Annotated in this window: 199 protein-coding genes, 1 tRNA gene and 3 pseudogenes (1 of these 203 running past the window's edge); 123 read left to right on the forward strand and 80 right to left on the reverse strand. The window is 73.1% G+C overall.

Annotation, left to right across the window (positions count from 1 at the left end):
* Both AB0C04_RS10635 and AB0C04_RS10640 read left to right on the forward strand, forming a co-directional pair.
* A protein-coding gene (locus AB0C04_RS10635; RefSeq protein ID WP_357051410.1) for a DUF5931 domain-containing protein crosses the window boundary here: on the forward strand, positions 1–399 show its 3' end. Its footprint begins 726 nt before the window's first position; only the last 399 of its 1,125 coding nucleotides appear in the window; its start codon lies off the left edge, out of view; the stop codon is at positions 397–399.
* Positions 400–479: 80 nt separating this feature from the next.
* Positions 480–1,133, forward strand: coding sequence for a response regulator transcription factor (locus AB0C04_RS10640; RefSeq protein WP_357052225.1), 654 nt, complete (start codon positions 480–482; stop codon positions 1,131–1,133).
* 6 nt (positions 1,134–1,139) lie between these two features.
* Here AB0C04_RS10640 and AB0C04_RS10645 read toward each other — a convergent pair whose 3' ends face one another.
* The 3 genes from AB0C04_RS10645 to AB0C04_RS10655 form a co-directional block, all read right to left on the reverse strand.
* Positions 1,140–1,712, reverse strand: coding sequence for a DUF5709 domain-containing protein (locus tag AB0C04_RS10645; RefSeq protein ID WP_357051413.1), 573 nt, complete (start codon positions 1,710–1,712; stop codon positions 1,140–1,142).
* A 107-nt stretch (positions 1,713–1,819) separates the two neighbouring features.
* Positions 1,820–2,611, reverse strand: a complete 792-nt coding sequence (locus tag AB0C04_RS10650) for an ATP-binding protein (RefSeq protein ID WP_357051416.1) — start codon at positions 2,609–2,611, stop codon at positions 1,820–1,822.
* A complete protein-coding gene (locus AB0C04_RS10655) occupies positions 2,611–3,609 on the reverse strand; it encodes an SDR family oxidoreductase (protein ID WP_357051419.1) in 999 nt (332 codons plus the stop codon). The genes AB0C04_RS10650 and AB0C04_RS10655 overlap by 1 nt, the downstream gene beginning before the upstream one ends.
* A 232-nt stretch (positions 3,610–3,841) precedes the next feature.
* Here AB0C04_RS10655 and AB0C04_RS10660 point away from each other — a divergent pair, with 232 nt between their 5' ends.
* Positions 3,842–5,041 carry a glycosyltransferase gene (locus AB0C04_RS10660; RefSeq protein WP_357051422.1) on the forward strand — a complete coding sequence of 400 codons (1,200 nt, stop codon included), beginning with the start codon at positions 3,842–3,844 and terminating at the stop codon, positions 5,039–5,041.
* Here AB0C04_RS10660 and AB0C04_RS10665 read toward each other — a convergent pair.
* The 4 genes and pseudogenes from AB0C04_RS10665 to aroA all read right to left on the reverse strand — a co-directional run bounded on the left by AB0C04_RS10665 (position 4,999) and on the right by aroA (position 9,213).
* Positions 4,999–5,899 (reverse strand): annotated as a pseudogene (locus tag AB0C04_RS10665) (hypothetical protein). The gene AB0C04_RS10660 and the pseudogene AB0C04_RS10665 overlap by 43 nt on opposite strands.
* Before the next feature lie 59 nt (positions 5,900–5,958).
* Positions 5,959–6,777: a histidinol-phosphatase gene (gene hisN / locus AB0C04_RS10670; protein WP_357051424.1), complete on the reverse strand. Its 819-nt coding sequence runs from the start codon at positions 6,775–6,777 to the stop codon at positions 5,959–5,961.
* A gap of 28 nt (positions 6,778–6,805) precedes the next feature.
* The gene (rsgA, locus tag AB0C04_RS10675) at positions 6,806–7,942 is read right to left on the reverse strand and encodes a ribosome small subunit-dependent GTPase A (RefSeq protein ID WP_357051427.1); all 1,137 of its coding nucleotides are present in this window, start codon (positions 7,940–7,942) and stop codon (positions 6,806–6,808) included.
* Positions 7,912–9,213, reverse strand: coding sequence for a 3-phosphoshikimate 1-carboxyvinyltransferase (aroA, locus tag AB0C04_RS10680; protein ID WP_357051430.1), 1,302 nt, complete (start codon positions 9,211–9,213; stop codon positions 7,912–7,914). Before aroA ends, rsgA begins: the two co-directional genes overlap by 31 nt.
* Before the next feature lie 102 nt (positions 9,214–9,315).
* Between aroA and AB0C04_RS10685 the strand changes: the two genes are divergently transcribed.
* The 5 genes from AB0C04_RS10685 to rsrA all read left to right on the forward strand — a co-directional run bounded on the left by AB0C04_RS10685 (position 9,316) and on the right by rsrA (position 12,817).
* Positions 9,316–10,023 carry an SOS response-associated peptidase gene (locus tag AB0C04_RS10685; RefSeq protein ID WP_357051432.1) on the forward strand — a complete coding sequence of 236 codons (708 nt, stop codon included), beginning with the start codon at positions 9,316–9,318 and terminating at the stop codon, positions 10,021–10,023.
* A gap of 198 nt (positions 10,024–10,221) precedes the next feature.
* A complete protein-coding gene (locus tag AB0C04_RS10690) occupies positions 10,222–10,614 on the forward strand; it encodes a WhiB family transcriptional regulator (protein ID WP_357051435.1) in 393 nt (130 codons plus the stop codon).
* A 130-nt stretch (positions 10,615–10,744) separates the two neighbouring features.
* Positions 10,745–11,362 carry an alpha/beta family hydrolase gene (locus AB0C04_RS10695; protein WP_357051438.1) on the forward strand — a complete coding sequence of 206 codons (618 nt, stop codon included), beginning with the start codon at positions 10,745–10,747 and terminating at the stop codon, positions 11,360–11,362.
* 347 nt (positions 11,363–11,709) lie between these two features.
* Positions 11,710–12,528 (forward strand): sigma-70 family RNA polymerase sigma factor, encoded by an 819-nt coding sequence (locus AB0C04_RS10700; protein ID WP_357051441.1) that lies wholly within the window; start codon positions 11,710–11,712, stop codon positions 12,526–12,528.
* A 1-nt stretch (position 12,529) separates the two neighbouring features.
* Positions 12,530–12,817 carry a mycothiol system anti-sigma-R factor gene (rsrA, locus tag AB0C04_RS10705; RefSeq protein ID WP_350871639.1) on the forward strand — a complete coding sequence of 96 codons (288 nt, stop codon included), beginning with the start codon at positions 12,530–12,532 and terminating at the stop codon, positions 12,815–12,817.
* 120 nt (positions 12,818–12,937) lie between these two features.
* Here the strand turns inward: rsrA and AB0C04_RS10710 are convergent, their stop codons facing one another.
* Positions 12,938–13,069, reverse strand: a complete 132-nt coding sequence (locus AB0C04_RS10710) for a hypothetical protein (protein WP_357051444.1) — start codon at positions 13,067–13,069, stop codon at positions 12,938–12,940.
* 163 nt (positions 13,070–13,232) lie between these two features.
* On the opposite strand from AB0C04_RS10710, the gene AB0C04_RS10715 reads away from it, so the two are divergent.
* Both AB0C04_RS10715 and AB0C04_RS10720 read left to right on the forward strand, forming a co-directional pair.
* On the forward strand, positions 13,233–13,454 hold the full coding sequence (locus AB0C04_RS10715) for a biotin/lipoyl-binding carrier protein (RefSeq protein ID WP_357051447.1): 222 nt from the start codon (positions 13,233–13,235) through the stop codon (positions 13,452–13,454).
* Complete coding sequence (locus tag AB0C04_RS10720) at positions 13,451–13,957, forward strand: GNAT family N-acetyltransferase (protein WP_357051450.1); 507 nt, start codon at positions 13,451–13,453, stop codon at positions 13,955–13,957. The genes AB0C04_RS10715 and AB0C04_RS10720 overlap by 4 nt, the downstream gene beginning before the upstream one ends.
* A gap of 70 nt (positions 13,958–14,027) precedes the next feature.
* On the opposite strand, the gene AB0C04_RS10725 is transcribed toward AB0C04_RS10720, so the two are convergent.
* Complete coding sequence (locus AB0C04_RS10725) at positions 14,028–14,612, reverse strand: helix-turn-helix domain-containing protein (RefSeq protein WP_357051453.1); 585 nt, start codon at positions 14,610–14,612, stop codon at positions 14,028–14,030.
* Between the two features lie 112 nt (positions 14,613–14,724).
* On the opposite strand from AB0C04_RS10725, the gene AB0C04_RS10730 reads away from it, so the two are divergent.
* The gene (locus AB0C04_RS10730) at positions 14,725–16,308 is read left to right on the forward strand and encodes an MDR family MFS transporter (RefSeq protein ID WP_357051456.1); all 1,584 of its coding nucleotides are present in this window, start codon (positions 14,725–14,727) and stop codon (positions 16,306–16,308) included.
* A gap of 96 nt (positions 16,309–16,404) precedes the next feature.
* Here the strand turns inward: AB0C04_RS10730 and AB0C04_RS10735 are convergent, their stop codons facing one another.
* Positions 16,405–18,255, reverse strand: coding sequence for a tetratricopeptide repeat protein (locus AB0C04_RS10735; protein WP_357051459.1), 1,851 nt, complete (start codon positions 18,253–18,255; stop codon positions 16,405–16,407).
* Between the two features lie 192 nt (positions 18,256–18,447).
* Between AB0C04_RS10735 and AB0C04_RS10740 the strand changes: the two genes are divergently transcribed.
* Both AB0C04_RS10740 and AB0C04_RS10745 read left to right on the forward strand, forming a co-directional pair.
* Complete coding sequence (locus AB0C04_RS10740) at positions 18,448–19,479, forward strand: SIS domain-containing protein (RefSeq protein WP_357052228.1); 1,032 nt, start codon at positions 18,448–18,450, stop codon at positions 19,477–19,479.
* A 25-nt stretch (positions 19,480–19,504) separates the two neighbouring features.
* Positions 19,505–21,100, forward strand: coding sequence for a histidine kinase N-terminal domain-containing protein (locus AB0C04_RS10745; RefSeq protein ID WP_357051462.1), 1,596 nt, complete (start codon positions 19,505–19,507; stop codon positions 21,098–21,100).
* 156 nt (positions 21,101–21,256) lie between these two features.
* Here AB0C04_RS10745 and AB0C04_RS10750 read toward each other — a convergent pair whose 3' ends face one another.
* Positions 21,257–22,711, reverse strand: coding sequence for a glycosyltransferase family 39 protein (locus AB0C04_RS10750; RefSeq protein WP_357052231.1), 1,455 nt, complete (start codon positions 22,709–22,711; stop codon positions 21,257–21,259).
* Positions 22,712–23,127: 416 nt separating this feature from the next.
* Here AB0C04_RS10750 and AB0C04_RS10755 point away from each other — a divergent pair, with 416 nt between their 5' ends.
* The 4 genes from AB0C04_RS10755 to AB0C04_RS10770 are packed head-to-tail and all read left to right on the forward strand — an operon-like array spanning position 23,128 to position 26,604.
* Positions 23,128–24,840 carry a nitrite/sulfite reductase gene (locus AB0C04_RS10755; RefSeq protein WP_357051465.1) on the forward strand — a complete coding sequence of 571 codons (1,713 nt, stop codon included), beginning with the start codon at positions 23,128–23,130 and terminating at the stop codon, positions 24,838–24,840.
* Positions 24,837–24,998 (forward strand): hypothetical protein, encoded by a 162-nt coding sequence (locus tag AB0C04_RS10760; RefSeq protein WP_357051468.1) that lies wholly within the window; start codon positions 24,837–24,839, stop codon positions 24,996–24,998. Before AB0C04_RS10755 ends, AB0C04_RS10760 begins: the two co-directional genes overlap by 4 nt.
* Entirely contained in the window at positions 24,995–25,756 is a 762-nt protein-coding gene (locus AB0C04_RS10765) for a phosphoadenylyl-sulfate reductase (protein ID WP_357051471.1), read from the forward strand. The genes AB0C04_RS10760 and AB0C04_RS10765 overlap by 4 nt, the downstream gene beginning before the upstream one ends.
* A gap of 32 nt (positions 25,757–25,788) precedes the next feature.
* Positions 25,789–26,604, forward strand: a complete 816-nt coding sequence (locus tag AB0C04_RS10770; protein WP_357052234.1) for a CbiX/SirB N-terminal domain-containing protein — start codon at positions 25,789–25,791, stop codon at positions 26,602–26,604.
* Positions 26,605–26,700: 96 nt separating this feature from the next.
* Here the strand turns inward: AB0C04_RS10770 and AB0C04_RS10775 are convergent, their stop codons facing one another.
* Positions 26,701–26,958: a WhiB family transcriptional regulator gene (locus tag AB0C04_RS10775; RefSeq protein WP_007072794.1), complete on the reverse strand. Its 258-nt coding sequence runs from the start codon at positions 26,956–26,958 to the stop codon at positions 26,701–26,703.
* A 445-nt stretch (positions 26,959–27,403) separates the two neighbouring features.
* On the reverse strand, positions 27,404–28,354 hold the full coding sequence (locus AB0C04_RS10780) for a diacylglycerol kinase family protein (protein ID WP_357051475.1): 951 nt from the start codon (positions 28,352–28,354) through the stop codon (positions 27,404–27,406).
* A gap of 43 nt (positions 28,355–28,397) precedes the next feature.
* Here AB0C04_RS10780 and AB0C04_RS10785 point away from each other — a divergent pair, with 43 nt between their 5' ends.
* Complete coding sequence (locus tag AB0C04_RS10785; protein WP_350871659.1) at positions 28,398–28,817, forward strand: hypothetical protein; 420 nt, start codon at positions 28,398–28,400, stop codon at positions 28,815–28,817.
* 15 nt (positions 28,818–28,832) lie between these two features.
* Here the strand turns inward: AB0C04_RS10785 and AB0C04_RS10790 are convergent, their stop codons facing one another.
* The 3 genes from AB0C04_RS10790 to sodN all read right to left on the reverse strand — a co-directional run bounded on the left by AB0C04_RS10790 (position 28,833) and on the right by sodN (position 30,195).
* Positions 28,833–29,237, reverse strand: coding sequence for an ATP-binding protein (locus AB0C04_RS10790; protein ID WP_357051479.1), 405 nt, complete (start codon positions 29,235–29,237; stop codon positions 28,833–28,835).
* Between the two features lie 32 nt (positions 29,238–29,269).
* Positions 29,270–29,725 carry a GNAT family N-acetyltransferase gene (locus AB0C04_RS10795; RefSeq protein WP_357052237.1) on the reverse strand — a complete coding sequence of 152 codons (456 nt, stop codon included), beginning with the start codon at positions 29,723–29,725 and terminating at the stop codon, positions 29,270–29,272.
* A gap of 65 nt (positions 29,726–29,790) precedes the next feature.
* Positions 29,791–30,195, reverse strand: a complete 405-nt coding sequence (gene sodN, locus AB0C04_RS10800; RefSeq protein WP_357051482.1) for a superoxide dismutase, Ni — start codon at positions 30,193–30,195, stop codon at positions 29,791–29,793.
* An 82-nt stretch (positions 30,196–30,277) separates the two neighbouring features.
* On the opposite strand from sodN, the gene AB0C04_RS10805 reads away from it, so the two are divergent.
* The 3 genes from AB0C04_RS10805 (at position 30,278) to AB0C04_RS10815 (ending at position 33,021) form a co-directional block, all read left to right on the forward strand.
* Positions 30,278–30,628, forward strand: a complete 351-nt coding sequence (locus AB0C04_RS10805) for a S24 family peptidase (RefSeq protein WP_357051485.1) — start codon at positions 30,278–30,280, stop codon at positions 30,626–30,628.
* 140 nt (positions 30,629–30,768) lie between these two features.
* On the forward strand, positions 30,769–31,947 hold the full coding sequence (locus AB0C04_RS10810; protein WP_357051488.1) for an NADP-dependent malic enzyme: 1,179 nt from the start codon (positions 30,769–30,771) through the stop codon (positions 31,945–31,947).
* Between the two features lie 111 nt (positions 31,948–32,058).
* The gene (locus AB0C04_RS10815) at positions 32,059–33,021 is read left to right on the forward strand and encodes a zinc-binding dehydrogenase (RefSeq protein ID WP_357051490.1); all 963 of its coding nucleotides are present in this window, start codon (positions 32,059–32,061) and stop codon (positions 33,019–33,021) included.
* A gap of 149 nt (positions 33,022–33,170) precedes the next feature.
* Here the strand turns inward: AB0C04_RS10815 and AB0C04_RS10820 are convergent, their stop codons facing one another.
* Both AB0C04_RS10820 and AB0C04_RS10825 read right to left on the reverse strand, forming a co-directional pair.
* The gene (locus tag AB0C04_RS10820) at positions 33,171–34,133 is read right to left on the reverse strand and encodes a chlorophyllase (RefSeq protein WP_357051493.1); all 963 of its coding nucleotides are present in this window, start codon (positions 34,131–34,133) and stop codon (positions 33,171–33,173) included.
* Positions 34,134–34,332: 199 nt separating this feature from the next.
* Positions 34,333–35,220, reverse strand: a complete 888-nt coding sequence (locus tag AB0C04_RS10825) for an alpha/beta hydrolase (protein ID WP_357051496.1) — start codon at positions 35,218–35,220, stop codon at positions 34,333–34,335.
* 157 nt (positions 35,221–35,377) lie between these two features.
* Between AB0C04_RS10825 and AB0C04_RS10830 the strand changes: the two genes are divergently transcribed.
* Positions 35,378–35,551 (forward strand): hypothetical protein, encoded by a 174-nt coding sequence (locus AB0C04_RS10830; protein ID WP_357051498.1) that lies wholly within the window; start codon positions 35,378–35,380, stop codon positions 35,549–35,551.
* Positions 35,552–35,601: 50 nt separating this feature from the next.
* On the opposite strand, the gene AB0C04_RS10835 is transcribed toward AB0C04_RS10830, so the two are convergent.
* The 7 genes from AB0C04_RS10835 to AB0C04_RS10865 all read right to left on the reverse strand — a co-directional run bounded on the left by AB0C04_RS10835 (position 35,602) and on the right by AB0C04_RS10865 (position 45,856).
* Positions 35,602–36,720, reverse strand: coding sequence for an acetate kinase (locus AB0C04_RS10835; RefSeq protein ID WP_357051501.1), 1,119 nt, complete (start codon positions 36,718–36,720; stop codon positions 35,602–35,604).
* The gene (pta, locus tag AB0C04_RS10840) at positions 36,717–38,792 is read right to left on the reverse strand and encodes a phosphate acetyltransferase (protein WP_357051504.1); all 2,076 of its coding nucleotides are present in this window, start codon (positions 38,790–38,792) and stop codon (positions 36,717–36,719) included. The genes AB0C04_RS10835 and pta overlap by 4 nt, the downstream gene beginning before the upstream one ends.
* A 160-nt stretch (positions 38,793–38,952) precedes the next feature.
* A complete protein-coding gene (locus AB0C04_RS10845; RefSeq protein ID WP_350871677.1) occupies positions 38,953–39,132 on the reverse strand; it encodes a DUF6104 family protein in 180 nt (59 codons plus the stop codon).
* A gap of 106 nt (positions 39,133–39,238) precedes the next feature.
* Entirely contained in the window at positions 39,239–43,018 is a 3,780-nt protein-coding gene (locus AB0C04_RS10850; RefSeq protein WP_357051507.1) for a multifunctional oxoglutarate decarboxylase/oxoglutarate dehydrogenase thiamine pyrophosphate-binding subunit/dihydrolipoyllysine-residue succinyltransferase subunit, read from the reverse strand.
* Between the two features lie 269 nt (positions 43,019–43,287).
* Entirely contained in the window at positions 43,288–44,112 is an 825-nt protein-coding gene (locus AB0C04_RS10855) for an ABC transporter permease (protein ID WP_357051510.1), read from the reverse strand.
* Positions 44,109–45,044, reverse strand: coding sequence for an ABC transporter ATP-binding protein (locus AB0C04_RS10860; protein ID WP_357051513.1), 936 nt, complete (start codon positions 45,042–45,044; stop codon positions 44,109–44,111). Before AB0C04_RS10860 ends, AB0C04_RS10855 begins: the two co-directional genes overlap by 4 nt.
* Positions 45,045–45,193: 149 nt before the next feature.
* Positions 45,194–45,856 carry a hypothetical protein gene (locus AB0C04_RS10865; RefSeq protein WP_357051516.1) on the reverse strand — a complete coding sequence of 221 codons (663 nt, stop codon included), beginning with the start codon at positions 45,854–45,856 and terminating at the stop codon, positions 45,194–45,196.
* A 162-nt stretch (positions 45,857–46,018) separates the two neighbouring features.
* Between AB0C04_RS10865 and AB0C04_RS10870 the strand changes: the two genes are divergently transcribed.
* The 9 genes from AB0C04_RS10870 (at position 46,019) to AB0C04_RS10910 (ending at position 55,592) form a co-directional block, all read left to right on the forward strand.
* Complete coding sequence (locus AB0C04_RS10870) at positions 46,019–46,798, forward strand: GNAT family N-acyltransferase (protein WP_357051518.1); 780 nt, start codon at positions 46,019–46,021, stop codon at positions 46,796–46,798.
* Positions 46,795–47,727, forward strand: a complete 933-nt coding sequence (locus AB0C04_RS10875; protein WP_357051521.1) for a lysophospholipid acyltransferase family protein — start codon at positions 46,795–46,797, stop codon at positions 47,725–47,727. Before AB0C04_RS10870 ends, AB0C04_RS10875 begins: the two co-directional genes overlap by 4 nt.
* A gap of 92 nt (positions 47,728–47,819) precedes the next feature.
* Positions 47,820–48,653, forward strand: a complete 834-nt coding sequence (locus AB0C04_RS10880; protein ID WP_357051524.1) for a DUF4097 family beta strand repeat-containing protein — start codon at positions 47,820–47,822, stop codon at positions 48,651–48,653.
* Positions 48,650–49,324 (forward strand): PadR family transcriptional regulator, encoded by a 675-nt coding sequence (locus tag AB0C04_RS10885; protein ID WP_357051527.1) that lies wholly within the window; start codon positions 48,650–48,652, stop codon positions 49,322–49,324. Before AB0C04_RS10880 ends, AB0C04_RS10885 begins: the two co-directional genes overlap by 4 nt.
* A gap of 222 nt (positions 49,325–49,546) precedes the next feature.
* Positions 49,547–50,248, forward strand: coding sequence for a response regulator transcription factor (locus tag AB0C04_RS10890; protein WP_350871692.1), 702 nt, complete (start codon positions 49,547–49,549; stop codon positions 50,246–50,248).
* Positions 50,245–51,801 (forward strand): HAMP domain-containing sensor histidine kinase, encoded by a 1,557-nt coding sequence (locus AB0C04_RS10895; protein ID WP_357051530.1) that lies wholly within the window; start codon positions 50,245–50,247, stop codon positions 51,799–51,801. The genes AB0C04_RS10890 and AB0C04_RS10895 overlap by 4 nt, the downstream gene beginning before the upstream one ends.
* A 62-nt stretch (positions 51,802–51,863) precedes the next feature.
* The gene (locus AB0C04_RS10900; protein ID WP_357051533.1) at positions 51,864–53,540 is read left to right on the forward strand and encodes a trypsin-like peptidase domain-containing protein; all 1,677 of its coding nucleotides are present in this window, start codon (positions 51,864–51,866) and stop codon (positions 53,538–53,540) included.
* Between the two features lie 168 nt (positions 53,541–53,708).
* On the forward strand, positions 53,709–54,380 hold the full coding sequence (locus AB0C04_RS10905; RefSeq protein WP_357051536.1) for a BON domain-containing protein: 672 nt from the start codon (positions 53,709–53,711) through the stop codon (positions 54,378–54,380).
* A gap of 150 nt (positions 54,381–54,530) precedes the next feature.
* Positions 54,531–55,592 (forward strand): glycosyltransferase family 4 protein, encoded by a 1,062-nt coding sequence (locus tag AB0C04_RS10910; protein ID WP_357052240.1) that lies wholly within the window; start codon positions 54,531–54,533, stop codon positions 55,590–55,592.
* 8 nt (positions 55,593–55,600) lie between these two features.
* On the opposite strand, the gene AB0C04_RS10915 is transcribed toward AB0C04_RS10910, so the two are convergent.
* Positions 55,601–56,986 carry a serine/threonine-protein kinase gene (locus tag AB0C04_RS10915; RefSeq protein ID WP_357051539.1) on the reverse strand — a complete coding sequence of 462 codons (1,386 nt, stop codon included), beginning with the start codon at positions 56,984–56,986 and terminating at the stop codon, positions 55,601–55,603.
* A gap of 221 nt (positions 56,987–57,207) precedes the next feature.
* On the opposite strand from AB0C04_RS10915, the gene AB0C04_RS10920 reads away from it, so the two are divergent.
* The 5 genes from AB0C04_RS10920 (at position 57,208) to AB0C04_RS10940 (ending at position 64,070) form a co-directional block, all read left to right on the forward strand.
* Positions 57,208–58,038, forward strand: coding sequence for a patatin-like phospholipase family protein (locus tag AB0C04_RS10920; protein ID WP_357051542.1), 831 nt, complete (start codon positions 57,208–57,210; stop codon positions 58,036–58,038).
* Positions 58,038–59,060, forward strand: coding sequence for a 1-acyl-sn-glycerol-3-phosphate acyltransferase (locus tag AB0C04_RS10925; RefSeq protein WP_357051545.1), 1,023 nt, complete (start codon positions 58,038–58,040; stop codon positions 59,058–59,060). The genes AB0C04_RS10920 and AB0C04_RS10925 overlap by 1 nt, the downstream gene beginning before the upstream one ends.
* A 9-nt stretch (positions 59,061–59,069) precedes the next feature.
* Positions 59,070–59,390, forward strand: a complete 321-nt coding sequence (cutA, locus tag AB0C04_RS10930) for a divalent-cation tolerance protein CutA (protein ID WP_357051548.1) — start codon at positions 59,070–59,072, stop codon at positions 59,388–59,390.
* A gap of 47 nt (positions 59,391–59,437) precedes the next feature.
* The gene (locus AB0C04_RS10935; protein WP_357051551.1) at positions 59,438–62,887 is read left to right on the forward strand and encodes a hypothetical protein; all 3,450 of its coding nucleotides are present in this window, start codon (positions 59,438–59,440) and stop codon (positions 62,885–62,887) included.
* Between the two features lie 133 nt (positions 62,888–63,020).
* Positions 63,021–64,070 carry an acyl-CoA desaturase gene (locus AB0C04_RS10940; RefSeq protein WP_357051553.1) on the forward strand — a complete coding sequence of 350 codons (1,050 nt, stop codon included), beginning with the start codon at positions 63,021–63,023 and terminating at the stop codon, positions 64,068–64,070.
* Positions 64,071–64,128: 58 nt separating this feature from the next.
* Here the strand turns inward: AB0C04_RS10940 and AB0C04_RS10945 are convergent, their stop codons facing one another.
* Positions 64,129–64,899: a hypothetical protein gene (locus tag AB0C04_RS10945; protein WP_350871710.1), complete on the reverse strand. Its 771-nt coding sequence runs from the start codon at positions 64,897–64,899 to the stop codon at positions 64,129–64,131.
* 225 nt (positions 64,900–65,124) lie between these two features.
* Here AB0C04_RS10945 and AB0C04_RS10950 point away from each other — a divergent pair, with 225 nt between their 5' ends.
* Both AB0C04_RS10950 and AB0C04_RS10955 read left to right on the forward strand, forming a co-directional pair.
* Positions 65,125–65,418 carry a 4a-hydroxytetrahydrobiopterin dehydratase gene (locus AB0C04_RS10950; RefSeq protein WP_350871712.1) on the forward strand — a complete coding sequence of 98 codons (294 nt, stop codon included), beginning with the start codon at positions 65,125–65,127 and terminating at the stop codon, positions 65,416–65,418.
* Entirely contained in the window at positions 65,415–66,566 is a 1,152-nt protein-coding gene (locus AB0C04_RS10955; protein ID WP_357051557.1) for an FHA domain-containing protein, read from the forward strand. Before AB0C04_RS10950 ends, AB0C04_RS10955 begins: the two co-directional genes overlap by 4 nt.
* Positions 66,567–66,675: 109 nt before the next feature.
* On the opposite strand, the gene rocD is transcribed toward AB0C04_RS10955, so the two are convergent.
* From rocD to AB0C04_RS10975, 4 genes are all read right to left on the reverse strand, one after another.
* Positions 66,676–67,890 carry an ornithine--oxo-acid transaminase gene (gene rocD / locus AB0C04_RS10960; RefSeq protein ID WP_357052243.1) on the reverse strand — a complete coding sequence of 405 codons (1,215 nt, stop codon included), beginning with the start codon at positions 67,888–67,890 and terminating at the stop codon, positions 66,676–66,678.
* A complete protein-coding gene (ddaH, locus tag AB0C04_RS10965; protein WP_350872144.1) occupies positions 67,890–68,705 on the reverse strand; it encodes a dimethylargininase in 816 nt (271 codons plus the stop codon). The genes rocD and ddaH overlap by 1 nt, the downstream gene beginning before the upstream one ends.
* A 380-nt stretch (positions 68,706–69,085) precedes the next feature.
* Positions 69,086–69,874, reverse strand: coding sequence for a DUF308 domain-containing protein (locus AB0C04_RS10970; protein WP_357051560.1), 789 nt, complete (start codon positions 69,872–69,874; stop codon positions 69,086–69,088).
* A gap of 155 nt (positions 69,875–70,029) precedes the next feature.
* The gene (locus tag AB0C04_RS10975) at positions 70,030–71,949 is read right to left on the reverse strand and encodes a ricin-type beta-trefoil lectin domain protein (RefSeq protein ID WP_357051563.1); all 1,920 of its coding nucleotides are present in this window, start codon (positions 71,947–71,949) and stop codon (positions 70,030–70,032) included.
* 258 nt (positions 71,950–72,207) lie between these two features.
* Between AB0C04_RS10975 and AB0C04_RS10980 the strand changes: the two genes are divergently transcribed.
* Entirely contained in the window at positions 72,208–73,017 is an 810-nt protein-coding gene (locus AB0C04_RS10980; RefSeq protein ID WP_357051566.1) for a DNA-formamidopyrimidine glycosylase family protein, read from the forward strand.
* Positions 73,018–73,075: 58 nt separating this feature from the next.
* Here AB0C04_RS10980 and AB0C04_RS10985 read toward each other — a convergent pair whose 3' ends face one another.
* Positions 73,076–73,954: an aminoglycoside phosphotransferase family protein gene (locus tag AB0C04_RS10985; protein WP_357051569.1), complete on the reverse strand. Its 879-nt coding sequence runs from the start codon at positions 73,952–73,954 to the stop codon at positions 73,076–73,078.
* Between the two features lie 88 nt (positions 73,955–74,042).
* On the opposite strand from AB0C04_RS10985, the gene AB0C04_RS10990 reads away from it, so the two are divergent.
* On the forward strand, positions 74,043–74,561 hold the full coding sequence (locus AB0C04_RS10990; RefSeq protein ID WP_357051572.1) for a SigE family RNA polymerase sigma factor: 519 nt from the start codon (positions 74,043–74,045) through the stop codon (positions 74,559–74,561).
* Positions 74,558–75,811, forward strand: coding sequence for a hypothetical protein (locus AB0C04_RS10995; RefSeq protein ID WP_357051575.1), 1,254 nt, complete (start codon positions 74,558–74,560; stop codon positions 75,809–75,811). The genes AB0C04_RS10990 and AB0C04_RS10995 overlap by 4 nt, the downstream gene beginning before the upstream one ends.
* Positions 75,812–75,880: 69 nt before the next feature.
* On the opposite strand, the gene AB0C04_RS11000 is transcribed toward AB0C04_RS10995, so the two are convergent.
* The 3 genes from AB0C04_RS11000 to AB0C04_RS11010 form a co-directional block, all read right to left on the reverse strand.
* Complete coding sequence (locus tag AB0C04_RS11000) at positions 75,881–77,302, reverse strand: WGR domain-containing protein (protein WP_357051578.1); 1,422 nt, start codon at positions 77,300–77,302, stop codon at positions 75,881–75,883.
* Positions 77,303–77,448: 146 nt separating this feature from the next.
* Entirely contained in the window at positions 77,449–78,828 is a 1,380-nt protein-coding gene (locus AB0C04_RS11005) for an FAD-dependent oxidoreductase (RefSeq protein ID WP_357051581.1), read from the reverse strand.
* 23 nt (positions 78,829–78,851) lie between these two features.
* A complete protein-coding gene (locus tag AB0C04_RS11010) occupies positions 78,852–79,988 on the reverse strand; it encodes a glutamate--cysteine ligase (RefSeq protein ID WP_357051584.1) in 1,137 nt (378 codons plus the stop codon).
* A 154-nt stretch (positions 79,989–80,142) separates the two neighbouring features.
* Here AB0C04_RS11010 and AB0C04_RS11015 point away from each other — a divergent pair, with 154 nt between their 5' ends.
* The 4 genes from AB0C04_RS11015 to AB0C04_RS11030 all read left to right on the forward strand — a co-directional run bounded on the left by AB0C04_RS11015 (position 80,143) and on the right by AB0C04_RS11030 (position 84,340).
* Positions 80,143–80,439 (forward strand): DUF6412 domain-containing protein, encoded by a 297-nt coding sequence (locus AB0C04_RS11015; protein ID WP_357051587.1) that lies wholly within the window; start codon positions 80,143–80,145, stop codon positions 80,437–80,439.
* Positions 80,440–80,535: 96 nt separating this feature from the next.
* Positions 80,536–81,342, forward strand: a complete 807-nt coding sequence (locus tag AB0C04_RS11020) for a membrane protein insertase YidC (protein ID WP_357051590.1) — start codon at positions 80,536–80,538, stop codon at positions 81,340–81,342.
* Positions 81,343–81,413: 71 nt separating this feature from the next.
* Positions 81,414–82,823, forward strand: coding sequence for a carbohydrate-binding protein (locus AB0C04_RS11025; protein ID WP_357051593.1), 1,410 nt, complete (start codon positions 81,414–81,416; stop codon positions 82,821–82,823).
* 143 nt (positions 82,824–82,966) lie between these two features.
* Positions 82,967–84,340, forward strand: coding sequence for a cellulose binding domain-containing protein (locus AB0C04_RS11030; RefSeq protein ID WP_357051596.1), 1,374 nt, complete (start codon positions 82,967–82,969; stop codon positions 84,338–84,340).
* 23 nt (positions 84,341–84,363) lie between these two features.
* On the opposite strand, the gene AB0C04_RS11035 is transcribed toward AB0C04_RS11030, so the two are convergent.
* Positions 84,364–85,035, reverse strand: coding sequence for a DedA family protein (locus AB0C04_RS11035; RefSeq protein ID WP_357051599.1), 672 nt, complete (start codon positions 85,033–85,035; stop codon positions 84,364–84,366).
* Between the two features lie 69 nt (positions 85,036–85,104).
* On the reverse strand, positions 85,105–85,713 hold the full coding sequence (locus AB0C04_RS11040) for a DUF1349 domain-containing protein (RefSeq protein WP_357051602.1): 609 nt from the start codon (positions 85,711–85,713) through the stop codon (positions 85,105–85,107).
* Positions 85,714–85,782: 69 nt separating this feature from the next.
* Here AB0C04_RS11040 and AB0C04_RS11045 point away from each other — a divergent pair, with 69 nt between their 5' ends.
* Entirely contained in the window at positions 85,783–87,435 is a 1,653-nt protein-coding gene (locus tag AB0C04_RS11045; RefSeq protein WP_357051605.1) for an alpha-amylase family protein, read from the forward strand.
* Between the two features lie 99 nt (positions 87,436–87,534).
* Positions 87,535–88,293 carry a 3-oxoacyl-ACP reductase FabG gene (fabG, locus tag AB0C04_RS11050; RefSeq protein ID WP_357051608.1) on the forward strand — a complete coding sequence of 253 codons (759 nt, stop codon included), beginning with the start codon at positions 87,535–87,537 and terminating at the stop codon, positions 88,291–88,293.
* 63 nt (positions 88,294–88,356) lie between these two features.
* Here fabG and AB0C04_RS11055 read toward each other — a convergent pair whose 3' ends face one another.
* Positions 88,357–88,773, reverse strand: coding sequence for a hypothetical protein (locus AB0C04_RS11055; RefSeq protein WP_357051611.1), 417 nt, complete (start codon positions 88,771–88,773; stop codon positions 88,357–88,359).
* Entirely contained in the window at positions 88,766–89,158 is a 393-nt protein-coding gene (locus tag AB0C04_RS11060; RefSeq protein ID WP_357051613.1) for a hypothetical protein, read from the reverse strand. Before AB0C04_RS11060 ends, AB0C04_RS11055 begins: the two co-directional genes overlap by 8 nt.
* Positions 89,159–89,363: 205 nt before the next feature.
* Here AB0C04_RS11060 and AB0C04_RS11065 point away from each other — a divergent pair, with 205 nt between their 5' ends.
* Both AB0C04_RS11065 and erm read left to right on the forward strand, forming a co-directional pair.
* On the forward strand, positions 89,364–90,275 hold the full coding sequence (locus tag AB0C04_RS11065; protein ID WP_357051616.1) for a Gfo/Idh/MocA family oxidoreductase: 912 nt from the start codon (positions 89,364–89,366) through the stop codon (positions 90,273–90,275).
* 408 nt (positions 90,276–90,683) lie between these two features.
* The gene (erm, locus tag AB0C04_RS11070) at positions 90,684–91,481 is read left to right on the forward strand and encodes an ErmE/ErmH/ErmO/ErmR family 23S rRNA (adenine(2058)-N(6))-methyltransferase (RefSeq protein WP_357051619.1); all 798 of its coding nucleotides are present in this window, start codon (positions 90,684–90,686) and stop codon (positions 91,479–91,481) included.
* Positions 91,482–91,525: 44 nt separating this feature from the next.
* On the opposite strand, the gene AB0C04_RS11075 is transcribed toward erm, so the two are convergent.
* Positions 91,526–91,717 (reverse strand): DUF2795 domain-containing protein, encoded by a 192-nt coding sequence (locus AB0C04_RS11075; RefSeq protein WP_357051622.1) that lies wholly within the window; start codon positions 91,715–91,717, stop codon positions 91,526–91,528.
* Positions 91,718–91,827: 110 nt separating this feature from the next.
* On the opposite strand from AB0C04_RS11075, the gene AB0C04_RS11080 reads away from it, so the two are divergent.
* Positions 91,828–93,084 carry an erythromycin esterase family protein gene (locus AB0C04_RS11080; RefSeq protein WP_357051625.1) on the forward strand — a complete coding sequence of 419 codons (1,257 nt, stop codon included), beginning with the start codon at positions 91,828–91,830 and terminating at the stop codon, positions 93,082–93,084.
* Positions 93,085–93,179: 95 nt separating this feature from the next.
* On the opposite strand, the gene AB0C04_RS11085 is transcribed toward AB0C04_RS11080, so the two are convergent.
* From AB0C04_RS11085 to AB0C04_RS11095, 3 genes are all read right to left on the reverse strand, one after another.
* The gene (locus tag AB0C04_RS11085) at positions 93,180–95,384 is read right to left on the reverse strand and encodes an MMPL family transporter (protein WP_357051628.1); all 2,205 of its coding nucleotides are present in this window, start codon (positions 95,382–95,384) and stop codon (positions 93,180–93,182) included.
* Positions 95,384–95,965 (reverse strand): TetR/AcrR family transcriptional regulator, encoded by a 582-nt coding sequence (locus AB0C04_RS11090; protein WP_357051631.1) that lies wholly within the window; start codon positions 95,963–95,965, stop codon positions 95,384–95,386. The genes AB0C04_RS11085 and AB0C04_RS11090 overlap by 1 nt, the downstream gene beginning before the upstream one ends.
* Before the next feature lie 114 nt (positions 95,966–96,079).
* Complete coding sequence (locus AB0C04_RS11095) at positions 96,080–96,520, reverse strand: helix-turn-helix domain-containing protein (RefSeq protein ID WP_357051634.1); 441 nt, start codon at positions 96,518–96,520, stop codon at positions 96,080–96,082.
* A 76-nt stretch (positions 96,521–96,596) separates the two neighbouring features.
* On the opposite strand from AB0C04_RS11095, the gene AB0C04_RS11100 reads away from it, so the two are divergent.
* Positions 96,597–98,051 (forward strand): MFS transporter, encoded by a 1,455-nt coding sequence (locus tag AB0C04_RS11100; RefSeq protein ID WP_357051637.1) that lies wholly within the window; start codon positions 96,597–96,599, stop codon positions 98,049–98,051.
* 31 nt (positions 98,052–98,082) lie between these two features.
* Positions 98,083–99,042: a non-homologous end-joining DNA ligase gene (gene ligD, locus AB0C04_RS11105; protein ID WP_357051640.1), complete on the forward strand. Its 960-nt coding sequence runs from the start codon at positions 98,083–98,085 to the stop codon at positions 99,040–99,042.
* Positions 99,043–99,118: 76 nt separating this feature from the next.
* Here ligD and AB0C04_RS11110 read toward each other — a convergent pair whose 3' ends face one another.
* Entirely contained in the window at positions 99,119–99,703 is a 585-nt protein-coding gene (locus AB0C04_RS11110; RefSeq protein WP_357051643.1) for a TetR/AcrR family transcriptional regulator, read from the reverse strand.
* Between the two features lie 117 nt (positions 99,704–99,820).
* Between AB0C04_RS11110 and AB0C04_RS11115 the strand changes: the two genes are divergently transcribed.
* Positions 99,821–100,309, forward strand: a complete 489-nt coding sequence (locus AB0C04_RS11115) for a cupin domain-containing protein (RefSeq protein ID WP_357051646.1) — start codon at positions 99,821–99,823, stop codon at positions 100,307–100,309.
* Positions 100,306–100,722: a VOC family protein gene (locus tag AB0C04_RS11120; RefSeq protein WP_357051649.1), complete on the forward strand. Its 417-nt coding sequence runs from the start codon at positions 100,306–100,308 to the stop codon at positions 100,720–100,722. The genes AB0C04_RS11115 and AB0C04_RS11120 overlap by 4 nt, the downstream gene beginning before the upstream one ends.
* Before the next feature lie 85 nt (positions 100,723–100,807).
* Here AB0C04_RS11120 and AB0C04_RS11125 read toward each other — a convergent pair.
* The 4 genes from AB0C04_RS11125 to AB0C04_RS11140 form a co-directional block, all read right to left on the reverse strand.
* Positions 100,808–100,879: transfer RNA gene (locus tag AB0C04_RS11125), tRNA-Arg, on the reverse strand.
* A gap of 168 nt (positions 100,880–101,047) precedes the next feature.
* Positions 101,048–101,740 (reverse strand): winged helix-turn-helix domain-containing protein, encoded by a 693-nt coding sequence (locus AB0C04_RS11130; protein WP_350872146.1) that lies wholly within the window; start codon positions 101,738–101,740, stop codon positions 101,048–101,050.
* Between the two features lie 219 nt (positions 101,741–101,959).
* Positions 101,960–102,622: a DUF305 domain-containing protein gene (locus tag AB0C04_RS11135; RefSeq protein ID WP_357051652.1), complete on the reverse strand. Its 663-nt coding sequence runs from the start codon at positions 102,620–102,622 to the stop codon at positions 101,960–101,962.
* A gap of 8 nt (positions 102,623–102,630) precedes the next feature.
* Positions 102,631–103,428, reverse strand: a complete 798-nt coding sequence (locus tag AB0C04_RS11140) for a DUF3105 domain-containing protein (protein WP_357051655.1) — start codon at positions 103,426–103,428, stop codon at positions 102,631–102,633.
* Positions 103,429–103,526: 98 nt separating this feature from the next.
* Between AB0C04_RS11140 and argS the strand changes: the two genes are divergently transcribed.
* The 9 genes from argS (at position 103,527) to AB0C04_RS11185 (ending at position 121,479) form a co-directional block, all read left to right on the forward strand.
* Positions 103,527–105,191, forward strand: a complete 1,665-nt coding sequence (gene argS, locus AB0C04_RS11145; RefSeq protein ID WP_357051658.1) for an arginine--tRNA ligase — start codon at positions 103,527–103,529, stop codon at positions 105,189–105,191.
* A 4-nt stretch (positions 105,192–105,195) separates the two neighbouring features.
* Positions 105,196–106,581, forward strand: a complete 1,386-nt coding sequence (gene lysA, locus AB0C04_RS11150) for a diaminopimelate decarboxylase (protein ID WP_357051661.1) — start codon at positions 105,196–105,198, stop codon at positions 106,579–106,581.
* An 8-nt stretch (positions 106,582–106,589) separates the two neighbouring features.
* Complete coding sequence (locus AB0C04_RS11155) at positions 106,590–107,906, forward strand: homoserine dehydrogenase (protein WP_357052247.1); 1,317 nt, start codon at positions 106,590–106,592, stop codon at positions 107,904–107,906.
* A gap of 158 nt (positions 107,907–108,064) precedes the next feature.
* Positions 108,065–109,114 carry a threonine synthase gene (thrC, locus tag AB0C04_RS11160; protein WP_350871774.1) on the forward strand — a complete coding sequence of 350 codons (1,050 nt, stop codon included), beginning with the start codon at positions 108,065–108,067 and terminating at the stop codon, positions 109,112–109,114.
* Between the two features lie 216 nt (positions 109,115–109,330).
* Positions 109,331–112,633, forward strand: a complete 3,303-nt coding sequence (locus AB0C04_RS11165) for an efflux RND transporter permease subunit (protein WP_357051664.1) — start codon at positions 109,331–109,333, stop codon at positions 112,631–112,633.
* A 123-nt stretch (positions 112,634–112,756) separates the two neighbouring features.
* Positions 112,757–113,986, forward strand: a complete 1,230-nt coding sequence (locus AB0C04_RS11170) for an MFS transporter (protein WP_357051667.1) — start codon at positions 112,757–112,759, stop codon at positions 113,984–113,986.
* Between the two features lie 58 nt (positions 113,987–114,044).
* Complete coding sequence (gene thrB, locus AB0C04_RS11175; RefSeq protein WP_357051670.1) at positions 114,045–114,989, forward strand: homoserine kinase; 945 nt, start codon at positions 114,045–114,047, stop codon at positions 114,987–114,989.
* A 294-nt stretch (positions 114,990–115,283) separates the two neighbouring features.
* Positions 115,284–117,341 (forward strand): transcription termination factor Rho, encoded by a 2,058-nt coding sequence (rho, locus tag AB0C04_RS11180; protein ID WP_357051673.1) that lies wholly within the window; start codon positions 115,284–115,286, stop codon positions 117,339–117,341.
* A gap of 709 nt (positions 117,342–118,050) precedes the next feature.
* Positions 118,051–121,479: a phosphodiester glycosidase family protein gene (locus AB0C04_RS11185; RefSeq protein ID WP_357051676.1), complete on the forward strand. Its 3,429-nt coding sequence runs from the start codon at positions 118,051–118,053 to the stop codon at positions 121,477–121,479.
* A 73-nt stretch (positions 121,480–121,552) separates the two neighbouring features.
* Here AB0C04_RS11185 and AB0C04_RS11190 read toward each other — a convergent pair whose 3' ends face one another.
* Positions 121,553–122,449 (reverse strand): AAA family ATPase, encoded by an 897-nt coding sequence (locus AB0C04_RS11190; RefSeq protein WP_357051679.1) that lies wholly within the window; start codon positions 122,447–122,449, stop codon positions 121,553–121,555.
* Between the two features lie 294 nt (positions 122,450–122,743).
* On the opposite strand from AB0C04_RS11190, the gene rpmE reads away from it, so the two are divergent.
* Both rpmE and prfA read left to right on the forward strand, forming a co-directional pair.
* On the forward strand, positions 122,744–122,968 hold the full coding sequence (gene rpmE / locus AB0C04_RS11195) for a 50S ribosomal protein L31 (RefSeq protein ID WP_046563792.1): 225 nt from the start codon (positions 122,744–122,746) through the stop codon (positions 122,966–122,968).
* A gap of 109 nt (positions 122,969–123,077) precedes the next feature.
* Entirely contained in the window at positions 123,078–124,166 is a 1,089-nt protein-coding gene (gene prfA, locus AB0C04_RS11200; protein WP_357051682.1) for a peptide chain release factor 1, read from the forward strand.
* Positions 124,167–124,184: 18 nt separating this feature from the next.
* Here prfA and AB0C04_RS11205 read toward each other — a convergent pair whose 3' ends face one another.
* Entirely contained in the window at positions 124,185–125,735 is a 1,551-nt protein-coding gene (locus AB0C04_RS11205; protein WP_357051685.1) for a GGDEF domain-containing protein, read from the reverse strand.
* Positions 125,736–125,808: 73 nt separating this feature from the next.
* Here AB0C04_RS11205 and prmC point away from each other — a divergent pair, with 73 nt between their 5' ends.
* From prmC to AB0C04_RS11225, 4 genes are all read left to right on the forward strand, one after another.
* Positions 125,809–126,768: a peptide chain release factor N(5)-glutamine methyltransferase gene (gene prmC / locus AB0C04_RS11210; RefSeq protein ID WP_357051688.1), complete on the forward strand. Its 960-nt coding sequence runs from the start codon at positions 125,809–125,811 to the stop codon at positions 126,766–126,768.
* The gene (locus AB0C04_RS11215) at positions 126,768–127,409 is read left to right on the forward strand and encodes an L-threonylcarbamoyladenylate synthase (protein ID WP_357052250.1); all 642 of its coding nucleotides are present in this window, start codon (positions 126,768–126,770) and stop codon (positions 127,407–127,409) included. Before prmC ends, AB0C04_RS11215 begins: the two co-directional genes overlap by 1 nt.
* Positions 127,410–128,021, forward strand: coding sequence for a phosphotyrosine protein phosphatase (locus AB0C04_RS11220; protein WP_357051691.1), 612 nt, complete (start codon positions 127,410–127,412; stop codon positions 128,019–128,021). It begins immediately after the preceding gene.
* A 110-nt stretch (positions 128,022–128,131) separates the two neighbouring features.
* Positions 128,132–130,243: a transglycosylase domain-containing protein gene (locus AB0C04_RS11225; RefSeq protein WP_357051694.1), complete on the forward strand. Its 2,112-nt coding sequence runs from the start codon at positions 128,132–128,134 to the stop codon at positions 130,241–130,243.
* Here AB0C04_RS11225 and AB0C04_RS11230 read toward each other — a convergent pair.
* A complete protein-coding gene (locus AB0C04_RS11230; protein WP_357051697.1) occupies positions 130,218–131,708 on the reverse strand; it encodes an SDR family oxidoreductase in 1,491 nt (496 codons plus the stop codon). The genes AB0C04_RS11225 and AB0C04_RS11230 overlap by 26 nt on opposite strands.
* A 35-nt stretch (positions 131,709–131,743) precedes the next feature.
* On the opposite strand from AB0C04_RS11230, the gene glyA reads away from it, so the two are divergent.
* The 16 genes from glyA to AB0C04_RS11310 all read left to right on the forward strand — a co-directional run bounded on the left by glyA (position 131,744) and on the right by AB0C04_RS11310 (position 145,642).
* Positions 131,744–133,033, forward strand: coding sequence for a serine hydroxymethyltransferase (glyA, locus tag AB0C04_RS11235; protein ID WP_357051700.1), 1,290 nt, complete (start codon positions 131,744–131,746; stop codon positions 133,031–133,033).
* Positions 133,026–133,457, forward strand: a complete 432-nt coding sequence (locus tag AB0C04_RS11240) for a hypothetical protein (protein ID WP_357051703.1) — start codon at positions 133,026–133,028, stop codon at positions 133,455–133,457. Before glyA ends, AB0C04_RS11240 begins: the two co-directional genes overlap by 8 nt.
* A 194-nt stretch (positions 133,458–133,651) precedes the next feature.
* The gene (locus AB0C04_RS11245) at positions 133,652–133,888 is read left to right on the forward strand and encodes an AtpZ/AtpI family protein (RefSeq protein WP_357051705.1); all 237 of its coding nucleotides are present in this window, start codon (positions 133,652–133,654) and stop codon (positions 133,886–133,888) included.
* An 11-nt stretch (positions 133,889–133,899) separates the two neighbouring features.
* A complete protein-coding gene (atpB, locus tag AB0C04_RS11250) occupies positions 133,900–134,697 on the forward strand; it encodes a F0F1 ATP synthase subunit A (protein ID WP_350871804.1) in 798 nt (265 codons plus the stop codon).
* A gap of 68 nt (positions 134,698–134,765) precedes the next feature.
* On the forward strand, positions 134,766–135,002 hold the full coding sequence (locus tag AB0C04_RS11255) for an ATP synthase F0 subunit C (protein WP_091595532.1): 237 nt from the start codon (positions 134,766–134,768) through the stop codon (positions 135,000–135,002).
* 28 nt (positions 135,003–135,030) lie between these two features.
* Entirely contained in the window at positions 135,031–135,570 is a 540-nt protein-coding gene (locus AB0C04_RS11260) for a F0F1 ATP synthase subunit B (protein WP_357051710.1), read from the forward strand.
* The gene (locus tag AB0C04_RS11265; RefSeq protein WP_357051713.1) at positions 135,570–136,391 is read left to right on the forward strand and encodes a F0F1 ATP synthase subunit delta; all 822 of its coding nucleotides are present in this window, start codon (positions 135,570–135,572) and stop codon (positions 136,389–136,391) included. The genes AB0C04_RS11260 and AB0C04_RS11265 overlap by 1 nt, the downstream gene beginning before the upstream one ends.
* Before the next feature lie 94 nt (positions 136,392–136,485).
* Entirely contained in the window at positions 136,486–138,138 is a 1,653-nt protein-coding gene (atpA, locus tag AB0C04_RS11270) for a F0F1 ATP synthase subunit alpha (RefSeq protein ID WP_357051716.1), read from the forward strand.
* A 4-nt stretch (positions 138,139–138,142) separates the two neighbouring features.
* Positions 138,143–139,072, forward strand: coding sequence for a F0F1 ATP synthase subunit gamma (locus AB0C04_RS11275; protein ID WP_357051719.1), 930 nt, complete (start codon positions 138,143–138,145; stop codon positions 139,070–139,072).
* Positions 139,072–140,508 (forward strand): F0F1 ATP synthase subunit beta, encoded by a 1,437-nt coding sequence (atpD, locus tag AB0C04_RS11280; protein WP_350871814.1) that lies wholly within the window; start codon positions 139,072–139,074, stop codon positions 140,506–140,508. Before AB0C04_RS11275 ends, atpD begins: the two co-directional genes overlap by 1 nt.
* Before the next feature lie 206 nt (positions 140,509–140,714).
* Complete coding sequence (locus AB0C04_RS11285) at positions 140,715–141,857, forward strand: LCP family protein (RefSeq protein WP_357051722.1); 1,143 nt, start codon at positions 140,715–140,717, stop codon at positions 141,855–141,857.
* A gap of 90 nt (positions 141,858–141,947) precedes the next feature.
* Positions 141,948–142,232 (forward strand): F0F1 ATP synthase subunit epsilon, encoded by a 285-nt coding sequence (locus tag AB0C04_RS11290; protein WP_350871818.1) that lies wholly within the window; start codon positions 141,948–141,950, stop codon positions 142,230–142,232.
* Between the two features lie 12 nt (positions 142,233–142,244).
* Complete coding sequence (locus tag AB0C04_RS11295) at positions 142,245–142,700, forward strand: DUF2550 domain-containing protein (protein WP_350871820.1); 456 nt, start codon at positions 142,245–142,247, stop codon at positions 142,698–142,700.
* Between the two features lie 250 nt (positions 142,701–142,950).
* Positions 142,951–144,126 (forward strand): histidine kinase, encoded by a 1,176-nt coding sequence (locus AB0C04_RS11300; protein ID WP_357051726.1) that lies wholly within the window; start codon positions 142,951–142,953, stop codon positions 144,124–144,126.
* The gene (locus AB0C04_RS11305; RefSeq protein ID WP_357051730.1) at positions 144,123–144,812 is read left to right on the forward strand and encodes a response regulator transcription factor; all 690 of its coding nucleotides are present in this window, start codon (positions 144,123–144,125) and stop codon (positions 144,810–144,812) included. The genes AB0C04_RS11300 and AB0C04_RS11305 overlap by 4 nt, the downstream gene beginning before the upstream one ends.
* 95 nt (positions 144,813–144,907) lie before the next feature.
* Entirely contained in the window at positions 144,908–145,642 is a 735-nt protein-coding gene (locus tag AB0C04_RS11310) for a DedA family protein (protein ID WP_357051733.1), read from the forward strand.
* A 19-nt stretch (positions 145,643–145,661) separates the two neighbouring features.
* Here AB0C04_RS11310 and AB0C04_RS11315 read toward each other — a convergent pair whose 3' ends face one another.
* Together AB0C04_RS11315 and AB0C04_RS11320 are read right to left on the reverse strand one after the other, a co-directional pair.
* A complete protein-coding gene (locus AB0C04_RS11315) occupies positions 145,662–146,075 on the reverse strand; it encodes a VOC family protein (protein ID WP_357051736.1) in 414 nt (137 codons plus the stop codon).
* Positions 146,051–146,623, reverse strand: a complete 573-nt coding sequence (locus AB0C04_RS11320; RefSeq protein WP_350871824.1) for a cob(I)yrinic acid a,c-diamide adenosyltransferase — start codon at positions 146,621–146,623, stop codon at positions 146,051–146,053. Before AB0C04_RS11320 ends, AB0C04_RS11315 begins: the two co-directional genes overlap by 25 nt.
* Here AB0C04_RS11320 and murA point away from each other — a divergent pair.
* Positions 146,622–148,064, forward strand: a complete 1,443-nt coding sequence (gene murA, locus AB0C04_RS11325) for a UDP-N-acetylglucosamine 1-carboxyvinyltransferase (protein WP_357051740.1) — start codon at positions 146,622–146,624, stop codon at positions 148,062–148,064. The two genes, AB0C04_RS11320 and murA, sit on opposite strands and share 2 nt — an antisense overlap.
* 79 nt (positions 148,065–148,143) lie before the next feature.
* The gene (locus AB0C04_RS11330; RefSeq protein ID WP_357051743.1) at positions 148,144–148,992 is read left to right on the forward strand and encodes a 3-hydroxyacyl-CoA dehydrogenase family protein; all 849 of its coding nucleotides are present in this window, start codon (positions 148,144–148,146) and stop codon (positions 148,990–148,992) included.
* Between the two features lie 74 nt (positions 148,993–149,066).
* On the opposite strand, the gene AB0C04_RS11335 is transcribed toward AB0C04_RS11330, so the two are convergent.
* A complete protein-coding gene (locus AB0C04_RS11335) occupies positions 149,067–150,263 on the reverse strand; it encodes an MFS transporter (RefSeq protein WP_357051746.1) in 1,197 nt (398 codons plus the stop codon).
* Between the two features lie 57 nt (positions 150,264–150,320).
* Here AB0C04_RS11335 and AB0C04_RS11340 point away from each other — a divergent pair, with 57 nt between their 5' ends.
* Entirely contained in the window at positions 150,321–151,274 is a 954-nt protein-coding gene (locus AB0C04_RS11340) for a helix-turn-helix domain-containing protein (RefSeq protein ID WP_357051749.1), read from the forward strand.
* Positions 151,275–151,316: 42 nt separating this feature from the next.
* On the opposite strand, the gene AB0C04_RS11345 is transcribed toward AB0C04_RS11340, so the two are convergent.
* A complete protein-coding gene (locus tag AB0C04_RS11345; protein ID WP_357051752.1) occupies positions 151,317–152,162 on the reverse strand; it encodes an ABC transporter permease in 846 nt (281 codons plus the stop codon).
* Positions 152,159–153,007 (reverse strand): ABC transporter ATP-binding protein, encoded by an 849-nt coding sequence (locus AB0C04_RS11350; RefSeq protein WP_357051755.1) that lies wholly within the window; start codon positions 153,005–153,007, stop codon positions 152,159–152,161. Before AB0C04_RS11350 ends, AB0C04_RS11345 begins: the two co-directional genes overlap by 4 nt.
* A 150-nt stretch (positions 153,008–153,157) precedes the next feature.
* On the opposite strand from AB0C04_RS11350, the gene AB0C04_RS11355 reads away from it, so the two are divergent.
* A complete protein-coding gene (locus AB0C04_RS11355; RefSeq protein WP_357051758.1) occupies positions 153,158–155,164 on the forward strand; it encodes a protein meaA in 2,007 nt (668 codons plus the stop codon).
* Between the two features lie 29 nt (positions 155,165–155,193).
* On the opposite strand, the gene AB0C04_RS11360 is transcribed toward AB0C04_RS11355, so the two are convergent.
* Together AB0C04_RS11360 and AB0C04_RS11365 are read right to left on the reverse strand one after the other, a co-directional pair.
* Complete coding sequence (locus tag AB0C04_RS11360) at positions 155,194–155,490, reverse strand: DUF1540 domain-containing protein (RefSeq protein ID WP_357051761.1); 297 nt, start codon at positions 155,488–155,490, stop codon at positions 155,194–155,196.
* A gap of 101 nt (positions 155,491–155,591) precedes the next feature.
* The gene (locus AB0C04_RS11365) at positions 155,592–156,578 is read right to left on the reverse strand and encodes a polysaccharide deacetylase family protein (RefSeq protein WP_357051764.1); all 987 of its coding nucleotides are present in this window, start codon (positions 156,576–156,578) and stop codon (positions 155,592–155,594) included.
* Between the two features lie 596 nt (positions 156,579–157,174).
* On the opposite strand from AB0C04_RS11365, the gene AB0C04_RS11370 reads away from it, so the two are divergent.
* Positions 157,175–157,765, forward strand: coding sequence for a hypothetical protein (locus AB0C04_RS11370; RefSeq protein WP_357051767.1), 591 nt, complete (start codon positions 157,175–157,177; stop codon positions 157,763–157,765).
* A gap of 113 nt (positions 157,766–157,878) precedes the next feature.
* Here AB0C04_RS11370 and AB0C04_RS11375 read toward each other — a convergent pair whose 3' ends face one another.
* Entirely contained in the window at positions 157,879–158,496 is a 618-nt protein-coding gene (locus AB0C04_RS11375; RefSeq protein ID WP_350871844.1) for a DUF4126 domain-containing protein, read from the reverse strand.
* A 71-nt stretch (positions 158,497–158,567) separates the two neighbouring features.
* On the opposite strand from AB0C04_RS11375, the gene nucS reads away from it, so the two are divergent.
* Positions 158,568–159,227 carry an endonuclease NucS gene (gene nucS, locus AB0C04_RS11380; RefSeq protein ID WP_350871845.1) on the forward strand — a complete coding sequence of 220 codons (660 nt, stop codon included), beginning with the start codon at positions 158,568–158,570 and terminating at the stop codon, positions 159,225–159,227.
* A 67-nt stretch (positions 159,228–159,294) separates the two neighbouring features.
* Here the strand turns inward: nucS and AB0C04_RS11385 are convergent, their stop codons facing one another.
* Positions 159,295–160,791, reverse strand: coding sequence for an aldehyde dehydrogenase family protein (locus AB0C04_RS11385; protein WP_357051771.1), 1,497 nt, complete (start codon positions 160,789–160,791; stop codon positions 159,295–159,297).
* A 256-nt stretch (positions 160,792–161,047) separates the two neighbouring features.
* On the opposite strand from AB0C04_RS11385, the gene AB0C04_RS11390 reads away from it, so the two are divergent.
* The 7 genes from AB0C04_RS11390 to AB0C04_RS11420 all read left to right on the forward strand — a co-directional run bounded on the left by AB0C04_RS11390 (position 161,048) and on the right by AB0C04_RS11420 (position 167,518).
* A complete protein-coding gene (locus AB0C04_RS11390; protein WP_357051774.1) occupies positions 161,048–161,464 on the forward strand; it encodes an FHA domain-containing protein in 417 nt (138 codons plus the stop codon).
* 98 nt (positions 161,465–161,562) lie between these two features.
* Positions 161,563–162,624, forward strand: coding sequence for an alpha/beta hydrolase (locus tag AB0C04_RS11395; RefSeq protein WP_357051777.1), 1,062 nt, complete (start codon positions 161,563–161,565; stop codon positions 162,622–162,624).
* A gap of 206 nt (positions 162,625–162,830) precedes the next feature.
* Positions 162,831–164,621, forward strand: coding sequence for a 3-hydroxybutyryl-CoA dehydrogenase (locus AB0C04_RS11400; RefSeq protein ID WP_357051779.1), 1,791 nt, complete (start codon positions 162,831–162,833; stop codon positions 164,619–164,621).
* A gap of 41 nt (positions 164,622–164,662) precedes the next feature.
* A complete protein-coding gene (locus AB0C04_RS11405) occupies positions 164,663–165,157 on the forward strand; it encodes a SigE family RNA polymerase sigma factor (protein WP_357051782.1) in 495 nt (164 codons plus the stop codon).
* Positions 165,154–166,299, forward strand: coding sequence for a hypothetical protein (locus tag AB0C04_RS11410; RefSeq protein ID WP_357051785.1), 1,146 nt, complete (start codon positions 165,154–165,156; stop codon positions 166,297–166,299). The genes AB0C04_RS11405 and AB0C04_RS11410 overlap by 4 nt, the downstream gene beginning before the upstream one ends.
* A 16-nt stretch (positions 166,300–166,315) precedes the next feature.
* Positions 166,316–166,642, forward strand: coding sequence for a hypothetical protein (locus tag AB0C04_RS11415; protein ID WP_357051788.1), 327 nt, complete (start codon positions 166,316–166,318; stop codon positions 166,640–166,642).
* Between the two features lie 66 nt (positions 166,643–166,708).
* The gene (locus tag AB0C04_RS11420; RefSeq protein ID WP_357051791.1) at positions 166,709–167,518 is read left to right on the forward strand and encodes an alpha/beta hydrolase; all 810 of its coding nucleotides are present in this window, start codon (positions 166,709–166,711) and stop codon (positions 167,516–167,518) included.
* A 6-nt stretch (positions 167,519–167,524) separates the two neighbouring features.
* Here the strand turns inward: AB0C04_RS11420 and AB0C04_RS11425 are convergent, their stop codons facing one another.
* From AB0C04_RS11425 to mce, 5 genes are all read right to left on the reverse strand, one after another.
* A complete protein-coding gene (locus AB0C04_RS11425) occupies positions 167,525–168,637 on the reverse strand; it encodes an AI-2E family transporter (RefSeq protein WP_357052253.1) in 1,113 nt (370 codons plus the stop codon).
* 392 nt (positions 168,638–169,029) lie between these two features.
* Positions 169,030–171,264 carry a hypothetical protein gene (locus AB0C04_RS11430; RefSeq protein WP_357051794.1) on the reverse strand — a complete coding sequence of 745 codons (2,235 nt, stop codon included), beginning with the start codon at positions 171,262–171,264 and terminating at the stop codon, positions 169,030–169,032.
* A 176-nt stretch (positions 171,265–171,440) separates the two neighbouring features.
* Positions 171,441–172,706, reverse strand: a complete 1,266-nt coding sequence (locus AB0C04_RS11435; protein ID WP_357051797.1) for a cell division protein DivIVA — start codon at positions 172,704–172,706, stop codon at positions 171,441–171,443.
* 388 nt (positions 172,707–173,094) lie between these two features.
* The gene (gene ccrA, locus AB0C04_RS11440) at positions 173,095–174,450 is read right to left on the reverse strand and encodes a crotonyl-CoA carboxylase/reductase (RefSeq protein ID WP_357052256.1); all 1,356 of its coding nucleotides are present in this window, start codon (positions 174,448–174,450) and stop codon (positions 173,095–173,097) included.
* Between the two features lie 242 nt (positions 174,451–174,692).
* A complete protein-coding gene (gene mce, locus AB0C04_RS11445; RefSeq protein ID WP_357051800.1) occupies positions 174,693–175,166 on the reverse strand; it encodes a methylmalonyl-CoA epimerase in 474 nt (157 codons plus the stop codon).
* A gap of 62 nt (positions 175,167–175,228) precedes the next feature.
* Here mce and AB0C04_RS11450 point away from each other — a divergent pair, with 62 nt between their 5' ends.
* The 6 genes and pseudogenes from AB0C04_RS11450 to AB0C04_RS11475 all read left to right on the forward strand — a co-directional run.
* Positions 175,229–176,419 (forward strand): acetyl-CoA C-acetyltransferase, encoded by a 1,191-nt coding sequence (locus tag AB0C04_RS11450; RefSeq protein WP_350871866.1) that lies wholly within the window; start codon positions 175,229–175,231, stop codon positions 176,417–176,419.
* Between the two features lie 65 nt (positions 176,420–176,484).
* Positions 176,485–177,420: a methylmalonyl Co-A mutase-associated GTPase MeaB gene (meaB, locus tag AB0C04_RS11455; RefSeq protein ID WP_357052259.1), complete on the forward strand. Its 936-nt coding sequence runs from the start codon at positions 176,485–176,487 to the stop codon at positions 177,418–177,420.
* Positions 177,421–177,503: 83 nt separating this feature from the next.
* Complete coding sequence (locus AB0C04_RS11460) at positions 177,504–177,917, forward strand: Asp23/Gls24 family envelope stress response protein (protein ID WP_350871868.1); 414 nt, start codon at positions 177,504–177,506, stop codon at positions 177,915–177,917.
* A gap of 94 nt (positions 177,918–178,011) precedes the next feature.
* Positions 178,012–179,700 carry a methylmalonyl-CoA mutase family protein gene (locus AB0C04_RS11465; RefSeq protein WP_357051805.1) on the forward strand — a complete coding sequence of 563 codons (1,689 nt, stop codon included), beginning with the start codon at positions 178,012–178,014 and terminating at the stop codon, positions 179,698–179,700.
* A gap of 102 nt (positions 179,701–179,802) precedes the next feature.
* Positions 179,803–180,711, forward strand: a complete 909-nt coding sequence (locus AB0C04_RS11470; RefSeq protein WP_357051808.1) for a tetratricopeptide repeat protein — start codon at positions 179,803–179,805, stop codon at positions 180,709–180,711.
* Positions 180,712–180,795: 84 nt separating this feature from the next.
* Positions 180,796–181,731 (forward strand): annotated as a pseudogene (locus tag AB0C04_RS11475) (arginase family protein); the annotation flags it as partial.
* 605 nt (positions 181,732–182,336) lie between these two features.
* Here the strand turns inward: AB0C04_RS11475 and AB0C04_RS11480 are convergent.
* A complete protein-coding gene (locus AB0C04_RS11480; RefSeq protein WP_357051811.1) occupies positions 182,337–184,301 on the reverse strand; it encodes a penicillin-binding transpeptidase domain-containing protein in 1,965 nt (654 codons plus the stop codon).
* A 289-nt stretch (positions 184,302–184,590) separates the two neighbouring features.
* Here AB0C04_RS11480 and AB0C04_RS11485 point away from each other — a divergent pair, with 289 nt between their 5' ends.
* Positions 184,591–189,651: an NAD-glutamate dehydrogenase gene (locus AB0C04_RS11485; RefSeq protein WP_357051814.1), complete on the forward strand. Its 5,061-nt coding sequence runs from the start codon at positions 184,591–184,593 to the stop codon at positions 189,649–189,651.
* Between the two features lie 66 nt (positions 189,652–189,717).
* Here AB0C04_RS11485 and AB0C04_RS11490 read toward each other — a convergent pair whose 3' ends face one another.
* Both AB0C04_RS11490 and AB0C04_RS11495 read right to left on the reverse strand, forming a co-directional pair.
* Complete coding sequence (locus tag AB0C04_RS11490) at positions 189,718–190,416, reverse strand: class F sortase (RefSeq protein WP_357051817.1); 699 nt, start codon at positions 190,414–190,416, stop codon at positions 189,718–189,720.
* Positions 190,400–191,671 carry a hypothetical protein gene (locus AB0C04_RS11495; protein ID WP_357051820.1) on the reverse strand — a complete coding sequence of 424 codons (1,272 nt, stop codon included), beginning with the start codon at positions 191,669–191,671 and terminating at the stop codon, positions 190,400–190,402. The genes AB0C04_RS11490 and AB0C04_RS11495 overlap by 17 nt, the downstream gene beginning before the upstream one ends.
* Before the next feature lie 606 nt (positions 191,672–192,277).
* On the opposite strand from AB0C04_RS11495, the gene AB0C04_RS11500 reads away from it, so the two are divergent.
* Entirely contained in the window at positions 192,278–194,020 is a 1,743-nt protein-coding gene (locus tag AB0C04_RS11500; protein WP_357051823.1) for a glycoside hydrolase family 6 protein, read from the forward strand.
* Positions 194,021–194,130: 110 nt separating this feature from the next.
* Here AB0C04_RS11500 and AB0C04_RS11505 read toward each other — a convergent pair whose 3' ends face one another.
* The 5 genes and pseudogenes from AB0C04_RS11505 to AB0C04_RS11525 form a co-directional block, all read right to left on the reverse strand.
* Entirely contained in the window at positions 194,131–194,514 is a 384-nt protein-coding gene (locus tag AB0C04_RS11505) for a hypothetical protein (RefSeq protein ID WP_350871883.1), read from the reverse strand.
* 113 nt (positions 194,515–194,627) lie between these two features.
* The gene (locus AB0C04_RS11510) at positions 194,628–194,972 is read right to left on the reverse strand and encodes a hypothetical protein (RefSeq protein WP_357051827.1); all 345 of its coding nucleotides are present in this window, start codon (positions 194,970–194,972) and stop codon (positions 194,628–194,630) included.
* Positions 194,973–194,988: 16 nt separating this feature from the next.
* Entirely contained in the window at positions 194,989–196,647 is a 1,659-nt protein-coding gene (locus AB0C04_RS11515) for a sodium:solute symporter family protein (RefSeq protein WP_357051830.1), read from the reverse strand.
* A gap of 792 nt (positions 196,648–197,439) precedes the next feature.
* Positions 197,440–197,658 (reverse strand): annotated as a pseudogene (locus AB0C04_RS11520) (hypothetical protein); the annotation flags it as partial.
* Between the two features lie 246 nt (positions 197,659–197,904).
* Positions 197,905–198,504: a hypothetical protein gene (locus AB0C04_RS11525; protein WP_357051833.1), complete on the reverse strand. Its 600-nt coding sequence runs from the start codon at positions 198,502–198,504 to the stop codon at positions 197,905–197,907.
* A gap of 253 nt (positions 198,505–198,757) precedes the next feature.
* Between AB0C04_RS11525 and AB0C04_RS11530 the strand changes: the two genes are divergently transcribed.
* The 8 genes from AB0C04_RS11530 (at position 198,758) to AB0C04_RS11565 (ending at position 209,082) form a co-directional block, all read left to right on the forward strand.
* Entirely contained in the window at positions 198,758–200,248 is a 1,491-nt protein-coding gene (locus tag AB0C04_RS11530) for a catalase (protein ID WP_357051836.1), read from the forward strand.
* A 238-nt stretch (positions 200,249–200,486) separates the two neighbouring features.
* Complete coding sequence (locus tag AB0C04_RS11535) at positions 200,487–202,898, forward strand: nitrate- and nitrite sensing domain-containing protein (RefSeq protein ID WP_357051839.1); 2,412 nt, start codon at positions 200,487–200,489, stop codon at positions 202,896–202,898.
* Positions 202,898–203,320 carry a roadblock/LC7 domain-containing protein gene (locus AB0C04_RS11540; RefSeq protein ID WP_350871895.1) on the forward strand — a complete coding sequence of 141 codons (423 nt, stop codon included), beginning with the start codon at positions 202,898–202,900 and terminating at the stop codon, positions 203,318–203,320. Before AB0C04_RS11535 ends, AB0C04_RS11540 begins: the two co-directional genes overlap by 1 nt.
* Positions 203,310–203,696, forward strand: a complete 387-nt coding sequence (locus AB0C04_RS11545) for a DUF742 domain-containing protein (RefSeq protein ID WP_357051843.1) — start codon at positions 203,310–203,312, stop codon at positions 203,694–203,696. The genes AB0C04_RS11540 and AB0C04_RS11545 overlap by 11 nt, the downstream gene beginning before the upstream one ends.
* Positions 203,677–204,279 (forward strand): ATP/GTP-binding protein, encoded by a 603-nt coding sequence (locus AB0C04_RS11550; RefSeq protein WP_357051845.1) that lies wholly within the window; start codon positions 203,677–203,679, stop codon positions 204,277–204,279. The genes AB0C04_RS11545 and AB0C04_RS11550 overlap by 20 nt, the downstream gene beginning before the upstream one ends.
* A gap of 152 nt (positions 204,280–204,431) precedes the next feature.
* Entirely contained in the window at positions 204,432–205,490 is a 1,059-nt protein-coding gene (locus AB0C04_RS11555; RefSeq protein WP_357051849.1) for a lactonase family protein, read from the forward strand.
* 133 nt (positions 205,491–205,623) lie between these two features.
* Entirely contained in the window at positions 205,624–207,381 is a 1,758-nt protein-coding gene (locus AB0C04_RS11560; protein WP_357051852.1) for a substrate-binding domain-containing protein, read from the forward strand.
* A 216-nt stretch (positions 207,382–207,597) separates the two neighbouring features.
* Positions 207,598–209,082: a sugar transferase gene (locus tag AB0C04_RS11565; RefSeq protein ID WP_357051856.1), complete on the forward strand. Its 1,485-nt coding sequence runs from the start codon at positions 207,598–207,600 to the stop codon at positions 209,080–209,082.
* Positions 209,083–209,094: 12 nt separating this feature from the next.
* Here AB0C04_RS11565 and AB0C04_RS11570 read toward each other — a convergent pair whose 3' ends face one another.
* Positions 209,095–210,225: a PP2C family protein-serine/threonine phosphatase gene (locus AB0C04_RS11570; RefSeq protein ID WP_357051858.1), complete on the reverse strand. Its 1,131-nt coding sequence runs from the start codon at positions 210,223–210,225 to the stop codon at positions 209,095–209,097.
* A 90-nt stretch (positions 210,226–210,315) separates the two neighbouring features.
* Between AB0C04_RS11570 and AB0C04_RS11575 the strand changes: the two genes are divergently transcribed.
* Positions 210,316–210,858 carry a MarR family transcriptional regulator gene (locus tag AB0C04_RS11575; RefSeq protein WP_357051861.1) on the forward strand — a complete coding sequence of 181 codons (543 nt, stop codon included), beginning with the start codon at positions 210,316–210,318 and terminating at the stop codon, positions 210,856–210,858.
* On the opposite strand, the gene AB0C04_RS11580 is transcribed toward AB0C04_RS11575, so the two are convergent.
* Together AB0C04_RS11580 and AB0C04_RS11585 are read right to left on the reverse strand one after the other, a co-directional pair.
* Positions 210,859–212,535: a PP2C family protein-serine/threonine phosphatase gene (locus AB0C04_RS11580; RefSeq protein ID WP_357051864.1), complete on the reverse strand. Its 1,677-nt coding sequence runs from the start codon at positions 212,533–212,535 to the stop codon at positions 210,859–210,861.
* A gap of 150 nt (positions 212,536–212,685) precedes the next feature.
* On the reverse strand, positions 212,686–213,939 hold the full coding sequence (locus tag AB0C04_RS11585) for an ROK family protein (RefSeq protein ID WP_357051867.1): 1,254 nt from the start codon (positions 213,937–213,939) through the stop codon (positions 212,686–212,688).
* A gap of 74 nt (positions 213,940–214,013) precedes the next feature.
* Here AB0C04_RS11585 and xylA point away from each other — a divergent pair, with 74 nt between their 5' ends.
* From xylA to AB0C04_RS11625, 8 genes are all read left to right on the forward strand, one after another.
* A complete protein-coding gene (xylA, locus tag AB0C04_RS11590) occupies positions 214,014–215,201 on the forward strand; it encodes a xylose isomerase (RefSeq protein WP_357051869.1) in 1,188 nt (395 codons plus the stop codon).
* 11 nt (positions 215,202–215,212) lie between these two features.
* Positions 215,213–216,664 (forward strand): xylulokinase, encoded by a 1,452-nt coding sequence (xylB, locus tag AB0C04_RS11595; protein WP_357051872.1) that lies wholly within the window; start codon positions 215,213–215,215, stop codon positions 216,662–216,664.
* A 244-nt stretch (positions 216,665–216,908) separates the two neighbouring features.
* On the forward strand, positions 216,909–217,337 hold the full coding sequence (locus AB0C04_RS11600) for a hypothetical protein (RefSeq protein ID WP_357051875.1): 429 nt from the start codon (positions 216,909–216,911) through the stop codon (positions 217,335–217,337).
* A 66-nt stretch (positions 217,338–217,403) separates the two neighbouring features.
* A complete protein-coding gene (locus AB0C04_RS11605; protein WP_357051878.1) occupies positions 217,404–218,282 on the forward strand; it encodes a hypothetical protein in 879 nt (292 codons plus the stop codon).
* On the forward strand, positions 218,279–219,844 hold the full coding sequence (locus AB0C04_RS11610; protein ID WP_357051881.1) for a peptidoglycan-binding domain-containing protein: 1,566 nt from the start codon (positions 218,279–218,281) through the stop codon (positions 219,842–219,844). Before AB0C04_RS11605 ends, AB0C04_RS11610 begins: the two co-directional genes overlap by 4 nt.
* Positions 219,841–220,524: an ABC transporter ATP-binding protein gene (locus AB0C04_RS11615; protein ID WP_350871920.1), complete on the forward strand. Its 684-nt coding sequence runs from the start codon at positions 219,841–219,843 to the stop codon at positions 220,522–220,524. Before AB0C04_RS11610 ends, AB0C04_RS11615 begins: the two co-directional genes overlap by 4 nt.
* The gene (locus tag AB0C04_RS11620) at positions 220,517–221,710 is read left to right on the forward strand and encodes an ABC transporter permease (RefSeq protein WP_357051884.1); all 1,194 of its coding nucleotides are present in this window, start codon (positions 220,517–220,519) and stop codon (positions 221,708–221,710) included. Before AB0C04_RS11615 ends, AB0C04_RS11620 begins: the two co-directional genes overlap by 8 nt.
* A 92-nt stretch (positions 221,711–221,802) precedes the next feature.
* On the forward strand, positions 221,803–223,233 hold the full coding sequence (locus AB0C04_RS11625; RefSeq protein ID WP_357051887.1) for an MFS transporter: 1,431 nt from the start codon (positions 221,803–221,805) through the stop codon (positions 223,231–223,233).
* A 40-nt stretch (positions 223,234–223,273) separates the two neighbouring features.
* On the opposite strand, the gene AB0C04_RS11630 is transcribed toward AB0C04_RS11625, so the two are convergent.
* From AB0C04_RS11630 to AB0C04_RS11645, 4 genes are all read right to left on the reverse strand, one after another.
* Positions 223,274–224,947, reverse strand: coding sequence for a glycoside hydrolase family 13 protein (locus AB0C04_RS11630; protein ID WP_357052262.1), 1,674 nt, complete (start codon positions 224,945–224,947; stop codon positions 223,274–223,276).
* A gap of 65 nt (positions 224,948–225,012) precedes the next feature.
* On the reverse strand, positions 225,013–226,083 hold the full coding sequence (locus AB0C04_RS11635; RefSeq protein ID WP_357051890.1) for a LacI family DNA-binding transcriptional regulator: 1,071 nt from the start codon (positions 226,081–226,083) through the stop codon (positions 225,013–225,015).
* 60 nt (positions 226,084–226,143) lie between these two features.
* Positions 226,144–227,109, reverse strand: coding sequence for a carbohydrate ABC transporter permease (locus tag AB0C04_RS11640; protein ID WP_357051893.1), 966 nt, complete (start codon positions 227,107–227,109; stop codon positions 226,144–226,146).
* 1 nt (position 227,110) lies between these two features.
* Complete coding sequence (locus tag AB0C04_RS11645; protein WP_357051896.1) at positions 227,111–228,157, reverse strand: sugar ABC transporter permease; 1,047 nt, start codon at positions 228,155–228,157, stop codon at positions 227,111–227,113.
* Positions 228,158–228,189: the final 32 nt, after the last annotated feature.

The raw sequence follows: 228,189 nt of genomic DNA on the forward strand, positions 1-228,189 counted from the left end.
ACCGACGACGGTCCGGTCGACCTGCGTGCCCTGCTCGGTCGGTACGCCGCCGCGACGGTGTCGGTCTCCGCGCCGGCAACCCCGGTGCCGCTGCCCGGGCCGGTGGCGCGCGAGCTGGCGGCCGCGACCGCGGCGGCCCTGGAGAACGTGCGACGGCACGCCGGCGGGCGGGCCTGGGTACTGATCGAGGACGAGGGGACGACGGTGACCGTGTCGGTGCGCGACGAAGGGCCGGGTATCCCGGACGGTCGGCTGGCCGAGGCCGTGACGCAGGGCCGGCTCGGGGTGGCGCAGTCCATCCGGGGCCGGATCGCCGAGCTGGGCGGTACGGCGCGCATCGTGTCGACGCCCGGCGCGGGCACCGAGGTGGAGTTGACGGTGCCGAGGGCCGACCGGTGACCGGGCCGGACGCGGCCGGAGCTGCCGACGGAGCGCCCGGGCCCGCGGGGCACGCCCAAGCGGGTGGACCGGTGCGGGTGATGGTGGTCGACGATCACCCGATGTGGCGGGAGGGGGTGGCCCGCGACCTGACCGAGGCCGGTCACCTGGTGGTGGCCACCAGCGGCGAGGGCCGGCAGGCGATCCGGGTGGCGGCCGCCGCCCGGCCCGACGTGGTGGTGCTGGACCTGCAACTGCCGGACATCTCCGGAGTGGAGGTGATCCACGGGCTGCGGGCCGCGCTGCCGCAGGTGCGGGTGCTGATGCTCTCGGCGAGCGGCGAGCAGCAGGGTGTGCTGGACGCGGTCAAGGCGGGGGCGACCGGCTACCTGGTCAAGTCCGCGGCGCCGGCGGAGTTCCTGGAGGCGGTGCGCCGCACGGCGGCCGGCGAGCCGGTCTTCACCCCCGGCCTGGCCGGCCTGGTCCTCGGCGAGTACCGGCGGTTGGCGGCCACCCCGGCGTCGGGTGGTCGCGACGCCGGGCCGCCGGGCGACCTGGCGCCGCGGTTGACCGACCGGGAGACCGAGGTGCTCCGGCTGGTCGCCAAGGGGATGTCCTACAAGCAGATCGCGCAGCGGCTCGGGCTCGCACACCGCACGGTGCAGAACCATGTCCAGAACACGCTGGGCAAGCTGCAGCTGCACAACCGGGTCGAGCTGACCCGCTACGCGATCGAGCGGGGCCTGGACAGCTGACCCCGGTCAGACCGAGTGCGGCGGTCGGGTCTCGTGGATGGCCAGCTCCTCGGCGCTCGCCCCGCCACCGGCCGCCCCGGCGTCGTGCGCCACGTTGTCGGTCTCCTGGTCCGTGTGCGCGCCCTCGTCCGGTTCCACGAGCCGGCCCACCGTCGCGTCGGCGACCGTGCCGAGCTGGCCGTGGTCGTAGATCGAGACCGGGGAGTTCGGGTCCGAGGTGGGGCCCGGGTCGATCACGTCGGCGTCGAGCTGGGCCTGCGCCGCGGCCTCGTCGCTGGTCGCCTCGGCCGCGATGTCCGGGTCGACCGTTCCGGCCAGCGGGTCGTCGACGGGGCGCTCGTAGCTCTCCCGCTGGAGCTTGTAGTCCAGCGACTCGCCGTCGAGCTGCTCGTCGGCGGTGGTCCCGAACCGGTCCACCGCGACCGGGGTGCGGTCGCCAGGGAGCTGGGCCGGGTCCGGACCGTCCGCCTCACGACCGGTCAGCACGTCGTCGTTGGCGGTCGAGTCGTCATCGGCGGTGCCCGGCAGGCCGTTGGCCTCCGGGTCGGACACGGGGGTCGGGTACTCGTCGTCGCGCATGACGGATCTCTACCCGCTCGACCCGCCGCTCATGCCGTGCTGTTGCCCCGCGAAAGCCACGAAGGGTAAGAAACCGCCCGCGGTGGGGTGGGCGGGCGCGGCGCTGATCAGAGCGGAGGCTGGTCGGCGGGGTGCAGGACGCACCAGACGACCTTGCCGTCCGGGACCGGGCTGCTGCCCCAGCGGCGCGCCACCGTGTCGATCAGCAGTAGGCCGCGACCGCCGGTCGAGGTCAACGGGGCCAGCCCGGCGAAGGTGGGCTGCCGCGACGAGTGATCGCGGACGGCCAGATGCAGCAGGCCGCCGTCGGGGGCGAGCCGCACGGTCATCGGGGTGCGCGCGTGCGCGACCACGTTGTTGACCATCTCGGTGACGGCGATGCTGCCCGGCTCGGCGAGGGCCGGCATGCCCCAGCGCCGACAGCCGTCGGTGACCAGCTCCCGGGCCTGCCGGGCAGCGCCGAGCACCGGGGCGAGGTCGGTGTTGAGCACCGCGGCCTTCGGAGACTCGGCCAGCGCCGCCATCGCCCCGTCGAGGGTCGGCCAGACCGGCACCCCGGCCAGCGCCGGATGGCCGGCCGCCGCGGGGTCGCAGACCAGCAGACCCGCCGCGGGCCAGTCGACGACCTCCCGGTGCACGTCGGCGAAGACGGCCCGGGCGGCCGGGTCGGTGAACCGCAGATCGGTCAGGTCGGCCACCACCGGGCCCGGACGCTCACAGAGCCGGGTGAGCAGCGCGTCGCGGACACGCCCGGTGCCGGACGGGTCGAGCACCCCGGTCAGCCGGAGCACCGCGCTCGACTCGTCCGTCTCGACCAGGAACTGCACGTCCGTCGGCATGATCGACCCATTGTGCACGTCGGCCACCGCCCGCGCATTCGACCGCTCGGCCCGGCTCATCAGCGGTCCGTCCGGGCGCGGCGGGTCCGTGCGGCCATCGTGCCGACCGCCGTGCCGGCGGCGGCGAGTCCGAAGGCGGCGGTCATCCGGACCAGTTGCCGTCGCCGGCCGTACCAGCCCCCCTCCCGTCGACCCTCCGCGTCGGCCCGGAACACGTTGCCGGTGCTGTCCGCGCGGGAGCCCGGCCCGAACTGGGTCCGGTGCGCGTACCAGCCGAGGGTGCGTTCGGCGAGCGCCGGTGCGAGCCGCCACTGGAGGCCGATCAGTCGTGCCGCGCCGCCGGCGTACGCCTCCCGGCGCGGCCGGCGCAGCAGCCGGACGATGGTCGCGGCCACCGTCTCGGGCGGGTAGATCGGCGGCGGCGGCACCAGCTCCCGGCCGGTGTGGTTCGCGGTGTGCCGGAAGAACGGGGTGTCGATGGTGGCCGGCAGCACCGTGCAGATCGAGATGTTGCCCCGGCCGGTGACCCGCAGCTCCTGGCGGACGGTGTCGGCCAGGCCGCGGATGGCGTGCTTCGTGGCGTTGTACGCCGACTGGTACGGCATCGCCACCTCTGCCAGCACCGAGGCGTTGTTGACCACCACCCCGCCCCCGGCGGCGCCGAGGTACGGCAACGCGGCCCGCAGGCCGTGCACGGTGCCGAGCAGGTTCACCTCCAGCACCCGACGGAACTCGGCGACCGGGATCTCGTCGAAGAGCCCGACCACGCCCACCGCGGCGTTGTTGATCCAACCGTCGATCCGGCCGAACTCGGCCGCCGCGCGGTCGGCCAGCCGCTCCACCGAGGCCGCGTCGGTGACGTCGGTCGGCACGACCAGCGCCCTGCCACCCAGTTCCCGGCAGCGTTGGGCGACCCGGGTCAGGGCCGACTCGCTGCGGGCGGCCAGGACGACGGCCGCGCCCCGGCGGGCCAGGGCGTACGCGGTGGCGGTACCGATCCCGCTGGAGGCGCCGGTGACCACCACGGTGGCCTCGTCGAGGCTGCGGCTGAGAGGCATTCTTCGCCGGTACCCCCGCCCGGGGTGGGTCATGCCGCCGACGTAGGTCGGATCAGCACAAACCATGATCATCGGACGGCGATCCGGGAGGCTGAAGTGCTTGTCGTGGCGCAAGCGTCCGGGGCACCTGCCGGGCTATTCCCGATCTGCCAGGTTTCGGCTTACCGGCCCCTGGTTAATGGGACCCTCTGACCGGGAGGACCACTGCTAGAAGATCGCATGGAGGTGACCCATGCGCGTCGGTCTCGTCTGCGCGCACGCCGACCCGTCCAGGACGACCGAGGGCCCTGCCGTCGGTACGCACCAGCACATCGCACGGGTCGCTGCCGAACTGGCCGGACGAGGCCACGAGGTGCGGCTCTACGAACGCCGGGATGATCCGGGGTTGCCGGAGACCCTGGAGGTCGACGGCTACCGCGTGGAGCGGGTGCCGGTCGGCCCCGCCGCGCCGCTGTCCACCGCCGAGCTGATTCCGTACGTGACCGGCTTCGGCGGTTGGCTGACCGACCGCTGGGCCGGTGACTGGCGTCCGGACGTGGTGCACGGACACTACTGGGTGGGTGGGCTGGCCGCGGCGCACGCCGTCCGGGAGACCGACATCCCGGTCGTGCAGACCTTCCACTCGCTCGGCGTCGAGCAGCTGCGCCACCTCGGCCGGCAGTACGGCGGCCCGGGGGAGCGGATCCCGCTGGAGCGGGCCCTGACCCGGGCGGTGGACATCGCGGTGGCCCAGTGCAACGACGAGGTCGACGAGCTCACCCGGATGGGCCTGCAACGCACCGCGGTGGCGATGGTGCCCACCGGGGTGGACACCGAGCTGTTCCACCCCGACGGTGAGGCGGCCCCGCGCGACCGGCGGGCCCGGATCCTCTCCGTGGGCGGCCTCTCGGCGGGGCACGGCCAGGAGGACCTGATCCAGGCGATGCGGCTGGTCGGCGACGCGGAGCTGGTGATCGCCGGCGGCCCGCCCGCCGAGCAGTTGGCCGGCCACGCCGAGGCCCGCCGGCTTCGTGAGCTGGCCGATCAGGCCGGCGTGGCCGACCAGGTCAAGCTGGTCGGCGCGGTGCCGCACGACCAGATGGCCACCTGGTACCGGTCGGCGGACGTGGTCGCCTGCACCCCGCACTACTCCTCCGCCGGGCGGGTGTCGCTGGAGGCGATGGCCTGTGGCGTGCCGGTGGTGGGCTACGCGATGGGCGGGATCGCCGACGCGGTGGTGGACGAGGTGACCGGGCGACTGGTCCCGCCGGGCGACGTACGCGCCCTCGGCGTCACGCTGCGCCGGCTGCTCTCCGACAACGCCGGGCGGTTCGCGTACGGGCACGCCGCGGTGGACCGGGTGCGGTGCAGCTACAGCTGGGAACGGACCGCCGGGGCGCTCGAGCGCCTCTACGAACGGGTGGTGGGCCGGCGCAAGCCGGTCGAGGCCTGAGCGTCAGCCGGGGCGACCGGCGCCGACCATGGCCTGGTCGCGCCGGCGGGCCACCGCGTGGTGGTGCTGCGGTTCGGCGTACCGGGTCAGGCCGATCACCGCGGCCAGGGTGACCAGGAAACCGACGCCCGCCAGCCACTCCCGGCCGGGCCAGATCTTGTCGTTGAGCAGCAGCAGGCCGACGATCGCCGCGGGCACCGCGCCGGCCGCGTCCATCGCCGCCACCGCCGCGGTGGTGGAGCCGCGCTGCATCGCCAGGCCGAGCAGCAGCTGCCCGACGATCGAGTGAGCGATCAGCAGATAGAGCAGCGGGTTGCGGGCGAACGCCTCGGCCGACGGCACCGAGGCCAGCGGGCGGGCGGCCACCGCGGCGGCGGAGAACGCCAACCCGGCCAGCGAACCGAGCGCCACCGAGCCGGGTGCCCCGTGCAGCCGGACCGCGAAGAAGCCGAGCACCGCGATCACGCCGAGCACCGCCAGCAGGGCGATCAGACCGGCCGGGCCGAGCTGCTTCGACGGCGCCGGCCGGGCGGCCAGCACCAGCGCGCTGATCCCGGCGAAGAGCAGCGCCAACAGCACCACCTCGGCGGCCGGTAGCCGCCACTTCAGCACCAGCACGCCGAGGATGGCGGTGACCCCGAGGCCGGCCGCCACGCTCGCCTGCACCAGGAAGAGCGGCAGGTCGCGGCGGGCGAGGAAGGCCAGCACGAAGCCGCCGACCTGACAGCCCAGCCCGACCAGGTACGTCCGGTGCCCGGCCAGGCGCAGCAGCAGGCCGGGATCGAACGTGTGGTGCACCGTGGTGCGGGCGGCGGCAACCGACTGGAGCAGGTTGGCGACGCCGTAAGCGACGATCATCGCCGCAAGGAAGCACCAGCCGGAGGAGACCACCTGGCGAGGATAGAGGTTGCTGAGGGTCAGTGCTCGGCTGGCCGAGCCAGTCGAGCCAGGATGTCGGCGTGCAGCGCACCGTTGCTCGCCAGCGCGCTGTGCTCGGTGTCCGGGCCCGCGACCGGGGCGGACGCGCCGGTCAGGTCGGTGACGACGCCGCCCGCCTCGGTCACGATCGGCACCAGCGCGGCGATGTCCCAGAGCGACAGCTCCGGCTCCACCATCACGTCGAGTGCCCCCTCGGCCAGCAGCATGTAACCGTAGAAGTCGCCGTACGCCCGGCTGCGCCAGCACTCCCGCATCAGGCCGAGCATCGCGTCCAGCCGCCCGGCCGCCTCCCACCCGGTCAGCGACGAGTAGCAGAAGCTGGCGTCGGCGAGGCGCCGCACCGCGGAGACCCGGATCGGCTCGCCGCCGGCCTGGTCCGGCCCGGCCCACGCCCCCGACCCGCTCGCGGCCCACCAGCGGCGGCCCAGCGCCGGCGCGGAGACCAGCCCGAGCACCGGGCGGTCCCCCTCCAGCAGCGCGATCAGGGTGGCCCAGACCGGCACCCCCCGGACGAAGTTCTTGGTGCCGTCGATCGGGTCGACCACCCAGCGCCGGCCGTCCGGCCCGGTCGCCGGCTGCGCGCCGTACTCCTCGCCGAGCAGCCCGTCGGCCGGGCGGTGCTCGGCCAGCAGCGCGCGGATCTCCCGCTCCACCGCGGTGTCCGCGTCGGAGACCGGGGTGAGGTCGGGCTTCGACTCCACCCGTAGGTCCAGGGCGCGAAAGCGGGCCGTCGAGACGGCGTCGGCGGCGTCGGCGAGCCGGTGGGCGAGGTCGAGGTCCGCGGCGTACCCGGTCATGCTGGCAACCTAGCCGACGCCCGCCGGATCACTCGTCCGGCCCGCGCCGGTCGCCCTCGCCGGGTCCGCGCTGGTCGGCGTCGCCGCGCGGGTCGTCGCCGGCCCGGGAGGACAGCAGCCGGCGGTACGAGGCCAGCCGGCGCGGGTCGGCCTTGCCAGCCGCCACCCAGGCGTCCAGCCCGCAGTCCGGCGCGTCGGTGGTGTGCGGACAGTTGGCCGGGCAGTCCACCGTCCCCTCGACCAGGTCGGGGAAGCCGTGCAGGAGGCTGTCCGCGGAGACGTGCGCCAGCCCGAAGCTGCGGACCCCCGGGGTGTCGATGATCCAGGCCGGGTCGTCGTCCCCGCCGGACGCGGGCGGCAGCCAGAGCGCGACCGCGCTGGTCGAGGTGTGCCGTCCCCGGCCGATCGCGCTGACCGTGCCGACCGCCCGGGCCGCGTCCGGGACGAGTCGGTTGACCAGCGTCGACTTGCCCACCCCGGAGTGCCCGACCAGCACCGAGATCCGCCCCGCGAGCAGCGCCCGCAGGGCGGCCAGGTCCGAATCCGGGCGGATCAGCACGTACGGCAGCTCCAGCTCGGTGTAGTAGTCGAGCACCGCCTCCGGCCCGGCCAGGTCAGCCTTGGTGAGGCAGAGCAGCGGCTCGACGTCCGCGTCGTACGCGGCCACCAGGCAGCGGTCGATGAAGCCGGTGCGCGGCGGCGGGTCGGCCAGCGCGCTGACGATCACCAACTGGTCGGCGTTGGCCACCACCACCCGCTCCAGCCGGCCCTCGGGGGTCGTCGCGTCGTCCTCGGCGGTGCGGCGCAGGACGGAGCGTCGCTCGGCGATCCGGACGATCCGGGCCAGCGCCCCGGCCGCACCGGAGGTGTCCCCGACCAGCCCCACCCGGTCGCCGACCACCACCGACTTGCGGCCCAGCTCGCGGGCGCGCATCGCGGTCACCGTCGGGGTGGGCGCGTCGCCGAGCACGCAGGTGTAGCGCCCGCGGTCGACGGCGATGACGAAGCCGTCCACCGCGTCGGCGTGCAACGGGCGGGTCCGGGTACGCGGGCGCGACGACTTGCCGGGCCGGACCCGCACGTCGTCCTCGTCGTACTCCCGCCGTTTGGTCGCCAGGACCACCCTCCGTCGCGTCAGCTCTTGCCGGTCACCATCGCTGACCATAGTGCCGGGAACTCGGGCATCGTCTTCGAGGTACACGCCACGTCGTCCAGCTCGACGCCGGGCACGGCCAGCCCGGCCACCGCGGCGGCGTGCGCCATCCGGTGGTCGGCGTAGGTGCGGAACGTCCCGCCGCGCAGCGGGCGCGGCCGGATCTCCAGCCCGTCACGGGACTCGGTGAGGTCGGCGCCGAGCGCGGCGAACTCCCGCGCCAGCGCGGCGATGCGGTCGGTCTCGTGGCCGCGGATGTGCGCCACCCCGGAGAACCGGGACGGCGAGTCGGCCAGCATCGCCAGCGCGGTCAGCGCCGGGGTCAGCTCGCTGACGTCGGAGAGGTCGGCCTCGATGCCGTGCACCGCGCCGGTGCCCCGTACGGTCAGCCCGGTGGTGGTGAGGGTCACCTCGCCGCCCATCTGCTGCAGCAGCGTGCGGAGCCGCTCGAGGGGCTGGGCGCTGCTGTGCGGCCAACCCTGGAGCGTCACCTCGCCACCGGTCACCAGGGCGGCGGCGAAGAACGGCACCGCGCCGGAGAGGTCCGGCTCGATCTCCCAGCCGCGCCCGGTGAGCGGACCGGGCTCGACGGCCCAGACGTCGGGCGTGGTGTCGTCGACCGCCGCGCCGGCGGCCCGCAGCATCTGCACGGTCATCCGCAGGTGCGGTGCGGACGGGACCGGCGGGCCGACGTGCCGGACCACCACCCCGCGGTCGAAGCGCGGCGCGGCCAGCAGCAGGCCGGAGACGAGCTGGCTGGAGGCGGAGGCGTCGATCACCACCTCGCCGCCGACGACCCGACCGGCGCCGAGCACGGTCAGCGGCAGGCTGTCGGCGCCGGCGACGTCGATGCGGACCCCGAGCGAGCGCAGCGCGCCGATCAGCGGGCCGAGCGGCCTGGTCCGGGCGTGCGGGTCGCCGTCGAAGGTGATCTGCCCGTCGGCCAGGCCGGCCACCGGCGGGACGAAGCGCATCACCGTGCCGGCCAGGCCGACGTCGACGTGCGCCGGGCCGACCAGCCGGTGCGGCCGGACCAGCCAACGGTCGTCGTCGCTGATCGACATGTGCGCGCCCATCGCGCGCAGGCCGGCGGCCATCAGCTCGGTGTCCCGCGCGCGCAGCGGCCCGGCGAGCGTCGACGGACCGCTGGCCAACGCGCTGAGCACCAGCGCGCGGGCGGTCATCGACTTGGAGCCGGGCAGGCGCAGCGTGACCGCGACCGGGTCGGAGGCGGTCGGTGCGGTCCACGGCTGAAGCGGCCGCGTCGCGGTCAGATTCCCCACGGTTACATTCTGCCGTGTCGGGCCGGGGGTGGCGGCGGCCGGTGACCCGACTCCCGGTTGGCGGGACACCCGACACCCCGTCCGGCGGGTTAGCGTGTGGGCATGTGCGGCAGGTACGCGACGACCCGGAGCGCGGGTGAGCTGAGCGCGCTCTTCGAGGCGTACGACGAGACCGAGGGCCGGCTCGGGCCGGACCACAACGTCGCACCCACCGACCCCGTTCCGCTGGTCCGGGTGTCGAGCGAGGGGCACCGCGTCCTCTCCGTGGGCCGCTGGGGCTTTCTGCCGCACTGGGCGCGCAGCGCCGCCGGCGCCGCCCGCATGATCAACGCGCGTGCCGAGACGGTGGCCACCAGCCGGGCTTACGCGGGCGCCTTCGCCCGTCGCCGCTGCCTGGTGCCGGCCGACGGCTGGTACGAGTGGGTCCGCTCGCCGGGCGGCCGGCAGGCCTACTACATGACGCCGCTGGACTCCTCGGTGCTCGCCTTCGCCGGCATCTGGTCGCTGTGGGGCACCGGCGACCAGGCGTTGCTCACCGTCAGCGTGCTGACCACCGCCGCGGTCGGCGAGCTGGCCGAGGTGCACGACCGGATGCCGGTGCTGCTCCCGCACGACCGCTGGGCCCCGTGGCTGGCGGCGACCGACGATGCGGAGTCGCTGCTCGCACCGCCGGCCCCCGACTGGCTCGCCGGGCTGGAGGTCCGTCCGGTCGGCCCGGCGGTCGGCGACGTCCGCAACGACGGCCCGCAGTTGGTCGAGCGGGTGCCGGTGGCTCCGGCCGCCGTCGCGAAGGATCTGACGCTCTTCTGATTACCTTCCGCGCATATACGCGTGCCGATTTGCCAGGGTTCCGGGTGAAACGTCGCCTGACCGTTCAGCCATCTTCGCGGTAGCCCCTTGTGACCGTGCGCATAAGTGCGATAGAACACAGCGCCGGTGGTGAGTGTCGATTCGCAGGGGGCGGACGACGCCCATCGATCTTGCCGGTCCCACGGGGGAGGTGGGTGGATGACACGGGCGCGTATGCCCCGCCCGCATGAGGTGGCCGCCGCACGACGAGATCCGCGACTGCTCCGCGCACTGCGCGAGCGGCGCGAGGACGACGCGTGGCGGACCAGAGGAACCTGTCAGTCGGTCGATCCGGAGACGTTCTTTCCGGCGCCGAACGAGCCCGCCGACGCCGCGGTCGCACTCTGCCGCAGCTGCGAGGTGCAGGGCTCCTGTCTGGCCTGGGCGCTGGAGGTCGGTGACTGCCACGGCGTCTGGGGCGGCACCACGCCGCGCGAACGTCGGGCCATGCTGGTCGCCTGGCGCGGCGAGGTCCAGCCGGATCCGGACGCCGTGGACGAGCCCGGTCCGCCGGTGCGAGATCAACTGCTCACTCTGGTGCCGCTGAGCTGACCGAGGCCGCACGAGGCGCCCGGCCGGGTGCGTCGCGGCCGACGAGTCAGGGTGGTCGGTGATTCGGCGACGATGCGCAATCGGCGGCGGTTCCGGCCGTGCGTCGGCGGGCGGGGCGCAGAATGGGCCGGTGCACAGCAGCGACGAGATCGGCACCCCGCGCGGGCCGGCCCGCACCGAGACCGATCTGCCGGCCGGGCCGGCGACCGCGCTGCTGGTGCTCGGGCACGGCGCGGGCGGCGGGGTGGACGCGCCGGACCTGCTCGCGGTCCGGGACGCGGCGGTGGCCGTCGGCGTCGCGGTGGTGCGGGTGACCCAGCCGTACCGGGTCGCCGGTCGGCGCGCGCCCGCGCCCGCCGGGCACCTGGACGAGGCGTGGACGGCGGTGCTGGCCGCGCTGCGGGACCGGCACGCCGACGTACCCACGTTGCTCGTCGGCGGGCGCTCCAGTGGGGCCCGGGTGGCCTGCCGCACGGCCGCTGCGACCGGCGCGGCGGGGATCGTCGCGCTGGCCTTCCCGCTGCACCCGCCGGGCCGCCCGGAGCGCTCCCGGGCGGCGGAGCTGTCGACCGGTCTGCCGACCCTGGTGGTCAACGGTGACCGGGATCCGTTCGGGGTGCCCGACCCGGGTCCGGGGGTGACCGTGGTCACCCGCCCCGGTGAGGGGCACGACCTGCGCAAGGACCCGACCGGCACGGCGGCGGTGGTGCGGGACTGGCTGCGCGGGCAGGGCTGGGCGGCGGCCTGACCGCTCGGCCGGGGCCATGGCGTGCCGGGGCCCGACCCACGCCAGCACGGGCCGGCCTACCGCTCGGCCGGCGCTGGCGTGGCGACTTCGCTGGAGCGGACCAGCGGGCCCGCCGCGCCGGGCGGCCCGTTTCCGGCGGCCGCGCCGGGTCGTTGCATCGGATGGTGCCGGCGCCCGGTTCGGGCGGCGGAACCATCCTCCCAGGCCCTTCCTGGTCCCAGCGCCGGCACCGCCGACGCCGGGGCCAGGAAAGGGGTGGCCGGCGGAAAAGGACGGCGGTCCGGAATGCTCCGCCCGGCGTCGGGCGTTACTACCCCCGGACGACTTTTCTGGCGGAGGGGGGACCGGTGCAGACCGAGACACGGAGCCGGGAACGGGACGATCGGGACGCGCGGCAACTGCGCCAGTTGCTGACCGCCCCGGAGTGGCCCGCCACGGCGGAGCGGGGTGCTACGGGTGCGGTGAGCACCAGCACACCGGCCGGAACTGAATCTGTGGGCAGGTCCGTACGCGTATCCTCGGCGGGAAAGCATCCGACGCGAGGGGATGTGCGGTTGACCACCGAAAAGACCGACGAGCGCAGGGCCCGCTTCGAGCGGGACGCGATGCCATTCGTCGATCAGCTCTACGCTGCCGGGCTGCGGATGACACGCAACCCGGCGGATGCCGAGGATCTGGTCCAGGAGACCTACCTGAAGGCGTACGCCGCCTTCCACCAGTTCGAGCAGGGCACCAACCTGAAGGCCTGGCTCTACCGGATCCTGACCAACACCTACATCAACTCCTACCGGCGTCGGCAGCGGCAGCCGGTGCAGGCGCCGACCGACGAGATCACCGACTGGCAGCTCGCCGAGGCTGAGTCGCACACCTCCAGCGGGCTGCGTTCGGCCGAGACCGAGGCGCTGGACCGGCTGCCGGACAGCGACGTCAAGGAGGCCCTCCAGCAGCTGCCGGAGGAGTTCCGGATGGCCGTCTACCTGACCGACGTCGAGGGCTTCTCCTACAAGGAGGTCGCCGACATCATGGGCACGCCGATCGGCACGGTGATGTCGCGGCTGCACCGCGGACGGCGTAATCTGCGCAAGCTGTTGGAGCAGTACGCCAGGGAGCGCGGTTTCTCCGCCTCCACCAAGGGCTCGACCGCTCCCGCCGGCCGGGAGGTGTGACGTGAGCTGTGGAGAGCCGCACGAGACCGACTGCCGCGAGGTGCTCGCGGAGGTCTACCTCTACCTCGACCTGGAGTGCGCCGACGAGCGGCGCACGCTGATCCGCCACCACCTCGACGAGTGCGGGCACTGCCTGCGCGAGTACGGCCTCGAGCAGGAGGTCAAGGCGCTGGTGGCGCGGTGCTGCGGCAACGAGACCGCGCCCGACGAGCTGCGCGAGCGGCTCCGCGTGCGACTGACCGAGCTGGTGGTCTTCGAGAGCAGCGAGTCGCGCGAACTGGCCGACTGAGGCCGGTCGCCGAACGACCGACACACGCCGGTGGCCCGGGTCGATCCGACCCGGGCCACCGGCGTACCCGGCCACGGCCGGATGGGCTGACTGTCGTCGACGGGCGTGGCCCGCGCGAGGTCAGGAGTTGGGGCGCTTGCCGTGGTTCGCGCCGCTCTTCTTGCGGGCCTTCTTCTTCCGGGCCTTCTTCGCCATGGTGACCTCCTCGTGAAATGTCGGATCCGGCTGCGCACGACCTCGGCGCCGGCGCACGCACCGGCCCGCCCGGCACCGGGGTCCGACCCGTTGATGCTAGTTGGGCCGCCGCCGGCCGTACCGCGCCGGGGCGTCGTCGGCATGCGGCCGGTCGCTCCGCGCCCGCGGGCCGTCGCCGCATGATTGGATACGTCGGCAGGTAACCGCGAGAGGGAGGGCCGTGCAGATGGCCGAGGAGATCCGCGCCGAGATGGTGGCGAACGTCTGGAAGGTCGTCGCGTCGGCCGGGGACACCGTGTCCGAGGGGGACACCCTGGTGATCCTGGAGTCGATGAAGATGGAGATCCCTGTCGTCGCCGAGTCCGACGGTGTCGTGCAGCAGCTCGCGGTCAACGAGGGCGACGTGGTGCAGGACGGCGACCTGATCGCGGTGATCGGTTGAGCGGCCTGCTGGTCCGCCCGGCGGTCCCGGCCGACTTCCCGGCGATCGCCCGACTGACCGTGGCCGCGTACGAGGCGGACGGGCAGCTCAAGGGCGAGCACGGCTACGGCACGGTGCTCGCCGACGTGGCGACCCGGGCGGAGCACGGTGAGGTGCTGGTCGCCGTGGACGAGGCCGGCGCGGTGCTCGGCTCGGTCACCTTCGTGCTGCCGGGCAGCCGGTTCGCCGAGCTGTCCCGCCCCGGTGAGGCGGAGTTCCGCATGCTCGCCGTCGACCCGGCCGCCCAGGGGCGGGGTGTCGGCGCGGCGCTGGCCCGGGCCTGCGTCGCCCGGGCGACCGAGCTGGGCTGCTCGGCCGTGGTGATCTGCGTACGCAGCGGGATGGCCCAGACGGCCCACCAGCTCTACGCCCGGCTCGGCTTCGTGCGCGCCCCGGAGAAGGACTGGGCGCCGGTGCCCGGGGTGGAGCTGCTCGGCCTGCGACTGGAGCTGACCGCGGCCTGATCCTGACGCTGGCCGGGCCTGAACCGGGCCCCGGTCGGGTCGGCCTGGTCCTGGTCGCCGGCCGGCTGGCTCAGCCCTGCTCGGCGTCGGCCGGTGTGCCGATCGAGGCGAGCAACTCGTCGGCCACCTCCAGGGCGATCTTCCGCCGCTCCGCGTCGGTGATGTGCGGCGTCCGGACGGCGAACCAGCTGCTGTGCACGGCGAAGAGCGAGAGCGCGGCGCGCAGCTGGGCGCTCGGGGAGTCGTCGCCCCGGCAGAGCTGGTTGGCCAGCTTCATCATCCGGCCGCGCATCTGCTGCCCGGCGGTGAGGCTCTTGAGCACGGTCTGGTTCTGCTCGAAGAAGCGCATCACGGAGGGCTGGTCATCGGCGAACATCTCGTCGGCGTAGCGGGCGATCAGGGTCCGGCGGGTCTCCCGGGTGGCCGGCTGGGACTCGGCCCAGGCGACGAGCCCGTCGATCCGCTCCAGCCGGTCGTCGACGAAGCTGGTGACGATCTCGTCCTTGCTCTTGAAGTGGTAGTAGAGCGCGGCCTTCGTCACGTTCAGCCGCTCGGCGATCTCCCGTAGCGAGGTCTTCTCGTACCCCTGCTCGGTGAAGAGCTCAAGCGCGACGGCCTTGATGCGCTCACGCGTGCCGCCTGTGCTCTCCCTCACCCGTACCACCCAATTCGCTTGACCATGGTTGCCTCACCAACTTACCGTGCGGCTAGTAAGGAAACTAGCCGGGCGGCAAGTAAGCAAGCCGCTCCTCGGGGGGAGCTTACCCATGACTCAGGCAACCCAGGCTGTCGCGCGACCCAACGTCCGGGTGGTGCTCTTCGGCCTGATGATCGCGATGATGCTCGCGATGCTCGACAACATGATCGTCAGCACCGCGCTGCCACGGATCGTCAACGAATTCGGCGGCCTGAGCCACTTCACGTGGGTGGTCACCGCGTACGTGCTCGGCACCACGGTCTCCACCCCGATCTGGGGCAAGCTCGGCGACCTCTACGGTCGCAAGTCGGTCTTCCTCACCTCGGTCGGCCTCTTCCTGCTCGGCTCCGCGCTCTGCGGCATGGCCGGCTCCGGGTTCCTCGGCGGTCCGTCCGACGGCATGGTCCAGCTGATCGCCTTCCGGGCGGTGCAGGGCCTCGGCGCCGGCGGTCTGATGGTCGGCGTGATGGCGATCATCGGGGACCTGGTCCCGCCCCGTGAGCGGGGCCGCTACCAGGGCATGATCGCCGGCATCATGGCCATCGCCATGGTGGCCGGGCCGCTGGTCGGTGGGTTCATCACCGATCACCTCTCCTGGCGCTGGGCGTTCTACGTGAACCTGCCCCTCGGCGGTGTCGCGCTGGTGCTGCTGATCACGACGATGCACCTGCCGAAGTACCGCACCGAGCACCGGATCGACTGGCTGGGCGCCGCGCTGCTCTCGGTCGGCATCACCGCGATCGTGCTGATCACCACCTGGGGCGGCAACGAGTACGACTGGGTCTCCGGTCAGATCATCGGCCTGGCCGCGCTCGCCCTGGTCACCCTGATCGCCTTCGGCCTCGTCGAGCGACGGGCACCCGAGCCGATCCTGCCGCTGGGCCTCTTCGCCAACCGGAACTTCGCGTTGATCTCGGTGATCGGCTTCCTGCTCGGCTTCGCGATGTTCGGCGCGATGAACTTCCTGCCGCTGTACCAGCAGACGGTGCAGGGCGCCTCCGCCACCAACAGCGGCCTGCTGCTGCTTCCGTTGATGTTCGGCATGCTGGTGGTCTCGCTGGTGATCGGCCGGGCGATCACCAGAACGGGTCGCTACCGGGCGTACCCGATCATCGGCGGCGTGGTGATGGCCGCCGGCATGGGGCTGCTGACCATGCTCGACGTGAACACCAGCAAGGTCGAGTCGTCGATCTTCATGTTCGTCCTCGGCGTCGGCATGGGCTTCCTCATGCAGACCACGATGCTGATCGCGCAGAACAGCGTGGAGCAGAAGGACCTGGGCGCGGCGAGCGGCGCGGCCACCTTCTTCCGCTCGATCGGCGGCTCGTTCGGTATCTCGCTCTTCGGCGCGATCTTCGCCAACCGGCTGGCCGACTCGGCCGCGGGCGGCGCGTTCAGCGGCGGCGGCGAGGGCGGCGCGATGGATCTGGCGCAGCTCAAGCGGCTGCCCGCCCAGGCCCGTGAGCTGGTGCTCGGCGGCCTCGCCGACGCGATCTCGCACGTCTTCCTCTGGGCGGTGCTCTTCACCGTCGCGCTGCCGGTGCTCGCCTGGTTCATCAAGGAGATCCCGCTGCGCACCGCCAACGGGCCAGCCCCCCAGGCCACCCCGGAAGAGCAGGCCGAAACCGCCCTGGCCAAGGCCCCCGTCGCCTAACCCAACCCCCACCCACCCCCAACCGCCCCCCGCTCGACCTCGGTGATCAAGAGGTTCGCGTCAGGAGTCCGGCCTCCGGTGACGCGAACCTCTTGATCACTGGGGCGTGGGGGGTGTGCGGTGGCGGCGGAGGGGAGTGGTGAGGCGGCGCCAGAGGCGGGCCAGAGGGGTGCGGGGGCGGGGGAGGGTCGGTCGCGCGCCGAGCAGTTCGGTGGCGAGGGCGGCGGTCGCGCCGTCCAACGTCGGAGTGGCCAGGGCCAGGTGGGCCAGCGAGGTGGCGAGCGGCATCGGACGGGTCCGGGCCACCGCCGCCGCGTCGGCCAGCCGGTCGGCCACCACTGCGGCCACGTCGGGGCGTACCGCCGGGTCGACCCAGGCGGCGGTGACCAGGGCGAAGAGCGCGGCCTCGGTGATCCAGTCCTCGACACCCCAGACCAGGTCCAGCAGCACCCGGCGCCGGGTGGAGTCGTCCCACGGCTCGTCGGTGCGATGGTGCAGCAGGCCGAGGCAGGCCCACACCTGTACACCGCGGACCCAGAGCGTCGGGTCCTGCCCGCCGAGCACCCGGCCGACCGCGGTGGCCGGCGGCTCGGGCGGGTGCACGAGCAGCCCGAGCAGATCCGTCAGGTCGAGGGTGGCCAGGCCGACCGCGGCGTCGTAGGCGGCCGGTGGATGCGGCCAGGCCGGGTGCACGAGCTGCCGGATCCGGTCGGCGGCCGCCGCCGAGGGGGCGGGGATCGCGGGAGCGGCGACCGTGCCCTGGTAGTGCCAGAGCTGCCGGGTGCCGGCCCGCCGCGGCTCGCGGGCGTCCGGCTCGACGACTCCGGCCACCTCGATCCGCATCCCCGGCACGGCCGTCTCGGCCGTGCGCATCGCGCTCGGCGGGGCCAGGGTCGGCAGGTGTACGGCCGCGCCGACGCCCCCGTGGTCGTCGGCGACGGCCAGCCGCAGCGCCTCGACCACCGGCCCGGCGGCAGGGGTGACCTGCCCGAGCCAGGGCCGGCTCCGGCAGGACTCGGCCAGATCGCCGTGCTCGTGCGTGTCGTCCGGGTGGTCCCGGACGAAGTCGGCGAGCGCGATCAGATGCGCCACGTCGCCGTCGCGCCGGTAGCGCAGCCGGTGCGCGGTGTGCACGGCGCAGTCGAAGGACGGGTCGCGGGCCAGCGCCCGCTCGATCCAGTCCAGCGCCTCGTCGAGTTGGCCGATGTCGGCCAGGGTGCCGGCGATGTCGGCGTAGACCGCGAGGTCGTCGGGGTCGTGCCCGACCGCCCGGCCGAGCGCCGCCAGCGCCTCCCGGGTCCGCCCGGCGCTGCGGTACGCGTACCCGAGCCAGACCTCGCCGATCTTGGACGGCTGCGCCCGTACGCCCCGACTGGCCCAGCGGATCGCCAGCGCGACCTCGCCGAGCCGCCGGGCCAGCGCGGACGCCGCGCCCAGCAGCAGGCCGTGCTCGGGATGGACGGTGACCGCGTTGCGGGCCAACGTGAGGTACGCGACCACCGCCGGCCGGCCGGCGCGCGGCACCGGGTCGGGCACCGCGGCGCAGACCTGCATGAGCAACTGCGCGGCGTGCTCCGGCGCGAGCCGTTCGGCCAGCTCGGGCGCGGTCACCCAGGGCACCCCGGCCCAGTCGGTCTGCGGCGCGTAGCCGGTCGCCGCGACGAGCAGCTCGAGCCCCTCGGCCGGGTGCCCCGCGGCGGCGAGCAGGTGGGCGCGGGCGACCACGGCGCCGACGAAGGTGTGGTGGGACAGCGGGAAGAGGTCGACGCCCCCGCCGGCGGCCGTGGCGAGCCGGGCCAGCGTCTCGTGCACCTCAGGCAGGGTCGGCGCCTGCGCCAGCGCGCCGGCCACGTGCCCGGCGGCGTGGTCCAGCTCGCCCTCGTCGATCGCCAGCCGGGCCATGGCGAGCTCCTCCGCCGCGGAGAGCGCGCGGTCTTCCTCGGGCACGGCGTCCTCTCGTCGGGTGCGGTGGGCGGGGTCGAGTCGAGCCAGCCTAGGTGATGGCGGGCCGATTGGGTGATCAAATGCGCACTACTGTTCGTTCGATTGCTGAGATCGAGCCAAAGGTGCAAGACTGAGCAGCAAACGCGCGGCAACCGCGCACAGGGAGGAGCTTCCGTGACGCGTGCAGGGGCCGGAATGGCCGCCGACATCGACGAGCAGCCGGCCGGATACGAGCGGCTCCTCTCCACCGAGCACGCCGCCGAGATCGCCCGGGTGGCGGCGGTCATCGCCGAGCGTCGGCCGCGGCACGTGGTCTTCACCGCCCGAGGCACCTCCGACCACGCGGCGCTCTACGCCGCCTACCTCACCGAGATCCGGCTCGGCCTGCCCGCCGGGCTCGCCTCGCCGAGCGCGGTCACCGTCTACGGCGCCCGGCCCGACCTCTCCGACGCGCTGGTCGTCGGGGTCAGCCAGAGCGGCGGCTCACCGGACCTGACCGAGGTGCTGCGGGTGGCCCGGGCCTCCGGCGCGCTCACCCTCGCCATCACCAACGCGCCGGAGTCGCCGCTGACGGCCGCCGCCGAGCTGAGCGTGGACATCGCCGCCGGTCACGAGCGGGCGGTGGCGGCCACCAAGACGTACACGGCCGAACTGCTCGCCCTGCTCATGCTCGTCGAGGGGATCCGGGCCGGCGACGGGGCGTTGCCGGTCGAGGAGCGCGAGGCGCTCGCCGCGCTGCCCGAGCTGGCCGCCCGCACCCTGGCCGACCCCACCCCGGCGCAGCTGGCGCCCCGCTACCGGTTCGCCGCCCAGCTGGTCACCACCGGCCGCGGCTACGCCTACCCGACCGCGCGGGAGGCGGCACTCAAGCTGATGGAGACCTCCTACCTGCCGGCGCTCGCCTTCTCCGGCGCCGACCTGCTGCACGGCCCGCTCGCCATGACGGACCCGGACGTGCCGGTGCTCGCGGTGGTCGGCTCCGGGCCCGGTGGCCGATCGATGGGGGAGGTGCTGCCCCGGCTCGGTGAGCGCCGCGCCGACGTGGTGGTGGTCGGCTCGGCCGACGTCGAGGGGGCCACCCGGATCGCCGTCCCCGAGGTCGACGAGCGGTACGCCCCGCTGCTGGACATCCTGCCGCTGCAGCGGCTGGCGATGGCGTTGGCGCTGACCCGGGGCGAGGATCCGGACGCGCCGCGCGGGCTCAAGAAGGTCACCGCGACGATGTGAGGCGCGGCGTGGCACGCTGGTCAGCGTGTCCACGCTGCGCGACCTCGCCGAGGAGCACACCCACCTCCGTCCGGCGGACATCGACCACCTGCACCGGATAGCCGGCGACTGGCAGCTCCTCTCCGACCTGTCCTTCGCCGACCTGTTGCTCTGGGTGCCGGTGGACGCCGACGGCACGTTCCTCTGCGTCGCCCAGGTCCGCCCGACGACCGCGCCGACCGCGTACCAGGACGACCAGGTGGGCCGGATCGTCGGCGGGCCGGAGGTCGCGCACCTGGAGGTGGCGTACCGGCAGGGCCGGATCTGGCGAGAGGGCGACCCGGTCTGGTACGGCGACGTGCCGGCCCGGCACGAGGCGATCCCGGTCCGGCTGCGCGCCGCCGACGGGGAGGCCAGCGAGGTGATCGCGGTGGTCGGCCGGGACACCAACCTCTCCACCGCGCGTACCCCCAGCCAGCTGGAGCTGAACTACCTGACCACGGCCGACGACCTGGCCCAGATGATCGCCGACGGGACCTTCCCGCCGCCGCGGCACCCGGGGGAGACCACCTCCGCCCCCCGGGTCGGCGACGGCCTGGTCCGGCTGGACGCGAACGGCAAGGTCACCTACGCCAGCCCGAACGCCCAGTCGGCGTACCGGCGGCTGGGCTACGCCGCGCACCTGGTGGGCGAGGATCTGGCCGCGCTGCACCGCCGACTCGCCGGGGATCCGCTCGAGGGGACCGACGCGGCGAACGCGATCCTGGCCGCGCTGCGCGGTGACGCCCCGCCCCGCCGGGAGATCGACGCCCGCGGCGCCACCATGCTCACCCGGGCCCTGCCGCTGATGCCGGCCGGCGTGCCGATCGGCGCGCTGGTGCTGGTCCGGGACATCACCGAGGTACGCCGTCGCGACCGCGCCCTGATCACCAAGGACGCCACCATCCGGGAGATCCATCACCGGGTGAAGAACAACCTCCAGACGGTCGCCGCGCTGCTGCGCCTGCAGGCCCGCCGGGTCTCCATGCCGGAGGCCCGGGTCGCGCTGGAGGAGTCGGTACGCCGGGTCGCCTCGATCGCGCTGGTGCACGAGACGCTCTCCATGTCGAGCGACGAGGCGGTCGAGTTCGACGGCATCGTCGATCGGGTGGCCAGCGCGGCGACCGAGGTGGCGGCCACCGAGGTCTCCGTCGGCATGCGCCGCAAGGGGAGCTTCGGGGTGCTGCCCGCGGAGATCGCCACCTCGCTGGTGATGGTCCTCAACGAGCTGCTGCTCAACGCCGTCGAGCACGGCTTCCCGCCCTCGGACGCGGACGACGCGGCCGGCGGGCCGCTGGCCACCGAGCCGGCGCTCGGCGGGCCGGCCTCCGATGGGCCGCCTGCGGCGCGGCCGGAGGTGGTGGTCGCGGCGCACCGCTTCCGCAAGCAGCTGCACGTCTCGGTGACCGACAACGGCCGTGGCCTGCCCACCGGCTTCGACGCCGAACGGGGCGGAAACCTCGGGCTGCAGATCGTCCGGGCGCTGGTCACCGGGGAGCTGCGCGGCACCATCGAGCTGCGCGACGGCAGCACCGGCGGCACCGAGGCGATGATCGTCGTACCGCTGGCCCGGACCGCCCCGGACGGCCGCTCCGGCAGCTGACCTCCACGCTCCGGGTCTCCCGATCAGCGTGATACCTCTGCGGCATGAATATGCCGCAGAGGTATCACCCTGAACGAGCCGGGCACTCGGGAGCGCGACACGCCGCAACGCCGCATGTGCTCCGAGGCGTCGAAGGCGCCGAGCGGCCGGCGGCGGTCAGCGGGTGAGCAGGGCGACGGTCAGACCGGGGCGCTGCCAGACCTGCTCGACGGCGAAGCCGTTCCGCAGCGCGGCCCCCTTCGCGCCGGGCACCGCGGCGACCGGGTCGGGGCGCCGGCCGGCGACCACCAACCAGACCCGGGGCACGCCGCCCAGGCACTCGGCGGGCCGGTCGCACTCGGTCGCCCAGAGGCTGCCCCGACGGGCCTGCCCCTCGACCAGCAGCGCGTCCCGGGGACGCCGGTCGGGCAGCTGGTAGTCCAGCCCGAGGTCGAGGAAGAGCCAGCTGTCCCGGGGCGAGTAGACCACCGCGTCGCCGGGGCGCTGTCCGGCGGCGACGATCCGGGCCACCCCCCGGTAGTCGACCGGGGCGCTGCGCGGCCACTCGTGGGTGTGCCGCAGCGCGGTCTGGTCCGGCAGGCCGAGCAGCCCGGCCAGGGCCAGCACGGCGAGCCCGCCGGGCAGCGGCACCGCCGCCAGCGCCGCTGCGGCCAGCACGCAGCCGAACGGTACGACGAACACCAGGTAGCGGGGCACCCAGATCGGTACGCCCAGGCCGGCGGCGAAGAGTAGCAGGACCGGTAACAGCACCGCGCACCCGGGTAGCAGGGCGCGCCAGCCCAGCCGCGCGGCGCCGAGCGCGGCGAGCCCGACCAGCAGCCCACCCACCACGCTGCTCTGCGCGACCCCGCCCGGCAGCGCGATCAGATCGGCCGGCCGGACGAGGTCCACCCAGTTCAGCTGCCTGCCCCGTTGGCTCCGGGCGGCCAACGCGAGCGGGGCGGTCAGCAGCAGCGCCGGCAGTACGGCCGGCAGCCACCACCACCGCCCGTCCCGCCCGCGGCCCGGCCCGCCCTGCCCGCCGGCCGGGTCGGCGGGGGCGAGGCCGGCGCGGCGGGCGGCGAGTACCGCGACCGCGTGCGCGGCGAGCAGGGTGAGGGCGATCAGGTGGGTCAGCCCGAGCGCGGCGAGGGCGGCGGCGTATCCGGCCCAGCGGGCCCAGCCCGGGCGCCGCAGCGCGTCGACCAGCAGCAGGGTGGCGAGTACGGCGAAGAAGGTGGCCAGCGCGTACGGCCGGGCCTCCTGGGCGTACCGGGAGGTGCCGGGCAGCACCGCGAAGAGCAGGCCGGCGAGCAGGCCGACGCGGGCCCCGGCGAGCCGTTGGCCGAGCAGCGCGGTCAGCGCCGCGGCTCCCGTCATGGCCAGCACCGACGGCGCCCGCAGCGCGACCACCGAGTCCCCGGCCAGCGCCACCCAGCCGTGCATGAGCAGGTAGTACGGCCCGGTCGCCGCGTCGATGGTGCCGGCCAGCCGGACCAGGTCGCCGACCGACCGGGTGGCCGCGCTCCAGGTGGCCAGCTCGTCCCGCCAGAGCTGGGCGCGGCCCAGCTCGACCCCGGTGACCAGCAGGGTCAGCAGCGCCGGCGCCAACCAGACCGTCGCGCCCCGCAGCCCCGAGGACCGGCTCGCTCCGCCTCCGGCCGGGGTTGCCCGATGCGACCTATCGGACAATCCACCCACAGGGCCGAGCCTCGCACACGCTCCGGCGCGCCGGGGCGGGAGCAGGCGTACCGAGGTCGGCCCGTGATGTGGGATCCGGCACCCACTCATTGGCCGGCACCCATGGGGTGTGGCAGCATGGCGAGCATGACCGCCGCCGTCGTACGTCGCTTCGTGGCCCGTCGCCACGTCGACTACGGCCGCGTGCGCAGCGCCATCTGTCCGGCCAACTGACGACGCCCGACAAATCTGTCTCGGGCGCGCTCCGCGCCGGCCCTCTCGACACCGTTGTCCCGAGCCCGCTCTGACGGGCCGGCCGCCGCGCCCGCGTACCCACCGAGGCTCAGCAGACAACGGAGGACGCCGCGATGGCGGTCAGCAGCATTCCAGCCCGGTCCGACGACCCGACGACGCGTTCCGCCCGGGCACCGCGTCGTGCCCGGGGCGAGGGGCAGTGGGCGCTCGGCCACCGCGAGCCGCTCAACCCCAACGAGCGGATCAAGAAGGACGACAACCCGCTCAACGTCCGGGCCCGGATCGAGAACATCTACGCCCACCGGGGCTTCGCCTCCATCGATCCGCAGGACCTGCGCGGCCGGTTCCGCTGGTGGGGTCTCTACACCCAGCGCAAGGCGGGCATCGACGGCGGGCGCACCGCCGTGCTCGAGCCGCACGAGCTGGAGGACGAGTACTTCATGCTCCGGGTCCGGGTGGACGGTGGCCAACTGTCCCTCGCCCAGCTGCGGACCATCGCCGACATCTCGCGGGAGTTCGCCCGGGACACCGCCGACATCACCGACCGGCAGAACATCCAGCTGCACTGGATCCGGGTCGAGGACGTGCCCGAGATCTGGCGCCGGCTGGAGGCGGTCGGCCTGGAGACCACCGAGGCCTGCGGTGACTGCCCCCGGATCGTGCTGGGCAGCCCGGTCGCCGGGGTGGCCGAGACGGAGCTGATCGACCCGACGCCGGCGATCGACGAGATCGTCCGTCGCTACGTGGGCGACCCGGAGTACTCGAACCTGCCGCGCAAGTTCAAGTCGACCATCTCCTGGCAGGCGGACACCCCGTACCAGGCGAACGACATCGCGTTCCTCGGCGTGGACCACCCCGAGCACGGCCCCGGCTTCGACCTCTGGGTCGGCGGCGGCCTCGCCACCAACCCGATGCTCGCCCAGCGGCTGGGTGTCTGGGTGCCGCTGGCCGAGGTGCCGGACGTCTGGGTGGGTGTGGTCGGCATCTTCCGCGACTACGGCTACCGCCGGCTGCGCAACCGGGCCCGGTTGAAGTTCCTGGTCGCGGACTGGGGCGTGGAGAAGTTCCGGGAGGTGCTGGAGAAGGAGTACCTGGGCCGGGCGCTGCTCGACGGTCCGGCCCCGGAGCTGCCCGAGCGGCCGATCGACCACATCGGTGTGCACCGGCAGCGGGACGGCCGCAACTACGTCGGGGCCGCCCCGGTGGTCGGCCGGGTCTCCGGCGGGCAGCTCGCGAAGCTGGCCGACGCGGTGCAGGCGCACGGCAGCGACCGGATCCGGCTCACTCCGTACCAGAAGCTGCTGGTGCTGGACGTCGCGCCGGAGCGGACCGAGTCGCTGGTCGGTGCGCTGCGCGAGATCGGCCTGGAGGCCCGGCCGTCGGCCTGGCGGCGCGGCACCATGGCCTGCACCGGCATCGAGTTCTGCAAGCTCGCGATCGTCGAGACCAAGGCGCGGGGCGAGGAGTTGGTGGCCCGCCTGGAGCAGCGGCTGCGCGACTTCGACGCGGACATCTCCATCCACCTAAACGGCTGCCCGAACGCCTGCGCCCGCACCCAGGTGGCCGACATCGGCCTCAAGGGTCAGCTGGTGCTCGGCCCGGACGGTCGCCAGGTGGAGGGCTTCCAGGTGCACCTCGGCGGCGGCCTCGGCATGGCCGCCGGGCAGACCTCGGGCTTCGGCCGCAAGCTGCGCGGCCTGAAGACCACCGCCGAGGAGCTTCCGGAGTACGTGGAACGGCTGGCCCGCCGCTATCTGGCCGGCCGGCACGCGGGCGAGCCGTTCGCCCAGTGGGTGATCAGAGTCGACGAGGAGGAACTGCGATGAGCAGCGAGAACCGTGCGGCACCCCTGTACTGCCCGTACTGCGGCGAGGAGGATCTGCGGCCGAGCGAGGCGGGCCACGGCGCCTGGGAGTGCCACGCCTGCGCGCGGGTCTTCACGGTGAAGTTCACCGGTCTGCTCAGCCGGGCGGTGAACCGATGAGCCTCGTGTCGGCGGCGAACCTCGGTCTGGTGGGGACGGTGGGTACGGAGCCCGCCGGCCCGGCCCGGCGGGCTCCGGAGGAGTTGCGCGCGCTGGCCGAGCGGGCCGGCCGGGAACTGGAGGGCGCGCCGGCCCTGGAGATCGCCCGCTGGGCCGCGGAGACCTTCGGCGACCGGTTCTGTGTGACCAGCTCGATGGCGGACGCGGTGCTGGCCCACCTGGTCTCCCGGGTGGCGCCCGGGGTGGACGTCGTCTTCCTCGACACCGGCCTGCATTTCCCCGAGACGCTTCGGGTACGCGACGAGGTGGCTCGGACGCTGCCGGTGAACGTCCGGTCGATCCGGCCCCGGCTGACCGTGGGCCAGCAGGACGGCCAGTACGGGCCGCGGCTGTTCAACAAGTCCCCGGACGACTGCTGCCAGCTGCGCAAGGTGGAGCCGCTGGAGCGGGCGCTGACCGGTTACGACGCGTGGGCCGCCGGGCTGCGCCGGGACGAGTCGCCGACCCGGGCCAACACGCCGGTGGTGACGTTCGACGCGCGACGCGGAAGGGTCAAGGTGAACCCGATCGCGGCCTGGTCACAGGCCGACGTGGACGGCTACATCGCCCGGTGGAACGTGCCGGTCAACGAGCTGTTCAAGCAGGGCTACGGTTCGATCGGCTGCTGGCCGTGCACCCGTCGGACCAAGGCGGGGGAGGACCCGCGGGCCGGCCGGTGGGCGATGTTCGAGAAGACCGAGTGCGGACTGCACGTCTGACCCGGCCGATCCGGCGGGTACCGACCGGGGCGGTGGCGGCGCGCCCGTGCGCCGACCCCGTCGTCCTGGTCGCGCACGGCAGCCGTGATCCGCGGGCTGCCGCGGCGACCAGGGCACTGGCCCGGGCGGTGTCGGCGGCCCGCCCGGGCACCCCGGTCTCGGCGAGTTGGCTCGATCACACCGGCCCCGGCCCGGCCGAGGCGCTCCGGGCGCTGGCCGCCGCCGGGCACCCGAGGGTGGTGCTGGTCCCGTTGCTGCTGACCGCCGCCTACCACCGTCGGGTGGACATTCCGGCGGCGGTCGCCGAGGCCCGGGTGGCGGCGCCGGACCTGGCGGTGCGGGTGACCGATGTGCTGGGACCGGCCGACGGGGTGGTGGACCCGGGCCTGCTGTCCGGCCTGCGGCGCCGGTTGGCGCAGGCGGAGCCGGGTCGGTTCGACGCGCTGGTGCTGGCCGCGGCGGGCACCCGGGATCCGCGGGCGCGGGGCTCGGTGGGGCGGGTCGCCGCCGCCCTCGGCCTCGCCTACGGCGTGCCGACCCGGGTGTCGTACGCCTCGGCGGCGCCGCCGGCGGTCGGCGCGGCGGTCACCCGGCTGCGGGCGGACGGCGCCCGTCGGGTGGCCGTGTCGGCGTACTTCCTGGCCCCCGGCCTCTTCCACGACGCGGTGACGATGTCGGCGGGCGCGGCCGGCGCGGTCGCCGTCGCCGCCCCGCTCACCGACGCCCCGGAGCTCGCGGACCTGGTGCTGCGCCGGGTCGACGCCGCACTGGGCCAACCGGGCGGGCTGGTCCGGCCGGGCGTGCTGGCCCAGCCGGCTGCGCTGGCCTGGCCGGGTACGCCGGCTTGACGGAGTGCGCTGGGTTGACGGAGTGGGCCGGCGGGGCCGGGACAGCAGAACGCCCCGCCGGGTCGGGCCCGGCGGGGCGTGCAGCTGTGTCGGTGGTCAGGCGGAGTGAGCGCGCAGCACCCGGAGGCCGCCGCGACGCTTCACAGCGCGCCGCTCCTCCTCGCTCATCCCGCCCCAGACGCCGGCGTCCTGACCCGACTCGAGCGCCCACTGCAGGCACTGGTCGGTCACGGAGCAGCGCCGGCAGACGGCCTTGGCCTGCTCGACCTGCAGCAGAGCCGGACCGGACGTCCCGATCGGGAAGAACAGCTCCGGGTCCTCGTCGCGGCAGACAGCATGGTGACGCCAGTCCATGGCGGCAACACTCCTCATTCTGGATGGGTGGCAAATCGTGCTTCGGTGCTTTTCCTATATGCATCAGCAATGCCGGTCGTTACGGTTCGCGTCCGACTATTCGGCATTGCGTGAGCAGGCTGTTGGCCCCGGGGACCTGCTGGAACTGCTCAACCTGCCGAGCATATCCAGGCAATGTCCCGGTAACTCAAGTTCGCTTGTGAATACTTTCACGAACTCACACGATGTCAAGGGTGACGCTCAGAAAAACCTCCGTGCGGTGAGCAAGCCCACAACCCTTTTGTCCCGGTTCCAGAGCGCTCTGGTTACCCGGCGTACCACAGTCGAGGATCAATATAGTACAGTCCGCATGACATTGCTGACATTTCCGGCACCTGCCCCTCGGTGTGGCGGCCGTCGCGTCGGCGGGATCACGGCCGCGTCAACCAAGGGCAGTACCCGAGACCTAGCAGATTACTCTCAGTGCGGCGGGAATGGATGCGAATCTAACTTTCTCCCGCTCACCCAGGTAGTCGCCATCCAGCTGGAACGCCTGCGGACGGCTGGAGACCAGCGTGAACTCCGCGACGTCGTGCAGTCGCAGCACCTGCTTGCCGCGCGGGTCGGGGCGCGTGGACAGGAATTGGGTCACCGTCCGTGTCGTACTCGGCACCCGAAGCTGGCGTAACGCCAGCACGTCCAGGCCGAGGTCGAAGGACGCCTCCGGGTTCGGGTTGATCTCCCGGTCGCCCAGGTACGTCCACGGTGCCGTGTTCTGGATGATGACCGTCGCGAGCTCGTCCTCCGCCGGCTCACCCGGCCGCTCCAGGCTGACCGCCGGATGCCGACGGTCCGAGGCGAAGAAGTACTGGCTGAGGATGGCGCGCAGGTAGAGGCTCGGGCTGGACACCCGTCCCCGGCGGCGGGCCTGCTCGACCCGGTGGATCACCGCGGCGTCGACCCCGAACCCGGCGCAGAAGGTGAAGTAGCGGTCGTCGGCGCGACCCAACCCGATCGTGCGGTAGCGGCCCAGCCGCAGCGCCTCCAGGATCATGCTGGTGCCCTCCGGCCACTCCCGGGGCAGGCCCAGCGCCCGTGCGAAGACGTTGGTCGAACCGCCCGGCACGGTCGCGAGAGCCGGCAGCCGCTCGGCCGGTGAGAGAGCGCCGGGCACGGTCGGCGGCTCCGCGGCCATCAGCCCGTTGACCACCTCGTTCACCGTGCCGTCGCCACCGAGGGTGACGACGACGTCCACCCCCTCCTCGGCGGCCTCCCGGGCCAGCGCGGTGGCGTGCCCGCGTCGGCGGGTGTACCGCACGGAGAGGTCGACTTCGCTGCGCAGCGCCCGGACCAGCACGTCCCGGCTGCGTTCGCTGGTGGTGGTGGCCTTCGGATTGACCACCAGGACGGCCCGCATGGGCGGCACTGTACCCCCCGGTAGCCCGGGTATCGTGGCGCGCGTGACCATCGACTCGGACCCGATTCCCGTCACGCTCCGCTGGGCGGTGCGGCTGCTGCGCGCCGAGGCGGTGGCCGTCGGGCTGATCGCCGTCTGGCTGCTCTGGGCCGACCTGACCGCCGACACCACCGCCGGCCTCACCTCGGCGTTGCTGGTGACCGTCTTCACCGTCGGCGCGGCGGCGGCGCTCTGGGCGCTCGGCGGGGCGCTGGCCCGGTGCCGTGCCGGGGCGCGCGCCCCGGCGATCGTGCTCCAGCTGATGCTGCTGCCGATCGGCTGGTACATGATCCAGGGTGGTCTGGGCTGGCTGGGCGTACCGCTGATGGCGCTCGGCCTCGGGGTCAGCGCGCTGCTGTTGAGCCCGCCCACCAACCGCGCGCTGGGCTTCGCCGCGCCCGGGGAGCCGAGCGCCGGCCGGTAACCGGCCGGGCGGCGGTCAGTAGCCGGAGCGGCGGGTGAGCAGCGAGATGGTCGCCCGCCCGTCGGCGGCGGTGGCGGACGCCGCAGTGGTCAGCGCGGTGAGCACCTTCCAGGCGAACGACGACTCGGCGGGGAGCGTGGCGCCGCGGACGGTCGGCACGGTCACCTCGACGGTCAGCGCGTCCTCGGTCACCGAGAAGCGGCACTCCAACTCGGCGTCCCGGGTGGCGATGGCGAGCAGCATCGCGCACGCCTCGTCGACGGCGATGCGCAGATCCTCGATCTCGTCGAGGGCGAACTGCAGCCGGGCCGCGAGACCGGCGGTGGCGGTGCGGAGCACCCCCAGGTAGCCGCCGTCGGCGGGCACGGTGAGGTGCACGATGTCGTCGTCGGTGGCCGACTGGCCGGTCAGTTGAGTCACCACTCATCCCCCCGGTCGGGGACTCTACCCGGTCAGGCGGACGGGTGGGTGGGGGCCGCCGCCGCCTGGCGGGCCAGCCCGTGCAGCGCGTCCCCGCTGAGCCGGTAGGGGACCCACTCGTCCATCTTGTCGGCGCCGATCGCGGCGTAGAAACCCGCCGCCGGATTCCAGTCGATCATCCACCACTCGAGCCGGCGGTAACCGCGCTCGACGCAGATCGCGGCGAGGGTGGCCAGCAGCAGTCGGCCCGCACCGGTGCCCCGGGCCGTCGGGCGGACGTAGAGGTCCTCCAGGTAGATGCCGTGCACACCGGCCCAGGTGGAGAAGTTGAGGAACCAGAGCGCGAACCCGACCGGCTGGTCGTCGGCGTCGACGGCCACATGCCCGAAGAGCGCCGGCGCCGGGCCGAACAGGGCTGCGTCCAACTGCTCGGCGGTCAGGTGGCACTGCTCGGGCGCCCGCTCGTACGCCGCCAACTCGTGCACCATCGCGACGACGGCCGGCACGTCCGTGGGACGTGCCGGCCGGATCGTCGGTGCCTCGGTACCGAGGGTCACGCCTTCTTGGTCTCCCAGAAGATCTTGGAAATCTCGTCGATCTTCTGCAGCAGCTGGTCGGCGGTGGCCGGGTCGAGGCTGCCCTTGACGCCGCCGGAACCGGCGAGCTTCGTGGCCTCGTTGAAGAGCTGGTGCAGCTGCGGGTACTTCTCGAAGTGCGTGGCCTTGAAGTAGTCGGTCCAGAGCACCCAGAGGTGGTGCTTGACCAACTCGGCCCGCTGCTCCTTGATGATGACCGCGCGGGTGCGGAACTCCGGGTCGGTGTTCGCCTGGTACTTCTCGCAGATCATTTTGACCGACTCGGCCTCGATCCGGGCCTGGGCCGGGTCGTAGACGCCGCAGGGCAGATCGCAGTGAGCGCTCGCGGTTACGCGGGGCGTAAGGATGCGTGGAAGTCGCATCGGGATCCTCCATGGGAAGTTTGCGATGATCCAAGCCGACATTACTCCTGGAGGGGCTCCCCGACCGGGTGGAGGTGAAACCATGCAGGAAGATCACACCGCCCGGGTGCCCCGGCTGCGTCGGCCACTGAGCGCCGTGCTGGTGACCGGCCCGTCCATGGCGCCCACGCTGCGCCACGGAGACGCCGTGCTGGTGCGGCCGGGCGGCCGTCGGGTCCGCCCCGGCGACGTCGTGGTGGCGGTCTTCCGCAGCCGCCCCGAGTTGCTGGTCGTCAAGCGCGCCGTGCGGCAGCAGGACGGTGGCTGGTGGCTGCGCGGCGACAACGACCTGGTCACCGACGACTCCCGGGCGTACGGCGTGGCCGACGTCCACGGCCGGGTGGTGGCCCGCTACTGGCCGCGCCCCGGACGGGTACGGCCCCGGCCGTTATGACCCTGCTCACATCCGAGGGGCAGTGCCGACACTATGCTCGGAAGTGCCCGGGTGACCCCCCGCACCGCGTGCCACCGCTCGCCGCCCACCTCGCGCCCGAGTCGGCCGCCCCATCTGCTCGACAGATCTTGGAGTCACCAATGTCTTCGTCCATCGTGGACCCCGCCGATCCCGTCTTCCGGCTGCACCGGGGCGGCAAGATGGCCGTCACCTCGACGGTGCCGCTCACCAGCCGGGAGGACCTCTCCCTCGCGTACACCCCCGGGGTGGCCCGGGTGTGCGAGGCGATCGCCGCCGATCCGGCCCTGGCCGCCGACTACACCTGGGCCGCGCACGCCGTCGCGGTGGTCACCGACGGCTCGGCGGTACTCGGGTTGGGCAACATCGGGCCGCGCGCCGCGCTGCCCGTGATGGAGGGCAAGGCGGTGCTGTTCAAGCAGTTCGCCGGCGTCGACGCGGTGCCGGTCTGCCTGGACACCCAGGACGTGGACGAGATCGTGGCGACGGTGCGGGCGCTGGCGCCCTCGTTCGGCGGGATCAACCTGGAGGACATCAGCGCGCCGCGCTGCTTCGAGGTGGAGCGCCGGCTCGACGAGGCGTTGGACATCCCGGTCTTCCACGACGACCAGCACGGCACCGCGATCGTGGTGCTCGCCGCGCTGCGCAACGCCGCGGCGCTGCTCAACCGCAAACTCGGCGACCTGCGGGTGGCGGTCAGCGGGGCGGGCGCGGCCGGTGTCGCGGTGACCAGGATGCTGGTCGCCGGCGGGGTGAACCCCGACCAGGTGGTGGTCTGCGACTCGAAGGGGATCCTGAGCCGGCAGCGCACCGGCCTGACCGGGACGAAGGCCGAGCTGGCCGCGACGACCAACGCCGACGACCGCGCGGGCGACATCACCGAGGCGCTGCGCGGCGCGGACGTGCTCATCGGCGTCTCGGGCGGGCAGATCCCGGAGGCGGCGGTGGCCGGGATGGCCCCGGGTGGCATCGTCTTCGCGCTGGCCAACCCCACGCCCGAGGTGCACCCCGAGGTGGCCGCCCGGCACGTGGCGGTGGTGGCCACCGGGCGCAGCGACTACCCGAACCAGATCAACAACGTGCTGGCCTTCCCGGGTGTCTTCCGGGGCGCGCTGGACGCCCGGGCGACCCGGATCACCGACGCGATGAAGGTGGCCGCCGCGGACGCCATCGCCGGCGTGGTCGCCGAGGCGCTGACCGCCGAGGCGATCGTCCCGTCGCCGTTGGACCCGCGGGTCGCCCCGGCGGTTGCCGAGGCGGTGGCCGAGGCGGCCCGCCGCGACGGTGTCGCCCGCGCCTGACCCGGCGGTGCGGGCGCCTGCTCCGGCCCGCCTCTGATCCGACCGATCGGCCCCGGCCGCCGCGCCGCGCGGTGACCGGGGCCCTTCTGTGCGGCCGATCGGCTTGTTACCGTGCCGATCATGCGTGCTGCCTTCGTCTCCCGCTTCGACGACGCCAACCCGCTCGCCGCGCTCGCCGTGGGCGAGCGGCCCGAGCCGGACCATCCGGGCGAGGACTGGGTGACCGTGCAGGTGCGGGCCAGCTCGCTCAACCACCACGACCTCTGGTCGCTGCGCGGGGTCGGTCTCGCCGAGGCGCAGCTGCCGATGATCCTCGGCTGCGACGCCGTCGGGGTGGACCCGGAGGGCAACGAGGTGGTCGTCTACCCGGTGGTGCCGACCCCGGGTGACCCGCGCGGGGTCTCCATCCTCTCCGAGCACTTCCCCGGCACCTTCGCCGAGCGGGTGGCCGTGCCGCGGCCCAACCTGGTGCCGCTGCCCGACGGGTTGTCGCCGACCGACGCCGCCTGCCTGCCCACCGCCTGGCTGACCGCCTGGCGGATGCTCACCACGAAGGGGCGGGTCGAGGACGCCGACGCCGTTCTGGTGCAGGGCGCCGGCGGGGGCGTCGCCACGGCGGCCGTCGCGCTCGCCGTGGCGATGGGCAAGCGGGTCTACGCGACCAGTCGGGACGCGGGCAAGAGGGACCGGATCGCCGCCCTGGGCGCGACGGCGGTCGAGCCGGGGGCCCGGCTGCCGGAGCGGGTGGATGTGGTGATCGAGACCGTCGGGGCGGCCACCTTCGACCACTCGCTGAAGTCCGCCGCGCCGATGGCCCGGATCGTGGTCTCCGGGGCGACCGCCGGCCACGAGCCGAAGGTCAACCTGCGCCGGGTCTTCGCCATGCAGTTGGAGATCCTCGGCACCTCGATGGGCACCCCCGGCGAGCTGTACGACCTGCTCGCGTTCTGCGCGGACCGGCAGGTGCGTCCCGTGGTGGACAGCGTGATCCCGTTCAGCGGGGTCGAGGAGGCGTTCGCCCGCCTGCACGGCGGCGAGGCCTTCGGCAAGGTCGTCCTGGACCACACCGCCTGACCCGCGCCGGCCGCGGCCGGCCTCGCAAGTCCGCGCGCCGCGACCGGCCTCGCAAGATCCGCGCAACTTCAGAGAAAGAGTGGCCTCCCGACGCCGGAAGGCCACTCCTTCCGGGAAAGTGCGCGGATCTTGAGCCGGGGCGGCGGTTGTCAGAGGTGGTCGTCGAAGGTGGCCAGGTCGTCGCGGGCCGCGTCGGAGGAGATCCGACCCTTGGCCGCCGCGTCGCCGTAGAGCGACCAGCGCAGGAACTCGACCGTGGTGTCCGAGACCAGGCGCAGCGACGCGCCGTCGGCCAGCAGCGCCCGGCCGTGGTCGCCCTTGGTCAGGCTGAGCATCGCCTTCGGCCACGGCACCGCGTCGTACACCGCCTTGCCCGCCGCGTACTCGACTACCTCGTCCCGCTCGCCGTGCACGAAGAGCTGCGGGGCGGCGGCCCCGGCGAACGCGGTGCCCACGCCCAGGGACGTACCGGCGAACACCACGCCGGCGTCCAATCGCTCGTCCCGTCCGCCGGTGAAGAGACCGACGGTGGTCACCCCGCCGGCCGAGTGCCCGGCTGCCGCCACCCGGTCGCCGGCGAGCCGACCGCGCAGCGGGTCACCCGCCTTGCCGTCCAGCGCCAGCACCTGGGTCAGGACGTACGACACGTCGGCCGGCTGGTTCAGCACGTCGAGCACGTTGCCGTCGGCACCCCGGGCGGTGTGCGGAAAGGTCGGCGCGGCCACCACGAACCCGGCCGCCGCCCAGCGGGTGAGCAGCGTGGCGTAGTCGGCCGGCCGGCCGCCCAGGCCGTGGCTGAACATCACCACCGGGAACTTCCCGTCGGCCGCGGTCGCGGAGCGCTCCGGCGTACCACCGGCCCGCCCGGTCGCCGGATACCAGACGGTCACCGGCAGCGGCCGGCCGTCGCGGTCCAGCTTCAGCTGCCGTACGCCGACCGCGAAGCTCTTCGCCGGCGCGGTGCCGGCGGGCACCCGGGGAGCCGGCGTGGCGCTGCGCGGCGGGTCGACCGGGACGCGGTTCTCGGTGGCCGGGGCGTCCCCGGAGCAACCCACCAGGCCGGCCGTGAACAGGGTGGCGGCGAGCAGGGCGGGAGCGCGGCGGCGAGACATGAAATCGATTGTGCCCGCATCGCCCGACCGCCGGGACGGTAACCCACCCGCCCCGCCCGCCCCGTGCCGCCGCCCACTCCCGTCGATCATGCAGTTGTGGTGCCGGAAAAGGTATGGCAAGCCCGGTTTGCGAGGCACCACAACTGCATGATCCACGCTGCGGGGTGGGCGGGGGTTGGGGGCGGGGGTTGGGGGTGGGTCAGGGGGCGGGGCGGGAGGTGTAGGTGGTGAGGGTGGGGGAGTGGGCGTCGGCGGGGAGGCGTCGGGCGGCGGCCGGGTCGTCGTAGAGGGTCCAGCGGAGGAAGTCGGTGGTGGTGGCGAGGACCTGGGCGAAGCCCGGCCGGCCGGGGGTGAGGTACTCACCGTGGCCCTGCCCGAGCAGGCTGAGGAACGCGGCCGGCCCGGAGGTGCGGTCGTACGCGGCCCGGCCCACCGCCACCGGCACCACCGGGTCGGCGGTGCCGTGCACGAAGAGCAGCGGGGCGGCCGGTCCGGCGAAGCTGCCGGCGAGACCGCCGCCGGCGATGACCACCCCGGCGCGCAGCCGGGTGGAGTGCCCGGCGGCGAACATCCCGGCGGTGGTGAAGCCGCCGGCCGAGTGGCCGGCCGCGGCGAAGCGGGTCACGTCGAGGTGCCCGGCGAGCGGGTCGCCCGGGCCCTCGGCGAGCCGGACCAGGTGCCGGATCACCCGCCAGCCGTCGGCCGGCTGGTGGCGGACGTCGGCCCGGGTGAAGTGAGCCGCACCCCGCCGGGTGTGCGGGTAGGCCGGCGCGGCCACCACGAAGCCCGCGGCGGCCCACCGGCTGGTCAACCCGGCGTGCAGCTCCGGCAGGCTGTCCAGCCCGTGGCTGTAGACCACCACCGGGAACTGTCCGGCGGCCACCTCGCCGCCCGCCACGGGATACCAGACCGTGACCGGCAGGGGGCGCGCCGAGCGCGGGTCGAGGGTGAACGTGCGCACGCCGACGGCGTACGTGCCCTCGGGTGCCCGGCGCGCCGGGGCCGTGCCGCCGGTCGCGGCGGTGGCCGGTGCGCAGCCGGTGAGCAGCGCCGTCACCAGCACGGCCGCCAGCCGCCTCGCCCCCATGCGTCCACGGTAGGTGGCCGGCCGCCTGTCGCGTCCCCACCGTCCGGCTCCGGTACGCCCACCTTCTCGGCCGGAACCGCTCCACCGCCCGGTCCGACCCGTGGGCCACGGCCACGCGGGACGGCCGGGCTCGACCGGCTTCGCTAGGGTCACCTGCATGTCTGAGAACTACAGCGACCCGAGCGGCAACACCGAGGCGTTCCGGGCGTTCGTCAATCCCGCGGAGGCCGACGCGCCCGCCGCCACCGCCAACCGGATGCCGATGGTGCTCGGCGCCGCCGTGGTCGCGGCGCTGCTGCTCGCCCTGGCCATCTGGCTCGCGGTCGCCTGATCCCCGGCGGCTCGCAAGCCGCGGCGGTCGGGCGGCCCAGCCGAACCTCGTCAGCTCGCCCGGGCGGTCACCTCGCGGGCCGCGCGGGCGATCTCGCCCTCCTCGTCGGTGCCGATCACGCAGACCGCGACCTCGGCGCCCTCCGGTGAGATGAGCCGGTCGCCCTCGCCGGCGTTGCGCGCCGGGTCCACCGCGATGCCGAGCCGGTCCAGGCCGGCCAGGGCGGCGGCGCGCACCGGGGCGGCGTGCTCGCCGACCCCGGCGGTGAAGGTGACCGCGTCGACCCGGCCGAGCAGCGCGTAGTACGCCCCCACGTAGCTGGTGATCCGCCGGCAGTAGACGTCGAAGGCGAGCGCCGCCGCCGGGTCGCCGGCCGACCGGCGCTTCAGCACCTCGCGCATGTCGTTCGCACCGGCCAGCCCGAGCAGCCCGCTGCGGTGGTTGAGCAGGTCGTCGATGTCGTCCACCGAGAACCCGCCCTCGCGGCGCAGGTGGAAGACGACGGTCGGGTCCAGGTCGCCGCTGCGGGTGCCCATCACCAGGCCCTCCAGCGGGGACATGCCCATCGAGGTGGCCACGCTGCGACCGCCGGATACCGCGCAGGCGCTGGCCCCGTTGCCCAGGTGCAGGGTGATGGTGTTCAACTCCCCGTACGGTCGGCCGAGCAGCTCGGCGGTGCGGCGGGAGACGAACGCGTGCGAGGTGCCGTGGAAGCCGTACCGGCGGATGCCGTACCGCTTGGCGACGTCGCGCTCGATCGCGTAGGTGGCGGCGGCCTCCGGCAGGGTGCGGTGGAACGCGGTGTCGAAGACCGCGACCTGCCCCACGCCGGGCAGCGCCTGCCGGGCCACCTCGATGCCGGCCAGGTTGGGCGGGTTGTGCAGCGGGGCCAGCGGAACCAGGTCGTGGATCGCGGCCAGCACCTCGTCGTCGATCAGCACCGGCTCGCCGAACCGCTTGCCGCCGTGCACCACCCGGTGTCCCACCGCGGCCAGGCCGGTGAGGTCGAGCCCGGCGAGGATCTGCCGGACGGCGGTCTCGTGGTCGGCCGGCCCGCCCCCGGGCTCACCGATCCGTTCCACCGTGCCCCGGTCCCGTACCTCGTCGCCGTCGTAGAGCCGGTACTTCACCGATGACGACCCGCAGTTGAGCACCAAAATCCGGCTCATCCGGTCTCCCCGTCCGTCGCGGCGGCCTGGATCGCGGTGATCGCCACCGTGTTGACGATGTCCGGCACGGTGGCGCCCCGGGACAGGTCGTTGACCGGTCGGCGCAGGCCCTGCATCACCGGCCCGACGGCGACCGCCCCGGCGGAGCGCTGCACCGCCTTGTACGTGTTGTTGCCGGTGTTCAGGTCGGGGAAGATGAACACCGTCGCGCGGCCGGCGACCGGGCTGCCCGGCAGCTTGGTGGCGGCGACCGCGGGGTCGATCGCGGCGTCGTACTGGATCGGCCCCTCCACCAGCAGCTCGGGGCGGCGCTCCCGGACCAGCGCGGTGGCCGCCGCGACCTTCTCCACGTCGGCGCCCGCACCCGAGCTGCCGGTCGAGTAGGAGAGCATCGCCACCCGCGGCTCGATGCCGAACCGGGCCGCGGTGTCCGCCGACGAGATGGCGATGTCGGCGAGCTGGGCGGCGTCCGGGTCGCGGTTGACCGCGCAGTCGCCGTAGACCAGCACCCGGTCGGCGAGCAGCATGAAGAAGACGCTGGAGGCGACCGAGACGTCGGGAAGCGTACGGATGATCTCGAACGCCGGGCGGATGGTGGCGGCCGTGGTGTGCGTCGCCCCGGAGACCATGCCGTCGGCGTATCCGGCGCGCACCATCATGGTGCCGAAGTAGTTGGGCTGGGCCACGATGTCGTGCGCCAGCTCAGCGGTGACTCCCCGGTGCGCACGCAACCCGGCGTACTCGGCGGCGAACCCGTCCCGCCACTCGCTGGTGACCGGGTCCACCACCTGCGCGTCGCCGACGTCGACGCCGAGCTCCCGGGCCCGCCGGGCGATGTCGTCGGGCCGGCCGAGCAGGGTCAGCTCGGCGACGCCCCGGCGCAGCAGGATCTCCGCCGCGCGCAGGATGCGCTCCTCGGCCCCCTCGGGCAGCACCAGGCGCCGGGGACGGGCGCGGGCCCGGTCGATCAGCTCGTTCTCGAACATCAGCGGGGTGACCCGGTTCGAGCGGCTGACGCTCAGCCGCCGGGCGAGGTCGTCGGTGTCCACGCAGCGTTCGAAGGCGCCGAGCGCGGCCTCGACCTTGCGCGGGTTGGCCGCGCTGGGCCGACCCTCGATCCGGCTGGACGCGGCCACCGTGTCGTAGCTGTCGGTGCGCACGGAGAGCACCGCGAGGCCGGTGTTCAGCTCCTCCACCAGCCGCATCACCCGCGGGTCCGGTTGCTCGCCGAGGGTGAGCACCAGACCGGCCAGGGAGACCTGCCCGGCCACGTGCGCGGCGCTCGCCGCCACCAGCAGGTCGGCCCGATCTCCCGGGGTGATCATCAGCGCGCCCGGGGTCAGGTGGTCGAGCAGGATCGGCACGTGGGCCGCGCCGACCACGTAGGCGAGCACGTCCCGGCCGAGCGCGCTCTCGTCGCCGGCCAGCAGCGTCGCGTCCAGCGCCGTCGCCACCTCGGCCACCGTGGGCGCCGACACGCTCGGCACCTCCGGGATGGCGTACGCCGGGACGGGCAGTTCCGGCAGCGTCATCGGGCCGGAGACCCGGTTGGCCATCACGGCGAGCACGGTCGCGCCCAGGTCGGCCAGGTCGTGGTACGCGCCGCGGGCCGCCGCCGCGACGGCCGCGGGTTCCTGGCCGAAGCCGTCCACCACGGGCACCACGACGCTGCCGAACTCGGTGGCCAGCCGGGCGTTGAACGCCAGCTCACGGGGGCGGGCCGGGTCGCCGGTGTCGTCGAAGTCGCTGCCCACCACGACCACCGCCGGGCAGCGCCGTTCCACCGCCCGGTAGCGCTCGACGATGCGGGAGATCAGCTCCTCGCGGCGGCCGTCGGCAACCAGCGTGGTGGCCTCGGCGTAGGTCGCCCCGGCCAGGTCGGCCGGCGGCAGGTCGATCCGGTAGCGCTCGCTGAGCAGGGCGAGGATCGAGTCCGGGCCGGCGCCGGAGATCAGCGGCCGGAACACCCCGATCCGTCCGACCTGGCGGGAGAGCAGCTCGGCCAGGCCGAGGGCGATGGTCGACTTCCCCCCGCCCGACCCCACGCTGGTCAGATACACGCTGCGCGCCACGCACCCACCCTAGAAGATCGCACCGCCCACCAACCGGGTCCTTCGCCCCACCCCTTCCCCGTTGATCCCGTTCAAGAGATCCGCGTCAGGTCCGAGATCAAGGATGACGCAGATCTTTGATCAACGGGACGGGAGAGGGGGCCGGGGCGGGGGCCGGGGGTTAGTCGTCGTCGGGGTCGTCGAGGCGGGCCAGGTAGGTGGCCAGGCGTTCGATGGGGGTCTCGAACTCGGGGTTGAGGTCGACGAAGTCGCGCAGGCGCTCGGCGAGCCACTCGACGGTGACCTGCTCGTCGCCCCGGCGCTCGACCAGCTCCTCGATGCCACGGTCGGTGAAGTACATCGGTACGTCCTCGTGCTCGGCCCGGCTCCGCCGGGCGGGTGGACCGACGGAGCCGGGGCAGGACCGTGGTGGCGGCCCTGCCCCGGCTCTCGGCGGTGCGGTCAGGTCACGGGCGGGGGAGGGCCGCCTCGATCAGCGCGTTCTGCTCGACCTCGTGCATCTTGGCCGAGCCGACCGCCGGGGCGGCCGCCGCCGGGCGGGAGATGCGGCGCAGCCGCACGTCCGCCAGGTGCTCCAGCAGGTTGAGCGCGACGAACGACCAGGCGCCCTGGTTGGCCGGCTCCTCCTGCACCCAGGCGAAGTCCTCGGCGTTCGGGTACTGCGCCAGCGCGGCCCGGATCTCCTCCACCGGCATCGGGTAGAGCTGCTCGATCCGCAGGATCGCGGTGTCGGTGACCCCCCGCTCCTGTCGGGCCTGGAACAGGTCGTAGTAGACCTTGCCCGAGCAGAGCAGCACCCGCTTCACCTGCTCCGGCGCCGGGGCCGCGGTGTCGGCCAGCACCGGCTGGAAGGTGCCGGTGGTGAAGTCCTCGACCGAGGAGACGCAGAGCTTGTGCCGCAGCAGCGACTTCGGCGTGAACACCACCAGCGGCTTGCGCTTCGGCGACAGGGCCTGGCGGCGCAGCAGGTGGAAGTAGTTCGCCGGGGTGGTCGGGATGGAGACCCGCATGTTGTCCTCGGCGCAGAGCTGGAGGAAGCGTTCCGGGCGGCCGGAGGTGTGGTCCGGGCCCTGGCCCTCGTGCCCGTGCGGCAGCAGCAGGGTCACCGCGGAGCGCTGGCCCCACTTGACCTCGCCGGAGGAGATGAACTCGTCGATCACCGACTGGGAGCCGTTGACGAAGTCACCGAACTGGGCCTCCCAGGCGACCAGCGCGTTGATGTTCTCCACCGAGTAGCCGTACTCGAAGCCCATCGCCGCGTACTCGCTGAGCAGCGAGTCGTGGACGAAGAACCGGGACCGCTCGCCGTCGGCGGTGAGCGACTTCAGCGGGAGGTAGTCGTCGCCGGTGCGGGCGTCGACGATCGAGGCGTGCCGCTGCACGAAGGTGCCGCGCCGGGAGTCCTGACCGGCGAGGCGGACGGTGACCCCGTCGTGCAGCAGCGAGCCGAACGCGATGATCTCGCCGTAGCCCCAGTCGATGTTGCCCTCGACGGACATCTTGGCCCGCCGGTCCAGCAGTTGCTGGATCCGCTTGTGCGGGGTGAAGCCCTCCGGCAGGTTGACGTGCGCCTCGCCGATGGCCCGGACGACGGAGGGGTCGGTGGCGGTGTCGACCTGCGGCTCCGGTTCCTCCTCGCGGCGGGGCCGGCTGAGCTGCCGGGGCGTCGAGGCGGCGTCGCGGGTGGCCTTGAAGACCCGCTCCAGCTGTGCCTGGTAGTCGCGCAGCAGCTCCTCCGCGTCCTCCACGGTGATGTCGCCGCGACCGATCAGCTCCTCGGTGTAGAGCTTGCGCACCGAGCGCTTCGAGTCGATGATCTTGTACATCTGCGGGTTGGACATCGACGGGTCGTCGCCCTCGTTGTGCCCGCGCCGGCGGTAGCAGACCAGATCGATCACGACGTCCTTGTTGAACGCCTGCCGGTACTCGAAGGCCAGCCGGGCCACCCGGACCACGGCCTCCGGGTCGTCGCCGTTGACGTGGAAGATCGGCGCCTGGATCATCCGGGCCACGTCGGTGCTGTAGAGGCTGGAACGCGAGTATTCCGGGGCGGTGGTGAAGCCGACCTGGTTGTTGACGACCACGTGCACGGTGCCGCCGGTGCGGTAGCCACGCAGCTGCGACAGGTTGAGCGTCTCGGCGACCACGCCCTGCCCGGCGAAGGCGGCGTCACCGTGCACCGCCAGCGGCAGCACGGTGTAGCCCTCCAGCTTGAGGTCGATCCGGTCCTGCTTGGCCCGGACGATGCCCTCCAGCACCGGGTCGACCGCCTCCAGGTGCGACGGGTTGGCCACCACGGAGACCTTGACCGAGTGCCCGCCGTCCGGGGTGGTGAACTTGCCGTTCTGGCCCAGGTGGTACTTCACGTCGCCGGAGCCCTGCGTCGAGCGCGGGTCCAGGTGCCCCTCGAACTCCGAGAAGATCTTCTCGTACGGCTTGCCGACGATGTTCGCGAGCACGTTGAGCCGGCCCCGGTGCGCCATCCCGATGACGACCTCGTCGAGCCCGCCCTCGGCGGAGCACTCCAGCACCTCGCCGAGCAGCGGGATCAGCGACTCGCCGCCCTCCAGCGAGAAGCGCTTCTGGCCGACGTACTTGGTCTGCAGGAAGGTCTCGAACGCTTCGGCGGCGTTGAGCCGGTTGAGCACGTGCTTCTGCTCGTCCGGGGCGGGCTTGGTGTACTTGCGCTCGATCCGCTCCTGGATCCAGCGCCGCTCCTCCGGGTCCTGGATGTGCATGTACTCGATGCCCACCCGCCGGCAGTACGAGTCGCGCAGCACGCCGAGGATCTCGCGCAGCTTCATCCGCCGCTTGCCGGCGAAGCCGTTGACCGGGAACTCGCGGTCGAGGTCCCACAGGGTCAGCCCGTGCTGGAGCACGTCCAGGTCGGGGTGCTTGCGGATGGTGAACTCGAGCGGGTCGGTGTCGGCCATCAGGTGACCGCGCACCCGGTAGGCGTGGATCAGCTCGTGCACCCGGGCGGTCTTGTTGATCTGACCCTCGGAGTTGACCGCGACGTCGCGCACCCAGCGCACCGGCTCGTACGGGATCCGCAGCGACGTGAAGATCTCGTCGTAGAAGCCGTGCTCGCCCAGGATCAGCTCGTGCATGACCTTGAGGAACTCGCCGGACTGCGCGCCCTGGATGATCCGGTGGTCGTAGGTGCTGGTCAGCGTGATGACCTTGCTGACCGCCAGCTCGGCCAGGGTGGCCTCGGACATGCCCTGGTACGGCGCCGGATATTCCATCGCGCCGACGCCGATGATCGCGCTCTGCCCCTGCATGAGCCGCGGCATCGAGTGCACGGTGCCGATACCGCCGGGGTTGGTCAGCGAGATGGTGGTGCCGCCGTAGTCCTCCATGGTCAGCTCGTTGCGCCGGGCCCGGCGGACCACGTCCTCGTACGCCTGCCAGAACTGCCGGAAGTCCATCTGCTCGCAGGCCTTGATGGAGGGGACCACCAGGTTGCGGGTGCCGTCCGGCTTGACCAGGTCGATGGCGATGCCGAGGTTGACGTGTTCCGGGCGGACCACCGCCGGCTTGCCGTCGACCTGGGCGTAGGAGTTGTTCATCTCCGGGTGCTGGACCAGCGCCCGGACCATCGCGTAACCGATGAGGTGGGTGAAGCTGACCTTGCCACCGCGCCCGCGGGCGAGGTGGTTGTTGATCACGATGCGGTTGTCGACCAGCAGCTTGGCCGGGACCGCGCGCACGCTGGTCGCGGTCGGCACGCTCAGCGAGGCGTCCATGTTCTGGACGATCTTCGCGGCGACGCCGCGCAGCGGGGTGGTCTGCGGGCCGGTGGCGGTCGGTGCGGTGGCCGGCTTGGCCGCCGCCTTGGCGGGTGCCGCTGCCTTGGCCGGTGCCGCCGGCTTGGCGGGAGCGGCCTTGGCCGGCGCGGCGGGCGCGGCGGCCTTGGCGGGCGGCGCGGCCTTGGCGGCCTTGGCGGGCTCGGGCCGGGCCGGTGCCGGCGCCTCGGGCTGGGTGACCGTGGCCACCGCCTCCTGCTGCTCCGCGGGCTCCGGCGCGGCGGCGGTGTCCGGCTGGCCGTCCGGTCGCGGAGTGCCGGCGCCGGGCGCCGGGCGGTAGTCGGCGAAGAAGTCGTGCCAGGCCGAGTCGACGCTCTTGGGGTCGGCGAGGTAGCGCTGGTACATGTCCTCGACGATCCACTCGTTCGGGCCGAAACCCGCCAGTGGGTTCTCCTGCGATGTCTGCTGGGTCGACACGGCCGCTAATCGCCTCTTTCACGCGGGTTCTGGGTGTCACGCGGATCCCCGGCGGCCCCGGTTCCCGGGCCCGCACGAGACGGCTCCAAGGCTACGCCGTACAGATCCCGCAGGCATTTCCGCCTCCGTCGGGTGGTCCGTTTCACAGAAGATGCCAGAAGTTCGGTAAGCGCTGCGCGTCCCATTGACTCCTGCTATGGGCGACGGCCCCAGGGCGGTGGCGTGCCACCACCACCCCGGGGCCGTCGTGACCAGCGGGAACGCGCCGGTCAGGAGATGTCGCGCCGGCGCAGGGTCAGGCTGCCGACCACCCCGGCGACCACCGCGTACCCGATCAGCACGACGGCGCCCGCCCAGCGCGGCGGGTTGCCCGGGATCTCGGCGCCGGTGACCATCAGCGACGACGCCAGCGACGGCACCAGCAGCTGAAGATCGTTGATCCAGTCGCCGAACCGGGTGGCCAGGATGCTGATGGCGATCGCCGCGCCGATCGTGCCGCCCAGGTAGAGCAGGATGCCGGTGACCGTGGCGCCGATCTGGCTGCGGATCAGCACGCCGAGGCCGACGCCCAGGATCCCCCAGAGCAGGTACGCCAGGCCGTTGAGCCCGATCGCCTCCCAGGCCGCGGCGTTGTCGAGCTGCGTGCCGACGCCGACGGCGTTGAGCACGGCCGCCCCGGCGATCAGGTTGAGCCCGGTGGTGACCACCCAGAAGAGCAGCGCCAGCAGGGCCGCGGCGGCCAGCTTGGCGGCCATCACCGCGCTGCGGTGCGGCGACGTGAGGAACGTGGTGGTCACCGTCTGGTGGAAGAACTCGCTGGTCACCACGATGATGCCGAGCAGCATCACGATGAGCAGGCCGAAGAACTGCCCGGTGGTGAAGAGGTTCGCCGACAACGCGTCCGGGTGAGCCGCCGCCGCCAGGGTGTCGACCTGGTCGGGCGGCACCTCGCCGAGATCCCCGTTGGTCAGCGTGTCGGCCTGGAGCCAGTTGATCAGCAGGGTGAGCGCCCAGAGCGGCAGCGAGATCAGCGCGAAGATCCACCAGGTGCTGGTGGTACGGATCTTGGTCAGTTCGGCTCGGACCAGGTTCATCGGATGCCCGCCTTTCCGGCCGTCAGCTCCAGGAAGACGCCTTCCAGGTCGGGGCGTTCCGTGGTGAGTTCGTGCAGCTCGACCCCGGCGGCCAGGGCCGCCCGGCCGATCGCCGGAGCGTCCACCCCGGAGACCAGCAGGTTGCCCTGCTCGTCGGTGTCGACGGTGGCCGACTGGCCCTTGAGCGCGGTGGTGAGCGCCTCGGCCTGCGGGGTGCGGACCCGGACCCGGCCACCCTGCGCCATCGAACCGATCACCTGGTCGACGGGGCCCTGCCGGACCAACTGCCCGGCCGCGATGATCACCACGTCGTCGGCGAGCAGCTGCATCTCGGACAGCAGGTGGCTGGAGACCAGCACCGTCCGCCCCTCGTGGGCCAGGTTCTTCAGGAACCCGCGCATCCACCGGATTCCCTCCGGGTCCAGGCCGTTGGCCGGCTCGTCGAGGATCAGCACCCGGGGGTCGCCGAGCATCGCGGCGGCGATGCCGAGCCGCTGCTTCATGCCCAGCGAGTAGCCCTTGAACTTGCGCTTCGCGGCCGGGGTCAGCCCGACCAGGGCGAGCGCCTCGTCGGCCCGCTGCTTCGGCAGCCCGGCCGCCGCGCAGATCACCCGCAGGTGGTTGATGCCGGTGCGGCCCTTGTGCGCGCTGGACGCCTCCAGCACCGCGCCGACGTGCCGCAACGGCTCGACCAGGTCGGCGTACCGGGCGCCGCTGATGGTGGCCGTGCCGCTGGTCGGCGTGACCAGGTTCAGCAGCATGCGCAGGGTGGTCGTCTTGCCGGCGCCGTTCGGGCCGAGGAAGCCGGTCACCCGACCCGGCTCGACAGTGAAGGACAGGTTGTTGACCGCCCTGACGTTCTTGTACTGCTTCGTCAGGCCGGACACCACGATCTGACCGTCGCTGGTGGGGCTTCGCTGCCCGTCAGACATCGTTCTCCTCCCGTGCGGGTGGCGTCGAGGTACGCCGTTGCACAGCGTGGCGGGCGAGCGCAACAAGGTCAATCAGGCGCGGTCGGTACTTTCGCCTCCGCCTCAGGCAGGACCCCACTCATCCTCAGGGACGACGGGCGCGCCGCCGGTCAGGCCGCGCCGGGCGGCAACGCCACCCAGGTCGCCCGGGCGCTGGCCAGCAGCGAGCCGTCCGGTCCGTACAGGCTGGTGTGCACCCGGGCCTTGCGGCCCTCGACGTCGACGGCGACGCCGGTCACCACGCACTCGGCGCCCGGCGCGGGCAGCGCGTCGACCAGCGCGGCGATCCGGCCCAGCACGTACGGCCGGCCGGGGGCGATCACGGCCCAGCCGCCCGGGCAGTCCAGCGCCGCCCAGACCGTGGCCGGGCTGACCTGCTCGGGTGCCCGGAACGGCGCGGCGGTCCGGCCGTCCGGCAGCCGGCCGGGGAAGATCCGCAGCCCGTCCGGCCGGCGGGGGCCGCAGACGAAGCAGCCGGGGAAGGGGTGGTCGACCAGCCCGGGGTAGGCCGCCGACGCGTCGGTCGCGGTGCGGGGGTGCACCGGCGGCACCACCGCGTCGAACCGGTCCGTCGGGCGCACCTCGGCGACCACCAGCCCGGCCGGGTCGCGGACCTCGCCGTCGGCCAGGACCAGCGGGGTGTCCAGCGGCGGCGGCCGGCGCAGCGTCACCTCGACCGGCCCCGCGCCGCCCGCGGCCGCCGCGAAGACGCCGGCGCTCCAGCCGCCGTTGCCGGAGCCGGGCGGCCCGTTGTAGCGGGATTCGATGCGCATCGGCGACCTCCGGGTGGGCGGGGGTCCGGCGTCGTCGCCGGGGCCCGCCCGGCAGCCTCGCACGACTCGATCTGGCCTGCGTACACGGGCCGCCGACCGGCGTTCACCGGATCGACACTCCTCGCCGTGTGGTTGGCAACCCGGGGGCCCTACACAGATCCCATGGCCGTTCTGCACGCCGCTGGGGCACCCCTGACGACCAGCGGCTACACCCTGCTGATCGCCGACGACCCGACCACGGTCGCGGCCGCGCAACGCCTGCGCCACGAGGTGTTCGCCACCGAGCTCGGCGCCACCCTGCACCCGGGCGTCGACGGGCTGGACGTGGACCCCTTCGACCCGTACTGCGACCACGTGATCGTCCGGCAGGAGAGCACCGGCGACGTCGTCGGCACGTACCGGCTGCTGCCGCCCGGCCGCACCGATCGCCGGTACGCCGCGGCCGAGTTCGACCTCGCGGCGCTCGACCCGCTCCGCGACGACCTGGTCGAGGCGGGCCGTTCCTGCGTCCACCCGGACCACCGCACCGGCGCGGTGATCAACCTGATGTGGGCCGGCATCACCCGCTACCTGCACCTGCGCGGCTCGCGCTGGCTCGGCGGCTGCGCCTCGGTGCCGGTGACCGACGGCGGCCGGGCGGTGGCCGAGGTGTGGGCCCAGGCGCAGGCCCGCCACCTGGCGCCGCCGCCGCTGCGGGTCCGTCCGCTGCGGCCCTGGTTCGCCGAGCCGGCCGCCGCCGTCGACCTGGCGGCCGGTGACGCCGAGCCGGCCGGCCGGGCCACGGTTCCGCCGTTGCTGCGCGGCTACCTCCGGCTCGGCGCGTGGATCTGCGGCGAGCCGGCGTACGACCCGGACTTCGACTGCGCGGACTTCTACGTGCTCTTCTCGCTGGACCGGATGAACCCGCGATACCTGCGGCACTTCCTCGGGGAGCAGGCATGAGCGCCGTCCCGTACGACCTCTGGCGGCCCTCGTCCGGCTGTGACGAGCAGTGCCTGCCGGCGGCCGGCGACGTGCCGGCGGTCCCGCTTGCCCTGCGGCTGGGCCGGCTGCTCGCCGGGGCCGGGATGCTGCTGCTCGGGGCCCTGCTGGCCGCGCTGTTGCCGGTGCTGCCCACCGCGGACGGCCAGGCCGCGGTGCGGGCCTGGGCCCGGGGGACGGCCCGAGCGTTCGGGGTACGCCTGGTCGTCCGCGGCCGGCTGCCCCGGCGGCGGGCGCTGCTGGTCGCCAACCACGTCTCCTGGCTGGACATCCTCGCGGTGCTGGCGGTCGCGCCGGCCCGGATGGTCGCGAAGCGGGAGGTCCGCGCCTGGCCGCTGGTCGGGCAGGTGGCCGCCGCGGCGGGCACGGTCTTCGTGGACAAGTCCCGGCCACGGCAGCTGCCGGTCACCGTGCGCCGGGTCGCCGACGCGCTGCGCGCCGGGCGGGCGGTCGCGGTCTTTCCGGAGGGCACGACCTGGTGCGCGGGGGACGGCGTGCGGGACTGCCGCCCCGGCGGTGGCTTCCGGCCGGCGATGTTCCAGGCGGCGGTCGACGCCGGCGCGCCGGTCGTGCCGCTGCGCATCGGCTACCGGAGCGCGGCGACCGGGGCCGGCACCACAGCTGCCGCGTTCCTCGGCGAGGAGACCCTGCTGCGCTCGGTGCGCCGGGTGGTCGCGGCCCGGGAGCTGGAGGTCATCGTGACCGTCGCCGCCGCGTTGCACCCGGCCAGGGGCGCGGACCGCCGGGGGCTCGCCCGGGCCGCCGAGTCGGCCGTGCACCTGGTGCCCGCCGTCCCGACGGTCCCGCCGCCCTCGACCGGCGAGCCGGTCCCGCTGCCGAGCCTGCTCGTGCCGGAAGGCCCGGCTCAGGAACTCGACCTGGCGGCTTGACGACATCGCGACAGTCTTGTGCTGTCGCGATGTATCGCGTTACTGTTCGTCCCGTCGGACGCGCCGTCGGCGTGTCCCGAGGGGAGGACGCCATGACCGGTTGGACGGTCGACAGCCCGCAGCGGCTCACACTCGACGGCCCGGTCAGCCGGCTGGACGTCCGGCTGTTCAGCGGGCGGCTGAACGTGGTCGCCACCGATGGGCCGGCCCGGGTCGACATCACCCGGGTGGGGCGCCGGCCGGTCCTGGTCGAGCAGCAGGGCGGGTGGCTCTCCGTCCGGCAGGAGCGGACCCGGCGCTGGTCGGACCTGCTCTGGTGGATCGGGCCGTTCGGCCGGTGGCCCCGGGTGGACGTCTCGATCGCGGTACCCGCCGACGTGGCCGCCGACCTGCGCCTGATGGACGGCTCGCTGGTCGTCTCGGGTCTGCGCCGGCGGACCCGCGTCGATGTCACCTCCGGGCAGATCACCCTGATGGCGCTGCGCGGCGAGACCTCGGCGAAGATCGTCTCCGGGCCGGTGGAGGCGCTCGGGGTGGCCGGCGACCTCAGCATGCAGACGGTCTCCGGCGAGGTGATCCTGGCCGACAGCGCGGCCGGGCAGGTCCGCGCGCAGACCGTCTCCGGCTCGATCACCTGCGACCTGGACAACCCCCGGCGCAGCGAGATCCGGCTGCACACCATCTCCGGCAGCATCACCGTCCGGGTCCGCGAGGACAGCGACCTCGCCGTCCGGCTGCACACCACCGCCGGCCGGATCACCAGCGGCTTCCCCCAGGTGCGTACGGAGTCGGCGATCGGCTCGGTGACCAGCAGCGAGGGGGTCATCGGGGCCGGCGAAGGTAAGCTCTGGGCATCCGCCACGTCCGGCAGCATCGCGTTGCTCGCCCGTCCGGTGGGCGACGACGAGGAGGATGAGCTGCGATGACGGCCGTCTTCAGTCACGGGCGGCTCCGGCTCTACCTGCTCAAGCTCCTCGACGACGGGCCGAAGCACGGCTACGAGCTGATCCGGCTGTTGGAGGATCGCTTCCTCGGTCTCTACGCGCCCAGCGCCGGCACGATCTATCCCCGGCTGCAGCGAATGGAGGCGGAGGGGCTGGTCAGTCACACCGCCGCCGGTGGCCGCAAGACCTACGAGATCACCGACGCGGGCCGGGACGAGCTGCGCCAGCGGGCCGACGAGTTGGCCACCCTGGAGTCCGACATCGCCGCTTCGGTGCAGGACCTCTCCACCCTCGCGGGGGAGATCCAGACCGAGGTACGCGGTTCGGTCCGCGACCTCAAGCGAGAGCTGCGGGAGGCCGCCCGGCAGACGCGGCAGGCTCGGCGGAACCGGTGGGACACCTCGCCCTTCCCCGCCGGGCCGCCGTTCGGCCCGGCGGAACCCGGATCGGGCGAGTTCGGGCCTGGGTCGCAACCCCGGCCGGGGACGAGCACCGAGGCGGGCCTGCTCGCCGAGTTCGACCAGCGGTTGGCCGCCTTCACCACCGAGGTGGGTCGGCTGGTCCGGGCCCGCCGGTTCAGCGACTCGCAGCTGCGTACCGCGATCCGGTTGATCGACGGCGCGCTGGAGGGGCTCCGCCGGCTGCTGCGCTGACCGGCCCGGCCGTTGCCCCGGCCGACGCGATCCGGCAGGATCTCGACGAGCGTGACACCGACCGGTCCTCGACGGCCGCGTGGTGTCCCGCCCGATCGGGCCGACCGTCCGGCACCCGCGCCGCCGCACCTGGAGCGGGCCGGCCCGGCACCCCGGCGGCTCACAGCCTTTTTCCAGGGAGCGTCCAGCGCGGGCGCAGCCGGAGCGCGGAAGATGGGGGCCATGCCGGCTACCCAGACCGAGGCGCGACTGCTCGTCGTCGAGGACGACCCCAACATCCTCGAACTGCTCTCCGCGAGCTTGCGGTTCGCGGGCTTCGACGTGGCCACCGCGACCAGCGGCAGCGCGGCGCTCAACGCCGCCAAGGACCATCGGCCCGACCTGGTGGTGCTCGACGTGATGCTGCCCGACCTGGACGGGTTCGAGGTCATCCGGATGCTCCGCGAGGGTGGCACCCGCACCCCGGTCGTCTTCCTGACCGCCCGGGACGCCACCGACGACAAGATCCGCGGCCTGACCCTGGGTGGCGACGACTACGTCACCAAGCCGTTCAGCCTGGAGGAGCTGACCGCCCGGATCCGGGCGGTGCTGCGCCGCACCAGCAGCGGTGAGCCGGCGCCCTCCCGGCTCACCTTCGCCGACCTGGAGCTGGACGAGGAGACCCACGAGGTCTACCGGGCCGGCCAGCGGGTGCAGCTGTCGCCGACCGAGTTCAAGCTGTTGCGCTACCTGATGCTCAACGCCAACCGGGTGCTCTCCAAGGCGCAGATCCTCGACCACGTCTGGAACTACGACTTCCGCGGCGACGACAACATCGTCGAGTCGTACATCTCCTACCTGCGGCGCAAGGTGGACACCACCCAGCCCCGGCTGATCCACACCCTGCGCGGAGTCGGGTACGTACTGCGCAAGCCGGCGGCGTGAACGCGGTCGCACAGGCGAAGGGGCGACTGCGGAGCGTACCGCTGCGGGTGAAGCTGGTCACCGCGGTGCTGGCCCTGGTCGCCGCCGCCCTCCTGGTGATCAGCTCGCTGACCACCTTCTTTCTCCGCAGCTACCTGGTCGGTCAGGTGGACGGGCAGCTGCAGAGCGCCAGCCAGACCCTGGCCCCGCTCATCCCGGCGCTGCGTGCCCGCCAGGTCAACGCGATGCTGCCCAGCGACTACGTCGTGGTGATCGCCGGCCCGAACTCGGTGTCGCAGCCCAGCTACGACGACATCTCGCTGGATCCGCAGCAACTGCCCCGGTTCCCCACCGACGTGGCGGGGTTCGCCGCCCGGGAGGGGGAGCCGTTCAACGCCACCTCGCAGGACGGCCGCACCCGGTGGCGGGTGTACTACACGGCGCTCCCGCAGGACGAGGTGCTGGCGGTCGGGCAGCCGCTCACCGACGTCGACCGGGCGGTGCAGCGACTGGTCTGGATCGACCTGCTGGTCGGCGGGTCGGTGCTGATCCTGCTCGCCTCGATCGGCGCCGCGATCGTGCGGACCAGCCTGAAGCCGCTGGTGGAGATCGAACGGACCGCCGCCGCCATCGCCGGCGGCGACCTGAGCCGGCGGGTGCCCGACCCGGAGGAGGGGCAGGAGTGCCCCACCTCGGAGCTGGGTCGGCTGTCCCGCGCGCTGAACGCGATGCTGACCCAGATCGAGGCGGCCTTCACCGCCCGGGCAGCCTCGGAGACCGCCGCCCGCTCGGCCGAGGTCGCCGCCCGGGACGCGGCCGTCTCCGCGCAGGCCTCCGAGGCGCGCGCCCGGCGGTCGGAGGAGCGGATGCGGCAGTTCGTCGCGGACGCCTCGCACGAGCTGCGTACGCCGCTGACCACCATCCGCGGCTTCGCCGAGCTGTACCGGCAGGGAGCGGCCCGCGCGCCGGAGCAGACCGCCGGGCTGCTGCGCCGGATCGAGGACGAGGCGGCGCGGATGGGACTCCTGGTGGAGGACCTGCTGCTGCTCGCCCGGCTGGACCGGGAGCGGCCCATCACGCTGGCCCCGGTCGAGCTGCCGGTGCTCGCCAGTGAAGCCGTGCAGGCCGCCCGCGTGGTCGCGCCGGAGCGGCGCATCGAGCTGGAGATCGCCCGCGGCTCCGGCCCGCTGGTGGTCTACGGGGACGACGCCCGGCTGCGGCAGGTGATCGGCAACCTGATGACCAACGCCCTCACCCACACCCCGCCGGACGCCTCGGTCACCCTGCGGCTGCGGGCCGAACCCGGCAACCTCGCCGTGCTGGAGGTGGCCGACACCGGCCCCGGGCTCTCCCCGGAGCAGGCCGAGCGGGTCTTCGAGCGGTTCTACCGGGCCGACGCGGCCCGTACCCGCCGGGCCGACGGCAACACCGGCACCGGCCTCGGCCTGGCCATCGTGGCCGCCCTGGTGGGCGCGCACCACGGCATGGTCGAGGTGGTGGAGACCCCGGGCGGCGGGGCCACCTTCCGGGTCCGGCTGCCGCTGCTGCCGGACGCCGACGAGAGCGGCGAGTGACTTTCAGCCAACTTCCAGCCCCGTTCCAGGCTGGTCGCAGTGCCAGGGGAGAAGGTGGATCCATGACCGAGTACGAGTCTGACCCGCAGCAGCACCGGCCGGCCCCCACCGACGCCGAGCCGGCGCACCCCACCGCCGAGCTGCCACGCGTCGAGCGCGCGCAGTCCGACTCCGCGAGCAGCGACCCGACCACCGAGCTGGCCTCCGCCGGCCCGGTCGCCGGGAACGCCGACCAGACCCCCGCGACCGACGCCGGTGCCTCCGCCACCCCGGAGCCCACCCGCGCGGACGCCCCCGCCACGCCCGACACCGACCGGGGCGCCGACCCGACCGTGCCGGTCGCCACGACCCCCGCCGGCCACCCGGCCGCCCCCACCGGCGGCTGGCAGCCGCCGGTGACCACCCCAACCCACCCCGGCCACCCGGTCTCCGGCCAGCCGGTCTCCGGGCCGCACGGCCAGCCGGTCTCCGGGCCGCACGGCCAGCCGGTCTCCGGGCCGCACGGCCAGCCGGTCTCCGGCCCGCACGGGTACCCGCAGCCCGCGGGCGGCCACTGGTACCCGACTCAGCAGTCCGGCTGGGCCAGCGGGGGGCAGCCGGGTGCGTACGGGCAGCCGCACGCGCCGCACCCCGGTCAGCCCGTGCCGCCCTGGGCGCCGGCCGCCCACCCCAACCCCGCCGGGCCCCGGCCGAGCCGGGTGGCGAAGTTCGCCGGCGCCGGCGTCGCGGTGTTCGCCCTGATGCTCGGCTCCGGTGTCGCCGGCGGAGCGCTCGCGCTCGCCATCGACGGCGACGGTGGCGGCGTCACCCGCACCTACTCCGCCGCCCCGGTGATCAACGGCGCCGACCTGCCGCGGATCGCCGCCTCCGTGCAGGACAGCGTCGTCTCCATCGCCACCGACAACGGCGAGGGCTCCGGCGTGATCCTCAGCGCCGATGGCTACGTGCTCACCAACAACCACGTGGTCGCCTCGGCCAGCGGTGACACCGTCCGGGTGGTCTTCGCCGACGGCAAGACCGCCGAGGCGCAGATCAAGGGCACCGACCCGAAGACCGACCTCGCGGTGGTGAAGGCCAACGGGGTGAGCGGCCTGAAGCCGGCCACCTTCGGTGACAGCGACGCGATGCAGGTCGGCGACCAGGTACTCGCACTGGGCAGCCCGCTGGGTCTGCAGGGCTCGGTCACCGCAGGCATCCTCAGCGCCCGGGAGCGCACCATCCAGGCCGGCGAGGGCGGCCAGCAGCAGGACCCGCGGCAGGCCGCGTCCTCCATCGCCGGGCTGCTGCAGACCGACGCCCCGATCAACCCGGGCAACTCCGGCGGCGCGCTGGTCAACACCCGGGGCGAGGTGATCGGCATCAACACCGCGATCGCCACCTCCGGGCAGAGCACCGGCAACATCGGCGTCGGTTTCGCCATCCCGAGCAACAAGGCCAAGGACGTCGCGGGGAAGCTCCAGCGGGGCGAGAAGGTCAGCCACCCGTCGCTCGGGGTCAGCGTGAACATGGCCGAGGGTGGCGGCGCGCTGGTCGCCGCGGTCACCCAGGGCAGCCCGGCCGAGAAGGCCGGCCTGCAGCGGGGTGACGTCATCACCCGGTTCGGCGACAAGGTGATCAACGACTCGGACGACCTGGTCGGCGCCGTGCAGGCCGGCAAGGTGGGCGACCGGGTCGAGGTGCAGTACAAGCGGAACGGCGCCGAGTCGACGGCAACCGTGACGCTCGCCGAGACGTCGTAACCGACACGAACCTGCCTCTTCCCTCCGGCGGCGGGTGACGGGCCCAAGGGGGTTGGGCCCGTCACCCGCCGCTCCCTCTCACCACGACGGCGGTTCACCCGATCCGGGTGAACCGCCGTCACCCGTACCGGGGGCAGCCTCGGCAGGACCGGTGAGGGGAGGGGTGGGATGAGCACGGCAGCCGCCGCCCGCGAGGACCAGCGGATCCAGCAGGACGTCCTGGCCGAGCTGGCCTGGGACGCCGAGGTGCAGCCCAACGAGATCGGCGTGAGCGTCGAGCGGGGGGTGGTCACCCTGACCGGCTGGGTGGACAGCTCCGCCCGCCGCTGGGCCGCGACCCGCTGCGCCCAACGGGTACGCGGGGTACGTGCGGTCGCGGACGACATCGAGGTACGCCTGGCGGGCAGTCCCGGGGTCACCGACGGCGAGGTCGCCATCGCGGTCGGCCGGGCACTCGAGTGGGACAGCTTCATCCCCGCCGAGCGGCTGGACGTCACCGTGGCCAACGGCTGGGTGATGCTCCGCGGCGAGGTGGAGTTCGGCTGGCAGCGCCGCGCCGCCGAGCGGGAGGTGCGCCGGCTGCGGGGGGTCCGCGGGATCACCAACCTCATCGAGGTACGCCCACCCGCCCCGACGGACACCGACCGGATCCTGCGCGACGTCCGGCGGGCGCTCGGGCGGGCCGCCGGCACCCGGGGGGTCTCGGTGGCGGTGGACGGCGACACCCTGGTGCTCAGCGGTGTGGTGCGGTCCTGGTGGGAGCGGGACCAGGCGGAACGGGTGGCCTGGTCGGCACCAGGCGTACGGGCGGTGGAGACCCAGCTACTCGTCGGCGAATGACGTCGCGCGTTGTCCGGTTTACCGCCGTCGGCACCGGGAAATCCCCGCCGACCACCTGGACCGGCACCAGCGGACCGCGCACGCCAGGGACCAACGGGAGGACTCGTGGCCGTGAACCACCCGCCGGCCGGCCGGCCGTTGCGGATCGCGATGCTGGTCCCGCCGTGGCTGTCCGTGCCGCCGCCGGGCTACGGCGGGCTGGAACAGGTGGTCGCCGGCCTGGTGGACGGGCTCTCCCGGTACGGGCACGCGGTCACCCTGTTCGGCGCCGGCAACAGGCACGGGACCGCGGCGCGGAACTTCGTCTCCACCAACCCGGACGTGCAGTACGAGCGGCTCGGCGAGGCGCTGCCGGAGCTGGCCCACCTGGCCCGGGTGAACCACCTGATCGACGCGGCGGACTTCGACATCGTGCACGACCACACCACCATCGGCCCGCTGGTCGCCGGGCGGCGGGCGGTGCCCACGGTGGCCACGGTGCACGGCAATCCCGTGGGTGAGTACGGCGACGTGCTCAGCGACACCGACGAGGGGGTCGGCCTGGTCGCCATCTCGCACGCCCAACGCCGGTTGAACCCCGGCCTGCCCTGGGTCGGCACGGTGCACAACGCGCTGGATCTCACGGGCATCCCGCGCAAGACCGTGCCCGGTCGGGGGGCGGTGCTCTGGCTGGCCCGGTTCAGCCCGGACAAGGGACCGGACGTCGCGATCAGGGCCTGCCGCGAGGCGGGCCTGCCGCTGCTACTGGCGGGCAAGTGCAACGAGCCGGCCGAGCGCCGCTACTACGACGACGTGGTCGCGCCGCTGCTCGGCGACGACGTCGAGGTGGTGTTGAACGCCGACCGGGCGGCGGCGCTGCGGATGCTGGTCGACGCCCGGTGCCTGATCATGCCGATCCAGTGGGAGGAGCCGTTCGGCATGGTGATGGTGGAGGCGATGGCCACCGGCACGCCGGTGGTCGCACTCGGTCGGGGGGCCGCGCCGGAGCTGGTCCGGTCCGGCGTGACGGGGCTGGTCTGCGACCGGGCCGAGGAGTTGCCCGCGGCGCTGCGGGCGGCGGAGCGGATCGACCCGGCGGACTGCGTCGCGCACGTGGCGGAGAACTTCTCCATCTCCCGGATGGCGCTCGGCTACGAGGCGGTCTACCGGCAGGTCGTGGGCGAGGGCGTGGGGCAGGCCCTGCTCGAGCCGGCCCGGGTCACCGTCCGCTGACCCCCGGCTCAGGCCCGCGCGGTGGCCAGCTCGGCGATGGCCGCGTCCAGTCGCAGGGCGTACGCGTGGCTGATCGCGCCCTCGCGGACCCGGACGGCGACCTTCTCCCGGAGCCGTGCGACCGGCGGCGCGAGGTCGCTGCGCCCGCCGCTCACCGACGCGCGGAGGTTGCGTAGCTCGTTACGGAGATCCAGACCCACGTCGGAACGGATCTCACCGGCGCTCAGCCCGGTGCCGATCAGGCCCTCCACCCGGTAGGCCGCCTCGACCAGCGTCGCCGGCAGACCGCTCGCTGGCGGCACCGGCGTGGCCGCCGCCGGTGGCTGCCGGGTGGCGTCGGACGACGACGGGTCCGTCGCCGACGGGGCGGTCGGCAGCGCGTGGAGCGGTGGTTGCCGCTCCGGCACCAGCAGCGGGACGGCAACCGCCACCGCCACCGCCAGCCCGGCCGGGACCAGCAGCATCGCCGGGCGCGGCCGACGCCGAGGCCGGTCGGTGGGCGGCGTGGTCGCCGGCAGGGTCGGCACGGCGGGCCGCCGGGGGGCCGAGCGGGGATTGGCGGCCTGCAACTCTTCGCCCAGGACGGTGGCGACCTGGCGGGCGGTGGGTCGGGCCGCCGGATCTCGGGCCAGGCAGCGCAGCGCGATCCCGGACACCTCCGCCGGCAGCCCCCGCACCCCGGCCAACGAGGGCCCCCGCTCGCTGGCCAGCGCCGTGCTGAGCTGTTCCCAGGTCTCCGCCGGGTACGGCACCCGCCCGGTGAGCGCCTCGTGCAGCAGCACCCCGAGGGAGTAGACGTCGGTGGCCGGCTGGGCGGGCGCCCCGTCGAGCCGCTCCGGTGCGACGTACGCCGGGGTGCCGAAGGTGCCGCCGTCCTCGTCCTCGTCCGGGGCGCCGATCCGGGTGGCGATGCCGAAGTCGAGCACCTTCGCGCCGACCGGGGTCATCATCACGTTGGCCGGGGTGATGTCGCGGTGCACGATGCCCAGCCGGTGCGCGCAGGCGAGCGCGTCGGCCACCTGCGCGCCGATCTCGACCGCCTCGCACCAGGCCAGCGGCCCCTCGGTCAGTCGCCGCTCCAACTCCTCGCCGGTGAGCAACTCCATCACCACGAACGAGGTGATCCGGCCGTCCGGGGCGACCGTCTCGCCGTAGTCGTGCACCGACGTCACATGCGGGTGCACCAGTTGGGCGGCGGCCCGCGCCTCGTCCCGCACCATGTCCCGGAACCGGGCGTCGGCGGCCATCGACGGCGCGAGGACCTTGAGGGCCACGACCCGGTCGAGCACCTCGTCGTGGGCCCGCCAGATCACCGACATGCCGCCGGCGCCGATCTGGTCGAGAAGTCGGTACCTGCGGGCCAGCAACCGGCCCGGGTGCAGTGCTGCCGTCACGGATCGCACCTGCCTCGTGGTGGGAGCGGTATCAGGTTGCGCGAATGTTTCCTGCCTGTCAACGGCCGCCGACCACCCTTGGGCCGTCGACGATGATCGATAGCGGTCGCGGCGGAGCGGCCGGCCGGGCTGGGCACACCGCATCGGGCGCGCCTGGCGTGCGGCCGGTCCGGCGCCCCGGGTCGGTGGCCCACCAGCGCGGCCGTGCCAGGATGAACGGCATGGCGGGGGGACCTGTGGCGTTCGTGCTCGGCGGCGGCGGCGTGCTCGGAGCGGTCGAGGTCGGCATGCTGCGTGCGCTGTTCCGGGCCGGCATCCAACCGGATCTGGTGCTCGGCACGTCGATCGGCGCGGTCAACGGCGCCCTGGTCGCCGCGGACCCGACCGAGGCGGTCACCGACCGGCTGGTCCGGCTCTGGGCCTCGCCGGAGGCGAGCGAGGTCTACGGCGACTCGGTGGCCCGGCAGCTGCGCCGGTTCGCCGCCCGGACCCACCTGCACTCACCCCGCCCGCTGCGCCGGCTGCTCGAATCCGAGCTGGGGGCGGAGACCACCTTCGCCGACCTGCGGGTGCCGTTCCGCTGCTGCGCGGCGCACATCGAGCGGGCCGCCGAGCACTGGTTCGACACCGGTCCGGTGGTGCCGGCCGTGCTGGCGTCCGCCTCGGTGCCCGGGTTGCTGCCGCCCACCGAGATCGACGGCGCGCACTACGTGGACGGCGGGATCGTCAACTCCATCCCGATCGGCGAGGCGGTCGCCGTCGGCGCCACCCGGATCTTCGTCCTCCAGGTGGGGCGGATCGAACGGGAGCTGACCCCGCCCCGCCGGCCGTGGGAGATCGCCCAGGTCGCCTTCGAGATCGCCCGACGGCATCGCTTCTTCCGGGAGATGGCGGCGCTGCCCGACGGGGTCGAGGTGCACGTGCTGCCGACCGGTGGGCTGAACCCGCGCGACGACACGCCATGGGCGTACCGGGACATGGCGGCGGTGGGCCGGCGGATCAGCCGGGCGTACACCGCGTCCCGGCGCTACCTGGCCAACCTGGAGCGCTGATGCCGCTGCCCCCGCGCTGGGTACGCCGGGTGCTGCTGGCGCCCGCCGTGGTCCTGCTCGCCTTCGTGGTGGTCACCACGCTGCCGGTCTGGGCACTGCTCGCGGCGGCCCTGTCGCCGCTGGTGCCCGGCCGGCTACGCCCGCTGCGGCTGCTCTGGATCGGCTGCGTCTACCTGGTCTGGGACGCGGCCGCGCTGCTCGCGCTCTTCGTGCTCTGGGTCGCCGCCGGGTTCGGCCGGCAGTCCCGGTCACCGGCGTTCCAGCGCGCCCACTACCAACTCGCCGGCTGGTTCCTGCGGGTGCTCTTCTGGCAGGCCCGCTGGACGCTGCGGCTGCGTATCGACGTGGTCGGCACCGACCCGGACACCGCGCTGCCCGGCCGGCCGGAGCTGGTGCTCTGCCGGCACGCCGGGCCCGGCGACTCGTTCATCCTGATCCACGCCTTGGTGAACTGGTTCCAGCGTGAGCCGCGGATCGTGCTGAAGGAGAGCCTCCAGTGGGACCCGGCGATCGATGTGCTGCTCAACCGGTTGCCGAACCGGTTCGTCGCGCCAGCCCGGAACGGTGACCGGGGCGCGGCGCTGCTCCGGCAGATCGGGCACCTGGCCACCGGCCTGGACGACGACGACGCCTTCGTGATCTTCCCGGAGGGCGGCAACTTCACCCCCGGCCGCCGGCTGCGCGCCATCGCCCGACTCCGCTCGCGCGGGTTGGAGCGGATGGCACTACGCGCCGAACGGATGCGGCACGTGCTCGCCCCGCAGCCCGGCGGGCTGCTGGCCGCGCTGGACGCCGCTCCGGACGCCGGGGTGATCTTCGCGGCGCACACCGGCCTGGACCGGATGATCACCGTCACCGACGTGTGGCGCGAGCTGCCGATGGACAAGCGGATCGTGCTGCGGTTCTGGTCGGTGCCGCCGGAGGAGGTCCCCACCGACCGGCAGGAGCGCATCGACTGGCTCTACGACTGGTGGGCCCGGATCGACGAGTGGATCGCGGCCAACCGTGACGACCCCGCGTAGGGTGCGGGCGTGGACCAGATCAGCGTGGTGACGACCGTGGTGGACGCCCGCGCGGTCGCCGACGTGCTGGCGGCCGCCGCCGTCGCCGGCCGGCTCGCCGCCTGCGCCCAGGTCGGTGGGCAGGTGGACAGCACCTACTGGTGGCGCTCCGGGGTGGAGACCAGCACCGAGTGGTCGGTCCAGTTCAAGACCGCCCCGGACCGGGTGACCGCCCTGGTCGACCAGATCCGGGCCAGCCACCCGTACGAGGTGCCGGAGATCCTGGTGTCCCGGGTGGAGAGTGGCGATCCGGCGTACGCCAGCTGGGTGCACGAGCACACCCGTCCCTGAGTACGCACACTCTGGCCCCGGTGGCCCGGGGTGTCCACGATGGCCTGGTGGAGAACACCGGCTACCCCTGCCCCGCCTGCGGTGCCCCGGCGGATCTGACCGCCGGCTGCGCCGGGTGCCGGCGAGCGCCCGACCCGGAGGCCGCCGAGGTGATCCGGCTCGACCGGGAGCTCGTCGTGCTCGGCACCGAGGTGGAGCGGGCGCGGCTCGCGTACGCCGAGCTGGTCGACCGGTTCAACCTCACCCAGCAGCGTCGGGCGCAGCTGGCCAGGCAGGTCCGCGCCCGGGTCGCGGTGCCGGCCGAGTTAGCCGCGGGTAGGGCGCCGGCATCGGTGGCGCCGTCGGCGGCGGCCCCGGCGCCGGTGCCGCCGGCCCGGTCGGAGCCGGGGCGGCCGGAGACCTCGACCCGTACCGTGCAGGGTCTGCTCTTCGTCCTGGGTGGGCTGCTGCTCGGCACCGCGGCGGTGGTATTCACGGCGGTGGCCTGGGCGTCCGTCGGGGTCGCCGGGCGGGCGCTGATCCTGGCCGCCGTCACCGCGCTCGCCCTGGCCGCGCCGCTGGTGGCGGTGCGGCGGGGGTTGCGCGGCACGGCGGAGACCTTCGCCGCGGTGGGGCTGCTCCTGGTGCTGCTCGACGGGTACGCCGCGTGGTCGGTGGACCTGGCCGGGGTGGCCGGCTGGCCGGGCACCCGCTACGCCGCGCTGGTCGGGGGGGCCAGCGCGGCGGTGGCGGCGGGTTACGCCCGGCTCAGCCGGCTGACCGGGCCGTGGTTCGCGGCGCTGGTGGCCGCCCAGCCGGTGCTGCCGCTGCTTGCCGCCGAGGCCAGGCCGGGGGCCGACGGCTGGGCGGTCACCCTGGTCGCCGTGGCGCTGCTCGACCTGGCGGTGCTCGTCGTGCTGGCCCGCCCGGCCGGTGCCGGTTCGGCGGTTGTGGCCGGGCGGGTGCTGGCCTGGACGGGGTTCGGCGCCGCGCTGACCGGCGCCGCCGGGTGCGCGCTGGTGCCGCTCGGCGAGGGCCGGGCGGTCGGTTCCCCGTTGCTGGCCGGGCTGCCGCTGCTGCTGGTGGCCGCCACGCTGGCCGGCGCGGCCCTGCTCACCGGCGGGCGGACCTTCCGATGGCTCGCCACCGGCGGGTTGCTGCCGGTGCTCGCCGCCGCGCTGTTGCGCCCGGTGGCCGAGCTGCGGCCGTCGCTGCTGCTGCTGGCCACGGCGTTGGTCGTGGCGGGGCTGGCCGGTGGCGTGGCACTGCTGCCGGCCGCCTGGCGTACCGGCCCGCGCGTCGCGGCGCTGCTGGTGGGGTTCGGGGTGACGATCCTCGCCGCGCTGTTCGCCGGGGCCCTGGCGCTCGGTGCCGTCGGCCGTTCAGTTCCGCCGTGGCGGGGCGCCGCACCCGGGCCCGACCTCGACTGGGGTTGGCAGCTGCCGGTCGCCGTGGCGTTGGCGGTGGGCGCGGTGGCGCTGCTGGCGCCGCGCGCCGTCCGCCCGCTCGCCGGGCCGGTCGGCCTGGCGCTGAGCGTGCTGGCGGTGCCCGCGGCCTGGCCGTCCGCCTGGCCGGCGGTGGTCGCCGTCGACCTGCTCGGCGCGGCGGCGTTGCTGCTGATCGCGGTGCTCGGCCGGGCGGGCCGGGTCGGCCCGGTGCCGCCGGCAGTGGCCGGAGCGGTCCTGCTGGGGCACGGGCTGCTGGTGTCGCTGGCCGCGCCGATCGGCGCGCTGACCGCGCTCGGGTCGACCGTGCTGCTCGGGGTGGCGGCATCCGCGCTCGGCCGCCGGGAACCCGCCGTGCCCCGCGCGGTCACCGGGCCGGCTCTGGTCGCGGCGCTGCTGGCCGTACCGGCCGGCGTCGCCGTCGGGTTGGCCGCCGCCGAGGCGCCCGTCTGGTGGCGGGCGCGGGCCGCCCTGGTCGCCGCCGGGCTGCTGCTCGTGGCGCTGCGCCTGGTCCGTCGCCACTGGGCGGAGCTGAGCGGGTACGCCGCGACCGGGATGGCCGTCGCGCTGACGGCGGCCGGGATGACGCCGCCGCTGCTGCCGGCCGACGAGCCGCTGGCGATCTACGCCGCGCTGGCGGTGCTGGCGCTCGCCGCGGCCATGCGGGAACCCGATGACACCGCGGTGCGGGTGGCCGGGCTCGCGCTGGCCGTGGTGACCGTCGTCGTCGCCGCCCCGGCGCTGCTGGCGGCGCTGATCAGCCCGTACGGCCGGACGGTAGAGGTCTGGTCCGGCGCGCCGACGGCGGAGCCGGTCCCGGCGGCGCTGCCGGGCGGGCTGGCCCTGGCCGCGCTGGCGCTCGCCGTGGCGGTGGCCGGCCGGACGCTGCGCGCGCCCCGGTGGACGGCGTCGGTCGCCGCGCTGCCGTTCGCCGCGTCCGTGCCGCCGGTGCTGCTGGTCGCGGTGGGGGCGCCCTGGCCGGTCGGGCCGGCCGTGACCCTGCTGACCGGGTTGGTGGCGCTGCTCGCGGCCGCCCTGCTCAACTCGCGCCCGCTGCTCGCCCCGATCGCGGTGCCGGTCGGGCTGCCGCTCGCCGCTGCCGGGCTGGCTGGGCTCACCGCGACCCGGGCGGGCACCCTCGCGGGCCTGGGTGTGCTGCTGGTCGCCGCCGCGCTGGCCGGCGTCGCCGGTCGGCGGGTCGAGGCCCGGGTTGCCGGGGCTCTCACGGCGGTGGCCGCCGGCACCGGTCTCGCGATCACCGCGTCGCTCGCCGGCGGGCTGCCACTGCGCGGCGCGGCGTTCGCCGTACTCGCCGTGGCGGCGCTGACCCTGGCTGTCGCCGCCGTCCTGCCCGCCCGCCCCGGACCCGCCGCCGCGGCCGAATCGGCGGTGCCGCCGGGCAAGGTGTCGCCGGTCGGCCGGCTGCTCGACGTCGCCGCCCAGGCGGTGGCGCTGGTCGCATTCCTGCTCGCCCTCGGCGCGCTGCGGCACGCTGCGGCGGTCTGCGTTCTCTGGGGCGCCGCGGTCGGTTTGCGGCTGCTGCGTGGAGGCGAGCCGGTCGGGCGGCGGTGGGTCTTCGCCGGTCTCGCCGGCGGCAGCGAGCTGCTCGGTGGCTGGCTGCTGCTGGCCGCCGGTCGGGTGGTGCTGCTGGAGGCGTACACGCTGCCGGCGGCGGCCCTCGCGCTCGGTGCGGGTCTGGTGGCGCTGCGGACCCGGCCCGGGCTGACCAGTTGGCTGGCGCTCGGCCCCGGGCTGGGCGCCGCGCTGCTGCCGAGCCTGGTGTCGGTGCTGGTGGCGCCGGATCCGCAGCCGTGGCGGCGGCTGCTGCTCGGCGTCGCGGCGCTCGCGGCGGTGCTGGCCGGAGCCGCGCGCCGCTGGCAGGCCCCGGTGCTGCTCGGCGGGACGACTCTGGCGCTGCTCGCGCTGCACGAGCTGGTCCGCGGCTGGGACCTGCTGCCCCGGTGGATCTTCCTGGCGGTCGGCGGTCTCGCGCTGATCGGGCTGGCCGCCAGCTACGAGCGCCGCCGACGGGACCTGCACCGGCTCCGCGCCGCGCTCGGCCGGATGGGCTGACGGCGGCCGGGGGTAGGGCTCGCCCTACCCCCGATTCGGGGGTGTCCAGGGTTACTCAGCGCAACCATTCAGCGGAGACTCGGAGGTGGCGTCGAGCCGTACGGCCGGCGGTAGGCGAGGAACGGGAGCGGCGATGGTGCTCGAAGCAGTGGCGGATCCGCCGGTACGGCGGGGCAGTGACTATGCGCAACTGTCTCGGCGGATCGCCAAGGCGGGTCTGCTGGAACGACGTCCGGGCTGGTACGCGACCCGGATCACGCTCACCCTCGGCGCGTTCGTGGCCGGCTGGGTGGCGGTGGTCCTGGTCGGTGACTCCTGGTGGCAGGCGCTGCTCGCCGCGGTGATGGCGGTTGCCACCACCCAGGTGGCGTTCCTCGGCCACGACGCCGGGCACCGGCAGATGTTCCGCCGGCGCGGCCCGAGCGAGGTGGTCGGCCTGCTCGCCGGCAACCTGGCGGTCGGGCTGAGCTACGGCTGGTGGGTCGACAAGCACAACCGGCACCACGCCAACCCCAACCACGAGGACGAGGACCCGGACGTCGGCGCCGGCGCGCTGGTCTGGACGTACGAGCAGGCCCTCGAGACCCGGGGATTCGGCCGTTGGCTGGCCCAACGGCAAGCATTCCTGTTCTTCCCGCTGCTGCTGCTCGAGGGGCTGAGCCTGCACGTGGCCAGCATCCGGGCGATCGTCGAGCGGGAGCCGGGCGGGAAGTTCCGTACCCCGATGCGGCACCGGGCGGTCGAGGCCCTGCTGCTCGCCGTGCACACCGCCGGCTACCTGGCCCTGCTGCTGCTGGTCATGTCGCCCGGTAAGGCGCTGGTCTTCGCGGCCGTGCACCAGGGGCTGTGGGGGCTCTACATGGGCTGCGCGTTCGCCCCGAACCACAAGGGCATGCCGATGCCGACCGCCGAGGACGACCTCGACTTCCTGCGCAAGCAGGTGATCACCTCCCGCAACGTGCGAGGTGGCCGGGTCACCGATGTGGCGCTGGGCGCGCTGAACTACCAGATCGAGCACCACCTCTTCCCGAACATGCCGCGGGCGAACCTGCGCCGCGCCCAGCCGATCGTCCGGGCCTACTGCGCGGAGCAGGGCATCCCGTACGCCGAGACCGGGCTGATCGAGTCGTACCGGCAGGCGCTGGGCCACCTGCACGAGGTGGGCCGGCCGCTGCGGGGCTGAAACGACCACGAAGAGGGGCGGCGCCGACCGGCGCCGCCCCTTTCGGCTGCCGATCGGATCAGCCGCCGAACGCCTTGATCAGCTCGGCCGGGGCCTCCTGGGTGTCGGCCGCCGGCGGCTTGCTGACGTTCACCGCGGTGCCGAAGTCCGAGAAGGTGGTGGTCATCGTGCCGAGCGACTCGTGCAGCGCGCTGATGTCGACGGCGGTCTGGGTGAGCCTGCCCTCGGCGTCCATCGTGGCGGTGAACGGCACGGCCTTGGCCTTGTCGCCGAGCGCGGCGATGTCCTTGTCGTTCGGCACCGACCGGGTGTAGTCCATGGTGCCGGCGAAGCTGCCCGGCGCGGTCTCCTTGACCTCCACCACGCTCTTGATCAGCTTGTTGGCACCACCCGGGTCACCCTCCGGCATGAGGTTGAGCTGGCCGCTCTCGCCGAGCTTCGTGGCATCCATGTGCAGCCACTTCTTCGGCAGGGAGGTCGCGCCGGTCACCTTCAGGTACGCGTCGTTGCCGACGATGAGCATCCGGATCTTGCCCTGCGTACCGAGGTCCATCGTCATGTCCGCGGTCTTGTTGGTCGGGTCCATCACGCCGCCGCCGTTGAGCACCGACGACTCCGTCTTCATCCGGAGGCTCTGCTCGTTGATCTTCTGCGCGGCGGCGGTGAGCTTGCCGAGCGCGTCCGCCGGAACGCTGCTGGCCGGGGCCCCGCTGGCGTTGCCGTTGGCGGCTGGATCGTCGGCCCCCGTCTGCTTGCCGCATCCGGTCAGACCGAGTCCGAGCGCTGCGACGAGCGCGACCCCCGTGGTCGCCAGCCGTCGAGTTTTCATGATGGATTACTCCTCGTGAAGGGTTGGCCAGGTGACGACGACAGTCGATCCCGGCCGGGCCGCTGGCCAGCCTAACCAACCTGGGCCACTGCCGCGCGTCGATGCCTGGGCGCCCCGCGCGTCGACCGGGACCGGCGACGTCGGGCATCGGTCGCGGCCGGCGTGCCGGTCGGCGCGGCCACCGCCTGTCGATGCCCGGCTCACCTGCACCGGTAGGGTCTTGGCATGGCAGACGTGCTCACCGCGGAGGCGGTGGAAGACGAGCTGGGCGGGCTGGCGGACTGGTCGGGAGACCGCGCCGGGATCACCCGCACCGTGGAGCTGGCCAGTTTCCCGGACGCCATCGCCGTGGTGGACCGGGTCGCCGTGACGGCCGAGGAGCTCGACCATCACCCCGACATCGACATCCGGTGGCGGACCCTGACCTTTCGTTGTGTCACCCACTCGGCCGGCGGGGTCACCCACCGCGACTTCGCGTTGGCCCGACGGATCGACGAGATCATCCGGAGTGCCCGATGAGATTCGAGATCAGCAAGGTGCTCGACGCCATCGAGGGTCGGGTCTGCACCGACCCGTCGCTGGCCCGGGCCGTGGTCGACCTGGCCGAGGTGATCCGCTACCAGGACCTGGACGGCGGGCGGCCGGCGAGCCTGCTCCGGCTCGGCATGGTGATCGACGCCCTCTCCCGTGAGCTGGAGGAGGACAGCGTCCAGGTCTACGCCGTGGTGCACCGGGCCCTGCTCTCCGACGCCGACCTGACCTCCAACGAGCGGATGGTGGTCCGCCGGTGGGCCGACGACGGGCTCGTCGAGGTGCTCGACAACCCGGGTGACCGGATGCTCGAGGTGGCCGACCTGCTCGGGCTGCCGGTGCTCAGCCGGGTCCGCTTCGACGGCCTGCGCGGCCGGTTTCCCTGGTTGGTCGAGCAGCCCGGGCGGGTGGTCGCCCCGGTGCCCGGCTCCGGTGGGCCGGTCTTCATCGCCCACGTCGGCGGCGGCGACAAGCCGGTGGCCGGCAAGCGCTCGCCGGCCGGGGTCAAGCTGCTGGCCCGCCAGTGGCGGTGCCCCGAGTCGGGTTGCGCGCTCTTCGGCGGCGGCGGTGGCGGGGGAGCCTTCGCCGACCTCGCCCGGGTACAGCACAGTCCCGCGGGGCAGCCGCCGCCGGCGCTGCGTAATGGCGTACCGACGTGCCCGCGGCACGGCGCCCGGCTCGGTGACGGCGGGCCCCGGCCGCGTACCGAGGTGCTCGCGGTCCGGATCGGCGGGCTGGTCCGGCGCCGGTTCGTGCTCACCGAGGAGCAGCCGATCCTGGTCGGCCGGGCGCCCGAGCGGGACGGCGGGATCATGCTCGGGCAGTGGCTCAACGACGAGGCCCGCCGCTGGATCAGCCGCAGTCACGTCCAGTTGGAGCTGCGGGTCGGCGAGGTGATCGTGACCGACGTCAGCACCAACGGCTCCGGCATCCGCCCCGGCGGCTCGATGACCGAGTCGGAGCGGCTCCCGCTCGCCCCGCAGCAGTCCCGGGTGCTCGCCGAGAACGACATGGTCGAGCTCTACCCCGGGGTGCAGGTCGGCCGGGCCGAGGAACTGCCCACCGGCGCGCCGTTCACCCCCACCTCCGTGATGGCCGAGGCCCCCACCATGGCGATCCGCCTCCCCCGCCCCTGACCAAGCGCCCCGCCCCCCGCCTCGCCGCCCGCCCCCGGTCGGGGGTGAAACGGGGGCGGGCGCCGGGGACCGTGGTCCCCGGCGCCCGCCGGTGTGCTGCAGGGGTGGGTCAGCTGGCCAGGACGGCGGCCAGCTGGGCGACCGCGTGGTCGATCTCCTCCTCGGTGACCACCAGCGGCGGGGCGAGGCGGATGGTGGAGCCGTGGGTGTCCTTGGCCAGCACGCCGCGCTCGGCGAGTCGCTCGCACGCCTCCCGGCCGGTCATCAGTGCCGGGTCGATGTCCAGGCCGGCCCAGAGGCCGCGCCCGCGGACCGCGACCAGACCCTTGCCGATCAGGTCGGTCAGGCCGGCGTGCAGCCGGGCGCCGAGCTCCGCCGAGCGGCGCTGGAACTCGCCGGTGGCCAGCAGCCGGACCACCCCGGTGCCCACCGCGCAGGCCAGCGGGTTGCCGCCGAAGGTCGAGCCGTGCTGGCCGGGCTTGAGCACGGCGAGCACGTCGGCGTTGGCGGCCACCGCCGAGACCGGCACGATGCCCCCGCCGAGCGCCTTGCCCAGCAGGTACATGTCGGGGGTGACGCCCTCGTGGTCGCAGGCGAAGGTCGCACCGGTGCGGCCCAGCCCGGACTGGATCTCGTCGGCGATGAAGAGCACGTTGCGGTCGGTGCAGACCTGCCGTACGCCCGGCAGGTAGCCCTCCGGCGGCACGACGACGCCCTGCTCGCCCTGGATCGGCTCGAGCAGCACGGCGACGGTGTTCTCGTCGATCGCGGCGGTGAGCGCGGCCAGGTCGCCGTACGGGACCACGGTGAACCCGGGGGTGTACGGCCCGAAGTCGGCTCGGGCGTCCTCGTCGGTGGAGAAGCTCACGATGGTGGTCGTCCGGCCGTGGAAGTTGCCCTCGGCGACGACGATGTTGGCCTGCCCGGCCGGCACGCCCTTGACCTGGTAGCCCCACTTGCGGGCCACCTTGATCCCGGTCTCCACCGCCTCGGCGCCGGTGTTCATCGGCAGCACCATGTCCTTGCCGCACAGCTCGGCCAGCTCCCGGCAGAAGTCGGCGAACTGGTCGTGGATGAACGCCCGGCTGGTGAGGGTCAGCCGGTCGAGCTGGGCGTGGGCCGCCGCGATCAGCTGCGGGTGCAGGTGGCCGAAGTTGAGCGCCGAGTAGCCGGCCAGGAAGTCGAGGTAGCGCCGGCCGTCCACGTCGGTCAACCAGGCGCCCTCGGCCGAGGAGATCACCACCGGCAGCGGGTGGTAGTTGTGCGCGGTCCAGCGCTCCGCGTTCCGCACCGCGGCCGGAGTCTGCAGCATGTCGTCGACGATCACTTGCTCGCCTTTCCCTGTCGGAGCCGCAAGGTGCAGCACTTCGGTCCGCCGCCGGCCTTACGCAGCTCCGACAGGTCGACACCGATGGTCTCGTAGCCCCGGCCGCGCAGCGCGGCGGCCAGGTCGGTGGCCTGCGCCGGCAGCACCACGTGCCGTCCGTCGCTGACCGCGTTCAGCCCCAGCACCTCGGCGTCGGCCATCGTGGCGTGCACCGCGTCGGGGAAGAGTCGGCGCAGCACCGCCTGGCTGCCGGGCGAGAAGGCCTCGGGCAGGTACGCCACCGTCCGCTCGTCGAGGACGGTCAGCGCGGTGTCCAGGTGGTAGAAGCGCGGGTCGACCAGCTGCATGGTGATCACCGGGTAGCCGAAGACCTCCTGCAACTGGGCGTGCGAGGCGTGCGCGGTGCGGAAACCGGTGCCGGCCAGCAGGTAGTCACCGGCGAGCAGGACGTCGCCCTCGCCCTCGTTGACGTGCTTCGGGTCGTGCAGCTCGAAGCCGGCGGAGTCGAACCAGGCCCGGTAGGCCGGGGCCTCGTCGGCGCGCTGCGGGTCGCGGAACTGCACCGCCATCGCCTTGCCGTCGATCACCGTGCCGCCGTTGGCGGCGAAGACCATGTCGGGCAGGCCGGGCACCGGAGTGATCTCCTCGACGGTGTGGCCCAGATCGCGGTAGACCTGCCGCAGCTGCTCCCACTGGCGGATCGCCAGCTCGGTGTCGAACGGCGCGGTCGGGTCCATCCACGGGTTGATCGCGTAGTCCACGGCGAAGTACGTCGGCCGGCACATCAGGTAGCGCTGGCGGATGGCGTCCATCGTCATTGTCCTGCTCCCAGGGTCGGGCGCGCCCGGCCACCGTGGCCCACGGGCTGGCGCCGTTGTTCAACGTTATGCGGCGCTGGCGGCAGGATCCACCACCGAGAGTTGCACAGGGCGACTGTTCGTTGCGTCTGGCCGACCGGCACCGTCGAATCGTTGCGTTCGAGCCCGATGGGTGCGGTGGGAGTGGTCCGCAGCCCGGGGCGGGACTGGTTCGGCGGCCCGCCGGACCGGTCCCGGAAAACACTTCAGGGGCGGCGAACCGCCGCCCCTGAAAGGGTGCTGCCCGGCTGGTGAACCACCAGGCTGGTCGGGCTGCGCCGGTGCATCACCGGCGCTGGTCGCCGGCGCACCGCCGGCGAGCGGGACAGTGCCCGCTAGAACCGGTCGACAAACTGTGAGTCAAGCCACTCGCGGAACCGCTGGACCCAGTCGCCGTCGGTGGTCGGCCAGTCGAACTGGCCGGTCATCGCCAGCACGCCGATCACCACCGCACCGAGGCCGAAGACGATGCCGAAGAGCGCGTCGGTCTTGCCGGCGATGTGCCGCCGGCGGGTGGCGGAGAGGCCGAGCACCGAGAGCACCGCGCCGACCGCGCCCAGGCCGATGCCGTAGCCGGCGAGGGTGCCGGTCAGCACGAAGAGGGCGCCGGCGACGCCGATCACCAGGCCGAGGGTGGCGAGCAGGCTGGCCCGCGGCTTCGGGCCGCGTACCACCGGCGGCTCCGGCTCGGCGGGCTCGGCGGCGGGGCTGACCGGCCGGTCCCGGTCGGCGTCGGGCCGTACGGTCCGGTCCGGGTCGACGAGGGACGGGCGGTTGGTCGTCCGCTCCCGGGTGTCGGTCGGGTCGGGCCGGGCCCCGGTGTCGGTCGGCCGGGCGGTGGCCGCGCGGGCGACCGCGGCACGCTCCGCCGCACGCCGCTCCGCGTCGCCGACCGGCTCGCCGGTGGGCGTGGCGCTGCTGCGGTACGTCGTCTGCTCGCCGTCCCGGTCGGCCACGGACGGCTGGGCCGAACCGGTCGTCTCGGGCCGGGCGGCGTCGACGCGCGTCGAGTCGTCCGCGCCGGCGGCAACCGGGGCGTCACCCCCCTCGACGCGTCTGTCCGGGTTCTCGTCCCGCGTCGGCGCCGGCTCCGATCTGCGCGACAGCGAAGGAATTCTGACCACAACACACCTCCTGATGGAATGCGGGGTGGCCGTGGAACGGGCGGCACCCACGCGGTACGTCTTCAGGAAGTACCCAGGTGGGCGATTTTCGACACCGCAGGGCGCGCGACGGTGGGGCCGCCGGCGAACCGACGGCCCCACCGCGAGTTGGTCGGTCAGGCGGGCACGGTCCACTTCTGGTTCGCGGCTCCGGTGCAGCTCCAGATCTGCGTCGCCGTGCCGTTGGTCGAGCTGTTGCCCAGCACGTCCAGGCAGCTGCCGGCGCTGGCGCTGACCAGGTCACGGGCGGCGGTCGCGGTCCAGCGTTGGTTCGCCGCGCCGGTGCAGGTCCAGATCTGCACCCGGGTGCCGTTGGCGGTGGCGTTGTCCCGGACGTCGAGGCACTTGCCGAGGGCCCGGACGGTGCCGTCAGCGCCGAAGGTCCACTGCTGCGCAGCGGTGCCGTTGCAGTCGTACAGCTGGACCGGTGTGCCGTCGGCGCTGCTGGCCGCGGCGACGTCGAGGCACTTGCCGGCCAGCCCGACGACCGGGCCGGTGCGGCCCCCGCCGCCCGACTGGCTCCCTGACCAGGTGAAGGTGGCCGTGGTCCGGGCGGGCAGCGAGTAGGTGAAGGACTGCCCGCCCCAGACCACCTTGACCGACTGGGCGCCGGTGCCGCCGTTGTGCGCGATCAGCGCCTTGGAGCCGTCCGGGTTCACGTACGCCACGTTCGACACCGTGCCGTTGGCGGTCGAGTCGATCCGGTACGCCCCCGGCCGGACGAACTTGGTCAGGTGCCCGGTGGTGTAGTACTCGATCGTGTAGTCGACCTGGCCGGCCCGCGGGCCGCCCTCCTGCACGGTGACCAGGCCGGTGCAGACGTCGCAGCCGCCGTTGTGCGGGCCCATGCTCTGGTTGAGCGCGAGGCTCCACTTGACCAGGCTGCCGCTGTAGTTCCGGGCGTAGTTGACGATGTCGGCTAGGTCCTCGTTGTGCTGGTTGCCGATCCAGGTGCCGCCCGAGTGCTCGGTGCTGAACTGCCGCACCGAGGGGTACTGGTTGCGCACCTGGGTGCCCACGCCGGGGTCGCCGAAGTAGCCGTGCCAGGCGATGCCGCCGAAGAGCGGGTCGTTGCGGATGCCGGCGTCGGCCAGCAGCACCGCCCCGAAGTTCGGGTGGTCGCCGTAGTTCCAGTCGTGCACCAGCACCTTGGTGCTCAGCCCGGCCGCGCGCAGCGCGGGGTAGAGGTGGTTCTTGGTGAACTCGACGAGGCCGGGGCCGTTCCAGCTCATCCCGGGGTAGTTCATCGCCGTCGGGTTGGCGGCCTGGCAGCAGTTCGGCTCGTTCTGCACCGAGAGGTAGTTCACCGCGATGCCGGCCGCCTGGTACGTCTGCACGTACTTGACCAGGTACTGGGCGTACAGCGGGTAGTACTCCCACTTGAGCCAGCCCATCTGGTCCATCCGGCCGTTGTCCTTCATCCAACCCGGCGCGCTCCACGGCACCCCCATCACCCGCAGCGCCGGGTTGAGCGACCGGGCCTGCGCGGTGAGCAGCCGGACGTTGGTGTCGTAGCCGTTGACGTAGAAGTCGCTGAGGTCGCAGCAGGTGTCGTCGAGGGAGACGTGCCCCGGGCGGGAGAGGTCCGAGGCGCCGATCGGGTTGCGGACGAAGGAGAGCCCGATGCCGTCGGTCGAGGAGAAGAGTTTGCGCATCACGTCGTCGCGGGTCGCGGCGCTGATCGGGCCGCCGCGGAACAGGTAGGCGGTGGTGTCGGTGATCGACGCGCCGCCGCCCTCGAACTGCTGGTAGCGGGTGTTCTCGTTGACCGTGATGGTGTGTGTCGCGCCGCCGCTGGTGGCGGCGAACGCGGTCGGCGCCTGCTGCTGGAGGCCCCGGCTGACCTGCCGGCCGCCGGAGTCCGAGGTGGTGGTCAGCCAGACGTTCACCGGCTCGTTCGCCGCGACGGCCGGGGGTGGCAGGGCGAACGCGGCGGCGGCCGTGGCGGTGCCGAGCGCGAGCAGGCCGGCGCCGATCGACCGGCGGCGGGTCCGTCGGCGATGGCCCGGTGATGGGGGTACGGCGGTGGTGGGCATGCGTCTTCCTCTCGCGGGGGTGGCGGGCGGTGGGGACGGAGGGGCCCGAGCGAAGCGCGCGCTGATGTTCCGGATTGCCCCGACCTGTCGGCATCCGTGAATACAGTTAATATTCCTTAGTAATAGAAGTCAATGATTACCTTAGTGATCGTTGCGGCCCGCTCCGCGACCGACCTCGGGGCGATCCGCCGACCCGGCCAGGGCGCACCCGCCGGAGGGATGTGGCGGCCCGTCCGAACCCGGTTACGCTTGCTGGTCGTGCCAGAGGGACACACCATTCATCGCCTGGCGGCCCGGCACGCCGAGCTGTTCGCCGGCGACAAGGTGCACGCCAGCAGCCCGCAGGGCCGGTTCGCCGAGGGCGCCGCCCGGCTGAGCGGCACCGTGCTCGAGAGCACCGAGGCGTACGGCAAGCACCTGCTGCACCACCACGCGAACGAGCTGACCCTGCACGTGCACCTCGGGCTCTACGGGAAGGTCACCGACGGCGCCGGCGAGCCGCCCGAGCCGGTCGGCCAGGTGCGGCTGCGGTTGACCAGCGACCGGCACTGGCTCGACCTGCGTGGCCCGACCGCCTGCGAACTGCTCACCCCGCCCGAGGTGGCGGCGCTGCGGGCCCGGCTCGGCCCCGATCCGCTGCGCGCCGACGCCGACCCCGAGCGGGCGTACGCCCGGATCTCGCGCAGCTCGACGCCACTGGCCGCGCTGCTGCTGGACCAGTCGGTGGTGGCCGGCACCGGGCTGATCTTCGTGACCGAGGCGCTGTTCCGGGCCGGCCTGTCGCCGAGGCTGCCCGGCCGAGGGCTCGACCGGGCCGGCTGGGATCGGCTCTGGGCCGACCTGGTGACCCTGATGACCCAGGCGGTGCGGCGCGGACGGATCGACACCGTGCGCGACGAGCACCTGCCGGAGGCGATGGGCCGGGCGCCGCGGGTCGACCGGCACGGCGGCGAGGTGTACGTCTACCGCCGTCCCGGCGCGCCCTGCCACCTCTGCGGCGCCGAGGTACGCCGGGGCGAGCTGGCCGGGCGCAACCTCTACTGGTGCGCCACCTGCCAGCCCGGCTGACCGTCGCCAGGGCCGTGCACGCGAGTTGGCGTCGGCGCGCGCACCGGGCCTCGCCCGCTCACTCCTCGCCGAGCAGCCAGCGGACCACCTCCAGGTGACCCGGGAAGACCTGCCCGCCGGCGGTGCCCCAGGCCAGCGTCTGGCCGACGGTCCAGCCCCGCACCCGCTCCCGGTCCAGGCCCAGCTCCGCGCTGAGCCGGTCCAGCCGGTAGCGCACGGCGGCGGGGGAGTGGCCCAGCTCGGCCCCCCGGACGATCGGGGCCAGCCCGAACTCGCGCTCGCCGGCCAGCGGCTTCGGGTCGATCACCAGCCACGACTCCCGGGTGGCCCGCAGCACGTTGCCGGCGTGCAGGTCCTGGTTGACCAGCACCTGCTCGCCCTGGTCGTCGACCAGCTCGGCGAGCCGGCCGAGCGCCGCGTCGAGCAGCCGGCGCTCGTACGGGCGGCCGGCCCGCTCCCACTTCCCCGGCAGCCGCTCCGCCCAGCCGGCCGCCTCCTGCGCCAGCGACCGGAACTCCGCGCCCGCCGGCACCCAGAGCCGGGGCAGCAGCCCGGCGAAGACGGTGACCGCCTCGGCCGCCGGCACGTCGGACAGCGGTGAGCCCGGCACGCACCGCTCGACCAGCAGCGCCCGCCGCCCGGGGTCGTGCCCGAGCAACCGGGCCGCGCCCACCCCCGCCCAGCGGGCCAGCGCGGCGGGTTCGTGCTCGCTCTCCGCGTCCGGATACTGGAGCTTCAGCACCGCCGGCGTGCCGTCGGGCAGCTCCGCCGGCACCGCCAGCGAGGCGAAGGCGTACGGGAACGGCGACCCGATCCGCAGCGACCAGCGCTCGACACATTCCGCGAGCCGGGCGGGCAGCTCGGCCAACCACTCCCGCCCCGCTGCCGTGCTCCGCACCCAGCCCAGCCCGTCCGGGATCCGCAACTCACCGGTCATCCGGACATCCTCGACCCGGACCGGCGCGGGCGTACAACCCTTTCCCGCCGATCGTCGTCTGTAGGGGGGAACCGACGGAGGTAACCGGATGCCGGACGCATCGGAACAGGAGTTCGTCGAGTACTTCAGCGCGCGGCTACCGATGCTGCAGCGGCTGGCGTACTCGCTCTGCGGCGACGGCGACGAGGCCGACGACCTGGTGCAGGAGGCGGCCACCCGGCTCTTCCAGCGCTGGTCCCGGGCGTCGCGAGCCGACCACATCGACGCGTACGTGCGGGCGGTCGTGGTGCGGCTCTTCCTCGACAGCCGGCGCAAGGGATGGTGGCGGATCCGGCTCTTCGCCGCCCCGCCCGACGCGCGACACGCCTACGACGGCGGCGTCGAGGACCGCACGGTGCTGCGGGCGGCGCTGGCGCAGGTGCCGCCGCGGCAGCGGGCGGTGCTCGTGCTGCGGTTCCTGCACGACCTGCCGGTGGACGAGGTGGCCCGGACCATGGGCTGCTCCGCCGGGACGGTGAAGAGCCAGACCGCGCACGGTCTGGCCGCGATGCGCCGCCTGCTCGACGGCGCGGACCTGGTGGAGACGACGAAGGGGGCAGCGCGATGACGGCGGACGAGGACCGGATCGTCGATCTGCTGCGGCGGCTCGATCCGGAACCGGTCCGGCCGGTCCGGGTCGATCTGACCGCCGCCGTGCACGAGGCGCGCCGGCGACGGCGCAGCCGTCGGACGATGAGCGTGTCGGCCGCGGGGCTGGCCGTGCTGGCGGCGGTCTCCGTGCCGCTGGTGGTCGGCGGCGGGCCGTCGACCGGGCCGGCGTCGCAGCCCGCGTCGCCGTCCACCTCGGAGAGCGCGCCGGCCACCACCGCGCCGCCCGCCACTGCCGCGCCGGGCGGGCCGACCGCCTGCACGGCGCAGCCGCTGCCGGTACCCGGCGGGCACGCCAAGAGCCTGGTGACCGGCGGTGACCCGACCGGTCGGTTCCTGGCCGGCCGGTCGTATCCGGGGGACGGCCGGGGCAACCCGGTGATCCTCTGGGACGGCGACCGGGCGCGTGAGTACCGGCTGCCCGGCTCGGACCAGCGGATGGTGGACGTGAACGCCGCCGGTGTCGCGGTCGGGTCGGTCTACCTCGACGACCGGCCGCAGCCGTACGTCATCCGGAACGGCCGCCCCGCCCGGCTGCCCGGCCTGGCCGCCGGCGAGGCGACCGCCGTCAGCGCCGACGGCCGGATCGTCGGCGCGCGGCAGATCGGCCACCGGCAGCGCCCGGTGCTCTGGTCCGACCCCGACACCGCGGCCGTGGACCTCCCGCTGCCGGGCCCGAGGTGGGAGGGGACGGCCATCGGCGTCGACTCCGCCGGCACGGTGGTCGGGAGGATCCACGACGGTCCGAGCGGGGTGACCCGTACCGCCGTCTGGCGCGCCGGCGGCGCGGGTCCGGAACTGCTGCCGACGCCGTCCGTCGAGGGCGGCCCCGCCAGCGAGTTCGTGGCGCACTCGCTGCGGGGCGGCTGGATCACCGGGGTCGCCTTCCGGGACGAGGGGAAGGTGCGGCGGATCCACCCGGCCCGCTACCACCTTGCCACCGGCCGCTACGAGCCGCTGCCGAGCGGCGTCAGCCCCAGCGCCGGCAACGGGCGGGGCTGGGTGGTCGGCCCGGTGGACCGGATGGACGCGGGGCTGCTCACCGACGCCGGCGCGCTGCGCCTGCCCGACCTGGACGGACGCACCGGCCGGTACGCCGCGCTCGCGGTGAGCGTCAGCGACGACGCAGGGGTGATCGGCGGCCAGCTCGACGTCGAGCCGGGCCAGAAGGGCCTGGTGATGCGGGCGATCCGCTGGAGCTGCCGCTGACCGCCCCCGCCGCGCCGGTCCGGACGACCCGGATCGGCGCGGCGGGCGCGCGGGGCGGGACGGCCGGCGTCAGCGCAGCCGGCGGATGTCGCCGTACGCCCGGTAGAAGCCGCCCCGGCCGGACTCCCGGACCTCGCTGACCAGGTAGCGCACCCCGGGCTCACGGATGCCCTTCGGGAACTGCACCGACCAGTCGCGCCGGTAGCCGCCGGAGACGACCTGCACGCGCAGCCGGCCCCGGTCCTGCACACACTGCACCACCACGCCGCCGTCGACGTCGCTGGTCACCTCGACGGTGGACCAGGCCGCCGGCTCCGGCAGCCGGGCCGGGGCCTTGACGTCGACCACGTCCGGCACGGTGCCCGCCTCGGCGGCCCGGATCGCCGGCTCGCTGGCGTCGATGCAGGCGAGGTAGCCGCCGGTGGTGACCACGTAGAGGCGCTCCTCGTGGTACTGCATCGAGTAGGCCGAGCCGCAGCCGGTGCCGAGCTTCCACAGCCGGGTGCCCGCCGCGTCGAAGCAGTAGATCGAGGACCGGCTGTCGCCCGCGAAGACGTACCGGCCGCCCGCGGCGGTGGCGCAGGAGAAGACCGGCGCGTCGCACCGGTAGCTCCGCTCGGCGCGGCCGTCCTTCGCCAACCGGACCACCTCCCGGGAGCCGGTGCCGGCGAACACCGCGTCGCGCTCCTGCCAGCCGAAGAGCACCGAACCGGTGCGGGTGTGCCACAGCTCCCTGCCGGTGCGCCAGTCGTAGCCGGTGACGCCCTGCGAGTGGCCGTGGTAGAGCGCGTCGTCGTCGCAGCGCACCATCCAGGCGGACCGGCCACGGCCCGGCCGGCGCCAGAGGAACTCGTCCTCGTGGTCGATCGCGGCGATCCCGCCGTCGGCGTCGGACACGCCGAGCACGCCGTCGTGGATGTCCAGCCAGTAGATGTCGATCTCGGGGGCGATCGCGTACGCCACCCGGGGCACCTTGCCGGAGAGGTCGTAGACGTTGCCGTCGTCGCAGCCGGCGTAGATCCAGTCGTCGTCGGCGACGATGCACTTCACCCCGTCGGGGAGGCGGACCTGCCCGAGCACCCGCGCGTCGTGCCCGAGCGTGGTGATGACGCCGTGCTCGTTGCCGACCATGCAGTACTGACCGTCGACGAAGATGCCGAACGCGGGGGCGCCCGAGTCGTAGCGCCAGAGCACCGGCGCGGTCCGCGCGGTCGAGCGGGTGCTGACGATCTGCCGCCGGGAGACCGACCGCTTCTGCCGGACGCCGGGCACCGCCGGGGCGTACCCCTTGCGGATCTTCTCGCCGATCTTCTTCGCCGCCGCCGCGCGGGCGCGGGCGTTGTCCGCGTAGCTGGCGGTCTTGACCTGGCCCTGGTCGCCGATCCGGCCGTAGCGGACGGTCAGGGCGGTGTCCTCGACCACCACCTCGTAGAACTTGTGCGCGCCACCGTCCACTTCGGACAGTTCGAGGTAGGTCGTCTCCTGGGACATGGGGGTGCCTCCGGGCGGGGTGGGCGACCGAGGGATCGCCGGCGTGACAACGCGAGCACGCTAACCACCGCCCCCGACAGAATCCGGGTGCCGAAGTCGTCCTCCTGACGACGAACCACCGCGCCCGAGGGCGACGGCGCGAGGACTCAGCGGCCGCTGGCGTGCAGCGCGTCGACGGCCTTGCGGGCGGCGATCAGCACCGGATCCCAGACCGGGGCGTACGGCGGGGCGTAGCCGAGGTCGAGCGCGGTCATCTCGTCCACCGTCATGCCGTTCCAGAGCGCCACCGCCAGGGTGTCGATCCGCTTGGCCGCCTCGGACCAGCCGACGATCTGCGCGCCGAGCAGCCGCCCGCTCGGCTTCTCGGCGATCAGCTTGACCGTCATCGGCCGGGCGCCCGGGTAGTAGCCGGCCCGGTTGGTCGACTTGGCGACCACCGAGACGAACTCGAAGCCGGCCGCGCTTGCGTCCCGCTCCCGCAGGCCGGTCCGACCGACCTCCAGGTCGCAGACCTTGGTCACCGCCGTGCCGATCACCCCGGCGAAGGTGGCGTAGCCGCCGCCGATGTTGATCCCGGCGACCCGGCCCTGCTTGTTGGCGTGCGTGCCGAGCGGTATGTGCACCTGCATCCCGCTGACCCGGTGCAGGGTCTCCACGCAGTCGCCGGCGGCCCAGACCCCGGGCAGCCCCGGCACCCGCATCCGCCGGTCCACCCGGATCGCGCCGGTCGGCCCGAGCGGCATGCCGGCAGCCTCGGCGAGCTGCGTGTTCGGGCGTACGCCCAGGCCGAGCACCACCACGTCGGCCGGGATCGGCCCCTCGGCGGTGACCACCGCGCTGACCCGGCCGTCGCGCTCCTCGATCTCCAGCACCGGGAGCCCGGTGCGGATGTGGATGCCCAGCCCGGTCATCGCGTCCGCGACCAGCTCGGCCATGTCGCCATCCACGGTGGACATCGGCTGATCGGCCTGCTCGACCAGGGTCACCGAGAGGCCCCGCAGGATCAACGCCTCGGCCAGTTCCACGCCGATGTAGCCGCCCCCGACCACGACCGCCCGCCGCGGTCTCGGGTCGCTCTCCAGCCAGTCGCGCAGGGCCGAGCCGTCGTCCAGGGTCTGCATCCCGAAGACGCCCCCGGCGCTGGTCTTCGCCCATGGCGGCTTGACCGGCAGCGCGCCGGCGGCGTAGACGACCTCGTCGAAGCGCTCCCGGACCTCGCCGCCGCTCTCCAGGTCGCGGGCCAGCACCTCGCGGCGTTCCAGGTCGATCGCGGTCACCTCGTGCCGCATCCGCACGTCGATGGCGAACTCGGCGCGGAAGGTCTGCGGATCGCGGGCGATCAGGGCCTCCGGCTCGGGCACCAGCCCGCTGATCCAGTACGGGATGCCGCAGGCCGAGTAGGAGGTGAAGTGCCCCCGCTCGAACGCGATGATCTCCAGGTCGGAGCGGTCGCGGCGGCGACGTGCCTGGGACGCCGCCGCCATGCCGGCGGCGTCCCCGCCGATGACGATCAACCGTTGCGCCACGAGTTCATCCTGTCACGCTGCGATCAGCCGCGGGTCTGGCGCGCCACGTCCAGCACCACGTCGGTGAGCCGCCCGCTGCGGGCGAACACCGCGCGCTGGCGTGCCGCGCCGCTGCCGTGCCGGCGCAGCGCACCGAGCAGGTCGGTCACCTCGGCCCAGTCGCCGTGCTGCTCGATCGCCGGCCGGACCCGCTCGACGAGGCGGTCCAGCAGCTCCCAGGCCGGCCGGACCTCGCCGGTGGTCAGATCGACCCCGTCGCCCTCCAGCCCGTCGTGGGCCGCCCGCCAGTGCGCGGCGACCAGCAGGTGATGGTCGGTGCGGAGCGCCGGACGGCCGCTGGCGATGTCGTCGATCGCGGTCGCCACCAGGGCCCGGACCAGCGCGGCGACCAGCACCGCGTCGTCCACCGACGGGCAGACGTCGCCGATCCGCAGCTCGACCGTGGGGTACTTCGCGGAGAGCCGGGCGTACCAGTAGAGCATCCCCTCGTCGAGCATCACCCCGCTGGAGATCAGCTGCCTGATCAGCCGCTCGTAGTGCTCGTGCGACTCCAGGTACGGCGTCGGCGCCACCGACGGCCAACGCTCCCACTCCACCGAGCGCCAGCTCGCGTAGCCGGTGTCCTCGCCCCGGGCGAACGGGGAGTTCGTGGTCACCGCGTGCAGGGTGGGCAGCCACGGCCGGACGTGGTTGAGCACCTGCACGCCGGTCTCCGGGTCGGGGATGCCGACGTGCACGTGCATGCCGTTGTTGCCCGGACCGGGCACCAGCAGCCGGAACCGCTCGATCATCCGGTCGAAGCGGGGCTTGTCGACCACCGGCGGCACCGGACCGTCCACCGGGCCGGTGCCGATGGCGAGCAGCCGTACGCCGGCCCGCTCGGCCGCGTCGGCGAGCGCGCCCCGCAGTACGCCGAGTGAGTGCCGGATCGAGGAGAGCTCCAGCCCGGGCGGGCTGCCGATCTCGATCTGGCTGGTCTGGAACTCGCGCTCCACCTGCCCGCGCAGCTCCGCCGGCACCTGCTCCATGACGAGGTCGACGGCGGGCACCGCGGCGCCGGTGTGCGGGTCGACGAGCAGGAACTCCTCCTCGACGCCCACCGTGAGCAGGTCGGTCCCGTCGGCCGTCCCGCTCGGCGCCTCCGCCAGCTGGCCGGTCATCGCCATCACCGTCCGTTCCTGCCGGCCGCGGTCCGTCCGCGCCGGTCGTTCGGATGGTTACCCACCGTGGCGATCGTCGGAAACGCGCTGCCGGCGCGTCGGCCGCGTGTCGCGCTCACGGGCGGGCGTGACAGCGGGTCCTAGGCTGGGCGCCGTGTCAGGACCGTGGGGGATCGCGCTGGGGCTCTGGGCGTACGCCCTCACCCAGCTGACCCTCCTCGCGGACCGGCCGGCGGCCCTGCTCGCCGGTGCCGCGCTGGGCGCGGCGGTGCTAATCGCGACCCTGCTCGCGGCGCGCGCCCTCGTCCTCGGCGCCGCGCCGCGCACCATCCGCCGGGCCGCCGCGCTGCGGGCCCGTGCCCGGCACCGTCGGGTGCCCCGTCAGGTCGACCCGGACGCCCCCGGTCGAGCACGTCCCCGGGCTCCCGGCGCGCGCCCCTCGGCCGCGTAGCACCGTCACGCCGCGCGGCCGATTCCGCCGTCATCCGTCCCACCTGGGCCTGCGCGCCCGGTCGGGACCACCCGGAATCGCAACCGAGGGACACCCATGCTCGCCTTCGCACCACTGCACGCCGCGGTCGGCGCCGCCGGTGCCGCGCTCTCCGCCGTCACCACCCTGCTCGAACCGGTCGCCGGTGGCGCGGCCACGGCCGCCGCGATCGTGCTCTTCACCGTCGCCGTCCGCCTGCTGATCTCCCCCCTCACCGTCGTGCAGGTTCGCGGGGAACGACGCCGCGCGGCGCTCGCCCCGCAGGTACGCGACCTGCGGCGGCGGTACGCGGACGACCCGGCCCGGTTGCAGAGCGAACTCTTCACGCTCTACCGCTCGGCCGGCGCCAACCCGGTCGCCGGTTGCCTGCCGGTGCTGCTACAGGCGCCCTTCCTGCTGGTGATGTACCGGCTGTTCAGCACCACCGAGGGCGGCACCGGGCTGCTCGACGAGCGGCTGGCCGGGGTGCCGCTCGGCCACCATCTCGGCGACGGGTTGGCCGGGGCCGCCGGGCCCCTCTTCGCCGTGCTGCTGGCGGCTCTGCTGGCGCTGGCCTGGTGGACGTCCCGGCGGATGCGCCGGGCCTCGGCCGCCATCGACGCGGCGCCGCCGATCGGAACGGCCGCCACCGGCCCGGTGGCCCGGACCGGCGGGGCCGAGCGCGGCGCGCCGGCCGAGGGCGTGGGCGCGGCGCTGGCCCGCTTGCTGCCGCTGCTGCCCTACGCCACGGTGCTGGTGGCGCTGGTCCTGCCGCTGGCCGCGGTGCTCTACCTGGTCACCACGACGGCCTGGTCGGCGCTGGAGCAGGCGGTGCTGCGCCGGCCGCGGGCCGTGCCGGCCGGCACGGACATCGATCGACGTTGACAACTGTCCCGAGGGGACGTACAACTCGTGAGAGAGCGCTCTCTCGCCCGTCCCCGCAGAGAGGCACAGCCATGAAGACTGCCCCGGCGGCGCCCGCCGCCCCGTCCGCACGACGCCGGCTGCGGCTGGCGTTCGCCCTGCTCGCCACCGCCACCACCGCCCTGGCCGGGATCACCATGACCGCGCACGCCGCGGTGCCCCCGCCGCCCTCCGGCTGGAGCCTGGTCTGGAGCGACGACTTCACCGGCGCGGCCGGCACGTTGCCGTCCTCGGCCAACTGGATCATCGACACCGGCACCAGCTACCCCGGTGGCCCGCCGAACTGGGGTACCGGGGAGATCCAGACCTACACCAACAGCACCGCCAACGTCAGCCACGACGGTGGCGGCAACCTGCGCATCACGCCGTTGCGCGACTCCTCCGGCCGCTGGACGTCGTCCCGGATCGAGACGGTCCGCAGCAACTTCAAGCCGCCGTCCGGCGGAGTGCTGGCCATCGAGGGTCGGATCCAGATGCCGAACGTGACCGGCGCGCAGGCGGCCGGCTACTGGCCGGCGTTCTGGGCGCTCGGCGCGCCCTACCGGGGCAACTACCAGAACTGGCCGGGCATCGGCGAGTTCGACGTGATGGAGAACGTCAACGGGATCAACTCGGTCTGGGGAGTGCTGCACTGCGGTGTCGCGCCCGGCGGGCCGTGCAACGAGTTCAACGGGCTCGGCGCCTCCCGCGCCTGCCCGGGCAGCACCTGCCAGTCGGCGTTCCACACCTACCGCTTCGAGTGGGACGCCGCCGCCAGCCCACAGCAGCTGCGCTGGTACGTCGACGGGCAGCTCTACCACACCGTCACCCAGTCGCAGGTCGGCGCGACGTACTGGACCCAGATGACCTCGCACGCCGGCTACTTCCTCCTGCTCAACGTGGCGATGGGCGGGGGCTTCCCGAACGGGGTGGCCGGCTCCACCACGCCGACCGCCTCGACCGTCCCGGGCCGCCCGATGCTGGTCGACTACGTCGCGGTCTACAGCCGCGGTGGCGGCAGCACGCCGCCGCCGACCACCCCGCCGCCGTCCGGCGTGCGTGACGCCTACTCGACCATCCAGGCCGAGTCGTTCAACGGCCAGAACGGCGTGATCGTCGAGGCGTGCAGCGAGGGCGGGCAGAACATCGGCGCGCTGCGCAACGGTGACTGGGTCCGCTTCGACAACGTCGAGTTCGGCTCCACCCCGCCCCGCGACTTCGTGGCAAGGGTCGCGTCCGGCGCGGGTGGGGGTGCGAGCGGCCTGGTCGAGGTGCGGTTGGGCAGCCCGACCGGCGCGACGATCGGCAGCTTCGCGATCGGCAACACCGGCGGCTGGCAGAGCTGGCGCTCGGTGCCCGGCAACGTCGCCGCGGCCACCGGTCGGCAGACCGTCTACCTGACCTTCACCAGCGGCCAGCCGAACGACTTCGTCAACGTCAACTGGTTCACCTTCCGCCGCTGACCCCGGTCGGGCCCCCGTGACCGCCGTGCGGGGGCCCGGCCGGCCCCGGTGGGCAGCCGCCTCTGGACAGAAACAGTTAACAGTCTTAATAATAGGCGCCAACGTTGATGTCCGTGGATGTCCGCCCGGATGCGGAGGGTCGTATGAAGCGTTCCAGATCCCTTGTCCTGTCCCTGGTCACCATGCTGGCGGCGACGGTCGGCGCGGCCTGGGTGGCGCTGCCCGCGTTCGCCGCCGGGGCCACCGCGACCTTCGTCAAGACCTCCGACTGGGGCTCCGGTTGGGAGGGGAAGTACACCATCACCAACGGTGGCGGGTCGACCGTCAACGGTTGGAACGTCACCTTCGACCTGCCGGCCGGCACCACCGTCGGCAGCTACTGGGACGCGCTGCTCACCACCGCCGGCCAGCGGCACACCTTCACCAACCGGTCCTGGAACGGCAGCATCGCGCCGGGTGCCTCGGTCTCCTTCGGCTTCCTGGGCAGCGGCCCCGGCAGCCCGGCCAACTGCCAGCTCAACGGCGCCCCGTGCGGCAGCGGCACCCCGCCGACCACTCCGCCCCCGACCACCCCGCCGCCGACCACGCCGCCGCCGACCACGCCGCCGCCCACCGGCAGCCTGCCGAAGCACCTGCTCACCGGGTACTGGCACAACTTCGACAACCCGGCCGTCGAGCTGCGGCTGCGCGACGTGCCGGCCGAGTACGACCTGGTCGCGGTCGCCTTCGCCGAGGCCACCTCGACCCCCGGCGCGGTCACCTTCGCCGTCGACCCCGGGCTCTCCGCCGCGCTGGGCGGCTACACCGACGCCGACTTCGCCGCGGACGTCCGGACCCTGCAGAGCCGCGGCAAGAAGGTGATCATCTCGGTGGGCGGCGAGACCGGCCGGGTGGCGGTCAACGACCCCGCCTCCGCCGCCGCGTTCAGCGACACCGTCCACGCGCTGATCCAGCGGTACGGCTTCGACGGGGTCGACATCGACCTGGAGAACGGGCTCAACCCGACCTACATGGCGCAGGCGCTGCGCTCGTTGCGGGCGAAGGTCGGCACCGGACTGATCATCGCGATGGCGCCACAGACCATCGACATGCAGTCACCGGCCGGCGGCTACTTCAAGCTCGCGCTCGACATCAAGGACATCCTCACCGTGGTCAACACCCAGTTCTACAACTCGGGTGCGATGCTCGGCTGCGACAACAACGCCGCGTACGCCCAGGGCACGGTGAACTTCATCGTCGCGCTGGCCTGCATCCAGTTGGAGGCCGGGCTGCGCCCCGACCAGGTGGGGCTCGGCCTGCCCGCCGGGCCCGGCGCGGCCGGCGGCGGCATCGTCGCGCCCAGCGTGGTCAACGCCGCCCTGGACTGTCTGGCCCGGGGCACCAACTGCGGCAGCTTCCGCCCGCCGCGCACCTACCCCGGCATCCGGGGCGCGATGACCTGGTCGGTGAACTGGGACGTCAGCAACGGCAACGGCTTCGCCCGCACCGTCGCCCCGCACCTCGACACCCTGCCCTGAGCGCTCGCCACGGCCGTACGCGGTCAGCGACCGGCGGTCACCGACTGCCGGTCGCGCCGCCGGCCGCGGCGGCGGATCTTCTTCACCACCCACCACCCGATCAGGATCGCGAAGAGGGCGATGATGCCGTAGTCGAACCAGCTGCTGTACTGCTCCAACTGCTGCCACCGGGAGCCGAGGGCATAGCCGCCGCCGACGAAGATCGCGTTCCAGATCCCGCTGCCCAGCGTGGTCAGCACGACGAACTCGGGCAGCGGCATGCGGTTCGTCCCGGCGGGGACGGAGACCAGGCTGCGTACCACCGGCATCATCCGGCCGAAGAAGACCGCCCACCGGCCGTACCGCTCGAACCAGCGGTCGGCGCGCTCCAGGTCGTCCAGGTCGACCAGGGGAAGCCGGTCCAGCCAGCGCTTGAGCCGGTCCTCACCGAGCACCGCGCCCACCCAGTAGAGGACCAGTGCGCCGATCAGTGAGCCGGCGGTCGCCGCGAGCGCCACCACGAAGACGTTGAACCGCCCCTCGCCGGCCAGGTAACCGGCCATCGCCAGGACGATCTCGCTCGGGATCGGCGGGACGATGCTCTCCAGGGCGACCAGCAGGGCGACGCCCAGGGCCCCGGCGGAGTCGATCACCCCGGCCACCCAGCCGGTCAACCCACCGAGTCGGCTCGGGTCGACGTTCTCGGCGAGCGGCATGGCGATCCTTTCCACGGGGGAGGGGATCCGATATCTGTACCCCGCCGCGCGCCGGGCACACCTGCCGGCTCAGTCCGACGGGTGCAGGGCCGCGTCGGCCGGCCCTACCCGCCAACCGGTGAAGTGGACCGCCAGCCCGCCCCGGGTGGGCGAGCAGCAGAACGGGCCGGCGAACACCTCGGCGTCGGGCGCCAGCGGGGCGAGCCGGACCAGTCGCCACGGCTCACCGGCCACCCGGGCCCGGACGGTCAGCGCGTCGCCCGAACGGCTGGCCCGGACGGTGACCTCCCGCCCGGCCCACTCCGGCACCGGGGCGACCGACCAGTCCGAGACCTCCCGGGTGACCACCGCGCCGAGCTGCGGCTGGCCGTCGCTGACCTCCACGCCGGCCTTGATCCAGTTCCGCTCGTCGGTGCGGACCAGCACGCCGGCCTGGTCGAACTGTTCGGTGAAGGCCAGCCGGAAGCTCACCTCGACGGCCGTGCCGGCGGTGAACGCGGCGAGCAGGGCCGGCCCGTCGTCGTGCACGAAGCCGTAGCTGGTCTGTCGCCAGAAGTCGCTGCCGGCTGCCGGCTCGACCACCAGGTGCCCCTCCGGCGTGCCCTCCGCCCGGACCGGCCGGTGCAGCCAGCTCCCGGTGGACCAGTCGATCGGCTCGGTGTCGGTCGTGTCGCGCATGACCGGCACCGTACCGGCGTCGCGCCGTACGCGTTTGCCGGGCCGGCGGATCGGAGAAGGTAACCGGGCATGGGTGACAGGTGGTACTCCGAGGCCGTCGTCTACTGCCTCGACATCGACACGTACGCGGACTCCGACGGCGACGGGGTCGGTGACATCCGGGGCCTGATCGGTCGGCTGGACTACCTGGCCCGGCTCGGGGTGACCTGCCTCTGGCTCAACCCGATCCACCCGTCGCCCAACAAGGACGACGGCTACGACGCGACCGACTTCTACAACGTCGACCCGCGCTTCGGGACGCTCGGTGACTTCGCCGAGCTGCTGCACCAGGCGCAGAACCGGGGCATTCGGGTGATCATCGACCTGGTGGTCAACCACACCTCCGACCAGCACCCGTGGTTCCAGTCGGCCCGCTCCTCGCCGGACTCGCCGTACCGTGACTGGTACGTCTGGGCCGACCGGGAGCCGGACGACCGTCACCAGGGCATGGTCTTCCCGGGCGAGCAGCACGAGACGTGGAGCTACGACCGGACCGCCAAGGCGTGGTACTACCACCGGTTCTACAAGTTCCAGCCGGACCTCAACATCGAGAACCCGAAGGTGCGCGAGGAGATCAAGAAGATCACGTCGTTCTGGCTCCAGCTCGGCGTATCCGGCTTCCGCATGGACGCGGTGCCGTTCATCATCGAGCAGACCGAGCCGGGCAACCCGAACTCCCCGAAGGACTTCGACTTCCTCACCGACCTGCGCCAACACGTGCAGTGGCGGCGCGGCGACGCGGTCCTGCTGGCCGAGGCGAACGTCGAGCCGGATCAGCTGCCGGTCTACTTCGGTGACGGAAACGGGTCGGGCAACCGGATCCACATGCTCTTCGACTTCATGCTCAACGGTCGGCTGATGCTCGCCCTCGCCCGGGAGGACCCGGAGGCGATCATCGACGCGCTGCGAGACACCCCGACGCTGCCCGTCGGCGGCCAGTGGGCGACCTTCCTGCGCAACCACGACGAGATCGACCTGTCCCGGCTCACCGCCGACCAGCGCAACGACGTGTTGGCGACGTTCGGCCCGGACGAGGAGATGCAGCTCTACGGCCGGGGCATCCGGCGCCGGCTCGCCCCGATGCTGGGCAACGACCGGCGGCACATCGAGCTGGCGTACGCCCTGCAGTTCTCGCTGCGCGGCACGCCGGTGCTGCGCTACGGCGAGGAGATCGGCATGGGGGAGGACCTGTCGCTACCGGGGCGCGACGCGATCCGTACCCCGATGCAGTGGTCGTACCAGCCCAACGGCGGGTTCTCCAGCGCCGAGCCGGAGAAGCTGGTCCGCCCGGTGATCGACAAGGGTGACTACGCGTACGACAAGGTGAACGTGACCGCCCAGCGCAAGGATCCGCGCTCCCTGCTCAGCTGGTTCGAGCGGATGATCCGGACGCTGCGCGAGGCCCCGGAGATCGGGTCCGGCTCGACCACCCACATCGACGTGCCGACGCCGCCGGGCGTGCTCGCGCACCGCGCCGACGGCCCGAGCGGGACCATGGTCTTCCTGCACAACCTCGGCACCGAGGACGTGGAGGTCGACCTGAGCACGCTGGAGCCGGAGGCGGACCTGCCGATCGACGTGCTCACCGACCGGGGCTACGACGAGGTCGGCAAGCTGGACCGCCTCAAGCTCGCCGGCCACGGCTACCGGTGGATCCGGCTCTGCCGCAGCCGGTCCTTCTGAGGACGCGCGGCGGCCGTCGGGCCGCCCGGCGGGCACCGATCCGGCGCGTACCGCTGGGTTAAGCTCCTTCGATCGACCCCAAGTTACCGGGAGGTAATCATGTCGGAGGAGCCCCGCGTCGCCATCGTCACCGGAGCCGCGCGTGGAATCGGCGCGGCCACCGCTCGCCGGCTCGCCGGTGACGGCCTGGCGGTCGCCGTGGTCGACATCGAGGAGTCGGCGACGAAGGAGACCGTCGACGCGATCGCCGCCGCCGGTGGTCGGGCGCTCGGCGTCGGCGCCGACGTCGCCCAGCGGGACCAGGTGGAGGCGGCGGTCGAGCGGATCGCCGCCGAGCTGGGTGCGCCGACCGTGCTGGTCAACAACGCCGGCGTGCTCCGCGACAACCTGCTCTTCAAGATGACCGACGCCGACTGGGACACCGTGCTGGGCGTGCACCTGCGCGGCGCCTTCCTGTTCAGCCAGGCCACTCAGAAGCACATGGTCGAGCGGAAGTGGGGCCGGATCGTCAACCTCTCCAGCACCTCGGCGCTGGGCAACCGCGGCCAGGCCAACTACTCGACCGCGAAGGCCGGCCTGCAGGGGCTCACCAAGACGCTCGCCATCGAGCTGGGCCCGTTCGGGGTCACCGTGAACGCGGTCGCGCCCGGCTTCATCGTCACCGACATGACCGCGGCGACCGCCGCCCGGATGAAGGTCGAGTTCGAGGCGCTCCAGCAGCACGCCGCCGCGGAGATCCCGGTGCGCCGCACCGGCCGGCCGGAGGACGTCGCGCACACCATCTCGTTCCTGGTCAGCGAGGGCGCGTCCTTCGTCTCCGGCCAGGTCATCTACGTCGCCGGCGGTCCCAAGGACTGACCGGCCGCGCCGGCCCGATGGCCGCTCCGCACGGGGCGGCCATCGCGGTCTCCCGGACGGGTGTCAGGCGGGGGAGCGGCGGGTGCGCCAGAGCCAGTAGAGGCCCAGGATCGGCAGGACCAGCGGGATGTAGCCGTACCCGCTGCCGAACTCCGACCAGACCGTCTCGTCGGGGAAGAGCTCGGCGTCCACCAGGCTGAGCACGCCCACCGCGAGCACGCCGACCAGCTCCACCGAGCAGCAGGCCAGCGCGATCCGCCGGCCGGTGTGCCCGGCGCGGGCCAGCCCCACCGCGGCGACGATGTAGATCACCGCGGCCAGCGCGGAGAGCAGGTAGGCCACCGGTGCCTCGTCGAACTTCGTGGCGAGTTGCAACCCGGCCCGCGAGGTCGCGGCGATGGCGAAGAGGATGTAGACGGCGATCAGCAGCCGGCCCGGTCCCTTGTTGGTCGCGCGCCGGGGCGTCGAGGCCTCAACCACCGAGCACCTCCCAGGTCTGCTGGAGCCGGACCACGACCACCGGGGTCACGAGGCAGACCGCGCAGACGATCCCCGAACCCCAGCGGGTCGGCTCCATCCGGGCCAGCACCGCCGCCAGCGGCGGTAGGCAGACCAGCGTCACCAGGTAGCCGAAGAAGGCGCCCGGCTCGCCCGGCCGCTCGCCGCCGCCGAGGGCGACCAGCGCCACCACGGCCAGCGCGAGCAGCGCCAGCTCCAGCAGGGCCAGCCCGATCAGCTGGGCCCGGTCCGGCGGCCGGTTGCGCGCCGCGCACACCAGGGCCCACAGCGCGAGTACGAGCGACAGCACGATCGACACGGTGGCGAGGACGCCGTCCACCGGCGATCCCGCCGCGGCGGCGGTCATCGGGGCCACCCGGTCCTTGGCTCGGTCACCGGCACAGCCTACTAACCGTCGTAGTAACCGCCCCTCGGCCCCGCCCCGCCACGCGGGCCCGGTCAGGGGCGACGGTGACGTCCGGCCCCGCCGCCTGCACCGTCGAGGCCGGGAGGCTAGCGTGGATCACGGGCTGCGGCGTCGCCGCGGTGGACGACAACGGCGGGGGATGGTCGTGCTGCGGTTCGGTTTGTTCGGCACCGGTCACTGGGCGACGGAGACGCACGGGGCGGCGCTCGACGCGCACCCCCGTGCCGAGCTGGTCGGGGTGTGGGGGCGGAATCCGGAGCGGGCCGGCGCCCTGGCCGACCGGTACAACGTGCCGGCCTTCGACGACGCCGACGCGCTGATCGACGCCTGCGACGCGGTCGCTGTCGCTCTGCCCCCCGACATCCAGGCGGACATCGCCGTCCGGGCCGCGACCGCCGGCCGGCACCTGCTGCTGGACAAGCCGCTCGCGCTCGACGTCGCGGACGCCGACCGGGTGGTCGCCGCCGCGCAGGGCTCCGGGGTCGCGTCGGTGGTCTTCTTCACCCAGCGCTACCAGCCGAACGTCACCGCGTTCCTCGCCGCCACCGCTGCCGCGGGCGGGTGGCAGCACGCCCGGGCGACGATGTTCGCCTCGATCTACCAGCCGGGGAACCCGTACGGCGAGTCGCAGTGGCGACGGGAGCACGGCGCGCTCTGGGACATCGGCCCGCACGCGCTCTCGCTGCTGCTGCCGGTGATGGGCCGGGTCACCCGGGTGGCGGCGATGAACGGCCCGAGCGGCATCGTGCACCTGCTGCTCACCCACGACGGGGGCGCCACCAGCAGCGCCTCGCTGACCCTGGACGCCCCGACCGAGGCGATGGCCCGGGAGATCGTCTATTTCGGCGAGAACGGCATCGAGACCGCGCCGGAGCCGCAGACCAGCCCGGCGACCGCCTTCACGGTGGCGATCGACCAGCTGCTGGAGGAGATCGAGGCGGGCACCCGGGACCACCGCTGCGACGTGCGCTTCGGCCGCGAGGTGGTCGCCGTGCTGGCCGCCGCCGAGACCGCCCGCACCGAGTCCCGCACCGTCACCGTCCCAATCCCGGCCTGACCCCCGGCCCGCGCTTCCCCTTCCCGCCTCGTCGAGCATGAAGTTGTCGTCCTGCGCGCCGGCGTGTCGTGGCAACAAACTTCGTGATCAACAGGGGTTGCCTGCGGGGGTTGGCCGGGAGTGGGAAATGGGTCGTGGGGTGGAGCCGCGGGGGTTAGCGTGGCGGGCATGTTCACGCATGCCCTGATCGAGGTGGCTGGCACGCCGGCCGCCCGGGGCCCCCTGCTGGTGTCCCGTCCGCGAGTCCGGCGTCCGGCCCTGGCCGGCCGGGACGCGACCCGCGACTGACCGCAGGCGCACTCCCGCGCCATCTCCAGGGCCGTCCGAGTCCCGATCCACTCGGACAGGCCCCGCTTCGGGCTGCCTGTCCGCCCCGTCGCCGAGCGGCGACAGACAGGACGACGACACGTGGCGCCCCGCCGTACCCGAGCAACCGAACGCGACCGGTCCCGTCGCGTACTCTCCCAGAACTTCCTCACCGACCCGGCCGCCATCGACCGGGTCGTCCGGTCGGCCCGGTCGGATCCGGCCGGCCTCCTGCTGGAGGTCGGTGCCGGTCGCGGCCAGCTGACCCGGCCGCTCGCCGCCCACTGCGGCCGGCTGGTGGCCTACGAGGTCGATCCGGCCGCCGCCGCCGAACTGGCAGTGGTCTGCGCGGCGCTGCCGCACGTCCGGCACCGCCAGGCCGACTTCCTCACCGCCGAGCCGCCGGCGGAACCGTTCGCGGTGGTCGGCAACATCCCCTGGTCGCTGACCTCGGCGGTGGTCCGGTGGTGCCTGGCCGCTCCCGGGCTGCGCGCGGCGACCCTGCTCACCCAGCTGGAGTACGCCCGCCGCCGCAGCGGCGACTACGGCCGGTGGACGCGGCTGACCGTGTCGACCTGGCCGGAGTTCTCCTGGCAGCTGGCCGGGCGGGTGCCCCGCACCGCGTTCCGCCCGGTGCCCCGGGTGGACGCGGGCATCCTGCGCATCGACCGTCGGGAAGAACCGCTGCTCTCCCCGGCCGCGCTGCCCGCGTACCGCCGGATGGTGGAGCTGGGCTTCGGCGGCGTCGGCGGGTCGCTCGCGGCCTCGCTGCGGCGGCGGTATCCGCCGGCCCGGGTGGCGGCGGCGCTGCGGGCCACCCGGCTGGACCCGGCCACCCCGGTCGGGCACGTCTGGCCGGAGCAGTGGCTGGTGCTGTTCCGGTTGCTGCACGCCCGCTGAGCACACCGGCACGGGCGGGTCGAGCGGCCCGCCCGTGCCGGCCGTCAGGCGAGCGTGCCGAGCGCCTCGTGCAGCTCGGCGGGGGCATCGAACTGTTCCGCCGGCAACGCGCGCAACATCTGCAACATCTCGGTGCTCGCCCCGTTCTCCTGGGCCCACCGGACCAGGTCCTCGCGGGAGACCGGGTAGTCGAGCCCGGCCAGGTACTCCTGCCACTGCACCCCGGTAACGGTCATGTCCGGCGGCTACCCGCTCAGCCTGGCGGCACACCGGTGGAGCGGGCAGCCGGCGTGTCGCGGCCGACGCGCCGGCTGTTTGCCCGCCGACCGGCCGGGTAGCCGCTGGCATGCTGGTTCAGCGGCTCGGCGCGCCGAGCGACTTCGATCCCCTGCTGGAGCGCGTCCGGGACGCCCGGGTGGTGATGATCGGTGAGTCCACCCACGGCAGCTACGACTACTACCGGCTGCGTGAACAGCTCACCCGCCGGCTCATCGCCGAGTGCGGGTTCTCGTTCGTCGCGGTCGAGGGGGACTGGCCCGACTGCGACCGGGTGCACCGCTCGGTGACCGGGGCGCCGGGCGGCGCGACCGAGCCGCAGCTGGCGTTGCAGCGCTTCGAGCGCTGGCCGACCTGGATGTGGGCGAACGCCGAGGTGGCCCGGTTCTGCAGCTGGCTGCGGGCCTGGAACGTGGAGCGGCCGGAGGGCGAGCGGGCCGGGTTCCACGGCCTGGACGTGTACAGCCTCTGGGAGTCGATGCAGGCCATCTTCGACTACCTGGGGGAGGAGGACCCGACGTCGCTGGAGGCCGCGCAGGACGCGTACCGCTGCTTCGAGCCGTACGGCAAGCGGGTCGAGGAGTACGGCGCGGCCAGCCGGTTCGTCTCCGCGCGCTGCGAGGAGGAGGTGGTCCGGCTGCTGGCCCGGACCCGGGAACAGGCCCTGACCGACGGGCCGGACCGCTTCTCGGCCTGGCAGAACGCGGAGGTGGTGGCCGGCGCGGAGCGGTACTACCGGGCGATGGTGGCCGGCGGCCCGGACTCCTGGAACATCCGGGACATCCACATGCAGGACACCCTGGACCGGCTGCTCGACCGGTACGGCCCGCAGGCGCGCGGCGTGGTGTGGGCGCACAACACCCACGTCGGCGATGCGCGGGCCACCGACATGGCCGCGGACGGAATGATCAACATTGGTCAGCTGGCCCGGGAACGGCACGGCGCCGACGCGGTCACCCTGGTCGGCTTCGGCTGTTACCGGGGGAACGTGGTCGCCGCGCCGCGCTGGGGGTCGCCGGCCGAGGTGATGACGGTGCCGCCGGCCCGGCCGGGCTCGATCGAGCGGCGGCTGCACGAACTGATGCCGGAGCGGGCGGTGCTGGTCTTCGGCGGGGAGGACCAGCCGGGTTGGGTCACCGACACCGCCGACCACCGGGCCGTCGGGGTGGTCTACGACCCGTCCTTCGAGTCCTGGGGCAACTACGTGCCGACCCGCCTGGCCGAGCGGTACGACGCCTTCATCTGGTGTGACGAGACGACCGCTCTGCACCCGCTGCCCGCCACGACCACGCCCGGCGAGATGGAGACCTACCCTGCCGGCGTCTGACCGCCCCCTGTTCCGGGCGATCATGCAGTTGTGGTGCCCGGCTCGCCCGGTTCTGCCGGGTTCGCAAGGCACCACAACTGCATGATCGGCCCCGGTCAGACCGGGGTGGGCGTCTTGTCGGTGAGGTGGGCGCGCAGGCCCTCACCCTCGATGTCGACATTGGGCAGGGCCCGGTTGAGCCAGCCGGGAAGCCACCAGGCGCGGGCGCCGAGCAGGGACATCACCGCCGGCACGATGGTCATCCGGACCACGAAGGCGTCGATGGCCACGCCGACGGCGAGGGCGAAGCCCATCGACTTGATCACCGGGTCGTCCAGGAAGACGAAGCCGCCGAAGACCGAGATCATGATCAGCGCGGCCGCGGTGACCACCCGCGCCCCGTGCCCCGTGCCGTTGATGGTCGCCTGCTGGGCCGTGTCGCCGTGCACGAAGTCCTCCCGCATCCGGGAGACCAGGAAGACCTCGTAGTCCATGGCCAGGCCGAACAGGATGCCGATCAGCAGGATCGGTAGGAAGCTGACCAGCGGGCTGGGAGTGTCCAGGCCGACCAGGTCGGCCAGATGACCCTGCTGGAAGACCGCGACCGTGATGCCGAACGTCGCCGCGACGGTGAGCAGGAAGCCCAGCGCCGCCTTGACCGGCACCACCAGCGAGCGGAACACCAGCATGAGCAGCAGCACCGAGAGGCCGACGACCAGCAGCAGGTAGATCGGGAGCGCGTCGGAGAGCTTCTCCGAGACGTCGATGCCGATGGCGGTGGCGCCGGTCAGCAGCACGTCCGCGTTCCGGATCCCGCCGACCGCGCCCCGGATGTCGTGCACCAGCGTCTCGGTGGCGGCGTCGGTGGGGCCGGTCTTCGGCACCACGCCGAGCAGGGCGGTCCGGCCATCCGGGCTGAGCTGCGGCGGCGCCACCGCGAGGACGTTGTCGGTGCGCTGGATCAGCGCGGTGACCTGCGGTACGGCGGCCGCGGTGGCCTGCGGGTCGTCGCCCGCCACGACGACGGCCAGCCGACCGGTGAAGCCCGGACCGAAGCCCTCGGTGACCAGGTCGTTGGAGACCCGGGCCGGGGAGCCGACCGCCGCCGAACCGGCGTCCGGCAGGGCCAGCCGCATGTCCGGCGTGGGCAGCGCGAGCAGTCCGAGGCCGAGCAGCCCGACCAGGATGACCGGCACCCGGAACCGGGTGACCAGCCGGGCCCAGCGGAAGCCGAACGCGGAGCGGTCCTCGGTGGGCGTCGGGTCGGCCGGCGTCGAGGCGTCCTCGGCCGCCGGGTCGGGCAGCGCCGAGCGCAGCCGGCGGGGGAGCACCCTGCGGCCGGCGAAGCCGAGCAGCGCCGGCTGGAGGGTCAGTGCGACCAGCACCGCCACGGTGACCGTGCCCGCCGCGGCCAGACCCATCACGGTCAGGAACGGGATGTCGACCACGGCCAGCCCGGCCAGCGCGATGACCACGGTGGCGCCGGCGAAGAGGACGGCGGAGCCGGCCGTGCCCACCGCCCGGCCCACCGCCTCGTCCGGTGGCAGCCCCTCGCGCAGATTCTGCCGGTGCCGCGAGGTGATGAAGAGCGAGTAGTCGATGCCGACCGCCAGGCCGAGCATCAGCGCGAGGATCGGCGCGGTGCTGGTCAGCTCGACGACGCTGCTGAGCGCGAAGAGGCCGGCCATGCCGACGCCCACCCCGATCAGCGCGTTCAGCATGGTCATGCCGGCGGCGACCAGCGAGCCGAAGGTGACGATCAGAACGATCGCCGCCACCGCCACGCCGAGCGCCTCGGTCGAGCCGATCTCCGGTTCGCCGCCGAGCACCTCGCCGCCGGGGGCCACCTGCCAGCCCTGCGCCTCGGCCGCCGCGCCGACCCGCTCGTACGCGGCACGCTGGGCGTCGTCGACCTCGTCGGCGCCGGTGGCGAACTGGACCTGGACCAACGCGTACCGGCCGTCCGGGGAGACCGCGCCCACGGTCGTCGGGTCGACCGCGCCGACCACGCCGGGCAGCGTCCCGGCCTCCTGGACGATCTCCTTCACCACGGCCTGGCCCTGCGGGGTGGCCAGTTGGCCGTCCGCGGGCGCCTTCAGCGCGATGGTGCCGGTGGCGCCGCTGGCTGCCGGGAACTGGGTGGCCAGCAGGTCGAGGGCGCGCTGGGACTCGGTGCCGGGCATGGTGAAGTTGCTCGCCGTCGGGCCGCGCAGGGTCGCGGCGGCCAGCCCGAGGCCGACGAGTACGACGAGCCAGACGGCGACGACGAGTCGCCGCCGGCGGAACGAGCCCCGGCCGAGCCGGTAGAGCAGGGTCGCCATCAGGATTCCTTGTCCTTGTCCTGGGTCGAAAGTGGGTCAGGGACGGGTTCGAGGGCCCGCCGGGCGAAGGCGAGCAGGGCGGGACGCAGTTCGGCGTCGGGCATCTCGACGAACTCGGCACACGTCTCGGAGATGCCGGCGAGCAGCACCAGGGACGCGACCTGGGCGCTGGGCCGGCCGGTGTGCCCGGCGAGGGCGTCCCGCAGTCGCTCGGAGATCCGCTGGACGTGCGCGAACGCCGGTCGCTGCAGCAGCTGGGGGAACTCGCCGCGGAGCAGCGCGATCTCCCGCCGGAAGCGGACCGCGAGGTCGACGAAGCCCTCGGCCGCGGCCTGCTGCGCCGCGGCGCCGGTCAGCCCGGTGAGGGAGTCGTCGAGGGCCTGGAGCACCGCGATCGCCGGGGCCATCAGCTCGGTGAGCAGGGCTTCCTTGTTCGCGAAGTGGTAGAGCACAGTGGCCTTCGAGCAGCCGACCTCGTTGGCGATGTCCTGCAGCGAGGTCCCTCGGTAGCCGGTCACCGCGAACCGCCGTGTCGCCGCGGTCAGGATCTCGCCGCGGGTCTCCGGTTCCGCACGTCGCATGCTGGTCACCCCCCGCGAACCAGCATGCCTGACCGATCGGTCAGAGCCTGACCGATCGGTCAGAGGAATTGCGTGGCCTTCCCCACAGGAAGGGCAGGTTTACGTCGCGGATGGTCAGAGGCCGCCGTGCGCGCCGTCGTACTCGGCCCGGGCGGCGGCGATCGTGTTGCGGTGCCGCTCCGCCCAGCTGGTCAGGGCGACCAGGGACTCGTAGAGCTCCAGCGCGATCGGGGTTGCCGTGTATTCGACCTTGGGCGGCACGGTCGGATAGACCTCACGGTGCAGCAGGCCGTCGCGCTCCAGGTTGCGCAGGGTCAGAGTGAGCATCCGGCGGCTGATCCCCTCGATGTGCCGCTCCAGCTCGGTGAAGCGCACCGGGCCCTGGGAGGCGGCCACCAGGATGCCGATGCTCCACTTGCCGCCCACCCGGTCGAGCACCTCGCGGACCGTGCAGGCCTTGGCCTGCCCGGGAGTGAAGGGCGTGTCGGCCTCCGCGGCGCAGCCCGTCAACGCGCTGAGCTGCCCGGACACATCGTTGTTCCCCTGGGACATCAAAGTGCCTCCTTCCGCCTCGCCCCATGGTCACAGACGATGGAGTCGGTAACAAACCGTGCACCAAGGAGGCATCTCCATGCCCGCCCGTACCGAACCGTCCCGCTGGCCGGCGCTGCTCGTGCTCTGCGCCGGCAGCCTGATGATCATCCTGGATGGCAGCATCGTCGCCGTGGCGCTGCCCGCCGTCCAGCGCGACCTCGGCTTCACCGCCACCGGGCTGGCCTGGGTGGTCAACGCGTACCTGGTCGCCTTCGGCGGGCTGCTGCTGCTCGCCGGTCGCCTCGGCGACCTGCTCGGCCGGCGGCAGGTCTTCCTCGCCGGAGTCGCGCTCTTCACGGTGGCCTCGCTGCTCTGCGCCGTCGCCACCGGGCCGGCGTCGCTGGTCGGCGCGCGCTTCCTGCAGGGGGTCGGCGGGGCGCTGACCATGGCGGTCAGCCTCGGCATGATCGTCCGGCTCTATCCGGAGCCGGCCGAACGGGCCCGCGCCATCGCGGTCTTCAGCTTCACCGGCGCCGCCGGCGCCTCGATCGGCACGGTGGCCGGTGGCGTGCTCACCGACCTCGCCGGCTGGCGCTCGATCTTCCTGATCAACCTGCCGATCGGGTCGGCGATCGCCGTCGCCGCCGTACGCCGGATCGCCGCCGACCGGGGTGCCGGCCTGCGGGCCGGGCTGGACGTGCTCGGCGCGGCGTTGGCCACCGCCGGCCTGATGGCGGCGGTGCTGGCGATCGTCGGCACCGGTGAGCACGGCTGGACCTCCGCCCGCACCGTCGGGGCCGCCGCCGTGGCGGTGACCCTGCTCGGCGCGTTCGCGCTGCGCCAACGGATCACCGCCGTCCCACTGCTCCCGCCCCGGGTACTGGGTACGCCCGACCTGGTCGCCGCCAACGTGGTCCAGTTCCTCGCGGTCGCCGCCTTCTTCGGCTTCCAGTTCCTGCTCGCGCTGGAACTCCAGTTGGTGCTCGGGCTCGACGCGGCGGCGACCGGCTGGGCCTTCCTGCCCGCCCCGGTGGTGATCGCGGTGGTCTCGCTCGGCGTCGCCGGACGGCTCATCGCCCGGTACGGCGCCCGCAGCGTGCTGCTCGCCGGGCTCGCTGTCGCGGTGGTCGGGTTCCTGCTGCTCGCCCGGCTGCCGGCCGACGGCGGCTACCTGGCCGACGTGCTTCCGGCGATGCTGGTCTTCGGCGTGGCCGGTGGGCTGACGCTGCCCGCGGTGACCACGCTGGCCATGGCCGGCGCGGGCGACGCCGACGCCGGGCTCGCCTCCGGGCTGGCGAACACCACCCAGCAGGTGGGCGGGGCGTTCGGCCTGGCCGCGCTGGCGACCCTGGCCGCCGGCCGCGCCGGCGACCTGCGGAGCCGGGGCTGGGCTGAGACGACGGCCCTGGCCGGCGGCTACCGGATCGCGTTCGCCGTGGCCGCCGGCCTGGTCACCGCCGCGCTGCTGGTCGCCGTGCTGACCCTGCGCCGCTCCGCCAGCACCCCACCCGCCGACCCGGCCGTCGCGGCCCGTTCCGCCGCGTCCGGTTGACCACCGGCCGCCGGGCCGGGAAGGTGGGCTGATGAGCGGGGCGGAGCAGACCCGGGACGGGGTGTCGCTGACCAATCTGGACCAGGCGCTCTTCGACGGCGCCGGGGCCACCAAGCGCGACCTGGTCGACTACCTCGACGCGGTCCGCGACCGGATCCTCCCGCAATTGCGGGACCGGCCGCTGTCGGTGATCCGGGCGCTGCGCGGTCAGGCGCCGTTCATGCAGAAGAACCTGCCGAAGTACACCCCGGAGTGGGTGCGCCGGGTGCCGGTCTGGGCCGAGGCGTCGCACCGGGAGGTCTCGTACGCGCTCTGCGACGACCGCCGCACCCTGCTCTGGTTCGCCAACCAGCGGGCCATCGAGTACCACCCCACCCTGGCCCGGGTCGACCACCTGGACCGCCCCACCCACCTGGTGCTCGACCTCGACCCGCCGGAGGGCGATTCGTTCCCCGCCGCGGTGGCCGCCGCGCTGCTGGTGCGCCAGGCGCTCGCCGACTCCGGTCTGGCCGGCGCGGTGAAGACCAGCGGCGCCAAGGGCGTGCACGTGTTCGTGCCGGTCGCCCCGGGCGCCGACGCGGAGGAGATGGCCGCGGCCACCCGGGCGATCGCCGCCCGCGCCGAGCGGCTGGACCCGGCCCTCGCCACCACCGCCTTCATCCGTGAGGACCGGGGTGGGAAGGTCTTCGTCGACTCCACCCGGGCCGGCGGGGCGACCGTGGTCGCGGCGTACAGCCCGCGGCTGCGGCCCGGGCTGCCGGTCTCCTTCCCGGTCGACTGGGCCGACCTGGAGGACGTACGCCCCGCCGACTTCACCGTGCACAACGTTCCGGAGCTGGTCGCCGACCGTGATCCCTGGCTGGAGCTGATGCCGGAACCGCAGCGGCTCCCGGCCGACCTGGTCCAGGAGGGGCGGGCCATTCCGATCGCCCGGGTGCAGGCGATGCACGAGGGAAAGCGTCGAGCCCGCGCCCGCCGCCAGGCCGACTGACGCGGCGGTTCGCCCCGGCGTTCGGCGGGCTCGGGCCGGGAACTCAGCGGTTCGGGCCCGGCGACGCCGGGTGGGCTCAGGCCGGGGTGGGGGCGAGGCCGGCGAAGAGGGTGCGCAGCACCTCGGCCATGTGCTGCTCGGGCAGGGTCCGGGCGCGGAGCAGCCAGGCGTGGTAGAGCGGGCCGAAGATCAGTTCGACGGCGATGTCGAGGTCGACGTCGGCGCGGATCTGGCCATCCCGCTGGGCCGTCGCCAACCGGGCCCGGCCGTCGTCGATGGCCCGCTCGATCAGCTCGCGTACGCCCGAGGCCGCGGCGTCGTCGGTCTGCGCGGTCACCAGCAGGCCCCGCCAGATCGCCCCGGCGTCGGAGGTGAGGAGCCGCTGCACGGCGGTGGTCTGGGCGACCAGGTCGGTGAGCACGTCCCCGGTGTCCAGAAAGTCGGCGGTCGCCGCCCGGAGATCCTGCATGTATTCCAGCAGCACGGCCGCCTTCGACGGCCACCAGCGGTAGATGGTCTGCTTGCCGACCCCGGCCCGTGCGGCGATGCCCTCGACGGTGGTGGCGGCGAAGCCCACCTGGACGCAGAGTTCGGCCGCGGCCTGAAGGATGGCCCGGCGCGACTGCTCGTTGCGGCGGCGGGGATCGGGTTGGCGCGTCACGAGCGGTGACCCTATCAGTCGCGAGCCGAGACGTCTCGTCTTGACAGGGTGGCGGGCGACGGGGCAGAGTCTCGTGCCGACGAGACATTACGTCTCGTCTCGTGGAGAGGGGAACCCATGTCCGACCCGAGCGGATCCCGTGCCGTCCTGGTGCGTGCCGCCGACGCCGAGGTGCTGGCGAGCGACCCGGCGAGCGTGATCAGCCTGCTGGCCGACACCACCGACACCGGCGGGGCGCTGACCAGCAACCGCTCGCTGCTGCGCGACGGCACCGCCGGTGCCCCGCCGCACTACCACGCCGCCTCGGAGGAGCTCTTCTTCGTTCTCGGTGGCGCGCTGCGGATGCTGCTCGGCGAGGACGTCGTCACCCTGACGGAGGGGGACTTCCTGCTCGTGCCGAGGGGGCTGCCGCACGCCTTCGCCCCGGCGCCCGGGCAGGACGCCGACATCCTGGTGGTCTTCGTCCCCGGCACCGCCCGCTTCGACTACTACCGGCTGCTCGACCGGGTGCACCGGGGCGAGGCGACCTGGCAGGACGTCGCCGACAGCCAGGAGCGGTTCGACAACCACTACGTGGCGAGCCCGCACTGGCCGGTGCCGGCGTGACGCCCGGCGCGGCGCACCTTCGCATCGCCCGCCCCACCCGGGACCTCGTCGCGGCCGAGCGGTTCTGGGTTGCCGGGCTCGGCCTCTCGGTGCTCTGGCGGCACGAGTCCGACGGCGCCGCGGACGACCACAGCCTGCTGATGGCCGGCTGGCCGGATGCCGCGTGGCACCTGGAATTGGTGTACGCGCCCGCCGATCCGGTGCTCCCCACGCCGACGCCGGAGGATCTGCTCGTCGTCTATCTCGGGCAGCTCGACGGCGCGGAGATCGACCGGACGGCCGAGCGGCTCACCCGGCACGGCGGCCGGCGCGTGCCGGCACACAATCCGTACTGGGACCGCTGGGGGGTCACGGTGGAGGATCCGGACGGCTACCGGTTGGTGCTCTCCACCCGGACGTGGTCGAACTCGTGAGCGGCGTCCGGCGGTAGAGCGGGTCGGAGAAACACGAATGCCGGGCAGTTGGGGTCATCGGCCCCGTGCCCGGCATGTGTCTGTGTGCCCCCGGCAGGATTCGAACCTGCGCCCCCGCCTCCGGAGGGCGGTGCTCTATCCCCTGAGCTACGGGGGCTCAGCGACTGGAGAAGACTAGCAAACCTCCCCCCGGAACGCCGAACCGGTATCCCGTGCCGCGGTTCGTCCTGCTCGCCGGCGGACCGGCTGTGTGACCCGCCGGTCCGGCCGTGGCGGGGCGCCAGCGATGGCCGGGCGCCCCTGTTCGTGAGCGGCGAGCGCCCGGTCAGGCGGCCACGGCGCGGCCACAGCTGGGCAGCGGGTGCAGCACGATCCGGCGCGGCAGGCGGCGCGGCCACTCGTTGCGGGCCCAGGAGCCGTCCACGATCAGGTGCACCGTGCGCTGCTCCTCACCGCTGAGCCGCAACACGAAGTCGCGGGGGAGCGGCGGGTCGACGTTCGGTGTGGTGATCATGAAGCGGACCCGGCCGCGGGACGAGACCGCGGAGATCACATCGGCCGTCGGCATGGTGCCCCGCAGCCGTACCCGGCCGAGCCAGTAGACCTCCGCGAGGTGCTCCTGGGCCGCCCGGGTGATCGCCGGGTACTCGCTGCGTACCCAGCGCTCGACCGCGCCGACGCAGAGCCCGCAGGCGCGCTCGCGAGGCTCCCGCGGACCCAACCCCCAGGCCCGCAGGTACGCCCCGACCGCGCCGGCGTCCAGCGGTACGTCGAAACGGCTCTGGATGAGGGCGGTCAGGCTCTGCCGCGTCCACAGCTCCTCGTCCAGGTCGAACTCGTCCGGGTGGACGCCCCGCAGGGTGTCGATCAGTTCGAGTTCCTGTTCGCGGCTGAGCATTCCCGACTCGCTCTGCCGCTGTCCGCGACGGACGGCTGCCACCGCCCCGTCACCGCCGATGGTGTGGCGTCGGCACCAACTGGTGACCGAACGCCGCGCGTCTCTGAGTGCAACCCCCACGTCTTGCGCAACGAGCCCGAATCGCATCTGGTCACGATATGTGGGGAGAAAACTCCCTAAGCAGCGCAATGGGTCGCACCGACCAAACCACCCAAACTGCTCAGGGCTCGGCGACGGTGGCCGGAAACGACGGAGAGGCCCGCGCCATGCCGGGAAACCGGCAGGACGCGAACCTCTCGGTCGTTCGTCAGGGGTGGGCGGGGAATCCGCCCGGCGCGGTCAGCCGCCGAGACGCTTGAGGGCGTTCCGCATGTTGGTCAGGTCGGTCTGCTGCGTGTTCTTCATGGTCTGCGCCGTCCGGACCACGTCCGGCTCGTCGCTGGCGTCGAGCAGGCCGTCGATCATGTGGATGCCGCCCAGGTGGTGGTTGACCATCATGTTCAGGAAGAGCAGGTCGAACTCCCGTCCCTGGGCGGCCCGCAGCTTGGTCATCTCCGCCGGGGTGGCCATGCCCGGCATCAGGCCGTCCTTCACCAACGACGCGCCGTCGGACATCCAGGCCATCCGCGGCTGCGAGCCGGTCGGGTCGAGCCCCCACAGGCGGAGCCAGGTCTGCATGGTGCCGATCTCACCCTGCTGGCCGCTGGCGATGTCGCCGCCCATGGTGCGTACCTCGGGGTCGGTGGCGCGCTGGAAGGCGATCAGGCCCATCTCCACCGCCTGGGCGTGGTGGGCGGTCATGTCGCGGGCGAAGCCGGCCTCGACCGAGTCGTCCCCCGGCCGGGTCAACCGCGGCGTCAGCAGGCCGCCGGCGTAGCCGAGGAGCAGGCCGACCACGACGGCGGTCGCCACCGCCACCAGGCCGAACCGACGGCCGGAGCCCCGGCCGCCGTCGGCGGCCGGGGTCTCGGGCGAGCTGTCGAGCGTCGCGGGAGCCGTCATCGAGATCCTTACTGGGTCGGCGCCTGGACGTCGTCGCGCGGCGTGGTGCCGGTGGCGGTGATGCCCTGGTTGCAGAGCGCCGTCGGGCCCTCGATCGAGGCGTTCACCCGCAGCGTCTTGATGAACTCGTCGATCCGCTTGTCGTCGGCGTTGTCGACCTTGAGCTGGAAGCCCCAGGCCTGCAGCGAGATCGGCTTGTCCAGCCCCTCGAACGGGCTCATCAGCAGCTTCTCGTTGCCGCGCACCTTGCCGGCGAGCTCGCTGACCTGGTCGGCCGGCAGGTCGGGACGGTAGGTGATCCAGACCGCGCCGTGCTCCAGGCTGTGCACCGCGTGCTCGTTGGCGATCGGGGCGTCGTAGACGTCGCCCATGCAGTTCTGCCACGCGCCGTTGTGGGGGCCGGCGACCGGCGGGAGGATGCCGTACTGGATCGGACCGGCCTGGTGGTTGCTGCCCTTGACCAGTTCCTTGTCCTTCTCGCGGTAGTTCACGATGCCGCTGATCGAGTCGGCCCGGTCCTCCCACGGCTTGGAGCCCTGGAAGGTGGCCCAGGCGCCGACGCCGATGATCCCGACGGCGAGCACGCCGACGGCCACGAAGAGCGCGATCGGCCCCCATGCCCGGCCCTGGCTGACCTTGACCGGGGCGATCGGCTTGCGGGGGCCCTTGCCGCCGGCCCGTGGGGTGCCCGCGGGCTTGCCGGAACCGGCCTTCGCGCCGGACGCGGGCCGGCCCGCTGCCGGCTTCTTGCCGGTGCTGACCACGGTCGGGCGGCGCTCTGGGCCGCCCGGGGTGCTGATGCTCATCGTGCCTCGTCAGGTCGGTCGGTCAGGGGAGCGGGCGGGCCGGTGCGCAGATGGGTCGCCGCCGCGGGGACCGAGTCTACCCCCGATAACATGGTTCGGTGACTCCCGCAGAACTCGCCGAGGTCGTCCTCGCCGCAGCCCACGCCGTCTTCACCGAACGGGGCCTGGACCGCTCCGCGCTGCCCGGGCAGACCACGGTCGAGCGACCGCGCAATCCCGAGCACGGCGACTACGCCTCGACGCTGGCGTTGCAGCTGAGCAAGAAGGTCGGGCTGCCGCCGCGGGATCTGGCGGGTGCGCTCGCCGAGCAGCTCGGCCGGGCGCCCGGGATCAAGTCGGTGGAGATCGCAGGCCCCGGCTTCCTCAACATCCGGCTGGACGCGGCCGCTGCCGGCCAGCTCGCCCGGTTGATCGTCGAGGCCGGCCCGGCGTACGGGCGCAGCGAGCGGCTCGCCGGGCAGCGGCTCAACCTCGAGTTCGTCTCCGCCAACCCGACCGGTCCGGTGCACATCGGCGGGGTCCGGTGGGCCGCGGTCGGCGACGCGCTGAGCCGGCTGCTCCGGGCCACCGGCGCCGAGGTGGGCACGGAGTACTACTTCAACGACGCCGGCTCGCAGATCGACCGGTTCGCCCGTTCGCTGCTGGCGGCAGCCAAGGGTGAGCCGGCGCCCGAGGACGGCTACGGCGGGGCGTACATCGCGGAGATCGCCGCCGAGGTCCAGGCCCGCCGCCCCGATGTGCTCACGCTCGACGACGCGGCGGCCCAGGAGGTCTTCCGGGTCGAGGGCGTCGCGCTGATGTTCGACGAGATCCGCTCCTCGCTGCGCGACTTCGGGGTGGAGTTCGACACCTACTTCAACGAGAAGGACCTGCACGACCGGGGCGAGCTGGATCTCGCCCTGACCCGACTGCGGGAGCAGGGCCACGTCTTCGAGGCCGAGGGCGCGACGTGGCTGCGCACCACCGAGTTCGGCGACGACAAGGACCGGGTGCTGCGCAAGTCCAACGGCGAGTGGACCTACTTCGCCGCCGACTGCGCCTACTACCTGGACAAGCGGGAGCGGGGCTTCGACCGGGTCGTGATCATGCTGGGGGCCGACCACCACGGCTACATCGGCCGGATGAAGGCGATGGCGGCGTGCTTCGGTGACGATCCGGAGCAGAACCTGGAGATCCTCATCGGCCAGCTGGTCAACCTGCTCCGCGACGGGGCCCCGGTGCGGATGAGCAAGCGGGCCGGCACGGTGGTCACCCTGGAGGACCTGGTCGACGCGATCGGCGTGGACGCCTCCCGCTACGCGCTGGCCCGCTACTCCAGCGACTCGCCGATCGACATCGACGTGGAGCTGTGGACCCGGGCCACCCGTGACAACCCGGTCTACTACGTGCAGTACGTGGCCGCCCGGACGGCCAGCGTGGCCCGCAACGCCGCCGAGGTCGGGCTGACCCGGGGCGAGGTGGACGCCTTCCGCGCCGACCTGCTCGACCACGAGAAGGAGAACGAGCTGCTCAAGGCGCTGGCCGAGTTCCCGGCCGTGGTGGCGACCGCCGCCGAGCTGCGCGCCCCGCACCGGCTCGCCCACTACCTGGAGGACGTCGCGCAGGCGTACCACCGGTTCTACGACAACTGCCGGATCCTGCCGCGTGGTGACGAGGAGGTCACCGACCTGCACCGGGCCCGGCTCTGGCTGAACGACGCCACTCGCACGGTGGTCGCCAACGGCCTGCACCTGCTCGGCGTCACCGCCCCGGAAAGGATGTAACCCCATGCGGGCTCATGAGGCCGGCGCGCTGCACGGCGACATCGGCAAGACCGGCCCGGCCTGGCTCCGGTCCCCGGTCGACGTCAACGCGCTGGTGCCGCAGCTCTGGCCGCGCAACGTGACGCGGGCCGGGGACGGGGCGTTGAACGTGGCCGGCCTCAGCGTCCACGACCTGGCCGCCGAGTTCGGCACCGCGGTGTACGTGCTGGACGAGGACGACCTGCGCTCGCGCTGCCGGGACTTCCGGGCCGCCTTCCCGGACGTGGACATCTACTACGCCGGCAAGGCGTTCCTCTGCCGCGCCGTGGTGCGGATGATCAACGAGGAGGGCCTGTACCTCGACGTGTGCAGCGGTGGTGAGCTGGCCACCGCGCTGGCCGCCGGGATGCCGCCGGAACGGATCGGCTTCCACGGCAACAACAAGTCCGTCGCCGAGCTGACCCGCGCGGTGGACGCCGGGGTGGGGCGGATCATCGTCGACTCGTTCGTCGAGATCGACCGGCTCACCGCGCTGGCCCGCGAGCGCGGCGTCCGGCCGAAGGTGCTGGTCCGGGTCACGGTCGGCGTCGAGGCGCACACCCACGAGTTCATCGCCACCGCGCACGAGGACCAGAAGTTCGGCTTCTCGCTGGCCGGCGGGGCGGCCGCCGCGGCCGCCTTCAAGATCCTCGACGAGGACGTGCTGGAGCTGCGCGGCCTGCACTCGCACATCGGCTCGCAGATCTTCGACGCCAGCGGCTTCGAGGTCTCCGCCCGCCGGGTGCTCGCTCTCCAGGCGCAGATCCGTGACGCCCGCGGCGTCGAGCTGCCCGAACTTGACCTCGGCGGTGGCTTCGGCATCGCGTACACCACCCAGGACGACCCGGCCGCGCCGCAGGACCTGGCCAAGCGGCTGCGCAAGATCGTCGGCTCGGAGTGCGACGCGGAGCGGCTGGCCGTGCCGCGCCTCTCCATCGAGCCCGGTCGGGCGATCGTCGGCCCGGCCGTGTTCACCCTCTACGAGGTCGGCACGGTCAAGGACGTGGACGGCATCCGCACCTACGTCAGCGTCGACGGCGGGATGAGCGACAACATCCGCACCGCGCTCTACGACGCGTCGTACTCGGCGACGGTGGCCTCCCGGGCGTCGACCGCCCAGCCGATGCTCGCCCGCGTGGTGGGAAAGCACTGTGAGTCCGGGGACATCGTGGTGAAGGATGAATTCCTGCCCGCCGACGTGCAGCCCGGAGATCTTGTCGCGGTGCCCGGCACCGGCGCCTACTGCCGGAGCATGGCCAGCAACTACAACCACGTACCGCGGCCCCCGGTGGTCGCGGTGCGCGACGGCCAGGCGCGCGTGATCGTCCGACGGGAGACCGAAGAGGACCTGCTCGCATTGGATGTTGGATGACGTCACCTGTGCGCCTGGCGCTGCTCGGCTGCGGCACGGTCGGCGCCGAGGTGGTCCGGCTGCTGCACGAGCAGTCGACCGACCTCGCCGCCCGGATCGGCGCCCCGCTGGAGATCGCCGGCATCGCCGTGCGTCGACTCGGCCGCGACCGTGGCGACCTGCCGGTCGACCCGACGATCTTCACCACCGACGCGCTCGGCCTGATCAAGCGGGATGACGTGGACGTGGTGGTCGAGGTGGTCGGCGGCATCGAGCCGGCCCGCGGCTGGCTGGTCGAGGCGCTGCGCGCCGGCAAGAGCGTGGTCACCGCCAACAAGGCGCTGCTCGCCGAGGACGGCGTGGCGTTGCACGAGGCCGCCGCCGAGGGCGGGGGCGACCTCTACTACGAGGCCTCCGTCGCCGGGGCGATCCCGCTGCTGCGCCCGCTGCGCGAGTCGCTGCACGGCGACCGGATCAACCGGGTCACCGGCATCGTCAACGGCACCACCAACTTCATCCTCTCCGCCATGGACGCCACCGGCGCCGGCTTCGCCGAGGCGCTGGAGGAGGCGACCGAGCTCGGCTACGCCGAGGCCGACCCGACCGCCGACGTCGAGGGCTTCGACGCGGCGGCGAAGGCGGCGATCCTCGCCTCGCTGGCGTTCCACACCCGGGTCGGCGCGGCCGACGTGCACCGGGAGGGCATCACCGAGGTGACCGCGGCCGACGTGGCCAGCGCCAAGGCGATGGGCTGCACCATCAAGCTGCTCTGCATCGCGGCGCGCGCGGTGGACCCGGCCGGCCGGGAGACGGTCAACGTCCGGGTGCACCCGGCGATGATCCCGCTGACCCATCCGTTGGCCAGCGTCGGCGACGCGTTCAACGCGGTCTTCGTCGAGGCGGAGGCGGCCGGGCAGCTGATGTTCTACGGCCGGGGCGCCGGCGGCGCGCCGACCGCGAGCGCGGTGCTCGGCGACGTGGTGGCGGTCGCCCGCAACCGGCTCGCCGGGGTGCGCGCGGCCAGCGAGAGCGCCTACGCCGACCTCCCGGTACGGCCGATGGGGGAGGCGCTGACCCGCTACCACGTCAGCCTCGACGTGGCCGACCGTCCCGGTGTGCTGGCCGCGGTGGCCGGCGTCTTCGCCCGGCACGAGGTGTCCATCGCGACGGTGCGGCAGGGCTCGGCGGGCTCCACCGGCACGCCGGGTCGGGGCGACGACGCCGAGTTGGTGATCGTCACCCACGTGGCGCCGGACGCCGCGCTCGCCGCGACCGTCCGGGAACTGCGTGGCCTGGCGATCGTCCGGTCGGTGACCAGCGTGCTCCGGGTCGAGGGCGGGCTCTGAGTCGTTGTCCCGGGTGACGGCGACGCGCCCCGGGTTGGGCGCTCGGCGGGTGTCCCGCCAGGTGGTTAACCGGCGACGCGGCCGGGGCTGGTCCGGCAGGGTGGTCCACGCTGGACGTGGTCCCAGCTCAGCGGCGCGGTAGAGGCGAGGAGAGCGACATGTGGCGGGGTCTGATCGAGGCGTACCGCGACCGGCTGCCGGTCACCGACGCCACGCCCGTCGTCACCCTGCACGAGGGGAACACCCCGCTGCTGCCCGCGCCGGTGCTCTCCGCCCGGCTCGGCTGCGACGTGCACCTCAAGGTGGAGGGCGCCAACCCGACCGGCTCGTTCAAGGATCGCGGCATGACGGTCGCGGTCTCCAAGGCGGTCGAGGCGGGTAACAAGGCGATCATCTGCGCCTCCACCGGCAACACCAGCGCCTCCGCCGCGGCGTACGCGGCCCGCGCCGGGCTGACCTGCGCGGTGCTGGTGCCGCAGGGCAAGATCGCGCTGGGCAAGCTGGCCCAGGCGCTGGTGCACGGCGCGAAGCTGCTCCAGGTCACCGGCAACTTCGACGACTGTCTCGCGCTCGCCGCCAAGCTCGCCCAGGACTACCCGGTGGCGCTGGTCAACTCGGTCAACATCGACCGGCTGCACGGCCAGAAGACCGCCGCCTTCGAGATCGTCGAGGCGCTCGGCGACGCGCCGGACATCCACTGCATGCCGGTCGGCAACGCCGGCAACATCTCGGCCTACTGGCTGGGCTACTCCGAGGAACTGGCCGACGGGCGGACCACCCGAGCCCCGAAGCTGTACGGCTTCCAGGCCTCCGGTGCGGCGCCGCTGGTGAGCGGCGAGGTGGTCCGCGAGCCGTCCACGATCGCCACCGCCATCCGGATCGGCAACCCGGCCAGCTGGACCAGGGCGATCGACGCCCGGGACGCCTCCGGCGGACTGATCGCGGCGGTCACCGACCGGGAGATCCTGGCCGCGTACCGGCTGCTGGCCCGGGAGGTCGGCATCTTCGTCGAGCTGGGCAGCGCGGCCAGCGTGGCCGGGCTGCTCCAGCAGGCGGCGGCGGGGCGGATCCCGGCCGGCGCCACCGTCGTCTGTACGGTCACCGGGCACGGCCTGAAGGACCCGGAGTGGGCCATCTCCACCGCCCCCGCCCCGCTCACCATCCCCAACGACCCGCTGGCCGCCGCCCGCTCCCTCGACCTAGCCTGACCCCACCCCACCCCACCCCACACCCGTCGGGCCCGGTTGATCATGAAGTCATTGCCGTGACACGCCGAGGCGCGCGGCAACAACTTCATGATCAACCGAGCTCGGGGTGGAGTCGGTGGGGGCGGGGGAGGGGTTCGGCACCCGGCGTGGGGGGCCGTGATCGGGTCGGGCACACTTCTGCTACCCCGCAGACTCTTCTAGGAGTGAGCCCAGCCGATGTCGCTGCTCGCCAGATTCAGCCTCGCCAATCGAGGGCTGGTCGCCCTCATCGCGCTGGTGACCACGGCGTTCGGAGCGTTCGCCGTGCCGTCGCTGAAGCAGCAACTGCTGCCCTCGCTGGAGTTCCCGGCCGCGTTCATCGTGGCCGCGTACCCCGGGGCCGCGCCGGAGATCGTCGAATCGCAGGTCGCCGAGCCGATCGAGAACAGCCTCCAGGGCATCCCGGGGCTGGACAAGGTCACCTCGACCTCCCGCGAGGGCCTGGCCACCGTCCAGGTGCAGTACGAGTTCGGCATCGACCTGGACGACATGGTCAACAAGATGCAGACCGCGCTGAACCGGATCGACGCGCAGCTGCCGGAGAGCGTGGACCCGCAGGTCATCGCGGGTAGCACCGACGATCTGCCCGCGGTGGTGCTGGCCGCGGCCGGCGGCGGCGACGGCGGGGTGCAGCCCGGCTCGGCCGACGCCGAGCGCGCGCTGGCGGAGAAGCTGCGCTCGGCCGTGCTGCCCGAGCTGGAGGGGATCGAGGGCGTCCGCTCGGTCGAGCTCACCGGCACCCGGGACGACACCGTCGTGGTCACCCCGAACCTTCAGAAGCTCGCCGCCGCGAAGCTTCCGCCGACTGCGATCGGCGCGGCGCTGAAGACCAACGGCGTGGCGGTGCCCGCCGGCGCGGTTGCCGACGGCACCCAGGCGCTCCCGGTCCAGGTCGGCACCCCGGTCGCCACCCTCGACGAACTGCGCGGCATCGTCCTCGCTCCCGGACCGGTCCCGGTCCGGCTCGGAGACGTCGCCACCGTCGAGGAGAGGCTCGCCCCGGCCACCGCGATCACCCGCACCAACGGCCAGAACAGCCTGGGCATCGCGGTCACGGCCTCGCCCGACGGCAACGCGGTGCAGATCTCGCACGAGATCCGGGACCGGCTCGACGCGCTGAAGGACGCCTCCGGCGCCCAGCTGACCGTGGTCTTCGACCAGGCACCGTTCGTCGAGAAGTCCATCGAGAGCCTGACCACCGAAGGCCTGTTGGGCCTGGTCATGGCGGTCATCGTCATCCTGGTCTTCCTGCTGTCGATCCGCTCGACCGTGGTCACCGCGGTCTCGATCCCGCTCTCCGTGCTGGTCGCGTTGATCGCGCTGTGGATCGGTGACTACTCGCTCAACCTGCTCACCCTCGGCGCGCTGACCATCGCGGTGGGCCGGGTGGTCGACGACTCGATCGTCGTGTTGGAGAACATCAAACGACACCTGGAGTACGGCGAGGGCAAGCGGGACGCGATCCTCACCGCGGTCCGCGAGGTTGCCGGCGCGGTCACCGCGTCCACCCTCACCACGGTCGCCGTGTTCGCGCCGATCGCCCTGGTCGGCGGCTTCGTCGGGCAGCTCTTCGCGCCGTTCGCGATCACCGTCACGGTGGCGCTGCTCGCCTCGCTGCTGGTCTCGCTGACCGTCATCCCGGTGCTGGCCTACTGGTTCCTCAAGCCGTCCGGCACGCCGGACGACGAGGCGGTGCGCCGGGCGGCGGAGGAGAAGGAGCTGCGCAGCCCGTTGCAGCGGGGGTACCTGCCGGTGATCGGGTTCGCCACCGGGAGCCGGCGCACCCGCTGGGTGACCCTCGGGCTCGGCATCCTGCTGCTCTTCGGCACGTTCGGCCTCTCCCGGCAGCTCGACACCAACTTCCTGGACGACTCCGGCCAGGACACCCTGAACATCAGCCAGGAGCTGCCGGCGGGCACCAGCCTGGCGGCCACCGACGAGGCGGCCCGCAAGGTCGAGGCGTTGCTGGAGCGCACCGACGGTGTCGAGACGTACCAGGTGACGGCCGGCGGCGGTGACTCGCCGTGGATGGGTGGCGGCGGGAACAACATCGCCTCCTGGTCGCTGGCGCTGGGCGGCGACACCGACGCCAAGCAGATGCGCGAGGTGCTGCGCGATCAGCTCGACGACCTGGACGCCGGCGAGTTCACCTTCGGCGGTGGGCAGGACGCCGCGGCCAGCCAGCTGGAGGTGGTGGTCCAGGCCGCCGACCCCGCCGTGCTGAGCCGGGCCGCGGACGCGGCGAAGGAGGCCCTGGCCGGTACGCCGGACGTCGCGGACGTCACCACCAGCCTGGCCGACCGGGTGCCGCGGGTCGACGTCACCGTCGACCGGGTGAAGGCCGGTCGGGCCGGGCTCACCGAGGCCGCCGTCGGTCAGCTGGTCGCGCAGACGTTCCGGGGCTCCCCGCTCGGTCAGGTCACCCTCGACGGCGCGCAGCAGGACGTGGTGCTGCGACTGGCCGCCCAGCCCCCGGTCAGCATCGAGGAGCTGAAGGCGCTGCCGGTCGGGCCGGTGAAGCTGGGCGACATCGCCACGGTCACCCGGGCCGAGGGCCCACAGCAGGTGACCCGGATCGACGGCGAGCGCAGCGTCTCGGTGACCGGCACGGCCACCGGCTCGAACCTCGGCGCCACCACCCAGGAGCTGCGTACGCGGCTGGACGCGCTCGACGTGCCCGGGGCCACGTTCACCATCGGCGGGGTCAGCGCCGACCAGGAGGACGCCTTCGCCGACCTGGGCCTAGCGGTGCTGGTCGCGATCGCGATCGTCTTCCTGATCATGGTGGCCACCTTCCGCAGCCTGACCCAGGCGCTGATCCTGCTGATCTCCATCCCGTTCGCCGCGACCGGCGCCATCGGCCTGCTGCTGGTCACCGGCACTCCGCTCGGCGTTCCGGCGCTGATCGGCGTGCTGATGCTCGTCGGCATCGTGGTGACCAACGCGATCGTGCTGCTGGATCTGATCAACCAGTACCGCGCGCAGGGCCGAAGCGTCCGGGAGGCGGTGGTCGAGGGTGGCCGGCGCCGGCTGCGGCCGATCCTGATGACCGCGGTCGCGACGATCTTCGCGCTGCTGCCGATGGCGTTCGGACTCACCGGCGAGGGCGGCTTCATCTCGCAGCCGCTGGCGGTCGTGGTGATCGGTGGTCTGCTCAGCTCGACGCTGCTGACCCTGATCCTGGTGCCGACGCTCTACACCATGGTCGAGAACACCAAGGAGTCGCTGCGCGAGCGGCGTCGGCGGCGCTCGGGCGGCGCACCGACGTCGACGGAGCCGGCCGGTCCGGCGGACGCGACGGGCGAGCCCGAGCCAGCCATGGTGGCCGCCGGGACGCCCGCTCGGGCGGCCGACGAGGCGGGGAAGCCGGCGACGCCGGCGCGGCCCGCGCCGTCCGCCGCGCTGGTCGACGGCACGGACCAGTTCGAGGTGCTCCGGCTGCCGAAGAGCCGCACCTCGCCGCTGCCGCCGACCGAGTAGCGACCACCGCGTACGCCCCCGGCGGGTCCGACCCGCCGGGGGCGTTCCAGGTCCGGCCGGCCCACCGGTCGGATCACCGACGGCACGCGGCGGGGCGTCGGCCGCCGGGTAGGGTCCTGCTCCGTGGCGTCCACCCTGTCGGTCCTCACCCGCAACCGGGATTTCCGCAACCTCTTCCTGGCCGAGCTGGTGGTCTTCGGTGCCGACTGGTTCGTCATGGTGCCGCTGCTGGTGCTGCTGCCGGAGTTGACCGGCAGCGGGGTGTGGGGCGCGCTGGTGCTGGCCGTCGACACCGGGATCGTGGCGCTGCTGCTGCCGTTCACCGGCACCATCGCCGACCGGTTCGACCGGCGGAAGATCATGATGGTGGCGAACGCCGGGGCCCTGCTCGGGGTGCTGCTGCTGCTCGGCGTACGCAGCGCGGGCACCGCCTGGCTGGCGCTGGCCGCGATCGGCGTGGTCGCGGTGGCCAAGGGCCTGTACTCGCCCGCCGCCCAGGCCGCGCTGCCCAACGTGCTCGAGCCGGACCAGCTGGCCGCCGGCAATGCGATCGCCGGCTCCGCCTGGGGCACCATGACGGTCGTCGGCGCCTCGCTCGGTGGCGTGCTCAGCCAGCAGGTCGGGCCGTACGCCTGCTTCTGGATCGCCGCGGTGGGCCTGGCCTGCGCCGCCGGCCTGGCCGCGATCATCCGACGGCCGCTGCAGGCGCCCCGGGATGAGGACCTGCCGCCGCAGCGGGCCTGGGCGGCGATCGTCGAGGCGCTGCGCTACATCGGGCACCGGCCGCGGGTGCTGGCGCTGGTCACCGTGAAGTCGGCGGTGGGGCTGGGCAACGGCGTGCTGACCGTCTTCCCTCTGCTGGCCGGGCCGGCCGGCACCGGGCTGCTCTTCGCGGTCCGCGGTGCGGGCGCGCTGGTCGGGCCGATCCTCAGCCGCCGGGTGCTGACCAACCGGCGCTGGCTGCTGCCCGGGCTGGCCGTCTCGATGTCGCTCTACGGGCTGGCCTACATCGGCACCGCGGTGGTGCCCTGGTTCCCCCTCGTGCTGCTGCTGGTCTTCGTCGCGCACCTCGCCGGCGGCAGCAACTGGGTGATGTCGAACTTCGCCCTGCAGGGCGAGGTCCCGGACCGTCTGCGCGGCCGGGTCTTCGCCACCGACATGATGCTGGCGACCCTGGCCATCTCGATCAGCCAGCTCGCGGTGGCCGCCGTGGTCGACGTGGTGGACGCTCGGGTGGTGCTGGCGGGTTGCGGCCTGGTCACCCTGGTGTACGCGATCGGCTGGCGGATCGCCACCCGCCGGCTCTCCCTCACCGACCCGGTCCTCGAGCCGGCCCCGGGCGCGGCGCGGTAGCGGTCCCAGCGTGCGGGCGGCGGCCCGGATCGTCGGTCCCGCGCCCTAGCATGAGCCCGTGCCGACGAACTTCACCGCCGGGCCGGTCCGGGTCCGCGTCCCCGCCACCAGCGCCAACCTGGGTCCGGGTTTCGACGCGCTGGGGCTCGCCCTCGGGCTCTACGACGACGTGGCCGCCGAAGTGGCGCCGGCGGGTGTCCGGGTGACGGTGACCGGCCAGGGCACGGGCGAGCTGCCCGCGGACGATCGGCACCTGGTGGTCCGGGCCATGCGGGCCGCCTTCGCGCGGCTCGGCGCGGAGCCGGCGGGGCTGGTCGTGGAGTGCGTCAACCGCATCCCGCAGGCCCGTGGGCTGGGCTCCTCGTCCGCGGCGATCGTGGCCGGCGTGCTGCTGGCCCGGGCGCTGGTGACCGACGGCGAACGCCGTCTGGACACCGCCGCCGTGCTCCGGCTGGCCGGCGAGTTGGAGGGCCACCCCGACAACGTGGCGCCCTGCCTGCTCGGTGGCTTCACGCTCGCGTGGACGGAGCCGACCGGTGCCCGGGCGGTCTCCCGGCGGGTCGCCGAGGGCGTCCGCCCGACCGTCTTCGTGCCCGCGGAGCGGGGGCTGACCGCGGCCGCCCGGGCGGCGTTGCCGGCCACCGTGCCGCACGGCGACGCCGCGTTGACAGCGGGGCGGGCCGCGCTGCTCGTGCACGCGCTGACCGCCGACCCGACGCTGCTGCTGCCGGCGACCGTCGACCGGTTGCACCAGGACTACCGCGCACCGGGGATGCCCGGGACGGCTGCGCTGGTCAGCGCGCTGCGTGCGGCGGATGTGGCCGCTGTGGTCAGCGGGGCGGGCCCGACCGTGCTGGCGCTCAACGACCTGCCAGAGGGCTTCGACCCGGGAACAGACTGGCAGGTCTGGCAGTTACCGATAGATGTCAGCGGCGCCCGGGTTGCCCGGGGTAGACTTGGACACGCCGAGCGGGACCCTGTTGCCGCAGGTCGGAAGAGTTGATTACGCTCTAGACTTAGCACAGCCGCGAAGCACGCGATCTTCCTGCGGGTCGGCGCACCCCCGAAGCTCTCGGCGGTCAGCCCGTCACCCCTGCCAAGGCCCACGCCGCACCGCAGTTTCCACAGGTCGCCGCAGACGGCGAGACCTGCTCACCGATGGTGGTGAGTCGGGAAACCACCGGCTGCTGTGTCACAGACTCCCGCGACGCATTCATGCGAGGCGGGTGCACCGAGGCCGCCCGGCCACCTGCTTGTCGACTCCGGGCAGTCCCGGCCTATCGAGGGAAGGAATCCATTGAGCGACACCACCGACGTGACGTCGGATGTTTCCAACGTCGCTGGCGATGCCACCACCGCCGCTCCCGCCCGTCGTCGGCGTAGCGGCACCGGTCTGTCGGCGATGCTGCTGCCAGAGCTGCAGAGCCTGGCCGCGTCGCTCGGCATCTCCGGCACGGCTCGCATGCGCAAGGGCGAGCTGATCAGCGCCATTTCCGAGCGGCAGGGCGGCGCCGCCGCCGGGACCCCTCGTCCGCGGGCCGAAGTCGCGGCCGCGGCCGCTCCCGCCCGTGAAGAGGTGCACGCCGAGGTCCGGGAGACCGCCGAGCGGCCGGAGGCCGAGCGGCGTACCGCAGACCAGGCGCCGGCCGAGCCGGCCGCGGTCGAGACCGAGGGTCGCAGCCGGAGCCGGCGTCGGGGTGCTGAGGCGCGGAGCGCCGAGGCGCGCACCGAGGAGGCCGAGACCGGCGAGCGCACCGAGGGTCGCGGCGGTCGCGACCGCAACGAACGTGCCGAGCAGCGCGCCGAGCGTGGTGACCGCGCCGAGCGCGGTGAGCGTGCCGAGCGCGGTGAGCGTGCCGAGCGCGGTGAGCGTGCCGAGCGCGGCGAGCGTTCTGAGCGTGGCGAACGTGCCGAGCGTGGCGATCGTGCCGAGCGCGGTGACCGCAACGAGCGGGCCGAGCGTGGCGACCGCAACGAGCGGGCCGACCGCAACGACCGGGGCGACCGCAACGACCGCAACGATCGCGGTGACCGCAACGAGCGTGGCGACCGGGGTGACCGGGGCCAGCGCGCGGAGCGGGACAACGACGGTGACGACGACGGCGAGGGCGGCGGCCGGCGGGGCCGGCGCAGCCGCTTCCGGGACCGTCGCCGTGGCCGGGGCGAGCGCCCCGAGGGCGGCGAGGGTGGCGGCCGTGAGCCGCAGGTCGGCGAGGACGACGTGCTCGTCCCGGTGGCCGGCATCATCGACGTGCTCGACAACTACGCCTTCGTCCGGACCACCGGCTACCTGGCCGGCCCGAACGACGTCTACGTGTCGATGTCCCAGATCAAGAAGTACGGCCTGCGCCGCGGTGACGCGATCACCGGTGCGGTGCGGGCGGCCCGCGACAGTGGCAGCGAGCAGCGGCGGGACAAGTACAACCCGCTGGTCCGCCTGGACACCATCAACGGCATGGAGCCGGACGAGGCGAAGCGTCGTCCCGAGTTCTACAAGCTGACTCCGCTCTACCCGCAGGAGCGGCTGCGGCTCGAGACCGAGCCGCACATCCTGACCACCCGGGTGATCGACCTGGTCATGCCGATCGGCAAGGGCCAGCGGGCGCTCATCGTGTCGCCGCCGAAGGCCGGTAAGACGATGGTGCTGCAGGCGATTGCGAACGCGATCACCCGCAACAACCCGGAGTGCCACCTGATGGTGGTGCTGGTGGACGAGCGGCCCGAAGAGGTCACCGACATGCAGCGTTCGGTGAAGGGCGAGGTCATCGCGGCCACGTTCGACCGGCCGCCGCAGGACCACACCACGGTGGCGGAGCTGGCGATCGAGCGGGCGAAGCGCCTGGTCGAGCTGGGGCACGACGTGGTCGTGCTGCTCGACTCGGTGACCCGGCTCGGTCGGTCGTACAACCTGGCGGCGCCGGCCAGCGGCCGGATCATGTCGGGTGGTATCGACTCCACCGCGCTCTACCCGCCGAAGCGCTTCCTCGGCGCGGCCCGCAACATCGAGAACGGCGGGTCGCTGACCATCCTCGCCACCGCGCTGGTGGAGACCGGGTCCATGGCGGACACGGTCATCTTCGAGGAGTTCAAGGGCACCGGTAACGCGGAGCTGAAGCTGGACCGGAAGATCGCCGACAAGCGGACCTTCCCGGCCATCGACATCAACCCGTCCGGTACGCGTAAGGAGGAGGTCCTGCTCGCGCCGGAGGAGCTGGCCATCATCCACAAGCTCCGCAAGGTCCTGCACTCGCTGGACTCGCAGGCGGCGCTGGACCTGCTGCTCGACCGGCTCAAGCAGTCCCGCACCAACATCGAGTTCCTGATGCAGATCGCGAAGTCGACGCCGGGGGAGTAACCCTCCCCGGTTGAGGATCCGACGAGGGGCACGGCCGTCCGGCCGTGCCCCTCGTGTCGTTCTCCCCTGCTCAGGCCCCCGCCGCCAGGTGGCCGGAGTTGCTCCTGGCAGGCTGTCGATCTGCTCCAGATATGAACCACGGACACGCTGCGCAGGCGCGACCGTGCGGCTCCGGCCGCGTGGCCTTCGGCTGCCGGGTCTGGCGCTGTGTGGGTCGGAGACTCTCCTGAGCAGCCGTTCGTTGTCCGCCCGACATCCGACCTGGACTCACCGGCTGCGGAGCCTGTCGAACTGCCCCAGATATGAACCACGGTTGCGCCGCGCTGGCCCGGTTGCGCCGCGCTGGCCCGGCTGCGGGGTCGGCGCCGCGCGGCCTGCGGCTGCCGGACATGGCTTCGCTTGGTGTCCGGCTGCGCTGCGTGGCGTTCGGTGTCGTGCGGTGGCGCTCTGGCTTCAGGCTCGTGCAGGTGGCGCGCCGCGTGGCCTTGAGTTGCCGCGCAGCTAGGGCCGCCTGGCCGTCGCCCGCCGGCCGTCAGTCGCCGCCAAGCTGGTGGTCCATATTTGGAGCAGTTCGACAGCGTCGGACCGGAGACTGGCAGCGGGACAAGGGCGGCCCGCAGACGCGGGCTGCCCCGAGGGGCTGAAGTTTTCCTTCGCGTTGGTCGGCAAGTATTGAAAGTTCTATTCAACCTCCGGTTGACTGTCGTCCATGCGTACCCGCAGACGATCCGCCCACCTCGCCGGCGTCCTGCTGTTGACGCCGCTGCTCACATTGGTCGCCCTGGTCGCCCCGGCGTCGGGCCCGGCCGCCGCGAGCCCCACCGCCGCGAGCCCCGTCACGAGTCCGGGCACCGCGGCTCCCGTCGGTGTCGAGCCGGCCGACGGCCTGGAGACCGCGAAGACCACCCGGCCGGTCGCCCCCGGCGTCCGGCTCACCTCGTTCGACCGGTACGACGCGGACGGGTGGCTACGCGCCGACGCCCTGACCGCCGACCTCACCGGCGGGATCACCGTCGACTACGTCAACTCGGGCGCGGTGAGCCGGGCCGAACCGCTGCGCGGCGCGGTGGACCGGACCCGCGCGGTCGCCGCGGTCAACGGCGACTTCTTCGACATCAACAACTCCGGCGCGGCGCAGGGCGTCGGCATCCGCGACGGCGAACTGATCCAGTCGCCGGTCAGCGGGCACCACAACGCGGTCGCGGTGACCACCCAAGGCGTCGGCCGGGTGATCGAGGTGAACTTCGACGGCACCGCCACCTTGCCCACCGGCCCGGTCCCGCTCACCCAGTTCAACAACATGGTCCAGACCGACGGCATCGGCGCGTTCACCGCGCTCTGGGGGACGTACCCCCGGGAGCGGGCGGTGGAGGGCTCGGCCCGGGTAACCGAGGTCGCCCTGGTCGGCGGCCGGGTGGCCGGTGTGAGCCCGGCGGCCGGCAGCGGACCCATCGCCGCCGGCACCACCATCCTGCTCGGCCGGGACGCCGGCGCCGACGCGCTGGCCGCGCTGCGGCCCGGTGATCCGGTCGACGTGACCTGGCGGCCGAAGCCGTCCGACGGCAGCGACCTGCACGCCGCGGTCGGCGGCGGCAACGTGCTGGTCCGCGACGGCGTGGTGCAGAGCATCGCGGACGCGTCGCTGGCCCCGCGTACGGCGGTCGGCTTCACCGCCGACGGACGCAAAATGATCATGTTGACGGTGGACGGCCGGCAGGTCGACAGCCGGGGCGTGGCCCAGACCGAGATGGGCCGGATGATGGTCGAGTTGGGCGCGCACCACGCGCTGAACCTCGACGGCGGCGGCTCGTCGACGCTGCTCGCCCGCGAGCCGGGCGCCGCGGCGGTCCAGGTGGAGAACAGCCCATCGGACGGCTCCGAGCGCGCCGTGCCCAACGGGCTCGCCCTCTACGCGCCGCAGGGCAGCGGCCGGCTCAGGGGGTACTGGGTGGAGACGGCCAGCGATCCGAGCGCCGCGCCGGGGGTCTCCCCGGTCCGTGGTGGCCGGCCGGACCGGGTCTTCCCCGGGCTGACCCGGCGGCTCACCGCGGCCGGTTACGACGAGACGTACGGCCCGGCGGCCGGCAGGCCGAGCTGGCGAGCCGAACCGGCGGCGGGTGGTCGGGTGAGCGCCGACGGCGTGTTCCGCGCCCTGCGGCCCGGGCCCACCCGGGTCACCGCCGGCCGTGGCCAGGCCACCGGGCACCTCGACCTCACCGTGCTCGGGCCGCTCGCCGGGATCGACTCCACAGTGGAACGCGTCGGCCTCACCGGACAGGACGGCAGCGCGCTCCTCGGCGTGGTCGGCGCCGACGCCGAGGGGAACACCGCCCCGATCGAGCCCGCGGACCTGCGCCTGGAGTACGACCACGACCTGTTGCGGATCGCCCCGAACGCTGACGGCGCGCTCAGCGTGACCGCGCTGAAGGACTCCGGCGCCGGCCTGGTCACCGTTGAGGTCGGCGGGCGCAGCACGGTGGTGCCGGTGACCGTCGGGCTGACCGACCAGCCAGTGGCCAGCTTCGACGACGCGGCGGCGTGGAAGTTCAGCCAAGCCCGGGCGAGCGGATCGGTCGCGCCGGCGCCGGGGCACACCGGCACCGGCCTGAAGTTGACGTACGACTTCAGCCAGTCCACCGGCACCCGGGCCGCGTACGCCGACCCGCCGGCCTGGATCGAGGTGCCCGGGCAGCCGCAGGCGTTCGGCATGTGGATCCACGGCAACGGCAAGGGGGAGTGGCCCAGCCTGCATCTGCACGACGCGCAGGACACCCAGCACGTGCTGCGCGGGCCCTACATCACCTGGACCGGCTGGAAGTACGTCGAGTTCGCCGTCCCGGCCGGAGTGCAGTACCCGGTGCGGGTGCGGCGCTTCTACGTCGCGGAGACCAACGCCGCGGCCCAGTACACCAGCGAGATCGTCATCGACGACCTGGTGGCCAAGGTGCCGCCCTCGGTGGACGTGCCGGCCGAGCCGTCGGCCACCGACCGGGTGGTGGTCCGCGACGGGACGGTCGACCGTGCGCCCTGGCGCTTCGCGGTGCTCTCCGACGCCCAGTTCGTCGCGGCAGACCCGGACAGCGACCTGGTCGCCCAGGCCCGCCGGACGTTGCGTGAGGTCAGGGCGGCGAAGCCGGACTTCCTGGTGATCAACGGCGACTTTGTGGACACCGCGTACCCGGCGGACTTCGCGCTGGCCCGACGGATCCTGGACGAGGAGTTGGGTGACGAGCTGCCCTGGTACTACGTGCCGGGCAACCACGAGATCATGGGCGCGCCGATCAGCAACTTCCAGGCCGTCTTCGGGGACACCTCGCGGGTCTTCGACCACAAGGGCACCCGGTTCGTCACGCTGAACTCGTCCACCGGATCGTTGCGCGGCGGCGGGTTCGACCAGGTGCGGATGCTGCGCCAGGCGCTGGACGCGGCGGCCAAGGACCCGGCGGTCGGCTCGGTCGTCGTGCTGCACCACCACCCGCCGCGCGACCCGAGCCCGGCCGAGGCCAGCGAGCTCGGCGACCGCAAGGAGGCGGCGTTGCTGGAGCAGTGGCTGGCCGACTTCCAGCACCGCACCGGCAAGGGCGCACTCTTCGTCGGCGGGCACGTCGGCACCTTCCACGCCGAGCGGGTCGACGGGGTGCCCTACGTGATCAACGGAAACTCCGGCAAGACACCGTCCACCCCGGCGGACCGGGGTGGCTTCACCGGCTGGACCGAGTTCGGCGTCGACCCGGTGAGCCCGGCGGAGGCCGACCGGGCCCGGCGGGACCCGCTGGCCGAGGGACCGCGCTGGGTGGACGCCGAGATGCACGCGCACACCGACCAGCTCGCTCTCGAGGCCCCGGCCAGTGTGAGGGTCGGCGCCCCGACGGCGGTCACCGCCACGATCACCCAGCCGGGTGGGCGGGCGGTCCCGGTGGCCGCGCCGGTGAGTGCCGACTGGTCGGCCTCGCCGGGCGTGCACATCGGGTCGGCGGCCGGGCTGCGTCCGTGGCACGTGGCCCGGTTCGACCCGGCCACCGGGACGCTGACCGCGCTGCGTCCCGGCGCGTCGCTGGTGCTGGCGGTGACGGTGAACGGAGTCCGCGCCGAAGCCACCGTCGCCACCGCCGCCCGGGCGGTCGCCCCGGCCGCCTGAGCCCGGGAGGGGCCCCACGCCTCGGCCGGGGCCCCTCCCACCGGTCGCCCGGTGAGCGCCGGCTCGCCCGCCGTCAGAAGTCGCCGTCGGCGACCTGGAAGACGGTGAGTCCGAGCGCCCGCCACATCCGCACCACCTGCATCCGGTCGTCGAAGACCCCGACCACCCGGTAGCGGCCGCGGATCTCCCGCTCGTAGATCTCCCGCTTGACCACCGAGTCCTTGCGCCGGTCGCCGACCGCCCGCAGGTGCAGCGCGAGGTACGGCACCCGGACGTGCCGCTGCAGCCAGTCCTCGGTGTCCGCCCGGGCCGACGCGTCCCGCCCGGAGCAGAAGACCACCGCGTACCCGGCGGCGTGCATCGCCCGGACCGCGGCGATCACCGCCTCGTTCGGCTGGTCCTCACCGACCCGGGTCATGTCGTACGGGCTGCGCGAGACGTTCAGCGCGACGGTGCCGTCGATGTCGACCAGGACGATCTCCGGCGCCCCGGCCGACGGTTCCTGCACCTGGGCGGGCCGGCCGGGGCGGGCCTCCGGCACCGGCAGCGGCAGGATCCGTCCGGCCAGATAGCGCTCGTGCAGCCGGCGGATGGCGGCCTCGCCGACCCGGTCGACCGCCGGCCGCTCGGCGTCGCGGCGCAGGCACTCCTCCAGCGGCACGTCGGTGAAGTCGTGCACCTCGAACTCGGCGCCGTGGCGGGCGGCTAGGTCGGCCCAGTCCCGCAGCGTCCGGGAGCGCAGGTTGGTGTCGTCGACGCAGACGTCGGCCCGGGCCCGCAGCAGCGCCTCGACCTGGGCCCGCTGGACGGTCGTCACCTGTGCCTCGGCCCACTGGGTGAAGAGCCGCTCGCCGTGCAACATCCGGCGCAGGTCGTCCCGGTTGACCCGGACCACGGAGGGTTGCAGCGTCCGGGCGAAGGTGGTCTTTCCCGAGGCGGGCAGTCCCCGGGTCGCGATCAGGCGCGGCATCCGCTCACCTCCGATTCACCCTGCCCGGCCCGGGCGGCAGGCGTGCCCCGTACGGGGTACGGCGAGGCCACGCCACGGGCGGTGAATGCCCCGTCGGGCGCCGGGAATGCAAGCCGGATGCCGGGCGTTGTCGGAGCTGGACCTGCTGTGCCGCCCGATTACGGGTCCGGCTGACGCCCATGGCACACTGGTCAATCGGCCACCGGTTCCGGTTCACGCCCGAGTCCGTCGCGTAGTCCGCGGCGGGGAGATCAGCGGCGACCCGGCGACCACCAACGAAAGGACCGAGGCGACATGAAGCCCAACATCCACCCGGAGTACGTGACCACCGAGGTCCGCTGCTCCTGCGGCAACTCCTTCACGACCCGCAGCACCGCCAAGGGCGGCGCGATCAGCGTCGAGACCTGCAGCGCCTGCCACCCGTTCTACACCGGTAAGCAGCGCGTGCTGGACACCGCCGGCCGGGTCGCGAAGTTCCAGCAGAAGTACGCCAAGGTTCAGGCCAAGAAGGCCAAGTAACTGCTCGTTCGGCGCCCGCGTCCGGTCTTGTGCCGGGCGCGGGCGTCGTCCGTTTACCCGCCCGTCGGGCGTCCACCGGTGTCCCCGCCGTCGAAGGAGCATCCGCAGCATGAGCAGCGAGCGTCTGGCCAAGCTCCTCGACGAGTACGCGGACCTGGAGAAGCGGCTGGCCGACCCGGCCATCCACGCCGACCAGGGCACCGCGCGCCGGGTCGGCCGCCGGTACGCCGAGCTGGTCCCGCTGCACAAGGCGGCCGGTGAGTTGGCCCAGGCGCGCGCCGACCTGGCCGCGGCCCGGGAACTGGCCGCCGAGGATGCCTCCTTCGCCGCCGAGGCCGAGTCGATCGCGGCGTCCCTGCCGGCGCTCGAGGAGCGCCTGGCCGAGCTGCTGATCCCGCGCGACCCGCACGACGCCAAGGACGTGATCGTCGAGATCAAGGCGGGTGAGGGCGGCGAGGAGTCGGCGCTCTTCGCCGGCGACCTGCTGCGGATGTACACCCGCTACGCCGAGCGGCGGGGCTGGCTCACCGAGGTGATCGACGCCCAGGACTCCGACCTCGGCGGAGTCAAGGACGTCTCGCTGGCGATCAAGACCAAGGGCGTGCCGGAGGGCGGCAACGGGGTCTGGTCCCGGCTCAAGTGGGAGGGCGGCGTGCACCGGGTGCAGCGCGTCCCGGTCACCGAGTCGCAGGGCCGGATCCACACCAGCGCGGCCGGTGTCCTGGTGCTGCCGGAGGCCGAGGACGTCGACGTCACCATCGACCCGAACGAACTGCGGATCGACGTGTTCCGCTCGTCCGGGCCGGGCGGGCAGTCGGTGAACACCACCGACTCGGCGGTGCGGATCACCCACCTGCCGACCGGCATCGTGGTTTCCTGCCAAAACGAGAAGTCCCAGCTGCAGAACCGCGAGCAGGCGATGCGGATCCTGCGGGCCCGGCTGCTGGCCGCGGCCCAGGAGCAGGCCGACGCGGCCGCCTCGGACGCGCGTAAGGCGCAGGTGCGGACGGTGGACCGCTCGGAGCGGATCCGCACCTACAACTTCCCGCAGAACCGGATCACCGACCACCGGATCGGCTACACCGCGTACAACCTCGACCTGGCGCTCGCCGGTGACCTGGACGGAGTGCTGGACGCCCTCGGCGAGGCCGACCGCGCCGCCCGCCTGGCCGGCGACACCGAACTCGCCCGGCGCTGACCTCGCCCGCCGGCGCCGTCAGGACGCCTTCGCGCGGGACTTGGCCTTCAGCATCTCCCGGTCGGCGACCTCGAAGGCGGTGCTCAGCGCGTCGCGCAGCGTCGGCCCGCCACCGGCGACCTCGGCGAAGCCGACGCTGACCCCGACCGGGGTGCCGGGGACCAGGGACTCCCAGTCCTCGCCGGCCACCGCCGCGCCGATCCGCCGGGCCACCTCGGCCGCCTCGGCCATCCCGGCCTCGGGCAGCACCACCACGAACTCGTCGCCGCCGTAGCGGGCCACGAAGTCGCCCCGGCGCATCACCCTGTTGATCACGCCGGCGATGCGCTGGAGCACCAGGTCACCGGAGTGGTGCCCGTGCCGGGTGTTGACCGCCTTGAAGCCGTCCAGGTCGCAGACCCCGATCACGACGCGCTCGCCCCGGGCCACCACCGCGGCGATGTAACGCTCCAGCCGCCGCCGGTTGGGCAGCCCGGTCAGCGGGTCGGTCAGCGCCTCGCCCTCGTAGCGGGCGGCCTCCCGGCGCATCTCCTCGTGGTCGATCCGGGCCGCGATGCCGTCGATGTAGACGTCGCGCAGCCGGTCGTTGCGCTGCGCGGCCAGTCGGAAGGCCAGCCGGTCGGCCCGGTGCGCCGCCGCGTGGTCACCAGCCCGGGCCAGCGCGATGCTGCGCAGCCGGGCCGGCTCGGCCCCACCCAGCGTCTCGTTGGCGACGTGGACGGTGTCCAGCCGGGCGACCGCCTCGATCGGCCGGCCGGCGGCGATGGCGAGGCAGACCTGGCCGAGCTCGCGCATGTCCCGCGCCCGGGCGCTGTCCCCGCCGTGCGAGATCAGCCGGGCCGGGTCGGCGTCGGTGCCGGACTCGATCCGGTCGCCGAGGGCGGCCCGGCGGGCCGCGGCGTAGCCGTACGCGGCGAGGCTGCTCGGGCGCAGCTGGCCGGCCCGACCGGCGCGGAGGAACCGCCCGAGGTCGCTCGCCACGTCGCGCAGCACCCGCAGGCAGCCGTCGCTGTCGCCGTTGTGGTCCAGCGCGACGGCGTTGCGCAGCCGGATGCCGGGGGCGGCGAAGGTCTCCTCGGGGATCCCGGCGGTCAGGCCGAGCTGGCGGGCGCGCTCGATCGCGCCCAGCGCGTAGCCGTGGAAGCTGAGGTAGGAGTAGGCCATCGCCAGGTCGTGCCAACCCCAGGCGGTGTCCCGGTCGGGGTCCTCCACCGCACCCAGCGCCCGGGCGGCCTTGACCAGGTGGGTGACGCAGCGGTCGAGCGCGCCCTGGTGGTGTGCGGCGAGCGCGGCCAAGGCGTTGAGGTGCCCGTGCAGGTAGGGCTCGGCGAGGTCACGGACGGCCGTCGAGGCCTCCTCGATGGCCCGGGTGAACTCCGCCGTGCGTCCGAGATTGATCAGAGCGGAGAGACGCTGGACGAGGGCGTCGGCCCGGGTGCGCGGGTCGGTGGTGCCGCGGAGCACCCGCTCCAGCACCGCGTACGCCTCGGCGGACCGGCTGGCCTCCTGCAACGCCCGCGCCTGTATCAGCGCGTCAACCTGGTCATCGACCCGGTCGAGCCAACCCACCAGCGACCTCCTGTCGATGTGCGCCTGGACGCACCCGCGCGTGACGCGACCCGCGACGCTTCATGATTATGTCGTGACCACCTTGCCGCAACACCCCCCCGAAGGGACCAAACGGGTCCGGCCCTCGGTCGCGGTCGCCCGGGCGGCCCGGATCCTCGCCACAGCCGGTGTGGAGACCGCCCGGGCCGAGGCCGAGTTGCTGGCCGGGCACGTGCTGGGGGTGTCCCGGGGGCGGCTGGCGCTGGCCGAGGGGTTCGACGACGACCAGCTCGCCACGTTCGACGCGCTCGTCGCCCGACGGGCCGAACGGGAGCCGTTGCAGCACCTGACCGGCGAGGCCGCCTTCCGGCACCTGGAGCTGGCCGTCGGGCCGGGCGTCTTCGTGCCCCGGCCGGAGACCGAGCTGCTCGCCGGCTGGGGGATCGAACAGGCCCGGCGTCCCGGGTCGGGTGGGGACGTGCCGCTGGTCGTCGACCTGTGCAGCGGTTCCGGCGCGATAGCGCTCGCGGTGGCCCAGGAGCTGCCCGGGGCGCGGGTCGTGGCGGTGGAACGCTCCCCGGCGGCGCTGCGCTGGCTGCGCCGCAACGCGGCGGACCGGGCCACGGCGGGGGACCGGCCGATCGAGGTGGTCGAGGCCGACGTCACCGCGCCGGACCTGCTGGATTACCTGGTCGGCCAGGTGGATGTGCTGCTCTGCAACCCGCCGTACGTGCCGGCCGACACGGTCGTGCCGCCCGAGGTGGCCGGGCACGACCCGACGGAGGCGGTCTTCGGCGGCGTGGACGGGTTGGCGGTGATCCGACCGGTGGCCGCCCGGGCCGCGGTGCTGCTGCGCCCCGGCGGGTGGCTCGGCATCGAGCACGACGACACGCACGGCGCGGACGTGCCGGCGCTGCTCGTCGCGGACGGCCGGTTCGCCGCCGTCACCGCGCATCGGGACCTGGCGGGGCGGCCCCGGTTCACCACCGCGTCCCGCCGGTCGGACGGCCGCCGCCCCGACCTCGGCCCGGCGTGGCAGACTGGCTCCTCGTGATGCTCTACGACTGCCGGTCACCCGCAGATCGCGACCGCGGCATCGCTGCGGCCATCGAGGCGGTCAAGAACGGCGAACTGGTCGTCCTGCCGACAGACACGGTCTACGGCATCGGCGCGGACGCTTTCACCCCGTACGCCGTCAAGGCGTTGCTGGACGCTAAGGGCCGGGACCGGCAGATGCCGCCACCGGTGCTGATCGGCTCCCGGCACACCCTCGACGGTCTGGTCTTCTCGCTGCCCCGGGCGGCCCGCGACCTGGTCGAGGCGTTCTGGCCGGGCGCGCTGACCATCGTTGTCGAGCACTCGCCGACCCTGCAGTGGGACCTCGGCGACAAGACCGGCACGGTGGCGGTACGGATGCCGCTGCACCCGGTGGCGCTGGAGGTGCTGCGGGAGACCGGCCCGATGGCCGTCTCCTCGGCCAACAAGACCGGCCAGCCGGCCGCGGTCACCGCCGAGGAGGCGCGGGACCAGCTCGGCTACTCGGTCCGCGCCTACCTGGAGGCCGGCCCCTGCCCGGACCCGGTGCCGAGCACGATCGTGGACCTCACCGGCGAGGTGCCGCGGCTGCTGCGTCAGGGCGCGATCCCGCTGGAGAAGCTCCGCGACGTGGTGCCGGACATCGTCGAGGGGGCGTAGGTGCCGCCGTTCACCGTCCTGCACGTCTGCATGGGCAACATCTGCCGGTCGCCGATGGCCGAGCGGCTGCTCGCCCTGGCGGTGCGCGAGCGGATGGCCCGGCGCGGCCTGGACCCGGCCGGCGGTGACGACCTGCTGCACAGCCACAGCGCCGGCACCGGCGGCTGGCACGCGGGCGAGGAGATGAACCCGCCGGCGGCCCGGCAGGTCACCACCCGTGGCGGTGACGTCGGTGGGTTCGCCGCCCGCAAGCTCCGCTCGGAGCACATCGACGCCGCGGACCTCGTCCTCACCGCCACCGCCGACCAGCAGGAGTACGTGCTGGCGCTGCGCCCCGACGCCGCCGAGCGCACCTTCGTGCTGGGCGAGTTCGGCCGGTTGCTGGGGTCGGTGGACACCGCCGGGCTGCCGCCGGGCGAGGCGACCCCGGAGGCGGTGTACGCCCGGGGCGTGGCGCTGGTGGCGGCGGCGCACGCGGGCCGCCGGGGCACGGCCGTGCTGCCCACCGACGACCTGGACGACCCGTGGGGCCGCGGCGACCAGTGTTTCAGCCGGGTGGCGGACGAGATCGAGGAGACGGTGCAGCCGCTCGCGGCCGCCCTTCTGCCCTGAGTGTCCGCCTCGCGAATTTCCTCCGGGTTTGCGGAAAACCGGCGGCTAACAGGGCATTCGGGGTCATTCTGAACGGGTCCTAGCGTGACCGGCTCCTGCGGGGAGAGCTGATGACCCGGGCCCATCTCGACAAAGTGCTGACCGTACTGATCGCCGGCGTGCTGGCCGGAGTGGTGCTGGCGGCGGCCGCCCTGCCGGTCGCGCTGGTGTTCGGGATCGGCTTCAGCGCGCTCTCCACGCCCTACTCGGAGCTGCCGAACACGCTGCGCACGCCGCCCACCGCCCAGCGCTCCAACCTCTACGCCAACGACGGCACCACCCTGATCACCTCCTTCTACCAGGAGGACCGGGTGGACGTGCCGTTGCACGACGTCGCGCCGGTGATGCGCCAGGCGATCGTGGCCGCCGAGGACGTCCGCTTCTACCAGCACAGCGGCGTCGACCTGCGCGGCGTGGCGCGCGCGTTCACCGTCAACCAGCGCGACGGCGAGACCCGGCAGGGCGCCTCGACGCTGACCATGCAGTACGTCCGCAACGTGCTGCGCAGCGACCCCCGGCTCACCGAGCAGCAGCGTGAGGCGGCCACCGAGGTGACCAGCGCCCGCAAGGTCCAGGAGATGCGCTACGCGCTCGCCCTGGAGCGCGAGCTGGACAAGGAGGAGATCCTCACCCGGTACCTGAACATCGCCTACTTCGGCGCCGGGGCGTACGGGATCGCGGCGGCGAGCAAGCGGTACCTGTCGAAGACGCCCAAGGAACTCACCCTCGCCGACGCGGCGCTGCTCGCCGGGCTGGTGCGCTCGCCGCACACCGACGACCCGATCAACGGCGACGCCGACGCGGCGCTCAGCCGGCGGGCGTACGTGCTGGACCGGCTGGTGGAGTCCGGCCAGGTCCCGGCCGAGCGGGCGGCGTCGGCCAAGGCCGAGCCGCTGAAGCTGCGCCCGAGCGCCACCCCGAACGACTGCACGGCCGTGCCCGAGGAGCGCAACGACTGGGGCTATTTCTGCGACTGGTTCACCCGCTGGTGGGCGGCCCAGCCGGCCTTCGGCGCGACGGCGGACGAGCGGCAGCGCACCCTGCGCCGCGGCGGCTTCAGGATCGTCTCGTCGCTGGACCCGGCGGTGCAGCGGACCACCGTCGAGCAGGTGCGGCGGGTCTACCCGGTGACCGACCGCCGGGCGGTGCCGACCGCGGTGGTCCAGCCCGGCACCGGCCGGGTGCTCGCCATGGCGGTGAACCGCAACTACAGCGTGGCCGACAACCCGGCCGGGCAGAAGAACCACCCGAACACGGTCAACCAGCTGATCGCCGGTGGCGGCACGATCGAGGGCTACCAGGGCGGGTCGACGTTCAAGCTCTTCACCATGCTGGCCGCGCTGGAGGCCGGCCTGCCGTTGCAGACCGAGTACGACGCGCCGGGCCGGCTGCTCACCGAATTCCCGGTCACCGGGCCGGCGAGCTGCGACGGCCGCTGGTGCCCGGAGAACTCCTCCGCGTCGATGGACGGCCGGCAGAGCATGTGGAGCGCCTTCGGCCGCTCGGTGAACACCTATTTCGCCTGGCTCACCGAGCGGGTCGGCGCGGACCGGGTGGTGGAGATGGCCGAGCGGCTCGGCATCGTGTTCCGGTCCGACGCCGATGCCCGGTTGGCCCGGTACGGCGCGAAGAACTGGGGCCCGTTCACCCTCGGCGTCTCCGCCACCACCCCGCTCGACCTGGCCACCGCGTACGCCACGGTGGCGGCGGAGGGGACCTGGTGCGCGCCGTCCCCGGTGGTGTCGATCAACGACGCGGCGGGCCAGCCGGTGGACGCCGCCCAGCCGGACTGCCGTCAGGTGCTCGACACCGACGTGGCCCGGGCGGCCGCCGACGCGGCCCGCTGCCCGGTCGGCGACCAGTCGATGTACCACCGGTGCGAGGGTGGCACCGCGGAGGGGCTGCGCAAGCGGCTCGGCCGGCCGGTGGCCGGCAAGACGGGCAGCTCCGAGCGGTACGAGACGGAGACGGTGGTCGCCTTCACGCCGCAGCTGGCGGTCGCCTCGCTGGCGACCAACCCGGACGACCCGCGGGACGCGGTCGGCCAGGCGGTGCAGGCTGAGCTGGTGCAGGCGGTCGGCGAGGTGCTCTCGTTCGGCCTCCGGGATCAGCCGGTACGCGACTTCGTGCCGCCCAGCGAGCGAACCGCCCTGCAGGTCACCGGCGCCCGGACGGGGAACTGACGACCCCCGCGTCCTGCTCCGCGCCGCGCGCGATGTTGCGGGCCATGCCGCCGAAGACCGCCGCGTGGAACGGCGCCACGGCGCCCCAGTAGGCGTGCCCGGCCAGCCCGCGCGGCAGGAACACGGCGCGCTGCTGGTACCGGCTGCGCCCGCCGTCGGCGGGCAGCGCCCGCATCTCCAGCCAGGCCCGGCCGGGCAGCCGCATCTCCGCGCGCAGCCGCAGCAGCTCGCCCGGGACGATCTCCTCCACCCGCCAGAAGTCCAGCGCCTCGCCGACCTGGAGCCGGTGCGGGTCGCGCCGGCCCCGGCGCAGCCCCACCCCGCCGATCAGCCGGTCCAGCCAGCCCCGGACCGACCAGGCCAGCGGGAAGGAGTACCAGCCGTGTTCGCCACCGACCCCCTCGATGACCCGCCAGAGCGCCTCCGGTGAGGCGTCCACCGCCCGCTCCCGATGGTCGGTGTAGGCGGTGCCGCCCGACCACGCCGGGTCGCTCGGCAGCGGTTCGGCCGGCGCGTCCGGTCCGCTCGCGTTCGACCAGCGGGTCTCCACCTGGGCGTCGCGCACCATGGTCAGGGCCAGCTCGACCGCCTGGTCGAAGCCGGTCAGTCCACCCGGCGGGTCGGGGATGTACCGGGCGATGTCGTGCTCGGTGGCGACCGCCTCATGGATCAGGCTCTCCACCAGCGGCCGGGCGATCGCGTTCGGCACCGGGGTGACCAGCCCGACCCAGTGCGAGGAGAGCGACGGCGTCAGCGGCCGTACCGGCACGATGATCCGTCGGGGCAGCCCGGCCACCCGGGCGTAGCGCTGCATCATGTCGCGGAAGGTGAGCACGTCCGGCCCGCCGATGTCGAACCCCCGGTTGACCTCGGGCGGCAGGCCGGCACAGCCGACCAGGTAGCGCAGCACGTCGCGTACCGCGATCGGCTGGATCCGGTTGCTCACCCAGCGCGGGGTCACCATGACCGGCAGCCGCTCGGTCAGGTAGCGCAGCATCTCGAACGAGGCCGAGCCGGACCCGATGATCACCGCCGCCCGGAGCACCGCGGTCGGCACCCCGCTCGCCAGCAGGATCCGCGCCACCTCGGCCCGGGAGCGCAGGTGCGCCGAGGGCTCGTCGTCCGCCGCCGGCTGCGGCCCGCCGAGGTAGACGATGCGGCGTACGCCGGCGGCCCGGGCCGCGGCCGCGAACGACTCCGCCGCCTCCCGGTCGGCCGACTCGAACCCGGCCTGGCCGAGCGAGTGCACCAGGTAGTACGCCACGTCGACGTCGGCGAACGCGGCCGGCAGGGTCTCCGGTCGACGCAGGTCACCCTCGACGATCTCGACCGCTGCGGCCCACGGCACATCCCGCAGCCGGCCGGCGTGTCGGGCCAGGCAGCGCAGCTGGTGACCGTCGGCCAGCAGCCGGGGCGTCAGCCGCCCGCCGATGTAACCCGTCGCGCCGGTGACGAGGCATCTCATGGTTCCCAGTCTGCGGCCCCATAGACTCCTTCGTCGTGGACACCGTGACGAGCACCTTCTGGGGGCCGGATTTCGACCAGCTCCGGGCGACCGATCCGGAGATCGCCGGGGTGGTGCTCGGCGAGCTGGACCGGCTGCGCGGCGGGTTGCAGCTGATCGCCAGCGAGAACCTCACCTCGCCCGCGGTGCTGGCAGCGCTCGGCTCGACGCTGACCAACAAGTACGCCGAGGGCTATCCGGGCCGGCGCTACTACGGCGGGTGCGCCGAGGTGGACCGGGCCGAGGAGATCGGCATCGCCCGGGCCCGGGACCTCTTCGGCGCCGAGCACGCCAACCTCCAGCCGCACTCCGGCGCGAGCGCCAACCTGGCCGCGTACGCCGCCCTGGTGCAGCCGGGTGACACGGTGCTGGCCATGGAGCTGCCGCACGGCGGCCACCTCACCCACGGCAGCCGGGTGAACTTCTCCGGCAAGTGGTTCGACACGGTGGGCTACACGGTCCGGCGGGACACCGAGCTGATCGACTACGACGAGGTCCGGGACCTGGCCCGGGCGCACCGGCCCAAGATGATCATCTGTGGCGCGACCGCCTATCCGCGACTGATCGACTTCGCCCGGTTCCGGGAGATCGCCGACGAGGTCGACGCGTACCTCATGGTGGACGCGGCGCACTTCATCGGACTGGTCGCCGGTGGGGCCATCCCGTCGCCGGTGCCGTACGCCGACGTGGTCTGCTTCACCACCCACAAGGTGCTCCGCGGACCGCGCGGCGGCATGATCCTCTGCCGCGAGTCGTTGGCCCAGCGGATCGACAAGGCGGTCTTCCCGTTCACCCAGGGCGGGCCGTTGATGCACGCGGTGGCGGCCAAGGCGGTGGCCCTGCGCGAGGCCGCCCAGCCCGAGTTCCGGACCTACGCCGCCCAGGTGATCGGCAACGCGCAGGCGCTCGCCGCCGGGTTGGCGGCCGAGGGGATGCGGCCGGTCTCCGGCGGCACCGACACCCACCTGGCCCTGATCGACCTGACCGGGACCGGGGTGACCGGGGCGGACGCCGAGGCGCGCTGCGACGCCGCCGCGATCACCCTGAACAAGAACGCCATCCCGTACGACCCGCAGAAGCCGATGGTCGCCTCCGGCATCCGGGTGGGCACGCCGAGCGTCACCACCCAGGGCATGCGGCAGGGGGAGATGCGCCAGATCGCCGCGCTGATCGCCCGAGCGGTCCGGGCCGACCCCGCGGCGCCCGGTGGCGCCGACGAGCTGGCCCGGGTCGGCGCCGAGGTGGCCGACCTGGTCGCGACGTTCCCGGCGTACCCCCGTGGCTGAGCCGGGGGCCCGTGCGGCGGAGGCGGCCGAGGACCGGGGCTGGCGACTGCGTCACCTGCCGGTGCTGTTGATCGCCTCGGCGGTCATGGCGGCGGTCGCGGCGGTGGTCGGCGGGGTCGTCGACGGGGCCGACGCCGCGCTCGGCGCCGCCGTCGGGGTGGCCGTCACCGCGCTCAGCTACACGCTCACCACCGTGGTGCTGGCCTGGGCCGACGCCCGCGACACGCAGCTGGTGCTGCCGTTCGGCCTGGGCCTCTACGTCGCCAAGTTCACCCTGCTCGGCGCCGTGATGGTCGCGGTGGCCGCGACCGGCTGGCCCGGCCTGATCCCGCTCTGTCTGGGCATCGCCGCCGGCGTGGTGGTCTGGACCGGGGTGCACATCTGGTGGCTGACCACGGTCCACGCTCGACGGGTCCGCGGCTGAGCTAGCTGGACGGACACCGCCCGTCCCACCTTTCGGGCACGCCGCCGATGTGTCCCCGATCGGTCATTCTCTCCCTGCCGGAAGGGGAGTAGCGTGCCCCGGAGAAGACTTCGCCCACCCGTGTCCCACACAACCAGGTTGTGCGGGGGGTGAGGCACAGCCTCGTCCACCCGACTGATATCGTTCGCCCCGTCATGGCCGGTGACCAGAAACCCCCCAACACTGGCGGCTCGGACGACGTTCCGTCCGGTGCCGGCCAGGGTTGGACCGCGCTCAGCTACCTGATCGCGGGGATGCTCGTCTGGGGCTTCATTGGCTGGCTGGTCGACCGGTGGCTCGACACCGGTGGTGTCGCCACCGGAATCGGCATCGTGCTCGGTATGGCCGGGGGAATCGTCCTGGTCATCCGTAAGCTCGGCACGCCTCAATAGGAAGGGACGCGGTGTTCGGACAGGCGAACGTCCTGGCACAGGGCGAGGTCACATTCCCACCCAGCGTGGAGGACTTCTACCTGCCCAGCATCCTGCCCTGGGGTGCGCACAACTCTTACTGGTTCACCAAGATCACGTTCATGGTGTGGCTGGCGGTCGGGCTCCTGATCCTGTTCTTCCTGGTCAGCTACCGCAAGCCGCAGCTGGTGCCGACCAAGAAGCAGTGGTTCGCCGAGTCGATCTACGGCTTCGTGCGGAACAACATCGCGGTCGACATGATCGGGCACGCGGGTGTGCGCTTCGCGCCGTACTTCACCACGCTCTTCTGCTTCATCCTGGTGACCAACTTCTTCGCGATCGTGCCGCTGTTCCAGATCTCGCCGAACTCGCACATCGCCTTCCCGGCGTTCCTCGCGGCGATCAGCTACGTGCTCTTCATCTACGCCGGCATCAAGCACCACGGTGCGGGCAAGTTCTTCAAGAACTCACTGATCCCGCCGGCGCCGTGGTACATCCTGCCGATCCTGGTCCCGATCGAGGCGTTCTCGACGTTCCTCGTCCGGCCGTTCTCGCTCGCCGTCCGTCTCTTCGCGAACATGTTCGCCGGCCACATGCTCCTGCTGGTGTTCACCCTCGGCGGCTTCGCGATGCTCAACGCCAACGCCCTGCTGGCGCCGATCTCGGTGCTCTCCTGGGTGATGACCGTGGCGCTCACCTTCCTCGAGTTCCTGGTGATCGTCCTGCAGGCCTACGTCTTCACGGTGCTGACCGCCAGCTACGTGCAGGGCGCGCTCGCCGACGAACACTGATCCACCTCGCACCAACCGTTGTCGTCCCGCGTGAGAGTCACGCGTGATAACCAGGAGGAACCACACCAATGGACGCTAGCGTTCTCGCCGCGGTAGAGGGCAGCACCGCCGCCATCGGCTACGGCCTCGCGGCCATCGGCCCGGGCATCGGCGTCGGCCTGGTCTTCGCCGCCTACATCCAGTCGACCGCCCGCCAGCCCGAGTCGTCCCGGATGACCCTGCCGTACGTCTGGATCGGCTTCGCCGTCATCGAGGCGCTGGCCCTGCTGGGCGTCGCGTTCGGCTTCGTCTGGTCTGGCGCCTGATCCCGTCTGAGTTGACCGGGAGGTCTCCATGTTCCTGATCGCCGCAGAAGGCGGTGAGACCAGCCACAACCCGATCCTTCCGCTCTGGCAGGAGATCGTGGTCGGTGGCATCGCCTTCATCGTGCTCTGCTTCGTGCTGATGAAGTTCGTCTTCCCCCGGATGGAGCAGACGTTCCAGGCGCGGGTCGACGCGATCGAGGGTGGCATCAAGCGGGCCGAGGCCGCCCAGGCCGAGGCCAACCAGCTGCTTGAGCAGTACCGCGCCCAGCTCGCCGAGGCGCGTACCGACGCCGCCAAGATCCGGGACGACGCGCGTGCCGACGCCGAGGGCATCCGCCAGGACATCCTCGCCAAGGCGCGGGAGGAGTCCGACCGGATCATCGCGGCGGGCAAGGACCAGCTCGCCGCCGAGCGGGCCACCATCGTGCGCGAGCTGCGCACCGAGGTCGGCACCATCGCGGTGGACCTGGCCAGCAAGATCGTCGGCGAGTCGCTCGCCGACGAGGCGCGGCGCAAGGGCACCGTCGACCGGTTCCTGAGCGGCCTCGAGAGCGCGGGGGCCCGCTGATGCAGGCCGCCAGCCGGGAGTCGTACAAGATCGCGGCCGAGCGCCTCGACGCGTACGTCCGCGGCGCGGAGCCGTCGGCGGTGGCCACCACCGCCGACGACATCCTCTCCGTCGCCGCCCTGCTGCGGCGGGAGCCGCGGCTGCGCCGGGCGCTCGCCGACTCGGCCCGCTCCGGCGAGGACCGGTCCGGCCTGCTCGACGGGATGCTCCGCGGCAAGGTCGGGGCGGACGCGCTCGACCTGCTCGGCGCGCTGGTCTCCGGCCGGTGGTCGACGCCGTCGGAGCTGCTCGACGCCACCGAGCGGCTGGGCGTGGCGGCGCTGCTGGCCAGCGCCGACACCGCCGGCGACCTCGGCGAGGTCGAGGACGAGCTGTTCCGCTTCGGGCAGGTCGTCGCCAGCTCCCCGCAGCTGTCCAGCGTGCTCTCCGACCCGATGGCCCCCGCCGAACAGCGGGCGACCCTCGTCGACCAGCTGCTCGCGGACAAGGCCCGGCCCGTCACCAGCTATCTCGTCGGGTTCGCGTTGACCGGCTTCGGCGGGCGCTCCTTCGCGGGCGCGCTCACCCGGCTGGTCGAACTCGCCGCCGAGCGGCGGGACCGGCAGGTGGCGTACGTCACCGTGGCGGCCCCGTTGAGTGACGAGGAGGAGCAGCGGCTGGGCGCTCGGCTCTCCGCCATATACGGTCGGGAGGTATCCGTTCGACAGACGGTGAACCCCGACGTCCTGGGTGGCGTGAGCGTGCGGGTCGGCTCCGACCTGTACGACGGCACCATCCTGCGCCGCCTCAACGAGACCCGCAACGCGCTCGCGAAGCGCTGACCGGCTCCGCCGCGCAGCGCCTGCGAATGACACACGCCATTCGGACCGGTCGGTACTAGGTATCCCGGGCCCCTGATACTTAAGGAAGCAGAGGATGGCCGAGCTGACCATCTCGACGGACGAGATCCGCAGCGCCCTGGAGCGCTACGTCTCGTCCTACTCGACCGACGTCTCCCGCGAGGAGGTCGGCACCGTCTCCGACACCGGCGACGGCATCGCCCACGTCGAGGGCCTGCCTTCGACCAAGACCAACGAGCTGCTGGAGTTCGAGGACGGCACGCTCGGCGTGGCGCTGAACCTCGACGTCCGGGAGATCGGTGTCGTCGTTCTCGGTGACTCCGCCAAGCTGGAGGAGGGGCAGCGGGTCAAGCGCACCGACCGGGTGCTCTCCGTGCCGGTCGGCGACGCCTTCCTCGGCCGCGTGGTCAACGCGCTCGGCCAGCCGATCGACGGCCTCGGCGACATCGCCGACGAGGGCTACCGCGAGCTGGAGCTGCAGGCTCCGAACGTGATGGCCCGGCAGTCGGTGTTCGAGCCGCTGCAGACCGGCATCAAGGCGATCGACGCGATGACCCCGATCGGCCGGGGCCAGCGGCAGCTGATCATCGGTGACCGGAAGACCGGCAAGACCACGGTCGCCCTGGACGCCATCCTCAACCAGCGGGAGAACTGGCGCTCCGGCGACCCGAAGAAGCAGGTCCGCTGCATCTACGTCGCCATCGGCCAGAAGGCCTCCACGATCGCCTCGATCAAGGGCCAGCTGGAAGAGGCGGGCGCGATGGAGTACACCACCATCGTGGCCTCCCCGGCGTCGGACCCGGCCGGCTTCAAGTACATCGCCCCCTACACCGGCTCGTCCATCGGGCAGCACTGGATGTACGGCGGCAAGCACGTCCTGATCGTCTTCGACGACCTGAGCAAGCAGGCCGAGGCGTACCGCGCCGTGTCGCTGCTGCTGCGCCGCCCGCCGGGCCGTGAGGCCTACCCGGGTGACGTCTTCTACCTGCACTCCCGCCTGCTGGAGCGCTGCGCGAAGCTCTCCGACGAGCTGGGCGGCGGCTCGATGACCGGTCTGCCGATCATCGAGACGAAGGCCAGCGACATCTCGGCCTTCATCCCGACCAACGTCATCTCGATCACCGACGGCCAGATCTTCCTCGAGACCGACCTGTTCAACCAGGGCGTCCGGCCGGCCATCAACGTCGGCACCTCGGTCTCCCGGGTCGGTGGCGCCGCGCAGGTGAAGCCGATGAAGAAGGTCGCCGGCTCGCTGCGGCTCAACCTGGCCCAGTACCGCGAGCTGGAGGCGTTCGCCGCCTTCGCCTCCGACCTGGACAAGGCCTCCCGGGCCCAGCTGGACCGCGGTTCCCGCCTGGTCGAGCTGCTCAAGCAGTCGAACTACTCGCCGTACCCGGTGCAGGAGCAGGTCGTCTCGGTCTGGGCCGGCACCGAGGGCAAGCTGGACGACATCCCGGTGGGTGAGGTCCGGCGCTTCGAGTCGGAGTTCCTCCAGTACCTGCGGCACAAGCACGAGGGTGTGCTGGCCGGGATCGCCGACAACCAGTGGGATGACGACATCATCGGCTCCCTGGACGCGGCGATCACCGAGTTCAAGCAGGTCTTCCTCGGCAAGGAGGACGAGCGTCGGGTCAACGACGCGCCGGCCGCGCCGCTGGAGGGTGACGAGACCCGCGAGACGGTGACCCGCTTCCGCGACGGCTCGACCGACCGCCCGGCCGAGAGCTGATCCCATGGCGGCCCAGGTACGCGTTCTTCGTCAACGAATCCGCTCGGCGAAGTCGATGAAGAAGATCACCAAGGCGATGGAGCTCGTGGCGACGAGCCGGATCGCCAAGGCCCAGGCCCGGGTGGAGGCGTCCCTGCCGTACGCCCAGGCCATCACCGGTGTGCTCACGGCGCTGGCGTCCAACGCACGGATCGACCACCCGCTGCTCACCCCGCGCGAGCGGGTGCGGCGGGCGGGCGTCCTGCTGGTCACCAGCGACCGTGGGCTGGCCGGCGGTTACAGCTCCAACGCGATCAAGACGGCCGAGTCGCTGATCGCCCGGCTCCGGGCCGACGGCAAGGAGCCGGTGCTCTACGTCGTCGGGCGCAAGGGTGTCGGGTTCTACCGGTTCCGCGAACGGCCGATCGAGGAGAGCTGGACCGGGTTCAGCGAGCAGCCGGCGTTCGCCGACGCCCGCACGGTGGGCGAGACGCTGATCAAGGCGTTCACGGCCGGTGCGGACGACGTCGACGGCGGCGCCGGGGTGGACGGGGTGGTCGGCATCGACGAGCTGCACATCGTCTACACCGAGTTCCACTCGCTGATGACCCAGACCCCGGTCGCCAAGATCATTGGTCCGATGCAGGTCGAGGACCGGCCGCGCTCCGAGGGGCTGCTGCCGGCGTACGAGTTCGAGCCGGAGGCGGAGGCGCTGCTCGACGCGCTGCTGCCGAAGTACATCAACACGCGGATCTACGCGGCGTTGATCGAGTCGGCGGCGAGCGAGTCGGCGGCCCGGCGGCGGGCGATGAAGAGCGCCACCGACAACGCCGAAGAGATGATCGAGAAGTACACGCGTGAGATGAACACGGCCCGCCAGGCCGGGATCACCCAGGAGATCAGCGAGATCGTCGGCGGCGCGAACGCGCTTGCCGCGTCGGGAAGTGAAGTGTGATGACTGCCCCAGTAGAGACCAAGACGGCCACGGGTCGCGTGGTCCGGGTCATCGGCCCGGTCGTCGACGCCGAGTTCCCGCGCGACGCCATGCCGGCCCTGTTCAACGCCCTGAACGTCGACGTGAACCTGTCCGGCGGTGAGAAGACGCTGACCCTGGAGGTCGCCCAGCACCTGGGTGACAACATGGTCCGCGCCATCTCGATGCAGCCGACCGACGGCCTGGTCCGCGGCGCGGAGGTGCGCGACTCCGGCTCGCCGATCACCGTGCCGGTGGGCGACGCGGTCAAGGGTCACGTGTTCAACGCGATCGGCGAGGTCCTCAACCTCACCGAGGGCGAGACGCTCACCCCGGACGACCACTGGGGTATCCACCGCAAGGCCCCGGCCTTCGCGGACCTGGAGCCGAAGACCGAGATGCTGGAGACCGGCATCAAGGTGATCGACCTGCTCGCCCCGTACGTCAAGGGCGGCAAGATCGGCCTGTTCGGCGGCGCGGGCGTGGGCAAGACGGTGCTCATCCAGGAGATGATCACCCGAGTGGCCCGCAACTTCGGTGGTACCTCGGTCTTCGCCGGCGTGGGTGAGCGCACCCGCGAGGGCAACGACCTCATCGCCGAGATGACCGAGTCCGGCGTCATCGACAAGACCGCGCTGGTCTACGGCCAGATGGACGAGCCGCCGGGCACCCGGCTGCGGGTGGCGCTCTCGGCGCTGACCATGGCCGAGTACTTCCGCGACGTGAAGAAGCAGGAGGTGCTGCTCTTCATCGACAACATCTTCCGCTTCACCCAGGCCGGTTCGGAGGTCTCCACCCTGCTCGGCCGGATGCCGAGCGCGGTGGGTTACCAGCCGACCCTGGCCGACGAGATGGGCGAGCTCCAGGAGCGGATCACCTCCGTCCGGGGCCAGGCCATCACCTCGATGCAGGCGATCTACGTGCCGGCGGACGACTACACCGACCCCGCCCCGGCCACCACGTTCGCCCACCTGGACGCGACCACCAACCTGGAGCGGTCGATCTCCGACAAGGGCATCTACCCGGCCGTGGACCCGCTGGCGTCCTCGTCCCGGATCCTCGCCCCGGAGTTCGTCGGCGCCGAGCACTTCCAGGTGGCCACCGAGGTGAAGCGGATCCTGCAGCGCTACAAGGACCTGCAGGACATCATCGCCATCCTCGGCATCGAGGAGCTCTCCGAGGAGGACAAGGTCACGGTCGGCCGGGCCCGCCGGATCGAGCGCTTCCTGTCCCAGAACACCTACGCGGCGGAGCAGTTCACCGGCGTGCCGGGTTCGACGGTTCCGATCAAGGAGACCATCGAGGCGTTCCGGAAGATCAGCGAGGGTGAGTACGACCACTTCCCCGAGCAGGCGTTCTTCATGTGCGGCGGTCTCGAGGACCTGGAGCGCAAGGCGCAGGAGCTGATGAAGGGCTGACCAAGCCCGGAAAAAGGCCGCCCCGGCAATGCCGGGGCGGCCTTTTGTTCATCTTCGGGACCTATCATCGCCGCTGCCCGAGTCGTCGCGGTCGGCAGCGGCGTGGCCGTCACGGTACGGTTCAACGCGCGCTCGCCGGGATCGGGCGCTGATTCGTGCAACTGTTTCGGCTACGCGCGCCGTCTTTATAGGCGTGACGATCGGAGATGCTCGTGGGTAAGGCCGGCAAGAACGGCCGCAGGAAGTCCATCTGGCGGGGTGTGCCGCGGTGGGCCCGGATCTGCACCGTCTTCGGCACCGTGCTGATGGTGCTCAGCGGCGCGGTGCTGGTCGGCACCGAGGTGCTGATGGCCCGCTACGAGGGCGCGGTCGGCAAGGCGGACCTCTTCGGCGACCAGGCCGCCGGTGCCCAGGAGCGCAAGAGCGACATCAAGGGCCCCCTCAACATCCTGCTGGTCGGTATCGACCCGCGCAATCCGGAGACCCCGCCGCTGGCCGACTCGATCATGGTGCTGCACGTGCCCGCCGAGATGGACCGGGCCTACCTCTTCTCGCTGCCCCGGGACCTCGTCGTCGACATCCCCAAGTTCAGTAAGGCGAACTTCAGTGGCGAGACCACCAAGCTGAACGCCGCGATGGCCTTCGGCAGCCGGGTGCCCGGGGAGAACCCGGACGCCGCCCGCGGCTTCGAGCTGCTGGCCATGACGGTGCAGAAGGTCACCGGCATCAAGCGCTTCGACGCCGGCGCGATCATCAACTTCACCGGCTTCCAGAAGATCGTCGACGCGATGGGCGGCGTCGACATGTACATCGAGCGCGACGTGAAGTCCGAGCACCGCGAGCCGAGCGGCGTGCACCGTCAGGGCAACCCCAACGGTGAGGGCTACGTCGGGCCGCAGGCGGTGTACAAGAAGGGCAACCGCCACCTGTCCGGCTGGCAGGCGCTGGACTACGTCCGGCAGCGCTACCCGAAGAACGGCGTCCCGGACGCCGACTACGGGCGGCAGCGCCACCAGCAGCAGTTCGTCAAGGCGATGGTCGGCCAGGCGTTCAGCGCGGACGTGGTGACCAACCCGATCAAGCTGGATCGGGTGCTCCGCGCCGCCGGCCAGTCGCTGATCTTCAACGGTCGGGGGAGCAGCGTGGTCGACTTCGCCATCGCGCTGAAGAACATCCGCCCCAACACGATCCAGATGGTCAAGCTGCCCGGCGGTGGGGTCTACGAGGGCAAGAAGTACAAGGGTGAGCAGTTCCAGCCCGGCGTGGACGACTTCTTCACCGCCCTGCACAACGAGCAGCTCGACCCGTTCCTGCTGGAGCACCCGGAGTTCCAGAACAAGACCAAGTGAGTCGTGGCCCAGCTCTCGCCACCCGCCTTGGGGACGCCGCGGCGGCCGGACTAGACTTTGCCCAATCCGCCGCCGCAGCAAGGAGACAGCGTGGCACAGCAGCTTCACGTCGAGCTGGTAGCCGTCGAGGAGAAGGTCTGGTCCGGCGACGCCGAGATGGTGGTTGCCCGGACGACCGAGGGTGAGCTGGGCGTGCTGCCCGGGCACGCGCCTCTGCTCGGCCAGCTCGCCGAGCCCGGCCAGGTCCGGATCAAGCTCGCCGGCGGTCAGCAGGTCTCCTACGAGGTGGCCGGTGGCTTCCTCTCGGTGAGCGCCGAGGGTGTCACCGTCCTCGCCGAGAGCGCCACCCCGGTCGACTCCGCGCAGAGTCGCTGAGCCCCACCGTCGATGGAGATCGTCGAAGGGATCGGAATCGGCTTCGCTGTCCTTCTCGGCGCGATCCTGTTCCTCTTCGTCCGGCGAGCCCTGGTCACCCGTAGCGGTGGCATCATCCGGCTCAGCGTCCGGGTCTCCACGATGCTCGACGGCCGGGGCTGGTCGCCCGGCTTCGGCCGGTTCGCCGGCGACGAGCTTCGCTGGTACCGGATGTTCAGCTTCGCGCTGCGGCCCAAGCGGGTGCTCTCCCGCAAGGGGTTGGCGGTCGAGCGACGGCGGCTGCCCGAGGGGCAGGAACGGCTCTCCATGCCGGCCGACTGGGTCATCCTCCGCTGTACCAGTCACCATGCACCGGTGGAGATCGCCATGGCGCGATCCACGGTCACCGGCTTTCTCTCCTGGCTCGAGGCCGCCCCACCCGGGGCGGTCTCGCCGCGTCTGGCCTCCCAGGACTGGCCGGCGGCCTGAGCCTGCGCCGCTTGCCGCGCGATCCCGCTGAACCGACGGCCGCGCGATCCCGTTGAACCGACGGCCGCCGCCCTGGTCGCCTGAGCCTTCCGCCGGCCGGCAACCTGAGCGCCCAGCTCGCCGCACCCGCCCGCCGGTGGCGCCGGCTCGGTGTGGCGCGGCCTCGGGCGGGGTCGAACGGCCACCCGGAGGAGGGGCGGCGGCCGGCTGGAGGACCGGTGCCCGGCCGGCGGCTCCGTAAGGTGGCCGGGTGGAGGGTGGTCGACGCGGCTGGTGGCCCGAGCTGGTGCTCGGGCTGGTCGCGGCCGGTCTGGGCCTGGCGAGCACCCGGCTGAGCACGGCGGGCCTGCCGAACGACGGGTGGGCCACCGTCGTCGCGGTCGTCGCCGGGTTGGGCCTGATCGGCGTACGCCGGCTGCCGTGGCCGGTGCTGGTCGGTGAGTGCGCACTGATGCTGGTCGGCGACGCGGTCGCCCGGACCGGCACCGACACCCCGCAGCTCGCGGCGGCCATCGCGCTCGGGTTCGTGGCGCACCGGGCGAGCTGGCCGGCGACGGCGGCGGCGTTCGGGCTCTTCGGCACCGTGACCGTGCTGGACGTGCTCGATCCGGGCACTGCTGGGCTCTTCTCCGGCGCTCTCGGGGTGCTGCGACTGGCGATGCTGGCCGGCGTCGCCGCCGCGCCCGTCGCCTTCGGGCGCTACCTGCGCGGGGTGCGGCACGCCGCGCAGGTGGCCGAGGAGCGGGCCCGGGAGGCGGAGACCCGACGGGCTGTGGAGACTCGGGCGGCCCGGCTGGCTGAGCGGGCCGGCATCGCCCGCGACCTGCACGACATCGTCGCGCACCACATCGCGGCGATCGCGCTGCGCGCCGGCTCCGCCCGCTACGCGGTGCAGCGCACTGGCGGCACCGAGGAGGCGGTGCTGGTCCTCGGTGAGCTGCGGGACACCGCCGGGCAGGTTCTCGACGAGCTGCGCGAGCTGCTGAAGGTGCTACGCGACCCGGACGCGGTCGAGCCGGTCGGCGGTCAGCTCGAACCGGAGCAGGTGATCCGGGACGCCGAGCGACGGGTACGCGAGGCGGGGGTGGCGGTGCGGGTGAGCGTCTCCGCCGCGCTGACCGCCGCGCCGCTGGTGGTCCGGACCACCGCCGCCCGGGTGGTGCGAGAGGCGCTCACCAACACGCTCAAGCACGCCGGGCCGGGCGCCGCCGCCTCGGTCGACATCCGATCCGACGACGGTGCCCTGGTGGTCGAGGTACGCGACAGCGGACCGGTGCGACCCCGCCCCGCGCTGCCACCCTCCGGGCACGGGCTCGCCGGGATGCGGGAGCGGGTCGGGTTGCTCGGTGGGACGCTGACCGCGGCGGCCACCGACGGCGGCGGCTGGCAGGTCCGGGCCCGGTTACCGATCAGGGAGAGCGGATGATCAGGGTGCTCGTGGTGGACGACCAGGCGCTGGTGCGTGCCGGTGTGGGCCTGCTGTTGCGGACGGCCGGCGAGTTCGAGGTGGTCGGCGAGGCGGGCGACGGGCACGACGCGGTCCGGTTGGCCGAGCGGCTGCGCCCGGACGTGGTGCTGATGGACCTGCGGATGCCCCGGCTGGACGGCATCGAGGCCACCCGGCGGATCCTGGACCGGCAGCCCGGCGCCCGGGTCCTGGTGCTGACCACCTTCGCCGAGGACACGGACATCTACGGCGCGCTCGGCGCCGGTGCGGTCGGCTACCTCGTGAAGGACGGCGCGCCGGAGGAGCTGATCGACGCCGTCCGGCGGGCGGCCCGGGGCGAGTCGCTGCTGGCCCCGCCGGTCCTGGCCCGGATCGTGCATCGGGCACTCGCCGACCACGACCGCGAGCGGCGGCCGGCGCCTCGGGAGCCCGGGCTGCGGCTGCTCAGCCCCCGGGAGCGGGAGGTGCTGGCGCTGGTCGGCGGCGGGCTCTCCAACTCCGAGATCGGTGCCCGCCTGCACCTCGGCGTCACCACGGTGAAGACCCACGTCTCGGCCGCGATGGAGAAGCTCGACCTGCGCAACCGGGTGCAGGCCGCGGTCGTGGCCCACCGGCTGGGCCTGGTCGACGACGACTTCAACCCGGTGCCCGGGGCCGGGGACTGAGCGGCCGCGACCCACGACCCGGCCGGCCAGGTGGAGGACCCGGGCCGGCCGGCGGCAGGAAGGCGTGCCGCCGCCGGGGCGGCACAGTCGGACGGGTGACGTTCCTGGACTCGTTGACCGACCGGCTCACCGGGCTGCCGCCCGCGATGGTGCTGGTGGTCGCCGCACTCGTACTCGCTGGTGAGGTCGGCCTGCTCGCCGGGTTGGTGCTCCCCGCGGCCACCACCATGCTCACCGTCGGCCTGCTCGCCCGCACCGGTGAACTGGACCTGGCCGCCGCGCTCGCGGTCACCACGCTGGCCGCCTTCGCCGGCGACCAGCTCGGCTACCTGGAGGGGCGGCTGCTCGGGCCACGGGTCCGCGCGGGCCGGCTCGGGCGGTGGGTCGGCGCAGACCGGTGGCAACGGGCCGAGACCCTCGTGGCCACTCGGGGCGGCCCGGCCGTGCTGGTGGGCCGGTGGACGGCGTTCGTCCGGACCCTGGTGCCCCGGGTGGCCGGCGCGGTCGGGCTGCCGTACCGGCGGTTCGTGCTCTTCGACGGAGTCGGCGTGCTCGTCTGGGTGCCGGGGACGGTGCTGATCGGGTACCTCGCCGGCGGTGTGCCGACGGGCCCGCTGGCCGCCGCCGGGGCGGCGGTCGCCGTGGTGGTCGGCGTGGTCCTGCTCGTACGCCGGGTCCGGGTGCGCCGGGGGGCCCGGTCGGCCCGATCCTGTGCCGGGCCGGCGCGGCGGGGGCGCACCCCGGCCGGGCCCGGACCGCGGTCGCGGCGTCCGGGCCCCGGCCGCGGGGTACGTAGCCGACGGGGGGTGCTGGACGGCACCGGACACTGAGCGGACGCTGGTCCCGGGATCACCCGGCGACCAGCTCCACCTCGTAGCCCTGACCGTCGCTGAGGTAGCCGGCGTAGGTCTGCGGGCCGCCGGCGTGCGGGTGCCGGTTCGGGAAGAGCAGGGTCCAGCCATACCCCGGCGCCGCGTCGACCAGCCGGTCCACCGCGGCCGGCGGACCGGCGTGGAAGGCGAGGTGGTTGAGCCCCGGCGCGAGCCGGTCGTGTCGCCCGTCGCTCATCGCCGGCGACTGCTCCAGCACCAGGTACGTCGGGCCGAGCCGCCAGGACCGCCCGGCCGGCCACTCCTGGAACGGCGTCCAGCCCAGCTCGCCGAGGAGCCAGCCCCAACTGTGTGTGGCGGGGGCCAGGTCGGGGATCCAGAGCTCGACGTGGTGCAGCGCGCCGACCGTCAGCGCGTCCCGCCCGGGACCCATAGCACATCTCCGGCCGGATTTGCCGTTCTTGCCAGGATAAAGAGCAGATCAGAGAGTCGGTTGAGATACTTTGCCGGGAGAGTGCTGGTCCGCTCCGGATCGTGGCTGACCAGCGCCCATGCCGCACGCTCGGCACGCCGGGCGGTGGTCCGCGCCACGTGCAGCAGTGCCGCACCCGCGGTGCCGCCGGGGAGGATGAAGGAGTCGAGCTTGCTCAGGCGCGCGTTGTACTCGTCGCACCAGCCCTCGAGGCGCTCGACGTACTCCTCGGTGACGCGCAGCGGCGGATACTTCGGCTCCGGTTCGACGGGGGTGGACAGGTCGGCACCCACGTCGAACATGTCGTTCTGGATCGACCCGAGGACCACCCGCAGCTCGTCGTCGAGCTGCCCCAGGGCGAGCGCGACGCCGATCGCCGCGTTGCACTCGTCGACGTCGGCGTACGCGGCGATCCGTGGATCGGTCTTCGGCACCTGCTCGTTGTTGCTCAGCCTTGTCATGCCGGCATCGCCGGCCTTGGTGTAGATGCGCGTGAGGTGGACGGCCATGACGCACAGCCTACGGATACCGGACCTGACGATCCCGGCGCGGCCGGATGCCGTCGCCGGCTGGCCGGCAGCGGTCGGGCCGGGTGACGCCGGTGATACCGCGGTCAACGACATCGACGTCATCCGGGTCGCCGGCGGTGCCCGGCTGGCCGGCACGGTGCATGTCGTCGGGGCCAAGAACTCGGCATTGAAGCTGATGGCGGCCGCACTGCTCGCGCCCGGGCGCAGCGTGATCACCAACGTCCCGCGGATCACCGACATCGCGATCATGGGTGAGGTACTGCGCCGGCTCGGCTGTGACGTCCGGTTCGACGCGGACGACCCGGTGGACCCGATGGTGGCCCGGGGCGGGGTGGCCCGGTCCCGGTCGGTCTCCATCGACGTGCCCGAGCAACCGGGCGCGGACGCCGACTACGACCTGGTCCGCCGGCTGCGGGCCTCGATCTGTGTGCTCGGCCCGCTGCTGGCCCGTCGGGGGTACGTGCGGGTGGCCCACCCGGGCGGCGACGCCATCGGCTCGCGCGGCCTGGACATGCACATCTCCGGTCTGACCCGGATGGGCGCCGAGATCTCCGGCGAGCACGGCTTCGTCATCGCCTCCGCGCCGTACGGCCTGCACGGCGCCGAGATCATGCTGGACTTCCCGAGCGTGGGCGCCACCGAGAACCTGGTGATGGCGGCGGTGCTGGCGCGCGGCGCCACGGTGATCGACAACGCGGCCCGGGAACCGGAGATCGTGGACATCTGCACGATGCTCCAGCAGATGGGCGCGCAGATCTCCGGCGCCGGCACGTCCACCCTGCACATCGAGGGGGTACCCGCGCTGCGGCCGGTGCGCCACGCCACGGTGGGGGATCGGATCGTCGCCGGCACCTGGGCGTTCGGCGCGGCGATGACCCGGGGCGACGTGACGGTGACCGGGGCCGACCCGGCCTTCCTGGAGGTCGCGCTGGACAAGCTGGTCGCCGCCGGGGGGCTGGTGGAGACCCGGGGGGACGCCTTCCGGATCCGGATGGACGAGCGGCCGGTCGCGGTGGACGTGGTGACCCTGCCGTTCCCCGGCTTCGCCACCGACCTGCTGCCGATGGCGATCGGGCTGGCCGCGGTGAGCGACGGCGCGTCGCTGATCACGGAGAACATCTTCGACGGCCGGTTCATGTTCGCCAACGAGATGATGCGCCTCGGCGCCGACATCAAGACCGACGGGCACCACGCGGTGGTACGGGGCCGGGACAGCCTCTCCGGGGCGCCGGTGCGGGCCACCGACATCCGGGCCGGAGCGGGGCTGATCATCGCGGGCCTCTGCGCGGACGGGGTAACCGAGGTCTCGCACGTGCACCACGTCGACCGCGGCTACCCGGACTTCGTCGCCGATCTGCGGGCGCTGGGCGTGGAGGTCGAGCGCGGCACCGCCCCGGAGGAGCCGGAGTTGACCATCTGACCTCGGAGACGGCTTAGCGGTCGTTCAGGCTCGCCGACTAGGGTGCTGGCAGACACTCAATCAGGCGAGGGAGAAGCAGATGGCGGGTCGACTCGCAGTCGTCGGGGCGGGGCTGATGGGCTCCGGGATCGCCCAGGTGGCGGCGCAGGCGGGCTGGCAGGTGACGCTGCGGGACCTGGATGACACGGCCACCGGCCGGGGCGTCGCCGGCATCCGGAAGTCGCTGGAGAAGTTCGCCGAGAAGGGCAAGATCGAGGCTTCCGAGGTCGAGGCGGTGCTGGGCCGGATCACCCCGACCACCGATCTGGAGGCCGCCGCCGACGCGGACATCGTGGTGGAGGCGGTCTTCGAACGGTTGGAGATCAAGCACGAGGTGTTCCGGGCGCTGGACAAGATCTGCAAGTCCGACGCGATCCTCGCGACCAACACGTCGGCCATCCCGGTGACCCAGATCGCCGCGGTGACCGAGCGCCCCGAGTCCGTGGTCGGCACCCACTTCTTCTCGCCGGTGCCGATGATGCAGCTCTGCGAGCTGGTCCGGGGCTACAAGACCAGTGACGCCACGCTGGCCACCGCCAAGGCGTTCGCCGAGGAGATCGGCAAGACGGTGGTGGTGGTCAACCGGGACATCGCCGGGTTCGTCACCACCCGGCTGATCGCCGCGCTGGTGGTCGAGGCGGTCAAGCTGGTCGAGTCCGGCGTGGTGTCGGCCGAGGAACTGGACACCGCCTGCCGGCTCGGCTTCGGCCACGCCATGGGCCCGCTGGCCACCACCGACCTGACCGGGGTCGACGTGCTGCTGCACGCGGCGAAGAACATCTACACCGACACGGCCGATGAGAAGTTCTTCCCGCCGGAGCTGCTCCAGCGGATGGCCACCGCGGGCGACCTCGGCCGCAAGACCGGCAAGGGCTTCTACACGTACTGAGCCGACAGCGACGCCGGGCGCCGGCGGCGCTCGCCCCGCGCGGGGCGGGTGGTCGCCGGCGCCCGGCGCCGTGCTCAGGCCGACGGTGCCGGTATCGCCGGGACGGCTTCGGGGGCGGTCCGCCGCAGCCCCGGGGTGAGCGCGACGGTGGCGGCCAGCGACGCCCCGGCCAGCAGCGCGACGGCCGAGTATGTCGGGACCAGGTCCGCGACCGCGCCGGCGAGCGCGGCGCACACCGCCTGCCCGGCCAGCATGCCGTTCTGGTGCAGGCCGAGCACCTGGCCGCGGGCCTCGGGTGGCGAGTGGGCGATCAGCCGCTCCTGCAACGGCAGCGCGGCGGCGAAGCCGACCGAGGCGACCAGCGCGACGAGCATGGCCACCGGTAGCGGCGGCGACAGCAGGAACACCAGGTAGGGGACGGCGAGCAGCAACCGCAGGGCGGGAATCCACCGCTCCCGGCGGGCCGCGGTCAGGAACCGCCCGACCACCACGTCCCCGGTCAGCATGCCGAGGGCGGCGGCGGCGAAGAGGAAGCCGGCGCGGTCGCCGGCGTACGGGACGAAGAGCGCCTCGCACCCGACGATCAGCCCGTTGGGCACCCAGAGGTTCAGCAGGAGCGACCGGCGGCCCGGGTGTGCCCACAGTTCCCTGTTCACCCGGAGGGTGCGCGTGATCGTCGTCCGCTCGGTGACCCGGACCGGGCGTTCGGCCAGCCCGAACCAGCCCACCGCGGCGGCCACCGCCCGCAGCGCCGCGGCGAGCAGGAACACCTGGTACGGGCTCAGCCAGACGAGCAGGGCGCCGGCCAGCCCGAACCCGGCGATCTGCATCACCCCGACGCTCGTGTTCATGGTGGCCCGGGCCAGTACGTAGGCGTTGGCGGGGACGATGTCGGTGAGCAGGGCCCACCGGGCCCCACCGGTGATCGAGCCGACGTACGCGCTGACGAAGATGATCGCGAAGCGGGCCCACAGCGGCAGCCCGGGTACCGCCTGCACCGCCGCTCCGGCGGCGACCAGCAGCGCGGTGAGGGTCAGTGCCCGGCGGGGCGGCAGGCTGTCCGCGGCCGACAGCAACGTCAGGCTGCCGAGCACGCCGGCCAGCGGTGCGCCGAACATGCTCAGGGCGGTGAGCAGCGCCGAGCCGGTGGACGCGTAGGTCAACGCGCCGAGCGCCAGCGCCGATGTGGTGTGCGCGGCGATCCCCGCGCAGTTGGCCAGGAACAGGTTGCGGAACTCGCGGGCGGCGAACAGGTCTGCGTACGTCCTCACGGGACGATCGTCCGGGATGCCGGGTGCGTCTCCTAGAGTTACGTCTGGAGGCGAAACATGGGCGTCTGGCAGGTGCCGTCGGATCTGCTCGCGCGCAGCCGCTTCACGGTCTCGCCGATGGTCGAGACGGTCGCCGCGCTGCGCGCGCTGTACTACCCGCGTACGCCTTGGCAGCGGGCCTGGGCAGGGCCGCATGTCGAGGCGTTCCGGAGGATGCTGGCCGCCCGGCCGGTGGCCCGGGCGCTGCTGTCCGCGTCGTTCAACCCCCGCTGGATCGCCGACTTCTTCACCATCGCGCCCGCCCAGCCGGAACCGACCTTCCCGGCCGAGCTGGCGGCCGTCGGCCGGTTGTCCGACGACCAGATCCGGGCCGACCTGCGGGCCACCCGCCCGGAGTCGCTCGCCACCGAGCTGCTGGCGGACGGCCTCACCGGTCAGGTGGTGGAGCTGCTCGACTGGGTCTGGAGGCACACCGTCGAGCCGGAGTGGCCGGAGCGGGAACGCCGGTTGCGGGCGGACATCGTCGCCCGCACCAGCGCGTTGAGCACGGGCGGCTGGGCGGGGGTGGTCGCCGACCTCAACCGCGACATGCGCTGGCTGGGCGACGGTCGGCTCCAGATCAACGACTATCCCGACCCGCCGCTGTCGCTGGAGCGGGCCGAGCAGCTGGTTTTCCTGCCGGCGCACTGCCGGCGCGGCTGGGTGGTGTGGGACCTGCCCGCGCGGTTCGGGATGGTCTATCCGGTCCGCGGGATCCTGGTGGATCCCGCCTCACGGGCGCCCGATGGGCTCGCCCGGCTGATCGGCGCGAACCGGGCCAACATCCTGGCCCGGCTGGACGCGCCGCTGAGCACCTCGCAGCTGGTGGTGGTGACCGGGCTGTCCCTCGGGACGGTGAGTGATCACCTGCGGGTGCTGCTCGACGCGGGCGCCGTCAGCAAACGGCGGTCCGGGCGCGAGGTGCTCTACTGGCGTACGCCGCTCGGTGCCGCGCTCGCCGCCGGGGGGTGAGCGGGGAGGCTCGACCGGCGGCGCCGGAACCGCCGCGGTGGATCAGCCGTCCCGCTTGGTGGTCCAGCGGAAGGTGGTCAGGCAGAGCACCAGGCCGATCACGCACCAGGCGCCGAGGACCAGCGCGACCCGGCCCAGCTCGAACGAGCCGCCGGGCTCCTGGCCGCCGAAGCTCTCCGGCAGGAAGACCGAGCGCAGCCCCTGGCACATCCACTTGAGCGGGAAGAGCGCGGCCACCTGCTGCATCCAGCTCGGCAGCTCGGTGAAGACGAAGAACACCCCGGAGATGAACTGGAGCACCAGCGCGACCGGGGTGACCACCGCGGAGCCGCTGCGTGCGGTGCGGGCCAGCGAGGAGATGGCGATGCCGCAGAGCGTGCAGGCGGTCACCCCGAGCAGGGAGACCCAGCCGAAGGTGAGCCACCGCCCGGAGCTGCCCGGCAGGTCCAGGTCGAAGAACGCCACCGAGACGGCGAGCAGCAGCAGGGTCTCCGCGACGCCGATCGCCACCACCATGAGCACCTTGCCGGCGAAGTAGACCCACTTCGGCATCGGCGTGCCCCGGTAGCGCTTCAACACCCCGCGGTCCCGCTCGATCGGGATCCAGATGCCGAGGTTCTGGAAGCTCACCGTCATCAGGCCGGTGGCGATCATGCCGGTGATGAAGTACTGCGTGTAGCTGACCCCGGGAGCGATCTCGTCGCTGAAGATCGCCGCGAAGATCAGGATCATGATGACCGGGAAGCCCATCGTGAAGACGACGGATTCCCGGCTGCGCAGGAACTGGGTGATCTCCAGCCGGCCCTGCCGCAGCCCGAGAGCGACCGGACCGGGCCGCCGGCCCGGGCTGGCGGCGACCGGAGCCGCCGGCTTCGTGGTGGTGGTCATCGGTGTCCGATCATCGTGAGATAGATGTCTTCCAGGGTCGGCCGGGTCACGGTCAGCCCGGGCACCTCGCCGCCGTGGCGCGCGGCCAGCTCCGCCACCAGCGCCGTCGGCGTCGCGCTCTGCGCGCTCTGCACCGCGCCCTCCGGGGTACGCCAGGAGACGGTCGCCAGCGCCTCCTGGCGGTTGCCGAGCTGGTCCGGCGCGGCCACCTCGACCAGCCGGCCACCGGCGATCACACCGACCCGGTCGGCCAGCGCCTCCGCCTCGTCCAGGTAGTGGGTGGTGAGCACGATGGTGGTGCCGGCGGCGGCCAGGTCGCGGATCAGCTCCCAGAACTCCCGGCGCGCCTCCGGGTCGAAGCCGGTGGTCGGCTCGTCCAGGAAGAGCAGCTCGGGCCGGCCGACGATGCCCAGCGCCACGTCGAGGCGGCGCTTCTGCCCGCCGGAGAGGGTGTGCGTACGGGCCCGGGCCTTGGCCGCCAGCCCGACGCGTTCGATCACCTTGTCCGGGTCGTCGGCGTCGGGATAGAAGCCGGCGAAGTGCCGGACCACCTCGGCGACGGTCAGCTCGTCGAACTCGCCGGTGCCCTGGAGCACGATGCCCACCCGGGACCGCCAGTCGGCAGCCGGCGCCGCCGGATCGCTGCCCAGCACGGTGACCTCGCCGGCGTCCCGGCGGCGATAGCCCTCCAGGATCTCCACCGTGGTGGTCTTGCCCGCGCCGTTCGGGCCGAGCAGGGCGAACACCTCACCGCGACGGACGTCGAGGTCCAGGCCGGCCACCGCGACGTTGTCGCCGTACGCCTTGCGCAGCCCTCGCACCGAGATCGCGAGCTCGTCATCCATGCGTCAAGTGTGCGGCCTGGGCGCGGCGGTGGGCTGGGCGGGGTGTGGTGGTCGCCGCCATGTCGCGCCCTTCGCGCCCGGACGTCCCCTCCATGGACCTGTGTGGTTTTCCACAGCCCAGGTGACTGAACGGTAACTTAGACTCCGGCCATGGACGAGAAGGCCCTCCCGGGGCGGCTGCCGGAGCGCGACCGTCCCTGGGTGATGCGCACCTACGCCGGGCACAGCTCGGCCGCCGCGACCAATGCCCTCTTCCGTCGCAATCTCGCCAAGGGGCAGACCGGCCTGTCGGTCGCCTTCGATCTGCCCACCCAGACCGGGTACGACCCCGACCACGAGCTGGCCGCCGGCGAGGTGGGCCGGGTCGGTGTGCCGGTCGCCCACCTCGGCGACATGCGGGCCCTCTTCGACGGCATCCCGCTCGGCGAGATGAACACCTCGATGACCATCAACGCGCCAGCGATGTGGCTGCTCGCCCTCTACACCACGGTCGGCCAGGAACAGGGCGCCGAGCCGACCCGCTTCGCCGGGACGACCCAGAACGACATCATCAAGGAGTACCTGTCCCGGGGGACGCACATCTTCCCGCCGGCGGCGTCGCTGCGGCTGACCGCCGACGTCATCGCGTACACGCTGCGCGAGATGCCGCGGTGGAACCCGGTCAACATCTGCTCTTACCACCTGCAGGAGGCGGGCGCTACCCCGGTGCAGGAGGTCGGCTTCGCGCTGGCCACCGCGGTCGCCGTGCTCGACACTGTCCGCGACTCCGGCCAGGTGCCCGCCGAGCGGATGGGCGACGTGGTGCAGCGGATCTCGTTCTTCGTCAACGCCGGGGTGCGCTTCGTCGAGGAGATCGCCAAGATGCGCGCCTTCGGCGCGCTCTGGGACGAGATCACCCGGGACCGGTACGGCGTGACCGAGGAGAAGCAGCGCCGGTTCCGCTACGGAGTGCAGGTCAACTCGCTCGGGTTGACCGAGGCCCAGCCGGAGAACAACATCCAGCGCATCGTGCTGGAGATGCTCGGGGTCACCCTCTCCCGCGACGCCCGGGCCCGCGCGGTGCAACTGCCCGCCTGGAACGAGGCGCTCGGCCTGCCCCGGCCCTGGGACCAGCAGTGGTCGCTGCGGATGCAGCAGGTGCTCGCGTACGAGTCGGACCTGCTCGAATACCCCGACCTTTTCGCCGGCTCACACGTGATGACCGCGCTGGTGGACGAGATCGTCACCGGGGCCCGGACCGAGCTGGACGCGGTGCTGGAGATGGGCGGCGTGGTCGCCGCGGTGGAGACCGGCTACCTGAAGAGCGCGTTGGTCGCCTCGCTGGCCGACCGGCGGCGCCGGATGGAGAGCGGCTCGGACGTGGTGGTCGGAGTCAACCGGTTCACCGAGACCGAGGAGTCACCGCTGACCGCGGCCGGCGCGGAGGCGGTCGAGCAGGTGGACCCGGCAGTGGAGGCCGCCGCCTCGGCCGGCGTACGCCGATGGCGGGCCGGGCGGGACGGCGCGGCGGTCGACTCGGCGCTGACCCGGCTCCGCGCTGACGCGGCGACCAGCGCGAACCTGATGCCGGCGACGCTGGAATGTGTACGGGCCGGGGTGACCACCGGCGAGTGGGCGGGCGCGCTGCGCCAGGTCTTCGGCGAGTACCGGGCGCCGACCGGGCTGACCGGGGGTGCCGGTGCCGGCGCCGACGCGGGACTCGCCGACGTGCGGGACCGGGTCACCGCCACCGCCCGGGAGCTGGGCAGCGGCCGGCTGCGGTTGCTGGTCGGCAAGCCCGGTCTGGACGGGCACTCCAACGGCGCCGAGCAGATCGCGGTGCGGGCCCGGGACGCCGGCTTCGAGGTGGTCTATCAGGGCATCCGGCTGACCGCCGGGCAGATCGTCGCGGCCGCCGTCGAGGAGGACGTCGACCTGGTCGGGCTCTCCGTGCTCTCCGGTTCGCACCTGGCGGCGGTGCCGGCGGTGCTGGACGGGCTGCGCGCCGCCGGCCGGAGCGACCTGCCGGTGGTGGTCGGCGGCATCATCCCGGCCGGGGACGCCGACCAGCTCCGCGCCGCCGGCGTGGCCCGGGTCTTCACCCCGAAGGACTTCGCCCTCACCGGCATCATCGACGAGCTGGTCACGGTGATCCGGGAGGCCAACGGCCTGGCCTGAGCCGACCGGACCGCCGGCGGCGGCCGGGGTCAGCGCTCGTCGTAGGTCATGCAGTCGGCGAGGTCGTTGTCCGGGCCGACCCGGATCGCCGGAGCCTGGCACTCCAACTGCTGGTTGTGCCGGCAGTCGGCCCGCTGGCAGGCTCCGACCTGGGCGATCAGGTCGGCCACACCGGCGCGCACCGGCAGCTCCACGAAGGTGTGGCAGTGCGCGTGGTCGGCGCTGCCGATGGTGATGGCGAAGGCGTGGCAGTCGCCGGTCTGGTTGTACGCGCACGCCGCGACGACGCACTCCTCGACGCGGGGCATCTGCATCGCTGCGGTCATGCCGGCCTCCTCGGGCTTTTGCCACGATTTTAGGCTTCTGCCGAGTCGGCTGGCTGCGGATCGGCCGCCCCGCCCGGCCGGCGCGCCCCGCCCGGCCGCTGTCACCGCAACGGGTCGGCGAGCACCTCGGAGAGCGGCGCCGGTTGCAGCCCCCGCTCGGCCAGGCCGGCCAGGATGTGCGGCAGCGCCTCGTCGGTCATCGGCGCGTTCGCCTCGGTGACGTGCATGATGATCACCGAACCGGGGCGCACCTGCGACAGGACCGCCCGGACGAGTGGCCGCCACGAGGTCGCGAACGGGTCGCCGCTCACCACGTCCCCGTCCACCACGGTGACGCCGAGCGGTGCCAGGGCGGTCAGTGCGGTGCGGTCGTGGCAGAGGCCGGGGAAGCGGAAGTAGCGGGTCTGCCGGCCTCCGTACGGCGCGATCACGTCGAACGTCCGGGCCACGTCGGCGGTCATGTCCCGCTCCCGGATCCGGGGCAGTTGGTAGCAGTCCGGGGTGAAGGCCAGGTGTCCGTAGGTGTGGTTGGCCAGCTCGAAGCGCGGGTTGCCGGCCAGCCGCCGGGTCACCTGCGGGTACTGCTCGACCCATTTGCCGGTGAGGAAGAACGTCGCGGGCACCTGCTCCCGCTCCAGCAGGTCGATGATCGCCAGGTTCGCGTACGACCGCACCGCGCCGCTGCGCAGTTGGCGCCGCATCGCGTCGGTCATGTCCGCGTCGAAGGTGAGTGCCACCTTGTTGCCGGTGCGCGGCCCGTGGTCGACCACGGGCGGCCGGGTGCCGGGTCGGGTCGCGCCGGGCGGCGCTGCGGAACTCGCCCCGGCTGCCGGCGGCGAGGCGGTGGCCGGCTCGGGTGACGCCGGCGTACCCGGGCCGCCGGCCCCAGCTGTCCCGGTCGCGCCCGGGACGTCCGCCGGGTCACCCGTGCCGGGTGCGCCGTGTTCGGCCCGGTCGGTGCCGGGCAGTCGGGCCAGGCTGGCGTTCACCGGCTCGTGGCGGGGGAGTGGGCCGGTCAGCAGGGCCGCCACGCCGGCCAGCGCGGCCAGCGTCGCGGCGAGCGGAACGCGGAAGTTCTTCACGGGCACCGGGAGATGATGGCAGCGCCAGCCGTCCCGTGGTGGCCCCGATGTCCGCGCCGTCCCCGATCCGACCCGGCTCCGACGGATGTCGGGGCTGTCCGGGTCGCCGGGATACGCCGGCCTTCCTCGAACCCGAGGCGATCAAGGAAGCCTGGCTCTGGCCGAGGCAGGCAGGCGACACCTGGGGCGAGTGTCCGTTTCCGGGGCGCGGGTTGCCGTGCGGTCCGGTGTTACCTGGGCGGATTGCACCCGTTTGCGGTGTGAGCGGGGGCATCCCGGGGCCGGAATGATGGGTGGCCGGGCGTCGTTGAATATCCGCGACGGCCGAGGTAGCAGCCCCGTGGTCACCGGTTGATCCGGTCGGCGGCGAGGGCCTGGCCCCCGGAATGACGGCGGGCCGCCGGTCGTTACATCTGGTCCCGGCACCGCGAGGCCCCCGCCTCGCACGTCGGATCGCCTGGTCGATGAGCCCCTGACGTGTGGCCCGGCCGAAAGACTTTCCCCCATTGATTCATGAGCGCCCTGTCGAGGTGCTTCACACCCGCGCGTGAACGCCGACCCCCGTCGGCTGTGGGTGTCTACCCCCGAATTGGAGCTTTCCCATGAACACGATCATGCGTAAGAGCGTTATCGGTATTGCTGGTCTGGCTTTCGCCGGTGGTGTGATCGGTGGTCCGATCGCGGCGCACAACGCGCAGCCGGTCGACACCAAGCCCGTCGCGGTGCTGCAGGCCGACAAGCCGGCTGTGGACACCGCCAAGCTGATCCCGCACGGCGTGCAGGGCAGCCAGTCGCACATCGATCTGAACGACGAGCAGACCCAGAATGTGAAGGCGATCATCGCCGCGACGAAGAAGTCGGGTCTGGACGAGCGGGCCGCGGTCATCTCGATCGCCACGAGCCTGCAGGAGTCGAAGCTGGAGAACCTCGGCCACCTCGGCGACATGAATGATCATGACTCGTTGGGTCTGTTCCAGCAGCGCCCCTCCAGTGGTTGGGGCACCCCGGAGCAGATCACCGATCCTGAGTACTCGACGATGGCGTTCCAGAAGGGTCTCAAGCAGGTCGACGGGTGGCAGGACATGCCGCTGACCGAGGCCGCGCAGACGGTGCAGGTGTCGGCCTACCCGGACGCCTACGCCCAGTGGGAGCAGCAGGCCGCCGACCTCGTCGCCCAGTACTGGAACAGCTGACAACCACATCGCATGACCTGACCGCTGGCCGGCACCCTGACACGGGTGCCGGCCAGCGGCGTCTTCGCGTGTCGTGGCGGATTACGCGCCCGGGCCGACGGCGGCCGTCAGAGTCAGACGCGGAAGCCGGCAGCCCGGGCCGCCTGTCGTTCCCGGCGGCGATCGGCGCGGCGGCGCCGGAACCAGAAGACGAAGACCACCAGCCCAGCCAGGAAGAGCAGCACCAGCACCGGCAGCAGGATCGCGACGACCGACATCAGCGCGCTGGTCGCGTCCTCGGCGGTGCTGGCCACCGGGGCGCCGACCCCGGCGGTGGTCGCGTTGATGACCGGCCGAGCTGCCGACTTGAGCAGGTGCACGCCGAAGGCGATGAGCACGCCGGTCGCCACCGGCACCCACTGGTGCGAGGAGAAGAAGCTGCCCGGGTCGCTCACCGTGACCGTCTCCGCGGTCGAGCCCGCGCCGAAGGCCAGGCCTCCCGCGGTCGGCCGGACCACGGTCTGCACCACGTCGTTGACGTGGTCGACCACCGGCACCTTGTCGGCGACCACCTCGACGGCGAGCAGCACCGCCAGGATGGCGATGACCCAGCCGTTCCCGAGCCAGGACCAGCCACCCGGCAGGTCGACCAGATCGGTGTACCGGGCGAGCAGACCCATGATGAGCAGCGGGATGTAGGCGTTCAGTCCCGCCGAGGCGGCGAGGCCGGTTCCGGTGAGGAGTTCGAGCACGGTCTCAGCATCCCATCGGCGCGCCAGTGCCGCTCGGTGGCGATCGCCGGCCGCTCCGCTACCCTCGTCGGGTGCGGTTGGTCATTGCGAAGTGCTCGGTGGACTATGTCGGACGACTCTCGGCGCACCTGCCGCCGGCGACCCGGTTGCTCATGGTGAAGGCCGACGGGTCGGTCTCCATCCACGCCGACGACCGTGCGTACAAGCCGCTCAACTGGATGAGCCCGCCCTGCCGGCTGGAAGAGGCGCCGGGAGTGTGGCGGGTGGTCAACAAGGCCGGCGAGGAGCTGCGGATCACCCTCGAAGAGATCTTCCAGGACACCTCGTACGAGCTGGGCATCGACCCGGGGCTGCGCAAGGACGGCGTGGAGGCGCACCTCCAGGAGCTGCTAGCCGCCAACCCGGGCACCCTGGGCGAGGGGTTCACGCTGGTCCGTCGGGAGTACATGACCGCCATCGGCCCGGTGGACCTGCTCTGCCGGGACGCCGACTCCCGGGCGGTCGCCGTCGAGGTGAAGCGGCGCGGCGAGATCGACGGGGTCGAGCAGCTCACCCGCTACCTCGAACTGATGAACCGTGATCCGCTGCTCGCCCCGGTCACCGGGGTGTTCGCCGCGCAGGAGATCAAGCCACAGGCGCGGGTGCTCGCCACCGACCGGGGGATCCGCTGCGTGGTCGTCGACTACGACAAGCTGCGCGGCATCGAGCGCGACGAGCTGACCCTGTTCTGATCGGCGGTCCGGCGACCCTGTTCTGATCGGCGGTCCGGCGACCCTGTTCTGATCGGCGGTCCGGCGCTCACCTGCCGTACATCACCTTGATCGCCTTGACGAGTCGGGCCACGTCGCCCGGGGTGCGTTCGAAGGTCATCGAGGGCAGCAGCGAACGGGCCCGCCGCCGGGTGATCGCCTTGGCCCGGCCGAACTCGCGCAGCCCGTCCTCGCCGTGGATCCGGCCGAAGCCGGAGTCACCGACCCCGCCGAACGGCAGCGTGGACATCCCGGCGAAGGTGAGGGTCGAGTTGACCGAGGCCATCCCCGAGCGCAGCCGCCGGGCGATCGCCACCGCCTGCCGTCGACCGAAGACCGAGCCGCCCAGGCCGTACGGCAGGGCGTTGGCCCTGGCGACGGCCTCGTCGGCGTCGCGGACCCGGTTGATGGTCAGCGTCGGGCCGAACGTCTCCTCCTGGATGGCGGCCGAATCTTCCGGGACGTCGACGAGCACCGTCGGCCGTACGTAGGGCGGCTGCACCGCGTCCGCGCCGCCCAGGACCGCCCGCCCGCCCCGGGCCAGCGCGTCGTCGATGTGCCGGCGGATCACGGCGAGCTGGTCGGGCATGGTGATCGGGCCGAGGTCGGCGCCGTCCGGGCCGACGGTCAGCCGGCCGGCCCGGGCGACCACCTTCTCGACGAAGGCGTCGAAGACCGGCTCGACCGCGTAGACCCGCTCGATGCCGATGCAGGTCTGCCCGGCGTTGGTCAACCCGCCCCAGACGCAGGCCTCGGCGGCAGCGTCCAGGTCGGCGTCCGCGTCGACGATCATGGCGTCCTTGCCGCCCGCCTCCAGCAGCACCGGCATCAGCGACTCGGCGCAGGCGGCCATCACCTTCTTCGCGGTGGCCGTGGAGCCGGTGAAGGCCACCTTGCCGACCCCGGAGCGACAGAGCGCCGCCCCGACGTCGCCGAGACCGTGCACCGCGACGAGGACCGGCTGTTCCGGCACCACCTCGGCGAAGCTGTCCACCAGCCACTGGCCAACGGCGGGCGTGTACTCGCTGGGTTTGAGGACCACCGCGTTGCCGGCCGCCAGCGCGTAGGCGGTGGAGCCGATCGGGGTGAAGACCGGGTAGTTCCACGGGCCGATTACGCCGACCACCCCGTGCGGCTGGTATTCCAGGTGGCCGGAGAACTCGGCGAGGATCAGCCGGGAGCGGACCCGACGCGGGCCGAGCACCCGGCGGGCGTTGCGGGCGGCCCAGTCGATGTGCTCGATCGCGGTGACGATCTCGACGATGGCGTCGGCGACCGGCTTGCCACCCTCGACGTGCACCAGTTCGGCGAGCTGCTCGATCCGCTGGGCCAGCAGGGCCCGCCAGCGCAGCAGCCGCGCCCGGCGGCCGGCGAAGCCGAGCCCGGCCCACCACTGCCCGGCGACGCGGGCCCGCTCGACCGTCGCCGCCACCTCGGCGGCGGTGGCGACCGGGAACCGCCCGGCCTCGGCGCCGGTGGCGGGGCTGGTGGAGACCAGCATGCCGTCGGAGATGACCGGGGCGCCCGGGACATGCACAGCCGTCATGGCGGAAGTCTAGACCCGAAGATTACTCGCTGGTAGGGCGACGAACGGCCGAAATGTGGCATCCCGCGGCGCGTCCGACCGGCGCTGGGCCGCCGCGGCGACAGGATGGAGGTCTCCGGCCCGGCCGCCCGAATCGGGGAACGGAAGGTGTCCGGCCGGTGGCGCGGAGGTGGCCGCGCGGCGGTGGATGGCGACTACCGTCTGATGGCAGGCTGACGCGCGGAGTGACGATGCCACGTAGAGGGCTGAGGGGTCCATGGAGGAGCGTTCCGAACTGTTGCCGCTGTTGACGGTCGCCGGCGGCCCGATGCGCGGGGCGAGCTTCCGGCTGGGCCTCCATCCACAGGTGATCGGCCGGGCCCCGACGGTCGACGTGGTCGTCCACGACCCGCATCTGAGCCGGCGACACGCCGAGGTCTGGCTGGCACCCGACGGCGCCTCGCTGCGCGACCTCGACTCGACCAACGGCACCTGGCTGAACGACCAGCGGATCAGCGCCGTGACGCGGCTCGCCGACGGCGACGTGATCCGCCTCGGCCGCACCGAGCTGCGCTTCTTCGACCCGGGTGTGGCGCTCACCGACCCGGTCGGGATCAGCTTCGGCCCGCCCCGCCGGGACCACCGGCCCACGCTGCCGCTGCCGCTGGCGACGCCGCCGACCGCGCTGCGCTGAGCCGGGCGCCGACCCGGCCGCCCGCCACACCAGGGGCCGCCGCGGGGTGGGGACGGGCCACATGGACCAGCCTCCGGCGAGCTGGCAGCATGCGCCGGATGGAGACCGAGCAGCGGATCGTCACGGCGAACGGCATCACCCAGGCGGTACGGGTGGCCGGGCCGCCGGACGGCGTGCCGGTGCTGCTGGTGCACGGCAACTGCTCGTCGGCCGCCTTCTGGGAGCCGCTGGTACGGCGGCTGCCGCACACGCTCCGGGTGGTCGCACCCGACCTGCGTGGCTACGGCGACACGCAGACCGGCCCGGTGGACGCCACCCGGGGCCTGCGCGACTTCGCCGACGACGTCGCCGCCCTGCTCGACGAACCTGACCTCTTCGCCGCCGACGCCCGCCCGGTGGTGGTCGGGCACTCGCTCGGCGGTGGGGTGGCGATGCAGCTGCTCGTCGACCACCCGCACCGGGTGGCCGGACTGCTGCTCGCCGCCCCGGTCTCCCCGTACGGCTTCGGCGGCACCCGCGACGTGGCCGGCACCCCGACCACGCCGGACTTCGCCGGTACCGGCGCGGGCACCGCCAACCCCGACTTCGTCGCCCGGCTGGCCGCCCAGGACCGCGGCGACGACGCCCAGGCCAGCCCCCGCAACGTGCTGCGGGCCACCTACGTCGCGGACCCGGCCTCGCTCGGTGCGGACGAGGAGCTGCTGCTGGACACCGTGCTCTCCACCGCGACCGGGGACGACAACTACCCCGGCACCGCGGTCGCCTCGGCGAACTGGCCGGGCACCGCGCCCGGCGAGCGCGGGGTGCTCAACGCTCTCGCGCCGACGTACTTCCGGGTCGCCGACGAGCTGGTCGAGGTCGCCGAGAAGCCGCCGGTCACCTGGGTACGCGGCGACTCCGACGTGATCGTCTCGGACACCTCGCTCTTCGACCTGGCCTACCTCGGCTCGCTGGGCGTGCTGCCCGGCTGGCCCGGCGAGGCCCAGTGCCCGCCGCAGCCGATGATCGGCCAGACCCGGGCGGTGCTGGACCGGTACGCGGCCGCCGGTGGCGCGTACCGCGAGGTGGTGCTCCCGGGCTGTGGGCACAGCCCGCACCTGGAGCGGCCCGCCGAATTCGTGGCCGAGCTGCTGGCGCTGGCCGCCGTTCCGGCCGTCTGACCGCCCCCGGACCCGGGCCGCCCGAGCCCACCCGAAGCCGGGCGCCCGAGCCCGGAGCGGTCGTGGCCGGGTGGCATGGTCGGGCGCGGGCGCGGTGGGTGAAATATGCCACGGCGTCTCGACAACCGAACGTCACGTGGCAGACTCGCGCGCATAACCTTAGCGGCCGTTCAAGTGGCCGTGCGGAGCCTTTGGGGAGGCCGGTCGTGGCGCGCGAGTTCAACACCATCGGTGTGGTGGGACTGGGCACCATGGGTGCCGGCATCGTCGAGGTCTTCGCCCGCAACGGCATCGACGTCGTCGCGGTGGAGATCTCCGAGCCGGCCGTGGAGCGCGGCCGGGTGACCCTGACCCGCTCCACCGACCGGGCGGTCGCCAAGGGCAAGCTCGACCCGGCGGACCGCGACGCGCTGCTCAGCCGGGTGCACTTCGCGGTCGGGCTGGACGCTCTGCACTCGGTCGACCTGGTCATCGAGGCGGTGCCCGAGCACCTCGACCTCAAGCAGCGGATCTTCGCCGAGCTGGACCGGGTCTGCAAGCCCGAGGCGATCCTGGCCACCAACACCTCCTCGTTGAGCGTCACCGAGATCTCCGTCGCCACGCACCGGCCCAACCAGGTCATCGGCATCCACTTCTTCAATCCGGCCCCGGTGATGAAGCTGGTCGAGGTGGTCCGGACCGTGGTCACCTCGGCCGAGGTGGTCGCCGACGTGGAGGCGCTCTGCGCCCGGCTCGGCAAGGTCGACGTCACCATCAACGACCGCGCCGGCTTCATCGCCAACGCGCTGCTCTTCGGCTATCTCAACCACGCGGTCGGCATGTTCGAGTCGCACTACGCCAGCCGGGAGGACATCGACGCCGCGATGAAGCTCGGCTGCGGCCTGCCGATGGGCCCGCTGGCGCTGATGGACCTGATCGGCCTGGACACCGCGTACGAGATTCTGGACACCATGTACCGGCGCGGCGGGCGGGACCGCCGGCACGCACCGGTGCCGCTGATCAAGCAGATGGTCACCGCCGGGCTGCTCGGCCGCAAGTCCGGCCGGGGCTTCTACACCTACGAGCGGCCCGGCTCCCCGGTGGTCGTGCCGGACGAGGCGACGCCGGTCGCCACCGGTGCCGCGCTCGCCGACGGCGCCCGCGCCATCGCGAAGGTGGGTGTGGTCGGCTCCGGGACGATGGCCACCGGCATCATCGAGGTCTTCGCCAAGGCCGGCTACGAGGTGGTCTCGGTGACCCGGGGCGCGGAGAAGTCCGGGCGGGTCTGTGAGGCGGTGAAGACCTCGCTCAACAAGGGCGTGGTGCGCGGCAAGCTCAGCGAGGACGACCGGGACACCGCGCTCGGCCGGATCACCTGGTCGGCGACGCTCGACCACCTCGCCGACGTCGACCTGGTGGTCGAGGCGGTGGTCGAGGAACTGAGCGTGAAGAAGGCGCTCTTCGCCAGCCTGGACGAGATCTGCAAGCCGGGTGTCGTGCTCGCCACCACCACGTCCTCGCTGCCGGTGATCGACGTGGCGATGGCCACCCAGCGGCCGGCCGACGTGGTCGGGTTGCACTTCTTCAACCCGGCCCCGATCATGCCGCTGGTCGAGGTGGTGCGGACCATCCGTACCTCGCCGGAGGCCACCGCCACCGCCCGCGCGGTCTGCGCCGCGCTCGGCAAGACCGCCGTGGTCTGCGGGGACCGCTCGGGGTTCATCGTCAACGCGCTGCTCTTCCCCTACCTGAACGACGCGGTGAAGATGCTGGAGGCGAGCTACTCGACCGCCGACGACATCGACCACGCGATGAAGCTCGGCTGCGGCTATCCGATGGGCCCGTTCGAGCTGCTCGACGTGGTCGGCCTGGACGTCTCGCTGGCCATTCAGCGGGAGCTCTACCTGGAGCTGCGCGAGCCCGGCTTCGCCCCCGCGCCGCTGCTGGAGCACCTGGTCACCGCCGGTTATCTGGGCCGCAAGACCGGCCGGGGCTTCCGGGACCACACCCACCGCTGACCGGTGTCAACAGCCGGCACCGGTGACGGCGTCTGACTGGTGTGACCTTCGAGGAGTACGTCAGCAGCCGCGGGCCGGCGCTCGTCCGGCTGGCCCGGCTGCTGACCGGTGACGAGCACCGGGCCGAGGACCTCACCCAGGACGTGCTGGCGCGCGCCTACGTGCACTGGCGGCGGATCGGCCGGGCCGACCGGCCGGACGTGTACGTGCGCCGGATGCTGGTCAACGCCAACACCTCCTGGTGGCGCCGCCGGTCCAGCCGCGAACTGGCCACCGCCGAGTTCGCCGAACGGCCCGGCCGGGGCGACCTGGGCGGCGAGACCGCCGACCGGGACGAGATGTGGCGGCTGATCCTCGGCCTGCCCGACCGCCAGCGGGCGGTGCTCGTGCTCCGTTACTACGAGGACCTCGACGACGCCACCATCGCCCAGATCCTGGGCTGCTCCCCGGTCACCGTCCGCACCCACGCGATGCGGGCGCTCAGCCAGCTGCGGGAGCGCCACGGCGTCCCGATGACGAACGGGAGCCGGTCGTGACCGACCTCGACGAGCGGATCACTCGGGCGCTGCGGGACCACGCCGACGGGCCCGTGGACACCAATCGGCTGGTGACGGCCGCGGTGAACGGGGGACGGGCCCGTCGGCGCCGTCGGCGAGCGGTGCTGGGCGCCGCGCTCGGTGTCGCGGTCGCGCTGGGCGCCGGCGTGGCCCTGCGAACGCCGTCGTCGGCCCTGCCGACGCCGGCCGTGACGCCCAGCCCGACCGTGGTCACCCCGCCCCGGGCGCCGGGGGTGCCGGGTGCGGCCGCCCGGGCCGACCTGGTCGGCACCGATCCGGGGCTGCTGCACTTCGGGGTCGACCCGGCGGCGGCCGAGGTGGTGGCCTGGCGCTCCGCGGCCGGCGTCGAGAGCATGCGGCTGGACCTCGGCGGCGGCCGCCAGGCGATGGTCGTCATCGCTGCTGACCCCTGGGTGGCCGAGATCGGCGACTCGAGCCAGCTTCATGACGTCGGCATCGGGCAGCTGAACGGCCGCACCGAGAGCAACGATCGTGACGCCTCCCGCCGAGCCGACTACGCCTTGATGTACCAGGGGCTGGCGCACCGGCTCGACCGGGTCACCAAGGGCTGGGTGCTGCGCTGGCAGCCGGTCCCGGGCCTCTACGCCCGGGCCGCCACGTTGGGCGACACCGACGCCGAGGTACGCCGGGTGGCGGCGGCACTGCGGTTCGACGAGGCGCGCCGCTGCGTCGCGCCGATCCGGCTGACCGCCCTGCCCCGGGGTGCCCGGATCACCGAGTGCGAGGTGGCGACCCGGGAGCTGGCCTGGCCCCGCGTCGTGACGATGGCGAAGACACCGACTCCGCCGGTGCCCGTGCAGGCTGTGGACCGGACCACGGCGGTGCTGACCGTCGCGCTCGACGCCAAGGCCATCATGCCGGTACGCCTCGACTACTCGACGAGTTCTCGGGACAACCGGCAGAAGGCCAACCGCACTGTCGCCGGCCGGCCGGTGTTCGACATGGGTGACTTCTGGTACGTGCTCGGCATCCCGCACACCCACCTGTTGATGGGGCACGAGAACCGCTGGCAGCGGCCCCCCACCGACGCGGAGGTCGATACGCTGATCGGCGGGCTCCGGGTGGCCGACGACCTTGGCGAGCCGACCACCTGGCAGTGACCGTAATCTTGGCTACGTGAGTCCTCGTCGCAACCGTCCCCGCCGGGACGACGCCGCCCACCTGGACGCCGACCGGGCCCGCCAGGGCGTCGAGTCGGTCCAGCAGTGGCGCGACGGCGAGTGGCAGGTACGCGGGATCAGCGGCGGTGCGTCGGTCAAGACCTACCGCTGCCCCGGCTGTGAGCAGGAGATCCGTCCCGGGGTGGCGCACCTGGTCGCCTGGCCGGCGGACGGTCGGGGTGACCTGACCGACCGCCGGCACTGGCACAGCGGCTGCTGGCGGGCCCGGGACCGGCGCGGCCCGGCGATCCAGCGCGGGCGTAGCGCCCCGCGCTACGGCTGAGCGATCTGGATCACCCTGTTCGCGGCCGGACGGGCGGCAGCGGCGACTTCGCGCCAGACTTGAGCGGTGAGCACACCGATCCGCGCGTCGTCCATCCTCCCCGGGCACCGGGAGGACATCGAGCTGCACACCGCGGACGGGCTCCGGCTCGTCGGCGAGCTGGCCCGCCCGGTCGACCGGGCGCCGGTGGCCACCCTGGTCTGCCTGCACCCGCTGCCCACGCACGGCGGGATGATGGACAGCCACGTGTTCCGCAAGGCGGCCTGGCGGCTGCCCGCGCTGGCAGACCTCGCGGTGCTCCGGTTGAACACCCGGGGCACCAGCAGCATGCGTGGGACCAGCGAGGGCGCGTTCGACAACGCGGTCGGCGAGCGCTACGACGTGGCCGCTGCGATCGAGTACGCCGAGTTCCACGAGCTGCCGAACATCTGGCTGCTCGGTTGGTCGTTCGGCACCGATCTGGCCCTGAAGTACGGCTGCGACCCGGCTATCTCCGGCGCGATCCTGCTCTCGCCGCCGCTGCGCTACTCCGCCCCCGAGGACCTGACGAGCTGGGCGAACTCCGGTCGCCCGCTGGTGGCGCTGGTGCCCGAGTTCGACGACTACCTGCGCCCGGACGAGGCCCGGGAGCGGTTCGCGGCGGTGCCGCAGGCCGAGGTCGTGGGCGTGCCGGGGGCGAAGCACCTCTGGGTCGGTGACGCCGAGCGGGTGCTCGACGAGGTGGTTCGCCGGGTGAATCCGGCCGTCGCGGTGCCGCTGCCCACCACCTGGGACGGCCCGATGGAGACCGGCGACGTCAGCGCGTACGCGGACCGGACGGTCGCGTCGTTCGCGGACCGGCCGGTGCCCGGCCCGCCGCAGGCGAAGGCCGGCTGACCGGCCTCACCGCGACTGCTGCCGGGGCAGCACCACCTCGCGCAGGATGAGCTGGATGGCGGCCACCGTGGGAATGGCGATGAGCGCGCCCACCACGCCGATCAGCGCCACCCCGAGCAGCGCCGCGAGCAGGGCGGCCACCTCGTTGACCTCGACCGAGCGGCGCATCACCTTCGGGTAGATGAGGTAGTTCTCCACCTGCTGGTAGATCAGGAAGAAGACCACGCAGGCGACGCCGGCCGGGAGGTCGGTGGCGAAGCCGACCAGGCTCACGATCACCGCGCCGAGGGTGGCACCGATCTGCGGGATCAGGTCGGTCACCGCGACCACCACGGCCAGCGCGATCGGGTACGCCAACCCGACGATCAGCGCGAAGATGAACGTGCTCACGCCGGCCAGCACCGCGATGCTCAGCGCGCCGACCATGTAGGCGCCTACCTTGGCCAGGATCTCGTCGCCGATCAGCTGCACCCGCTCCCGCCGGGACTGGGGCACCAGGGCGTAGCCCAGGGACCGCAGCCGGTTGAAGTAGGCCAGGAAGTAGATGGTCAGCACCAGTACGGTCAGGATCCGGAAGATGGTGCCGAAGATCAGTTGCGCCCCGCCGAGCACCCCACCGAGGGCCCGGCTCAGGGTGTCCGCGTTCACCGCGCCCTGCACCCGCTGCACGAGGTCGTACCGCTCGACCAGGTCGTTGACCGTCTCGCTGCGGCGCAGATCCTCGACGTAGCTCGGGAGTTGCTCGACGAACTGACCGGACTGGGTGACGATCGGCGGCACCAGCGCGACCACCCCGCCGCAGAGCAGAAGCACCACGGCGGTGGTGACCAGCGCCACGGCCAGCCCGTGCGGCAGGCCCCAGGAGCGCAGCCGGGCCACCGCCGGGTAGAGGCCGACCGCGAGGAAGAGCGCGATCACCACCAGGACCAGGATGCCGGCGGCGTTGCGCACGCCGAGATAGAGGGTGTACGCCAGCAGCACACCGAGCGCCCCGGTGAAGCCGACCAGGAAGCTGCTGCGGCGCAGGGGCCGCCCCGGTGGTCCGAACCGGCCCGAACCGGTGGCCGGTGGCGGGTCGACCGGATCGTCCGCCGACCCGCCGGCGGACGCCGGCGCCACGGGGTGCGGTGGGTCCTGGGTGCGCGGGTCGGGGGTGTGTCGACGCGCCCCGGCCGGCTCCGGGTCGGCGGGGTCCGGCGGGCCAGCGCGCTCCGGGCCCGGTCCGTCGGTCGTCGGCCCGTCCTGCGTCACCACGTCCTCCGGCGAATCCGGCGGCCTGGCCGCCCCATTCCGTCCAGCCGGCCCACGCCGGCCTTTCGGCCCTGCCCGGGAGACTACTGGCCGCCCGCCCAGCCAGCCGACCCGCTTCCGCCTCGCAGCATGTCGAACCTGGAGTTCGGCTGGGCACCGGATGTCATCTTGAGCGTGATACCGCTGAGGCATAAAGATGACTCAGCGGTATCACGCTCGGAGACAACGAAGCTCCCCTCGCCGAAGCGGGTCGCCCGCGGTCAGTCCTTCTCGACGGTGACGGTGCTGGGCTTGGCGGCGCGCTCGTCGGTGGTCGGCTTGCTGGGCCGCTTACCGTTCTCACCGGTGCTGGTGATCTTCGTGGGGGTGGCGCCCCGACCGCCCTCGCCGGGCACCGCGGCCACCGTCGGCTCGCCGTCCACGGCCGCGCCGGAGGCGCCGTCGTCCACCGTGGTCACCGGCTCCGCCACCGGCCGGGCCTTCGACTCGCCGGCCCCCTCCGGTGCCGGTTCGCCCTCGGCGGTGGCCGGCTCCGCCGTCGCGCCGGCGGTGCCGGCGCCGCCGCCGGGCTGCGCCGTCGTGGCGCCCGGCTGGGCCGTGCTGTCGGCGGACTTCGCCGTCGCCCCGACCGGCTGGCCGGCGCCCGGCTCCGCCTTCGGGTCACCCGATCGGGTGCCGGCCGGCTTGGCCGTCGGGTCGGCGCTCTTACCCCGCCCGGGTTCGACCGGCCGGGCCGCCACGGCCGGTCCGGCGGCCGACGCGGGGCCGACGGTTCCCGCCGGGGCCGGTGACGTCGGTCCGTCGGTGCCGCCCGGCCCGGTGGCGCCCTGCATCCGCACCTCGGTGAGCTGCCGCTGGACGTCGTCGAACTCCTGCCGGGACTTCCAGGTCTCCTGCCGCAGGTCGGCGAGCTGCTGCTGGGCCTGGGCGATCTCCAGCATCACCTGGGCGAGCTGCTGCCGGCCGGCTGCCGCCTCCTGCTGGGTCGCGGCCAGGTGCTGCTGGGTGGTGGCCAGGTGCTGCTGAGTCGTCGCCGCGTACTCCTCGAACTGCCGCCGGGACGTGGCGACGTGCTCGTCGGCCGTGCGGCGCTTCTCGGCCGACTCCGTCTCAGCCTGGCGCAGCAGTTCGGTGGACTGCTCCTCGGCCTGCTGCCGCAGGGTGGCGGCGTCCCGCTCGGCGGTCTGCCGGATCTGGTCGGCGCCCTGCTCGATCTCGTTCTTGCGGGCCGTGTACTCGGCCTCCAGCTGGTCCCGCCGGGAGGTGAAGGTGGACTCCAGCTCCTGCTTCCGGCTGGCGTAACCCGTCTCCAGCTCCTTCTGCCGGCCGGTGAAGCCGTTCTCCAGCTCCTGCTGGCGGGCGGTGTACTTCTTCTCCAGCTCGTCGCGGCGCTTGGCGAACTCCTGCTCGGCGGCGGCGCGGCGCTGAGCCAGCTCGCGGTCGGCGGCCTCCCGGCGGGAGTTCACCTCCTGCTCCACCCCGGCCCGCCAGGCGCCCAGCTCCTGCTGGGTCTGCGCCCGCGCCTGCTGCACGTACGCCTCGGTCTCGGTGCGCATCCGCTGGACGTACGCCTCGGTCTCGGTGCGGTTGCGCTTGGCCGACTCGGCCGCCTGGGTGGTGAGCCGCTCCGCTTCCTGCTGAGCCTTGGCCCGGGTGGCCCGGCCGGCCATCGACGCGTCGTCGATGATCTGCTTGGCCTCCCGCTGCGCCTTGGCGTGGGTGGCCCGCCCGGCCTCGGTCGCCTGGTCGACGAGTCGCTTGGCTTCCTGCTGGGCGCTGGCGTGCACCTCCTTGGCGGCGTCGCGCAGCTGGGTCGCCTCCTGCTGCGCCTTGGCCAGCGTCTCCCGGGCGGCCTCGCGCAGCTTCGTGGACTCCTGCTGGGCCCGGGTGTGGATTTCCTTGGCCGTCTCCCGCAGCTGGGTGGCCTCCTGCTGTGCCCGGGCCAACTCGTCCTGCGCGGTCCGGCGCAGCTTCGCAGCCTCCTCCTTGGCCGACCGCAGCGCGGCCTCCGACTCGACCCGGCGGGCGGCGCTCAGCCGCTCCTCCTCCGCGCGTCGGGCGGCGAGGGCGATCTCGAAGTCCTTCAGCGCCTTCGCAGCCTGCTCGCGAGCATCCTCGATGATGTGCTCGGCGGCGGCCCGGCGAGACTCGATCTCCTGGTTGGCGGCGCTGACGATCTCGTCGGCCTGCTCCTCGGCCATGGTGAGGATCTGCTCGACCCGGGGGCCGAGGTGCCGGAACGAGGCGCGGTCCACCACCCCGACCTGCTTGCGCACCTGGGCGAGATCCCGCTGGAGCACCTCGACCTGGCCGGCCAGCTTGTGGATCTGTGTGTACGCCTGTTCCCGTTCCGCCGCGAGGGTCGTGATCTCGTGTTCCGCGCGGGCGACGTAGCGGTCGACCTGCTTCTTCTCGTATCCCCGCAGAGCGGACTCGAAGCTGGGCTCCGTTGCCACGTCCCCGCCGAGTGCGAACAGTTCCTCGCCGTGCGACATGCCCCCATCCTCACACGCATCGGCCTCTGCTGGGGCGATACGGACGCCCCTCTTGGGAGCTACTTCACTCCGGTCGCGCCGACGGCTACGTAGGGTCGGGAAACGCGTACGGCGCGGGGCGGCACCGGTCGTCCGGTGCCGCCCCGCGCCGTGTCATGCCCCGGCCTGGCGATGGGTCAGCTGGCCGTCTCCGCGGCCACCTTGCCGCCGTCGGCCTTGTCGGCCTCCGGCTTGGCGGCCGCGGCGGGAGCGGCCTGCGCGGGCGGCACGCCCGGGACGATGCCGGCGAGCCCGGAGAGCATCTGACCGAGCTGCGAGGTGACCGCGTCCTTCTGCCGGGTGAGGTCCTCGACCTCGCGGCGGGCCGCCTGCGTGGTCAGCTCCGCCTCGGTGCGCGCCTCGTTGAGCAGGCGCTGCGACTCGCTCTTCGCCTCGTTGAGGGTCTTCTCCGAGAGCGCCTTGGCCTTCTCCACCGTCTCGACAGCGGTGCGCTCCGACTCGACCCGGCGGGCCTCGGCGCGCTGCTCGATCTCCTTCGCCCGCTCCTGGGCGGCCCGGGCCCGCTGCTCGGCCTCGCTGACCAGCTTCTGGGTCTGCGCCACCTGCGCGGCGTGCCGCTCGGACTCCTCGCGCTCGGCCTTCTCGCGGCGCTCGGCGAGCTGCAGCTCCAGGGCCTGCAGGTCCTTGTCGCGCTTGTCGCGGGCGTCGGTGAGCAGCTTCGTCGCCTCGGCGCGCTTCTCCTCGGCCTCGCGAGCGGCCTTGGCCCGCTGCTGGGTGATCTCACGCTCGGCGGTGGCCCGGAGGGTGGCCACCTCCCGCTCGACGGTGGACTTCAGCTCGGCCACCTCGTGCGCGGTGACCGTACGCAGCTGCTTGGTCTCGCGGTCGGCGTCGGCGCGCAGCGTGTCGGCCTCCCGTCGGGCCTGGACGCGGACCTCCGCCGCCTCCCGCTCGGCGGCGGTGCGCAGGTTGCCCGCCTCCCGCTCGGCGGTGGCCTTCATCGCGGCGGCCTCGGCGCGGGCCTTGTCGGTGATCTCACGCGCCTCGAGGCGGGCGGCGGAGAGGATGCCCTCCGACTCGCGCTTCGCCTCGTTGCGGTGGTCGTTGGCCTGCTCCTCGGCCAGCCGGAGGATCTGCTCGACGCGGGTGCCGAGGCCGGAGAGGGTCGGCCGGCTGTTCTCCTCGAGCTGCTTGTTGGTCTCGGCGAGCTTCTGCTCCAGCGCGCTCATGCGCTGCTCGGCCTGGCGGAGCCGACGCTGTGCGTCGTTCATCCGCTGTTCGGCCTCGGCACGGGCCTGCTCGGACTGGGTCAGCGCGGCGGTCAGCCGACCGATGAAGTCATCGACCTGTCCGACGTTGTAGCCGCGCAGGCCAACGGTGAAGTCGGGTTGCGAGTTCGCGTTATCGAAGAACGCGAGAGGGGAGGACTGCTGCTGGGGCATTGGGACATACTGGCAGACGCCCCAGGGTGCTTCGCAAGAGCGGTGCGCAGCTTTCGGGTCCTCTTTACATGGTCAACATCGTCGGGTCGGTTCGCCGGACCAAACGCCGATCTTGGCAGCTCCCGGTGCAGGCCGGACGGTGCCGAGTGCGGCACGAAAAAGGGCCGCGAGAGCAGCTCGCGGCCCTTTGTCCGGCTCCGGTGGAGATCACTCGAATGGGTCTTCGGCGACCCCTGCGAAAGGCAATCGGGTTCACCGGATTGGTCATCCGGCGCTCCTCCGGACGGCCCGCCCGGCACCGGCCGCGTGACCGCGCCAGGCCTGGACGGCCCGCCGCCCCGGCGGGCTGTCCAGCCCGGACGTTCGCCGCCGCCGGGACGGACGGCGGTCAGTGACCGCGGAACCGGTTGATCGCCGTCTCGTGCCGGGCCCGCAGCTCCGGGTCGCGTACCCCCAGGCCGTCGCGCGGCGCGAGGCAGCGTACGCCCACCTTGCCCTGGTGGGCGTTGCGGTGCACCTCGTACGCGGCCTGGCCGGTCTGCTCCAGCGGGTACGTCCGGGACACGGTCGGGTGCACCTTGCCCAGCGCCACCAGCCGGTTGGCCTGCCACGCCTCGTGGTAGTTGGCGAAGTGGCTGCCGACGATCCGCTTCAGGTGCATCCAGAGGTAGCGGTTGTCGTACTGGTGCTGGTAGCCGCTGGTGGAGGCGCAGGTGACGATGGTGCCGCCGCGCCGGGCGACGTAGACGCTGGCGCCGAACGTCTCCCGCCCGGGGTGCTCGAAGACGATGTCCGGGTCCTCGCCGCCGGTCAGCTCGCGGATCCGCTCACCGAAGCGCCGCCACTCGTCCTGATCCTGGGTCTGCTCGTCGGACCAGAAGCGGAACCCCTCGGCCGCCCGGTCGATGACCAGCTCGGCGCCCATCTGCCGGCACAGCTCGGCCTTCTCCGGCGAGGAGACCACACAGACCGGGATGGCTCCGCCGTTCAGCGCCATCTGGGTGGCGTAGCCGCCGAGCCCACCGGAGGCGCCCCAGATCAGCACCACGTCGCCCTGCTTCATGTTCGCCCCGTGGTGCGACACGAGCTGCCGGTAAGCGGTCGAGTTGACCAACCCGGGACTGGCCGCCTCCTCCCAGCTGAGGTGCCGCGGCTTCGGCATCAGCTGGTTGGCCTTGACCACGGCCAGTTCGGCGAGGCCGCCGAAGTTGGTCTCGAAGCCCCAGATCCGCTGCTGCGGGTCGAGCATCGTGTCGTCGTGACCGGCCGCGTCCTCCAGCTCCACCGAGAGACAGTGCGCGACGACCTCGTCGCCGGCCTGCCACCGGGTCACCCCGGGGCCGGTACGCAGCACCACGCCGGCCGCGTCCGAGCCGACCACGTGGTACGGCAGGTCGTGCCGGCGGGTCAGCTCGGAGAGCCGGCCGTAGCGCTGGAGGAACTTGAAGGTGGGCAGCGGCTCGAAGATGCTGGTCCAGACGGTGTTGTAGTTGATCGCGCTGGCCATCACCGCGACCAGCGCCTCGCCCGGGCCGAGCTCCGGCGTCGGGACCTCCTGGACGTGCAGCGCCTTGCGCGGGTCCTTGTCCCGGGTCGCCATCCCGTCGAACATCCGGGCCTCCTCGGCGCGTACGACCACGCCCCGGTAGCTCTCCGGCACCGGCAGGTCGGCGAGCCGGGCGAGTTCGCGGTCGGGGTCGCTCGACTCGTCCGCCGCCATGATCGCTTCGAGGATGTCCTGCACGGTGACCTCCCGTTCGTCGGCACCCGCGCGTACGGGTCTGGGTGCTGCCATCGTCGGCGCCGGTGCGACCGGCCGCCATGTCGGCAACCGACACATCGGGCGCCGGTCGGGCTCCTGTGGCGCGGACGTTACTGAACGGTAGCTAGGGCGGGAAGCCCTCTGTGAAAAACTGCATCGGCCGATGCGTGAAGGTGCCCGGGTGAACGTTGAACCGCGCACCGACGTGCGCACCGGCCGATGTCTCAGTGCCCGGCGGCCGGCTCGACCAACTCGACCAGGACACCGCCGGCGTCCTTCGGGTGCACGAAGTTGATCCGGGAGTTCGCGGTGCCGCGCCGTGGCGTCTCGTAGAGCAGCCGCATCCCGCGCTCGCGCAGCGCCGCGCAGGCCGCGTCGATGTCCACGACGGTGTACGCGACCTGCTGCACGCCGGGGCCGTTGCGGTCCAGGAACTTCGCGATGGTGCTCTCCGGGGTGAGCGGGGCGAGCAGTTGCAGGCAGCCGCCGTCAATGCTCGGGCCGACGGCCAGCATCGCCTCCCGGACGCCCTGTTCGGTGTTGGTCTCGGTGTGCACGCAGCGCATGCCGAACGTCCGCTGGTAGAAGTCGATCGCGGCGTCCAGGTCGGCCACGGCGATGCCGACGTGGTCGATTCGGCGCAGCCCGATGTCTGTGACGTGTTCCGCAGCGGGCTCGGCGGGGGAGTTCTCGGTCATGGCGCTAGTCTGGCCGAACAATCGTTAAGGCGTACAGGTCGGCACCCCCCTCGGAGGCAGGTATGGCTTCGGTGATCGTCAGCGGCGCACGCACCCCCATGGGGCGGCTGCTGGGCAACCTCAAGGACCTCCCGGCCACGAAGCTCGGCGGCATCGCCATCAAGGCGGCCCTGGAGCGGGCCGGTGTCAGCCCCGACCAGGTCCAGTACGTGATCATGGGACAGGTGCTGCAGGCCGGCGCCGGCCAGATCCCGGCCCGCCAGGCGGCCGTCGAGGCCGGCGTGCCGATGTCCGTGCCGGCGTTGACCATCAACAAGGTCTGCCTCTCCGGCCTGGACGCGATCGCCCTCGCCGACCAGTTGATCCGGGCCGGCGAGTTCGACATCGTCGTGGCCGGCGGCATGGAGTCGATGACCAACGCCCCGCACCTGCTGCTCGGCCAGCGCGCCGGCTACAAGTACGGCGACGTGGTGATCAAGGACCACATGGCGCTGGACGGGCTCACCGACGCCTGGGACTGCTGCTCGATGGGCGAGTCCACCGAACGGCTCGGCGCTAAGCACGGCATCAGCCGCGAGGAGCAGGACGCCTTCGCCGCGGCCAGCCACCAGCGCGCCGCCGCCGCGCAGAAGAACGGCCACTTCGCCGACGAGATCACCCCGGTGGTCATTCCGCAGCGCAAGGGCGACCCGCTGGTGATCAGCGAGGACGAGGGGATCCGGCCGGACACCACCGCCGAGTCGCTGGCCAAGCTGCGTCCGGCCTTCACCAAGGACGGCACCATCACCGCCGGCAGCTCCTCGCCGATCTCGGACGGCGCCGCCGCGGTGGTGGTGATGAGCAAGGCCAAGGCGAAGGAGCTGGGGCTGACCTGGCTGGCCGAGGTCGGCGCGCACGGCAACGTCGCGGGCCCGGACAACTCCCTGCACTCGCAGCCGTCGAACGCGATCCTGCACGCCCTGCGCAAGGCCGGGCTGGGCGTCGCCGACCTCGACCTCATCGAGATCAACGAGGCGTTCGCCCAGGTCGGCATCCAGTCCACCCGGGAGCTGGGTATCAGCCCGGAGAAGGTCAACGTCAACGGTGGGGCCATCGCGCTGGGCCATCCGATCGGCATGTCCGGCGCGCGGCTGGTGCTCACCCTCGCGCTGGAGCTCAAGCGCCGCGGCGGCGGCACCGGCGCGGCCGCGCTCTGCGGCGGCGGCGGGCAGGGCGACGCGCTGGTCATCCACGTTCCGGCAGCCGGCGAGTGAGCGAAGTCGTGGCGAACGCCCCGGTTGCGGCCACCGGCTCGGTGCGGCGCAGCCGGGACGTACCCATGCTGGTCGAGCGGGCCCGCGCGGGGGATCCCCGCGCGGTGGCCCGGCTGATCACCCTGGTGGAGAACGGCGACGAGGTGCTGCGCGACGTCGCCGCGGCGCTGGCGCCGTACGCCGGTCAGGCCCAGGTGGTCGGGCTGACCGGCTCACCGGGGGTGGGCAAGTCCACGACCACCAACGAACTGGTCCGGGCGCTGCGGGCGCGCGGGCACCGGGTCGGCGTGCTGGCGGTCGACCCGTCCAGCCCGTTCACCGGCGGCGCGATCCTCGGCGACCGGGTGCGGATGCAGGACCACGCCACCGACCCGGGCGTCTACATCCGCTCGATGTCCAGCCGGGGCCACCTCGGCGGGCTGGCCGCGACCACCCCGCAGGCGGTGCGGGTGCTGGAGGGCGCCGGCTGCGACGTGGTGCTGGTGGAGACCGTCGGGGTCGGGCAGGCCGAGGTCGAGGTGGCCTCGCTGGCCGACACCACGCTGGTGCTGCTCGCCCCGGGCATGGGCGACGCCATCCAGGCGGTCAAGGCCGGCATCCTGGAGATCGCGGACGTCTTCGTGATCAACAAGGCCGACCGGGACGGCGCCGACGCCACCGTCCGCGACATCCAGGGCATGATCGCCCTGGGTGAGCGCGCGCCGGGGCAGTGGCGGCCGCAGGTGGTGCGGTCGGTCGCCGCCCGCGGCGAGGGGATCGACGACATCGCCGCGGCCATCGACAAGCACCGCGGTTGGCTGGTCGAGCACGGCGAGCTGCGCCGCCGCCAGGAGGCGCGGGCCGCCGCCGAGATCGAGGCGATCGCGCTCGGCGTGCTCCGCGACCGGATCGGCTGGCTGCGCGACGGTACGGAGCTGCCGTCGCTCGCCGCCAAGGTGGCCGAGGGGGCGATCGACCCGTACGCGGCGGCCGACGAGCTGCTCGCCCAGCTCGGCGCCTGACCGGTCCACTGCGGACCCGCCCGCCTAGTACGCTCGCACCGCGCCACGGATCCGTGGGGCGGTGCGACGGTTTTGGGGAGACCATGGCTGACGAGGCGACGCAGGAGCTGTCGGTGACGCCGCAGGCGGTGGCGGGCGGTACGACGTCCGTCTCCGACGAGGTGGTGGAGAAGATCGCGGTCGCCGCCGCCCGGTCGGTGCCCGGGGTGACCGAGCTGGGTGGCGACGTGGCCCGGTTCTTCAACGCGGTCCTCGACAAGGTCGGCCTGGACCAGGTCGGCGACGCCCGGCGCGGCTGCTCGGCGCACGTCACCAACGGCGCAGCGGTGATCAACCTGGTCATCGTGATCGAGGCCGGCCGGACGGTGCCCGAGGTGACCGAGGCGGTCCGGGTGGCGGTGACCGCGGCGGTCGAGGCGTACGGGCTGCGGGTGGACGAGGTCAACCTGCGGGTCGACGACGTGGCGCTGGGTGGCCCGGCCGCGCCGACGGCCTGATCAGGTTACCCGCCGGTACCAGCTTACTTAGCGATCGTTCAGGAAGGGGCTCTACACTCGACGTGCAGTCGAGGACTCGAGGAGGAGCCCCGCTATGAACGCCGACGAGATCGCCGCCGGACGGGCCCGCTGGCAGGCCCGGTACGACGCCGCGCGCAAGCGGGACGCGGACTTCACCACCCTCTCGGGGATGACCGTGGACCCGGTCTACGGGCCGCCCGAGGGGGTCGCCCACCCGGGCTTCGAGCGGATCGGCTGGCCGGGCGAGTACCCGTACACCCGGGGGTTGTACCCGACCGGCTACCGGGGCCGGACCTGGACCATCCGGCAGTTCGCCGGCTTCGGCAACGCCCAGCAGACCAACGAGCGCTACAAGATGATCCTGGGCGCCGGCGGTGGCGGACTCTCCGTGGCGTTCGACATGCCGACCCTGATGGGCCGCGACTCGGACGACCCGCAGGCGCTCGGCGAGGTGGGGCACTGCGGCGTCGCCATCGACACCGCCGCCGACATGGAGGCGCTCTTCGACGGCATCGACCTGGCCGGCGTCACCACCTCCATGACCATCTCCGGCCCGGCGGTGCCGGTCTTCTGCATGTACCTCGTCGCCGCCGAGCGGCAGGGCGCCGACCTGTCCACCCTGGACGGGACGCTGCAGACCGACATCTTCAAGGAGTACATCGCGCAGAAGGAGTGGCTCTTCGACCCGGAGCCGCACCTGCGCCTGATCGGCGACCTGATGGAGTACTGCGCCCGGGAGATCCCGCGCTACAAGCCGCTCTCGGTCTCCGGCTACCACATCCGCGAGGCCGGCTCGACCGCCGCGCAGGAGTTGGCGTACACGCTGGCCGACGGGTTCGGCTACGTGGAGCTGGGGCTGAGCCGCGGGCTGGACGTCAACGTCTTCGCTCCCGGGCTGAGCTTCTTCTTCGACTCGCACGTCGACTTCTTCGAGGAGATCGCCAAGTTCCGGGCCGCGCGCCGGATCTGGGCCCGCTGGCTGCGCGATGTCTACGGCGCCACCAGCGAGAAGGCGCTCTGGCTGCGGTTCCACACCCAGACCGCCGGGGTGTCGCTGACCGCCCAGCAGCCGGTGAACAACGTGGTCCGCACCGCCGTCGAGGCGCTCGCCGCGGTGCTCGGCGGCACCAACTCGCTGCACACCAACGCGCTGGACGAGACCCTCGCGCTGCCGACCGACGAGTCCGCCGAGATCGCCCTGCGTACCCAGCAGGTGCTGATGGAGGAGACCGGGGTGGTCAACGTGGCGGACCCGCTCGGCGGCTCCTGGTACGTCGAGGCGCTCACCGACAAGATCGAGGCCGAGGCCGAGGAGATCTTCGCCCGGATCCGCCAGCTCGGTGGCGAGGGCCCGCACCAGATCGGCCCGATGACCTCCGGCATCCTGCGCGGCATCGAGGACGGCTGGTTCACCGGCCACATCGCCGAGTCCGCGTTCGTCTACCAGCAGGCGCTGGAGAAGGGCGACAAGAAGATCGTCGGGGTGAACTGCCACACCGGCACGGTCGCCAAGGACCTGGAGATCCTGCGCATCTCGCACGAGGTGGAGCTGGAGCAGCGGCGAATGCTGGCCGAGCGGAAGGACGGCCGGGACGACGCCGCGGTCCGGGCCGCCGTCGCCCGGATGATCGAGGTCAGCCGCACCGACGGGAACATGATCCCGGCCATGCTCGACGCCGTCCGCGCCGAGGCGACCCTGGGCGAGATCTGCGACGCGCTGCGTGCCGAGTGGGGCACCTACCGCGAGCCCGCCCGCTTCTGATCGGGGCGGGGCCGGAGGGGGCCGGTGAGCAGGGTGAGAACTGCAACTGTCGCCGTCGCGGTTGATCTGAGTTCGGCGAGGTCCGTGCGAGACTAGGTAACCATGAGCGACCCACGGATCACCTCGTCGATCTTCACCCGCGGCGCGGTCGACCTCAGCGCGCTGCGCACCCCTGCCCCGACCTCCACCCCGGCCCAGGCCGGTCCGCCCGCCGGCGCGCCGGGGGGCGCCGTCGGCGGCGGCGCCACGGTCATCGACGTGACCGAGGCGACCTTCCAGTCCGAGGTGCTGGAACGGTCGCTGACGACACCGGTCGTGATCGACTTCTGGGCCGAGTGGTGCGAGCCGTGCAAGCAGCTCTCCCCGGTGCTGGAGCGGCTGGCGGTCGAGGGCGGCGGGGCCTGGGTGCTCGCCAAGATCGACGTCGACGCCAACCCGCGGATCGCCCAGATGTTCCGGGTGCAGGGCATCCCGATGGTCTACGCGGTGGTCGGCGGCCAGCCGGTCGACGCCTTCTCCGGGGTGGTTCCCGAGGCGCAGCTGCGGCAGTGGATCCAGGCGGTGCTGAAGGCCGGCGGCGTCAGCGTCGCCGAGCCGGTCGACCCGCGCCTCGACGAGGCCGACGACGCCCTGATGAGCGGCGACCTGGACGCCGCCGAGCGGGCGTACCGGAAGATCCTGGCCGACGCACCGGCGGACGCCGCGGCCGAGGCCGGGCTGGCCCAGGTCGGCCTGGCCCGCCGGGTCGCCGGCGCCGACCCGCGGGCGGCGCTCACCGCCGCCGAGGCCAACCCCGACGACGTCGACGCCCAGCTGCTGGCCGCCGACATCGAGGTGCTCAGCGGCCTTGCCGAGCAGGCCTACAAGCGCCTGGTCGGTGTGGTCCGCCGCACCGCGGGCGACGAGCGCGAGAAGGTACGCCAGCACCTGGTCGGCCTCTTCACCATGGCCGGTCCGGACGACCCAGCGGTCGCCTCGGCCCGGCGGGCCCTCGCCAGCGCCCTGTTCTGAGCAACGACACGGTTCCGAGCACGTAGCACGCCAGCGCGGGCCGGCGTTCCGGCCGGCCCGCCCGACCACCGAGGACGGGAGCCCATGATGCGCCGGATCGCCGTCCTCGACGCGCCGACAAACCTTGGTCTGCGCCCACCCACGCCCAGCTCCGTGCCCGGCTGCGCCAAGGCCCCCGGCGCGCTGCGCGACCAGGACCTGCTGGCCCGGTTGCGGGCCCGCGACGCGGGCTGCGTCACCGCGCCACGGTACGACCCGGGCGACTGGCGACCCGGCGACGGCGTCTGCCACGCCCGGGAGATCGCGGACTACTCCGCGGCGCTCGCCGAGCGGATCGGATCGATCATCGATCGTGGCGAGTTTCCGCTGGTGCTCGGGGGCGACTGCTCCGTCCTGATCGGTTCGGCGCTGGCCATGCACCGGCTCGGTGAGGCGGTCGGCGGCCGGATCGGGCTGGTCTTCGTCGACGGGCACTCCGACTTCCGGCACCCGGGCAACGCCTCGTACGTGGGTGCGGCCGCCGGCGAGGACCTCGCCCTGGTCACCGGCCGGGGGCAGGCCGACCTGGCCGCGATCGAGGGGCGCCGGCCGTACTTCCGGGACATCGACGTGGTGGTGCTCGGCATCCGCGCGCAGGACGAGTACCGCCTCGACCTGCAGGCCGCCGGAATCACCACCCGGCCGGTGCCGGCGCTGCGCGCCGAGGGCGCCGCGCGCACCGCCCAGTGGGCGCACGAGCAGCTCGCCGACTGCGCCGGCTACTGGGTGCACATCGACGTGGACGTGCTGGACCCGGCGGTGATGCCGGCGGTGGACGCCCCCGACCCGGGCGGCATCGCCTTCGCCGAGCTGGAGATCCTGCTCGCCGGGCTGGTGGACACCCCGCACTGCCTCGGCGTGGAGCTGACCGTCTTCGACCCCGACTACGACCCCGACGGCACCTACGCCGCCGAGATCGTCAACACCGTGGTGGCCGGGCTGGCCCCGGTGACCGCGCCGGAGGCGGTGCCGCCCCGGCTGCTCCCGGGCCCGTCGGCCGCGCCCGGACCGCGTCGTGGCAACGGCCGCCCGGCCGTTCCCGCCGCGATCCCGCCGGCCCCGGCCACCGTGCGCCCGGTTGTCGAGGCGGACGAGCGGGACGCGGACGGCGCCGGTGCGGTGGCGCCGACCGCTCCGCGCGGTGCCCTCGGCGTGCTGACCGGGGAGCCGGCCGGGCTGGAGCCGGTCGGCCCGCCGGCCGCGGCCGGCCCGGGCCTGCTGCGCCGGGCTCCATCCGCCGCCGCGCCCGCTGCGGCTTCCGCGCCCGGCCCGCTCCCCGGCCCGGTTCCCGCGCAGGGGAGCGGGCCGGAAGGCCCGCTCCCGCCGGCCGATGACGACGACGACACGCCCCGCACCGCCGCCGGCATCGCCTGACCGCCGCCGGGCGGGGGGCCCGGACCGATGGGTGCCGCCGCGCCCTGTCGAACTGCTCCATATTTGAGACTGCCGGACCGCCGCGCGCGATCCCGTGCGGTGGAACGTGGTCCGTTTGGAGCTGATGTCACAAACGACTCAGCTCCAACACCTCCCCGTCCCAGGCCCTCGCCATCGACAGCGCTGCCGAATGAGTCGGGCGGGTCGCTGGGTCAGCGGGGCAGGGCGCGGAGGAAGCGCTCGCTGATCGGGACGGCGGAGGCGGCGCTGGAGCCGCCCTGCTCGACGAAGACGGCGAACGCCACGTCGCCCCGCCAGCCGACGAACCAGGCGTGGGTGTGCGCCGGGTTGTTGTCGTACTCGGCGGTGCCGGTCTTGCCGTGGACGGGGTCGCCGGGGACGTCCTTCAACGAGCTGCCGGTGCCGGCCGTGACCACCTCGCGCATCATCGCCCGTACCGCCTCGACCGACTCCGGCTTGAGGTCCGGTCCGGCGGCCGCCGGCGCGGCCGGGGCCGGGTCCAGCAGCAGCTTCGGCTGCTCGAAGCGCCCCCGGGCGACGGCCGCGGTGGCGCCGGCCATGGCCAGCGGGCTGACCACGGTGGTGCCCTGCCCGAACGCCGCGGCGGCCTGTTCGGCCCCGGACCCGTTCACCGAGACCTTGCCGCTGAACGCGTCGACGCCGACGTCCCACTTCGCCTCCAGGCCCAGCGAACGGCCGGCGACGGCCAGCCCGTCGCCGCCCAGCTTCGGCGCAAGGGCGGCGAAGGCGGTGTTGCAGGACTTGGCGAAGTCGGTGCGGAACGGCACCCGACCGAGCGCGAAATTGTCGGAGTTCTTGAACGACCGACCCTCCACCGTGAAGGTCTTCGGGCAGTCGACGGTCGCGTCCGGCGTCACGGCGCCCTTGTCGAGCAGGCCGAGCGCGCTCACCATCTTGAACGTCGAGCCGGGCGGGACCTGGGCGGTGAAGGCCAGGTTCTCACCGGCCGGGCCGGGGCCGTTCGCGGCGGCGAGCACGGCGCCGTCGCTGATCCGCACCGCCACCAGGGCGGCCCGCCGCTTCTCGGCACGCAGCGCCGAGTCGGCCGCGTTCTGGACGGCCACGTCGAGGGTGGTCTTCACCGCCTGCCCGGGCTCGGGGGCGTGGTGGAACACCTCGGTGCCGGTCGGCACCAGCTTGCCGTCCTCGCCCGGCCGCTCGATGAGCACGGTCAGCCCGGGCTTTCCGCGTAGCCGGTCGTCGTAGCGGCCCTGCAGGCCGCCGTGGCCGACCAGGTCGCCGGCGGCGTACCGGTCCGGGTGCGCCGCCAGGTCGTCGGCCTGTGCGGGGTCGACCGAGCCGAGCAGCGCCCGGGCGAACTCGCGGGTGGGCGCCAGGTCGAGCTTCTCGGAGTGGAACTTCGTGCCCGACAGGTCGTAGATGCGCGGCTTGATCTGCCGGTACGCCTCCTCGCGCAACGTCACCACCTCGACGAACGCGCCCGGGTCGGCCTCGGCGAGCCGCTTGGGCAGGTCGGCGAGGTCGACGGCGGGCACCAGCGCCGGACGGATCGCCCGGAACGCCGCGTCGAGCTTTTCGACCAGCCCCTTGACGTCAGGTACCTGATTGGGCTGGATGCCCACCCGAACCACCGGCCGGGGCGCCACGATCGGCTGGCCGGCGCCGTCGAGCACCGCCGCCCGGGGACCGGCGTCCCGGCGCAGACCCAGCCGGTCACCCTTGGTGAGGTTCTCCTGCACCAGTTGCGGCTCCCAGATCACCTGCCACTGGTCGTCGCCGCCCCGGCTCAGCCGCACCTGCCGGTCGTACGCCCAGCGGGTGTCGCCGGGCAGGGCCCACTCCACCCGGATGCCTGCGGTGGCGGTGTTGGCGGTGATCTTCGGATCGCCCTGCCGGGTCAGCTTGGGCGGGGTGGCCGCCAGCTCGCCGGAGAGCTCCTTGAGCTGCTGGGTCACGTCGGCGGCCGGGATCTTGGCGCCGGTCGCGTCGACGAAGCCCACGGCTTGGAGGTCGCCCGTCCGCCAGCCGGCCAGGAAGGTGTCGACGCTGCGCTCCGGGCCGTCCTCGCCCGAGCAGCCGGTGAGCGCGCCGGCGGCGAGGACGGTGGCGGCGAGGGCGGCGAGTGGACGCCGGAATGAGTAGCGGTGGCGGCGTGGTGGGTACGACAGGTGCATGGAGCGAGTCCCTCCGATTTCGGGCTGCCCTGCACGGTAGTACGCGAACGCCGTCCCTATCGTCCCCGAACGGGAGCCGACGTGCGTAAAGACGGACCCGCGACAGTGTGATGAACATCGCGCGGCGGGGTACTCGGCAAGCGGCCAACCTCGGACCCGCAACGGGTGAAAGGACAGAGTCCCGATCCGGACGTCCGGCCGGTGGTCCGCCGAGAACGGCGCAGGGCGGCAGGCCTAGGCTGGGCGGCAGAGTGACCCACAACGCGGTGGGTCGAGGGGAGTGGCACCGATGGACCGGCGTCCGGCGATCAAACCGGAACCCGACCTCCGGCAGGATGACACCGGCCGGGACGATGACAGCTTCGATTCGGTGACCGACGGTGACGGCTACGGCCGACTCGACACCGGGGTCACCGGGTTGACCGGGTCGAGTATCGACACCATCTACGATCTCGGTCTTCCGACCGAGGCGTTGGCCGACGACGCGGAGGACGCCGAGCTCGACGAGCCGGTACCCAACGCGGAGCGCCTGGTGGCTCAGGCGGTCGCGCTCGCCGGGGAGGACCACGACGCGGCGACCCTGGTCAGCCGCTTCTGGCGGTTCGCCCCGGACGAGGAGCTGATCGGCTTCACCGCCGAGGAGATGATCGAGGCGGCCCGGGCGCACCGGGATCTGGCCCAACAGCGGGTGCCGGGCGAGCTGAAGCTGCGCATCCACGAGCCGGACGCCGAGCAGCACCACAGTGTGATCGAGATCGTCGTCGACGACATGCCCTTCCTGGTCGACTCGGTGACCGCGTTGCTCAATTCGCACCACCTGGACGTGCACCTGCTGGTGCACCCGCTGGTGGTGGTCCGTCGGGAGCCGCTGGGGCGGTTGACCGAGGTGGCCGCCGACGTCGAGCCGGACGACGCGATCTCCGGTGACCTGGTGGAGAGTTGGATGCGGATCGAGATCGATCCGGTCCGCGACGCCGCCGAACGGGATCGCCTGCGCCGGGAACTCCAGCGGGTCCTCACCGACGTGCGGGAGGCGGTGGAGGACTGGCCGAAGATGCGCCAGCGCGCCCTGTCGCTCGCCGACGAGCTGGCCGCCGCCCGGACCAGCGACAACCGCCCGCCGGTGCCGGAGAAGGACATCACCGACTCCGTCGAGCTGCTGCGCTGGCTCGCCCACGACCACTTCACCTTCCTCGGCTACCGGGAGTACCGGCTGGTCGGGGCGCCCGAGGGCGGCCAGGCGTTGGAGGCGGTGCTCGGCACCGGGCTGGGCATCCTGCGGCAGGACGCGCCGGAGGCGCGGGCGCTGTCGTCGATGCCTCCCGAGGCGCACGAGAAGGTGCTGGAGAAGCGCCTGCTGATCATCACCAAGGCCAACTCGCGGGCCACCGTCCACCGCTCGGCCTACCTGGACTACATCGGGTTCAAGATCTTCAACGAGGCCGGCGAGGTGATCGGCGAGCGGCGGTTCCTGGGTCTCTTCTCGACCGCCGCGTACCGCACCAGCGTGCGGGAACTGCCGGTGGTCCGCCGCAAGGTCGCCGAGGTGCTGGACCGCTCCGGGCTGAGTCAGCGCAGCCACTCCGGCAAGGACCTGCTGCAGATCCTGGAGACCTACCCGCGCGACGAACTCTTCCAGATCAAGACCGACGACCTCTACCACGCGGTGATCGGCGTACTGCGCATGGCGGGCCGCCGGCAGCTGCGGGTCTTCCTGCGCAAGGACGCGTACGGGCGGTTCATCTCCTGCCTGATCTACCTGCCCCGGGACCGGTTCACCACCCAGAACCGGCTACGCATGCAGGACATCCTGCTGCGCGAGCTGAACGGGGTCGGGGTGGACTACACCACCCGGGTCACCGAGTCGATGCTCGCCCGGGTGCACTTCATCGTCCGGACCGACCCGACCAAGCCGCCGGGTGACATCGACGCCGACCTGCTCGCCGAGGAGCTGGCCGACGCGACCCGGCTCTGGGACGACGACTACCGGCTGGTGCTGGAGCGCAAGCTCGGCGACGAGCAGGCCAAGCACCTCTTCGCCCGGTACGCCGACGCTTTCCCGGAGGGCTACAAGGACGGGCACACGCCGTACGAGGCGATGAAGGACCTGGCCAAGCTGGAGCTGCTCGAGGAGCCCGGCCAGCTGGAGATGCACCTGTTCCGCAAGCAGCTCGCCCCCCGGGCGGGGGCGCGGATGCCGGGCGCCGACCTGGACGAGACGATGGACGTCCGGTTCAAGGTCTACCGGTACGGCGAGCCGATGATGCTCTCCGCGGTGCTGCCGGTGCTGCACTCGCTCGGTGTCCGGGTGGTCGACGAGCACCCGTACGAGGTGGACCGGATCGACGGTCGGGTCTTCCTCTACGACTTCGGGCTGCGACTGCCCGAGGCGCACCAGGAGCTGGCCGAGGTGCGCCCGCACGTGGAGAACGCCTTCGCGGCGGCGTGGCGGGGCGAGGCCGAGGTGGACGGCTTCAACGAGCTGGTGCTGCGCGCCGGGCTGACCTGGCGGCAGGTGGTGGTGCTCCGCGCCTACGCGAAGTACCTGCGGCAGGCCGGCACGGTCTTCTCGCAGGACTACATGGAGCAGACCTTCATCGCCTACCCGCGGATCGCCGAGCTGCTGGTGCAGCTCTTCGAGACCCGGTTCGCGCCGGGCTCGGCCGACGCCGAGCAGCGGCAGCGGCGCAGCGCCGAGCTGGTGGAGACCATCCGCGAGCAGTTGGACGACGTGGCCAGCCTCGACCAGGACCGGATCCTGCGCTCGTACCTGACGCTGATGCAGGCCACCCTGCGGACCAGCTTCTACCAGCGGCGTTCCGACGGACGGCCGAAGTCGTACGTGGCGTTCAAGCTCGACCCGCAGGCCATTCCGGACCTGCCGGCGCCGCGGCCGAAGTTCGAGATCTTCGTCTACTCGCCGCGGTTCGAGGGTGTGCACCTGCGGTTCGGGCCGGTGGCCCGGGGTGGGCTGCGCTGGTCCGACCGGCGGGAGGACTTCCGTACCGAGGTGCTCGGCCTGGTCAAGGCGCAGATGGTGAAGAACACCGTCATCGTGCCGGTGGGCGCCAAGGGCGGCTTCGTGCTCAAGCAGAAGCCGGGGGACCGGGACGAGGCGGTCGCCTGCTACAAGGAGTTCGTCTCGGCGCTGCTCGACGTCACGGACAACATCGTCAGCGGCCAGATCGTGCCGCCCGACGACGTGGTCCGGCACGACACCGACGACCCGTACATGGTGGTCGCGGCGGACAAGGGCACCGCCACCTTCTCCGACATCGCCAACGAGATCTCCACGGCGCACGGCTTCTGGCTCGGCGACGCGTTCGCCTCCGGCGGCTCGGCCGGCTACGACCACAAGAAGATGGGGATCACCGCCCGGGGCGCCTGGGAGTCGGTCAAGCGGCACTTCCGCGAGCTGGGGCACGACACCCAGAGCGAGGACTTCACCGTGGTCGGCGTCGGCGACATGTCCGGCGACGTCTTCGGTAACGGCATGCTGCTCTCCGAGCACATCCGGCTGGTGGCCGCCTTCGACCACCGGCACATCATCCTCGACCCGGACCCGGACGCGGCCACCTCGTACGCCGAGCGCAAGCGGCTCTTCGACCTGCCGCGCTCGTCGTGGGAGGACTACAACACCGAGCTGATCTCGGCCGGCGGCGGCGTGTTCCCGCGTACCGCCAAGTCCATCCCGATCACGCCGCAGGTCCGGGCGGCGCTCGGCCTGGACGACGACGCCACCCAGCTCTCTCCGCAGGAGCTGATGCGGGCGATCCTGACCGCGCCGGTGGACCTGTTCTGGAACGGCGGCATCGGCACCTACGTCAAGGCGTCCAGCCAGACCAACGCGGAGGTGGGCGACAAGTCCAACGACGCGATCCGGGTGGACGGCAAGAGCCTGCGGTGCCGGGTGGTCGGCGAGGGCGGCAACCTGGGCTTCACCCAGCTGGGCCGGATCGAGTACGCGCTGACCGGCGGCCGGATCTACACCGACTTCATCGACAACGCGGCCGGGGTGGACACCTCCGACCACGAGGTGAACATCAAGATCCTGCTGAACACCGCGGTCGGCGACGGGGAGCTGACCACCGAGGCGCGGGACGAGCTGCTGGCCGAGATGACCGACGAGGTCGCCGAGCTGGTGCTGCGGGACAACTACGACCAGGCCCGGGCGATCAACAACGCCCAGGCGCAGGCCGCCTCGTTGCTCCCGGTGCACCGGCGGATGATCAACGACCTGGAGCGGTCCGGCGCGCTGGACCGGTCGCTGGAGGCGCTGCCGCCGGACGAGGAGTTGGCGGTCCGGATCGAGTCCGGCCTGACCGCGCCGGAATTCGCGGTGCTGCTCGCGTACGTCAAGATCGTCCTGGAGCGGGACATCCTCGCCGAGGGGCTGGCCGACGAGGAGTGGACCAGCGACGTGCTGGTCAACTACTTCCCGACGCCGATGCGCGAGCGCTTCGCCGACCGGATGTCGCGGCACCGGCTGCGCCGGGACATCGTCACCACGGTGCTGGTGAACGAGGCGATCAACCGGGGCGGCATCTCGTTCGTGTTCCGGGTGATGGAGGAGACGGCCGCCTCCGCGGCGGACGTGATCCGGGCGTACGTGGTGGTCCGCGAGGTGTTCGGGCTGCGCGAGCTTTGGGACGCGGTGGAGGCACTGGACAACAAGGTCTCGCCGGAGCTGCAGACCACCGTCTACCTGGACACTCGCCGGCTGCTCGACCGGGCCGTGCGGTGGCTGGTGACGAACCGCCGCTCGCCGATCGACGTGCCGGCGGAGATCACCCGACTGCGCGACGGGGTGGCGCGGCTGCTGCCGGGGCTGGAGAGCCTCTTCTACGGCAGCGAACGGGAGTCCATCACGGCGCACATCGACTCGATGACCGAGCGGGGGCTGCCGCGCGAGCTGGCCGAGCAGGCGACCCGGCTGATGTACAGCTTCGGTCTGATGGACGTGGTGGAGACCGCGACGAGCACGGGTCGGGACGTCGGCGAGGTGGCTTCGGTCTACTTCGTGCTCTCCGACCTGTTCCGGGTGGACTCGCTGCTGTCGAAGATCTCCCTGCTGCCCCGCGAGGACCGGTGGCAGACGCTGGCCCGGATGGCGCTGCGGTACGACCTGTACGCCGCGCTGGCCGCGCTCACCGCGGAGGTGTTGGGCTCCACGCCGGACAGCCTGCGGCCGCAGGAGCGGGTGCAGCAGTGGGAGCAGTCGAACGAGACCTCCATCCATCGCGCACAGCGGGCGATGGGCGAGTTCGACGAGTCCCGGGCGGACCTCGCCGCCCTGTCGGTGCTGCTGCGCCAGATCCGCACCCTGGTGCGGACCTCCGCCGCGGCCTGATCGACGACGCCGGACGCGGTCCGGCCGACCGGGAGACCCCCGATCGGCCGGACCGCGTCGGTCTGCTCAGCCGACCAGGCTGGCGAAGACGATGACGTTGTTCAGGTAGCTGCGCGCGGCCTCGTCGAACTGGCCCCCGCAGGTGACCACCCGCAGGCCCGGCCGGTCACTCGGGCCGTAGACCAGCTCGGTGGGGAACGAGTCCTTCGGGTACGACTTCACCGAGTCGACCCGGAAGGTCGCCGCCCGGCCGTCCGCCCGGTTCACCGTCACGGTGTCTCCCGGTTGCATCGCTCCGAGGTCGAAGAAGACCGCCGGGCCGAGCTTGGCCGAGTCCACGTGCCCGACGATGACGGCGTTGCCGACCTCGCCGGGGCTGGGTCCCGGTTCGTACCAGCCGGCCAGCTGGGCCTGGTCCAGCGGAGGCACCTGGACCGTGCCGTCCGGGTTGGTGCCGAGCGACATGATCTTCGCGTCGACCCCGATCCGGGGGATCGTGATGGTGCTCGGTGCGGACCGGGGGAGCGCGGCCGGGGCCGGCCCGTCCTCGGCCGGCTGGTCCGCCTCGGCGGGTCCGGTGCTCTCGGGGCCGGCCTGGGCCAGCGGTTGCGGGGGGCGGGGGGCGGGGTCGGTCTGCAGGGACACGCCGATCATCCCGGCGCCGGCCAGGGCGAGGAGGACGACGACGGCGGCGCCGGCGGCGCGCCACGGTCTCCCGTGACGGCCGCCGGCCCGTGTCGCCGTCTCGTCAGACGAGGGACTCATCGGTCCGCCGGCGACGCATCAGCACGATCCCGCCCAGCGCCGCGGCGCCCAGCAGGCTGGCCCCACCGGCGGCCAGGTTCCGGTCGGCGCCGGTGCTGGCGCCACCGTCACCACCGTCGACCCCGCCCCGGGGCAGGACGACCAGTTCGCCCTCGCCGCACGAGCCCTTGAGCTCGTAGCGGCCCGGCTTGGCGTCCTTGTCGACCTTGGCCTCGCCGAAGTAGACGAAGTCACGCTTGTGCTCCCAGCGGTCCTCGTCCTTGCCGTGGTCGCGGCCCTTGTCGTCCTCGCGGCCCTTGTCGTCCTCGCGGCCCTTGTCGTCCTCGCGGCCCTTGTCGTCCTCGCGGCCCTTGTCGTCCTCGCGGTCCTTGGAGTCCCACGAGCCGTGCTCGTCGGAGCCGTTCTCGTCCTCGCGGCCGTTCTCGCGGTCCTTGGAGTCCCACGAGCCGTTCTCGTCGTGGCCCTTCTCGTCCTTCTTCGAGTCCGAGCCCTTCTCGTCCTCGCGGCCGTTCTCGCGGTCCTTGGAGTCCCACGAGCCGTTCTCGTCGTGGCCCTTCTTGTCGTCCTTGTGGCCCTTGTCGCCACGGTCGCCGGCCTGGTCGTGCTCCTCGCCCTTCCAGTCCTTGCGGTCCTCGTCCTTGCCGCCGTCGGCGAGCAGGCCGCCGCCCTGGCCGTTCGGCTGTCCGCCGTAGGCCGGGGGCTGGCCGTTCTCGCCGTTCTCGCCGTTCTCGCCGTTCTCGTCCTTGCCGTTCTCGTCCTTGCCGTTGTCGTCCTTGCCGTTGTCGTCCTTGCCCTCGTGGTCGCGGCCCTTGTCGTCCTTGCCGTGCTCGTCCTTGCCGTTGTCGTCCTTGCCCTCGTGGTCGCGGCCCTTGTCGTCCTTGCCGTGCTCGTCCTTGCCCTTGTCGTCCTTGCCGTGCTCGTCCTTGCCGTGCTCGTCCTTGCCGTCACGGTCGTGGGAGTCTTCCTCGCCCCGCCAGTCCTTGCGGTCGTCGCCGCGGTCGTCGACCGGCTTGAGCTTGACCTTGCCGGTCACCTTCGACCAGACGAAGGCGTGCTCCTGCTCCTCGGAGCAGATCTCCAGGAACTTGACCTTCTCGCCGGCCTTCACCACGTGCGGCTTGGCCAGGACCTTGCCGTCGCGGTCCTTGCCGTCGTGGTGGCCGTCCGCGAACGCGATCCCCGGCGCGAACACCAGGAGGGACGCGCCACCGAGGGCGGCGCCCGCGACAACCTTTCCGAGCATCTTCTTAGCCATGACCTGCGTCACTCCATCCCTGTTGTCCTCTACTCGGCGACACCCGAGCTAAGGCCGACGTTAGACCGTTTCACGACCTATGCAGGGAAAGATTCGTGTTTCTACGTTCATCGGTATTAAGCCCGTTAGGGGTGGTACGTGGCTTTCACTGCCGGCCGTGGCGTTCCCACCCGGACGCCGGGTTGCCGCCGGCTCGGTGGGTGGATGCCGTACTCGCGCCGGTCGGCCGGCATCGTCCGGGTCGCGGCCGTCCCAGCGGTCACCCGAGTTCTTCCCCGCCCCGGCGGCCCCGCGGCCCAGGGCGGCCAGGCGACCGCAAGGCATCGAGGCATTGCCATGGAAGCGCTCCCATGCGAGAATCGCTGCACGCGGTTCGGGGAGCCACACCGCGCAGGCAGGTGTCGAGGGCATCCGGTCCGCCGGACGACATCCCGCCACCGACCGACCGGCGCTGGTCGCCGGTGGTCGCTCGCACCACCACCACAGCCCGTCCGGGTCGGGCACCCCCGAAACATCCCGTTGGCACCGGTGGCCGCCCCCAGGGCGCCCACCGGGCCACCCGCCGGGCCGTTCGCGGGCCCGGTCTCGCCCAAGGAGATCAGTGGCATGAATGTGTGGAGAAGACTGTCCGTCCCCCGCCGGGCACTCGCGCTCGCCGGCGCGGGAGCCCTGGTCGCCGGCGGGTTGGTGACCATTCCGGTCACCGTGGCGCACGCGGCGACCCAGTGCGACGTCGCCTACTCGACGAACGACTGGCCGGGTGGCTTCACCGCGAGCATCACCATCAGGAACATCGGCGATCCGATCAACGGCTGGACGCTGGGTTGGACGTTCCCGAACTCCGGCCAGCGGGTGCAGCAGGGCTGGTCCGCCGAATTCACCCAGACCGGCAGCCAGGTCACCGCCCGTAGCCTGTCGTACAACGGCAGCCTGGCCACCGGCGCCTCGACCAGCCTAGGGTTCAACGGCGCCTGGAGCGGCAGCAACCCGAAGCCCACCTCGTTCACGCTCAACGGGGTGACCTGCAGCGGCGGCACGCCACCCACCGACCCGCCACCCACCGATCCGCCCCCCACCAACCCGCCGCCGGGCACCAAGGTCGACAACCCGTACGCCGGGGCGCGGGGCTACGTGAACCCGGAGTGGAAGGCCAAGGCGGACGCCGAGCCGGGCGGCAGCCGGATCTCCAGCAACCCGACCGCGGTCTGGCTCGACCGGATCGCCGCCATCAACGGCACCCCGGACAGCAGCTCCAACGGAGCGTTCGGGGTCCGCGACCACCTGGACGAGGCGCTGCGACAGGGTGCCGGCTACATCCAGTTCGTGATCTACAACCTGCCGGGCCGGGACTGTGCCGCGCTCGCCAGCAACGGTGAGCTCGGCCCCGACGAGCTGCCGAAGTACAAGGCCCAGTACATCGACCCGATCGCCGCGATCCAGGCCGACCCGAAGTACGCCAGCCTGCGGATCATCAACATCATCGAGATCGACTCGCTGCCGAACCTGGTCACGAACACCTCCGGCCAGCCGGGCGGCACGACGATGTGCGACACCGTCAAGGCCAACGGCGCCTATGTCAACGGCGTCGGCTACGCCCTGGCCAAGCTCGGCGCGATCGGCAACGTCTACAACTACATCGACGCCGCGCACCACGGCTGGATCGGCTGGGACAGCAACTTCGGCCCGACCGCCGACATGCTGAAGTCCGCCGCTGTCGCCTCCGGCAGCACGGTGCGCAACGTGCACGGCTTCATCGTCAACACGGCCAACTACTCGGCGCTGCGCGAGCCGTACGTCAAGGTCACCGACTCGGTGAACGGCCAGACCGTCCGGCAGTCCAAGTGGATCGACTGGAACCAGTACGTCGACGAGCTCTCGTTCGCCCAGGCGTTCCGGCAGAAGCTGGTCTCGGTCGGCTTCGAGTCCGGCATCGGCATGCTGATCGACACCTCCCGCAACGGCTGGGGCGGCACCGCCCGGCCCACCGGCCCGGGCGCGACGACCAGCGTGGACACCTACGTCAACGGTGGTCGGATCGACCGCCGGATCCACGCCGGCAACTGGTGCAACCAGTCCGGCGCGGGCCTGGGGGAGCGGCCGAAGGCCGCCCCGGAGACGGGCATCGACGCGTACGTCTGGGTGAAGCCCCCGGGTGAGTCGGACGGTTCCAGCACGCTGATCGAGAACGATGAGGGCAAGGGCTTCGACCGGATGTGCGACCCGACGTACACCGGCAACCCCCGCAACGGGAACAACCCGACCGGTGCCCTGCCGAACGCGCCGATCTCCGGCGCGTGGTTCTCCGCCCAGTTCCAGGAGCTGATGCGGAACGCCTACCCGGCACTGTGAGGGTGCCGCCCGCCTGCCGCTGGCAGTAGGTGAGGCACTGCCGGCGGCAGGCTCCCAGGCCCCTGACCCGACCGTCCCCCGGTCGGGTCAGGGGTCTCTCGCGGTACCGGTCAGGGCACCGTTCGCTCCACCGCCGCCCGGCCCAGCTCGGCCAGGTCCTGGCGGGCCCGCTCGATGTTCTCCGGTGTGAGGTCCTGACCCCGTGCCATGACCAGGTCCTCCGGATCCCAGGGCTGCTCGGCGCCGGTGCGGATGTTGTCGCCGCCGGCGCCGGTCCCGGTCCCGGTGGCGCCGGTACCGGCCGCGTACGGGTCACCGAGGATGTCGTCCGTCGGGGCGTCCCGGTCGACGCGCGCCCCCGGTTCGCCGAAGGACGGATTGTCCCGGTCGGCGCCGCCCCCGGTGATCAGCTGCGGGACGGTGCTGTCGTCGTCCACCGCGGCGGCCATCTCCGGGCTCTCCTCCAGCGGCGGTTGGCGGTCGCGATCGCTCATGCTGCTGCCCTCCTGTCCCCAGCGGTCCCTGATCCCCCTCGCCTACCCCGTCCGGTGGTCCTCATGCCCCGGCGGGTTCGACTCCCACCCGGGGCGGCCCGGCCGGCCCGGGTTCAGCGTCCGTCGGCGCCGTTCGGGCGGTCCGGAGGGCCGATCACGCCGCGCTCCTCGGGGGCGGCCGGCGGCTCGGCCGGGCGGAGCCACTGCCAGAGCAGCATCAGCAGGCCGAAACCGAGCATCGCCAGCCCGGCCCAGAGGTTGATCCGTACGCCCTGCGCCTTGTCGATCTCGGCGGGGCTGTCGAACACGCCCATCAGGGCGACGATGACCCCGTACGCCACGAACAGGCCGCCGATCACCCGGCGGATGTCGAACAGGCGCGCGGCCGCCGACCGTCGCTGTTCCTCCTCGGCCCCGGTGATCAGTGGATCGCGGGCCGGCTCGCTGCGGTTGTCCATCTGGCGATCACCCTTCCTAGAAGACCGGGATGTAGAACACGATGGCGAGCGCCACGGCGATCACGCCCAGCAGAACCGGGGAGCGGTACCAGGCGGTATCGCCGGTCAGCACGTCGCTCTTCAGGTCGATGCCGCCCGTGCCGTAGACCAGTCCACGCAGGTCTGCGTCGGGCTTCGGGGCGGTCAGCGGGGTGATGATCGCGGCGACCACGGCCACCGTGACGAACGCGATGCCGGCGCCCCAGAAGCTCTCCTCCAGGTCGGAGTTGAAGTGGATCACTCCGCCCTTGTAGAGCAGGTAGGTGGCGAGCGCGGCGAGGGTACCCAGCAGCAGGGACCAGAAGCCGGCCAGCGCGGTCATCCGCTTCCAGAACATGCCGATGATGAAGGTGGCGAAGAGCGGCGCGTTGAAGAGGGAGAAGAGGGCCTGGATGTAGTTCATGATGTTGCTGAACCCGGCCGCGATGAAGGCGGTGCCGATGCCGATCACCACCGCGGCGATCGTGGCGTACCGGCCGATCCGCAGGTAGTAGTCGTCGGGCCGGTCACGGCGGACGTACGCCTGCCAGATGTCGTAGGTGAACACGGTGTTGAAGCCGCTCACGTTGGCCGCCATGCCGGCCATGAACGAGGCGAGCAGGCCGGTGACCGCGACGCCGAGCACACCGTTCGGGAGCAGGTCACGCATCAGCAGCGGGATCGCGTTGTTGTACTGCAGGTCGCCGCTCTTCGCGCCGAGGCCCTGCACGGTGACCAGGGCCACCAGGCCGGGGATCACGGTGACCAGGGGGATGAACAGCTTCGGGTACGCGGCGATGATCGGCGTACGCCGGGCCGCGCTCATGTTCTTCGCCGACAGCGCCCGCTGCACCTCGGCGAAGTTCGTCGTCCAGTAGCCGAACGAGAGCACGAAGCCGAGGCCGAAGACGATGCCGATCCAGTGCGCGCCGAGCGGGTTGGCCGTGGTATTCGTGTCCTGCCAGGCGTGCAGTCCCGCCTCGCCGAGCTTCGACTCGCGGACCGCGTCCATCAGCCCGGTGACGCCGCCGACCTTGACCAGGCCGATCACGGTGACCGGGATCAGGCCGGCCAGGATCACGAAGAACTGGAGCACCTCGTTGTAGATCGCGCCGGTGAGACCGCCGACGGTGATGTACGCCAGCACGATCGCCGCGCCGACCACGATCGCGACCCAGAGCGGCCAGCCGAGCAGCGCCTGCATCACCAGGGCCAGCGCGTAGAGGTTGACGCCGGCGATCAGCACCTGGGCGACCGCGAAGCTGATCGCGTTCAGCAGGTGCGTCGGCCGGTTGAACCGCAGCCGCAGGTACTCGGGGACGCTGCGGACCTTCGAGCCGTAGTAGAAGGGCATCATCACGATGCCGAGGAAGACCATCGCCGGCACGGCGCCGATCCAGTAGTAGTGCACCGTCATCACGCCGTACTGGGCGCCGTTGGCGGCCATGCCGATGATCTCCAGCGCGCCCAGGTTGGCCGACACGAACGCCAGCCCGGTCACCCAGGCCGGCAGCGAGCGGCCGGAGAGGAAGAAGTCGACGCTGGTGCGGATCGCGCGGCGGGCGGCGAAGCCGACGCCGAGAACGGTCACGAAGTAGAGCCCCAGCAGGAGGTAGTCCAGCGCGTTCATCTCGAGTCGAAGTCCGCCGCCGTCCATCCACGTCACCCTTCGTCCGGACGTCCGCTGTATGTGCCGCGCGCGCCCTACTACCCCGAACGCGAAATTCCACGCCCGCGCACACCGGTCGGTCCCCCGGCTCCGCCACGGACGGCTCGGCGCGCCCCGGATGGCGTCACCCGATCGGGTGACGCGGACACACGGGCGCCCCGGCCAGGTGGCCGGGGCGCCCGTCGTGATCGCTCAGCGGCCGAGTACCCGGTCCAGGAAGTCCCGGTAGCCGCGGACCGCCATCCGCAGCTCCTCGGTGTCCGCGGAGCCGGCCTGCTGCCAACCGCCGAGGCTGGTCCGCTGTGCCGCCAACGCCGAGGAGAGGGCCTGGATGGCCTCCTCGACCAGCGCCTGGGCCTCGCCGGCTGCCGCCCGCGGGTCGTCCACGAAACGGAGTTGGACGTCCCGCCAGCGGTCCCGGAAGCCCTGCGCGATCTCCGCGTCGAAGAGGGTCGCCGGCTCGGCGGCCACGGTCGAACCGGCCGGGCGGGAGGTCCCGGCGGCCGCGAGGTCGCCGGTCGCGGTGGTGCTCGCCCCGGCGGCGGCCGGATCGGCGTCCGGGGAGACCGCGTCCGGGTCGACCATCCGGGGCGCCGCGCTGCCGTAGCCGGCGGCACCGGCGGCACCCGCGCCCGGGTCGCCGCCCGGCGGGGTCAGGTCGCCCCGGCGCTCGGCGTCGCCGTCACTGACGCCGGCCGGCACGGCGGCGCGGTCCGCCGACTCGTTGAGGTCCGCACTGTCGCGGGACCCGACCTCCGGCTGGCCGTCGCGCCGGTGCAGCTCCGCGGTCGGGTCGGCGCGCAACCCCTCCCGCTCGCCCTCCTCGGCGCCGTCGCCCGGCCAGGCGGTGCGCTCGTCCCGGGGATCCGGTTCGTCCTCGGGGCGGGGGCTGGCCAGGGCGGACGCGGCGACCGCCCCGCCCACGGTGGGGGCGCCGAAGGTGGTCGGCACCGGGCCGGGGTCGTGGAAGCCGCCCTCGTCGGCGTCCCGCTCGGCCGCCCGGACGACCTGTTCGTCGTCGTCCGGGCCCGGTCGCCGGCCGGACGCGTCGGCACGTTCGGCGTACTCGGTCCGGTCGGCGTCACCGGCGACCGCCGGGTCGTCGAAGGTGCCGCGGTCGTCCAGCGCGTCCTCCGGCACCTCCGCCGGCCCGCTCCGGTCTTCGGAGCCCGGCACCGGATGGGATCGGACGGCCTCGGGGTGGTCGTTCACCTGCTGCTTTTCCTGGCGCATGCGGTGGCCTCCTCAGCGGCTCGTGACGTCGTGCGGCGTGTCCGTGTCCGGGTGGCGCTGCTCCGGCGGCTGGTGCCTCACCGGCTCTTCGCCGAGCAGGTCCGCGAAGAGGGCCCGGTAGTGCACGACGGCCTGCCGCAACTCCTCGGTGCTCGCCTCGCCGCGGGTGTTGCGCAGGTGGATCTCGTGTGCGTCCCGGTAGTGGGTCAGCGTGCGGGCGTGCTCGACGGAGAGATGGGCGATCTGGTCCGAGAAGTCACCGGTGGGGTAACCCCGTTCCGCGATCAGCCGGGTGACCAGTTCATCCGCGTCGCCCACGGTTTCGGCCGGGGAGTCGATGAAGCGGACCTGGAGTTCCTCCCAGGCGGCGGCGTAGCGGGCCCGGGACTCCGGGTCGAGCGGGGTGAGCGTGAGTTCGGCGTGCCGACGCTCCCGGTCCCGCAGCTCGCGCTCGGCGGCGCCGCGGCTGTCCTGCTCGGCGACCACCCGGTCGTACTCCGGCCCGAACCGGCTGCGCAGCGACCGGCGCCGGGCCAGCGTCCAACCGGCGGCGGCCAACGCGGCGATCACCAGTACGACGATGACGATGACGATTATCTGCGTGGGCGACATGGCTCCTCCTTCGCCACCGGTATTCCCTCGGGTCACTGATCGCCAATCCCGATCCGGGGCACTTTCCTGCGCGATCCGGCCGGGAGCGGTCCGAGTGGGTGCGTCGGCGCACAGCATCAGGGGCGCAAAAACTTGACTCATTCCAGAAAACGCGCTTGGCTGGGACGGTGCCGGCCGGGCCCGACCCGGGGCGATCCGTCGACACCCACCGCGACCCGGGCCTCAGCAGGCGAAACCCATCAGGAGGAGAGCGATGAGCGACCCGCAGGCCAGCAAGCCGGTCCTCACGACCCGTCAGGGCCACCCGGTGCACAACAACCAGCAGCAGCGGACGGTCGGCTCGCGTGGTCCGGCGACGCTGGAGAACTACCACTTCCTCGAAAAGATCAGCCACTTCGATCGGGAGCGCATCCCGGAGCGGGTGGTGCACGCCCGCGGCTTCGTCGCGCACGGCGAGTTCGAGGCGTACGGGACGATCGGCGACGAGCCGGCCTCGGCGTACACCCGGGCGAAGCTCTTCCGGTCCAAGGGCGGGAAGACCCCGGCGACCGTCCGGTTCTCCACGGTCATCGGCGGCCGGGACTCGTCCGAGGCCACCCGCGACCCGCGCGGCTTCGCGGTGAAGTTCCGCACCGAGGACGGCAACTGGGACCTGGTCGGTAACAACCTGCCGGTCTTCTTCATCCGCGACGCGATCAAGTTCCCGGACGTGATCCACTCGCTGAAGCCGGACCCGGTCACCTTCCGCCAGGAGCCGAACCGGATCTTCGACTTCATGTCGAACACGCCCGAGTCGATGCACATGCTGACCTGGCTGTTCAGCCCGCGCGGCATTCCGGCGAACTACCGCACCCAGGACGGCTTCGGGGTGAACACCTACCGGCTGGTCGACGCCGCCGGCGTGGCCGTCCTGGTCAAGTACCACTGGAAGTCGCGGCAGGGCATCGAGTCGCTGACCGAGGAGCAGGCCGCGACGATCCAGGCCACCGAGCTGGGCCACGCCTCGAAGGACCTCTACGAGGCGATCGAGCGCGGCGAGTACCCGCAGTGGGAACTCAACGTCCAGATCATGAGCGACGACGAGCACCCGGAGCTGGACTTCGACCCGCTCGACGACACCAAGACCTGGCCGGAGGACGCCTTCCCGCTCCGCCCGGTGGGCGTGCTGACGCTCAACCGCAACGTCACCAACTTCCACAACGAGAACGAGCAGCTCGCGTTCGGCACCGGCGTGCTGGTCGACGGCCTCGACTTCTCCGACGACAAGATGCTGGTCGGGCGGACCTTCTCCTACTCGGACACGCAGCGCTACCGGGTCGGCCCGAACTACCTCCAGCTGCCGATCAACGCGCCACGGGAGGACGTCCAGGTCAACACGAACCAGGACGGTGGCCAGATGTCGTACCAGGTGGACAACCGGGGCGGTAACCCGCACATCAACTTCGAGCCGTCGTCGGTCGCCGGCCTGGAACAGGCCGACGAGTCGTACCGGGAGTACCGCCCGTTCGTGTCCGGGCAGGTCATGCGCGCGCCGCTCGAGCGGCAGAACAATTACGGCCAGGCGGGCGAGCGGTTCCGCACCATGCCCGCGTGGGAGCGGGACGACCTGGTGAAGAACCTGATCAACCTGCTGGGTCAGTGTGACAAGCACATCCAGGAGAAGATGGTCTGGCACCTCAGCCAGTGCGACGAGCAGTACGGCCGGCGGATCGCCGACGGGCTCGGCATCCCTGTCAACGCCTGATCGACCCAGCCCCGGGCGTCCCGTCGGTCACCACCGGTGGGGCGCCCGGCTTGGCGGGGGGTCCACACCGGAGCGTCGTGGTAGTCGCAACGGGCGGTAGTGCATCCGCCCGGGATTACGTATCCTTCCCAAGGCGCCCGTGCCGGTGCCCGGCGCCCGATGCCGGGAGACTGCCCCGGTGGGAGCGCTGCCCGGCCGTCGCCGGAGCCCCTCCTGCCACACGTCCGGGCGAGGTCCGATGAAAACGCGCGACTGGCCGATCCGCTCGAAGCTGACGGCGCTGGTCGTGGTGCCGGTCACCGCGCTACTGGCGCTGTGGATCTTCGCCACCACGCTCACCTTCGGGCCGGCCCTCGACCTGCTCGCCGCGCGGACCTTCCTCTACGACCTGGGCCGCCCCGGCGAGGCGGTCGTCGCCGAGCTGCAACGGGAACGCCGGCTCACCGTCGTGCAGCTCGCCGGCGACGAGCCGCTGTCCGCCCTGGCCGAGCAGCGGCAGCGTACCGACCAGGCGATCGACGAGCTGCGCCGCCGGGTGGCGGGTGAGGCGTTGCGGGAGGCCGCCGACGGGCCACTGGAGGCCCGGATCGACCGGCTGGTGACCGGTCTGGACGCGCTGCCCTCCGGTCGCGGCTTCATCGACCAGCGGAAACTGGACCGCGCCGGCGCCTTCGGCCTCTACACCGGAATGATCTCCTCGGCGTTCCAGACGTTCGCCGGGATGGCGGCGCTGCCCGAGCCGGACCTCAACCGGGAGGCCCTGGCGGTGACCGCGCTCGGTCGCTCCCGGGAGCTGCTCGGGCAGGCCGACGCCCTGCTGGCCGGCGCGTTGACCGCCGGCCGGTTCGCCGCGGGCGAGCATGCCCAACTGGTGCAGATCATCGGCAACCAGCGGTTCCTCGCCGGGGACGCGGTGGCCGACCTGCCGGCGACGGACCGGGCGGCGTACCAGCGGCTGACCGAGGGGGAGGCCTTCGTCCGGCTCCAGGCGATGCAGGACAGCCTGGTCGCCGCCGACCGCTCGGCGGCGCCACCGGTCGACCCGGCCGCCTGGCAGGCCAGCTACGACGCGGTCCAGCAGCAGCTGCGCGAGTTCGAGCTGGCCGCGGCCGACGGGCTGACCGACCGTTCGGTGCCGACCGCGGTACGCATCCTCGTCCGGCTCGCCGCCGCCGGGGTGCTCGGGCTGGTCGCCGTCGTGGTGTCGGTGCTGGTGGCGGTGAAGGTCGGCCGCTCGCTGGCCCGCCGGCTCAGCGGGGTACGCAGCGCGGCCCTGGAGCTGGCCGAGCACCGGCTGCCCGATGTGGTGACCCGGCTGCGGCGGGGCGAGCACGTCGACGTGGCCCGGGAGGCGCCCGCGCTGGAGTACGGCGACGACGAGATCGGCCAGGTGGGCCGGGCGTTCACCGAGGTGCAGCGGACCGCGGTCCGGGCGGCGGTGGACGAGGTCACCCTGCGACGGGGGCTCAACGAGGTCTTCCTCAACATCGCCCGGCGCAGCCAGGGCCTGGTGCACCGGCAGCTCGCCCTGCTGGACCGGATGGAGCGGGGCACCGAGGACCCGGACGAGCTGGCCGAGCTGTTCCAGGTGGACCACCTGGCCACCCGGCTCCGCCGGCACGCCGAGGACCTGGTCATCCTGGCCGGTGCCGCGCCCGGCCGGGGGTGGCGCAATCCGGTCGCGATGGTCGACCTGGTCCGCGGGGCGATCTCGGAGGTCGAGGCGTACGACCGGGTGGACATCACCGCCGCGCAGCCCGCGGGCGTGCTCGGGCGCGCGGTCGGTGACCTGATCCACCTGCTCGCCGAGCTGATCGAGAACGCCACCGCGTTCTCCCCGCCGGGCACCAGGGTGGTGGTCTCCGGCGAGCGGGTGGCCAACGGCTACGCGCTGGAGATCACCGATCGCGGCCTTGGCATGTCGGACGCGGCGCTGGCCGACGCCAACCGCCGGCTGACCCGCTCGCCCGAGTTCGACCCCGCCGAGAGCGCCCGGCTCGGTCTGTTCGTGGTGGCCCGGTTGGCGGCCCGGCATGCGGTGCGGGTGAGCCTGCGCCGGTCCGAGGCGGGTGGGGTGATCGCGGTGGTGCTGCTGCCCACCGACCTGATCACCGAGGAGCCGGCGCTGGCCGGCCTGGACACCCCCGGTCGCGGACCGGGGCGACCGGACCGGCGGTTGACCCGCGGCGCGCGGCGCGGCACCGTACCCCGGCCCCGCACCGCGCGCCGCGGTGCGGCCGACGGGCCGCCGGCCATCGGCCGGTCCGCGCCGGTGCCGCCGCGCGGTGGCGCTGTCGGGCCGACGGATGCGGCGACCCCGGACGATCCGGCGGAGGGGTCCGCCCCGCCCACCCCGGAGACCGCGGGCGAGATCGACGGCCTGCCGCGTCGGGTCCGCCGGCGCCCGCCGGCCGCCCGACCCCGGCATCCCGCCAGCGACACGCCGACCCCACGGCCGCCCGAGGAGGTGCGCCGGATGATGTCGGCGTTGCAGTCCGGCACGATCCGGGGGCGTCAGGCCGCCGAGGCGGCCCGCCCGGGTCCCGCGCCCGACGCGGCCGGCCCGGTGCCACCCGAGGACGCCCCGCCTCCGCCGTCCGACGCCGCGGCGGCACCCGAACCCCCGACCGAGACAGAGAGGGACGCCTAGTGCGGCAATCGACGAAGCAGAGCGCCGATCTCGACTGGCTGCTCGACGACCTGGTGCAACGGGTACCGGCCGCCCGAGAGGCGGTGGTGCTCTCCGGGGACGGTCTGCTGCTCGGTGCCTCCGCCGAGCTGGACCGCGCCGACGCCGAGCACCTGTGCGCCCTGGCCTCCGGCTTCGCCAGCCTGGCCCGGGGCGCGAGCCGGCACGTGGACGGCGGTCCGGTGCGGCAGACGGTGGTGGAGATGGAGTCGGCGTACCTCTTCGTCACGGCCGCCGGGCAGGGCGCCTGCCTGGCCGTGGTGAGCGACGCGGACGCGGACATCGGCCTGGTGGCGTACGAGATGGCGATGCTGGTCATCCGGGTGGGCGAGAACCTCAGTGCGCCGGCCCGGTCGACCGCGGGTGCCGTCGATGCGGACTGAGCCGCCCGGGCCGCAGCACGAGTGGCTGGACGACGCCGCCGGCCCGGTCGTCCGCCCCTACACCCTCACCGGCGGCCGGGTCCGCTCCGCCGCCGACGGCTTCGACCTGGTCGCGTTCGTGTTGGCCGGGTCGCCCCCGGCCGCCGCCGACCCGCAGTTGCCGCCCGAGCACCGGCGCCTGGTCGAGCTCGCCCACCGGCCGGTTCCGGTGGCGGAGCTGGCGGCCGAACTGGACCTCGCGGTCGGCGTTGTCCGGGTGCTCCTCGGCGACCTGCTGGCTCGTGGGCTGGTCGCGGTGCACGAGCCGCCGACCGCAGCTCACCTTCCGCACGACGACATCCTCAAGGCGGTGGTCAGTGGACTCCGTGCGCTATGACCGGACGGGTGCCGGCCCCCGGATCCCGCTGGCCCTGAAGATCCTCGTCGCCGGCGGCTTCGGCGCCGGCAAGACGACGCTGGTGAGCGCGTTGAGCGAGGTCCGGCCGTTGCAGACCGAGGAGATCCTGACCGGTGCCGGGGTCGGCACCGACGATCTCTCCGGGGTGGAGGGAAAGTCCACCACCACGGTGGCGATGGACTTCGGGCGGATCACCATCAACGACGACCTCCAGCTCTACCTCTTCGGCACGCCCGGGCAGGACCGGTTCTGGTTCCTCTGGGACGAGTTGGCCTTCGGCGCGCTCGGTGCGGTGGTGCTCGCCGACACCCGCCGGCTGGCCGACTGCTTCCCCTCGATCGACTACTTCGAGCAGCGGGGCATCCCGTTCGTGGTGGGGGTGAACTGCTTCGACGACGCCCGCCGGTTCGACCTGGAGACCGTACGCCAGGCGCTGGACCTCGACCCGCAGGTGCCACTGGTGCTCTGCGACGCGCGGGAGCGGCAGTCCGGCAAGCTGGTGCTGATCTCGCTGGTCGAGCATGTGGCCCGGCAGCGGGGCGAGCCGGTGCCGGCGGCCTGACCGGCCCACCGCACGCCTCGCCCGCGCGACCCGGGCTGCGGCTCGCCCCGAGGGCGAGGCCGAAGTCAGCCGTGCCGGGAGGGCTAACCGGGCGGGTTCGTGGGCAACCCTCTGGTTGGATCTGACGCAGGAGTCGGCGGAGGGCGGTAGCGGTGAGCGGTCGGAGCGAGGTCGTCCACATCGGGTGCTACACGGCGCAGAGCGGTGGGCGGGGGACCGGTGTGCTGGCCGCCCGGCGCGACCCGGCGTCCGGCGCATTGACCCCGCTGGGCACCGTCGCGCTGACCGCGTCGCCGTCGTTCCTCGCCCGCCACCCGACCCTGCCCGTGCTGTACGCGGTGAACGAACTGCCCGACGGCGAGGTGAGCGCCTGGCGGGTCGGACCCGACGGCGAGCTGACGCCGCTGGGCAGCCGGCCGACCGGTGGTGCGGAGCCCTGCCACCTCGCCGTCGTGCCGACCGGCGGCCACCTCGTCGCGGCCAACTACGGCGGGGGCAGCGTGGCGGTCTTTCCGCTGGACCGGCAGGGCGTTCCCGGCGAGCGCAGTGACCTGGTGGTGCACGAGGGGCACGGGCCCGACCCGGACCGCCAGGAACGGGCCCACGCGCACATGGTCAGCCCGGACCCGGGTAGCGGGCCGTTGCTCGCGGTCGACCTGGGCACCGACTCGGTCTACCGGTACGACCTGGACGCGGCGACCGGCCGGCTGGTGCCCCGCGCCCCGCGGGTGCGGACGGTCGCCGGCGCGGGGCCGCGGCACCTGGCCCGGCATCCCGACGGCCGGCGCTGCTTTCTGGTCGGCGAGCTGGACGCGACGGTCACCGGGTACGAGCTGACCACCGACGGATCGCTGCACCAGCGCAGCCGGGTCGACGCGAGCGGGCGGCCGGGGCACGTGCAGCCGTCGGAGGTCGCGGTGCGGCCGGACGGCCGCTTCCTCTACGTCGCCAATCGGGGGGTCGGCACCATCGCGGTCTTCGACCTGCGCGGGCAACAGCCGGAGCTGACGGCCGAGGTGGACACCGACGGAGAGTGGCCGCGGCACTTCGCGCTGATCGGCGAGCACCTCTACGTCGCCGACGAGCGGGCCGACATGGTCCGGGTGTTCCGGGTCGATCCCGACAGTGGCGTGCCCGCGGTGGTCGGCGAGCCGGTGCCGGTGCCGAGCCCGACCTGCGTCCTGCCCGGAGCCGCCGTCGTGATCGTCTGATGGATCTCCGTCACCACGCGTTGAGGCCAAGCTGTCACTTGCTGTAGCCAAATAGCGATCAACTGTATCTCCTCCGTAACTTTAACCCGAACGGTTGTGGCAGTTACGCGACTTGATACGCAAGATGGTCACCGTGTCAGCAGGCCGCCATCGCATGCATTCAAAGCTCCGTGGACTCGCCGCCGCCGCTTCGGCGACGGCGCTCGTCGCCGTGACGGGGGGAGCCTGGTTCGGATATCGGGAGCTCGTTCAACCCTCCTGTTCCGGCGAGATCCAGCTCTCCGTCGCGGTTGCCTCCGAACTCGCACCCGCGGTGGACGCCGCCGCGGGGCGGTGGGCCGAGGACGGCGCCGCGGTCGGCGGCACCTGCATCAAGGTCAATGTCTCGGCCTCGGACCCGGTCGACGTCGCCGCCGTGGTCGCCGCCAAGCACGGCGCGATCCTGGCCGGCGTGGGTCAGGCCAGCGGCACCGCGGTCACCCCGGACGTCTGGATCCCGGACTCCTCGACCTGGCTGCTGCGGCTGAAGAAGGAAGCGACCGCGTTCGCCCCGACCAACGGCGCCTCGATCGCGCGCAGCCCGGTGGTCGTCGCGATGCCCGAGCCGATCGCCACCCGGATCGGCTGGCCGGGCGCGAAGCTGGGCTGGAGCGACCTGCTCAAGCAGGTGAACAGCAGCAAGCCCTTGCGTACCGGGATCGTCGAACCCACTCGTGACGCGGCCGGCCTCTCCGGCCTGATGTCGCTGACCGCGGCGGCCAGCGCGGCCGGTGGCGACTCCCAGCGGTCCACCATCGGTGCGCTGCGCGCGTTGGCGACCGGGCGCTCGGCCCTGCGCAACGACCTGCTGGCCCGGTTCCCGACCGCCGCCGATCCGACGGCGATCGCGAACGGGTTGGGCGCGGCGGCGCTCTCCGAAGAGGACGTCATCGCGTACAACAGCAAGAAGCCGCCGGTCGAGCTGGCCGCGCTCTACCTCGAGCCGGCGCCGGCGCCGCTGGACTACCCGTACGCGGTGCTGCCCGGAATCGAGCCGGCCAAGGCCTCTGCGGCGCGGGTGCTCTACGAGGTGCTCACCACGCCCGGCTTCCGGGACCGGCTCGCCGCCCAGTCGCTGCGCGCCCCGGACGGCAACTGGGGCGACGGGTTCAAGGCGCCGCAGGGCGCGCCGAGCCCGGCCGGCGGTCCGTCCAGCGCGCCGGCCAACGGCGGCGCCGCCGCGGGTGGGCTCGACCCGGTCGCGATCGACCGGGTCGTCTCCAGCTGGTCGATCGCCACCCAGACCGGCCGGATGCTCGCCGTCATCGACGTCTCCGGCTCGATGAAGGACGAGGTGCCGACCGCGAACAACCGCACCCGCGAGGAGGTCACGGTCGAGGCGGCCCGGCGCGGCCTCAGTCTCTTCGACGACTCCTGGTCGATCGGGCTCTGGACCTTCTCCACCAAGCTGGTCGGCAACCGGGACTACAAGCAGCTCATCGGTATCGGCCCGCTCTCCGGCCAGCGCGACAAGCTCGAGGCGGCGCTCAGCACCATCCGGCCCTCGGACGGCAACACCGGCCTCTACGACACCATGCTCGCCGCCTACCAGGAGGTGCAGCGGGACTGGCAGGCCGGCCGGGTGAACTCGGTGGTCCTCTTCACCGACGGCAAGAACGAGGACGACAACGGCATCAGCCAGCAGAAGCTGCTCTCCGAGCTGAAGCGGGTCGCCGACCCGGAGCGGCCGGTGCAGGTCATCATCATCGGTATCGGTGAGGGCGTCAGCAAGGCGGAGCTGGACTCGATCACGAACGTCACCGGTGGTGGCAGCTTCGTCACCAAGAACCCGACCGAGATCGGCGGCATCTTCCTCAAGGCCATCGCGCTACGGCCGCCGGCGCCGCGCTGACTGGTCGAACAGTCGAAGAGGGGCCCGTCGTACCGCTGGATCCGGTACGGCGGGCCCTTTTCGTGAGCGCCGGGCTCGGGAAAAGTGACGGCAATACGTCGGAAGCAATCGGCGACCATAGTTGTCGGTGCAGGATGTCGACGTATCCCCGGCGTCCTCGGCCCACATCGGGTCCGATCGTCGACCTGGGCCGTCCTGAGCGAAGTGGGAGGGCTGGTGACCTCGGCTACGCTGTTGACCCCCGCCAGGACGCCGTCGAAGCTGGACGGCATCCCGTCCGGCCTCGTGGCGCGCGCCGACGAGCGGGCCTACGTCCGAGTCCTCGTTGTGCTGGACACCACCGTCCTGACCGTCGCGCTGCTGGTGGGCTACCTGGCCCGCTTCGGCAACGAGGAACCGGGCGGGTCGAAGATCCCGTACGTGCTGGTCGCCCCGGGGCTGGTGCTCGCCTGGCTGGTCTCGCTCAAGGCGCTCGGCTGCTACGACGACCGGGTGATCGGTTACGGCGCCGACGAGTACCGCCGGGTCAGCACGGCGAGCCTGCGCCTCGCCGGCGGCATCGCCATCTTCGGCTACATCGCCGACGTGGGCGTCTCCCGGGGTTTCCTGGGCATCTCCTTCGCGCTCGGCACGATCGGCCTCGAGGTGGCCCGGTTCGCCGCGCGTAAGCGGCTGCACCGGGCCCGGTCCAAGGGCAGCGGCTGGTCGCGCAAGGTGCTGGTGGTCGGCGACACCGCACACGTGCTGGAGCTGGTGCACACCCTGCGCCGCGAGCCGTACGCCGGCTACCACGTGGTCGGGGCGTGCATCCCGGACGCGCTGCTGGCGCCGGTGGCGCAGCGGCTGGGCGACGTGCCGGTGGTCGGGTCGTTCCGGGGCATCCCGGAGGCGGCCACCGCGATCGGGGCGGACACCGTCGCGGTCACCGCGTCCGGCGAGCTGACCGGCACCCGGCTGCGCCGGCTCGGCTGGCAGCTCGAGGGGACCGGCATCGACCTGGTGGTGGCGCCCGCGCTGACCGACGTCGCGGGGCCCCGGATCCACACCCGGCCGGTCGCCGGGCTGCCGCTGATCCACGTCGAGGCCCCCGAGTTCCGGGGCGTCCGCAAGCTCGTCAAGGGGTTCGTCGACCGCGCCGCCGCCACGGTGGCGCTGACGCTGCTGCTGCCGCTGCTCGGGGCCGTCGCGTTGGCCATCCGGCTGGACAGCCGGGGGCCGGTGATCTTCCGCCAGACCCGGGTCGGCCAGGGTGGGCGCGAGTTCGGCGTCTGGAAGTTCCGCACCATGGTGGTCAACGCGGACGAGCTCCTGGCCGAGCTGGTCGCCCGCAACGAGACCGACGGCCTGATGTTCAAGATGCGCGACGACCCGCGGGTCACCCGGGTCGGCCGGCTGCTGCGCAAGTGGTCGCTGGACGAGCTGCCGCAGCTGGTCAACGTCCTGCTCGGCCAGATGAGTCTGGTCGGTCCCCGCCCGCCGCTGCCGTCCGAGGTGGCCCGCTATGACGGCGACGTGGCCCGGCGGCTGCTGGTGAAGCCGGGCATGACCGGGCTCTGGCAGGTCAGCGGCCGGTCCGACCTCAGCTGGGAGGACGGCATCCGGCTCGACCTCTACTACGTGGAGAACTGGTCTCTCGCCGCCGACCTCACCATCCTCTGGAAGACCTTCGGCGCGGTGCTCAACAGTCGCGGCGCCTACTGAGCTGGACGCGGGTCAGGGCTGCGGGCCGGTCCAGTCCAGGCAGACCACCACGGCGTCGTCGACCAGGTCGCCGGCGACGAACGCGCGCAGGTCGCCGAGGAGCGAGCGGACGGCGTCCAGCGGCTCCATCGGCCCGGTTCGGCGCAGGAACCGGTCCAGTGCCGTCTCGCCGTACCGCTTGTGGTGCCCGGTCGCGTCGACGACCCCGTCGCTGACCACGAAGAGCCGATCCCCGCGGCGCAGGGTGAACCGCTGCTCCCGGTAGTCGGTCGCCTCGAACATGCCGAGCGGGAACTGCGCCTCCAGCGGCTGCTCGGTGACCTCGCCGTCGCGCAGCCGGATCAGCCGGGGGGAGCCGGCGTCGACGACGGTCATCTCCCCGCCGGCCAGGTCCAGCTCCATCAGCAGGACGGAGAGGTACTGGCTGCCCCGGTGCAGGTCGTAGATCGCCTGGTCGGCGAGGGCGGCCTGGTCGGCCAGGGAGAGCCCGCCCCGACGGGCGTTGCGCAGGGCGCTGGTGACCAGCGCGGTGAGCATCGACGCGGCCACCCCCTCGCCCATCCCGTTGATGGTGGAGAGCCACAGCCGATCCCCGTCGTCGGACCAGTCGAAGCTGTCGCCGCGCACCGCGTACGCGGGCTCCAGCTGCCCGGCCAGGCTGAACGCGGGCCGGCTCCGGCTGCGCCCGGGGAGCAACTCCCACTGCATCTCGGCGGCGAGGGTCAGCCGTTGGCTGCGCCGGGCCGCCCGGTAGACGTCGGTGCCGGCCGAGACGGCGGTGATCTCGTGGGCGAGCGCGGTGGCGATCTCGGCCAGCTCACCGAGCACGGTCGGCCCCTCCGGCACCGGCGACAGCCGGAGGACGCCGCGACGCTCGCCGCGCATGCTCACCGGGAAGTAGCCGACGCCGTCGCTGAGCACCGGCTCCTGGTGGTCGAAGCAGCGCCACGCCGGATGGCCGGGACCGCTGACCGGCTCGCCCTCGCCGAGCGGCATCAGCACCGCGAGCCGGTAGTCGACCTGGAGCAGCTCGCACTCGGTGATCCGGTACGACCGGGCGACGACCTCGCCGATCCGCTGCACGAGCAGATCGGCGGGCGAGTCAGTTAGGGCACCTCGTGCCCGGTTGACCGGTTCGCTCATGCCCGCTCCTTGATCGCAAGCTCAACCACACCATCTTCGGAGTAGTCTCGGGCCACCATGGCCGAACTGCATGGTCCTCCGGACCCCGAAATGAGTATGGCCGCCGCGTTGGACGTGGCGGCGGGTGCCCTGCTGACCGTGTGGGAGGCGGCGCGGGAGCGGACGACCAGCCGGGTCTCCGGCGCCCAGTTGCGGGCGGTGATGGTGGTCGAGCAGCACGACGGGATCAACCTCCGCCGGCTCGCCAGCCGCCTCGACATGCTGCTCAGCTCGGCCAGCCGGCTCTGCGACCGGCTGGTGGCCGCGGGGATGCTGGAACGCGAGCCCGGCCGGCTCGACCGCCGGGAGATCTCGCTGCACCTCACCCCGGAGGCTCGCCGGCTCCTCGCCGAACTGCGTGACGACCGGCGGGAGCAGCTGGCCCGGATCATCGACGGGATGACGCCGGAGGGTCGGACGGCGCTGCTGCACGGGATGCGGGAGTTCGACGAGACGGCCCGCCAGCAGGAGGCGCGGTCCGCGCCGGCGGAACCGGTGCCGGTCCGGCCGGAGCGGCTCGACGGCCGGGGTCACTCGCTCCCGGCGCCCCGCGAGTGGCCGGCGGACGAGCCGCCGGTGGCCCGCACGGCCTGATCAGGCCGGCTCGCCCGGGCTCACGGCGAGTATCGCCACGTCGTCGTCGCCCTGCCCGGCCTGCCACTCGTCCACCGAGCGGAGCAGCCGGTCGACCAGCGCGGCCGGGGACAGCCCGGCCGCGGCGGCGAGCATGGCCCGCAGCCGCGCCTCCCCGAGCGGCTCCCCGCCGTCGGGTCCGCCACGCGCCCCGGTGACCCCGTCGGTGTAGGTCAGCAGCAGCTCACCCGGGGCGAGCCGCACCTGCGTCGCGTCGAACCGGGCGGTGGGCAGCGCGCCGACCGGCATTCCGCCGACGGCGACCGGGGTCACCGTCCCGTCGGCGTGCCGCAGCAGTGGCGCCGGGTGCCCGCCGCCGGCCACCCGGACGTGCAGGCCCCCCGCGGGTAGCCGGTCCAGGGTGCCGAGCAGCAGGCTGGTGAACTGGCTGCGTCGGGCGGCGTCGGGCGCGTCCAGCAGCGCCCGGTTGAGCAGCCCGATCAGCTCCAGCGGCCGCTGTTCGACCAGACGCAGGGTCTGCAACGACTGGCGTACCCGGCCGGTGAGCAGGGCCGCCCCGACGCCCTTGCCGCTGACGTCGCCGATGGCGAACATCGCCCCCTGCCCGGTGGGGAAGACGTCGTAGAAACCGCCGCCGATGCGCAGGCTGTCGCCGGCGGCGCGGTAGCCACCAGCGAGGGTGAGCCCCGCGAGGGCCGGTAGCTCCGGCGGGAGCAGGCTGTTGTGCAGTACCCGGGCCAGGTGTGCCTGCGCGCTGTAGAGCTCGGCGGTGGACAGGGCGGCTCCGGCCCGGGCCGCGAACTCGCGGCTCAGCTCGACGTGGCGCCGGTCGAAGCCCGGCCGGCCGGGCCGGCGGAGCAGCAGCAGGGCGCCGGCGGACCCCGCGGGCCCGGGCATCGGGCTGACCAGCACCGTGCCGAGGGTGTCGAAGTCGGCGGGCAGCAGCGGGGCCAGCGCGGCGCGCGCGGCCGCCGGCCACCCATCCGGTTCGACGGGCTCACCGGCCAGCGCCTCGGCGACTCCCGGGAGCGCGCCGGTCAGCTCCGGCGGGGCCACACCGGCGACCGGGGCCGGCTCACCGTCGGCGTACCGGTGCCAGTGCGGGCGGGCATCGCCCGGCGGGGGCGGATGGTGCAGCGCCACGGCGGCGTCGGCCAGGTAGGGGATGGCGAGTGTGACGGCGGTCCGCAGTACCTGATCCCGGTCCAGGGAGAGCCCGAGCCGGCTGCCGGCCTGGGCGAGGAACGCGGTGCGGGACCGCTCGGCCGACAGGGCCTCGTCGCGCGCGTGCTCCTCGGTGACGTCCTGGACGTACCAGGCGTACCGGCCACCCGCCAGCTCGCGCCGGGCGCCGCGCAACCGGCGGCCACGGTGTTCGGTGTCGAACTCAGCGGTGCGGTCGCGAACCGCCCGGGCCAGGTCGGGCACCGGGCACCCGGCCAGCGCGTCACCCGGCACGATCTCCGGGAGCAGTTCGGCCGCCATCGCGTTGACCAGGGTGACCACGCCCGCGCCGTCGGTGGTGAGCACCGCCTCGGCCAACCCGTCCAGCAGCTCCCGGGCCAGCCCCGGGTCGGCCGGCGGCGCGGCACGCGGGGCTCGCGGGGCCGGTGGGCGGGCCCTCCCGGCACCGTCGCCGACCGGACCGGTGACGCCGTCCTGGCGGGTCGCGGTCACCGCGGGTCGCCGGGCGCCCCGGTCTGTCGACCTGTCCGCATGCTGGTCCTGCACTCCTCGGCTGGGGATCGTTGCCTGCCGGCAAGCGTACCGACGACGCGCCCGAACGCGCACGCGTGCGGCCCGTCCGCCCGGCTGATCGACCGCAGGTCAACGAGGGGTGGGTGAGCCGACCCGGGCCAGCCAGCCGGCGGGCCGCGCGATGATCCGGCGGACCACCGAACCGGCGGCGCCCAGCACGGCGGCGTCCGCACCGAGCGTCGCCGGCCGGACGGTGACCGGCGACCAGGCCGCGGTCAGCACCCGGCGGGAGATCTCGGCGAGCACCGGTGACCGCAGCCACGGGGTGAGCGGGGCGTAACCGCCGCCGAGGACCACGGTGTCCAGGTCGAGCAGGTTCACCACGCTGGCGACCGCGACGCCGAGCGCGACGCCCGCCTCGTCCAGCGCGCGCAGTGCGTGCTCGGCACCGGCGCCGGCCAGCTCGGCGAGCCGGGTCGCGGCGGTGTCCGCCGGCAGGTCGGCCCCGGCCAGGCCGGCGGCGGCCAGGATGGCTTCCTGACCGGCGTACTGCTCCAGGCAGCCCCGCCCGCCGCATCGGCAGGGCCGCCCCTCGGGACGGATCGGGATGTGCCCGATCTCGCCGCTCCAGCCCCGGGCGCCCCGGAACAGGGCGCCGTCGAGCACGATCCCGGCGCCGATGCCGACCTCACCGGAGATGTGCAGGAAGCTGGCGGGCCCGGCGGGGCCGGCGTGCAGCTCGCCGAGCGCGGCCAGATTGGCTTCGTTGTCGACCACCAGCGGCGGTACGCCGTCGACCTGCTCGGTCAACGGCGGGTGCCCGGCGAGCACGGCCGGTACGGGCACGTCCCGCCAGCCCAGGTTCGGCGCCAGCCGCACCATGCCCGCGTCGTCGACCAGGCCGGGCACGGCGAGCGCCGCGCCGGCCAGGGTGAGGCCCTGCGCCGCGACGTCGGCGCGCGCCTGCCCGGCCAGCTCGACCAGCCGGGCGAGCGCGTCGGCGGGGGAGACCGGACGCAGGTCGGCGCGGTGCACGGTGTGGTGCCGGAGCTGGCCGGCCAGGTCCACCACGCAGACGGCGAGATAGTCGACGTTGACCTCCAGGCCGAGCCCGGCCGGGCCGTCGCCGGCCAGCACCAGGCCCCGGGCGGGGCGACCGGCCCCGGCGCGGGGGGCCGGTTCGGCCTCGGTGACCAGCCGACCGGTGATCAGGTCCTCGACCACCGCGGAGACGGTGGCCCGGGTGAGGCCGGTCTCGGCGGCCAGGTCGGCCCGGGACGGCGGGCGTTCGGCGGCCGCGATCCGGCCGAGCACCACGGCGAGGTTCAGCTCGCGCAGGCTGCCCTGACGGACCGCGCCGGCCGGGGCGGAGGTAGGCGTCACCCCTTGACACTGCCACAGGTCAAGCAAATAATTCAATCGCTGAACAAATAGTTGACCGCACCCCGGAGGCTGCCATGGCACCCCGTCCCACCCCCGCCGACAAGTTCTCCTTCGGGCTCTGGACCGTGGGCTGGCAGGCGCGCGATCCGTTCGGTGACGCCACCCGCCCGGAGCTGGACCCGGTCGAGGCGGTGCACCGGCTCGCCGAGCTCGGCGCGTACGGCATCACCTTCCACGACGACGACCTGATCCCGTTCGGCGTCGACGCCGCCACCCGCGACCAGCACATCGCCCGGTTCCGCAAGGCCCTCGACGAGACCGGCCTGGTGGTGCCGATGGTCACCACCAACCTCTTCACCCACCCGGTCTTCAAGGACGGCGGCTTCACCAGCAACGACCGCGAGGTTCGCCGCTACGCGCTGCGCAAGGTGCTGCGCAACGTCGACCTGGCCGCCGAGCTCGGTGCCAAGACCTTCGTGATGTGGGGCGGCCGGGAGGGCTCCGAGTACGACGTGGCCAAGGATGTGCGCGCCGCGCTGGAGCGCTACCGCGAGTCCGTCGACCTGCTCACCCAGTACGTCATCGACCGCGGCTACGACCTGCGCTTCGCGCTCGAGCCCAAGCCGAACGAGCCGCGCGGCGACATCCTGCTGCCCACCGTCGGGCACGCGCTGGCCTTCATCTCCACCCTGGCGCACCCCGAGCTGGTCGGCCTCAACCCGGAGGTCGGCCACGAGCAGATGGCCGGGCTGAACTACGCCCACGGCATCGCCCAGGCGCTCTGGCAGGGCAAGCTGTTCCACCTCGACCTCAACGGCCAGCGCGGCATCAAGTACGACCAGGACCTGGTCTTCGGCCACGGCGACCTGATGAACGCGTTCGCCCTGGTCGACCTGCTGGAGAACGGCGGCCCGGCGGGCGGGCCGGCGTACGACGGGCCGCGGCACTTCGACTACAAGCCGTCCCGGACCGAGGACATCGCGGGCGTGTGGGCGTCGGCCGAGGCGAACATGGCGACCTACCTGCTGCTCAAGGAGCGGGCCGCGGCGTTCCGCGCCGACCCGGAGGTGGTCGAGGCGCTCGCCGCCAGCAAGGTCGGCGAGCTGGCCGTGCCGACGCTCGGCGACGGTGAGAGCTACACCGAGCTGCTGGCCGACCGGTCCGCCTTCGAGGAGTTCGACGTGGACGCGGTCGCGGCCCGGGGCTTCGGCTTCGTCCGGCTCAACCAGCTCGCCGTCGAGCACCTGCTCGGCGCGCGCTGAGGCGGGTCACCATGCCGCTCGTCGCGGGGGTGGACTCGTCCACCCAGTCCAGCAAGGTGGTGATCCGGGACGCGGAGACCGGCGCCCTGGTCCGCGAGGGCCGGGCGCCGCACCCGGACGGCACCGAGGTTGATCCGGCAGCCTGGTGGACGGCCCTGCGGTCGGCGGTCGACGCCGCCGGCGGCCTGGCCGACGTGGCGGCCGTCTCGGTCGGCGGTCAGCAGCACGGCATGGTCGCGCTGGACCAGGACGGCGCGGTGGTCCGGCCCGCCCTGCTCTGGAACGACACCCGCTCCGCCGGTGCCGCCGCCGACCTGATCGAGGAGGCCGGCGGCGGCGAGGCGGGGCGGCGGTTCTGGGCCGAGGCGGTGGGCAGCGTGCCGGTGGCCAGCTTCACCGCCACCAAGCTGCGCTGGCTGGCCCGGCACGAGCCGGAGAACGCCGACCGGGTGGCCGCGGTCTGCCTGCCGCACGACTGGCTCACCTGGCGGCTGGCCGGGGCGGTCGACCTGGCCGGGCTCCGCACCGACCGAGGTGACGCCAGCGGCACCGGCTACTGGTCGCCGACGACCGGGGAATACCGGTTCGACCTGCTGGAGCAGGCCTTCGGCCGCCGTCTCCAGGTGCCGACCGTGCTCGGCCCGGCCGACCCGGCCGGGGAGCTGCACGTCGGCGCCCTGGCCGCCGACGGCGTGCCGGGCGGCTCCACCGGTGGTGGCGCGCTGCTCGGCCCGGGCACCGGCGACAACGCCGCCGCCGCGCTCGGCGTCGGCGCCGGCCCCGGTGACGTGGTGATCTCGATCGGCACCTCCGGGACGGTGTTCAGCGTCGCCGAGGGCCCGTCCGCCGACCCGACCGGCACGGTGGCCGGCTTCGCCGACGCCACCGGCCGGTTCCTGCCGCTGGTCGCCACGCTCAACGCGGCCCGGGTGCTCAACGCCGCCGCGTCGATGCTCGGGGTGAGCCTGGACGAGTTGGCCGAGCTGGCCCTCTCCGCGCCGGCCGGCGCGGAAGGGCTGGTGATGGTCCCCTACCTGGAGGGCGAGCGGACCCCGAACCGGCCGTCGGCCACCGGCGCGGTGCACGGGCTGACCCTGCGGACGTCCACCCCGGCGCATCTCGCCCGGGCGGCCGTCGAGGGCATGCTCTGCGCGCTCGCCGACGGGCTGGACGCCGTGATCGCACAGGGCGTGGCGGTCCGCCGGGTGATCCTGGTCGGTGGCGGGGCGCGGTCGGCCGCGGTGCGCCGGATCGCCCCGCAGGTCTTCGGCTGCCCCGTGGTGGTCCCACCGCCCGGCGAGTACGTCGCCGACGGGGCGGCTCGCCAGGCCGCCTGGGTCGCCCTGGGCGGCGCGGCGGCGCCGCAGTGGAGCCCGGCCGGCACCGAGAAGTACGACGCCGAGCCCGTACCCGCCGTCCGGGCCCGGTACGCCGAGGCCCGGGATCACGTGATCGACCGCTGAAGCGTCTCGTTATCGATCTGCAACGATAACTTTTGGTCATGAGCCCCCGGTCGGGACGACCGGGGGCTCTTCCGTAGGCGCAGCTCGCCGTCCGGATCGGCGGGCGGGATCAGGCGGTCGAACATCGAGGAGGGTGACTGCGCGCGACGCTGCCCGCCGTCCCACCATGATGGACGATCGGACGGGGCAGCGCGCTGCGCGTCCGGCTGACTACCGTTCGGTCACCCCAACGGGAGGAGTCGATGTGAAGCGTGTACCGGGAAGCAAACTGCGGGCATCCGTCGCGGCGCTCGCGCTGACGGCCGGCGGGATCGTCGCCGTCCAAGCCATCGCCGCGCCCGCCCAGGCCGGCTGCTACGAGAGCAACTACGGCTCGCCGGTGCAGGTCTACGTCGGCGGAGTCAAGCGCGGTGTGGAGCAACTGCGCTCGCCGGAGACCTGCAACCGCAACGGCGTCTACTACGGCAAGATCAGCGACACCTACACCGACGGCTCCTGCCTGGCCGTCCGCTACTACGACCCTGCCTACGTCGGGACGCAGGGCACCAGCTGCGACTCGGCTGGCTACAACTACACCTTCTGGGACCAGAACGGCAACGTCTGGGCCGACTTCCGCGGTCAGCTCACCGCCACCGGGGCGCTGAGCACCAACTACTACAACGGCGCCTACTGACCGGACGGTTGTGGGCCGGTTCGCCGCGCGGACCGGCCCACAACCAGCGAGTTGACAGGATGTGACATGAGAACGTCCAGGCTCGCCTGCGTGGGCCTCGTGGTCGCCCTCGCCGCCGGCTGCTCCTCCGCCGGGCCGGCGTCCGATACCGCGCCGGCGAAACCGGTGGAGAAGGTGATGGCCGAGGCGCTCGACCGGGGCGACGACAACCGGGACGAGACGCTCGCCTACTGGGACCAGGTGAACAGCGCGCTGGTCGGGTGCATGAAGGCGGAGGGCTACGACTACCAGCCCTTCATCGACCAGTGGGCGGTCGACCGCCGGATCGCTCTGGGGCTCACCCGCGAGCAGTTCGTGCGGCAGTACGGGTACGGGCTGACCACGCTGATCGACTACCTGCCGCCCGGCACCCGGCGGGTCGACCCGAACCGTAAGGCGCTGGCCGGGATGACCGGGGAGCAGGTCGGCGGCTGGCGTGGTCGGCTGGAGCGCTGCCGCAAGGAGACGGACGGACGGTTCGGGCCGGCGCCGAACGTCGCCAACCTCCGGCTCAGCCCCGAGCAGTCGGCGCGCAGTGACCGGATCTACGGCGCGGTCGACGCCGATGCCCGGGTCGTCCGGGCCGCCGAGGTGCGGCGCACCTGCCTGGAGGAGAAGGGCTTCGACAGTGGGGACGCCCGGTCGCTGCGGCTGTCGAAGGCGGCCGAGAAGTTCCGCGACGGCTTCGAGCGGGCCGTCGCCGAGGCCGAGGAGGCCGGACGGGACAGCGCGGCGCTGCGCCTCGCGGACGTCTTCACCGCCACGGAACTCGCCGAGCTCAAGCGGCTGCAGGAGCGGGAGATCGCCGAGGCGCGGCAGACCGAGCCCTGCCAGTGGCCGTACGACGACCTCTACAAGCAGGTCTACCGGGAGTACCTGGACAAGGCACTGGCCGGTGAGCTGTGACCGGAGCGGCTCGGCACCCGGTCCTGGCCCGGCTGGCGGCGCTGGGTCGCTCCGCGTCCGCGCGGCGCCCCGGTGCGCTCTCGACGCTGGTCGCGGTGGCGGTGCTGGCGGCGGCGGTCGGCTGGTGGGCGGGCCGAGCCATCCAGTCCCCGATGGAGGCCGCCCAGCACGCCGCGCCGCCTGAGGCGGGCGCGATCACGGTGCCGGTGGAGCGTCGGGTGATCGCCACCTCGGTCGTGGTCCGTGGCGCACTCGGGTTCGCCGAGCCGCAGGCGCTGACCGTGGACGCCGACCTCGGCGACGGCCGGCTCGGCAAGCTCGTGGTCACCGGCCGGGTGCCGAAGCCGGGCAGCAGCCTCGACGAGGGCGACGTGGCGCTCCAGATATCCGGCCGGCCGGTGATCCTGCTGGACGGGGCCATCCCGATGTACCGCACGTTGGCGCCCGGCAGTACCGGCCCGGACGTCCGCCAGCTGGAGCGGGCCCTGGCCCGGCTCGGCCACTTCACCGGGCTTCCGGACGACAGGTACGACGCCCGGACCTCGGCCGCTGTGGAACGGCTCTACCGGGCCGCCGGATACGAACCGGTCGGGCCGTCCGCGGAGCAGGAGCAGCAGGTGGCCGCGGCACGCGAACGGATCGCCGCGGCCGACGGCGCCCTTGACACCGCCCGGGCGGCGCTGCGCAGCGCCGAGCAGGGGCCACCGGCGTCGGAGCTCACCGTGGCCCGGGCCCGGGTGCGCAGCGCCGAGGCCGACGTCGAGGCCGCGATGCGGACGCGGGACGCGGCGATCGCCGACGGCGCCCCGGCGGCCACCATCGGTCGGCTCACGGCTGACGTGGAAGCGGCTCGGGTGGAGCTGGAGCTGGCCCGGGCCGACCTGGCCGAGCTGACCGGCTCCGCCGACGTGTCCGCCGCGCAGGCCGCGGTGACCGCCGCCGTCCGGCGCCAGGCCGAGGCGCGCAGCGCGCTGAGCCGGCTCCAGGCCGCCGTGGGGGTTCGCCTTCCCCGCGGCGAGGTGGCCTTCGTTCCGGCGCTGCCCCGGCGGGTGGACAAGGTGGAGACGGCCCTGGGGCGCGAGGCGAGCGGCACGGTGATGAGCCTGACGGCGGCGGCGCTGGAGGTGGTCAGCGGCATCTCGGGGGAGGAGCGAGGGCTGCTCAAGGTGGGGCAGCGCGCGCAGCTCGACGAGGGCGAGGGGGTCGCCACCTTCGCCGGGGAGGTGTCCCACGTCGCGGACAAGCCGGGCACGGGCGACACCCCCGACGGGCAGTACGAGCTGCGGATCAGGCCGGTCGGCGCCGTTCCGGCGGAGCTGCACGGCCGGGACGTGCGGATCCGGATCCCCATCTCCAGCACCGACGGCACGGTGCTCGCCGTGCCGCTGGCCGCCCTGATCACCGACGCCTCCGGCGCGGCCCGGGTACGGGTCTCCGACGCATCGGGCGGACGCGACGTGCCGGTGACCGTGGGCCTCTCCTCGGGTGGGTTCGCCGAGGTGCGGGCCACGGGCGGGGCGCTCGCCGAGGGTGACCTGGTCGTCGTCGGCGAGCGGTCGTGACACCCCTGGTCGAGCTGCGTGGCGTCAGCCGGGTCTTTCCCGCCGTCCGGCCGGTGACCGCGTTACGCCCCACGGACCTGACGATCCGGGCCGGCGAGTGGGTTGCCATCACCGGCCGCTCCGGCTCGGGCAAGTCGACGCTGTTGCAGATCCTCGGTCTGCTCGACCGTCCGACGTCGGGGTCGTACCGGCTCGACGGAGAGGACGTGTCGGGCCTCTCCGACCGGGCGCGCACCCGGCTGCGCTCCTCCCGCATCGGTTTCGTGTTCCAGAGCTTCCACCTGATGGCCCACCGGTCGGCGCTGGAGAACGTCACGGTCGCCCTGCTCTATCACGGCTGCCCTCGGCGGCAGCGGGTCGCGCGGGCGGCCGAGGCGCTGGACCGCGTCGGGCTCGCCGACCGGGCCGGCGCCATGCCGACGACGATGTCCGGCGGCGAACGGCAGCGGGTGGCAGTGGCCCGCGCGCTCTCCATCCACCCCCAGCTCCTCCTCGCCGACGAGCCGACCGGAAACCTCGACTCGGCGACGGCGGAGGAGGTGCTGTCGCTCTTTGTCCGGCTCAACGACGAGGGGCAGACGGTGCTCATGGTCACCCATGACGGGCAGGTCGCGGCGCGGGCCCGGCGCCGCGTGGAGATCACCGACGGGACCGTTCGCGAGGTGACGGTCGATGCGTGACCTCATCGGGGAGGCGTTGGCCGGCATACGGGCCCGGGTGCACCGCACGCTGCTGACCGCGCTGGGCGTGGTGGTGGGCATCGCCGCCCTGGTGGCGACCCTCGGTCTGGCCACCACCGCCGGTGCCCGCATCGTGTCGCACTTCGACGAGCTCGCCGCCACCTCGGTGACTGTGCTGCCGGCCAACGACGGCGGTCCGGAGCGAGCGCAGAGCGCCATCCCGTGGGACGCCCCGCAGCGTGTCGAGCGGCTGAACGGGGTGGTGGCGGCCGGGACGATGAGCACTCTGGATCTGCCCGGCACACCCGTCCGGGCGACCGCGGTGGTGGACCCGCTCGCCAGCGACGTCACCCAGCCGCCGCTGGTGGCGGCCTCGCCGGAACTCCTCGACGCGGTACGCGGGTCGCTGCTCGCCGGTCGCTGGTACGACCAGGGGCACAGTGACCGTCGGGACGGGGTCGTGGTGCTCGGCGGCCGGCTGGCGGCTCGGCTGCACCTGGCCGACGTGAGCCAGTCGCCCGCCGTCTTCGTCGGGGACCGCGCGTTCACCGTGATCGGTGTGCTGGGCACCGTGGAACGCGTACCCAGCCTGCTCGACGCGGTGATCCTGCCCGACGGCACGGCCCGTACCCGGTTCGGGCTGGCCGCCCCGCTCTCCGTAGTGGTGGAGACCGATGTCGGGGCGGCGGCGCTGGTCGCCGGCCAGGCCCCGCTCGCGCTGGCACCGCAGCAGCCGGATGCCCTGGTGGCGCAGCGCCCGCCGGAGCCGGAGGCCACCCGGGCGAAGGTCGCTGCCGACACCCAGGCGCTGTTCCTGGCGCTCGCGGCGGTCACGCTGGCCATCGGCGCGGTCGGCATCGCCAACACCATGCTGGTCTCGGTGCTGCAGCGGGTCGGGGAGATCGGGCTGCGGCGGAGTCTGGGTGCCACCCGTGGCTCCATCGCACTGCTGTTCATGCTCGAATCGGCGCTGGTCGGGCTCTTCGGTGGCGTCCTGGGCGCGGCGCTGGGCGTCCTCGCCGTGGTCGGGGTCGGCTACCTGCGGCAGTGGACGCCCGTCATGGAGCCGTGGCTGACCCCGGGCGGCGCGCTGCTGGGCGCCGTCGTGGGGCTGCTGGCGGGGATCTATCCCGCCTGGCGGGCGTCCCGGATCGAGCCGGTCGCCGCGCTGCGGGCGGACGGCTGATCCCCATGGCTCACCCGGACGCCGCGCCGCTGGCCGTCCGCGGAATGCCACCCGGGTAGGACATCGGCGTCCGGTTCTGGTTGGCTGCCGGTATGACCTTGACCCGGGGTGGGTTGGCGCGGGCCGGGGGCGGCAGCCGGGCGCACCGGCTGTACAGCGTGGTGGTGTTCGTGCTGCTCGCCTCGCTGGACAACGTGGCGATCGGGCTGGTCCCGCCGCTGTACGGGTCGATCGCCGACGCGTTCACCGTGCCGGAGCGGCTGCTCGGGCTGGTCACCGCGGTGAGTTTCCTGGTCAGCGCGGTGGCCGCGGTGGGCTGGGCGTACGTCGGCGACCGGGGCCACCGCAAGCCGCTGCTGATGGTCGGCACGCTGATCTGGGCGGCCGGGACCGGTGGCAGCGCGCTGGCCGGCAGCTACCTGACCTTCCTCGCCACGCAACTGATCGCGGCGATCGGCCTCGGCGCCGTCGGCTCGGTCGGCTTCTCGGTGGTCACCGACCTGATCTCGCCCCGCCGCCGCGGGCTGGTGATGAGCTTCTGGGGACTCTCCCAGGGGGTCGGCACCCTGGCCGGGACCCTGGTCGGCGGCCTGCTCGGCAGCACCGACTGGCGCCGGCCGTTCTGGGTGCTGACCGTGGTCGGCCTGGCCGCCACGCTGGCGTACCTGTTCACCTACGACATCCGGCGCGGGCAGAGCGAGCCGGAGCTGGCCGGCGCGCTCGCCGGCGGCGCCGACTACGACTACCGGATCCGCCGGGCCGATCTGCGTCGGATCCTGGACCGGCGGACCAACGTCTGGCTCATCCTCCAGGGGCTGACCGCGCAGGCCGCCTTCGGCTCGCTGGTCTGGCTGCCGGTGCTCTTCACCCAGCGAGCCGAGGACCAGGGCTACTCGGAGCCGACCGCGGTGGTGGTGGGCAGTGTCTTTGCCACCCTGTTCCAGCTCGGTGGGGTGTTCTCCATCGTGGGCGGGCTGGTCGGCGACAGCGTCCAGCGGCGTACGCCGCGCGGGCGGGGTCTGGTCGCGGCGGTCGGCATCCTCGTCGCGGTGCCGTTCTACCTGGTGCTCTTCTTCGTGCCGTTCCGCATCGACGTGCCCGACGGCGGGAGCACCGGGGCGGTGGTCGGTGCGGTGCTGTCCAGCGTCTTCACCGAGCCGACGGTCGGGCTCAGTCTGCTGACCGCGCTCGTCGCGCTGGCCCTCACCTCGGCCAACTCGCCGAACTGGTTCGCGCTGATCGCCGACGTGAACCCGCCCGAGCACCGGGGGACCGTCTACAGCCTCGGCAACCTGGTCAACGGTGTCGGTCGGGCAGCCGGCAACGGCCTGGTCACGGTGGCCTTCAACGGGCTGCGGGCGGCGTTCCCGCCACCGCTGAACTACGCCGTCGGGCTGGCCGCGTTCCAGCTCTTCTTCATCCCCACCGGCATCATGTACTGGCTGGCCTCGCGCACCTCGCCACGGGACATCACCGACGTGCACGACCTGCTGCACAGCCGCGCGGAGCGCCTGGAGGAGTGACGGGGCCCCGGGGAAGTCTCCCCGGGGCCCCGGTCGGGCGTCAGCCGCGGAACCAGACCGTCACGTCGGTGGGGACCGCGCCGTCGTCGGTCAGCGGGGCGCTGCTGTGCAGCAGCTCCGCGCCGGCCGGCAGCGGCACCGGCGCCGGGCCGAAGTTGGTCAGCACGGTCAGCCCGCCGTTGTCGAAGATGAGCACCTCATCGCCGGACTCCCGCCAGCGCAGCGTGCCCCGGCCCAGCTCGTGCTCGCGGCGCAGCCGCAGCGCGGTCCGGTACATCTCGTAGGTCGACCCCGGCGTCTCCCGCTGGCGGTCCAGGGCGTACTCGGCCCAGAGCGCCGGCTGCGGCAGCCAGCTCGCGTCGGTCGGCCCGAAGCCGTACGACGGCGCGTCGGCCTCCCACGGGATCGGCACCCGGCAGCCGTCCCGGCCGCGGTGGGTGTGCCCGCTGCGGAACCAGGTCGGGTCCTGGCGAGCCTCGTCCGGCATCGTGGTGTGCTCGGGCAGACCCAGCTCCTCACCCTGGTAGAGGTAGGCCGAGCCGGGCAGGCCCAGCATCAGCAGGGTGGCCGCCCGGGCCCGGCGCAGGCCGAGCGCCGCGTCCGGCTGCGGGTCGCCGATGCCGATGCCGTTCGGCCGGGGCGTGCCGACCGGCAGGCCGAGCCGGGACGCGTGCCGCACCACGTCGTGGTTGGAGAGCACCCAGGTGGTCGGGGCGCCGACCGCGTCGGTCGCCTCCAGCGAGCGGGTGATCACCGCGTACTGGGCCGGAGCGGACCAGGCGGCGAGCAGGTACTCGAAGTTGAACGCCTGGTGCATCTCGTCCGGGCGCACGTAGCGGGCCAGCCGCTCGGCCGGCTCCACCCAGGCCTCAGCGACCAGCACCCGCTCGCCGGGGTAGCTCTCCAGCACCCGGCGCCACTCCCGGTAGATCTCGTGCACGCCGTCCTGGTCCCACATCGGCGGGCGGGGCCGGTCGCCCTCGTTGCCGGAGAGGATCTCCTGCGGCTCCTGCCAGTCGGCCAGGTCGGCCTGCTTGATCAGGCCGTGCGCGACGTCCACCCGGAAGCCGTCCACGCCTCGGTCGAGCCAGAACCGGAGGATGTCCAGGAACTCCGCGCGCACCTCGGGGTTGTCCCAGTTCAGGTCCGGCTGGCCGGTGTCGAAGAGGTGCAGGTACCACTGGCCCGGCCGGCCGTCCGGGTCGACGGCGCGGGTCCAGGCCGGCCCGCCGAACACGCTCTGCCAGTCGTTCGGCGGCTGCTCGCCGTCCGGGCCGTTTCCGTCCCGGAAGATGTACCGGGCCCGCGCCGGGCTGCCCGGCTCGGCGGCGAGCGCCTCGCTGAACCAGCGGTGCGCGGACGAGGTGTGGTTGGGGACCAGGTCGACGATCACCCGCAGACCGCGCGAGTGGGCCTCGCCGATCAGCTTGTCCGCGTCCGGCAGCTGACCGAAGAGCGGGTCGACGTCCCGGTAGTCGGCAACGTCGTAGCCGGCGTCGGCCTGCGGCGACGGATAGAACGGCGAGAGCCAGACCGCGTCGATGCCCAACTCGACCAGGTGGTCGAGGCGGGCGGTGATGCCCGGCAGATCCCCGATCCCGTCCCCGTTCGAGTCGGCGAACGATCGTGGGTAGATCTGGTAGATGACCGCCTCGGTCCACCAGCCGGTGATCGGGTCACCGGTCGGACTCTGCTGCGTCAGGTTGGTGTTCAGGGTCTTCTCCCGAGTGTCGTGCGTGGGTGCGGGTGGATTCCCGGCGGCGGTGACGGGCAATCCGTTCAGTTTGCCCGGGGTGGTGCGGTCGATTCGCGCACGACCAGCCGAGTGGGCAGGATCACCGGCGGTGTCGGCGCGTCCGGCCTGCGCCCGCCGGTCGGCCCGGGTGTCCGGCCGGGGACCGGGTCGACCATGGGGCCGCCGAGCGGGTCGAGCAGCAGCCGGGCGGCCAGCCGGCCCTGCTCCGCCGCCGGCTGGGCGATGGTGCTCAGTCCGAGCACCCCGGCCAGGTCGTGGTCGTCGATGCCGATCACGCTGACGTCCTGCGGTACCCGCAGTCCGGCGTCGCGTAGCGCGGTCATCGCGCCCATCGCCATCTCGTCGCAGGCCGCCACGATCGCCGTCGGCGGTTCGCCCCGGGCCAGCAGCTCCGCGGCGGCCCGGTTGCCGCCGTCGATGGTGAACTGGGACTCGATGTCCAGGCTCGGGTCCGGCCGGATGCCGGCCGCCCGCAGCTCCGCCTGGTAGCCGCGGCGCCGGTCCAGGTGGGTGGTGTAGGCCAGCTCGTCGTCCGGGTCGCCGGAGATGTGCGCGATCCGCCGGTGCCCGAGGTCGAGCAGGTGCCGGGTGGCGGTCCGCGCGGCGGCCACGTCGTCGATCCGGACGCACGGCCAGCCCGGTACGACGGTGCCCGAACTGATCGTCACTCCGGGCACGTCCAGCGCGGCGAGGGCGGTCAGGTCGGCGGCCCGCAGCGGGGTGGCCACCAGGATGATGGCGTCCACCCGCTTGTGCAGGTTCGCCGTGCGCAGCACCCGCTGCCGGATCTGCTCCCGCCCGCCGAGATTGTGCAGCAGCAGGTCGTAGCCGGACTGGTGGAGGAAGTCCTCGACCGCCTCGACGACCGTGCTGAAGAACCACCGGGTGATCCGGGGGACCACCACGGCGACCGTGCCGGTCCGGCCGCCGGCGAGCCGCGACGCGCTCGGCGAGACGGCGTAGTCCAACTGCTCGGCGGCGGCGAGCACCCGGTGCCGGGTCGCCGCCGAGACCGTCGGGAGGCCGCGCAGCGCCCGCGAGACGGTGGCCGTGGAGACCCCGGCCAACCGGGCGACATCATCAATCCTGGTCACGGTTCCCCCGCTCCGCGTCCGCGCCCGCCGCCGCCCATTGCTGAACGGCGGCGGCGCGGGTCAGCCCTTGACGCTGCCGGCGAGCAGACCTCGCACGAAGAAGCGCTGCAGGGACAGGAACACGATCAGCGGTACGACGATCGAGACGAACGCGCCGGCGGTCAGCCGCTGCCACTCGTTGCCCCGGGTGCCGGCCATCTCGGCCAGCCGGACGGTGAGCGGAGCGGTCTCGTTGCCGCCGCCGGCGAAGATCAGCGCGACCAGCAGGTCGTTCCAGACCCAGAGGAACTGGAAGATGCCGAACGCGGCCAGCGCCGGGGTGATCAGCGGCAGCACGATGGTGCGGAAGATCTTCGGGTGGCTGGCACCGTCGACCCGGGCCGCCTCCATCAGGTCGCCGGGCAGCTGCGAGATGAAGTTGTGCAGCAGGAAGACGGCGAACGGGAGCGCGAAGCAGGTGTGCGCGAACCACACCTGGGCGAACTTCTGTTCGTCGACCAGGTCCCAGGCCGGCATCAGGGTGACGCCGGCGACGGTGACGCCGGTGGAGAAGAACTTCAGCAGCGGCACCAGGGCCATCTGCAGGGGCACGATCTGCAGCGCGAAGATCGCGATGTAGACCCAGTCCCGGCCGCGGAAGTTGATCCACGCCAGCGCGTACGCGGCCAGGGCCGCGAAGGCGAGCGGGAAGAGCACGGAGGGGATGGTGATCGCCAGCGAGTTGATGAAGTAGCTGGCGAGCTGCCCGGACGAGGCCGACCGCCCGAACAGGACCTCCTGGTAGTTCTCCAGGGTGAACTGCGGGTTGGTGAAGGCCGTCCACCAGCCGGTGGTCTTGATCTCGTCCTCGGGCCGCAGCGAGGAGAGGAAGAGGCCGAAGGTCGGGATGGTCCAGACCACCGCGATGACGATCGAGATGAGGGTCGCGGTGCGGCTGTTCAGCCGCTTGCGGACCCGCCCGGCGGTGGTCTTCGGTGCGTCGGTCTGCTGGGTGCCGGCGGCAATTGTGGGCGTGGCGGTGGTCATCTCAGCCCTCCCGCTGCTGACGGAGGTTGCGGATCTGGTAGATCACGACCGGGATGACCAGGATGAAGAGGAAGACCGCGAGTGCGGAGCCCTGCCCGTTCTGGCCGTACCGGAACGCCTGGTTGTACATCTCGTTGGCGATCACGCTGGTGTCGTAGTTGCCGTTGGTCGAGGTCCGGACGATGTCGAAGACCTTGAGCGTGGCGATCGAGAGGGTCACCACCACGACGATCAGCGCGGGGCGGATGCTCGGCATGGTGATCTGCCAGAACATCTGCCACGGGCTGACCCCGTCGAGGCGGGCGGCCTCCACGATGTCCGCGGGGATGGCCTTGATGGCGGCGGAGAGCACCACCATCGCGAAGCCGGCCTGGATCCAGACCATGATGACGATCAGCAGCAGCGTGTTCAGGGGTGACTCGAGCAGCCACTGCTTGGGCTCGCCGCCGAGGCTGACCACGATCTGGTTGAGCAGGCCGATCTGGTCGCCCTCGCCCCGGTAGGCGTAGACGAACTTCCAGATGATGCTCGCGCCGACGAAGGAGATGGCCATCGGCAGGAAGATCAGCGACTTGGCCACGGCCTCGAACCGGGCCTTGTCCACCAGGACGGCGTAGATCAGGCCGAACGCGGTCGCCACCAGCGGTACCAGGAGCACCCAGATCAGGGTGTTGACCAGCACCCGGACGATCGAGTCTTCGGAGAACATCCACCCGTAGTTACGCAAACCCACCCAGTTGTTGCTGCCTCCGTCCATGAAGGAGAGCAGCGTGGTGCGGATGGCCGGCACAACCAGGCCGACGGTGAGCAGCAGCAGCGTCGGCAGCAGGAAGAAGAGCGCGAAGGCGCCCTCCCGCTGCTTGCGCCTGCGGGGCAGCGGGGCTCCGCTCGCGGACGCGGCAACGAGCTGCGCCTCCCGCCGCCGGGCGAACCAGGCCGGCACCACGTCGAGTAGCAGGAGCAGACCGCCCACCACCGCGACGAAAGCGATCAGCCCGTACATCAGCATGAGGAACTTCGGCTGTTCCTCCGCGAAGTCGAACTCCATCGACCCTCCCAGGTCCGGATCCGCGGGTGGGC

The organism is Micromonospora sp. NPDC048909, assembly GCF_040649635.1.
Classification (GTDB): domain Bacteria; phylum Actinomycetota; class Actinomycetes; order Mycobacteriales; family Micromonosporaceae; genus Micromonospora.

What these genes read in the sequence shown, in the direction of transcription:
- AB0C04_RS10955 (WP_357051557.1), top strand. Translation starts at nt 65,415, where the DNA reads ATGAGATTCGAGATCAGCAAGGTGCTCGACGCCATCGAGGGTCGGGTC.
- AB0C04_RS11395 (WP_357051777.1), top strand. Translation starts at nt 161,563, where the DNA reads ATGGAGACCGAGCAGCGGATCGTCACGGCGAACGGCATCACCCAGGCG.
- AB0C04_RS11260 (WP_357051710.1), top strand. Translation starts at nt 135,031, where the DNA reads ATGTTCCTGATCGCCGCAGAAGGCGGTGAGACCAGCCACAACCCGATC.
- thrC (WP_350871774.1), top strand. Translation starts at nt 108,065, where the DNA reads ATGTGGCGGGGTCTGATCGAGGCGTACCGCGACCGGCTGCCGGTCACC.
- AB0C04_RS10865 (WP_357051516.1), bottom strand. Translation starts at nt 45,856, where the DNA reads ATGCGCATCGAATCCCGCTACAACGGGCCGCCCGGCTCCGGCAACGGC.
- AB0C04_RS11245 (WP_357051705.1), top strand. Translation starts at nt 133,652, where the DNA reads ATGGCCGGTGACCAGAAACCCCCCAACACTGGCGGCTCGGACGACGTT.
- AB0C04_RS10845 (WP_350871677.1), bottom strand. Translation starts at nt 39,132, where the DNA reads ATGTACTTCACCGACCGTGGCATCGAGGAGCTGGTCGAGCGCCGGGGC.
- AB0C04_RS11060 (WP_357051613.1), bottom strand. Translation starts at nt 89,158, where the DNA reads ATGACCGCCGCCGCGGCGGGATCGCCGGTGGACGGCGTCCTCGCCACC.
- AB0C04_RS11255 (WP_091595532.1), top strand. Translation starts at nt 134,766, where the DNA reads ATGGACGCTAGCGTTCTCGCCGCGGTAGAGGGCAGCACCGCCGCCATC.
- AB0C04_RS11010 (WP_357051584.1), bottom strand. Translation starts at nt 79,988, where the DNA reads ATGACCGGCCAGCTGGCGGAGGCGCCGAGCGGGACGGCCGACGGGACC.
- AB0C04_RS11605 (WP_357051878.1), top strand. Translation starts at nt 217,404, where the DNA reads ATGAGAACGTCCAGGCTCGCCTGCGTGGGCCTCGTGGTCGCCCTCGCC.
- AB0C04_RS11350 (WP_357051755.1), bottom strand. Translation starts at nt 153,007, where the DNA reads ATGGATGACGAGCTCGCGATCTCGGTGCGAGGGCTGCGCAAGGCGTAC.
- AB0C04_RS10795 (WP_357052237.1), bottom strand. Translation starts at nt 29,725, where the DNA reads ATGGTGCACGAGTTGGCGGCGTACGAGCGGGCGCCCGAGCAGTGCCAC.
- AB0C04_RS10820 (WP_357051493.1), bottom strand. Translation starts at nt 34,133, where the DNA reads ATGTCTCGCCGCCGCGCTCCCGCCCTGCTCGCCGCCACCCTGTTCACG.
- AB0C04_RS10685 (WP_357051432.1), top strand. Translation starts at nt 9,316, where the DNA reads ATGTGCGGCAGGTACGCGACGACCCGGAGCGCGGGTGAGCTGAGCGCG.
- AB0C04_RS10910 (WP_357052240.1), top strand. Translation starts at nt 54,531, where the DNA reads ATGCTGGTCCCGCCGTGGCTGTCCGTGCCGCCGCCGGGCTACGGCGGG.
- AB0C04_RS11080 (WP_357051625.1), top strand. Translation starts at nt 91,828, where the DNA reads ATGCTGGTTCAGCGGCTCGGCGCGCCGAGCGACTTCGATCCCCTGCTG.
- AB0C04_RS10995 (WP_357051575.1), top strand. Translation starts at nt 74,558, where the DNA reads ATGACGGCGGACGAGGACCGGATCGTCGATCTGCTGCGGCGGCTCGAT.
- mce (WP_357051800.1), bottom strand. Translation starts at nt 175,166, where the DNA reads ATGACCGAGAACTCCCCCGCCGAGCCCGCTGCGGAACACGTCACAGAC.
- AB0C04_RS10740 (WP_357052228.1), top strand. Translation starts at nt 18,448, where the DNA reads ATGGCCGCCGACATCGACGAGCAGCCGGCCGGATACGAGCGGCTCCTC.
- AB0C04_RS11570 (WP_357051858.1), bottom strand. Translation starts at nt 210,225, where the DNA reads ATGAGCGAACCGGTCAACCGGGCACGAGGTGCCCTAACTGACTCGCCC.
- AB0C04_RS11320 (WP_350871824.1), bottom strand. Translation starts at nt 146,623, where the DNA reads ATGGCCGTCCACCTCACGCGCATCTACACCAAGGCCGGCGATGCCGGC.
- AB0C04_RS11085 (WP_357051628.1), bottom strand. Translation starts at nt 95,384, where the DNA reads ATGGCGACCCTGCTCTACCGGCTCGGCCGGGGCTCGTTCCGCCGGCGG.
- AB0C04_RS11295 (WP_350871820.1), top strand. Translation starts at nt 142,245, where the DNA reads ATGGAGATCGTCGAAGGGATCGGAATCGGCTTCGCTGTCCTTCTCGGC.
- AB0C04_RS11045 (WP_357051605.1), top strand. Translation starts at nt 85,783, where the DNA reads ATGGGTGACAGGTGGTACTCCGAGGCCGTCGTCTACTGCCTCGACATC.
- AB0C04_RS10760 (WP_357051468.1), top strand. Translation starts at nt 24,837, where the DNA reads ATGAGCAGCGAGAACCGTGCGGCACCCCTGTACTGCCCGTACTGCGGC.
- AB0C04_RS10890 (WP_350871692.1), top strand. Translation starts at nt 49,547, where the DNA reads ATGCCGGCTACCCAGACCGAGGCGCGACTGCTCGTCGTCGAGGACGAC.
- AB0C04_RS11530 (WP_357051836.1), top strand. Translation starts at nt 198,758, where the DNA reads ATGAGCGACCCGCAGGCCAGCAAGCCGGTCCTCACGACCCGTCAGGGC.
- AB0C04_RS10765 (WP_357051471.1), top strand. Translation starts at nt 24,995, where the DNA reads ATGAGCCTCGTGTCGGCGGCGAACCTCGGTCTGGTGGGGACGGTGGGT.
- AB0C04_RS10805 (WP_357051485.1), top strand. Translation starts at nt 30,278, where the DNA reads ATGCAGGAAGATCACACCGCCCGGGTGCCCCGGCTGCGTCGGCCACTG.
- AB0C04_RS10870 (WP_357051518.1), top strand. Translation starts at nt 46,019, where the DNA reads ATGGCCGTTCTGCACGCCGCTGGGGCACCCCTGACGACCAGCGGCTAC.
- murA (WP_357051740.1), top strand. Translation starts at nt 146,622, where the DNA reads ATGACGCACAGCCTACGGATACCGGACCTGACGATCCCGGCGCGGCCG.
- AB0C04_RS11090 (WP_357051631.1), bottom strand. Translation starts at nt 95,965, where the DNA reads ATGCGACGTGCGGAACCGGAGACCCGCGGCGAGATCCTGACCGCGGCG.
- AB0C04_RS11545 (WP_357051843.1), top strand. Translation starts at nt 203,310, where the DNA reads ATGCGGACTGAGCCGCCCGGGCCGCAGCACGAGTGGCTGGACGACGCC.
- AB0C04_RS11190 (WP_357051679.1), bottom strand. Translation starts at nt 122,449, where the DNA reads ATGCCGCGCCTGATCGCGACCCGGGGACTGCCCGCCTCGGGAAAGACC.
- AB0C04_RS11030 (WP_357051596.1), top strand. Translation starts at nt 82,967, where the DNA reads ATGAAGCGTTCCAGATCCCTTGTCCTGTCCCTGGTCACCATGCTGGCG.
- AB0C04_RS10835 (WP_357051501.1), bottom strand. Translation starts at nt 36,720, where the DNA reads ATGAGCCGGATTTTGGTGCTCAACTGCGGGTCGTCATCGGTGAAGTAC.
- AB0C04_RS10660 (WP_357051422.1), top strand. Translation starts at nt 3,842, where the DNA reads ATGCGCGTCGGTCTCGTCTGCGCGCACGCCGACCCGTCCAGGACGACC.
- AB0C04_RS10940 (WP_357051553.1), top strand. Translation starts at nt 63,021, where the DNA reads ATGGTGCTCGAAGCAGTGGCGGATCCGCCGGTACGGCGGGGCAGTGAC.
- AB0C04_RS11435 (WP_357051797.1), bottom strand. Translation starts at nt 172,706, where the DNA reads ATGCCCCAGCAGCAGTCCTCCCCTCTCGCGTTCTTCGATAACGCGAAC.
- AB0C04_RS11305 (WP_357051730.1), top strand. Translation starts at nt 144,123, where the DNA reads ATGATCAGGGTGCTCGTGGTGGACGACCAGGCGCTGGTGCGTGCCGGT.
- AB0C04_RS11135 (WP_357051652.1), bottom strand. Translation starts at nt 102,622, where the DNA reads ATGACGGCTCCCGCGACGCTCGACAGCTCGCCCGAGACCCCGGCCGCC.
- AB0C04_RS11450 (WP_350871866.1), top strand. Translation starts at nt 175,229, where the DNA reads ATGGCTTCGGTGATCGTCAGCGGCGCACGCACCCCCATGGGGCGGCTG.
- AB0C04_RS11185 (WP_357051676.1), top strand. Translation starts at nt 118,051, where the DNA reads ATGCGTACCCGCAGACGATCCGCCCACCTCGCCGGCGTCCTGCTGTTG.
- AB0C04_RS11340 (WP_357051749.1), top strand. Translation starts at nt 150,321, where the DNA reads ATGGGCGTCTGGCAGGTGCCGTCGGATCTGCTCGCGCGCAGCCGCTTC.
- AB0C04_RS11020 (WP_357051590.1), top strand. Translation starts at nt 80,536, where the DNA reads ATGCTCGCCTTCGCACCACTGCACGCCGCGGTCGGCGCCGCCGGTGCC.
- AB0C04_RS11075 (WP_357051622.1), bottom strand. Translation starts at nt 91,717, where the DNA reads ATGACCGTTACCGGGGTGCAGTGGCAGGAGTACCTGGCCGGGCTCGAC.
- AB0C04_RS11360 (WP_357051761.1), bottom strand. Translation starts at nt 155,490, where the DNA reads ATGACCGCAGCGATGCAGATGCCCCGCGTCGAGGAGTGCGTCGTCGCG.
- AB0C04_RS10775 (WP_007072794.1), bottom strand. Translation starts at nt 26,958, where the DNA reads ATGGACTGGCGTCACCATGCTGTCTGCCGCGACGAGGACCCGGAGCTG.
- AB0C04_RS11430 (WP_357051794.1), bottom strand. Translation starts at nt 171,264, where the DNA reads ATGTCGCACGGCGAGGAACTGTTCGCACTCGGCGGGGACGTGGCAACG.
- AB0C04_RS11025 (WP_357051593.1), top strand. Translation starts at nt 81,414, where the DNA reads ATGAAGACTGCCCCGGCGGCGCCCGCCGCCCCGTCCGCACGACGCCGG.
- sodN (WP_357051482.1), bottom strand. Translation starts at nt 30,195, where the DNA reads ATGCGACTTCCACGCATCCTTACGCCCCGCGTAACCGCGAGCGCTCAC.
- AB0C04_RS11645 (WP_357051896.1), bottom strand. Translation starts at nt 228,157, where the DNA reads ATGGAGTTCGACTTCGCGGAGGAACAGCCGAAGTTCCTCATGCTGATG.
- AB0C04_RS10640 (WP_357052225.1), top strand. Translation starts at nt 480, where the DNA reads ATGGTGGTCGACGATCACCCGATGTGGCGGGAGGGGGTGGCCCGCGAC.
- AB0C04_RS11470 (WP_357051808.1), top strand. Translation starts at nt 179,803, where the DNA reads ATGAGCGACCCACGGATCACCTCGTCGATCTTCACCCGCGGCGCGGTC.
- AB0C04_RS11140 (WP_357051655.1), bottom strand. Translation starts at nt 103,428, where the DNA reads ATGAGCATCAGCACCCCGGGCGGCCCAGAGCGCCGCCCGACCGTGGTC.
- atpD (WP_350871814.1), top strand. Translation starts at nt 139,072, where the DNA reads ATGACTGCCCCAGTAGAGACCAAGACGGCCACGGGTCGCGTGGTCCGG.
- AB0C04_RS10650 (WP_357051416.1), bottom strand. Translation starts at nt 2,611, where the DNA reads ATGAGCCGGGCCGAGCGGTCGAATGCGCGGGCGGTGGCCGACGTGCAC.
- AB0C04_RS11620 (WP_357051884.1), top strand. Translation starts at nt 220,517, where the DNA reads ATGCGTGACCTCATCGGGGAGGCGTTGGCCGGCATACGGGCCCGGGTG.
- AB0C04_RS10920 (WP_357051542.1), top strand. Translation starts at nt 57,208, where the DNA reads ATGGCGGGGGGACCTGTGGCGTTCGTGCTCGGCGGCGGCGGCGTGCTC.
- AB0C04_RS11230 (WP_357051697.1), bottom strand. Translation starts at nt 131,708, where the DNA reads ATGAGATGCCTCGTCACCGGCGCGACGGGTTACATCGGCGGGCGGCTG.
- fabG (WP_357051608.1), top strand. Translation starts at nt 87,535, where the DNA reads ATGTCGGAGGAGCCCCGCGTCGCCATCGTCACCGGAGCCGCGCGTGGA.
- AB0C04_RS11115 (WP_357051646.1), top strand. Translation starts at nt 99,821, where the DNA reads ATGTCCGACCCGAGCGGATCCCGTGCCGTCCTGGTGCGTGCCGCCGAC.
- AB0C04_RS11500 (WP_357051823.1), top strand. Translation starts at nt 192,278, where the DNA reads ATGAATGTGTGGAGAAGACTGTCCGTCCCCCGCCGGGCACTCGCGCTC.
- AB0C04_RS11000 (WP_357051578.1), bottom strand. Translation starts at nt 77,302, where the DNA reads ATGTCCCAGGAGACGACCTACCTCGAACTGTCCGAAGTGGACGGTGGC.
- AB0C04_RS10925 (WP_357051545.1), top strand. Translation starts at nt 58,038, where the DNA reads ATGCCGCTGCCCCCGCGCTGGGTACGCCGGGTGCTGCTGGCGCCCGCC.
- AB0C04_RS11265 (WP_357051713.1), top strand. Translation starts at nt 135,570, where the DNA reads ATGCAGGCCGCCAGCCGGGAGTCGTACAAGATCGCGGCCGAGCGCCTC.
- AB0C04_RS11330 (WP_357051743.1), top strand. Translation starts at nt 148,144, where the DNA reads ATGGCGGGTCGACTCGCAGTCGTCGGGGCGGGGCTGATGGGCTCCGGG.
- AB0C04_RS11480 (WP_357051811.1), bottom strand. Translation starts at nt 184,301, where the DNA reads ATGCACCTGTCGTACCCACCACGCCGCCACCGCTACTCATTCCGGCGT.
- prfA (WP_357051682.1), top strand. Translation starts at nt 123,078, where the DNA reads ATGAGCAGCGAGCGTCTGGCCAAGCTCCTCGACGAGTACGCGGACCTG.
- ligD (WP_357051640.1), top strand. Translation starts at nt 98,083, where the DNA reads ATGAGCGGGGCGGAGCAGACCCGGGACGGGGTGTCGCTGACCAATCTG.
- AB0C04_RS11165 (WP_357051664.1), top strand. Translation starts at nt 109,331, where the DNA reads ATGTCGCTGCTCGCCAGATTCAGCCTCGCCAATCGAGGGCTGGTCGCC.
- xylB (WP_357051872.1), top strand. Translation starts at nt 215,213, where the DNA reads ATGCCGCTCGTCGCGGGGGTGGACTCGTCCACCCAGTCCAGCAAGGTG.
- AB0C04_RS10975 (WP_357051563.1), bottom strand. Translation starts at nt 71,949, where the DNA reads ATGCCCACCACCGCCGTACCCCCATCACCGGGCCATCGCCGACGGACC.
- AB0C04_RS10875 (WP_357051521.1), top strand. Translation starts at nt 46,795, where the DNA reads ATGAGCGCCGTCCCGTACGACCTCTGGCGGCCCTCGTCCGGCTGTGAC.
- AB0C04_RS10690 (WP_357051435.1), top strand. Translation starts at nt 10,222, where the DNA reads ATGACACGGGCGCGTATGCCCCGCCCGCATGAGGTGGCCGCCGCACGA.
- meaB (WP_357052259.1), top strand. Translation starts at nt 176,485, where the DNA reads ATGCTGGTCGAGCGGGCCCGCGCGGGGGATCCCCGCGCGGTGGCCCGG.
- AB0C04_RS11640 (WP_357051893.1), bottom strand. Translation starts at nt 227,109, where the DNA reads ATGACCACCGCCACGCCCACAATTGCCGCCGGCACCCAGCAGACCGAC.
- AB0C04_RS10830 (WP_357051498.1), top strand. Translation starts at nt 35,378, where the DNA reads ATGTCTGAGAACTACAGCGACCCGAGCGGCAACACCGAGGCGTTCCGG.
- AB0C04_RS11100 (WP_357051637.1), top strand. Translation starts at nt 96,597, where the DNA reads ATGCCCGCCCGTACCGAACCGTCCCGCTGGCCGGCGCTGCTCGTGCTC.
- AB0C04_RS10655 (WP_357051419.1), bottom strand. Translation starts at nt 3,609, where the DNA reads ATGCCTCTCAGCCGCAGCCTCGACGAGGCCACCGTGGTGGTCACCGGC.
- AB0C04_RS10855 (WP_357051510.1), bottom strand. Translation starts at nt 44,112, where the DNA reads ATGAACCTGGTCCGAGCCGAACTGACCAAGATCCGTACCACCAGCACC.
- AB0C04_RS10885 (WP_357051527.1), top strand. Translation starts at nt 48,650, where the DNA reads ATGACGGCCGTCTTCAGTCACGGGCGGCTCCGGCTCTACCTGCTCAAG.
- AB0C04_RS11040 (WP_357051602.1), bottom strand. Translation starts at nt 85,713, where the DNA reads ATGCGCGACACGACCGACACCGAGCCGATCGACTGGTCCACCGGGAGC.
- AB0C04_RS11465 (WP_357051805.1), top strand. Translation starts at nt 178,012, where the DNA reads ATGAACGCCGACGAGATCGCCGCCGGACGGGCCCGCTGGCAGGCCCGG.
- AB0C04_RS10730 (WP_357051456.1), top strand. Translation starts at nt 14,725, where the DNA reads ATGACTCAGGCAACCCAGGCTGTCGCGCGACCCAACGTCCGGGTGGTG.
- rsgA (WP_357051427.1), bottom strand. Translation starts at nt 7,942, where the DNA reads ATGGTCAGCGATGGTGACCGGCAAGAGCTGACGCGACGGAGGGTGGTC.
- AB0C04_RS10990 (WP_357051572.1), top strand. Translation starts at nt 74,043, where the DNA reads ATGCCGGACGCATCGGAACAGGAGTTCGTCGAGTACTTCAGCGCGCGG.
- AB0C04_RS10810 (WP_357051488.1), top strand. Translation starts at nt 30,769, where the DNA reads ATGTCTTCGTCCATCGTGGACCCCGCCGATCCCGTCTTCCGGCTGCAC.
- AB0C04_RS11490 (WP_357051817.1), bottom strand. Translation starts at nt 190,416, where the DNA reads ATGAGTCCCTCGTCTGACGAGACGGCGACACGGGCCGGCGGCCGTCAC.
- AB0C04_RS11495 (WP_357051820.1), bottom strand. Translation starts at nt 191,671, where the DNA reads ATGGCTAAGAAGATGCTCGGAAAGGTTGTCGCGGGCGCCGCCCTCGGT.
- xylA (WP_357051869.1), top strand. Translation starts at nt 214,014, where the DNA reads ATGGCACCCCGTCCCACCCCCGCCGACAAGTTCTCCTTCGGGCTCTGG.
- AB0C04_RS11215 (WP_357052250.1), top strand. Translation starts at nt 126,768, where the DNA reads ATGCTCTACGACTGCCGGTCACCCGCAGATCGCGACCGCGGCATCGCT.
- AB0C04_RS10950 (WP_350871712.1), top strand. Translation starts at nt 65,125, where the DNA reads ATGGCAGACGTGCTCACCGCGGAGGCGGTGGAAGACGAGCTGGGCGGG.
- AB0C04_RS10905 (WP_357051536.1), top strand. Translation starts at nt 53,709, where the DNA reads ATGAGCACGGCAGCCGCCGCCCGCGAGGACCAGCGGATCCAGCAGGAC.
- AB0C04_RS11460 (WP_350871868.1), top strand. Translation starts at nt 177,504, where the DNA reads ATGGCTGACGAGGCGACGCAGGAGCTGTCGGTGACGCCGCAGGCGGTG.
- AB0C04_RS11510 (WP_357051827.1), bottom strand. Translation starts at nt 194,972, where the DNA reads ATGGACAACCGCAGCGAGCCGGCCCGCGATCCACTGATCACCGGGGCC.
- AB0C04_RS10780 (WP_357051475.1), bottom strand. Translation starts at nt 28,354, where the DNA reads ATGCGGGCCGTCCTGGTGGTCAATCCGAAGGCCACCACCACCAGCGAA.
- AB0C04_RS11275 (WP_357051719.1), top strand. Translation starts at nt 138,143, where the DNA reads ATGGCGGCCCAGGTACGCGTTCTTCGTCAACGAATCCGCTCGGCGAAG.
- AB0C04_RS10945 (WP_350871710.1), bottom strand. Translation starts at nt 64,899, where the DNA reads ATGAAAACTCGACGGCTGGCGACCACGGGGGTCGCGCTCGTCGCAGCG.
- AB0C04_RS10985 (WP_357051569.1), bottom strand. Translation starts at nt 73,954, where the DNA reads ATGACCGGTGAGTTGCGGATCCCGGACGGGCTGGGCTGGGTGCGGAGC.
- atpA (WP_357051716.1), top strand. Translation starts at nt 136,486, where the DNA reads ATGGCCGAGCTGACCATCTCGACGGACGAGATCCGCAGCGCCCTGGAG.
- AB0C04_RS10825 (WP_357051496.1), bottom strand. Translation starts at nt 35,220, where the DNA reads ATGGGGGCGAGGCGGCTGGCGGCCGTGCTGGTGACGGCGCTGCTCACC.
- rpmE (WP_046563792.1), top strand. Translation starts at nt 122,744, where the DNA reads ATGAAGCCCAACATCCACCCGGAGTACGTGACCACCGAGGTCCGCTGC.
- AB0C04_RS11225 (WP_357051694.1), top strand. Translation starts at nt 128,132, where the DNA reads ATGACCCGGGCCCATCTCGACAAAGTGCTGACCGTACTGATCGCCGGC.
- AB0C04_RS10900 (WP_357051533.1), top strand. Translation starts at nt 51,864, where the DNA reads ATGACCGAGTACGAGTCTGACCCGCAGCAGCACCGGCCGGCCCCCACC.
- AB0C04_RS11315 (WP_357051736.1), bottom strand. Translation starts at nt 146,075, where the DNA reads ATGGGTCCCGGGCGGGACGCGCTGACGGTCGGCGCGCTGCACCACGTC.
- AB0C04_RS11575 (WP_357051861.1), top strand. Translation starts at nt 210,316, where the DNA reads ATGAGTATGGCCGCCGCGTTGGACGTGGCGGCGGGTGCCCTGCTGACC.
- AB0C04_RS11390 (WP_357051774.1), top strand. Translation starts at nt 161,048, where the DNA reads ATGGAGGAGCGTTCCGAACTGTTGCCGCTGTTGACGGTCGCCGGCGGC.
- AB0C04_RS11515 (WP_357051830.1), bottom strand. Translation starts at nt 196,647, where the DNA reads ATGGACGGCGGCGGACTTCGACTCGAGATGAACGCGCTGGACTACCTC.
- AB0C04_RS10880 (WP_357051524.1), top strand. Translation starts at nt 47,820, where the DNA reads ATGACCGGTTGGACGGTCGACAGCCCGCAGCGGCTCACACTCGACGGC.
- AB0C04_RS11625 (WP_357051887.1), top strand. Translation starts at nt 221,803, where the DNA reads ATGACCTTGACCCGGGGTGGGTTGGCGCGGGCCGGGGGCGGCAGCCGG.
- AB0C04_RS11505 (WP_350871883.1), bottom strand. Translation starts at nt 194,514, where the DNA reads ATGAGCGATCGCGACCGCCAACCGCCGCTGGAGGAGAGCCCGGAGATG.
- AB0C04_RS11035 (WP_357051599.1), bottom strand. Translation starts at nt 85,035, where the DNA reads ATGCCGCTCGCCGAGAACGTCGACCCGAGCCGACTCGGTGGGTTGACC.
- AB0C04_RS10645 (WP_357051413.1), bottom strand. Translation starts at nt 1,712, where the DNA reads ATGCGCGACGACGAGTACCCGACCCCCGTGTCCGACCCGGAGGCCAAC.
- AB0C04_RS10755 (WP_357051465.1), top strand. Translation starts at nt 23,128, where the DNA reads ATGGCGGTCAGCAGCATTCCAGCCCGGTCCGACGACCCGACGACGCGT.
- ddaH (WP_350872144.1), bottom strand. Translation starts at nt 68,705, where the DNA reads ATGGACGCCATCCGCCAGCGCTACCTGATGTGCCGGCCGACGTACTTC.
- AB0C04_RS11525 (WP_357051833.1), bottom strand. Translation starts at nt 198,504, where the DNA reads ATGTCGCCCACGCAGATAATCGTCATCGTCATCGTCGTACTGGTGATC.
- AB0C04_RS11485 (WP_357051814.1), top strand. Translation starts at nt 184,591, where the DNA reads ATGGACCGGCGTCCGGCGATCAAACCGGAACCCGACCTCCGGCAGGAT.
- AB0C04_RS10860 (WP_357051513.1), bottom strand. Translation starts at nt 45,044, where the DNA reads ATGTCTGACGGGCAGCGAAGCCCCACCAGCGACGGTCAGATCGTGGTG.
- AB0C04_RS11285 (WP_357051722.1), top strand. Translation starts at nt 140,715, where the DNA reads ATGCTCGTGGGTAAGGCCGGCAAGAACGGCCGCAGGAAGTCCATCTGG.
- AB0C04_RS11535 (WP_357051839.1), top strand. Translation starts at nt 200,487, where the DNA reads ATGAAAACGCGCGACTGGCCGATCCGCTCGAAGCTGACGGCGCTGGTC.
- AB0C04_RS11385 (WP_357051771.1), bottom strand. Translation starts at nt 160,791, where the DNA reads ATGACGGCTGTGCATGTCCCGGGCGCCCCGGTCATCTCCGACGGCATG.
- hisN (WP_357051424.1), bottom strand. Translation starts at nt 6,777, where the DNA reads ATGACCGGGTACGCCGCGGACCTCGACCTCGCCCACCGGCTCGCCGAC.
- lysA (WP_357051661.1), top strand. Translation starts at nt 105,196, where the DNA reads ATGCGGGCTCATGAGGCCGGCGCGCTGCACGGCGACATCGGCAAGACC.
- AB0C04_RS11355 (WP_357051758.1), top strand. Translation starts at nt 153,158, where the DNA reads ATGGACGAGAAGGCCCTCCCGGGGCGGCTGCCGGAGCGCGACCGTCCC.
- AB0C04_RS11370 (WP_357051767.1), top strand. Translation starts at nt 157,175, where the DNA reads ATGAACACGATCATGCGTAAGAGCGTTATCGGTATTGCTGGTCTGGCT.
- AB0C04_RS11345 (WP_357051752.1), bottom strand. Translation starts at nt 152,162, where the DNA reads ATGACCACCACCACGAAGCCGGCGGCTCCGGTCGCCGCCAGCCCGGGC.